This window comes from Pantoea sp. RIT-PI-b (assembly GCF_001187905.1).
Taxonomy (GTDB): domain Bacteria; phylum Pseudomonadota; class Gammaproteobacteria; order Enterobacterales; family Enterobacteriaceae; genus Pantoea; species Pantoea nemavictus.
On record NZ_LGIS01000020.1, the window covers coordinates 113842 to 340864 of the forward strand.

A 227023-nucleotide genomic window follows, 5' to 3' on the forward strand; every position below is an offset into this window, starting at 1 on the left:
AGCGCCTGCGCCTGCAGGCGTGCCTGCTGGATCCACTCGATCATTTCACCTTCGTGGTTAGTCTGACGAAACTCAATGGCAACGCCCAACTCTTCGGCCGTCGCCCGGCACAGCGCTTCCACGCTCTCGAGCGTATCGGCACCGTAAGTTTCCGGCTCACGGGTACCCAGCAAATTGAGGTTCGGGCCGTTCAAAACGTAGATGGTTCTCATCGTGACTCCTGTGATTCAGTAAAACCAAACAGCCGCTTTGGCGTGTGCCACAGCACCTGGCGGCGGCTCTTTTCGTCGGGGATCAGCTGTTCGATGAGCAGCAGTTGCGTGCCCATATCCATGCGTTCGCTGGCGCGCAGGAAGGGCCAGTCGGATCCCCACATACAGTTTTCCGCACCGAACGCCTGCAGCAGTGCCAGCAGATAGGGATGACCATCGCTGAAGGGATAAGGCTGGCGGGAAAATTTCGCCAGCCCGGAGAGTTTCACGCTGGTGCGCTGCTGATCGGCCAGCGACAGCAGCGCCTGAAACGCCGGTTGCTTCAGGCCTGCGCTGACGTCCGGTCGACCTGAGTGATCAATCAGCAGGCGCGCGCGGGTGCGTGACAGCAGCGGCATCAGTGCCAGCAGCTGGTCGTTCTGCACCTGGATTTGGGCAAACAGATCCAGCTCCGCTAGCCTGCCCATCAGGCCATCCAGCTGGATAAACGGTTCGGTGCCCAGCATCGCCACGTTAAGCGCGATCCCGACAATGCCCTGCGCTTTCAGGCTGGCGAGCGTATCGCTATCGACATCACGCGGCGTGACCGCAATCCCCTTGAAACGGCCTTCACCGCGCTTGATGGTATCCAGCAGGCAGCGGTTGTCGGTGTTGTAACCCGAGGTCGGACCGACAATCAGCGAATGGCGGATGTTGTAGGCCTGCATCACGGCGCGATAGTAATCTGGCGTCGCCAGCTCGTGCCCGTCCGGGTTATAGGCGCTTTCGGGCGCCCAGGGAAAGTTTTTGGGATCAAAAACGTGGTGATGGCAGTCGATGATCGGTTGCGTAAACATCAGTCTGCTTTCCCCGCCACAGAGTAGAGCACCTGTTGATTGCGCGTCTGCTGGAACTGCTCCAGCGTTTCGCCACGCATCGCCGAGTAGATATGCAGGTTAGACACGCCGACCACTGCACCCAGTTTTTCCAGCAGGAAGAAGCTGACGCCGTAATGGATCATGCCACGCCAGTCGAGCTGGGTGATGAGCGCCTGCTCTTCAGCGGTCAGTCCGGCTTCCTGATACAGCGCCTGCGGCTCCGCGCGGAAACGCTTACGCCATTCCGGTTGAATCATGCGGTGCAGGAAGCGGTTGATTCGCAGCGCTTTCAGGCTGCGCGCCTGGGTAAAGGGATAGGTGCCTGGCAGTTTTTCCACCCCGCTGAGCTGCAGGTTGATCTTATCGCGCTGGCGCTGATGCACATCTACCGGTGCCTCGCGCGATTGGTTTTCGAGGATCAGCGTGGCGATGCCGGTCATTGACGGCAGATAGTAGTCCTGATGCAGTTTCTCAACGTTAGCCGACAGCGCACCGCGCATGATCAGCCACATGATCACTTCGGCGCCTTCCAGACCACCGAGCGTGGCGTATTCCGCCAGAGTGATTTCGGTCAGACGCTCAGGGTCGTTGATCAGCAGATCGATAAACTGGGCATCCCATTCTGGATTGTTGAAGCCGCAGCGCTCGCCGTGTACCTGATGTGAGACGCCACCGGTCGCCACCACGGCAACCTTCAGGTCTTCGGGGAAACTCTCCACCGCGCGTTTTAGCGCCTGGCCCAATTTATAGCAACGTCGCGCCGTTGGAATCGGGAACTGTAAAACGCCTACCGCCAGCGGAACTACCTGCATTGGCCAGCCGCCTTGCCACGGCGCCAGCGCCGACAGCGGAGAAAACAGGCCGTGATCCAGCGCTTTGTCCTGGAAGAATGACATATCGAACTCATCGGCCATCAGGCTGGCACCAATATGTTGCGACAGCGCCGCATGGCCTTTTACCGGCGGCAGATCGCGCGCGCCACCCCCCTCATCGGCGACGGCATAGTCGTCATCAATGCCCAGTACAAAGGCTGAGTAGTGATCGAAAAAGAACGAGGTGACGTGATCGTTAAACACATACAGCAGCACGTCCGGTTTCTTCTCCTCCAGCCAACGCTGCATTGGCGCAAATCCATCGAATATCGGTGCCCAGGCACCTTCCTGCTGCTTGTTGTGATCGACCGCAAAGCCAATGGTAGGTGTATGAGAAACTGCCAGACCGCCTATGATTTTAGCCATGAGTTGTGACCTCTATTTCATCGATTATTCAGGGTACGCGACAGGGACGGCAGGTCATTAAGGTCGATGCCTTTGACCTGACGGGCCACCTGCGCAGGGTGATGTCGGGTGATGGAGAGTGCCGCCAAAACTGCCGGGAGCGACAAAACGATAAAAATAGCGGTTTGCCCAGGAAATACGCCGAGCAGCACGCCGCCCAGAGAGGAGCTGATAATGGCACCGCTACGGCCAATACCGTGCATCCAGCACACGCCAGTGGCGCGCATTTCGGTGGGGTAGAAAGCCGGAGAAAATGCCTGTAAGCCGGTTTGCGCCCCGTTGATGCAAATACCTGCCATGAAGACCAGCAGTGCCAGCAGATTAGGGCCAAAGCCCCAGATTCCCTGCGATACCAGGCAGAAGCTGCCGAGTAGATAGAACAGGGCAATAACGTATTTAGCTTTAAACCGGTCCATCAGCCCACCGACCAGCAGGCCGCCAACCGTTCCACCCAGCTGGAATAAGCCGGCAACAATCGCTGCGCGTTCCAGCGTCACACCGCCGGACCGCATAATGGTCGGCAACCAGCCGTTGAGCAGGTAGATGACAAACAGTCCCATAAAGTAGGTCAGCCACAGCACCAGCGTACCGCCCGCATAACCACGGCTGAACAGTTGCAGCACCTGGGCTTTCTTCGGGATCACCGGTGCATTAAGCACAAAGGCAGTCCCTGCGGCAAACTCACCGCCAAGGCGCTTAAGCACGGCGGCAATTTTGTCGCGACTGACCTTACGTACCACCATATACATGGCCGATTCGGGTAACAGCCACAGCAGGAGGGGCAACATCAGCAGTGGCAGCAGGCCGCCAAAGCCTAATACCGCTTGCCAGCCAAAGTGCGGCAGCATGCCAGCAGCAATAAATCCGCCCAGCCCGGAACCAATATTAAAGCCGCTGTACATCACGGTGATCATCAGGCTGCGGCGGCGCTCTGGCATATATTCCGACACCAGCGTCACGCAGTTTGGCATCACCGCACCCAGACCCAGACCGGTGAGAAAACGTAACACACCCATTTCCAGCGGCGTGCGGGCGAATGCGCTCAGCAGGCTGAAGCAGGCAAACACGGCAATCGACAGCAGCAGCACGCGCTTGCGCCCCAATTTGTCCGACCACGGGCCAGCGATCAGCGCGCCAATCGCCACGCCAAACATGGCGGCACCAAGAATAGGTCCCATTTCCGCATGACTAATGCCCCAATCTTCAATCAGGGCCGGTGCAATGAAACCCATTGCTGCCGCGTCGTAGCCATCAAACATGATGATGATGAAACACAGGGCGAGGGTCAGCCACTGGTATCCGGTGATCGGGCGGGCGTCGATCCAGCCTTTTACATCGATAATGTCGTGATTGCTCATAGGGTACGCTCTGATTTTTTTATTAATTACGTCGCCGGGTTAAGACTTTTCTCTGCGCTAATGGACATCAACGGCATCACTTTAACCCGATGGCAGGGAGAGTTATTATTATTTTTTGCTGTTAAAACAGCTTGTTAAAGGTATTTTTGTTTCGACTTCGATTACCAAATTAGGGGGGCAGCGTAGGTTTGTCTGCCATAAAATGGTTATCAAGGTATGAGTTTTGTTTATTTGGTGAGCTGTGTCGTAAATTTTGGCATTGGCAAATTCATGGGGAAATTGCCAATGACGGGCGGATAAAAGCGGGTCAAAAAGGGTATTGAGGAAAGTGGACTATCGGCTGGGAAAATGAGGATAAAGCGTAAGGCGTTGGCGGTGAGTTAGAAATCGAAATGGGCGGGTGGGAAACAAAAGGTTAGCGGAGAATGTCCTTAGACACGCTCCGCTAAAAAGGTATTACATGCGCTCGACGGTTTTAATGCCCAGCGTATCCAGACCTTGCTTCAGCGTCTTCGCGGTTAAGGCGGCCAGCTGCAGGCGGCTGTTACGAATAGTCTCATCTTCGGCGGAGAGAATTGGGCAGTGCTCATAGAAGCCAGAGAACTGACCGGCCAGCTCATACAGGTAAGCACACATCACGTGTGGCGTGCCGTCGCGTGCGACCTGAGTAATCACCTCTTCGAACTGCAGCAAGCGAGTGGCCAGCTGCGCTTCGCGCTCTTCAGTCAGTACCATGTCGCCGCTCAGGCTATCGGCATCAATGCCGGCTTTGCGGAACACCGATAACACACGCGTGTAGGCATACTGCATGTAAGGCGCTGTGTTGCCTTCAAATGCCAGCATGTTGTCCCAGTCGAAGATGTAATCGGTGGTGCGGCTTTTTGACAGGTCAGCGTATTTGACCGCGCCGATACCGACCACTTCTGACAGATCTTTCAGCTCTTGCGCCGACATCTCTGGATTCTTCTCGCTTACCAACGCATGCGCACGTTCAACGGCTTCATCCAGCAGGTCCGCGAGGCGAATGGTGCCGCCGCTGCGGGTTTTGAACGGACGGCCATCTTTGCCCAGCATCATGCCAAACGCATGGTGTTCCAGCGGAACCGATTCTGGCACATAACCGGCTTTGCGCACGATGGTCCACGCCTGCTGAAGATGCTGATGCTGACGCGAATCGATGTAGTACAGCACGCGATCGGCATGCAGGGTTTCGAAGCGGTATTTGGCGCAGGCGATGTCGGTGGTGGTGTAGAGATAGCCGCCATCTTTCTTCTGAATGATCACGCCCATCGGTTCGCCTTCCTTGTTTTTAAACTCATCAAGGAAAACCACGGTGGCGCCTTCGCTGGTAACCGCCAGACCTTTTTCACGCAAATCAGCGACGATGCCCGGCAGCATGTCGTTGTACAGGCTTTCACCCATCACGTCTTTGCGCGTCAACGTCACGTTCAGGCGGTCGTAAACCAACTGGTTCTGACTCATGGTGATATCGACCAGCTTCTTCCACATGCTGCGGCAATACTCATCGCCACCTTGCAGTTTCACCACGTAGCTACGCGCGCGTTCCGCAAAGGCTTCGTCGGCGTCATAGGTGATTTTAGCTTCGCGGTAGAAGGCTTCTAAATCGGCCAGCGCGATCTCTTCGTGATTTTCATTCTGCTGCTTTTCCAGATAGGCAATCAGCATGCCGAACTGCGTGCCCCAGTCACCGACGTGGTTAGCGCGAATAACCTTGTGACCGAGAAACTCCAGCGTACGCACGGCAGCATCACCGATGATGGTGGAGCGCACGTGACCGACGTGCATCTGCTTCGCCACGTTCGGCGCGGAGTAATCCACCACGATAGTTTGCGGCGAAACGGTGCTTACGCCCAGGCGCGGCAGCTGCAGGGCCTGGGCGGTTTGTTCCGCCAGCCATGCACGGTCCAGAAAGATGTTGATAAAGCCGGGACCGGCAATTTCGACCTTGCTGGCGATGCCGTTGAGGTCCAGGTGCTGAATCACTTGCTCAGCCAGTTGGCGCGGTGCCTGACCCAGTTTTTTCGCCACGGCCATGATACCGTTGGCCTGGTAGTCACCGAACTGCACTTTCGCAGACTGACGAACCTGAGGTTCGCAATCGGCAGGCGCACCCGCCGCTACCATTGCCTGACTGACTTTGTCGGAAAGAAGAGCCTGAATATTCACCGCGTTACCTTCATATGCTGAAAAGGCCCGCCTATTGGCGGCGAGCCGATGTCGTCATCCCGCAACTGCGCGGCGGGACGGAAAAATAGGAGGGGAAGTATACGTGAAATGTTAAAGTGAGTCAGCTTTTCGGTATGCTGTAAGGCGCAACATCGGGCCCTCAGCGCCGATTAACGGCGCCGTGGGTGACGACGAGGATTTTTAACGCTTTTGTCTTCACGCACCTTCCAATGGCGGGAAATTGCAAATCCCATTAATGCAATCAGGACCGCGACAACAATGAGCATAGACATAAGGCCGTTCCTTGTAGTTGTGAAACCCAAATTTATAAGAAAGGGTTTCTGGCTGCAATTGTTTGCAACTTAAATAAGAGTTATCTCATTGTATTAACTATTTTCAATAATAACAGTAGTTTAAGTCACTTTCATAAAGTAACTGCTGGACCTGATTTGACGATAAATCCGAAATGAATGGGCAATTTATGCGGTTTTGGGCCTTTTTGATGCGGAAATCGGATGAATCCGACAATTTTGTCAAGCGGAATCAACACTTATCAATTTTCAAAACGATTAATAAACCTGAACAGATGTAGAGGTAAAAGCGTGACGCAGACCAACTTTCCTATGGAACTGGATGATTTAAAACAAGACTTGACTCATTTTGAGCACTCTTTGCAAGATTTTGCAGAACGCTTAGGTATTCGGTTGGCTGAACATGAGGCCGATCACGTTGCGGTGCGCTGCCATCAAATCGCCACGGCGGAGCGCTGGAAAGCGGGATTTTTGCAAATTGGGAGCCAATTCTCTGAAGCGATCATCAATGGACGCCCAATCTGCCTGTTTAAACTGCATCAGCCCTTGCAACTGGCGGGATGGCAAGTCGATGTGATTGAGCTGCCGTGGCCGGGGGAGAAACGTTATCGCCACGAAGGTTGGGAGCATGTGGAGATTGTGTTGCGCGGCGAACCGGAAACGCTTGGCATGCGCGCGATGGCACTGCTGTCAGATGACGCTTTGACACAGCCTGGTATCTCTTTCAAAACCAGTGCACCAAAAGGGGAGAATGAGCGGTTGCCCAATCCGACGCTGGCGGTGACGGATGGGCAAACCACGATAAAATTCCATCCGTGGCGACTGGAAGAGATCGTCGCCAGCGAACAAGCTTAACGCTGCGCGGCGACCGCGCGTTGCAAGCGCGTGACCGCTTGCTCTAACGTGTCGCGCGTACAGCCAAAGTTGAAGCGTACGAAATGATCGTCACCAAAATCATGGCCAGGCGAAAAGCCAAGTCCGTGCTGTTCAAAGTAGAGCGCGGGGCTGGCGACCGCTAACTGGCTGGCATCTATCCAGCCAAGATAAGTTGCTTCAGGCGCCGCCATTCGCAGCTCCGGCAGGGCATTTACCTGCGCGACCAGAAAGTCACGGTTGGCGCGCAGATAATCCAGCTGCGCCGTTAGCCAGGCTTCGCCATCACGCCACGCCGCTTCCGCCGCCACTAACGCCAGAATATCAACGCCTGGCACGATACCTTCACGTACGCGTTTGAAGCGCTGGCGTAATTCCGCATTGGGTATAATCGCCATCGAGGCGCCTAATCCAGCAATATTGAAGGTTTTCGAAGGAGATAGCAGCGTAATGCTGCGCTGCGCGGCATCTTCACTCAAGGCGGCAAAGGGAATGTGCTGTACTTCCGGGGATAACAGCAGATCGCAATGGATCTCATCAGAGCAGACGATCAAATCATGTTGCTGCGCAAAGGCCAGCTGGGCTTCCAGCTCCTCACGGCGATAAACCGTACCACCGGGATTTTGCGGATTACACAACATCAGCAGGCGCTCATTGCCCTGCATCTCCGGAGCGTTGAGATCCATTACCCAGCGGCCGTCCTGTAAACGCAGCGGCAGGTTCACCTGCGCGCGATCGGCTAATTTTGCCGCGCCGCGAAACGGTGGATAGATTGGCGTGGGTGCCACCGTCGCTTCGCCTGACTCTGTGAATGCGCGGACCGAAAGATTCAAACCGCACACTACGCCAGGCAATAACACAATCCATTCCGGCTGAATATGCCAGTTGTAGCGCTGCGCTAATCGGGAAAGGGTGATATCAATCAAGCCGGTTGGTGTTGCGCCATAGCCAAAAACACCGTGTTCGGCGCGCTTTTTTATGGCCTCAATCACGCACGGCGGTGAACGAAAATCGCTGTCCGCCACCCAGAGCGGCAGCACATCACGATCGCCATATTTGTGCCATTTCAAACTATCGCTGTGACGACGGTCTATCCATTGATTAAAATCGAATGCCATTGTGCGAGTTCCACGTAAACTATCCAATTGAGCAGACTAACTGAAGCATTCCTCCCGAGCCAGAAGTCATGAAAAGGAGCAGGGTATGACGAAACTGGAAATTTGTTGCTACGGCATCGACTGTGCAATGACTGCGCAGCTGTCCGGTGCCGATCGCGTGGAGCTGTGCAGCGCACCGCGCGAAGGTGGGTTGACGCCTTCAGCTGGCGTGCTGGAAGCCGCACGACGTGAAATTTCGATCCCGGTACATCCTATCGTCCGTCCGCGCGGCGGCGATTTTTGTTACACCCACCATGAATTTGAATCGATGAAATCCGACGTTGCGCTGATGCGTGAACTGGGTTTTCCTGGGCTGGTCATCGGCATGCTGGATGAAGATGCGCATGTTGATATCACCCGTATGCAGCAAATTATGAAGCTGTGTGATGGCATGGCCGTCACTTTCCATCGCGCCTTTGATTTGTGCCACAGCCCCAAACGTTCGTTAGAGGTGCTGGCTGATTTAGGCATCGCGCGTATTCTCACTTCCGGACAGCAACAGAGTGCCGAAGCAGGAATTGCATTATTACGGGAACTAAATGAACACAGCACGGGTCCGATTATTATGGCGGGTGCGGGCGTACGTTTGAGCAATATCCAGAAGTTCATTGACAGTGGATTGCAGGAAGTTCACAGCTCCGCCAGCCGATTAGTCGCTTCGCCGATGCGCTACCGTAAAGCCGGTGTTTCTATGTGCTCCGAAGCGGAAACCGATGAATTCAGTCGCTACTGTGTTGATGGTGATGTCGTTGAAGCCATGAAAAGCATGACGCAGTTGACCACCGTCCGGGTAGCCTGATTTCACGCCGATTTTGCCGCGCAGCACGCCAGTTCTAATGACGTGATGTTTGCAAGTACCAACCCCAGTTATTCTAACTGGGGTTCTTTTTGCCTGGCATCTTTATACTTCAAGTTACAGATGCGTTGGCTGCGTGCGTTCGCTCTAGTCATTTACGGGTTAAGTTCCTAGGGATTTGCGCACTTGCCGCCTTGCTGTCGTTCGCATTATTTTGGCGAAAGAGTTCACGTCGGCATAGCGTATTCCAGCAAACGATGCTTTGATTACTTATGGCTTCGTACGGATAACCTTCATGAAATCCTTCCCTTGTGCCGTTTTAGTGCTGCTTCTGCCTTACTGCGGCGTCGCGCTGGCGGTCAGCACTGCGTGTCCACCGATGAGCAAAAACATTACCAGCAGCAATAACTGGATCATGCTGGGTGGTGATGCCAAAGGCGCGGTACGTCAGGTGGTGGCGGGCGAATTCGGCAAAGATGTGAACTCGCAAAAGCGCGTGCTCGGCCAGTTTGATCAATGCGGCGACTTGATGGTGGCCGATATCTCCTATGACAAAAATGAAGGCAACGTCATGCTGACCATGGAGCAGCATATTGCTCGCGTACAGCGCGGTTGGGTGGCAGAGTATGCTTATATGGTCAAAGTCATTAAGGCAGGGCAAGAGGAAGTGGTCGACAACCGGCAGGGCACCATTAGCTGGCAAATCGGACAGCATGGCAACATTGTTAGCTCGTCCGATAAATTCACCAGCATGGGCAAAGACGGCTTTACCGATACCACTTATCGCTACGACAAGCAGTTCCGAGTGGAGAAAAGCGTGGCTCGCGGCAGCGATACCATGACCAACGGCGAAAACAGCTGGCGCTGGAATCCGCAAGGATTGGTCACCTCATCCAGCAGCGCGCGCAGTAAAGATACTTACAGCTACGATAACCAGTGGCGGGAACTGCGCCTGAATGGCACGTCGACCACCCCGGTTAGCACGTTGCGCTCGGTCGATGAGTGTCAACTGTGGGATGAAGTAGGCAACTGCACATTGAGTTATCTGCATGAAACTGAAGTGTTTGCTAAAGGCACCATTGAACGCCATCTCAGCTCAGCTTATAAATACCAATATTGGAATTCGCCAGACGAATCAGCCACCCAGGATTAACGCCAAACGCACCGGAGTAAGAGAGAACATCGCATGACACTTATCCTTTCATTCCTCTTCGCCATCACCATTCTTACGCTTACACCCGGCTTTGATACTGCACTAGTGCTTCGTTCCGCCGCCGCGCAAGGCTGGAGACGCGCCTCGGTAACGGCGCTGGGCGTCACGCTGGGTTGTCTGGTATGGGGCGTTGCGGTGGGACTGGGTTTGGGCGCGCTGCTGCTGGCCTCGGAAATGGCTTATAACCTGCTCAAATGGGTCGGCGCGGCTTATCTACTCTATCTCGGCGTCAAACTGTTAATCCATCCGCGCACACAGGCGGTAGAAGGCCAGCGCACCCAGAGCAAAGAACAACGTTATTTCGCCTGCTTCACGCGCGGTTTATTTGGCAACCTGTTAAATCCCAAAGTCGGTGTGTTCTACGTCACCTTCCTGCCACAGTTCATTCCAGCGGGCGCTTCGGTGCCGCTGTGGTGCACGCTAATGGCGCTCACGCATATGCTGATTGGTTTGGTATGGAATGCGGTGCTGATTGGTAGCAGCCAGTACTTTGCCACGCATCTGCGTCGCCCGGCGGTGCTGAAAGTGATGGATCGCCTAACCGGCTGCGTCTTTATTGGTTTTGCCGCGAAGCTGGCGCTGTCGCGGCGTTAAGCATTACGGCTTGCGGGCGACGAGCACCGCGCGCAGCGGCGCGGGATAACCTTCGATGGTTTTGCTGCTGTCATTAGGATCAAGGAACTCGGCCAGCGATTCGCTGGTCATCCAGCTGGTACGTCGCTGCTCTTCCACCGAGGTCACCGCATAATCGACAATGCGCACATCGACAAATCCACACTTCTCCAGCCAGCTTTTCAGGGCCGCCGCAGAGGGAATAAAGTAAACATTTCGCATCTGCGCATAACGTTCACCCGGCACCAACACCGCGTTCTCGTCGCCTTCAATCACCAGCGTCTCCAGCACCAGCTCGCCTTCACTGACTAACTGATTTTTCAGCTGCATCAGGTGATCGAGTGGCGAACGACGGTGATAAAGCACGCCCATGGAAAACACGGTATCAAACGCCTGCAACGCCGGTAACTGCTCAATACCCAGCGGCAGCAAATGCGCCCGACGATCGTCGCCCAGCAACTTACGCACCGCTTCAAACTGGCACAAAAATAGCTGCATGGGATCGATGCCGACCACCAGCTTGGCTCCCGCGCCAATCATACGCCACATGTGATAACCGCTGCCGCAACCGACATCCAGCACCGTGCGATGCTGCAAAGGAGAAATGTGCGGTAACACGCGATCCCATTTCCAGTCGGAACGCCATTCGGTGTCGATCTCGGTACCGTACAGCGAATAAGGGCCTTTACGCCACGGCATCAAATTGCGCAGCAGATTCTCAATGCCAAGGCGCTGACGATCGGTCAGATCGTCAACATCAGCGCTCACGCTGTGCAATAAATCCAGCTTCTGTGGAGTCAGCAGCGGCAGATAATCGACCGACTTCTCCCAATCGCGAAACTTGCCGTGCAGGTTTTCACGCTGCCACGCGGCGACCTGGGCAGGTAATACTTCCAGCCAACTGGCGAGCGGGCCGGTGGCAATCTGCTGATAAAAACGGCCAAACTCAATCATTTCAACGCCACCAACGAACCAAAATTAAAGCACTGGAACCACAGCTCCGCATGTTTGAAACCGGCGGTTTTCAGCCGCGCTTTATGCGCTTCTACGCTATCGGTCAGCATCACGTTCTCCAGCATGCTACGTTTCTGGCTGATCTCCAGCTCGCTGTAACCGTTCGCGCGTTTAAAATCGTGATGCATATTGAATAACAGCTCGCCGACCTCGGCATCCTCAAAGCTGAACTTCTCTGACAGCACTAGCGCACCGCCTGGGTTCAGCCCTTGCACAATCTTCTTCAGCAGCGCGAGACGTGCCGGCGGTTCAAGGAATTGCAGGGTAAAGTTCAGCACCACCAGCGAGGCGTTCTCAATGTGGATATCCTGAATATCAGCTTCGATTACCTGTACCGGCGTATCCGCGCGGAAGGCGTCGATGTGACGACGGCAGCGCTCAACCATCGCCGGCGAATTATCGACGGCAATAATCTGGCAGCCCGGCACATGAATATTGCGGCGAACCGACAGCGTGGCGGCACCCAGCGAGCAGCCGAGATCGTAAACCTGGCTATTCGGTTGAACGAAGCGTTCTGCAAGCATGCCAATCATCGAAATGATGTTGGAGTAACCCGGCACCGAGCGCTGAATCATATCGGGAAAGACTTCAGCCACGCGCTCGTCAAAGGTCCAGTCGCCCAGCTTATCAATGGGCGCGGAAAATAGCGTATCGCGATCAGACATAATGAAAGGTCCGGAGAGAAAACGGAACGGGCGCTATTTTGGCAGAAACGCGGGCAGGCTGCACCCTTTGCGTTGCGTCTAGAACAGGCTCGACTGCTGCGGCCAATCGGGCAGATCGCTTAATGCGGGTTCCAACTGCTGCAACTGCGGCCATAGCGCCTGAATCAGGGGAAACACCTCGCCCATATCTGGCGTGTGAATAAACAGCATCGGATCACATTCAGCCTGCCACGCGGCAATTTTGCTGTGCCACGGCTGAAACAGTGGCACGCTCTCCGCCACGCTATCGCTGCCGATAAAACGCACCATGGGTTGCGAGCCGGTTTGCACCGCATGTGGCGGCACGCGCGGCTTCTTCGCTCTGGCCTCAACGGCGGCGGCGGTTTGTGAAGTCGAGGCATGTACCGGGCGGCTATCCAGAATCACCCGATTCACCCCGCGCTGCAGCAAACCGCGATTCAGCGCGCGCTCGGCTTCACCTTTGGCAAAAAACGCCGGATGGCGCACTTCAACGCCGTACTGAAAGATACGCGGCAAACTATCAAGAAATGCCCATAAATCGCTGAGCTGCGCCGGTGAGAATGCGGCGGGCAGCTGTAACCAATATTGGCCGATGCGGTTGCTGAGTGGATCGAGCAGGCGGAAAAACTCCGTCAGCAGCTCATCGCAGTTTCGCAGCGCGGCTTTGTGGCTGATGCTATCGGGAAACTTAAAGCAGAAGCGGAAATCGTCATGAGTCATATCGCGCCAGCGCAGCACCACTTCCGGCTTCGGCAGCGCATACAACGTGGTGTTGCCTTCAACGCAGCCAAACAGCTGTGCGTAATCGGCTAACGTCGCTAAACCGAACTGTTTCCAGTGCGCATGCTGCCATTGCGGTAATCCAATGCGAAGTGTCAAACGCGAACTCCTGAATCCTTTTGGGCGGGAAAGGGCGGCTTAATGTAACCTGTTTTCATGTCGGCAGGAAAAACAGCGCGATAAAACATAATGTTTTGTCCGCTTTGATCTGGCTCCACTTATCCTGCCTGGGTTTTTCCATTATAATAGCCGCCTTTTTTGCGACAGCATCTCTGAAGGTTACGCGGCCTGATGCTGTCTGGCAGCAGCGGCGAAGTTAAAAGGATACGTTATGCGTACAGAATATTGCGGACAGCTCAATCTGTCTCATGTGGGTCAGCAAGTCACTCTCTGCGGCTGGGTAAATCGCCGTCGCGATCTGGGTAGCCTGATTTTTATCGATATGCGCGACCGTGAAGGTATCGCACAGGTGTTCTTCGATTCCGACCGTCAGGACGCTTTCCAGCTGGCATCTGAGCTGCGTAACGAATTCTGTATCCAGATCACCGGCACCGTACGTGCACGTGACGAAAAGAACAAAAACAGCGACATGGCGACCGGCGAAGTGGAAGTGTTTGCCCATGAGCTGAACATTATCAACCGTGCAGAACCGCTGCCGCTGGACTCAAACCAGACCAACAGCGAAGAAGCGCGTCTGACGTATCGCTATCTGGACCTGCGTCGTCCGGAAATGGCACAGCGTTTAAAAACCCGCGCTAAAATTACCAGCTTCGTGCGTCGCTTTATGGACGACCAGGGATTCCTTGATATCGAAACCCCGATGCTGACCAAAGCCACGCCAGAAGGTGCGCGTGACTATCTGGTGCCGAGCCGCGTGCATAAAGGTAAATTCTACGCGCTGCCGCAGTCGCCACAGCTGTTCAAACAGCTGCTGATGATGTCGGGTTTTGACCGTTATTATCAAATCGTTAAGTGTTTCCGCGACGAAGATTTGCGTGCTGACCGTCAGCCTGAATTTACCCAGATCGACGTTGAAACCTCTTTCATGACTGCCGAGCAGGTCCGTGAAAAGATGGAGCGTCTGATTCGTGAATTGTGGATTGACATCAAGGGCGTCGATCTCGGTGACTTCCCGCAGATGACCTTTGCCGAAGCGATGAACCGTTACGGCTCCGATAAGCCAGACCTGCGTAATCCTATGGAGCTGGTGGACGTTGCTGATCTGCTAAAAAACGTTGAGTTCCAGGTGTTTGCGGGTCCAGCCAACGATGCGAAAGGTCGCGTTGCTGCGCTGCGTGTACCGGGCGGCGCTGCGCTGACGCGTAAGCAGATTGATGAATACGGCAAGTTCGTTGAAATCTACGGCGCCAAAGGTTTGGCGTGGATGAAGATCAACGAGCGCGCGAAAGGTTTCGAAGGCGTACAGAGTCCGGTAGCGAAATTCCTTACTGCAGAGATCGTTGAAGCGATCCTGAACCGCACATCCGCACAAGATGGCGACCTGATCTTCTTCGGCGCCGACCGCGCTAAAGTGGTCGCTGATGCGCTGGGCGCACTGCGTCTGAAAGTTGGCCGTGATCTGCAGATCACGGATGACAAAGCGTGGGCGCCGCTGTGGGTGATCGACTTCCCCATGTTTGAAGAAGATGAAGAGGGCGGCCTGGCAGCGATGCACCACCCGTTCACTTCGCCGAAAGAGATGAGCGCTGAAGCGCTGGCGACCGATCCGGTACAAGCGGTAGCCAACGCTTACGATATGGTGATTAACGGTTACGAAGTGGGTGGCGGTTCGGTACGTATCCACAGCGGCAAAATGCAGCAGACGGTATTCAGCATTCTCGGCATTACCGAAGAAGAGCAGCGTGAGAAGTTTGGCTTCCTGCTTGATGCGCTGAAATACGGCACGCCGCCACACGCGGGCCTGGCGTTTGGCCTGGATCGTCTGACCATGCTGCTGACCGGCACCGATAACATCCGTGATGTGATCGCGTTCCCGAAAACCACCGCCGCGGCGTGCATGATGACCGAAGCCCCAAGCGAAGCTAATCCAGCGGCGCTGCTGGATTTAGGCATTCTGGTGGCACCGAAGAAAGAAAAGTCAGAGAACAAGTAATGGGCTTTAAACATCCGGTATCGGTGCTGGTGGTGATTTTTGCGCGAGATACCGGCCGGGTGTTAATGCTACAGCGACGTGATGACGATAGCTTCTGGCAATCCGTAACCGGCAGCCTGGAAGCGGGAGAAACCCCGCGCCAGGCGGCGCTGCGTGAAGTGTTAGAGGAGCTCGCCATCGACATTGCCGATGAAAAGTTAGTGCTGGACGATTGCCACAAACAAATTGAGTTTGAAATCTTCCCGCACTACCGTCATCGCTACGCACCGGGCACCACGCACAATCGCGAACACTGGTTCAGATTGGCGTTACCGGCAGAGCGCGACCTGCTGCTCACTGAGCATCTCGCCGCGCGCTGGCTCGATCCCGTCGCTGCCGCAGCCCTCACCAAGTCCTGGAGTAACCGCCAGGCAATTGAAGAATTTATCTGAATGCTCGCCGCCGCGCGTTATTCCAGCGGCGAATGATTTAAATTCTATGAATCGGGTGAGTTTTCAATAAACGCACCGAACAATATCGAACAGTCAGGCGTAATCGGCGCCGCGAGGTTGTCCACCGCCAGCGCACAGCAACCGGAGCGTACTTATGTACGTGAGGATTGCGAGCACTGCCGGGGGACAAGATCGCAAGTAAGATAGCCTGCACCCAGTAAAAGATCGGAGAATATGCAAGATGGCTGGACACAGTAAATGGGCGAACACCAAGCACCGCAAGGCTGCTCAGGACGCTAAGCGCGGTAAAATCTTCACCAAAATCATTCGCGAGCTGGTGACCGCCGCGAAACTCGGTGGCGGCGATGCCGGCTCCAACCCGCGTCTGCGCGCCGCAATGGACAAAGCGCTGTCTAACAACATGACGCGTGACACCATGAACCGTGCGATTGCACGCGGCGTAGGCGGTGAAGATGATTCCAACATGGAAACCATCATTTATGAAGGTTACGGTCCGGGCGGCTCAGCGGTGATGATTGAGTGCCTGAGCGACAACCGCAACCGTACCGTGGGCGAAGTACGTCATGCCTTCACCAAAACCGGTGGCAACCTCGGAACTGACGGTTCAGTTTCTTACCTGTTCAGCAAGAAGGGCGTTATCTCCTTCGCGCCTGGCCAGGACGAAGATGCGGTAATGGAAGCGGCGCTGGAAGCCGGCGCAGAAGATGTCGTTGCCTATGACGACGGCGCGATCGATGTGTTCACCGCGTGGGAAGAGATGGGTGCGGTGCGTGATGCGCTGGAAGCGGGCGGCCTGAAAGCGGATAGCGCTGAAGTTTCAATGATCCCTTCAACCAAAGCCGAAATGGATGCCGAAACTGCGCCGAAACTGCTGCGCCTGATCGACATGCTGGAAGACTGTGATGATGTGCAGGAAGTTTACCATAACGGTGAAATCTCTGATGAGATCGCAGAAACGCTGTAATGGCGTTGCTTAAAACCCCCATCACCGGAGACGCGCTGTGGCGATAATTCTCGGGATCGATCCCGGCTCGCGCGTCACCGGTTACGGTGTCATCCGCCAAACCGGCCGCCAGCTTACCTATTTAGGCAGCGGCTGTATCCGCACTAACGTCACCGATCTGCCGTCACGTCTCAAACTGATCTATGCAGGCGTCAGCGAAATTATCACGCAATTCTCACCCGACTACTTCGCTATTGAGCAGGTATTTATGGCGAAGAATGCCGACTCAGCGCTTAAGCTGGGCCAGGCGCGCGGCGCGGCAATTGTCGCCGCGGTGAATCATGATTTGCCGGTGTTTGAATATGCGGCGCGTCAAGTGAAGCAAACCGTGACCGGAACCGGTGGCGCAGAGAAAAGCCAGGTGCAGCATATGGTGCGCACCTTGCTGAAACTGCCGGCCAATCCGCAAGCCGATGCCGCTGATGCACTGGCCATTGCCATTACGCATTGCCATATGAGTCAAAACGCTGCACGTATCAGCGATAGCAAATTGGTGATGACGCGTGGTCGTATGCGGTCGGGTTAGCGGAAACCCAATACACAGCGAAGCTGGATATTCATCCAGCTTTTTTTATGGTATATACACAGGCTTACTTATCAGATTAAGGAACTGCTCAGGTGATTGGTCGTTTACGAGGCAATATTCTGGAAAAACAGCCGCCGCTGGTGTTAATTGAGGCGCACGGTGTCGGCTATGAAGTGCACATGCCAATGACCTGCTTTTACGAGCTGCCGGAAATTAATCAGGAAGCGATCATCTTTACCCAGTTTGTGGTGCGTGAAGATGCGCAGCTACTGTTCGGTTTCAATAACAAGCAGGAACGCACGCTGTTCCGCGAGTTAGTGAAAGTAAATGGCGTAGGACCAAAACTGGCGCTGGCGATTCTGTCTGGCATGTCGGCACAGCAATTCGTCACTGCGGTTGAGCGACAAGAGATTGCATCACTGATTAAACTGCCGGGCGTGGGCAAAAAAACCGCCGAACGTTTGATCGTGGAAATGAAGGATCGCTTCATCGGTATGCATGGTGATCTGTTTGGTGGCGATTCAACCTTTACGTTAACGACGCCATCTGCTGCGCAGGATAACAATGATGCTGAAGCGGAAGCGGTTTCGGCGCTGGTTGCCCTTGGTTATAAACCACAGGAAGCCAGCCGAATGATCAGTAAAGTGGGTAAACCGGATGCGGATTGCGAAACCCTGATTCGTGAAGCCCTGCGCGCAGCTATTTGAGGTAAAGCATGATTGAAGCCGATCGCCTGGTCTCGGGCAGTTCCTTTAATGAAGAAGAAACGCTCGACCGCGCCATTCGCCCTAAGCTGCTGACGGAATATGTTGGCCAGCCGCAGGTGCGCGAGCAAATGGAGATTTTCATCCAGGCCGCGAAATTGCGTGGCGATGCACTCGATCATCTGCTGATTTTCGGCCCACCGGGATTAGGTAAAACCACGCTGGCCAACATCGTTGCCAACGAAATGGGCGTTAACCTGCGCACCACTTCGGGGCCGGTGCTGGAGAAAGCCGGCGATCTTGCGGCGATGCTCACCAATCTTGAACCCCACGATGTGCTGTTTATCGATGAAATCCATCGCCTGTCGCCGGTGGTGGAAGAGGTGTTGTATCCGGCGATGGAAGATTATCAGCTGGATATCATGATCGGTGAAGGTCCGGCTGCGCGTTCGATCAAGCTCGACCTGCCGCCGTTTACCCTGATTGGCGCCACAACGCGCGCCGGTTCATTAACCTCACCCCTGCGCGATCGTTTCGGCATCGTCCAGCGCCTTGAGTTCTATAACGTGCCCGATTTGCAACACATCGTCGGTCGTAGTGCGGCTTGTCTGGGACTCGCGCTGAGCGAAGAGGGTGCGTTAGAAATTGCGCGTCGCGCGCGCGGTACGCCGCGTATCGCCAATCGCCTGTTACGCCGTGTACGTGATTTCGCCGAAGTTCGCGCCAACGGCAACCTGAGCGGTGAAGTGTCAGCCAGCGCGCTGGATATGCTTAACGTCGATAGCCAGGGCTTCGATTATATGGACCGCAAGCTGCTGCTGGCGATTATCGACAAGTTCTCGGGTGGTCCGGTTGGGCTTGATAACCTGGCGGCGGCGATTGGAGAAGAGCGGGAAACCATCGAAGATGTGATTGAACCCTTCCTCATCCAGCAAGGGTTCATTCAGCGCACGCCGCGCGGCCGGATGGCAACGCAGCATGCCTATAAACATTTCGGTATCAGTCGCGAAGAGTAAACCGGCGCTAGGCCGCCGGTTTTTTTGCCATGCTAAAGATGAACAGCACCGCAGCGCATAACACCACTGAAGGTCCGGCTGGCGTATCGTAATTAGCGGAGAAGGTCAGTCCGCCGGTGACAGCGATAATACCGATAATCACTGCGTAACCCGCCATCTGTTCCGGCGAGCGCGAGAAGCGCCGTGCCGTGGCTGCCGGAATAATCAGCAACGAAGTAATGATCAACGCACCAACAAACTTCATGGCTACACCGATGGTTAACGCCGTCACTAACATCAGCATTAAGCGTGTGCGTTGAATATTAACGCCATCCACCTGCGCCAGTTCCGGACTGATCGTCATTGACAGCAGGGAGCGCCATTGCCACGCCATTACTGCCAGCACAATCGCCACGCCGCCGCCCATCATCCAAAGATCATCTGGGGTTACCGACAGCAGGTCACCAAACAGATAGGCCATCAAATCCACACGCACCCCTTGCATCAGGCTGACCACCACTAAACCCAGCGAAAGCGCACTGTGCGCCATAATGCCGAGCAGCGTATCAATAGCCAAATGCGGACGACGTTCCAGCCACACCAATCCTAACGCCAGACACACGGTAACCATAATTACCGCGTAATAAGGATTAACGTTGAGCAGCAAACCAAACGCCACGCCAAGCAGCGATGCGTGGGCGAGGGTATCGCCGAAGTAGGACATGCGGCGCCAGACGACAAACGAGCCGAGCGGACCGGCCGCCAGCGCCAGCAAGACGCCGCCCAGCCAGCCAGGTAATAACAGTTCAATCATGACGGGCCATTTCCTTTGCGCAGAACAATACGTCCCTGTAAATCGTGACGATGATTATGGTGATGGCGATAGATCGCCAACTGCTGCGCGCCGCGTGGGCCAAACATCGCGATGAATTCCGGATGCTGTGACACCGCTTCCGGCGTGCCGGAACAGCAGATGTGATGATTGAGGCACAATACCTCGTCGGTTTTCGCCATCACCAGATGCAGGTCGTGTGAAACCATCAGCACGGCACAGTTCAGCTCGCGACGCAGCTGGTCGATCAAATCGTACAGCGCAACTTGGCCATTGACGTCAACGCCCTGCGTCGGCTCATCCAGCACCAGCAACTGAGGTTCATTAAGCAGTGCACGCGCCAGTAAAACGCGCTGGGTTTCACCGCCCGAAAGTTTTTGCAGCGGCGCATTGAGCAGATGCCCGGCCTGCACGCGTTTTAGTGCGGGTAAAATGGCATCGCGCTTGGTACCGCGTGAAAGATGCATAAAGCGCTCAACGGTGATGGGGAGAGTGGGATCGATATGCAGTTTTTGCGGCACATAACCGATGCGCAAATCAGCGGCTCGCTTGACGCTACCGCTGGTAGGTTTAAGCAACCCGAGCACCGCACGCACTAGCGTAGATTTGCCGGCGCCATTTGGGCCAAGCAGCGTGAGAATTTTTCCCGGTTCGAGTGTCAGGCTAACGCCTGCAAGCACCGGACGCTGGGAGAACTTCACGGAAATGTTTTCAAGGGTAACAAGTGGCGACATGATATTTACGGTTGCATTGAATTTCGAATGTTATAATATCACATTCCATCACCGGGTCACGATGGAATGACGTATTATGTTACACATTAAAAAGCACTTTGTTTTCACCCTTACTGCTGCGGCAATCGTTGCCTCAAGCGCACTGCCCGCGCGTTCAGCGGTAGTGGCATCAATCAAGCCAATCGGATTTATCGCAGCCGCCATCGCTGATGGCATTACGCCTGTTGAAGTATTGCTGCCTGATGGCGCATCAGAACATGATTATGCCTTACGTCCTTCCGATGTAAAACGTATAAAAAACGCAGACTTAGTCGTTTGGGTTGGACCAGAAATGGAAGCCTTTTTGACCAAGTCAGCGGCAGAATTACCCGCCAATAAAAACCTCGAAATTGCTGCTTTGCCAGGCATAAAACCTCTGTTGATCAGCGGCGATGAAGATGATGATGAACATGAGCACGATCACGATCATAACCATGCCTCAGAAAATTCTGAAGACCAGGACGCGTCTCATGCACATCAGCACCACGGGCAGTTTAATATGCACCTGTGGATGTCACCTGACATGGCCATACAATCTGCGGTTGCAATCCATGGAAAATTATTGGAACTTATGCCGCAAAGCAAAGCCAAACTTGACGCTAATCTGCAGGAATTTAAGGCAGAATTAGCCGATGCAGACAAACACATCGGCGCGCAACTCGTGCCTGTGCGGAACAAGGGTTATTTCGTTTTTCACGACGCTTACAGCTACTTTGAAAAACATTACGGTTTGTCGCCTTTAGGGCATTTTACCGTTAATCCTGAGATTCAGCCGGGCGCTCAGCGTTTACATCAAATACGAACACAGTTGGTTGAGCAGAAAGCAGTATGCGTTTTTGCTGAGCCACAATTCAGACCGGCCGTCATCGATGCCGTGTCCCGTGGCACTAGCGTGCGTAAAGGTACGTTAGATCCGCTGGGAACAGACATCAGCTTATCTAAAGACAGCTACGTGAAGTTTCTCACAGAGTTGTCGAGCCAGTATGCGAGCTGCCTGAATGGAGCATGAGGAATAAGTAAAAGTGCAGCAGATAGCCCGCTCTGTCGCCCTCGCATTTAATAATTTGCCGCGCCCCCACCGCGTTATGCTGGGTTCATTAACCGTAGTCACTTTGGCCGTCGCTGTATGGCGGCCTTACGTTTATCATCCTCGTGATGTTGCGCCCATCGTGAAAACCATCGCGCTGGACAAAGACGAACTACGTACACTGTTGCCGGAAGCCAGTGAACCGATCGATCAAACCACGGAAGAGCCGGAAGAAGATATTCCTGCTGACGACATTGATAAAGATGTCCCGGACAATCCTAACATCCACGATTACACCATCTCTTCGGGTGATACGTTAAGCAGCGCCCTGAATCAGTACGGCATTGAGCTGGGTGATATCAACGCGTTGGTAAGCAGTGATAAAGATCTGCGTAATATGCGCGTCGGTCAGCAGCTGAGCTGGACGTTGGATGCGGATGGCCAACTGCAAACCTTCAGCTGGGAAATCGATCGTCGTGAAACCCGTACTTATCAGCGTGCAGATAACGGCAGCTTTAAGATGCAGCAAGAGCTGCAAAAGGGTGAATGGCAGAACAGCGTGCTGAAGGGTGAAGTGCGCGGTAGCTTTGCTGCCAGCGCTCAACGTGCAGGCTTGAGCAGCGCTGAGACCAGTAACGTGATCAAAGCGATGCAGTGGCAGATGGATTTCCGTAAACTGCGCGCCGGCGACGATTTTAGTGTGCTGATGTCGCGTGAAATGCTCGGTGGAAAAAGTGCGCAAAGTCAGCTGCTGGGCGTACGTTTACGCTCCGGTGGCAAAGATTATTACGCTTTCCGCGCCGAAGATGGCAAGTTCTACGATCGTAATGCATCGGGTCTGGCACGCGGCTTTATGCGTTTCCCAACGGTTAAGCAGTATCGCGTTTCCTCAAACTTCAATCCACGCCGCCTCAATCCGGTAACGGGCCGTATCGCACCCCATAAAGGTGTCGATTTTGCGCTGCCGATTGGTACGCCAGTGTTGGCCGTTGGCGATGGTGAAGTGGTCATGGCGAAGAACGGCGGCGCTGCCGGTAACTACGTAGCGATTCGTCATGGTCGTCAGTATATGACGCGTTACATGCATCTGAGCAAAGCGCTAGTTAAACCGGGGCAAAAAGTGAAGCGTGGCGATCGCATTGCGCTTTCAGGTAACACCGGACGTTCGACCGGTCCACATCTGCACTACGAAGTGTGGATCAATAACCAGGCGGTGAACCCACTGACGGCGAAGTTGCCGCGCATGGAAGGCCTGACAGGTAAAGATCGCAGCACGTATATGGCGCAAGTCAAAACCTGGTTGCCGCAGTTAACGTTGAAATAACGCATCATTGTGCGCAGACGGAAAAAACCGACGGATTCTTCGTCGGTTTTTTGCTATCTGGCGCATGAAGATTGCAAATTTAATCATCGTCACTATTATTGACCGGTCATTGACAGAGGCGAGTGCATGGAAACCCGAAAGAAAAATAACAGTGAGTTTATTCCCGTTTTTCAACGTTCATTTTTAAAGCCGAAATACTGGGGCAGCTGGTTAGCGGTTGGCGCGCTGGCTGGTATGGCATTACTTCCCGCCAGCGTGCGCGATCCGATTCTGGGCGGATTGGGCAAGTTCGCCGGTAAGCTGGCGAAAAGTGCGCGGCGTCGTGCGCTGATCAATCTCTACTATTGCCTGCCGGAACTGAGTGAGGCGCAGCGCGAAGAGATTGCTGATCGTATGTTTGCTACTGCACCGCAGGCGATGGCCATGATGGCCGAGCTGGGCCTGCGCAATCCTGAGCATGTGCGTAAGCGTGTTGAGTGGCACGGTAGGGAAATTATCGAGCAACTGCAGGCAAATAAAGAAAACGTCATTTTCTTAGTGCCGCACGGTTGGGGCGTGGATATTCCGGCTATGCTGCTGGCGTCTGAAGGCCAAATGATGGCGGCAATGTTCCATAACCAAAGCGATCCGTTAATGGATTACCTATGGAACACGGTGCGGCGTCGCTTTGGCGGTCGCATGCATGCACGCAATGATGGCATCAAGCCGTTTATCGCGTCCGTACGTCAGGGATATTACGGCTATTATCTGCCCGACCAGGATCACGGCGCAGAACATAGTGAGTTTGTCGATTTCTTTGCTACTTACAAAGCCACATTGCCTGCCGTTGGGCGCCTGATGAAAGTGTGCCGCGCGCGCGTGGTGCCGTTATTCCCAGTGTATAACAGCAAAACTCATCGTCTGGAAATCTATGTGCGTCCACCTATGGACGATCTGCTGGATGCCGATGACCACACATTGGCACGCCGTATGAATGAAGAAGTGGAAGTCTTCGTGCGTCCACATCCTGAACAGTACACGTGGATTTTGAAGCTGCTAAAAACGCGCAAGGAGGGAGATATTGAACCTTATGCGCGTAACGATCTTTATCCACGCAAGAAATAAGAAAAGGGGCCGTTTGGCCCCTTTCTCATTCTACCTCTGCGACATGACTGCGACGTTTACGTTCCCGCAGGAACAGCGTCACCAGCGCAAACCACAGCACGCCAGCCGCAAAGTTAATGCCGCTAAACCAGGGGGTTCCGCCGCTGAAGTAGCCACTTTTTGCCAGTTCAATGCCGATCGCTAACGTCAGAATACTGATCATGCCAAGCATCGCCGCAACGCTGCCTTTGCCTTCATTACTGGAGTAGAGCGTCAGGCGATACAGACCGGCGTTTACCATGCCTGCGCCAAATGCGTACAGGCTTAAACCGGCGGTGAGCAGCAAATAAGTATGGCTGTCGAGCAGATTGGCCAGCAGTGAAATGCTTAGACCAATCAGAATTGGCCAGGCGGCAAATTTCACCGGTTGCTCAATGGGTACGCGACCCGCCAATTTACCCAGCGTGATATTGCCGGCAATCATTGCCAGAAATACCGGCAGCTGTAGCAGCGCGTACTGCATCCGCGATAATCCTTCATCGTGCATTAAAATTACTGGCGAAAGCGCCACCCACGTGAGGATCGGGATAAATACCAGGCCGATCGCGAACGATCCGTACATCACCTGGCGATCGCGTGCTAAGCGGGCATAGCCGCGCGCCAGGGTCGGCAGGGCGATAGAGTGGCTGCGGTCGCCAGCGGTTTCGGGCATTACGCGCCACAACAGGGCAAAAGCAACCACGCTGCAAATGGCAAACAGCCAAAACATGCTGCGCCACTCGCCAACGGTAAGCCACGCCGCACCGGCAAGTGGTCCCGCTAAAGGTGCCAGCAGCGCAACGTTAGCCATCAGCGCCATCATGCGTACCGCCAGGGCTTCCGCAAAAGCTTCCTGCACTGCCGCGTAGCTGACTGCGCCAATGAAGCACAGGCTAATGCCCTGAATGAAGCGTAGCGCGACGAACTCTTCAATGCTGCTAACCCAGGTGGTCAGAATGCAGGCGGCTGCAAAGAACAGAATGCCAAACAGTAATACCGGGCGGCGGCCATATTTGTCAGAAAGCGGGCCCAGCAGCCATTGCAGTACCACGCCGCCCATGAGATAGGCGGTCAGCGAAGTGGATACCCATTCGGGGCCGACGCTGAATTCAGAGGTAACCAGCAGCATGCCGGGCTGAATCATGTCATGCGCGATATAGGTCGCAAATTCAAACAACACCAGGGCGAGCGGAAACAGCAGCACGCGCCCGGTAAGTTGGGTTATAGGTTGATAGCGGGCCATTTGGCCTCCTTGTCAAAAAAATAAAAACGCGACTGCCAGGCAGTCGCGTTTGTCCATGTTGTTACAGCCGCTGTCAGACGTGCGTATTAATCTACGCGCAGCACACGGCTGGTATTGGTGGTGCCGGTGGTCGACATCACGTCGCCTTGGGTGACAATCACCAGGTCGCCTGAAACGAGGAAACCTTTTTCGCGCAGCAGGTTCACTGCATCGTGCGCGGCGGCAACACCATCATTATTGCTGTCGAAAAATACTGGCGTAACGCCACGGTACAGCGCGGTTAGATTCAGCGTACGTTCGTGGCGTGACATAGCGAAGATCGGCAAACCCGAGGTGATACGTGAAGTCATCAGCGCAGTGCGGCCCGATTCAGTCATGGTGATGATGGCAGAAACCCCTTGCAGGTGGTTGGCTGCATACATCGCGGACATGGCAATCGCCTCTTCAACGTTATCGAACTGCACCTCAAGGCGGTGCTTAGAAACGTTAACGCTCGGGATTTTTTCTGCACCAAGGCACACTTTTGCCATCGCTGACACGGTTTCTGCCGGATATTGACCCGCTGCGGTTTCTGCTGACAGCATCACCGCATCCGTACCATCCAGCACGGCGTTTGCCACGTCCATGACTTCTGCACGCGTAGGCATTGGATTGGTGATCATCGATTCCATCATCTGCGTCGCGGTAATGATGGTGCGGTTCAGCTGGCGCGCGCGACGAATCAAGGCTTTCTGAATACCGACCAGTTCAGGATCGCCAATCTCAACGCCCAGGTCACCACGCGCCACCATCACCACGTCAGAAGCCAGGATGATGTCATCCATCGCTTCCTGCGAGGCAACCGCTTCAGCACGTTCAACTTTAGCCACCAGCTTAGCGTCACAGCCTGCATCACGCGCCAGGCGACGCGCATAATTCATATCTTCGCCATTGCGCGGGAAAGAGACGGCCAGATAATCAACGCCGATTTTGGCGGCGGTAATAATATCGACTTTGTCTTTCTCCGTCAGCGCGTCTGCTGAAAGACCGCCGCCGAGTTTGTTAATGCCTTTATTGTTGGAAAGCGGGCCGCCGACGGTGACTTCGGTGAACACTTTTACGCCCTGAACTTCCAATACTTTCAACTGAACACGACCATCATCCAGCAGCAGGATATCGCCCGGTACCACGTCTTCTGGCAGGCCTTTATAGTCGATACCGACTTTCTCTTTATCGCCTTCGCCTTTGCTCAAATCGGCATCTAACAGGAAACGATCGCCGACGTTGAGGAATACTTTGCCTTCTTTGAAGGTCGATACGCGAATTTTAGGACCCTGCAGGTCACCCAGAATCGCCACGTGGCGGCCAAGTTTTGCGGCAATTTCACGCACTTTATTGGCACGCTGCTGATGATCTTCTGGGGTGCCGTGGGAGAAGTTGAGTCGTACAACGTTTGCACCTGCCGCGATGATTTTTTCGAGGTTGTTGTCGCGATCGGTAGCTGGGCCGAGGGTTGTAACGATCTTGGTTCTTCTGAGACGTCTGGACATGAAGGACTCCGTTAGCAAAGTATCGTGTCGCTCTCAAGTGACACGTAGTGTTCATCTATTCTATATGATCGATGGGCTGTGATTCGACTCACATTGTGAATGTGATGTTAATTATTTTCCTGCACCTGCTTTTCCAGGCGCGAATCTTTCAGCGCTTCTTTGACCCGTTTCAAATTCTCACGGAAAGAGGCGCCGCGCTCAAGGGTAAACCCTGTCGCCAGAACATCCACCACGGTTAATTGTGCCAGGCGGGAAACCATCGGCAGGTAGATATCGGTATCTTCAGGCACATCCAGCGTCAATGCCAATGTGGCTTCCGCCGCCAGCGGGGAACCTGGAGAAGTGATAGCCAGCACAGTGGAAGCGTTTACACGCGCCAGGCGAGCCAGTTCTATCATATTTTTGGTGCGGCCAGTATGCGAGATGAGAACAAATACATCATTTGGTCCACTATTTATGCAACTCATGCGCTGGATCACAATATCCTCTGACCAGATGACCGGCAGATTAAAGCGCAGAAATTTGTTGGTGGCGTCGTGTGCCACTACGGCTGACGCACCAAGGCCGAAGAAGGCGATTTTATGTGCCTGCGTCAGGGCCTGAACAGCCTGACGAATGACCTGTGAATCGAGTTGCTGGCGGACGCGACTCAAACCCGCCAGCGCGGAATCAAATATTTTATGGCTGTAACTTTCGACACTGTCATTTTCTTCCACATCGCGGCTGACCCAGTTCGGGCTTTTGACCAGGCTCTGCGCGAGCTGCAGTTTGAAATCAGGAAAGCCGCGCGTTCCCATGCGGTGACAGAAGCGGTTTACCGTTGGTTCGCTCACCTCGGCAGCACGCGCCAGCGTGGCGATGCTGGAGTGCATCGCCTGTTGAGGCGCGGCAAGAATTTGCTCTGCCACTTTGCGTTCTGATTTACTCAGCGCGTCTAATTGCGCCTGAATCTGTTCCAGCATGGTTTAACCTAATGAGCGTCAATCACTTTTCAGCGTTCATCGATCAATGAAATCGCTGCCAATTGACAAGAATATACCGTGTAATAGCACCTCGCACGCAGCGGAGGACAAATGTAAACGCGAATTTTTTGCGATACTTTGATCGCTGACGTGTTTTGCCTCGACAAATATCGAAACAGAAAATGTGGCCAAATGGCACGCGACACCACACTTAACACCTTTATTACGTTCACAGTTAACGCCAGCAAAGCGCCGTGTTCGGGTTGTCCTGGCGCGGCGAAAAACGTACATTGTGCTGTAAGAAAATTACAATAAGGACCCGGCGTGATGAGAACGCTCAAGCCGGGTATATCCTGCAACGAGGAGAGGAAAATGGCGGTTACACAAACAGCCCAGGCATGCGATCTGGTGATTTTCGGTGCCAAAGGCGATCTTGCACGCCGTAAACTGTTGCCATCACTGTATCAGCTGGAAAAAGCCGGTCAGATTCATGAAACCACTCGCATTATTGGCGTGGGACGCGCGGACTGGGACAAAGACGCGTATACCAAAGTGGTGCGTGAAGCGCTGGAAACCTTCATGAAAGAGAAGATCGATGAAGCGCTGTGGGATACGCTCAGCAGCCGTCTCGATTTTTGTAACCTCGACGTTAATGACACCTCGCATTTCACCAAACTGGGCAAAATGCTTGACCAGAAAAATCGCGTCACCATTAACTACTTCGCTATGCCACCCAGCACCTTTGGGGCGATTTGCGACGGACTGGGCGCGGCTAAGCTGAACGCCAAACCGGCGCGCGTGGTGATGGAAAAGCCGCTCGGGACGTCATTAGAAACCTCGCAAGAGATCAATGACAGCGTGGGCAAATACTTCGAAGAGAGCCAGGTCTTCCGTATTGACCACTATCTTGGTAAAGAGACGGTGCTCAACCTGCTGGCGCTGCGTTTCGCCAACTCTATCTTCGTGAATAACTGGGATAATCGCACCATCGACCACGTGCAAATCACCGTGGCAGAAGAGGTCGGCATCGAAGGCCGTTGGGGTTACTTCGACAAAGCCGGTCAGATGCGTGACATGATCCAGAACCACCTGTTACAGATCCTCACCATGATTGCCATGTCGCCGCCGTCCGATCTCAGCGCCGATGCGATTCGTGATGAGAAAGTAAAAGTGCTGCGTTCACTGCGCCGTATTGATCAGACCAACGTGCGCGATAAAACCGTGCGCGGCCAATACACCGCAGGCTTTGTGCAGGGCAAAAAAGTGCCGGGCTATCTGGAAGAAGAGGGCGCGAACAAGCAGAGCGCGACCGAAAGCTTCGTTGCCATCCGCGTGGATATCGACAACTGGCGTTGGGCTGGCGTGCCGTTCTATCTGCGCACCGGCAAACGCTTGCCGACGAAATGCTCTGAAGTGGTGGTTTACTTCAAGAATCCAGAGATGAACCTGTTCAAAGATTCGTACGCTGAGCTGCCACAGAACAAGCTGACCATTCGTCTGCAGCCGGACGAAGGCGTGGATATCGAAATCCTGAACAAAGTGCCGGGACTCGATCACAAGCATAAACTGCAGACCACCAAGCTGGATTTGAGCTACTCCGAAACCTTTAACCAGTCGCATCTGGCCGATGCTTACGAGCGTCTACTGCTGGAAACCATGCGCGGTATTCAGGCGCTGTTTGTCCGCCGTGACGAAGTTGAAGCGGCGTGGGGCTGGGTCGATTCCATCATTGACGCCTGGAACGCCGATGCCGAGGCGCCGAAGCCGTATCAGGCCGGCACCTGGGGGCCGGTTGCCTCTGTCGCGATGATTACGCGCGATGGCCGTTCCTGGAACGAGTTCGAATAAGCGCACCAAACCAAGCCCGCCGAATGTGCGGGCTTTTTTTCGTCCAAAATTCATTTTTCTGAAAAGTGAACCCGGGTTTCAAAAAATTTTGATATCCGATGGACGCCGCTCCAGCCGATCTTGTATGGTAGAGCCCAATTATTGACAGCGTGGCCGTGCGCCGGGCTGATGCAACTAAGGAAACGTGATGAAGAACTGGAAAACAAGTGCTGAACAGATCCTGAAAACGGGCCCGGTCGTGCCGGTCATCGTGGTTAATAAGCTGGAACACGCGGTGCCGATGGCAAAAGCGCTGGTGGCTGGCGGCGTGCGTGTGCTGGAAGTGACACTGCGTACGCCGGTAGCGATGGATGCGCTACGTGCGATGATTAAAGAAGTGCCAGAAGCGATAGTAGGCGCTGGTACGGTGATTAACACGCAGCAGCTCAAAGAAGTCACGGATGCGGGCGCGCAGTTTGTTATCAGCCCAGGTTTGACTGAGTCGTTGCTCAAGGCAGCGGTGGAAGGTCCGGTACCCTTAATTCCAGGTATCAGCACGGTGTCAGAATTGATGACCGGTATGGATTATGGATTGCGTGAGTTCAAGTTCTTCCCGGCGGAAGCGAATGGCGGCGTAAAAGCGCTGTCGGCGATTGGTGGCCCGTTCCCACAAGTGCGTTTCTGCCCAACCGGCGGCATCTCGCCGGCCAATTATCGTGATTATCTGGCGCTGAAAAGCGTGCTGTGCATTGGCGGTTCGTGGCTGGTGCCGAATGATGCGCTGGAAACCGGTGACTGGGAGCGGATTACGCGCCTGGCGCGTGAGGCGGTTGAAGGAGCAAGAGCGTAGCGTCATTTAACAGGTGCGCAGGGTGTGCGCACCTTACAGCTTCGGGTCGCCACGCATGGCGACCTGTTAACCTAACCTTCCACTTTCACCGCTGCCGCACTGGCAACAGCACGCGCGATAGCGTCATCGGTGCTTTCTCCGGTCGCTAATGCGACACCCAAACGACGCTGACCGGCGATTTCCGGCTTACCAAACAGGCGCAGCTGCAAACCTGCACCCAGCGCGGCTTCGATATTAACAAACTGCACGTTCTGGCTGTTCAACTCCGGCAGGATAACGGCCGAAGCCGCCGGGCCATATTGACGAATGCCGCCAATTGGCAGGCCGAGGAAGGCGCGTACATGCAGCGCGAACTCCGAAAGATCCTGCGAAATCAGCGTTACCATACCGGTATCATGCGGACGCGGTGACACTTCGCTGAAGATAACCTCATCACCGCATACGAACAGCTCCACGCCGAACAGACCGTAACCGCCGAGCGCTTTCACTACCTTAGCGGCGATATCCTGTGCGCGTTGCAGCGCCAGTTCACTCATCTGCTGCGGCTGCCACGATTCACGATAATCGCCATCTTCCTGACGATGACCAATCGGTGCACAGAAGTGGATACCATCAACCGCGCTGATGGTCAGCAGGGTGATTTCGAAATCAAACTTCACCACGCCTTCGACGATAACGCGGCCCGCACCGGCGCGTCCGCCTTGCTGGGCATAATCCCAGGCTTTATCCAGTTGGCTGGCTTCGCGGATAAAGCTTTGGCCTTTCCCGGATGAGCTCATCACGGGTTTGACGATGCACGGGAATCCAATGGCATTCGTCGCAGCGACAAAGTTCGCTTTGCTATCGGCAAACTGGTAGGTCGAGGTCGGTAGGGACAACTCTTCCGCCGCCAGACGACGAATGCCTTCGCGGTTCATGGTCAGCCGTGCAGCGCGCGCGGTGGGCACCACTTTCTGGCCTTGAGCTTCCAGTTCCAGCAGTTTTTCGGTGGCGATAGCTTCAATCTCTGGCACCACAAAGTGCGGCTGTTCTTGCGCAATCAGCGCGGCCAGCGCATCACCGTCCAGCATATTGATTACGTGGCTACGATGCGCAACGTGCATGGCGGGCGCATCGGCATAACGATCCACCGCGATCACTTCCACACCAAGACGTTGGCACTCCAGCGCCACTTCTTTGCCTAATTCGCCTGAACCTAACAGCATGACACGCGTAGCGGCAGGGCGCAGCGCGGTTCCGAGAGTCGTCATAATTTCACCTTAGCAGTCAAAATGCGCGCGCAGTATAAACGAAAACGTTTGCGTACTCACGCTTTCAGCTTCATCAGGTTTGCCATACTTTTCTCGCTCTGACGTTAACTGACACAGCCTGCGGCAGCATGGTGAGCGGAAATTTAAACGGGAGTTAAACAATGAGCAATTGGCTGCAGCAAATTCAATCAGTGCTGGCGAAAAAGAGTGGTGAAGGAAAATCCGGTGGATTGAGCGATATGTTGGCACCTGGCGCGTTAGGCGGTCTGGCGGGCTTGCTGGTCGGCAGCAAGTCTACGCGTAAGCTGCTGACCAAATACGGCGGCAAAGCCTTGCTGCTAGGCGGCGGAGCGGCGGCTGGTGCGCTGCTGTGGAATAAATATAAGCAGCGTATCCGGGAAACTCATCAGGATGAGGCCGGTTTCGGCCAACTGCAAACGCCGATGGATCAACGCGCAGAACGCTTAGTGACGGCGCTGGTTTTCGCGGCAAAGAGCGACGGTCATATTGACGATGCCGAGCGCGCGGCGATTGAACAAAACATTCAACAAGCCGGTTATGGCGCACAAGCCGAAGCTTTGATTCAGCAGGCGATGAACCGTCCGCTGGATCCTCACTGGCTGGCGGCAGATGTTAAGAACGAAGAAGAGGCGCTGGAACTCTATTTCCTAAGCTGTGCAGCCATTGATGTCGACCACTTTATGGAGCGCAGCTATCTCTCCGCGTTAGGTGATGCGCTAAAAATTCCGCAAGATGTACGCGACGGTATCCAGCGCGATATCGACGCGGAAAAAGCCGCGTAATCTGCTGCAAAGGCTGCGTTCGCAGCCTTTATTTTTGCTGGTTGGTTTATCCTGCGCTGGGTGATGATGCTTGCAGCTTGGCATCACGCGCGATTAGTGCCACGCTTGCTGGATATTGTCTTTCAGGGAGAAGAGCCTAAATGAATCAGCCCAACGCGAAAAAAATCCCCCATGTGATGAGCCTGCACGGTGAAACGCGCACCGACAATTATCACTGGTTGCGCGATGACGATCGTGAAAATCCTGAAGTGCTAGCCCACCTGCACGCTGAAAATGATTATGGCCGCGCGATGATGGCCTCGCAAAATTCGCTACAGGATCGGGTGCTAAAAGAGATTGTCGATCGTATTCCTCCGCAGGATCACTCGGTGCCGTATGTGAAGAACGGTTATCGCTATCAAAGCCGCTATGAAGTGGGTAACGAATATCCCGCCTATTTCCGTCAACCGATTGAGGCACCGCTTGATGAGCCGTGGCAACTGCTGCTTGATGGCAACCAACGTGCGTCCCACAGCGACTTTTACACCATGGGGGCGTTGGCAATTACGCCGGATAACCAGGTGATGGCGCTGGCGGAAGATTTCCTTTCGCGCCGTCAATACGGCATTCGTTTCCGTAATCTGCAAAGCGGCAGTTGGTATCCGGAAGTGCTGACGAATGCTTCCTCCAGCGTGGCCTGGGCCAACGATTCGCGCACGCTCTATTACGTGCGTAAACACCCGAAAACACTGCTGGCTTATCAGGTATGGCGTCACGAATTGGGGCATCCGCAATCTGACGATCAGCTGGTGTACGAGGAAAAAGACGATACTTTCCATCTTAGCGTGCACAAAACCACGTCAGAGCACTTTATTCTGGTGGCGTTGTACAGCACCACCACCAGTGAAATCCTGCTGATCGACGCGGAATATCCCGATGCGCAGCCGCAAACGTTTTGTCCGCGGCGTCGCGATCACGAATACAGCATTGACCACTACAACCACCAGTTTTATATCCGCTCGAATCGGGATGGCAAAAACTTCGGCCTGTACCGCAGTGCGTGGCTGGCCGAAGCGCGCTGGCAAGCGTTAATTCCAGCGCGGGACAACGTAGTACTGGAAGATTTCCAGCTGTTCCGTCATTGGCTGGTGGTGGAAGAGCGCCAGCACGGCGTTAATACCTTGCGTCAGATTAACTGGGAGAGCGGGGAGAGCTTTGGCATCGCCTTTGACGATCCGGCGTACGTGACCTGGCTGGCGTATAACCCTTCGCCGGAGAGCGACACGCTGCGCTACGGCTATTCATCGATGACCACGCCGACGACGCTGTTTGAGTTGAATATGGAAACGGGCGAACGTCGCGTGCTGAAACGCACGTCGGTGCCGGGCTTTAAATCAGAGGATTTTAAAAGCGAGCATCTGTGGATCACGGTGCGTGATGGTACGGAAGTCCCGGTTTCGCTGGTGTATCACCGCAAGCACTTCCAGCGTGGCAACAATCCGCTGCTGGTTTATGGTTACGGCGCCTACGGCAGCAGCATGGATGCTAGCTTTGGCACCAGCCGTATCAGTTTGCTCGAGCGTGGTTTCGTCTACGCGATTATTCATGTGCGCGGCGGCGGTGAACTCGGTCAGCAGTGGTATGACGGTGGCCGCCTGAAGAACAAAATCAACAGCTTCACCGACTTTATCGATGTCACCGAAGCGCTGGTGGCAAAAGGTTACGGAAATCCACAGCGGCTGTACGCCATGGGCGGCAGCGCCGGAGGGTTACTTATGGGTGGTGTAGTGAACATGGCACCGAATCTGTTCCACGGTGTGGTGGCACAGGTACCTTTTGTGGATGTCGTGACCACCATGCTCGATTCATCGATTCCGCTCACTACCGGCGAATACGATGAGTGGGGCAATCCCGAGCAGGAAGAGTTTTACCACAGCATCCGCCAGTACAGCCCGTATGACAACATCGAAGCAAAAGCCTATCCACACTTGCTGGTTACCACCGGGCTGCACGATTCTCAGGTGCAGTATTGGGAACCGGCCAAGTGGGTGGCGAAACTACGCGAGTTAAAAACTAACGATTCGTTGCTATTACTGTGCACCGAGATGGATTCCGGCCACGGCGGTAAATCGGGCCGTTTCAAAGCCTATGAAGGCGTGGCGCAGGAGTTTACTTTCCTGATAGGCCTGGCGCAGGGGAGCTTGCCAGACCGTACCGATTACTGATCGCTTTTAACGTACTTGCGAAGCGCCTGCCGCAACGGTGGGCGCAAATCGCGCACATTTTCCAGCACCCAGCGCAGATAGCCGGGATCTTTACGCGCAATGCTACCAATGCTTTGACCGCGATACTTCCCGAACGGGAACACATCACCACTCACGGCTGCCGGTTGGCACAAATTCGCCATCTGCTCGGCATTCCAGCCCGACGTTTCCATAATGCGGATCAGTAGCGCGGCGGTGACGTAGCAGTCATACAACGCGCGGTGTGCATGCAGTTCGGCTGGAGGTGTGACGTCCAGCTTCAGGCTATGACGCAATGCCTGATTGCCGTATTTGATGCCTGGCCACAACTGACGCGCCAGCGTCATGGTGCAGATCCATTCGCCCGGCATGGTTGGCAGCATACGGCGATCAAAACTGGCGTTGTGCGCCACATAATGCGGGCTGCCGTGATAGCGGCCAATCGCTTCTTCGATAGTCGGTTTGCCAACCACCATCGCTTCAGTAATGCGATGCACCGCCATCGCCTGGCGGCTGATCGGGCGGTCCGGGCAGATCAAATCACTCATGGGATTGACGATTTGACCGTCAATGACATCCACTGACGCCACTTCAACCACGCCGCCTTGCAGGCCACAGGTTTCGGTATCGATAACACGTAACATAGATTACTTCTGCTTAGGTTCGTAGGGCAGGCGTGACAGGCTGAGCGATGCCTGGCGGTAGTTCGTCAGACGTTGACGAAACCATTCACGCAGCGCCTCTGGTTGCTCGCGCTCCACCATTTCGGCAATCACGGGCATATTGTAGCGCTCTTTAAAAGCCACGCCCGCGGCGGCCAGATCGACATTCACTTTGTCTTTCTCTTCCTGCGACAGCAAGGCAAGGTTTTGACTCATACTTTCCTCCTGATAATCAGGGGCAAAAGTAATGGTTTCGGACCGAGGGATCAAGGAAATTGGATCGCACCGCAAGTCTCGACACCTGCGGATCGGCGGCGTATCCTGCTGCCACGTTTGCGGTGCACTGCCGCAGTTAAAAGGGAAGAAGTGATGAAGAAAACTGCGTTTACCCGAGTTGTGGCGCTGTTGCTGGCGTCATCAACGCTGGCCTTCAGCCAGTTTGCGCTGGCTCATGCTCACCTGAAAACGCCGGTTCCGGCGGATAAAGCCGTGGTGGAGCATTCCCCGCAGAATTTAACGCTGACCTTTACTGAAGACGTTGAAGCCGCGTTTAGTGGCGTAGAAGTGCTCAACGCACAACATCAACCCATGCCGGTGGGGAAGGCAAGGCTTAACGACAAACAGCACGATCAGCTGATTGTACCGATCAGCCAACCGTTGCCGTCGGGTAATTATCAAGTGAACTGGCATGTGCTCTCTGTTGATGGCCACAAAACCAAAGGCAGCTACGCATTTAGCGTGAAGTGATCAATGAGTTTGAGCACGCTGTGGATTGGCCTGCGGGCGCTGCATTTCTTGTCGGTGTTACTGCTCGCTGGCAGCGCCTGCTACACCGCGCTGCTGGCACCGCGTCGCTATCGCCTGGTGCTGGCGCAGCGTTTAGATTTTATTTTGCGTACCAGCGCGCTAGTGAGTTTGCTCAGCGCCGTGCTGATGTTAGCGACACAAACCGGGTTGATGAGCGGTGACTGGCGAAACGTTAGCGATAGCGAGACGTGGCGCGCTGTGCTGAATACGCGTTTTGGCATGGTCTGGCGCTGGGAAATTGTCTTCGCACTGCTTTGCACGCTGGCACTATTGCTGCGTGGCAGCCTGCGTCAGCAATTGCTGCTTGTTAGCGGTGTATTGCAACTGATCGCTCTGGCAGGCGTAGGACATGCAGCAATGCGTGATGGCTGGGCCGGCATGCTGCAGCAAGCAAACCATGCGCTACATCTGCTTGCCGCCGCGTTCTGGGCGGGCGGTTTACTGCCGCTGCTGTTACTGATGCGTGAAGCACGACAGATCGAATTCCGTGCCGATGCTATTCGCTGCATGATGCGATTTTCCCGCTACGGACATTTAGCCGTCGCGCTGGCGTTGTTCACTGGAGTCGTTAACAGTCTGCTAATAGCCGGTTCACCGCGCGATTGGCAAGTTACACCGTGGAGCGAGCTGCTGGTGGTGAAAGTGCTGCTGGTATTGTTGATGATCGCTATCGCGCTGACCAACCGCTATCTGCTGGTTCCGCGTTTCCGCCGGGCGGCCAGTCATGCATCGCATCTGTTTATTCGCCTGACGCAGCTAGAGCTGCTGCTGGCCATTATTGTTATTGGGTTAGTGAGCGTGTTTGCCACACTCTCACCGGCCTGAATGTGTCATTAAAGAAGATGAAATGAGGTCGATATTTTGCTGAAGAAACTGATTCCAGCTTGCGTATTGATGGCGCTGTGCAGCCAGGCGATGGCCGCACAGATTATTACCGTCAGCCGTTTTGAGATTGGCAAGGACAAATGGCCCTTCACCCGTGAAGAGGTGATGCTGACCTGCGAAAAAGACGGAGCGCTGTTTGCTATCAATCCCGGCACGTTATTGCAGTATCCGCTCAACGATAAAGCTTACGCGCGTAAGACTGCCGGGCAGGGCACGCTGCAATCCATCGACACCATCGTGGCCGAAGACAAAGCGCATCCAGGTCAGAAAATGAGTCTGCAACCGATCGTCGATCGCGCACAGCAACTGTGCGGCAAGTAATCTCGGTATAAATCAGGCGTGGCGCACATTTCTGCCGCTACGCTTGTTCTCAGGTTATGTCAACGCGATCACAGAGTTGACACCTTTGCTTACCGAACAGCGCAGTTGGCTGGAAAACCACCAATCCTGGTCTACCATTAAATGGCAAGGCGTCCTCGCCTGCAAAAATGCCAACTTTTAGCGCACGGCTCCTAAAGAGCCATTTCCCTGGACCGAATATAGGAATCGTATTCGGTCTTTTTTTATGTCGTTGATTTATAACGTAAAATTAAGGGGCGTCCCGAAATTTCCCGAAATTTTCCCGAAATCATCATATCCGGCCTATACCATTACATATTCCTGACCGCGGGAATCCAAATACTTTTTGGTCATTGCGATGTTTTTATGACCGAGCAATCTTTGCGCAAAATCCTCTCCATTCTCCACCTCATATAATCGGCTCGCAAGGCTTCTTATTTCATGGAAGGTCGGAGGGTTTGTGCCGAAAACCAAACCAGATGCTTCACGCGCTTCTGCGAAAGATCCGGTTAAAGCATCGGGAGCGACAGGCCCAGCTTTACGCCCACCTCTACGAACCGATGAGTAAATAAGGCTATCCGATGGATTGTCCTTCTTGCACGCTTCAATCACGCTTTCGAGAGAAAGGGCTAATTCATTTATTTTCAGCGATAATGGCAGCGCCAGTTTGTGACCGGTTTTGCCCTGAGTTATGAATAGCCTTCCTTCACTAATGTCGCTGAACTTCATGCGAGTGATATCTTCACGTCGCTGACCAGTTAAAAGCGCCAGGTTCATTGCGCACTCTAGCCACCCACCCATAGCTATCGCGGCCGAGCGAATTGCAAGAAATTGCTCAATGGATAATCTTTCTCTTTTTACCTCGGGTGGCGGGGTCTTGGTTGGCTCAACTATGTTACGCTCAATAACACCCTCGACTACCGCCTCCCTGAATACGTCCAGCAAAAGCGATCGGAAGGCTACAGCCATGCTTCTCTTGCCACATTCAACATACGATTCAAGAAATAGAGCAATGTCCCTGGTTGTCATCGATTCCATGACCTGCCTTCCGAACTCATCACGAAGTGTCGATAGCTGATTTGCTCGCACTTTCATTGTGTTTGGTTTGAGCTCTCTTCTTGCCAGAATGATGTTGTAGCGATCGAGCCATCTGCTGAATGTGAATTCAGGAACGGCCTTTAGCCGATCTAGAAGTGCAGAGGGTATATAATTCTGGTCGATGTAGTTATTAGCTTCGATCGCCTGAGCAACTGCTTCCCTGCGTGAGATGCGACCAAGTGATAGTTCCTGTCCCGTGACCGGGTTTCGCCAGGAGTAGATTTGCTTGGATTTCCTGAATGTCAGATTCCTTGGCAGATTAGCGTCGTAACGTTCCGGCCTTTTCGACATGTTTCAATTTCTCCAGCAATGAGCCCTCTCTTGGAGGTCTAATCGATTCTGTTTTGCGCACCAACTTGCTTTTGCGCGGATCAACATAAATGGAGTCGGGCTCCAGCTTGTATTCCTTTCCGTGCAACTGAGGGCAAGGATAAATTCTCCCCTCGCGCACCCAGCGGCGAAGGGTCGACAGGGAAGGCGGCTGTGAATATGTCGCGCTCGCCCACTCCTGCAAGTTGAGTAGCTTTGCCATGTTTTACCTCCGGAACGTTTTACCAGGTTTTGAGCGCAAATTAACGCAAGATTTAATGATGTGGTTATATAACAACAACCCCACCCAACCAGAGCAAATGTGACCATATAGCCACGCTCACTCCTTAGGTGGTTTGCCGAGGATAAAAGCGATGATTACTGCAGCGAGAAGGCTGAAATCGATGATGAACTCAGCCGGGGTGATGTCTTCGCAGGTGGTGGTCATGCAACGGAGCGGTGGCTCTGCGCGCGCATATACTTTTCAAGGTCACACCTGCATTCAGCGTCGCAGTAATGGCCCTTGTCGATTGGCTCTTCGCACCAGTGGCATTGCCCGGTGAAAGTGGCTGTGATGCGAGGCCGGTTAGCCAGCGCCACCTCAATCATTCTCTGCTCAAGTTCTGCTGCTTCATCTATCGGATCTGGATGTGTCATTTCGGTTTCCTATAGGCAATAAAAAACCGCCTCAGTGGGCGGCTTTTACATGATTAAAGCTTTATTGATAATATCGAGGAGAAAGCCCCTCTACCGCATCTTTAAAGACATGTTTCGGCACATCGTAATTGAAAACCACCAAATATTGAGGCTGTGGTGTTATGGATAACCAATATGCTGAGCGGAGTGTAACTTTGTGTAATTCTCCATCTATGGTATATACCCTCGGCGCATTTTCAGTATCAAATTGAATAACTTCTGGCTCTAAACCACTCTCAAAAACTAGCAAGTCAAAACTCATCTACCTTCTCCTTTTGATGAACCGGTATCTTTTTTTACTTAGAAATTCCATCGACTCCTGTCGATAAAACTTTAGTGATCGCTCCTAAATGCCAACCATTCAGCCCAGCAATATTCAGGGTCAATATCACGGTATCCGCGACTTTCTGACATACTCAACGCCGTATGAGCGTCCACGGAAATTGCAGTAGCGTTATCTCGTATAACTAATACCTCCTCTTCAGTTAGAGGGGAGCCTTTCTCCTCTGCTTTAGATAGAAGCAAGGAAATAAGTGAAGGCACAAATACGATCGTCATTTATCGGTTTCCTTCTGATAAACCGGATCACTGCCGCGCGGGAACTGCAGCGCGACGTTCCTATAATGCTGCAGGCGCTCTTTGAAGTATTCGCGCAACGCTTCCGGCTGCTGCAACTCAACTTCCATGGCGATAACCGGCAGGTTCATGCGCTCTTTAAACGCCACACCAGAGGCAGCTAAATCCACGTTTATCTTGTCGCGCTCTTCTCTGCTGCGTGCTGCTAAGTTGTATGACATTACTGAGAAGACACTCTTTGGAAGGTGGCCAAAGTAGGTGTGTAACTGCCGTTATCAGGCATACCCCCGACAGTTATGACCTTATAGTTTGTGGTCTGGCTATCAATTAGCAATGTAAGTACATCATTTGGCTTTGGAGCAGTTTTAAACTCATGCTCTTGTTTTGAGATTGGATTTAAATTTTCATCCACAAAAGTGACGGTTAATTTCATAATCAGAACCTCTCATATAATTGAAAGAACCAATCTGCATCATTCTGATTGAAAGGTCTAGGTTGCAAGAAATCCTCAGGAGCTTCCTTGTCTTTAGGTTTTACCATTTGGCGCTGCTGGTAGTGGCATCCAGTGGGTGACATTCCCACATGGCCCATCTGAATAGTCGTAATACCACTTGATGCCTTCTGGATAACATTCAATCACAGTGCCGGGCTTTTCCTGCCAACCGAGAACTGACTGACGATGTCGAGGCATCCGCTCGCTCACCTTCACCCACTCTGCACCACCTGTGGCACATATAGGCTCTATCTGTGCTGTGTGTGGGGCGTTGATGGATTGTTGTAGCGCACTGAGCAGCTCGACAACCTCATCAGGACTTACCTGAGTCACTGTTTCGGAGCACTCTTCGCAGCCTAGATAAAACAGTCCATCAACGTCGCATATGCGCAGCAGCCCATTCTGAACGGTAGATTTGTTGATTATGGCGAATCCCCATGACAGAGATTTACTGCCACATTCGCTGCATTGTTTTTCATGCCAGGGCAACTTCAAAGCAGGGCTTGCAGGTTGGGCGGCGCGACTTGCTTGCCATGCCATCCAGAATCTCTGGATTTCGGGCCCGATTTTATAGTGATATTCCGTTTCTCTCTGGCTTTTTACCCACTCGATGGTTTGACCTGAGTGGTCAGCAAACCATTCTTCAAACTGCTCGCGATCCTGTTCAGTCTTCATTCTTTCACACTCCCACCTGCTGCGCGGATGGCGTCAATCACTTGCACGCAATCGTATGCATCTCCATTATCATCTGCCAGCAGTGAGTAACCGTATCCACTGCGGCAGGGTGATAGCCTTTGCGGCAACACAACCGGCTGCATCACCGCCACTGGCGGCGAGGTGTAAAGCATTAACTGGCGCCGCGGGTCTGCGAATCTATCGTCATCACCAACGTTTTTAAACAGGTACCCAACTCCGCATTTATTTGCATCCCGAAGCTCCTCTTCATCCGTCCACGCCACCGGCTCAGCCTCAACGCTCGCCAGCGCCACCTTCGCCATATCCACCACCCAATCCAGATGGTCTTGCGGATTGGCGATAACGTCGCGGCAATGTGCTGCAAGTTGCTGGTTGTTAGTCATGGGTGGCTCCTGTGGTGCGGTCAATGCGCTCAATCTCCGCGATAAGCAGCGCAGCAGCTTTAACCAAGTCGCGCCGACGATCCAAAGCATGGTTACTATGCGATGGTTTGAACGAGCTTTTGTCATGCCACGGCCACAGGTTCTTTGCTCTCAAGCTATATGTACCAACACCATTCATCGCCGAACCAGCGACAGCGTAAGCTGCACCTGCAAGGGAAAGAATGCCAGCCAAATAACTATCGTCATGCTGCTCACTGTAACCTTCAATTTCCCTTTGTCTTTGGCGCTCTGCCGCCACGTCCTGCATAGCTTTGCTAGTCATCACTCACCTCCTTTGGTGCTGCAGGCGCGCGCCTTCCAGCCCATCCAGCAGCCGGTAATATAGCCACCGATGTAATCGCCATCCGGTCCGCGCATAGCTGCCACATCTTCAGGTGTGTGACTTGCAGCCCATCCGCCAACGGCCTTCCAGTGGTCCAAATACCATCGCTCGAAGTCCAATCGCTCCTGCGTTGTTTCAATTTCATCACTCATATCACTTTCCCCTCATTCGCCAACCGGGTACAGGCCAGCGTCGATTAATCTGGCGCGGCGCTGTGCCGCCTCTGTGTTTATGCGCTGGCTGTCGTTAGTTGCCATGCCAAAAGCTCGCCATGAAACGACGATCGCCTTCGGGTTTATATGTGTTGTGCGCTTGGTGCTGATGAGCGTGTACGTGTAGTCAGTGCAGGCATCCACCGGCACCGGGTCGGAAGCTGTAATCACCGCCGTCTTCCCGCGCAGGCATCCACGCATCAGGCTGTTGAACTCACCGAGCGACATATGAAAAAGGGCGCTTAATTCGCGCCCTGTCATTGGATGTTTGCTGAGTTGCCACACGACCTTTTCCTTAAAGCCGTTGTTGGGATGTTGGTTGCGGCGGTAGTGGGGTTGTTTGAACATGATTACACTCCGGCTTCATCCAGTTCTGCCTTGCGCAGCAGGTAAACGTCGGTTGCCTTTTCGAGCAGGTCAACATTCTCTGCCAGCACTTTTGCTGCGTACTTGTAGCACTTGTCCAGACCTGTAACTGATTCAGCATTTGATGCCGCTTCGGTGAAATCGGCAAGCAGCTCATCCGGCGTGCGCGCTGGGTTATTGGTGTTCGTCGCCGGGTTAATTTCGCGCTCGGGCTGCTGTGTTTCTGGTTTGCTGTTAATCAGGTTATTCAGGTCTGCACGACTACGTGCGGGAGTAACGTCGCGTTCTGCGCGCTGTGATGGCTCAAACTCGTCTGGCGTGTAGACACCGAGAATAACGTCAGGGCAGTAGAGACGCGCCCAGTACTTTACAGCCAGGTATGCCAGCTGCTGTTTTGGCGCCGTCTTCCATAACGGCGAGTTGCGGGTGCTCACGAATTCCATGTAAAGCGGCTCACCCCAGGTGATTTCCGCCTCATCGCGCAACACAGCTCCAACCCTAACAAACAGTCCCTTTTCATTTGCCGCGTTTTTATCTCCCGGCCTGAATGTGTCCCAGTTGCCGCCGTATTCATACTTGAATCGACCCTGAACAGCCGTTGAGCTGGTTACCACGGCGTTGACCAACTGAGCCTCATAACCGAGCGTGCCGTTAACCAGATGCGTTTTCTGTGCCACGGCGTAGGGATTCATTCCCCACTGAGCAGCCTGAAGAGCAACCGCAAGACAATCAGCCTTGTTGCCAGCCAAGTGCTTTGGAACGGTCGATACACCCAGCGCCATTACTTCGGCAAACGCCTGTAATTTTTGCAAACCAGTGGGGCTGAAAATCGCTGCCTTGGTGTCGGCCTCGTTGACCGGTGCCTGCATCAAATCGTTGCTCATACGTTATCCTTTCTCTTTGCCCATTCCGGGCGCGTTAACTCTTCAATGCCGCCCCAGTTACCGGACTGCATGCATTCGTGGTAGGCGGTCAGGTCACGGCGGAACAGGTCATAACCTACAGTTACGTCATCCTCACCGAGCTGGAATACGCGCACTGGGTACCGGCCGCAGTCAATCGACTCGCTGACAGCGATGAAAACGAAAAGCGGGTATTCGCCAAAGTGCTTGCTGTAGCCTTCGCGGTAATAGGCGTCCTGAACGTGATAGCGGAACTCTTCGACGTGGCGCGCAAAGCGGCTCATGTCTGCCACCTTTTTCACATCGACGATGACTGGCTGCCCGGTCAGGAATTTGTCCGGGCGGATACGACATAGCTCGCCGGTTTGCTCATCGTTCCAGTATATCGAGGCTTCCTGGTGGCCTTCGGCTTCAAGCAGCCAGCGCGCGGCAGGGTGGGCGAGGGCGCTGGTACGCATTAGCTTCAGCTTTCGTCCCTGCTCGGCATCCATGACTGTCATTCCCATGCCGCTGCAATCCGCAAGGAACGCTTTTTCGTTCGCTTTGCCCTCATTGGTGCGGCGGTTGAACTCAGGCGCCACGATGAATCGTTTATCGAACTCTTCAGGTTCGAGCAGCAGGCAATGAAGCGCTGTGCCCATGTCTAGCGCAGATTTCTTCTCTTCGTCTTCCGGCGCTTCTTTACGCCACTGGAAGATTGCGGGGTTTATTGCGATATCGTCCAGTTGTGATTTGCTGATACCGGCACCGTGATGGTATGTCTCGTTGCTAATGTCAAAGTAAATTCCAGGCTCCATCACGCCACCTCGTTGTAAATCACATTGACGCCGCGCATGCGCTCACCTGCCGTGACCATCAACTCACGCAGCACCTTATCAAGCTCAATGTGAGCATCATCATCAGAATCCAACATCTGAGCCGCCGCGCCGCCGTAATACTGCTGAAGGAAATTTTGTGCAGCCATCATCAGCGGGTTGACGTGATGCGTATCGAGGTATCCATCAACCTCTTTCACAACTTCCTGCTTATCGTGATCGGGAAGTGAGGCTGCAATACTCAACACCCGAACCTTGTCGTGTGCGTTCAGAGTGAATCGGCTCATTTTCGCTCCGGCATGCCGAGCATTCTCAGCATCTGGTTGATGAATGGATAATCTTGAGTGCGCTCTAACATGCGCTGGCGCTCAAGCTCTTCCTGCTGCTTCTGATACTGCTTAGTCTGCTGCTGGCTCATGGCTGCCCCGGCTGATTTAAAGTGTCCATAAGTGAGCGCCAGCCAGAACGTAGGCGGCGAGTGATAGCGTCTAAAAGCGATTCTTGATGGGCGAAATCCACGATGGGTCCGCCCGCGATAGAGAAGGTCATCGTGGGTTTCCTTGGTGTTGGTTAAACGGGGGTTAGTATGTGATGCTGATATGCGGGATGTTGCCGTCTTTGATTTGAGTCAGAACGTCGATGGCCTGCACGCGAGTCAGTCCGCCGTGACCCATCAGGGCGTTAACGACCGCAGTTCCGATCGTCTTTCTGTGCGCTTCATTGGCGGCACGCGCTGCTGCTTCGTCGGCGATGCGTTTCTCTTCAGCCAGGCGGGTATCTTCCACTGCTTTGGCTTTGCGCTGCTCTTCTGCGATGGCTGCCTGCTTATCGCGCTCAGCCTGCTCACGCGCTTCCTGTGCCAGTCTTGCGGTGCGCTCCTGCGCTTCTTTGGCTTCACGCTCTGCACGTTCCTGTGCGGCTTTTGCGTCGGCCTCGGCCTTTTCCTTCGCTGCCTTCAAATCAGCCTCACGACGTGCAGCTGCTTCGCGTTCCAGCTGGGCTTTCTGCTCAGCCTCAATGCGTGCCTGCTCGACAGCCTGACGCTTAATCTCTTCTTCGTGAGCAATGCGCTGGCGCTCTGCTTCGGCTTTGGCTTCAGCTGCGTCACGGTCGAATTTTTCATTAAGAAGTAGGGCGATTTCGTGGTCGGCTTCAAGCTGCTTCTTCAGCGCTTCCTCTGCCGCTTTTTGCTCGGTTTCAATTCGCTGGCGCCCTTCCTCCGCAGCCTTCTCAGCAGCGATGCGCTCTTGCTCGGCCTCCCATTCTGTCAGTGGCTTTCGCGTTTCATCACGCAGCGCGTCGCAGGCATCAACAAAGCGCTTAATCTCTGCTTCAGCGGGCTTCACGGCTTCCTTAAGGCGCTTGAGGTAGTCACGCCCCGGCCTCTCGATTGCTGTCTTGCTGCGTGATACCTGCGCCGCCAATGACGCAACGCGAGCGCGACCTTTTGCCGTAGTGAGGTCTGGAACCTCATTGACCTGCTTGCGAATCTCTTCAAGAAACGCATCGAGTCCGTTCGGCACATAAAGCGTTGGCGCTTGTTCTGGCTTTACCTCAAGTACTGCTAATTCCGTTGTTTCACTCATTTCCTTCTCCTGCGGGCAAAAAAATACCCGCACATAGGCGGGTTTATTTAGGAAATCCCTATCACAGCAAGATTTATAACTGGCTTGTAAAGAATCAGAGGGTTAGGGATTATCAAATCATGACTACATATCGTGTAAGAGTGGGTTTTCATAACCCAACAGGCCTGACTTTCAGGCAACTTGATGAAGTGCTCGAACCGTTACGTTTCTGGAGAAATAAAACGTGCGGTGGAAATTTCCGTTATTACATGGAGTACGAATATCAGACAGAGGTCAGGAGCATTTGTGATGTATGTGAGCTAGCGTATTCACAGGCATGTAAGGTGAGAAAATGTCCGCTGATTCTTGTTGAGGCCAAACCTCATGAAGATGTTTCTCAAAAATAGTCCCACTTAATGCGGTCTATTCATAACCACGTGCAAAATATCTGGCTTGCTCGGCAAGGTCTGACGGCCTAATGAATTCGTCTAGCGTATTGACTCTGTGACACTATGCGAATGAGGAAAGTTATGAAGAAAAGTGAACTCCCAACCAAAATCTGCACCGTGTGTGGACGGCCTTTCACATGGCGTAAAAAGTGGGAGAAGTGCTGGGATGAAGTGCGTAAGTGCTCGGAGCGGTGCCGGAGGCAGTGAGCGTTTTCAGTGGTTACTGTCCCCGGGCGCGAAGCATTGCGTCGGCAATCGCATATGAACGTGATGCGATGCTATCCAGATGATTGGATGCACTACCGCTAGCCAGCTCTCCTTGCATAGCTTTTGCTGCTAAGTAATCACGCAGCGTCATGCCACTTTCCGACTGCCAATCCGAGTTATGTCCGACATTTCCTAGCTCTGGAAAAGCAGGTCCACCTGTTTCCTTGCTCATCTCAAATCCTCGCTATCATCGCCAACCCCATCAGCAAAGCAGTCACTACCCAGCAGATAATGCAATCTTGTGTGCTCATGGTATTGGCATTTGTGTAGGTAAAAAGAAACCCGCTCGGGGGCGGGTTATGCTGGAATCACAACGATAACGGTATTTACCATTGTGCCGGATGATTTGAATGCACCCTCTGGCAGATCTTCGATATGACCACCGCGCTCTTCAATCAGTTGACGGAAATCCGAAGTTAGTTTGTTACTGCGGAACGTCACCGAAGAAGCCATAACTGAAACTAACTGGCCACCCGGCTTGAGAAATTTCAGCGCATGAGTGACATGTTTGATGTCAGCCTGACGGCCAAATGGCGGGTTCATTACCACGCGGTCATAAATTGGCGCTGGTTCAATAGTCAGGAAATCAACAGGCTTGCCAATGCCTGACAAGCGAAGATTAAGTGCATGCAGTGCATCATTGTTAGCTGGCATAAGCTCGTACATATCAATCATCACATCTGCTGCCGCCTCATGGGCTGCCTTAGCAATTGCACCTTGGCCAGCGCTAGGCTCAAGAACTTTCATTCCATCGCCAATATCTGCCAAATGGATTACGTGACGGACAACATCTGGTGGGGTAGGGAAGAACTCAAAATCATCCTTCGGCACGACAACATCGCCAGTAAGGATGATTTGCTCAATGCGTTCGGCTGCATCGATATCGAAGACGTGCGCCTTGGCTTTGCGGTTCCACTTGCCGCCAGCTGCTTCAATCACCTTGTTGGTTCGGGTGTATAGATTGCGGTCTAGCTGACCAGTAAGAATCAGGTTGTTACCTTCGCATTGACAGGCACTAAGCACATTCAACACTTCGTTATCTACACGCATTTGGTTTCCTATAGGCGTAAAAAAAGCTCCATTCGGAGCCGGTTAATGTTCTGCTGCGTCCACGCTGTTTAGTGAACAGGTGGCGTAAAAAAGGCCGCATCAGGCGGCCATTAGGGCATTTATAATCTCAGTTAAAATTATTGCTTTGGTGATGGGCTACTTATAAAACTACTTGATGAAAATGCGGGCAGGCTGTCTTTAGACACATTTTGAGCTTCAGTGGTGATGCGACTTTCTAAGTTTTCGTTCTTATCAATAATCAATTCTTTGTCTTGAATCATTAGCGTAAACATCGGCATGTGTTCAGATGTATATTTCATGTAAGTTTTGATTTTTAACTTAAATGCAACTGTACCCGATAAATTCTCTGCTTTAATCGCTTTATCGCCAGTGAGATTTTGGCTTTCATTGACATCTTTTGCAATTTTAACTAAAGCCTCATGAAGATCTTTTGAAAAGTTACTAGGATCAACATCGATTAAATTTATGGCTGCTGGTGATTTATTTGTTGAATTAACGAGAGTTATATCCATGCCACGGCTCTCACTGTAAACCTTGCCAAGATTTACATGACCTACCGTGGTGGTAAGAATGTTTTCTCTAGGTTGCACATGTTCCTTCTGTAATAGAAGCCCACTATTCACCATTGCAGCGGTAAATATGGATGTGCCCAGAATAACTGATGCAGCAATTAAAGAAATTCCTGTGATTTTATTGGTCATGCTATCAATCCTTGCTCTCAAAGTTGTACCGACCAATTTTACTTATATGTATGAGGTCTAAACACTCGATTAGAATCAATTAAACAGCTTATTTAACCTTTTTGCTAAAAGAATTCTTATAGTTTATTGGATGGACATCACTTAACAATGTGAACCGCGTCCTTCCGCATCTTGCGATGACCGGCGTTATAAATTGCGATTTCCGGCAAACACACTGCTCCAACTTCCTGCTTATCTCGCAGACTAGGGGAGGAGGCGGCGCGGGCTACGTTTAAGCTGCATCCAGCGCTCGCTACTGCAATTTTGCGAGCAAGGCGGTTATCTGCGTTCAGATGCTCATTCGCTTCTGCACGGCGTGCTCTGCGACGATTTCTGGCGTTATCAGAGGCCAGATAAGTTACGACTACTGTCATGGTGTACCTCCGGTAATTGGCTTAGCGATGGTCCGCATTGCTAAATCAACTCGCCCCGCCAGCCACCTTGGTAGCGGGGCATACTTCTCGATCTGGAAAGTTCTCAGTCTTCACTGTTACCCGTTACATAACTCCTCCTGTAGTTGTATGCCGCATCAAAGTTGCCAGCGGCTTGGCTTTATAAATTGGCTTAGGTACTGGCGCCGGAACCTGTGACGTTTCCGGATTTCAAGTCGCTTCATAGGTCGGCCCGATCATCCCGGATAGGCCTAAGCTCCACGACACGCCAGTCCAAAGCCAAATTCTCTTTGGTTCCCCGCATTTCGGCGGAGACAAACCCCATCAATGTTAAAGAGCGATCCAACGTCCTGTTGGGTGGTGCGTCCTGCTGATGGATAGAATATACAAAACGTATTCAACCAGTGCAATACGAAATGTATACTGATTTTATGTTGTATACGTTATGTCATGAAATTGAAGGGGATTTATTTTCGATAGGCGCAAAAAAACCCGCACTAGGCGGGCATAAATTCGTTCAAATGAAGTTTTTTCTCGTAGGCATTACGCTTGCTGTGTGTAACCCGTCGCTATAATAACAACAATGCTTAGCATGATCACAAAATGATCGATGATAAGAATCATCCCTAAGGATTGGCAGTTCTGATGGATATGATAAGGGCACAAAAAAGCCCGCTCAGTGGCGGGCTAATGGAGAAGAGGTAGTTAAAAGGCGTAGTAATCGTGTTGGCTATGCGGTTCTGCCTTTCCAGTCTGTTGAGAAGTCTAGATCTTTCAAGAGCTGATAAACATTGCAACATTGAACCCCAAGATTATTACAGACGTCGGGTACTTTCCGATTTGCTCTAATTTTACTAGGTTTAGGGGTTTCATTGGTAACTACTATCCTATTGCGTATATCCTTCATTGCGTAAGCAATTAAAAATGGATCCTTACCTATTTTCTCAATTTCCAGATCAGATAAGTCTTGTGCATATCCATTATTTACTACACGACCAAGAATATCTGCGTCAAAATCCTCTTGAAGCATAATGTGCGGCTTATTCGTTTTGTGATGAACCCATTTTGCATGAATATCACTATCACCGCCTTTGATTTCATCAATTATTTCTCGTGGCATTTTGAGACGGCCATTTGTCGCATGAAATAAAATCCATTCCCAAAACTCTGGTACGCGTCTCTGAGGATAATAATAATCGTGAGCATGGATCAAAATGTTAGCATCGAGTAAAAATAATTTATCCCTTTGTTCAGACATTATAATCCCACCATTTTTGCCACATTTCCAGGACTGACACCTAGAACCTTCCCTGCTTTGGTTTCGGTTATTACACCCTCTAAAATAGAGTTTTTAACAACCCTCAAAAGTGCGCCACCAGTCTTATGACGCTTTGTCACATAAAAAGTACCCGCCGATTTCTTTTCATCTTGCTTTTTTACTTTGCTCTGCATCCACATCTCTTTGAAATGAGAGGATATTTCTTCCCATTCTTTAATGCTAATCCTTCCATCTCTCAGCAGACGGTATGCTATTAGTGAAGGGCTTACATTATAAAATGAAGCCCTTTCCTGAAGTACTGTTGAAAGTTCTTCGAAGTTTGAAGGATCATCTATTTTTACTGTATTGAGATCATCTGCGGGCAATAGAATGTTACTAGCAATATCATTGCAATATTTTTCAATCTTGTGCGCAACGCTGGTATTGCTAATCCCAGTTTCGCCAATAAGTATATGAGCAAGCTCATGCAATAGCGTAAAACTCCAAGCCGCTTTTGAATCATTATCATTTATAACAATAAACGGCGCGATTTTATCCGCTATAGCAAAGCCTCTGAAGTAATTAGTGCTAACGGATGAGTGATGGCTGCCCAGATTTCCAATCAAGAGGATGAAAACACCTTCGTTTTCGACCTGCTTCCTTAGATATCCCATTGCATCATGTGCTGTTCCTTGCCGCCTAAATTCTTCAGAACTAATATTGAATCTTGTGTTTATATAGGAGACGGCATCTGCTATTTCTGGCAGATTATTTAGGAAACCAACAAAGTCCTTAACTTCAGCATCATCAGAGTCGATCAAAGCTTCGCGAACGATGCTCTGCCGGACAAAAATATCTCTAACAATTGCATCAACATTTCCATTAGCTTCTAGAGGTATGGAGTCAGGAACGGTTCTGTAGTCCTCCCCTTTTTTTTGAATAACTGGAGGCTTAGTAAGGTAGAACGTAAGAAGAGGGCGATGATACAACTTAGCTATCTCACCTACCTTTTTACTTGTTGGTTCTTTTTCTCCTGATTCATAATCAGACAAAATAGAAGCACCTGATTCCTTTGAGCTTTTGAGATTCAGCTTCTTTGCAGCTTCGTCCAAACTCAAGCCAGAGCTTTCTCTTGCCCATTTTATAATTTCAGGATTTGGCTTAGCCATAGTCTCTACCAAGTAAAAAAACACCAACTATCATACATTCATTGTTGTGCATCAAAGATTCATCGTCAATTCGTTTATACCTACTGCGCCCATTCGAAAAGACTTCATTCGGCTCTATCACTCACCTGATATGCGCTGTTTCATTTCACGATGATGCTTGTGATAGTCCTCATCGCATTCAGCTGAACAGAAAGCCGTGTCAGCCACCACTGGCTCATCCGTACACCAAATGCAGTTACCATTGCGGCTAACTAGGCGTGGCGCACGAGCTGAGAGAGCAGCTGAAAGGCGAGACTCTTCTCGTTCTTGTGCCAAATCGATATCGTCCATAATTGTTCTCCTTATTAATTATTCTAGAATTCTTTTCCAGCCTCTTTTCCGTCAGCCCATTTAGTAATCTGGCTATCAATCTTTCCATCGAGGTAAGAGGTAAAGTGGGGCATTCCTGCCTTCAGTAGCAGGGCAATGCACGCTGCAAATGCCAAAACAAGTACTACTCTGCTTATGCTCATAAACTCTCCGTGTATAGATTAACTGAACGTCTCTTCCGGCCAATGAGCATTACAGCAGCCGCAACTTAGTCTCAATTGCCACGCCGATTATCCTGCAGTTTCCATTGATGGGCGTCATAGGCCATTGAGGGTTTAACCCCTTAAGATACTTCTGGCTACCGTCAATAATCAGCTTTTTGAAGGTCGCTTCGTTGTCATCTACCAATTTGGCTATGACGAGGTTACCGTTAACTGCTTCGCGGCCAGTATCAAACAACACGAACGTGCCCTCTGGGATGCTCAACCCCATCGGAGCAGTCATTGAATCTCCTTCAACCTCAAGCCAGAAAGCATCACCTTGTGCATGCGCATCTGATTCAAGCCATAAGTCGATCTCTTTTAGTGTATAGGGCTCGCATGCTTCAGCCCATGCGCCGGCTTGAACCTTACTCAACACAGGAAAGCGCTTACCTGGCTTATATTGTTCAACGAACGCCACATTATTTAACGACCCAGGTGTAGGGGCTATGGTTCCATCGTGGTTGACAATGAACTCCTTCATGCCGAGGAATCGCATTATTTTTGCGATGTCCTCGATCCCCGGCTCACGCCTAGCATTTAGCCAGTGGCTAACGGCACCCTTGGTTATCCCTAGATGCTCGGCCAACTTCTCTTGATTTATGTCCATGTCCTTCATACGGGACTTGGCCAAGTCATACCATTTCATATTCATCCCTAAATCATACAATTCGTATTCTTTTAATCGAGACACAAAATGTATATTTTGTTGCTCACTACAGATACGAAATGTATACTACGGTTTTAAGGAGGACCCTATGAACAACTTACGCAACATTCGTAAGCAGTTGGGCCTGACGCAGGGAGAGCTAGCAGTCGAACTTGGATTAACAAAAGGCGCGATTGGACATTACGAAAATGGTCGTCGCAGCCTGAATTTAAACCAATGCCGAGAGCTAGTCGCCGTTTTCAAAAAACACGGCGCGTCAGTGGGAATCGATGATTTATTCCCGCCAACAGCAGCTTAAGCATTACCGCTCTTTAAAACTCTGAAGCCGCTCCCGCCGAAATGCCGGAGCAAACCCAAGTGACTTGCTCACCGCAATGTCACGCAACTAATTCAACAAAGGAATATTACGCAATGGAATCAGCAAACTACAGCAAACCAACAGAGAGCGAGATTAACCGCACTCAAACAGATCTTCTACTGGCTGTGTCTCAAATGACCGGGCGAGAGTTCGCTAAAGGCGTTGGGTGCCATGAGACGAAGATTAGCCGCGCTGACTGGCGCTTTATTGCAGCTGTGATTTGTACGGCTCGCATGGCTTGGGAAGTTAGCCCGATGGGCCGGTTAGTGCAGGAAACGATTGAGGCGATAAGCGCCAAAGAAAAAGCCCCAAACGCGGGAACGTTTGAGGCTTAAACCACATTAGTGACACCAATCACTGGAGGTAATAATGCCAGGACTAACTGGATATGTAAACAGTAAAGGGGGCAGTTATGGCAACTGCTGAACTTTTAGACTTCAACGCAGCTCGCAAGCTCAGGAGCGCAAGGATGGAAAACCAAAAGCAGGGGCACTTTGCACTGTTCAGGAGTCTTCTGTCCAAGGATTGGGCCAAAGATACTGCCAAGCTGGCAATGTGGATTCGGCTTATCGGTGAGGCTTCCTACAGACCACGCACAGTAGAGTTTTCCGGCAAAGAGTGGAATCTACAACCCGGCGAACTGGTGACCACAGCGGCGATTATCGGACGTAAATTGCGTGATCAGGACGGTCATGAGAAGAGTCCGCAGGCGGTGACCCGGATGATTAATTTCTTCGCCAGAGAAGGGATGATCACCACCAAAGGAACACGCTTCGGGACGGTGATCACCATCACGAATTATGCCGAATATCAGGCCATTTCACCCGATGAACCTCGCGAAAGACCATCCGATAACAACAAACCCAATACTGGCGCGGCTTTGAGTGCCATACCCGATGAACCATCCGAAGAACCAACCGGTGAACAGAACAAGAAGTTACTAGAACAAGAATTAAATAATAATTACCCCCATACCCCCAAAGGGGGCCGGGATGGCGATCAGGTTTCACCTGAAAAGCGAAAGGCAGAGCGCATCGATTACGATTCATACCTGGTAGCCTACAACGAGGAAGTTGGTGATCGGCTGCCACATGCCGTCGCTGCAAACGAGGCCCGCAAACGTCGCATCAAGAAATTAATCCCCCAACTGAAAACGCCTAACGTCGCCGGATTCCGGTCATACGTTCGGGCTTTTGTCTGTCAGGCCAAGCCGTTTTACTTCGGCGCCAATGACACTGGCTGGTCAGCAGATCTCGATTACCTGCTCAGGGATGCAACGCTGACAGGCGTCAGGGAAGGCAAATTTGCAGACCACAAGGAGCCAGCATGACTAACACAGATATCGAAGCCAGTGTAATCGGAGGCTTGCTGATTGGCGGATATACGCCTGATGCGAGTGACGTGATCGCCACGCTGGACGACAGCGCATTCAGCGTTGAGCTGTACCGCCGCGCATTTGGCGAGATTAAGCGCCAGGCGAAACAGCGAGGCCTGATTGACGGCATGATGGTTGCGGAAGCCATGGGGAATGACTACGTCGCTCACATCATGGAAACCACGCGTAAATGCCCCTCAGCAGCAAACCTGAAAGGCTATGCACGAGTCGTGGCTGACTACCACAAGGTACGCCGGTTTACCGAGCTGATGGACGCTGGTAAGCGCGAGATATCTTCGGCCGGCAATCATGAGTTAGCGCTCAACGCCATCAACCAGTTCATGGCATCGCTGACCGACATTGACCGCCCCGGTGATGAAATCAGGCCGATGCACATCCGTGACGTTCTCGACGGGTATCAGGAGCTGCTGGAGAAGCGCGTTAGACAGGGTGAAGAGTCCGACACGCTGAAAACCGGCATTCCAGAGCTTGACCAGATTACCGGCGGCATCAACCCGGTTGACCTGGTTATCGTGGCTGCACGTCCGGGCATGGGTAAGACGGAATTTGCACTCACAGTGGCGGAAGGAGTTGGTCGGCAGCAACTGCCCGGCAGCAAAGATAATCGAGGCGTGCTGATTTTCAGCATGGAAATGGACGCAAACCAGATTATTGAGCGACAGCTTGCAGGAGCTGGAAACCTCCCGGTATCGGATCTGCGCAACCCCGCAAAGATGGACGACGAAGGCTGGGCGAAAGTCACGCTAGGCATGAAGCGCCTGCTTGATCTGGATGTCTGGATTGTTGACGCCAGCAAGATGAACGTCGAGCAGATCCGCGCCATCGCAGAACGTCACAAGCGCAACCACCCGGCGTTATCGCTCATCCTCGTTGACTACCTCGGCCTGATTGAGAAGCCGAAGGCAGACCGGAACGACCTCGCGATCGCACACATATCTGGCAGCCTGAAACGCATGGCGAAAGACCTGAAGACGCCTGTCATGTCACTGAGCCAGCTATCCCGAGATGTTGAGAAGCGCCCTAAAGGCCAGCGCCGCCCGACCAACGCAGACCTGCGCGACTCAGGAAGCATTGAGCAGGACGCAGACAGCATCATCATGCTTTACCGCGAAGCCGTATATGACGATGAATCACCCGCTGCAAAACTGGCAGAAATCATCGTCACCAAAAACCGCTTCGGGCAACTCGGCACCGTCTATCAGGCCTTCGTCAACGGTCACTTCAAGCCAACCGATCAGGAAGAAGCCGCAAAGCTATGCCGCACCAAGCCTGAACAACCTCAACAGCAATCACGCCGCTACAACAAAGGGGCTGACGTATGAATTTAACCATCGAAGATGCAGAAGCGATCACCGCGCTTATCCGCGCAGACCGACCGCATTACACCGGGCCAGTGTTTGTCGATCTCGGAAAGCTGGAAGAACTCCACATGCGCAGCGCTGCTTCACATGTCCATTACGCGCTGCTTTTCGCATCCGGCAAGCTTTTCTCAGGCAAGAGGGCTGCGTCATGACACAGGTAATTCACGGACTGCCTCGCGCCGAGCTGATTAAGCGCGTATTCGGCGAAAGCAAACCACCGGCACCACAGCGCGATTCCGTTCCGAAAAAGGCGGCAATAACAAAACTAAGGGTGGGTTCTGATGCGAGCTGACAAAATCAAAAAACCAAACCACATTCACCGGATTATTGATGAGCGTGGATTCATCTTCGTGCACCGTTATGCTTGGAGCCATAGCGCTATGCGCAAGGTTACCCGACGTATGTGCAAAGATGGAATCCTGCTCAAGGTTGCAGAGGATCGCGATGGGTTCAAATATATTCGGACGCAACAGGAGGGAGGCAATGAACAAGCCAATCGCTGAAGTCGCACGCAGTAATATCCACCTTCTGAAAGAAATGCAATCCGCTCCCAATATCGGATTGAGCATGTGCTCTGAGCTATTCCTGCAAGCCCTTGAGATTGCCCTGCCAGTACTGGAGCAGAAGGAAATGATAACGGATAGCGCATCTTTGATAACGGATAAGCAGGATTTGATAACGGATACCTACCTGCAGATTGAAAATGATGGCTGGATTGAGTGGGAAGGTGGCAAATGCCCGGAGGCATACAGCACCGAAGTGCAAGTTAAATACCGTGACGGAATGGGCATGGAAGATGCTGCCGGTAATTTTAGCTGGACTCATGATAACGAGCCGGACGACATCATCGCCTACCGCATAGTCTGAACGCAAAGACAACGCTATTAGCTAGAGGAGTATTAAAGATGGTGAAGAGATATACAGAGGGTGGGTATGGTGTTAGTGAGATGGAAGAAGACCAAAATGGCGGCTGGGTACGTTATGAAGACCACCTGAAAGAAATATCAAAAATACGACAGCAGTTTATTGCGACTGAGGCGGGTGGGTGGATTGCGTGGGGTGGAGGCGAGTGTCCGGTTGATGCCGCACAAGTCGTGGATGTTAAGTGGCGTGCTGGTGGCGTAATGAAGGTTGAGGCAGGCGGCAGGACTTGGTTTCATGATGGAAAATTCTACGACATCATCGCCTATCGGGTGATTGAGAATGATGGGAGGGAAGGATGAGTGAAGAATTAGAGCGCAATGAATTTGAACATTGGGCAGAAGAGGTAGGGGCGCTTCCTTGGGGCAGCCTAAAGACCCGCCGAATTGGAGATGGTTACTCAGCGCAGGTTTACAACTACATGTGGAATGCGTGGCGCGCACGTAGCCAACTGGAGAGTGTATGACAACCCAAACCAGCGGCGATGATTGCCGTGAAAGTGGAGAAGGGGAAACCATGAGAGAGCAATTCGAAGCATGGATAGTATCGATGCCTCGATACACCGAAGGCGACATTAAAAAAAGAGCCGATGGTCAGTATGAATACATGGAAACCGAGTGGTGCTTCAGGGCATGGGTGGCAAGTCGGGAAGCAATGAAAATTGAAATACCAGATCCTGCCTGCCGATACGCTGACGACTCACACAAAGCCTATAGCAGAAAGCAAGTTGTAAATATGCTAGCCGAGCTAGGAGTTCATATTGTCGAGGAAGAGATATGAGCAACGTAATCCCCCTCAGACCTGACCCACTCCGCCAAGCCTACGAAGCAAACGACAAACTCAACGACACGAAACTGACACCAGAGCAACAGCTGCTGGTCGACAGCATCGCGTCATATCTGGAGAAAGCTATCGAGGAACGCCATGCAAATCGAGCTGATCAAATCGGCCGGGGGGATATTCACCCCAGCGCTTGATAGTGACATACAGCGCCTTACCCGCTTCAAAAATGGCGAGCAGTACACCGCCGAAATCAAACTGACCCGCAACCCCGCATTCCATCGAAAAACTTTCGCATTCTTCAACTTCTGCTTTCAGCACTGGGCTGCTGACCGGGCAGGGCTTGAGCATGCCGATGAAACGACACAGTTCAACCGGTTCCGCAAAGACCTGACCATCCTGGCAGGCCATTACGACATGGTGACGAACATCCGCGGCGAGGTTAGAGCTGAAGCAAAGAGTCTGGCCTACAGCAACATGGAGCAGGAGGAATTTGAGCGCTGCTATTCATCCCTGATTAACGCCGCCATTAAACATGTATTCGCCGGCACCAAAGACCAGAACATTATCAACCAACTCTATTCCTACTTCTGAGGAATCCAATGACACCCTTTACCGATATTGGCGCAGCCATTGAAGAAGCTGCGTGGCTGGCGTTCATCCATGAGAAGCCTCACTGCGTATACCAGCGCTTTGACGGACTGATGGAAGTGAAACCAGAACACCCCGATCGCAACGCAATGTTCACCACCGGCACGCCGGGAACTGTAACCACTGAATACAGGTGCGCAGCATGAGCAAAGGCAGATACCAACACCACACACAGGAAGAGTGCAACAAGGTAGGGAAGCTTAGAAAAATGGGGCTGACATTCGCAATCATCAGCCAGCGCATGGGATGCAGCATCGACACATGCCGGCATATGTTAGCGAGGGCGAGATGAAGAGATCATGGTTCACCCATCCGGAACCGCTCGACACCACCACCGCAAACGAACTCATTCAGCGCTACACCTCCCGGCAGATTCAAACCAAAAAGACGCTCGCATTCGACCCGAAGTTCTGGCTCGTTTCCGCGCTGCTACCTGAATCCCGCCACGAACCTAAACCAAGCAAGCAATATCAAAACCCGATGTGGAGCCAGCTATGAGCAACAAGACGGACTACACCTATCTCGACATGCTCATTCAGGAGCGAATTGCAGCAGGCAACAACACATTCTCAAAAATTGACGGCGGAGAAGTTTATAAGCAAGCGCAGTGGCTTGAAGGGCAAATCAAAAGTTCAGCCTTTCGCATTATCGACCGACGACTGCAGGCCTTGCGAAAGAAGGGACTAATTAAGTACACAACCGCAGATAAGTGGACAATCAATCATGCGTGAACGCTGCACCCGCTGCCACACCATCCTCACCAGTGAAGATAAGCACTTTCACGGCATAAGCTGCCACACCTGCGAAGAGGACTCCTGGTATGCAGAACACTTCGAATACGTCCCATTCCACGCCATCTGGCGATACGCCCGATATCAGGTGCGCTGGTTGTCCTGCGTTACTCACCACGGAGGAAGTTTATTGTTGCGCTGCCTGCGTCGATGCGTGGGCAGAAGCCGATCCCAATTTCGACATGACAGGAGACGATAATGGCACAGGCTAAAAAGCCGAAACCGCCGAAGCCGAAGAAATGCAAATGCTGCCCTGATAAGTTTATCCCCCGCAATAGCCTCCAAACTGTCTGCTCTCCCAAATGTGCCATCCAACTCGCTAACCAACTCACCGAGCGCAAGCAAAAGCGCCTGGCGAAAGAGGAGCGCGCGGCATGGAACAAGCGCAAAGCCGATGTGAAACCGTTAAGCCACTGGATGAACATGACCCAGCGAGCATTCAACGACTTCATCAGGGCGAGAGACGGCGACGTTTGTATCAGCTGTGGCAGCACAACAGCAGTTAGCTATCACGCGGGACATTTCAGGACAACTGCCGCGGCTTCGCAGTTAAGGTTTAACGAGGATGGATGTCACAGCCAATGTTCAGCCTGTAACGTTCACCACTCCGGCAACATCGGCCCATACAGGGTCAACCTCATAGCAAAAATCGGCCTTCAGCGCGTCTTAGCGCTCGAATCCAACAACACACCTCACCGATACACCCGCGAAGAACTGGAGCGCATCAGAGCGCATTACAGGGCTGCGCTGCGTGAGCTGAAAACCAAATTGGAGCAGGCAGCATGACCGACTACCTCAGACAGAAGTGGCAACTGCTGCGGATGTACCGCGCCCGCCGCATGTTCGAAATCAACTACCGCATATTACGTAACACAGCGAAAATCATGGGGGTAAAAGATGCCAGTACGCGAGCTTAATCTCACTAAAGAGCAGCATGACTGGCTTAACAGCTGGTTAGAACTTTGGGGTGCGTGGGTGTATTCAGGAAGGCTGGAAAAGCGCCAGAGCAGCGTCATAGCGCAATACATGGCTACTGTTGAACCACAATCATATCCATACCGCCCAATGTGCAACGATGATGACGGACTCTTGATTTCTCAGGTCGTGGACTCCGTCATGAGCATCGATAAAAAAGCCTTTGGCATACTGCTTAGCTACTACGCACACGGCTCTTCCAAGCGTGCAATCGCATCTTACTATCACAAGTGCGCAAGTCCTCGCAAAATGTCGGGGCGCGGCGGCGAAAGCTATCGCGTACCTTCAATGATTACTTGCCGGCGAGAAGTGGACGAGATACTCAATGCAAGTTTGTATCTTCTCTACACTCCGCTGCTAAATGCATTTAACGATCGCAAACGTGTGGTTAAAATTAGAAAAGTCGCATAGTAAGTATTGACTCTGTTGAGCCAATGAGCCACAATTTGAATGTAAGCTGCCGTAAGTGTTCTTAATGATGCCCGGACAGCAATCGAACAAACAATTGTGATATTCAAAAGCCTCGCAGCCTCACCAGCTAGCAGGGTTTTTTTGCGATATTGACACCCGAAAAAAGTTTTTGTAAAAAGTGAATCGCCTGATGTGTATTGTTCTTTAGTCCAATCATTCATCTCGCATATCAGGCCGAAAGCCCCGTCTTGACCGATGGGGCTTTTTGTTTTTCAGAGTCTAAAAATCAGGCACTTTTTCGATTGCCTGAGATTAAAGGTCAGGAAATAGGCAGTAACAATAATCAATCACACCTGCACGGCAAATTTAATAAATGTTTAACCTTCCGCATGTACCTTGAGCTTACCCCTTCAAGAGCTAAGCCATTACGAGTGCCGGAGATAAGCGCCGGGTGGGGTACATCAAATTTATGAGGCCGCCAATTGGCGGCCTTTTTTCGTTTTAGCGCCATCCCAAAACTTATTCAGACCCTCATTGCTGTGTGGGGATGAGCGCTCTTTTCTTACGACTACAGGCGGCACCAAGCGAACAGCGAGGTGTATATGAGTATCGATATGAGCAAACTGGCATCAGGCGCGGCATACGGCGCTTCTGCCGGGACGATTGCCAACGGTCTGCTGACCAGGTTAAGTCCCGATGAATGGAGTGCTGTTGGCGTGCTGGCTGGTATTCTGGTCGCGCTATTCACGCTCGGCATCAACTGGTATTACAAACGCAAGGCCACTCTAGCGCAGATTAAAGCGTTACAACGCTGGCCCACCGCGCCCGACCTCACCGAGGATTAACCCCATGGCAATGTCAAACACACTGCGCAACAGGCTTATTGCTGCTGCCGGCGGCGGAGCCATGCTTATCGCTACGGTATTCCTCGGCGGAAAGGATGGAGTGGAAGGGCGCGTGTATGAACCCTACAAGGATGTGGCTGGCGTATGGACTGTCTGTGATGGTCATACCGGTGCCGACATCGTGAAGGGCAAGAAGTACACCGACCGCGAATGTGATCGCCTGATGTGGAATGACCTGCAGCCGGTTAAGAAGGCTGTCGACTCCATGGTCAAGGTGCCGCTGGGTGAATACCCGCGCGCCGCACTCTACAGCTTCACCTATAACGTCGGCACATCTGCCTTCTCCAAATCCACTCTGCTGAAAAAGCTTAACGCTGGCGACCAGGCTGGAGCATGCGAAGAGCTGCGCCGCTGGGTGTACGCCGGAGGCATGAAGTGGAAAGGGTTGATGAACCGCCGCGACATGGAGCGTTCTCTCTGCCTGGCGGAAAGCGCAAATGATATTTAGCTTACGGACCGTCCTGATCGCTATCGCTCTGATGATTGTAGTCGCATTAGGTTATGGGGAAATCCGCTATCTAAACGGCTGGTATGCCCATAGCGACAAAGTAAACGCCGAGCATGCAGCGAAGAAGCAGAAGGCCGAAGCAAAACTGGCGCCCACTGAAGCAAAAGCAGCAACCGCTAACGCTGATGGAAAGGTCATCTACAAAACCATTTACCGCGACGTGGTGAAATATGTTCAGGATCCGAATCGCACTGTGTGCCGGTTTGATGATGATGCTGTCAGCATGCGCCAGCGAGCCATCGATGCTGCCAACAATATCGCAGGATTTGATGAGCCCACCGTGCAAGCTAAGTCCGGCGGGAAGTGATAGTGACGCTGACTTGCAGGCGGATGTAGATAATGCCGAATGCGTGAGAACGCTCCGCCTGAACACTTACCGCTGGCAGGCGTGGTATAGGGCGTCACAATAGAGCTAACGTGATCCTTAGAAAGTAATTTAAGCTGTCACTCTTATGTAAATCTTGATGGATAGCCGTACATGCAGGGATATTTAATAGACTATAAAGGGGCGTTTCAGCGCGGGTACAAGCTAGGGTGGAAACGCTGGATTATTTTTTCTCTGAAAAGTGTATTACTGTTCATTGTCCTTTACCTTGCAATCTGCTGCTTTCAATACGCGCTCCTGTTCTACACATCACTTTACGAACATGTCACGGTCAACGAGGCACAGCTATCTAGCCTGCTAGCAATTACCCTCATGCTGCTGATTAGCGCCATTCCAAGCATTATTTATCTGGTCAGGCTTATCTTTCGTTGAATGCCGGGCAATGGGTGCATTTGCGAGTGCGCCTGATGATGAAATCTCACTATTGCCAGCTATTAAGAATCAATCAATGATAGTGATTTACGCTATCTTGAGGTTCTAATGGCTAATCGATATTTTGAATTTAACGAACAAATACCCATTGAGGAAGCTAGGGAATTGCACGCTCAATTCAGGCACCACTTGGATCATGTTGTGAAGGCATCGTATATGCCCGGTACGAATGGAAATCATGTGATTGTTGCTGATGGGGATGGAGAATCAATTACTCAAATATTTGGTGGTGAAGACGAGAAATTTATCGATCTTTACTACATCGATGAGTACAGCAAAATTTAGCAAGCCGCCTACGGGCGGTTTTTTATTGGAGCCAATATGCCTGACACCTACCGCATCACAGTCACTACCAAATCAGGCGAAACACACATTGGCCTGATGAATCGATCACAACCTGAAATCGTAAACGGCTTCATTGGTGTTGCTCAGGAAGATGGCGCTTGGGTATACCTCGCACCAGATGACGTGCTCAAGATGGAGTACGTGCCGGAGCAAGAAAAATGACTCAATCCTATCCATTACAAACACATAAATTCCAATGGGAAAATCATTTCCTGATTTTTTGAATGAGACCTAATGCGCCACCAAACGCACCGATGCCTACTAATGCAGCGGCAAAAACGCCTTTCTTTGAATTTTTGGACTCTTGCAATTGCGCCTTAAGTCCAGATTCATTCATCCGCTCAATAGCTTGGATGGCTTCGGAGGCTTTAGACTCGTGAGCTATCCCAATACTAGCAATAGCCTCGGCATTCCTAACCGTCATACCCGCAGAGTATTCGACCGTGCTTTTGTGAATGCCAGCAATCGTTGATTGAGTTGAATCAACAATCGTTGATTTAGCCTCTTCAGATAGAGGTTTGGCAGATAAAACCTCTTCAATTAAAGCGCCAGCTGATTTTAGAGCAGCAGGCTTTCGCCCAGATTCATCAAATTGGCGAAGATGTGTTCTCAGGGTGTCAATTTTATCGTTCATTGTATTGCCCATTAAATGTCCTTTATGACGTTAACGGCAGGGAACTAATGAACTTGAGAAATTAATCGACCTAAAATTCACAAGGAAAACTTATGGCGACCAAAGCTAAAACTGGCCGCCCTTCTGATTATCTACCAGAGGTGGCTGCTGACATCTGTTCACTGCTTGCCGATGGTGAAAGCCTGCGTAAAGTTTGTGAGAGATCAGGCATGCCTGCAAAGGCAACCGTGTTCCGCTGGCTGGCTCTGCACGAAGACTTTAGAGACCAATACGCGAAAGCCACAGAGACTCGCGCCGACGCTATTTTCGAAGAGATGTTCGACATTGCTGATAGCGTGGCAGAAGAGGCCGCTGCTGTTGGCAAAGCCCGCCTGCGAATTGACACTCGCAAATGGGCATTAGCCCGGATGAATCCGAAGAAGTACGGCGACAAGGTGAGTCAGGAAATCGACCACAAATCGTCTGATGGCAGCATGGCGACCAAGCCAACGACAATCCAGCTTCTACCTGTTGAGCCAAAAGCATGAGTGAAGCCGTTCAACTTCCAATCCCCGCCAAACTCGCGCCACTGTTCACTGCAATCAATAAACGCTATCGCTGCTCACACGGTGGGCGTGGTAGCGCCAAGACCCGCACCTTCGCACTAATGACTGCAGTGAAGGCGTATCAGTCAATGATGAATGGTGAGAGCGGCGTAATACTGTGTGCACGAGAGTTCATGAACTCGCTGGAAGAGTCGAGCATGCAGGAAGTTAAGCAGGCGATCCTGTCGGTGCCGTGGCTGGCTTCTAACTTCGACATTGGCGAGAAATACATTCGTACCATCGACAAGACGGTGACATACGTTTTCGCCGGCCTGCGACATAACCTCGACAGCATCAAATCGAAAGCACGCATCCTGTTGTGCTGGGTTGACGAAGCAGAATCAGTGAGCGAAATCGCCTGGCAGAAGCTTAGCCCCACCGTTCGCGAGGAAGGTTCAGAGATTTGGGTAACATGGAACCCTGAGCGCGATGGCAGCGCTACTGATAAACGCTTTCGCAAAGAGGCTGGTGACGACTGCGTAACGGTCGAGATGAATTACACCGACAATCCGTGGTTTCCTGACGTGCTTGAAGGCGAGCGACTGAACGACCAGCGCCGCCTCGATCCGGCAACCTATGCATGGGTGTGGGAGGGGGCTTATCTCGAAAACTCCGATAAGCAGGTACTGGCCGGTAAATACCGCATCGCTGAATTTAGTGACACGCTGTGGCAAGAAGCTGATCGCCTGTTCTTCGGCGCCGACTTCGGGTTCGCCAAAGACCCGAACACTCTTACCCGCTCATTCATTCTGCACAACCGCCTTTACATCGAATATGAGGCTTACGGTCAACAAACCGAACTCGACCACATGCCAGCGCTTTACGACACAATACCCGGTTCGCGTGAATGGCCTATCAAGGCCGACTCCGCGCGACCCGAGACAATCAGCTACCTCAAGCGTCAGGGCTTCAAAATATCAGCTGCTGAAAAGTGGCAGGGTAGCGTTGAGGATGGAATCGCCCATCTGCGCGGCTTTGACGAAATCATCATCCACCCACGTTGTAAGAACGTAGCGCGTGAAGCTCGCCTGTGGTCGTACAAAACTGACCGCATCACTGGTGAGGTGCTGCCGAAACTGGCAGATGGTGATGAACACTGCTGGGACGGCATTCGCTACGGCCTCGATGGTCACATCAAACGCAAGGCTCAGACGATGGGCATGATGATTCCTAAACGCCTGCAAGGCAGATAACCCACCGACGGACAAACCATGACTGACAAATTAACGCTAGCCGTCAATCACGCGCTGAATGACGTCAGGCTTGCCCGTGCGCGCGCCATGCTAATCAACCCCGGCATGGGATTGGATGCCAAGCGTGAAAGCGCGTGGTGCGAATACGGCTTCAAAGATGACCTGTCATTCGATGACCTTTACAAACTCTACCGGCGTGGCGGTATCGCTCATGGTGCAGTGAATAAGCTTGTCACCAACTGCTGGAAAACGAATCCGCAGGTAATCGAGGGTGAGCAATCCGACGATTCACGCGAGTTAACCGCGTGGGAGAAGGCCAGTAATCAGGTCTTCACTCACCGATTCTGGCGAACATTCGCCAAAGCTGACATGCGACGCCTTGTTGGTCGCTGGGCTGGTATCCTCCTGCACATCAAAGACAGCAAAAACTGGGACCAGCCTGTCATAAAAGGTAAGGCGCTACAGAAAATTACGCCGGTATGGGCCAGCGCATTGGAGGTTGGTAGCCGTGACAACAATGGCGCCATCACAATGTGGCAGTACAGCGAATCGTTGTCCGATGGCAGCACGGCGCAGCGCGACATACATCCCGATCGCGTCCTGATAATTGGAGACATGTCGGATGATGAAATCGGATTCCTCGAGCCTGGATATAACGCCTGTGTCAGCCTTGAGAAAGTCGAAGGTGGTTCAGGTGAATCATTCCTGAAGAACGCCGCGCGCCAGCTAAATATCAACTTCGATAAAGAAATCGACTTCAACAATCTGGCCTCGCTTTATGGCGTCAGCGTCAATGAGTTGCAGGCGCGATTTGATGAGGTAGCCGTCGAAGTTAACCGCGGCAATGACACCACGCTAACGACTCAGGGCGCGACTGTAACACCGCTGGTATCAGCCGTTGCTGACCCATCGCCAACCTATGACGTGAACCTGAAGACCTTCAGCTCATCCGTAGACATGCCATCGCGCATCATCGTTGGTAATCAGTCAGGAGAGCGTGCCAGCACGGAAGACCAGATTTACTTTAATGGCCGCTGCCAGTCTCGCCGCGGCGACCTGTCGTTCGACATTGAGGATATGGTCGACAAGCTGACCTATCTGCAAATCATCAAGCCGGTCGGCAAGTTCAGCATTGTGTGGGATGAGCTCAACGAGCAGTCACCATCTGACAAACTGGATAGCGCCACCAAGATGAGCACCATCAACCAGACATCTCTCGCATCTGGTGAGCAGGTATTCACAGTTGATGAAATTCGCGTAGCGGCTGGTTATGAACCGGGCGGCGGCGAACCATTGCCGGAGATTGATGATGGCGAAGAGGACGACAACGCCCAAACCGGCGATTCTACCCAGCAATAAGCAAGACCCGACCGGCATCGACCGGTTAGAGCGCAAGGCGATGAAGGATTTCGCCAGCCGCATGAAACGGATCGGCAAAGCCTACATCGCCGCACTTGAACGCTTCCCTGCAATCCTCGTTGTTAATGCCAGTTACGAATACCAGATTGACCCGCTCATCCTCACCATGACGCTCAATGATGCCAGCGTGCTTACTGACTCCATTCTTCTAAAGGGAGAGCAGAGCCACCACTGGTTCACTGAGACCTATGTTGAGGCGGCTGCTGTGCGCGGTACAGCTCAGGCGTTCGCGAACCTTTCTCAGCAGTCAGCAACGTATCTGGCTGACCGGCAATCACTTCAGTCGCTTCTGCTTAGCGAGCCTTATCAGCGTCGAATGTCGCTGGTCTATGCGCGTGAGTTCGAAGAGATGAAAGGGTTGTCAGCTGAGACAAAGCGCAACATGGCGCGTGTGCTTACGGATGGCATGGGGCGCGGGCTGCATCCATCGGTAGTGGCTCGCAATCTGAGAAATCAGGTTGGCATTGAATCGCGCAGGGCTAACACCATCGCTCGCACAGAGCTGACTACAGCGCTCCGCAGGGCCAGATGGGATGAGGCTGACGAAGCAAAGAAAAACCTCGGGCTGAATATCCGGCTCATGCATTTCTCCGCACTAAGCCCGACAACGCGCCAGTCTCACGCTTTTCGCCATGCTCACATCTACACAGTCGAAGAGGTGAGGGCGTGGTACGCCACCGGAGCGAATGCGATCAATTGCAAATGCTCGCAGGTAGAGGTACTGGTCGATGCCAAAGGCAACCCGGTTAACTCGAAAGTTGTCGAGATGGCGCAGAAAGAATTCAGGCAGTGGAAATCACTCGCCGCAAACCAATCACATCACTGCTGCGGACACAGGCACGCGGCTTAATCGAGAGATAACCATGACTATGCAGGTCAACGTCACCACCAAGGTGAACAGTCAGGCTATTCGCCGTGAAACGCATAACGGGCGTGCTCACCTGGTTCTGCCAAGTTACACGCTGCCGGCCAACGTTGTGATGAACGGCGGTCTGTATTCAGCCGCTGAAATCGACGCTCACTATCAGGGGCTGGAAGGAACGCTGGCGCCACTTGGACACCCCACCGTAGACGGACAGTTTGTTTCCGCATTCTCACCTGAAGGTATCAACGCCGGACATATCGGCGCGTGGAACCGCAATGTGAAGAAATCTGGCAACCGCATTTACGCAGAGAAGTGGGTTGATACCGTTGTTGCCAATCAGAGTGAAGGCGGTCGCGAGCTTTTGGAGCGCGTAGCAGCAATTGAGCGCGGTGAAGACGTGCCGCCGATTCATACCAGCGTCGCCGTATTCCTTGAGCAGCTGGAAGCTAACGAAGAGCAGAAGTCGCAGGGCATAGAGTGGGTAGCGAAGATCAACGCTATGGACCACGACGCCATTCTGCTGCATGAGGTCGGTGCTGCACAGCCAGAGCAGGGTGTTGGCCTGATGGTTAACGCTGACCAGGCCAAATCACTCAAAGCTAACTCAGGTGCACTGGTTGGCGAATCCTATCGCGAGCGCGAGCGCCGTATCGAACAGGCTGCCCGAGACAAGTTTGTAACCGGACCCGACGATTACGCGTGGATTGCTGACTTCACCGATTCGCAGGCGATCGTCATTCGCAATGGTGGCGACGCTCAGGTTTACGGCTACAGCAGCGACGGCGGGAAAATCACTTTCGATGATGCCGGTTCAAAGGTAGCTCGTCAGGAATCATGGGTGGCAATCGCTGCCAACAAATTCAAATCACTATTCACTCCGCAGGAAGCTCCTGCAACAAACCACCAAACGGAGGGCGATATGCCTTTAACCAAAGAAGAACTGGAACAGATCGGCACTATCGTCAGCAGCGCTATTGCTGCGAACAACGAAGCGTCACTGAAGCCAATTACCGAAGCGCTTTCAGGCATTCAGGCGAATCAGAAAACGCTCTCTGATGCTTTGACGGCCAACTCACGCGCCGAAGAACAGACCATGCGAGATGCAGTTAAAGCGGTGCACGGCGACATCATTGCTAATGCGCTGACAGGCGAAGCGCTGAAAGAGATGTTCAGCAAGCTTGGTGAAGCCACCCAGATCGGTGCAAACAGCGCCAAAAACCCACCTGTGACCGGCGCACCAGATCCGGCTGTTTACTTTGGAGGTGCTGCGTAATGGCACGTTATCGTCGAGTAAATATTGACGGTCAGTCTCTGTACAAGACCGAAACCCGCGTTACCGCTGCAGCACTGCAGCCGGGTACCGCGGCAGTCATCAATGACGACAATGAGTTCGCGCAGGCCACCGCGCTGGCTGGTCGTCTCTACATCATCGACGTTGCTTACCATCAGGGCCTGAACATCACTGAGGCTGTGCCTGCTGGTGATTCTGCTGTGGGTAATTACGTCGAGGAAGGCCGTGAGCTCGCGCTGCGCTGCGTGCCGGGAACCTATGAGAAGGATTCCCCGATCAAGCTCGGCACCAATGGCAACTTCACACTGGCAACTTCAGACACCGACTCGGTAATCGGCTACAGCCAGGACGAAGCGACCATTGCCGCGAGCACCTTTGATTTCATCCGTGTTCGTACGCGCGTCGGCACTATTGCCGCTGGCGCTTAATCAGGAGAATAAGAATGTATTTTACCGCTGAAACACTGGCTGCTAACAGCCGACTGCGCGGACACTGGAATGAGCTGTGGGCGAACCGTGACATCTTCAATGCCCAGCACGACATGATGGTCAACGCGTTCCGCGCGCGCATGACGCATGAAATGCTGGCAGCGAATGCCATCGGCGGCTTCACTCGCGAATTCTGGGCTGAGATTGACCGCCAGATTATCCAGATGCGCGATCAGGAAATTGGCATGGAAATCGTCAATGACCTAATGGGCGTGCAGACCGTTCTGCCGATTGGCAAAACCGCGAAACTGTACAACATCTCTGGCGATATCGCCGACGACGTATCGATCAGCATCGATGGTCAGGCGCCGTACTCCTTCGACCACACAGAATTCGGTTCTGATGGCGACCCGATTCCGGTGTTCACCGCTGGTTATGGCGTCAACTGGCGTCACGCTGCAGGCCTGAGCACTGTAGGCATCGATCTTGCTCTGGACTCTCAGGCTGCCAAGATGCGCAAGTTCCACAAAAAGCGCGTCAACTTCTACCTGAACGGCGATGCATCCATCTCTGTTGATGGTTACAAAGCGCAGGGCATCAAGAACCACCGCAACACTCAGAAGATTAATCTGGGTAGCGGCGCCGGCGGCGCGAATATCAATCTGACCACCGCGACCCCGGCGCAACTGCTGGCGTTCTTCGGTCCGGTTGGCCCATTTGGTGTGAATGCGCGCACCAACAAAGTGACCGCTTACGACAAGATGTGGGTTAGCCCTGAAATCTGGGCGAACATGGCGAAGCCTTACCTGGTAGACATCAACACCGGCACCAATGCAATCCTGAGCGGCACTGTGCTGGATGCGATCAGCAAGTTCATCCCGGTTAAGTCTATCCAGATGACCTATGCGCTTTCGGGCAATGAATTCATCGCCTATGAACGCCGTCAGGACGTTATCTCTCCGCTGGTTGGTATGGCTGTCGGTGTTGTGCCGCTGCCGCGCCCGAAGCCGCAGAGCAATTACAACTTCCAGATCATGTCTGCTGAAGGTTTGCAGATTAAAAAGGATGGCGAAGGCTTGTCCGGCGTTGTCTATGGCGCCAACCTGGCTTAAGGAGCAATCATGGCTGACAAATACGAAGTGATTAAGCCGTGGCACGGCGTGGCAAAGGGTGATGTGGTCGAGCTGAAAACGGTTCATCCCTCGCTGAAGCCGCATGTGCGTAAGCTATCTGACAAAGCATCGGCTGAACTGGTACCAGCAACTCCAAATGCAGGCACCGATAAGCAGGCGCGCAAAGAAGCGATCGCCAAACGTCTGGATGAACTCGGCATCGAGTACAAAGGCACGCTTGGAGCTGACAAGCTGACGGAGCTGTTACCAGATGGCGAGCTCGAAAAGCTTTTCCCTGCTGAATAACAGCCGCCGCGATGGCGGTTTTTTTATGCCCTGTTTCGGCGGGGCTAAGAGGTATTCATGGTTACCCAGGAACAGGCAAAAGAGTATCTGGTGAGCCAGGGTATTACGCTGCCAGACTTTATCGTCGCGGCGCTGGTTGAGCAGGCGAACAGCATTCAGGAATGTCTGGACGCTAACTACACGCCAGCGACAGCATTACTAATTCAAATGTACCTGTTAGGAATGATGGGGCTGGGGCAGGGCGATAAATACATCAGCTCTCAGTCAGCCCCATCTGGTGCTTCGAGGTCATTCCGCTATGGCTCATTCGCCGATCGGTGGAAAGGGTCGCTCGGATTGCTGCGAGGGCTGGATAAATTCGGTTGCGCGTCTGCACTGATACCGGCCGACCCAACTCAGCAAGCGTTTGCCGGAATCTGGATTGGTAAGGGTGGTTGCATGTGTGGTGATAAGCGATGAGCTGGCTACCGGCATCACAACCGCCTAAGCCATTCGACCGCGTGTGGGTGAAAACTTCAAACGGCCGGCAGACAACCGGCTACGTGAACAGCGGCGGCGAGTGGGTGATTAACTGCCCGCGCATTGCTGCTGAGAAACCCTCAGTGACCAGTTGGAGGAAATAGCAGTGACCGCTACAGCAAATTGGTCATATACGGCTAAAGCTACCTACTGGCGCAAGTTAGGTGAGGACGAGTACGGCGATTCATTAGGATTTGCCGCGCCTGTACTCATCGATTGTGACTATGAGGGAGGGCTTTCATCAAGGCTTGGCGATATTGGTAAAGAGTTAACTGCGAGCAATACGTTTTGGACCGAGTTTTCCGAAGCAAAGCGTGGCGATTACCTTTTCATCGGCGAATCTTCCGAATCAGACCCTATCAAAGCAGGCGCTGACGAAGTTATGCGCTCAATTCAGTACGCAGACACGTTTGATCGCATCGCAGATGACTGGGCGATAATTACCGGAGTGTAGCCATGGGCGTGAAAGTAAAAGGCATCAGGCAGGTTTCACGCAACGTTAACCGCGCTATCGATAACATTCAGGACCGGCGCATTGTTCGCGCGCTTACAGTGGCGATGCTCATTGGTGGTACGCGTGCGGCGCTTTATACCGCCATCGACACTTCTTTTCTGATTAACAGTCAGTTCCGGGAAATCATCGTAAATGGTACGCGTATAACCGGACGAGTGGGCTATACGGCCAGTTATGCGGCTTACGTCCATGACCCAGCGAACCCGCAGAGATTCCGTCGCGCCACGGCCAAAAAAGAGTTTCTGACACTCGGGTTTGAGGATGAGCGATCGCTGATTGATAGCTCAGTCCACAAGGAGATGTCGCTTTGAACCCTCCAATGCATACGCGCGTTCGCAATCACTTTGTTGATGCTGGCCTAACTGCTGGATTCACCACGCAATTGCTGGTCTGGAATGACAGCGGCAAATTGACCGACTCATTCATGGTGTTCAGGCCAAATGGCGGCTCTCCAATCCGCGATGAATTGGGCGCCGAATATTATGTGATGGTCGACGTGATCGGCTCGAAAGGTGGCAACGGAGCGGTCGATGAGCGCGTGCAGCAAATTATCAGCAGCATCCAAACCAACTCAATTTCAGATAGCTGTATCGGCTATATCGAGAACTTCGGCGGAATTCCCTCGCCAGTTCTCACCACCGAAGGCCGCCTGGTCTATCGGCTTCAGTTTGCAATCAAGTACGGCGAATAGCCGATAACACCAAAGAGGAATTACCCATGGCAGCAAATTGCCCAACGGACAACACAAAGTTGTTTGGCCGCGCCATTGTGCTCGAAGTAGCCGATGGTTGCGCCGATGCGGTACCGCTGGAGTCGGAGTGGAAAGCTCTGGCTGCTGGCACCAGTAAAGGCTTCGACTTCTCGCCTAACAGCGTGACATCAGATGCAGATGACACCAAAGGCTATGTTGAAAATATCGTGACCAATGCTGACTTCACTATCTCGTTTGAGGGTGAGGTGCGCCGTAATGACAAACTGGATCAGTTCGGCGTAGGTCGATTGATTAAGTACTTCAACACCGAAATTCAGGCAACTCGCCAGCCAACGCTGTGGGTGCGCATGGAGTTCGGCCCGGTGACATTCATCGGCTACATGCTGATCAACGCACTGAGCTCAGACGGTGGCACAAACGACATCATCACTTTCTCTACCGAGTTCAAAGTAGCCGATGCCGACACCATTCAGGTTGTCGACACCGATAACGAAGTACCTGTGACCGGCGTAACGCTGACCCCTGCCACAACCTCTGTCGCTGTGGGTGCCACTCGTCAGTTGGCGGCGGCAGTGGCTCCAAGTGATGCAACGGATAAATCTGGTGTATGGGCGTCATCTGACACATCTAAGTTCACCATCAGCACATCAGGTCTTATCACTGGCGTAGCGGCTGGTACCGGCAATGCAACGTTCACCACAACCGATGGTGCGAAAGTTGGCACTACCGCAGTGACCGTAACCGCTTCGTAATAGCCATTTCAGGGGCTTCCACCTGGTGGCCCCGAAAATGATTTTTACCGGATTAACTCATGACCCCGATGAAAGAGATTGGCGAGTGCCTGATATCAACGAATGACACTGATTACATGTTTCGCCCATCGTTTGCCAACATGATGCGCATTGGTGGGCCGCAGGAGATCGTGCAGGCGTTTTACGACTTGCATAGCGATGAGGTGACGCCGCTTATTGAGCGTGCCGCAGCGGCTTACGGGCATATTCCAGCATGGCTTATCGAACATGTCCGCAACAGCTCATACGGCAAACGCGCATTAATGGCAGCCATAACCGTGATGGAGGCATGTAGTGATATGGACCTCTCACCGCTGATTGGTGAAATTCGCCCGGCAAAAGCTAAAGGAAGGGCATTTAAGCGCCGCGCCGGCCAGATGGGAGACTTCGAAATATTGCTGATAGCTCAATCGCTCATCACTCACGGCATCATCGGCAAAGCTAAGGTGCGCCAGTTACAGCGACACGAGAACAGCACCGGAACATCCGAGTTTTCAGCCTTCGAATACATCAGCGCCGCGCGTAATCACTTCGGCATCAGCAGGGAAGAGGCTGAGCGGCTGACCATGACAGAATTTCAGCACATGTTGAACGCCAAATACCCGGACCAGAAGGGATTCACGCGCGAAGAGTACGATGCCGTTGCGGATGATTACCTTGCCAAAAAGGCCAAAAGGCTCGCAAATGCAGCCTGATTAAACCAATGAAATAACAAACCTCGCTCCGGCGGGGTTTTTTTATGCCCGGAGAATAGCGAATGGCAGGCACTTTAAACGCAGGCAGCATCATTTATGAAGTGGATATGGATACCGCTCGCCTGCTGGCGGCCCGCCGCGAAGTAGACGCCGCGCTGAATGGCATGGGCGGAAGCATGGGAAGGCTGGAGGCCAGCGTCAACAGAACGGAGCGCTCTGTCGCTTCTATGCAGCGCACCATGACCAGCCTGAGCGCAGTGGCGCGTGGTGTAATTGCCGCCATTTCTGTGCAGCAGGTAGCTGCGTATGGCAACGAGTGGGTAACGGTCAATAACAAGCTCGCAAACTCCGTCCGCGCCAATGAATCATTGGCAGAAGTCACTCAGCGTGTTTTCGACATATCGCAAAACACCATGAGCAGCCTGGCAGCAACTGCAACGCTTTACGGTCGCCTTGAGCGTGCGACTCGCAGCGCCGGCACAAGCACCAAAGACCTGATCACACTGACCTCGACCATTAACAAAGGTCTTGCAGTCTCAGGTGCCACCACCGAAGAAGCCAGCTCAACCATGACGCAGCTTTCACAGGCGCTGGCATCCGGCGTTCTGCGCGGTGAAGAATTTAACTCCATATCTGAGAACGGTAGCCGCCTGGCTGTTGCGCTTGCTGATTCATTGGGTGTCACCATTGGTCAGCTGAGGAAAATGGCCGCAGAAGGCAAGTTAACCACTGAAGTCGTGGTAAATGGCCTCCTGAAACAAAGCGGTGCGATCGCAAAAGAATTCGCTAATACCGTAACCACAATGGGTCAGGCATTCACGATCGCCACCAACAACATCACCAAATTTGTCGGTGAGAGTTCCAGCGTTTCAACATCAATTCGCGTGTTTAATGAAGGCGTTATTTCACTCAGCCAGAATCTGGACATCGTGGCCAATGCTATTGCTGTCGCTGCCGTCATCTTTGGAGGCCGGTTCGCAGGCGCACTAGCGCTGGCAACTAAAGCACGCATAGATGATTCTCTGGCTGCTAAGGCTCAGACGGCAGCAACTGCGCAATCAGCTGCAGCAACTGCCAACGCAGCGCGAGTTACGGCGGTGAAAGCGGGTCTCGACAAAGAGCAGGCGTTATCTAACCTCGCTTTGGCACAAACGGAATACAACGTTGCTCGAGGATCGGCGGCGGAGGCATTCGCGCTTGAAAACCTGACAGCCATGAAGTCGATTGCAATTCAGCGCTCAGCGGCATATGCAGAGGCTCAATTAGCTGAGGGAGCGGCTACGCGAGCCGCGACGGCGGCATCTGCAGCAGCTACAACAACCATTGGCGGGCTAGCCAAAGGCGCACTCGCGTTAATTGGCGGCCCGGCAGGCGCAGCCGTGATTGCTGCTGCTGGCATCTTCTATTTCTATCAGAAAATGCAGCAGGCTCGTCAGGAGAGCATCGATTTCGCTGACAAACTTGACGGCGTGATTGCCAAGATGAAGAGCATGAGTCAGGTTCAGCTTGCCGCTGAAATTGACAACGCCACCAAATCTATCAAGGCACAGGCAGATGCGATCAAGGATAACCAGTCCAGTCTTGAATCCAATGAGCTGCAACAGTCTCGCCTGCGCCGCACGCTTAGTTATCTTCAGGAAGGCAGCCTGCTCTACAAGTTGACACTCTCTGAGCTGACTGATGCACAGAGCGAGCACACGCAGTTGCTGGCGCAGAATGAGACAGCGCAAAACAAGCTGAGCCAGACGGTCAGCAAGACCGGTATTCTTCGCGCACAGATGAATGGCACGTTCGCGCAGGGTATCGACCTGCTTAAGCGTGATGGCGACGCTGCTGGCGTTGCTTCAGGCCTGATGAATCAGTTTGGCAATGCCATAGATTTTGCATGTAGGGCGAAAGAGAAATTCAACTCAACCAGCTTGCAGTTGCCGCGAAGCGATCAGGCAGATGCCTACAACAAAGACCTCGAGTCTGAAAACGCTTTGCTGGCCATCACGGATAAACGCCTTCGCGCAGTAACCAAAGCACGGATGGAGGCCAATGCAAAGGGCGGCAACCAGAACCAGATAAACACAGCTGGCGAGCTTGCTGGAGCGCAATACGACCTTCAGCAGGCCGAGGCAAACCGCAACAAGGAGACTCGCGCAGGAGTTGCTGAAGGTAAGAAGGCCGAAACGCAAGCCGAATCCATCGCGCAAAAGCTTGCCAACCTCAAACAGCAATCAGAGTTGGCGGGTGACTCCACCAGAGAGCTGAGCCGTGAGCAGGCCATTCTAACGGCCCAGCAATCACTTGGCAGCGCTGCAACTAAGGAAGATATTGAGTTAGCAGGAAAGTATGCCGCTGCCAAATGGGATACTGGCAATGCGATTCGCGCCCAGGCTGCAGCTGAGAAGCTACTGCCGGAAGCCAAAGAGAACGCGAGCTACAAACAGGACGTAGACGATCTGAATGCTGCGCTGTCCGCGAAGAAAATCAGCCAGGAGCAATACAACGCTACGTCTGAACAGTTGGAGCAGCAGCATCAGGCCAGCCTTGCGAAAATCCGCGCCGATCAGGTTGTCACTCCTCAGCAGGCCGCCGCCGGCACAGTCGACCCGGTACAGCAGCTTGCCAATGAAAACGCGCAGAAGCTCGCGCTAATCCAGCAATTCGAGAATCAAAAAGTCATTACTGAGCAGCAAAGCCTCGCCTTGCGTAATTCTCTGAACACGCAGTACGAGCAGCAGCGCACCGCGGCGATGTGGACGATGTGGCGCAACCAGAGCGTCGGTAACGAAGCTGTTGCCGCGTCGTTTGATTCGCTGGCTGGCAATGCTTCCAATGCCTTCACTGGAATGGTTACCGGCAGCATGACCGCTGAAGAGGCCATGTCATCTCTTGCAAGCAACGCCATTAACAGCCTGATTAACTCCTTCGTCCAGATGGGCGTTGAGTGGGTGAAATCGGCAGTAATGGGCGCCGCAGCGCAAACGACAGCTGTTGCCACTACTACCGCCGCGTCCGTTGCTGGTACAGCCACTACAACGGCAGCAAGCACCACGGCAGCAGGTGTAACACTGGCAGCATGGACGCCCGCAGCACTGGTGGCATCCATTGGTTCGTTTGGTGGCGCTGCTGTAGTTGGTCTGGCGGCATTGCTCGGCGTCATGGCTTTGTCAGGCTCGATCGCAGGCAAGCGTAAGAACGGCGGCCCGGTGTCGGCTGGCTCAATGTACCAGGTGGGTGAGGGCGGCATGCCTGAAATCTACCGGGCAAGTAATGGCAGCCAGTACATGATCCCCGGCGATAACGGTTCTGTTATCAGCAATAAAGACCTGAGCTCAGGCGGTGGCAGCGCGACGGCATCTGGGGGTGTGGTCATCAACATCCAGAATTACACGTCAGCAACGGTTGATGCACAGACAAGCAATGACGGTAATGGCGTGACGATTGACGTAATTGTCGCAGATCTGAATCAGGGAGGCAGAATCAGCAATGCGCTGACGAGCAACTTCCAGGCTCCACGCAAAGCAAGAGGATAACCATGGCAATTCCATACCCAGACTGGCTTCCTCTGGCTCAGAAGTCGAACAAGAACGTCACCAATGACACAGGGTTTCGCACCGACCAGCCACAGGTGGGTGCGCCAATCTTTCAGAAGCTGACGGATGACCTGAAGGCCTCGTTTAACCTGACATGGATATTCACCTCATCACAGCACAGGGCATTTTATCAGTGGCTGAGAAGCCCCAACTATCTGGATAACGCCAATCAATGGTTCAGCATGCCCATATCAACGGGCACTGGCGACAGTGGACTGGAAGAGCAGGAGCTGCATTTCACTGCATATCCTACCTGGAACCAGAGTGGTTCAACGTTCACCTGGACAGGCACGGTAATCGCTCGCGAGCTGAAAAACTCTGATGATGACTTTGATGACATCCTTATCGAGCTGCCACCACCGTGGGATAGCTGGCTGGATATTGTGGTGACTGGTTATCCGGATAATCGCGATCCGGAATCGCTGCCGAGGGTGCCGTAATGCCTACATTCAGAGAGGTGAAAAGCCAGCGGCCTAACCAGATTCTGTATGACACTCTGGCCTTCTATAGTCCGGTATTTGGGTATGTTCGTCTGGTTAACAGGCAAATATTCCCGAAAACATTTGCCGGTCAGATATACCAACCATGCCGGATGGAGGTAATTGAAAGCCAGCAAAGCAGCACGCCGGTTATTGATTGCTCCGTTAAGTTTGGCCGGCTGGCACAGGATTTTAAGCAGCAACTTAAAGCCTGGAAAGCATATGCCAGACTGACGCCTATATCCGCCACTTATCAGCAATTCGATGCCAGGGATATGAACACGCCACTCAAGCCATGGACACTCTATGTATCCGATGTCTCCATGGACGCTAACGATGTGACGTGTTCTCTAACCCTCAAAAACCCGGTTAACAACAACGTTGGCCGCCTCTACAACATCGAAGAATTCCCCGGACTCCAGAATGCGTAAAGATGAGTTTCTCCAGAGGGCTGAAGGAATGCCCTGGCGTAACCGCGCCTGTAGTTTTGATGGCGCCGACTGCTGGGGATTAATCGTCTTGTATTACCGGCATGTTCTCGGCACTGAATTGCACGACGTGCCAGGTTATGAGGCGGAAAGCGATTTCGCCACCTGCTTCTTTAACGAGATTGTCTACTGGCGCAAAGGTGATTCATTCAGTGAAAGCGACATGTTTGTTGCCTATTACGGGACGCAGCCGGTGCACGTAGGCCTTGTGATTGATGGGCGTGCACTGCACAGCCGCGGCGAGAATGGGCACGTTCGCTCTGACCACATTCGCACCATTCAGAAACTGTTTACCAGAGTGGAGTTTTATTCGTATGCCAGTGATAGAGATACAGCGTGTTCCGGGGCTGCCAAAAGAGCGCGTGGAGGTACCTGCGGGAACGCTGCTTAGCGACTGGCTGTCTGAATCAACCCTGCACGCTGAGATGCGTCTCAATGTGAACGGCAAAGAAATCAGTGATGATGACGAGGTTGGCATAACGCTGCAGGATAGCGATCGCGTAATCATCTTTGACCAGCCGAAAGGTGGTGGTCTTGTTGGTACATTACTGAATCCGCTTGAGCACTTTAACCCCATTAAATTCACCCAGAAAATAATGAATGGGCTAATCAAGCAGCCTAATGCCAGTGCTGCTGCGGGTAACAGCAAGACGTCACCAAACAACAGTCTGAAGGGGCAGACAAACATCGCACGAAATGGTGAAGCGAGGCCGGATAACTTTGGCCTGATTCGCTCATTCCCTGACCTGATTCAGCAGTCCATTTTTGAATACATCAGCAACGACAAAAAGGTCACGGAGTGGATGAACTTCGGCCTGGGCAAATATGATGTCAGCTCAGTGCGCTATTCAGAGTCGAACCTTGGTGCCCTGGCAGGCGCTTCGTATGTCGTATACCAGCCGGGTCAGGTGATACCGCTCATAAACGAGGGGTTCACTTTCGATGACATTGACGGTCAGGAGCTGCCCGGACCAAACGAGAGTAGTGATTTCCCGGCGCAGACGGCGACCACTAATAGCGTTACATCAGGGAGCTTTCTTGCCGGACAGGCTAAAATCACGATCCCACGCAATAACGCATTCGTGTATTTCTACGATTTAGCCAAGCCGCACGCGGTTTCTTTCATCGTAAACGTTACCTACACCACGGTGAGCGGGCCGGTAACGAAAAACATCACTCTATATGGCGATCTGATTGATGCCACAACGACCAGTGATGGCGCGGTAACCAACCCAAAATATTTCTACAATTTCACCTTCGGCAACCTGAGCGGCAGTGATTATGATTCAACGCCTGCCAATGCCGTAGTAAACACCACTTTGTTCACGCTGAATGACAATGAGCCGCTGACCGTAGGCCCGTTCTTCTCGCCTGTTGAAGGAACAGAGCTATGGGTGCACCTGCAGTCACAACTGGGGCATGGTGACGGCGATTATGCGGTTGCGCAGATTACGTTCTGGAAGGTTGATTCTGACAATAATCAGATTCCGGGAACGACAGAAACCTTCAGCCGGCGCCAGGAAAACTATACCGGCAAAAGCGACATGTTTTATGGAACCTTCAAGTTTACGCCCGCTGCAGGTTCCGGTCGCTACGCAGTTGAGATAACCCGCACGAACACCAGTAGCGATCACTCCGTGATGAAGGTGGAGATGATTCACATTGTCCGGAAACGCACTAACGTTAGCTATCCCAATGATACGTTAGTCACCGTAACAGTGACGGCTACTGAACAGGCTACCAGCTCCCGCGATCGCAAATACAACGCGCTAATTAACCGCTACGTCATCAGCTACAACAGCACGACCCAGAAGGTTGATTATGCGCTGCGCCCGTCACGTAAGTTTGCGGATATCGCGATATTCAACTGGCTGACAGTTGGAGGTCAGGCGGAGAGCAGCATCGACATTTATGGTCTGTACCAGATACAGGCAAAGATTGACGCTAAAGACGTACGCCTCGGCTATTGCGATTACACCTTTGACGATGAGGACGTATCTCTGGGCTCACGCATGGAAACCATATGTGATGCGGCTGGGGTGAGCGTGTTCTGGGATGATGGCGTTCTCTCGTTCACGCTGGATGAAAAGCGCGACCGGGCAGTGACTGTGTTCAACCGCTCCAACACGGTTGATAGCGGATATTCCCTTAGCTACGAGATGACTCTACCGGGCGATTACGACGGCGTGGAGATTCAGTATCGCGACCCGGTCACCAACAAGCAGGCATTTGTCCGCTACCGTGTCCGCAATAATCAAATCGAACTTGGACAGCCCACCAAGGCGAAGAAGTTCGAAATGATGTATATCCGCGATTCATTCCAGGCGGATTACCGCGCACAGAAGGAATGCAGGCGATTATTGTACTCGCGCATGAGTATGGCGATCACCGCGCTGGCAGATGGTGAGTGGGTGAACGTAGGCGATATGGTGCAGGTGCCGGACACTTACGACACCAATCAGCAGGCCGGTTACATCGTGTCGCGAGTCGGTAATGACTTCGAAACCAGTGAGCGCATCAATTTCTCTGGCTCGATGTTTGTCGTCATCACTGATTCGCTGGGCAATACCTCCGCGAGATATGCAGCCGCCCCGATCGCCAACACTGCTTTTGGCTTTACGGCTGCTGTTCCTGCTATGGAGTTAAACATCTTCGACGGTTATGAAGTTCAGTCACCATCCCGGTATGTCATAGCCACATCGGAAGAGCTTGATGCCACGCGCTGGGTCATCAGCGAGAAACAGCCCAACAGCGACGGCACCACAGCATTAAAACTCGCGGAATACAGCGACCTGATTTACCCCTGACAAAAATTAATCCAACACCAAGCCAGCCATAGCGCTGGCTTTTTTTATGGAAAAAATATGGCTACGCAACCTACGTCCAACGCTGTACCGAGTGAATCCCCGCGCGATCTGAAATTTAACGCCGGTAAAATTGATGAGTTTGTAACTTCTTTAGCGCTTCGTTACACCGATCGCTTCGGCAGCCAACACTACACAATAGAAGGCTTGCGCCAACTGGCGTTTGATTCCATTAGCGGGTTCGGCTGGATTCTGAAGCAGTCTTTCGAAAGTGGTGCCACATTGACACTACCAAATGAAGCATTGCTTTGGAGTTCGAATGGCGAATATTACCGCTGGTCTGGATCAGTACCTAAAACAGTTACAGCCGGATCAACTCCGGAGAGCACTGGCGGCATAGGGCCGGGGGCATGGGTGAGCATCGGAGATGCTGCGCTCAAGACCATGCTAGCTTCATCCGTAGGTGCCAGCATGATCGGCATGTCAGCGGGCGGCACCCTAAATCAGGTTATCACCTGGGTCACACCTGAGCAGTTTGGCGCTATTGGTGACGGCACGGTACATCCTCTATCCGAACGCTATGCAACTCTCGCGGCAGCAAAGGCAGTATATCCATTCGTAACCGCACTTACTCAAACAATAGACTGGGCTGCATGCCAAAAAGCTGATAACAATTCACGCGGTAAAGTGGCTGTTCGCTGTCCGACATATGCAAACTATCACTTTGGATCCAGTGATTATCTTTCGCTCGGCGTAAATAGTAAGTGGTACGGTTCCGACAGTACTATGACAGACTCCGGCGGGACTACGATGACCAGAAGCAACCCACCATCGGGTCTTGCTTTCGGACAGGATGCGATCGTGCGAGTAATGGATGCCGCCGCCGCGGGAAGTGCAGATAAATTCGTGCGTGGTATTGTATTCAAAGGATTCCGTCTAACCCGAGGGGTGCCCCGTCGCTCGGCTACAAAGGCCACCAGTCGCCTAGGTATTCACCTTTATAATGCGATTAAAGCAGATATTGATGTGACACCTAACGGTAATGAATACGGTCTATTTGGATATATTGCATGGGGTCATAAGTTGACTGTTCGAGGTGACTCCAACCATAAACATATATTCATTGATGCTGTCTCATCATCTCCAGAATACACCCCCGCAACTGGAGAAGCTGTTACAGCCAGTGAAATCAGGATCGAGGCGGATGCTGGGCCATTTGGTGTTGTTTTACGCAAAGCCAAATACGTTATTATAAAGGGGTTCGTTGAAGGCGCATTAGCTAACAGCACATATCCAAACTATGACTATGCTAATGAAACTGCGGTAGCCGTGACTCTGATAGATTGCGATAGCATTGATGTCACGCAATTAGGTATTGAAGCATGGCAGGGAGTACATCTTTATGCATCAGGTAGCACTGTCACCATGAATGAATCTTGGACTCAGGATTACAAGCTACTGAATACGACTGGTAAACACGGAGCCTTCCAGTCTATGGCTGCCTTGACAAGTGTTAGTGAACTTGCACTTCTCCCTGCCACTAATAACTCGTATTTTTATGCTCTTAATGCATCATGCGTTACCATTAGAAATATGACCTGCGATATGAGCAATGCCACGGACTTTGCTAATACGTTTCTTTGCACAACTAATGAGGCGAATTCACGCATTTATTTTGGAAATACTAAAAATTATTTTGGTTCATCACGACTTATTCATCCATTGAATGGATTCTGGTCAAACATTGAAACTATCAATGACCCCTATATGTCTAATTATTTAATCCCATCTGGTTATACTTACATGGGAAGGGGAAAGTGTGTCGCTCTTGATTACACATCCACAACACTTGCCGCCGATGGTACTGCAACTATAAGCCCACCATCAGGTTATAAAATAATTCATGCGGAAGCTTTTCTTGTAACTAGTAGTGCAGCTCAAGCAGCATCAGGTGCTGTTACTATCAAGAGTAAAGCCTCTGATGGTTCGACAATCACGTATCAGACGGGGCAGGCATCAAGCTCCTATGCGCTGTATACACGATTGACACTTCAGATAATCAAGTAAAATCAGCCTTAACATGGAGCTAGCAATTGATTGCATGACGTCTCAGTATCGTTATAATTAAGTAAATTATTACATGGAAATGTAACGTGAAAAGCAGCAAATTAGACTCAATTCAGGCGCTTAGGGGTGTTGCAGTCCTTTTAGTTATCGCCTTTCATTTTAGGCAATATCTGAACAGTGTGTATGCTCAAGCTGATATCGGTGACCGCCTTTTCGGGCTAGGTGAGGTCGGTGTCGATATATTTTTTGTTATCAGTGGTTTTATAATAGTTTATTCTTCTAAGAACTCTGACAGTAATACAACGACTGAATTTATCATTAAAAGATTTTTCCGCTTATATCCTGTTTATATAGTCACTTTGTTATTATTGCTGCTTTTCGATACTTCCACTTCTTATAAGGTATCTAACATAGTTAAAAGCGCCTTGTTAATACCTAATGATTATAATTTCATTGGTCCATGGTATGGCTACAGCATAAACCTACCGGCATGGACGCTGACTTATGAAGTTTTGTTTTATGCTGTTTTCGCAGTAGGTATTTTTGTGAGCCATAAATTCAGGACGCCTGTTAGTATTTTTATAATGATACTGATGGTCTGTTCAGCTCAGATGTATTTCAGAGGCTTTATGCAAATAGACCCTATCACCAGGGACTTGGATGATGATTACATAATAAAGAATTTGACTTTTATATCTAACCCAATAGTTTATGATTTTATCTACGGAATGATTATTGCTGAGTTATTTATGCAATCAAGCGACCGTGTGACAAAATCACGTCTTTTTGTTATAGCAATGGTTTGTGTATTCTGGGTTTCAGTAGCTCTAATAATTTCAGGGTATAATCGAGGGGCTGGCATTCAGCGCTGGGGGCTATATTCTTTCATGCTAGTTGGATCTCTAGTAATGCTATGCAAACATGTTGACATAAAATTTGGAGCATTTTGGTTGTGGATGGGCGAGATGTCTTACTCGCTATACATAAACCATATGGTAGTTAAAAAGCTTTCAGGTATTTATCTACGTGACTTTGGTATTTATAAGGCAAATGGCGGCGCTACTCTATTCCTGATTCTGTTTATTCTGACATTTGTGATGTCATACATAACATATAATCTTATTGAAAAACCAAGCGTAAATATTGGTCATAAAATAGCTGCCAGAATCAGGCGAAAGAAATTTACGGGTGACGCGGCTAGTGCTGCAAACTGAATTAACAAAAAAGCCCCGGCGACGGGGCAGGTTAAAACCGCGTCCATCTTCATGCAGGCTGCGGATGTAACTCTCAGGTTAGACCATTTGAGCCGTTTCTTATGCCATTACTACCTCACGGGCGTACGGTAAACCTCTTTAAAAGGAGGATGCATGGACATTGAAGTTTGTGACCTTGCCTTTGATGCGGCGCGTTCCGTAATTGGCCAGGCGGTAATTGTCATGCTGGAAGAGGGAATTCCAATCACCAATGATTCACTGGTCGAACACCTTGCCGGCATGTTTGAAGATGCGGATCGGAGATGCGTAGCAGAGCTTGCGATGTATCTTTTTGGGGTCAGCAAGCACTAAACAGTGCCTGCTGACCTTCAATCATGCCTGAGGCTGTCCAACCGGGCCCTTACCTAACGGGCCGCCTGGTACGGACTCACCACTTGGCGCGTGCGGTCTGCCGTCCGGTCCTACAGCAGGACTGTCATGCTGACAACCTGCTAATGTCATTAGACTTGTAATTATGATCATCCCGCCTAAGAAGCTCTTCATCATTTCCTTTCCCCGTTAAAGCAACGATATGTTGCTAATTAAGCGTAGATTTCTAATCGCTCAAGTCAAAATTCCAGCAATTAAAAAACTAAATTTCTTTACCTACCAATGCCTTTACAAATTCCTCAAGTGCAGCGACTTGATCAATTCCATCGATCGATATTACTGTATTTATATACAGTATCTATCAGGGAGGGAGATGACCATGCCCCGCGACTACGAAATCATGATGGCCTTTAAGCTGGCCATGAAGCGAGATGCATCAGGCCGCTTCACTATCAGCACGCTCGACTTTGTGAGCGAACTGGAGCGGCTTAACTGGCACTACACTCTCCGGGCAGCCAATAGCTGGATCGAGATGCACACTACGACGTTCCGCGACATCTCAGCCGCAGATGGTGAAGAGCGCACGTTTCAGGTGTTCAATCCCAATGGCGGCGTGTGATGTTTGCGCTCGTTGACGTTAACTCGTTTTATGCCAGCTGCGAGACGGTGTTTCGACCTGATTTGCGCGGCAAGCCAGTGCTCGTTCTGAGTAACAATGATGGCTGTGTTATCGCCCGCAGCGCCGAAGTGAAGGCGTTAAAAATCCCAATGGGTGCGCCTTACTTTAAGCTAAAGGACGATATCCGGCGCCACAAAATTCATGTATTTAGCAGCAATTACGGGCTTTATGCGGATATGTCGAATAGGGTGATGACGACGCTTGAACAAATGGCTCCATCCGTTGAAGTCTACTCGATAGACGAAGCATTCCTAGACCTGACCGGCGTACGCAACTGCCGTGTGCTGGAAGATTTCGGCCGCGAAGTACGTGAGCGCGTTAAGCGCGATACTCATCTGACCGTAGGCGTTGGTATAGCTCAGACCAAGACGCTGGCCAAACTTGCCAATTACGCCGCTAAAAAGTGGACACAGACCGGTGGGGTCGTTGACCTGTCGAATGCCGATCGGCAGCGAAAGCTGATGGCACTGGTGCCGGTAGAAGAGGTGTGGGGCGTTGGCCGGCGCATCAGCAAGAAGCTCAACGCGATGGGCATCATCACCGCTAAAGACCTTTCAGAGCAAAGCACCTACATCATCCGTAAACACTTCAACGTCGTGCTTGAGCGCACAGTACGCGAACTTCGCGGCGAGCCATGCCTCGAGCTGGAAGAATTCGCGCCAACTAAGCAACAGATTGTTTGCTCCCGATCGTTCGGCTCACGCATCACCGAATACGAAGACATGCGCCAGGCGGTTTGTTCTTATGCAGAACGTGCCGCAGAGAAGCTGAGAAGAGAGCACCAGTATTGCAGTCAGGTAGCCGTGTTCGTCAGAACCAGCCCACATGCCGAAGGGGAGGTGTTCTATGGCAACCAGGCAATGGGCAAGCTGCGCACTCCAACAAATGACACGCGCGACATCATCCGGGTTGCTATGCAGGGGCTCGACCACATATGGCGCGACGGGTGCCGGTATATGAAAGCAGGCGTGATGCTGGGCGACTTTTACAGCCAGGGCGTTTCACAGCTCAATCTCTTTGACGAATTCAAACCACAGGCCAACAGCGAATCGCTGATGCGTGTCGTTGATGGCCTCAACCAGAGCGGGAAGGGTAAATTATGGTTTGCAGGACAGGGTATTCAGAAATCATGGGAGATGAAGCGCGAAATGTTGTCGCCGGCATACACAACCAGAATGTCAGACCTGCCCGTGGCGAAGTGACGTTTCTGCTTCAGCCGCTGCAGCACATCCTGCCAGTCAGCAATGCCTGCTGCATGGTGGAGCTGAACGGCCGCAGGTGCATCATCGATAAGCAGCGTTACCCGGTAAACGGTGACACTGTGCTGATAGATATGTCGGGCATGTATGAGTGGGCGATGATCATGATTCAGCCACGCCGCATCATTACTGAAGACGGTGCATTCATGACTGATGACTTATTGGAAGATGTGGCGGTTATGGGAGTTGTGACGCATGAAGTATCATGCGTATACGACGATGCGCGACCTATAATTTAGTTTTTTCCCGTTAAGCGGAGAAAACTATGAAAAGGGCTATCGCTTATCTACGCTTTTCTTCTCTACAGCAAGTCCAGGGCGATTCCGTAAGACGACAGAAGAAGCTTATTGAAGAATGGCTAAAACAAAACTCTGATTACTACCTTGATCCAGTTACATTTGAGGATTTGGGCTTAAGCGCTTATCGAGGCCAACACGCGATTTCCGGTGCATTTTCCGAATTCATGGAGGCAGTGCAAAGAGAGTTAATTGATGCCGGAAGCGTACTTCTTATAGAAAGTCTGGACCGTTTGTCTCGCGAGAAAATAGGTGATGCGACAGAGCGTCTTAGGGCAATACTAAAGGCTGGGATCGATGTGGTTACGTTGAGTGATGGCACTCATTATACCCGTGATTCTCTCGACGATCCCTACTCTATTATCAAAGCAATTCTTATTGCTCAACGAGCAAATGAGGAAAGCGAAATTAAGTCAAAGCGGCAGCGAGCGGTTTGGGCTGAAAAGCGTAAGCAGGCTGCTGAGACGGGGAAAATCATGACTCGTCACTGCCCGTACTGGTTAAAAGTAAAAATTTCAGGTGATGGTTTTGATATTATAGAAGATAAGGCTGACATTGTACGGTATATTTTTCAAATGCGGCTTGATGGAATTTCTTTTGAGAAAATAAGCCAAACACTTAATATGCAGGGAAAAGCAAACCTCCGAGGGAAGGTTGCACAATGGAATTCTGCTTCTATTGAGCGACTTGTTAAAGCAAAAGCAGTTATAGGATATCTAGTTCCTTCCTATCGCATAACCGTTCCTGATGTTGCTGAAATACCTAATTATTACCCGGCGATTATAAATGAAAAAGATTTTGAACGTGTTCAGCGAATTAGTTACGAGCCTGAAAGTAGGCGCAATTTGAACTTCAACCCTCATCTTATCAATGTATTCAAAGGCCTAATGCATTGCAAACAATGTGGTCACGCTATTATTTTGACAGGAATAAATACTAAAGGTTATGGCTACTACGTGTGTTCAATGCGGCGCCAACATAGGTGCATAACAGAGGCAGTAAGAAGAGATTTAACAGATCGCTATTTAATAACTGGCGTCTTAAATGGTGCTTCTGGTATGAATATGAAGATCTCAAAAGACGAAGCTCTAATTTCGATGACAGCTAAGCATATGGAGCTAACAGGAAAGCTTCAAAATATAATTAAAGCTATCGAGCTGGCTCCAGACGTTAGCGAGTTAACTATAAGAGCCTCTGAGCTATCGAATGAAATAAGGCAATTAAAAAAATCTATGGCTGATATACAAATAGAGAGAGACCTAAAATCAGTCGCCGCTTTAGATGTCCTAAATATCAGTGACAGAAAAGAATATCAGGCATTAGCACGAAGCTTGATTAAAGATATCAAACTTGATGGCAGATCAAAAACTTGTGATATTTACCTACACAATGGGATGCGGATTTTGAATTATCCTTTGACTAAGTCAATAGGATGGGCATCTATACTTGATGCCATGGCTTTCTTAGAACAAGATGAGGTAATCCTCTAAACGCCGATAATTATCTTGGCGCCAGTCCATGGCAAACAAGCACTCTCGTTTTTACTCATCCTTTGCTGCTGGTCTGCGGCTGATTTTGCCCCCTTTTCTTCCAGCCTCAACGGCCCTTGCTGGATCGTTTCGGAAGTTACCCCCACTGACTTTTCCTCCGGCTTTGCCGGCTTCTCTGGCGCGATCAGGATTGTTAGCAAAATTCCCTGAGCCACCTTTATAAACATGCTCTTCCATAGGAATACCTCACATAAGTTTTCCGGAGAATTTAATAGGCTGACTGACTACGAGAAAAATCATAGTAGGTGGTTTGAGTTAAGTCAGGGGGCAGCGGATGCTTGATTGATGTAGATCAAAAAATGCTTTGAACATGTTGGATATAGATATTACCAAGAGAAATCAGGAGTACCGAAATTTGTCCGAACCTGATCCGAATAAACTGGTAAGTGTTTGATCTGCAAAGCGTGTAATGGTAAGTATTGCAACCATGAAAAGGGGTGCTTTTGTTATCTATCCCCATGATAGATAAGAGAAATATCCCTATGCATCGTAAATAGGAATCGTATTCGGTCTTTTTTTATCTGCATGCCTTTGCCATCTTTTTATCATTCATTAAAATGAAAAAATATTATCGCTTGCTTGTGGCATGGATAAATGCGTTAATGCTCCGTCGGTCTGAATAGCAGACAGTTAGAAGGTTAGTTCCCATTGTATTTCTCATCCCAGTTAGTGCCGCTTCAAGCCCTTTCTCTTTGAGTCTTATCCTAAGTTCTGATTCGTATCTGCAACTCGGCCCTTACGCCAATAGGCTCATTTAAAAGGTAAAAATTATGTCTAACAAAATTCTTGGAACGGTAAAATGGTTCAACTCAGAGAAAGGCTTCGGCTTTATTTCTCCTGAAAATGGCAGCAAGGACGTTTTCGTTCACTTCTCAGCCATTCAGGGCACAGATTATCGCTCACTTGATGAAGGTCAGCGTGTTGAGTTTTCAGTTGAAGATGGTCCAAAAGGTCCGTCAGCAACAAATGTATTAGGTCTGTAATTATTCGCATTTATAATCGTTTAAGATGTCCGCATTGCCAGAGTTCACAATATCGCACCTCCGCGTTCGATATTACTAAAATGAACCCCCATGGCGCTAAATGTATTTTCTGCAAATCATCAATGATTGTGTTGAAAACTGCATAATAACGGATTATCTCTCCTGATTTATATTGGGAGTTGTCAGGCGATTGCCTGATATAAGTATCACTAGCACTGCTTCGGCAGTGCTTTTTTTTGCGCTTAATACCGCGCTTTAGCACACTTATTCCTCTGATCGCTCTCGCCTTCACGTGATACATTCCTTGCCATCAAGTTACTTCACCTCAAATCAATGAGAATTAAGAAAATGCTTAAGCCTATGGCTATAGTCGCCATGCTGCTGCTTAGCGGTTGTGCACTAAAACAGTATCCGCAATCCGCCAAGGTGAGCGATGCAGAAGCGCAAACTTATGACTGCGCAACATTGAACCAGGAGATAGCTAAATCTCTTAGCGTGCAGCAGCAGATTGATAAAACAGGCGAATTTGATGCGCTGACGGTGCTCGGTTTCGTGGGTGATTTTGGCATCGGTAATGGCATTGCCAAAGCCAGCGCTAAGCATAACGCCGCGGCGCGATTATCACAGTTACAGGCGTTGAAATCGGTGCGTTGCCCGTCTAATGGTGCCTAATTATCACCAGCCAGACAGATAGCCCGTAGAAATGTGAGGCCAAAAAGCTGCAGTCAGCATGCGCAAAAAATGGTATAACGTTGGCGCATCTGTTTTATTGCCGGCTAATAAGGACCCTTCATGGCAAATACACAATATCTTCTCTGGGTAATGATTGGCACATTAACGCTGCTGAGTATCTTTATTGGTGTGGTAGTGGGTCGGGCAAAAACCCCGCGCATCGGCACAATAACCTTCGCCGGTTTATTAGCCTTTTTCTTGCTGGCAATTTTCCTGATCACGCGTTAGAGCTAAAACAGATAAATGCCACACGTCAGTTGTGGCAATGGTTTGGCGTTACGGGGCAGGATGCAGAGCAGCGCGGTGTCGAGCAATCAGTTGCTCCGCCAGAGAGCGATCTTCTTCATGTTGTGAAATGTAATGCTCATACGGATCTTTCACGCCCAAACTTTCAATATAATCGAGATGAGCCTGTTTTATTTCCCGGTTGATATATTGAATCACCTCTAAACCTGACTCATCGGCATAGGCCGGCGCTTTGCTTTTAATTGCGCGAATTAATTCCACGTTATTTTGCATAAACACTTCCAGATCAATTTTATAATAGTCTTTCATTGGCTCGCTCCTGTAGACATCATCAATATCTAACCTTAGCAGAGCATTATCATCGATTGTGACTATCCATGCGCAACATCCCAGCCGCTGCCATTGCGAATGTGGCCCCAGCAAGGAGTAATGTCCTGTTCTAACTGATAAATCAGAGCCAATATCAAATTCAGGTTATAGCGGGTTACTTCGTTATGTTGTGTGATGCACGGCGAGGCGGACTCGATCAAATTGAAGTTACGGTATTTCTGCAGCAGCGCCAGGTTGGGTATAATTTCCTGTTCACGTTGGTAGTCGGCAAGGGCAGTGAAAAGATAGATATTTTTATCTGTCTGGCGATCGCGTCGCAGGGTATTTGGCAAGAGCTTATTTAATAACGTCACTGCTGCGGGGGTAATGGTGCCCATCATGGCTTCGCCTACTTTTGGCCACATAGTCTCCGCATAATCACCTAGATAAAATTGTGGCACGGCAGTAATGATGTTTTTAATGTTATGCCGGACGCCAAAGTAGAGTGCCGCACTGCCGCCTTTAGAGGCGCCGAGTATCGAAACATTTGCCGGTGTGGTCAGTTCTATTACCGAACGAATCAGTTGGCTCACGCCATGCTCAATATCGAAGTTCATATTGTTGCACAGGTAGTAAGCGGGCAGCCCCTGGAAATCATCTTTGATCCACAACACCGCCGATCGTGTATGTTGCAACAGCGTAAAGTCGTAGATGGTGGGATCTGGCAGGTTAAAACCCGACATGACGATCAATAAATGCCCATTATCATCGGTTGCCGGTTTATAGCGATAATGGATATCGAGAGCGGGACGAAAGTTAAAGATGTAGTCAGTCAAAGTAAGCGGCTCAGAAAAGGAGTTCACCGATCAAAGACGACACTTATGCTGGATAATTAAATGACTTGGGTGAGCGGCAGAAAAGCTTTAATTGGGGCTGCAGAGCGCAGCCACTTTTGGAATCTAACGAGGTTTACGCGCAGCCAGTAGAAACATCATTGGGCGGTCGCGCTCTTCTGCCAGGGCGGGATTCTGTGCTAACTGTGCTTCATCGGGTCCCCATTCATCAAGATGGACGATCTCAAATCCTGCGGCAATCAGTGCATTAATCCAGGAAGCCAGTTTGCGATGCTGTTTTTTTACGCCATCGGCAAACCAGTTGCTGATGCGCTCACCCTCCTGCTGATAGTGATTCACCGGCCAACTACGCTGCTGTTGATCATCAATTATCCACTGCTGCGCCGTTGGCGCGGTGTAAATCGGATGCTCGCAAGAGAACACCAGCGCACCACCTGGCGTTAAGGCATTGAACAGGGTGGCGAAGAGCGTATCAATGTTGCTGAGATAATGCAGCGCCAGCGAGCTGTAGGCGAGATCAAAGGTTTCGCTGAGTTGCAGCGTTTCTAAATCGGCACGCTGATAGCGAATGCCCGTTCCTTGAGTCATGGTTGCGGCTTGCGCCAGCATCTTCTCTGAGACATCGAGCCCCAGTACCTCACGCGCGCCTTGCTGTTGTGCGTAACGGCAAAACCAGCCATAGCCGCAGCCGAGATCGAGAATGCGTTTATCATGTAGATCGGGAAGCAAAGCGCGCAGTGCGGGCCATTCCGGTGCGCCGTCCAATCCCTGCACTGAACGTGGCAGCGTGGCATAGCCGGCAAAAAAATGCGGGTCGTCGTAAATATTCTGGCTCATACAGGCTCCTTTATATGATGCGCAAAGGAGTTTAGGCGTTTAGCGAGGAAAGTAAAGCTGCGTAATTATCCCACAAATAACAGATGCACCAGGCGAGCCAGCGATTCGAGCAGCAGCAAGCTGCCGATGAAGATAACGATCAAGACACCAATAAATTGTTTACGGCCGCTCATGCTGTTCCCTCCGCTGGCTAAACCTCACCGGACTATACTTTAAGCCGGGCTCACTAAACTTCCAGTCAACCGGGGAAGATTACATGCTTTACCAACGGGTAAGTGCGCAAATGTGGCGAAACATTTGGGTGGTGGGCGATTTACACGGCTGCCGCGCCCAGCTTGATGCGCAGCTCCTCAAGCGGGATTTTGACAAGCAGCAGGATTTATTGCTGTCGGTGGGCGATTTGATTGATCGCGGGCCAGACAGTCCCGGCTGTTTAGCGCTATTGCAAGAACCCTGGTTTCGCTGTGTGCGCGGCAATCACGAACAGATGGCGCTCGCCGCGCTGGATGGGCGCGATCAGACCTTGTGGATGATGAACGGCGGCGAATGGTTTTGGCAGTTGAAGGGCGCAAAGTTAATCGCTGCGCGCCATGCGTTGAAACGCTGCGCCGATTTACCGTTGGTTTTGCATCTGGAATTCGGCGACCGCGTGGTGGTGATTGCTCACGCCGATTATCCTGCCAGCTATTATGCACTGGGGCAGGATGTCGATTGGCAACAGGTGGTGTGGAGTCGCGATCGGCTGGGACGCCATCAACGTGGCGCTTCAGCAAACATTGCGGGCGCCAGCGATTTTTACTTCGGCCACACGCCGTTGGAGCAACCGCTGCATGTGGCGAATCAGCATTATATTGATACCGGCGCGGTTTTCGGCAACTGTCTCACGCTGGTAAAATTGCAGTAATGCTTAGCGGAACAGACGCCCGTCGCGCACCAGTTCACGCGGATAACTGTTTTTAATCCGATTGCCGACTTTTTTGGCCAATCCTAAAGGTTGTGACTGATAGGTCACAATCACCTCATCGCGATTCGGTAACGACTCAGGATGAATATCCTGACCGCGATACCAGGTTTCTGCCTCCGCATCGGTAAGGGCAAAATCCAGCGCGCTGCCTGGCTTACTCAACGCGACAACGGCTTCATGCTGCCAGCGATAACCTTTCGGGAAGGTTTCTGCCAGCTTAAGGCCGATACGCGAGAAGCGCACTTTACCCAGCCAACTTTCCAGCGCTGCCGGAAAGAGCCACAGCTCTTTATCGCGCTGCCACAGCGTGTGATTGTCATCCCATTGCAAGCCTACTTTTGCTGCTGCCTGCTGTACCTCGGCACTGAGCTTACGGCTGGCCGGCGAGAAGGGCAGTTTGCCCACTTTATAGGTCGGTGCGGGCAACCCGGGAATGCTGGCGGTTTTACGCAGGCGTGCCACAAAGAAGCCTTCGCTATCGAAAATTTGCGGGAACACGTGCAGGAAACCTTCCGGTGTTAAAGCCCGATCGGCACCAGCAAATAGCCCATTCAGCGGCACAATTTCTACCGCATCGGGATAACGCTGTTGCAACCAGTGAATCACCTGCTGGTTTTCAATCTGATTGAGCGTGCAGGTCGAGTAGATCAGCATGCCGCCGGGTTGTAATGCATGGAAAGCGCTGTCAATGAGATCGCGCTGGGTTTCAGCGATCGCTTCGGTGCTGGCCAACGTCCAGTTACGCAGCGCATCGGCGTCCTTACGCACCACGCCTTCGCCAGAGCAGGGCGCATCCAGCAGAATGGCATCGAAACGTTCCGGCAGCGCCGCGCCAAACACCCGACCATCAAAATGGGTGAGCGCCACATTGCTCACGCCGCAGCGGCTGATATTGGCGTGCAGCACTTTGACGCGACTGGCGGAATATTCGTTGGCAAGGATGGCGCCTTCATTGCGCATCAGCGCGGCCATCTGCGTGGTTTTGGAGCCTGGTGCAGCAGCCACATCCATCACCTGACGCGCATCGGGTGCGGCGTCGAACAGTGCGGTAACCGGCAGCATCGAGCTGGCTTCCTGAATATAAAACAGCCCGCTAAGGTGCTCCGCAACGCTACCCAGCGGCAGCGACTCATCGTCACGCTCAATCCAGAACCCTTCGGTGCACCATGGAATGGGTGACAGCCGCCAGCCATAATCAGCGGTGCGGACGAGGAAATCATCCACGCTAATTTTTAAGGTATTAACGCGTAAGCTGCGGCGCAGCGGTTGCTGGCTGATGGCGAGAAAGCGTTGCAATTCAGTGTCATCAGCGAGGCTGGCGCGCATTAGCGCGAGGAAATCTTCGGGAAAGCGATCGGACACGGGCATCTACCGGGAAACAAAATGAGCGCGAAGTGTAACATGCGAAAAAGAATCGGGCAGCCAGGCTGCCCGATTTGCTTAAGGTTGATTAGGATCCGGAATCGCCGTGCCCCAATTGCGCCACTCTTTTGGCGCTTCATCCTGCAGCAGGAAGTGTTTGTTGGCGCCGGCCTGTGGTGCTAGCGGTACCGTTGGCGGCGTTGCAAACTGTACGCCGCCGCGGATGAATTGCTGGAAGGTGCCGGTTTTCAACACGCCGCCGATCAGGCCGAAATCGAAGTTATAACCGGAAGCGAGCCAGAACACCGAGTTGTTACGTACCAGATGCTGGTATTTCTTGCTGATACGCAGCGCGATCTGTACGCGATCGGCCATGTTACCCAACGACGTGCCGGTCACGGTACCGACTTCAACGCCACGGAACAGCACCGGCGTTCCCACCGACAGCGATCCCGCGTCAGCGGCATCGACATAAATCGTTAAGCCGTTAAGGTAACGAGAATCGGTGATAGTGCTTTCCTGCAGTTCAAAGGTGCGCGCCGGAGAACCTTTGCCCGGATCGACGTTGAGGTAAGGCTGCAGCAGCGTTTCGATATGATTAACCCCTGCGGCAGAAATCTCCGGCGACACCACCGAGAAGCGGCTGCCGATACGCGCGAAGTCCTGCACGTATTCCGGATAGAGCACCGCTTTTGCTACCACCTGATTGTTATCAGAACTCAGCGCCAGCGATTCAACCTGACCGATGTTGATGCCGAGATAGCGGATCGGCATACCCGCAGCCAGTTTGCTGGCATCGAAGGTGTGCAGCGTAATCTGACTGCCGACGGCACGCGCCACGGTTTCTGAAGAGTACAGCACGCGCTTCACGCCTTTCACCGCCTGCGCTCCGGTCAGATTATCAAAACTGATTGCACCTTTAAGGGCGCGGTTGAGCGGAGATGCCTGCACCGTCAAACCGCTGCCGTTGAGCTGCACTTTGGCACCACCTTCAGCCCAGAATACGCTCTCGCTGGTAAGTAACTTGCGATACTGCGGCTGAATGTGAATCGAGATTTCAAAGGCATCCGCGCGCGGCACGACATCAACCACTTCACCCACCTGGAATTTGCGATACAGCAGCACCGAACCGGCCTGCACATCTGGCAAGCTGTTGGCGGTCAGCTTCAGTGTGGTCGGGGGCTGTTCGCCGACAATACCTTCCTCCGCACGTTCCGCATCGGCATATAAAGGATAACGACTGGACGGATTGCCTTTCGCGCCTGGAATCAGGCGAATGCCGCCATCGACCCATTCGCGTGCGCTGGCACCCAGCACCTGCATACCATCAAGGCCAAACTTCACGTCGAGGCGGCTATTCACCACAAATTTACTGTCGGCGTGCACCAGCTTGCGGTGTTCGGGATTAATGGCGGCGACGAAGCTGATGCCATTCTCATCCAGCGTACGGGAAATCACCTGACCAATTTTCATGCCATACAGCATCACCGGCTGGCCCGCATCAATGCCATAGGTTTCCGGCGCGCTAAGTTTTACCGTCAACACATCGGGCTTTTGTAATAGCGTTTCGCTGGCGGGCAGCACGGTGAATTGATCCTGCGGCTCGCCTTCGCCGGGTACCAATTCGAGGGTGTTGCCGGTCAACAGGCTGCTAAGGTTGGTATCCGTCAGGCTAATTTTCGGTGTGCGCATTTCAATGCGCGTGCCGCTGCGCATCAAACTGGTTACCGAAGGGTCAACCGTGAGTTCGCCAGTGACTTTACCGCCATCCTGCAGGTTAAGTTTGGTCAAGGTGCCGACTTCCAGGCCCTGATACATCAGCGGCGTGCTGTCGGCTTTCAGATTGTCGCCGCTCGGTAAATCAAGTTTGACCTGAACCCCGCGCTGACTGCGCGCTAAATCCGGGTAGAGTTGATAGGTGGCATCGACATTTGCCTGCTGACCGTCATTGGGGGAATCGAAGGCAATCGCGCCGTTGACGAGGGCGGCAAGGCTTTCCAGTTTCACCTTTGCACCGCTCAGGCTGACATCCGCATCAACGCCGGAAACGTTCCAGAAGCGGCTCTGCTTTTTCACCAGATTGATGAAGCGACGCTCAATCAGCACATCGATGGTCACGCCATCGGTGCTGTTATTCAGGCTGTAATCGTAAACACGACCGACCGGAATTTTGCGGTAATAGACCAGTGAACCGGTATTGAGTGAGCCAAGGTCCGGCGCGCGCAGATGAATCAGCAGTTCACCGGTATTAACACGATATTTCGGTTGGGTATCTAACGCGGTAAAGCGTTCGCTCTCTTTGCCTTTGCCCGGCATCATGCCGATGTAGTTACCGCCGACTAATGCATCAAGTCCGGACACGCCGGCCAGTGAGGCTTTTGGCGTCACCAGCCAGAACTGCGTGTCTTCACGCAGCGCATCGCGCATATCGCTCTTGATACTGGCTTTGATCTGGATGCTGCGATAATCATCGCTCAGCACGATGCCTTGCACCGTGCCCACTTCCACGCCCTGATATCGAATCGGCGTGCGGCCGGGCACGATGCCGTCGGCGGTTTGGAAGTTAATGGTGATCGTCGTACCGCGCTCTTCATAATTGGTCCATAACAGCCAGCCTGCGATCAGCAAAGCGATAATGGGCAATAACCAGAACGGCGAAATCTTGCGCTTATTGCGCAGATTGGCGCTAGTCGGTGTAGTCGGCGTTTCCTGTTGCATGTGCATCCCAGATCAGGCGGCTATCAAGCCACTCTACAGCCATAATGGTCAGGACAACGGCAGCGCCAAAATAGAAGGCGGCCGGTCCCATGGTAAAAGCCAGTAACTGATCACGATTGACCAGCGACATGGTTAACGCAATCACGAACAGATCCAGCATTGACCAGCGACCCACCCAGGTAACGGCGCGCAGCAGACGAATGCGGGTTTTTAAGCCCTGTTCGCATTTAAAATGAATACTGATCAGTAACGTCAGCATCACTAATACTTTGGTAAACGGCACCAGAATACTGGCAATAAAGACCACCGCAGCGACCGGCACATTGCCGGATGCCAGGCCCAGAATGCCGGAGAAAATGGTGTCTTCGCGTCGTGCACCGTTAACGTAAACCACCGAAATAGGCAGTAGATTGGCGGGAATCAGCAGCACAATTGAGGCGATCAGCGCCGCCCAGGACTTCTGCAAACTGTGGCGACGGCGATAGTCGAGTGGTGTATGACAACGCGTACAGCGCCCACGCGCATCGGGCACGCCAGTTTGATGGCAGTTGAGGCATACTTGCCACTCTTCCGGCGGCGAAGTGGGCATGGCTTGCGGATAATAGTGTTCCCATAACTGCTCGACGTTAAGATGAATCAGCGTCAGCAGGCTGAGTACCGTCAGCGCTATATAGGCCACTAAGCCATAACCCACTTCCAGCGCGGCGTAATCCTGCACCTTTATCGATGCCACTGCCACGCCGACCAGATAGATATCCAGCATCACCCACTCTTTCAGCTTATCGAGCATTAGCAGGACCGGACGCAGGTTCATACCGAGCGCGTTACCCACCCACAGATAGAGAATGCCCGCCACCAGCGTGACCGGCGCGCCGATGGTACAGAACGCGACCATCGAAGCGGTCAGCGTGTTGCCCTGCTGTGCCATCTGAATCACACCTTCCAGCAGGCTCGCGTTAATACGCATTCCGAGCAGGCGAATATCGACCAGCGGCAAGCTGAAGGCGAACGGCATCAATACGATCATCACCACCGCCATGGCGGTGAGGCGTGTCATTGACCAGTCACGTCCGCTCTGTATTTGTGCATGACAGCGTGGGCAATAGGCCGTCTGATGCGATTTCACATCCGGTAAGGAAAAAAGGGTATCGCATTGCGGACAACGCTGATAACGTGCGTGGGGCAACGTCTGGCTGATAGCGTGAATTTTCATAGGTGACGCGAGTGCCCATCGTTCGTTACGTTTACCGGCATGCTGAGTAGAGCCATTCTGCCTGCAATAATCGGTGGTACAAGAATATCCTTCATCACCGACTGCTAAGGGTATAGTAACTAACTCAATGATTCACCTTATGCGCCTGGATTATTAGTGCTTATTTTAACAACTGAGTGACAACAAGGTCACCCCAGTGACGAGTTATGGTTGAACAATGAACAAAAAAGCTTTTTACGAGGATTTGAATCGTGATGTCCGCGCCCTGTTGGCGGGTGAAACCTCGTTCCTCGCAGCGCTCGGCAATTGCAGTGCGCTGTTATTTGAACGCCTGGAAGGCGTGAACTGGGCTGGATTCTATTTGCTGACTGAGCCGAATACGCTGGTGTTAGGTCCTTTCCAGGGCAAAATTGCATGCGTACGCATTCCGGTGGGTAAAGGCGTGTGCGGTACCGCAGTGGCTGAGGACAAAGTGCAGCTGGTGGAAGACGTGCATGCGTTCCCGGGCCATATCGCCTGTGATGCAGCAAGCAACGCCGAAATCGTGATTCCTCTGAAAGTGAATGGCACTCTGGTGGGTGTTTTAGACATTGATAGTACGGTTTATTCTCGCTTCGATAGCGAGGATGAAGCGGGGCTGGTGGCCCTTACCGACGGGCTTTGTGAAGTGCTGGCGGGCAGCGACATCGTAAAATTTATTCAGCTGACGCACAGCTAATCGACTGGATCACATAGCATTTGGCGATGTTGTCATTATAATGTCGCCTGTTCATGCCTGCTCTGGTCGGCAAATCCGTTGTAATCAGGAAATTTCATGGAAAATCAACCTAAGTTGAATAGCAGTAAAGAAGTCATCGCCTTTTTGGCGGAGCGTTTTCCGCAATGCTTTAGCGCCGAAGGCGAGGCGCGTCCGCTCAAAATCGGCATTTTTCAAGATCTGGTCGAGCGTGTTCAAGGCGAACTGAGCCTGAGCAAGACGCAACTGCGTTCTGCCTTACGTCTATATACCTCTAGCTGGCGTTATCTTTATGGCATCAAAGCAGGTGCCATTCGTGTTGATCTCGACGGTAACGCCTGTGGCGTGCTGGATGAGCAACACGTAGAACATGCGCGCAAGCAACTGGAAGAAGCCAAAGCTCGCGTTCAGGCGCAGCGCGATCAGCAGAAAGCGAAGAAGCGTGAAGCCGGTGAAGAGACCGCTGAACGTCGTCCGCGCAAGCCTGCTCCGCGTAAAGCTGCCGAAGGTGATGCACCGCGTAAGCCGCGTCCACAGGCTCCGCGTGCGGCCTCTGCTGAACGTAGTGCGCTGCAGCCACCGCGAGCCAAACCTGTCACTGATACCTCAACGCTGCAGCCTGGCCAGAACATTAAAGTGACTGCAGGCAAAGGTGCAATGGACGCTACCATTCTTGAGATCACCAAAGATGGCGTTCGGGTTCAGCTCGCTTCCGGCATGGCAATGATTGTGCGCGCAGAACATTTGCAGTTCTGAAACGGAGGCTGACCCTGGCATGAACAATTTTTTAAAGATCGGTATGATCGCGGGCCTGCTATTAGCAGGCCCCACCTTTGGCGCAGACAACATTACCCGCGCCGACCAGATTCCCCAATTGCATGAAGATCCACAGCATCCCACCGTTAGCGAACGCGTTACGTCACGTTTCACCCGCTCTCACTATCGCCAGTTCGATTTGAATCAGGACTTTTCTGCGAAAATCTTTGATCGCTACCTGAATCTGCTGGACTACAGCCACAACGTGCTGCTGGCATCGGATATCGCGCAATACACCGATAAAAAAACCACCGTTGGTGATGAGTTCCGCAGCGGTAAGCTGGATGTGTTTTACGATCTCTACAATCTGGCGCAGAAACGCCGTTTTGAGCGCTATCAATATGCGCTGAGCGTGCTGAGCCGCCCAATGAATTTCACCGGCAATGACACCATTGACATTGATCGGGCAAAAGCGCCCTGGCCGAAAAGCGTGGATGAGCTTAACGCGCTTTGGGATGCCAAAGTTAAATATGACGAACTGAGCCTGAAGTTGGCCGACAAAGATGAGAAAGAGATTCGTGAAACGCTGACCAAGCGTTACAACTTTGCCATTCGTCGTCTGGCGCAAAGCAACAGTGAAGATGTGTTCCAGCTGGCGATGACCGCGTTCGCGCATGAAATCGATCCGCACACTAACTATCTTTCACCGCGCAACACAGAACAGTTCAATACCGAAATGAGCCTGTCGCTGGAAGGTATCGGCGCCGTGCTGCAGATGGACGATGATTACACGGTGATCAACTCAATGGTGGCGGGTGGTCCGGCTGCGAAGAGCAAATCGATCAGCGTGGGCGATCGCATTGTTGGCGTTGGCCAGCCAGGCAAGCCGATGGAAGACGTTATCGGCTGGCGTCTGGACGATGTGGTTTCAAAAATCAAAGGACCGAAAGGCAGCAAAGTACGCCTGGAGATCCTGCCAGCCGGTAAGGGTACCAAAACCCGTACTGTAACGCTGACGCGTGAGAAGATCCGCCTGGAAGACCGTGCCGTTAAAGGCACCGTACATAACGTGGGCAAAGAGAAAGTCGGCGTGCTCGACATTCCTGGCTTCTACGTTGGTCTGACTGACGACGTAAAAGTACAACTGCAAAAACTGCAGAAGCAGAACGTCGACAGCGTAGTCATCGATCTGCGTACCAATGGTGGCGGTGCATTGACCGAAGCGGTTTCACTGTCCGGTCTGTTCATTCCGAGCGGTCCAGTGGTGCAGGTTCGTGATAACAACGGTCGTGTGCGTGAAGACAGCGATAACGATGGCATTGTTTACTACAAAGGTCCGCTGGTAGTGCTGGTTGATCGCTTCAGTGCTTCGGCATCGGAAATCTTCGCCGCCGCGATGCAGGATTACGGCCGTGCGCTGATCGTCGGTGAACCCACCTTCGGTAAAGGTACCGTGCAGCAGTATCGTTCTCTAAACCGCATCTACGATCAGATGCTGCGTCCGGAATGGCCAGCGTTAGGCTCGGTGCAGTACACCATTCAGAAGTTCTATCGCATCAACGGTGGCAGTACCCAGCGTAAAGGCGTAACGCCGGATCTGCTGATGCCTACCGGTGTTGAAGCGGCAGAAACCGGCGAGAAGTTCGAGGATAACGCGTTACCTTGGGACAGCGTGAATGCGGCAAGCTATACCAAAACGGGCGATATTGCTCCGCTGGTACCGCAACTGACCAAAGAGCATGCCGATCGCATCGCTAAAGATCGCGAGTTCCAGTACATCATGAAAGATATTGCGCGTTTCGACGCAATGAAGGACAAGCGCAATATCGTGTCACTCAATCTCGCGCAGCGTGAGAAAGAGAATCATGAAGATGATGCACTGCGTCTGGAGCGCATTAATGCGCGCTATCAGGCGGAAGGCAAAGCACCGCTGAAGAGCATCGAAGATCTGCCAAAAGACTACAAAGAGCCGGATCCTTATCTGGATGAAACGGTGAAAATCGCTAATGACATGGCGCAGCTGGAGAAATCTCAGCCAGCTGCTCAGGCCGCGAAATAGCTCCTCGGCATCTGAAACAGCACCGCTTCGGCGGTGCTTTTTTTTACACTCAACTTGTTGTTAAGACGTGCTAATGCACGGTATCGCGCTCTTTACGACTCAATGTAAAGTTATGTCTTTTTAGGCACTTAAAGATTAAGGTTGCTTGAAAAGCGCGGCAATGACCATAGGATAGATATCCGCGCATAAGCGCGTGCACAACTGAGGAAGATTAACGTTTATGATGCGTATTGCTCTTTTCCTGCTCACCAACTTAGCGGTGATGTTGGTTTTCGGACTGATCTTGAGTCTGACAGGAATCCAGTCAAGCAGTGTTCAGGGTCTGATGATTATGGCAGGTCTGTTTGGCTTTGGCGGTGCGTTTGTTTCACTGCTGATGTCCAAATGGATGGCGTTGCGCTCTGTCGGTGGTGAAGTGATTCAACAACCCCGTAATGAGACGGAACGCTGGCTGATGGAAACCGTCGGCCGCCAGGCACAACAGGCTGGCATTGCGATGCCGCAGGTGGCGATTTATCACGCGCCCGATATTAACGCTTTTGCGACTGGCGCGCGCCGCGATGCGTCGCTGGTTGCCGTTTCAACCGGACTGTTGCAAAACATGAGCCGTGATGAGGCGGAAGCGGTGCTGGCGCACGAAATCGCCCATATTGCTAATGGCGACATGATCACCATGACGCTGATTCAGGGTGTGGTGAACACCTTTGTGATCTTCATCTCACGTATTCTGGCGCAGATCGCCTCGGGCTTCCTCTCCGGCAATCGCGACGGTGAAGAGAGCAGCAACGGTAATCCAATGGTTTACTTTGCGGTGTCGATGGTGCTGGAGTTGCTGTTTGGTTTCCTCGCCAGCATCATCACCATGTGGTTCTCGCGCCATCGTGAATTCCACGCCGATGCAGGTTCAGCCAAGCTGGTAGGACGCGAGAAGATGATCGCTGCACTGCAGCGTCTGAAAACCAGCTACGAGCCGCAGGAACCAAGCAGCATGATGGCGTTCTGCATCAACGGTAAAAACAAATCGTTGAGTGAGCTGTTCATGTCGCACCCGCCGCTCGATAAACGTATCGAAGCGCTGCGCAGCGGTGAATACCTGAAATAGTTGTGAGACACAGCATAACCAAGGGCGCCTGATGGCGCCCTTGTTATTTCTACGATTCAGCTGGCTGACGGGATTGCGTCATGCGCGCCAGACTTACCACGGCAGCGACGGTGGCAAAGCTACCGGCTAACACCAGCGATGCATGCGTACCGCTGTCGTTGAACAAATTAAACATCAGCGCTACCAGAGCTGCGCCGCTACTTTGTCCGACCAACCGTGCAGTGCCTAACATACCGCTGGCGCCACCGCTGCGATTACGCGGTGCAGCGGAGATAATGGTGTGATTATTCGGTGACTGGAACAAGCCAAAACCGGCACCACATAGCATCATGCGCCAGATAATATCGGCATCGGTTGGCTGAGTGGGCAGCAACGCCAGCAGGAACAGACCGGCAGCGAACATGGCTAATCCCAATCCGCCCAAAAGCCCGGCATGGAATTTTTCGATCAGTCGACCGGCAATCGGCGCCATTACCATTGTCGCTAACGGCCACGGTGTGAGAAGCAAGCCGGTTGCCACTTCATCACGACCCAATACATTCTGCAGGAAGAATGGCAGTGCGACCATCGCCAGCATTTGTGCGCAAAACGAGCAGATTGAGGTGCCAATTGAGAGAGAGAAAATTGGAATGCGCAGTAAATCGACCGGCAGCAGCGGCACCGGCATCGATAACTGACGACGAACAAACACCACACCAACTAACACTAACGCCACCAGTTCCGCCACGATCAACCAGCCATTTTGGCCCTGAGAGAAACCACTGAGTGCAGAAATCAACAGACCAAAGAACAGCGCATTCATGATGGCACTCGGCATATCAAATTTTTGCTGCTTAGCTTTCTGCGTGTTATCTGGCAGGAAGCGCAGCGCCAGCCACAATGCCAAGATACCCAGTGGGATGTTGATGAGGAATAGCCATTTCCAGCTGGCGACAGAGAGAATCGCCGCCGCCACGGTTGGCCCTGCAGCGCTGGAAACGGCAACAATCAGTGAGTTGATCGCCATACCGCGCCCGAGAAAGCGCTGCGGATAGATGATGCGTATCAGCGCGGTGTTGACGCTCATGAGTGCTGCACCACCAAAACCTTGCAGTACACGCGCCACCGTCAGCATATTCAGTGACGAGGAGAGGGCGCAAAACAGGGATGTGGCGATGAACAGCGCCAATCCGACCTGATAGATGCGGCGATAGCCGAGCATATCACCGAGAAATGACAGCGACAGCAGCGAAATCACGATAGCAATTTGATAAGCGTTAACGATCCAGATCGATTCGGCCGGACTGGCGTTAAGTTCGCGTGCAATGGTCGGCAAGGCAACGTTAGCGATAGCGCCGTCCAGCACCGCCATCATGATGCCCAAAGCGATGGTGATAATCGCGCCATAACGTTGCGGAATAGGTAATCCATCCTGAGAAACGGTAGCAGACATAAATAGGATAAGTGAAGGAAGTGAATATCATCATGCTAATCAATTCGCTGCGGAAAAGCACCGCATTCATTGACATAAAATTACGTGTGGATGTGTCACTTAACCTGAGTCGTTGCTGCAAACCTGCTGAAACGCATATACTGCCATTTCTGTTCCGTTTTTTTTGAAACACCGTTGAAAAGGATATGCATCATGGCGAACAATGATAATGATAAACAACCAGACTCCGTTTCATCGGTGATGAAAGTGTTTGGCATTTTGCAGGCGCTGGGTGAAGAGCGCGATCACGGTATAACCGAATTATCCCAACGGGTAATGATGTCGAAAAGCACGGTTTATCGCTTCCTCCAGACCATGAAATCGCTTGGCTACGTGGCGCAGGAAGGGGAAAGTGAGAAATATTCGCTGACGCTGAAGCTGTTCGAGCTCGGTGCTAAGGCCCTGCAGAACGTTGATTTGATTCGCAGTGCCGATATCGAAATGCGAGAACTTTCGCGCCTGACCAAAGAGACCATTCACCTCGGCGCGCTGGAAGAAGACAGTATCGTTTACATCCATAAAATTGATTCGCTCTATAACCTGCGTATGTATTCACGCATTGGACGCCGTAATCCGCTGCACACCACCGCCATTGGTAAAGTGTTACTGGCGTGGCGCGATCGAAGTGAAGTGCAGGAGATCCTGAGCGAAGTTGAATTTCGTCGTAGCACGGCGAAGACCATTGTAACCGCCGATGCGTTGCTGGCAGTGTTAGATCAGGTCAAAGTGCAGGGATTTGGCGAAGATAATGAAGAGCAGGAAGAGGGCTTACGCTGCATTGCAGTACCGGTTTTTGATCGCTTTGGTGTGGTCATTGCGGGGTTGAGCATCTCATTCCCAACCATCCGCTTTTCAGAAGAAGGGAAAAATGAATACGTTGCGATGTTGCATCGTGCTGCACGCAATCTGTCAGAGCAAATGGGCTATCACGACTACCCTTTTTGACAGGAATAACGGGCTGTTGCCAGCCCGCTTAAACACTTAATTGTCGACCACTTCACCACTTTTCTTCAGTAACGGACAATCCGTTACGCCAACAATGCCGCTGTCTGTGTGCAGATACTGCGCCGTGATCATACCGCGCGCGGTCAGATAGCTGCACTGCAGCCCCAATCCCGCCGCATTCTTATTGCTGCCGGTAAGCACGCCATAGCCTGTCAGCAGCATGGCTAACCAAATCAACGCAACCAGCATAATTGTCCGAATGAGTAGTTTCATCTTTTCTCCTTGTGATACATAACGCAGCTCTCCCGTAGTTGCTGCCAGACCTACTGTAGCAGCATGCCTCGCTTTAGCCATCGAATCGATCAGAGATAACTGAAAGAGTGAGCAGGGCGGGATATTCTGCTTTCAGCGGCTACCCATTATCTTTTGCGCTAGCAACGAGTAGAATCAGCGGCGGAGTAGATGTTTGATTTTTGACTATAGAGGCAGTTATGAACGAATTAGCCGCAAACACCAGTCCGCTGTTCACCTATGGCGTCCTGGCCATCATCATTATTGTGGCCTTTATTGCCTGGTTTTTCGTCAATCGGGCTAGCGTGCGCGCCAGTGAGCAGATCAGCCTGCTGGAAGCGTTAATAGAAGAGCAAAAGAAGCAGAACGCGCTGCTGCGACGTTTGGTAGAGGCTCAGCCATCTACAGCAAAACCCAACGCGGATGAAGACGCGGATGAAAAACACGATTTTATTCGGATGATACCGGAACGTTAAGCATTAAGTAATACGCTTCAGCCATGATAACGGCGACCGCTTGCGCACTGAAATGGTGCGCAGCAACCTGAGTTAAAGTAATTGAGCAAGGTGTTCTAACAGCGAAGCGTTGCGGTTTAGCCTGGTTGGTGAATATCAACCAGGATTAATCCTAAGGTGATTTTGTTAAATCAAGCTCAATGATGTTTTTTTTAACATTTAATTGTTGGCTGCATAGTTAAAATTGAGATAAATGCCACGTAATGTTAATGCGTTTAAATGGGGCGTATATTATTCCGGCCTCCTGATTTTGGTGCAAAACAATTAATAACTTATACTGGTTAAATCTATTTGTACAAGATTTGTACAGGGCGGGGTTGTTGTGCAGCAAGCTGAATTTTTAGTGGAATATTTTATTGATGCCATATTAGTGCAATATTTTTAGCGTAATGTTAACCGCTTAAATTGTACCGAATTAACTGTTACCGCTGCGCTTGACGAAGCAACATTCTGACGCTAAGTATACTGACTAGTAACCCTTTTTTTGGCGGTTAGTGCAGGTTGCGGCATTATCTACGTGAGTAAGTTGCTCGATGTATTAACTAATTATGTGCGTCACGTCGATCACTGTTTAAAAATGGCTTGCCATTAATTTGCGGATATGTGATAACAAATCGTGGGTCAAACGAGGTACAGTTCTGTTTATGTATGGCATCTTCAGTAAAGAAGTTACGAGTAAAGACGTTGACGTTGAATACCGCTTCCTTGCCGAACCTTAAATTAGTGCCTCATTCAGTAATGTCTCTGGTTTATCTGTAAGTCTGCCTGCGGGCAATATAATCATTGAAAGGAAATTTGCGAAATGGCAAAGATTAAAGGTCAGGTTAAGTGGTTCAACGAGTCTAAAGGTTTTGGTTTTATTACTCCTGCTGACGGCAGCAAAGATGTGTTCGTTCACTTCTCTGCAATCCAGGGCAATGGTTTTAAAACGCTGGCCGAAGGCCAAAATGTTGAGTTCGAAATCCAGGACGGCCAGAAAGGTCCTGCTGCGGTCAACGTTACCCCAATCTGATTTCGCCCTCAGGCTCGGTGCCATGCACCACTGAAACGAATCTTAAAGCCCTGTTTAATGAACAGGGCTTTTTCTTTAGGCTTTCTGTCGTCAAACGATCAAGGTAAACTGCGCCGCGTAAAGCTAACCCGGAGTTGTCTATGTCGTTGATTTGCCCACTTTGTCAGCAGCCACTATTACAGCAGGCCAACAGTTTCCGCTGCGATGCCGGCCACCAATTTGATCAGGCCAAAGAAGGGTACGTCAATCTGCTGCCGGTGCAGCATAAAGGTTCGCGTGAACCGGGTGATAGTGCAGAGATGCTGCAGGCTCGTCGCGCATTCCTTGATGCTGGACACTACCAGCCTCTACGCGCTGCCGTCGCGGGAATACTTACTCAGCATCTCAGCGAGCAAGCCGCGCAGGTATTAGATATCGGTTGCGGTGAAGGCTATTACACTGCAGCGATGGCGGAAGCACTGCCTCAGGCACAATTATGGGGTCTTGATGTGGCGAAGGCGGCGATTCGCATGGCATCCAGGCGCTATCGCGAGGTGAAATTTTGCGTGGCGTCCAGCCAGCGCTTACCCTTTGCGGATGCGACTTTAAATGGCATTGTACGCATTTATGCGCCGTGTAATGAAGATGAATTGCGCCGTGTGATTAAGCCTGGCGGATTGCTGATAACCGTTACGCCTGGCCCGCAGCATTTGCAGCAGTTTAAGGCGCTGATTTATCGCGAGGTACAGCTGCATGCGGCGGAAGAGAAAATGTACCCTGGCTTTAAGCAGGTCGATCAACTAAACCTGCATTACGCTATGACATTGAGTGGGACAGCGGCAGTGAGCTTATTGCAGATGACGCCGTTTGCCTGGCGTGCGCGTGAAGAGGTGTGGCAAAACCTCGCGGCATCCAGCGCGTTTAACTGCGATGCCGATTTTACACTGACCTTGTGGCAGCGTGATTAACGCGCTTCCACCAGCGTGTGGTAAATTTTTTCCAGATCATCCAGTTGTTTGACGGCAATCAGCAGGCGGCGTTTTTCGAGCTGCATCACCAGAATGCCGTCCTCCGAAAGATTCATACTCTGAATACGGCGATAATCGATCCACACGCCGCCAAAAAATAGACCCTCATCCTTCATCAGCAGTTTTGGACTGCGAATCCAGAATAACCAGATCGACATAAAGCACAGCACCATCAGCAAATTGGTGGTGAGCTGCGTGCCATGGTTATCGATGTTGTTCCACAGCAGTATAAGCAGCAGGACCACGAAAATGGCGCTATCGATCTTATGTCGGCGACGCAACGCCACGCGAAGTTTGGTTGGGCCATTGCGGCGTGGCAGAATCGCTTCATCATAAATAGCGAAAAGTACCAGGCCGGCAATCAGCACGGCAATAAGGGCGTCAGTCAGTGACATTAGGTGTTCTTCCTCAACCGAAATTACCTCAACGTGGGCGCTCAGGTAATGCCGTTCGAAAATAGCCGGGAGACACGCTCCCGGCTTGATGATTACAGACCGAGCAGGCCGATCCAGTAACCAAAGATCCCGATGGCGAAGAAGCCAACGATAATCCACAACGCGTTAACCTTACGACGCAGCAGCCACATACAACCAAAGGTTAGCAGCAGCGGAATCAGTCCCGGCATCAGCTGATCGAGAATGGATTGTACCGTGGTGACGGTCGTTTTACCGGTCTGATCGGTAATCCGCGAGACCACCAGCGGCACATTCACATGCGTCCACTTGTTGACCAGCGCCCCCATGACAAAGAGGCCGAGAATCGACGCGCCCTCCGTCAGTTTCTGTAGGAAACCACCGCCCATATCGCTAACGATATCGACGCCTTTACGGTAGCCGTACGCCACACCGTAATAACGCGTCAACAGACGTACCGCGTTAAACAGGATGAAGAACAGCAGCGGACCCAGCAGGCTGCCACTCATCGCGATACCTGCACCGAGTGCGGCAAATACCGGACGAACCGTACCCCAGAAGATCGGATCACCCACACCCGCCAGTGGGCCCATCAGACCCACTTTAATACCGTTAATTGCGGCATCGTCAATTGGCGCACCGTTAGCACGCTGTTCTTCCATCGCCATGGTCACGCCAAGTACCGGCGCCGCCACATACGGATGCGTGTTGAAGAACTCGAGGTGACGTTTAATCGCCTGTTTACGCGCGTCGTTGTTTTCCGGATAAAGACGGCGAATCACCGGCACCATTGAGTAGCAGAAACCCAGCGCCTGCATGCGTTCAAAGTTCCACGAACCCTGAAACAGGTTAGAGCGCAGGAACACACCGCGGACATCGCCAGGGGTGAGCTTCTTAGGAGTATTCGTTGTATCAACCATGATTTCACCTGTTCCTAGTCGAGTTCGTTATCGAGGTCATTGTTAGCAGGACCGGCGTTTGCAGCGCCTGCAACGCGGTTATATTTCGGTGCCAGCTGGATATACAGCACCGCCATCACCACGCCAATCACGCCGAGCGCGACCAGGTTGAAGTTGGTGAAGGCTGCAGTAACGAAGCCAAGGTAGAAGAACGGCATCAGGTAGCCTGCGCGCATCATATTGATGACCATCGCGTAACCGACTACCACGATCATGCCGCCGGCGATATTCAAGCCATTGGTGACCACTTCTGGGATGGAGTTCAGCAACTCCTGCACGATGCTGGTGCCGACGGAAATCGCCACAATCAACGCTGGAATGGCAATACGCATCGCCTGCAACACCAGTGCCGAAACGTGGATCCAGCTAATTGCGCTCAGATTGCCTTTCTCCGCAGCTTTGTCAGCGGCGTGCTGGAAGGCGACGGTGATGGTACGCACGATGATGGTCAGCACCTGTCCCGCGGCTGCCAGCGGAATGGCCAGTGCGATACCGGCACCGACGCTTTGACCGCCGGCAATGACCAGAATGGTCGAGATAATAGAAGCCAGCGCCGCATCGGGTGCAACTGCTGCACCGATGTTCATCCAGCCCAGTGCGATCATCTCCAGCGTACCGCCGATGATAATACCGGTTTTCATGTCGCCAAGAACTGCACCAATTAAGGTACAAGCCACCAGCGGACGGTGGAACTGGAACTCATCAAGAATCGATCCCATCCCGGCGATACAGGCCACAATAAATATCAAAATGATTTGTAGCGTGGTTATCTCCATTGCATTTCTCCTCTGCAAGGTCTGTAAAATTCGCCCACGTATGCAGGCAAAGGGCGAACTACGGATTGACCTTGGCGATCAGGTCCATCATTTTCAGTCGCTGATCGCTGGACACTTTACGCACTTCCAGTTCGATACCGCGCTCGTTAAGTTTGCGGAACGCGGCGATATCTTTTTCATCAACCGATACCGCGTTGTTCACCTGGGTTTTGCCCTGGCGGAACGCCATGCCGCCAATATTGACTGACTTGATGTCCACGCCTTGCTCAACAATCCTCACTACATCGGTCGGATTGGTGAACAACAGCATCACTTTGTCATGACCATATTTCGGGTTATTCCAGACACGCACCATTTTGTCGACATCCACCACGTGCGCGGTAACGCCCGGCGGTGCGACTTGGGTGAGCAACGTTTTACGCACATGATCGTTAGCCACTTCATCACTGACGACGATGATGCGGGTTACGTTGGTCTCTTTCGTCCAGCGCGTTGCCACTTGTCCGTGGATCAAGCGGTCATCGATACGCGCAAGGCCGATTTTCATATGATCACCCGGAGCCATTGGCTGTTGCGGCTGAGCAGGGGCTTTCGCCACCACCGGTGCCGCAGCCGCAGCTGCTGGAGCAGGCGTTTCGGTTTTAAGGGCTTTAACGCCTTCACGACCGGCTTCTACCGCGATGTGAATCAGTTCTTCCAGTGAAGGGTTGTCATCGCGTCCCATCAGCGTTTCCACCAGCATCGGGATGTTGACGCCAGCGATAACGTCGTAGCCAGGCTTATCCACCACAATACGGCTTGCCGCATTAAACGGACTACCACCCCAGGTATCGACCAGGAACAACACGCCCTTTGACGTGTCGAGATCTGCCAGCCGCGCCTGATACTTTTCGATTAGCGTTTCTGCATTTTCGCCGGGAACGAAATCAATCCATCCGACATTTTCCTGCTCACCCAACAGCATTTCTGCTGTTTTAAGCAACTGTTCTGCCGCCCAGCCATGTGTACCAATTACAATAGCAATGGTCACTTGCTACCTCCGTTCGCGTGAGAGATTCTCTGGCATTGCCGGGAATCATTGAAAATTACCGTTAGTGTTTCAGGTGGATCGTTAGGTCTAAGATGAAGAAAAGCATCAATAAATAAAACGAAACTATCCGCTGCACAGCGATAAGGTCGCGATTTATTTTAGTGATCGAAAAAATAAATTATGTGATGTTTGTCAGCTATTGAGAGCGTAACGGCGCTAATATGCACTTTTGTTCGTTATTCATGCGATTGCGTAGATATTTGTAAATGTAATAAATTTTTTTGACGTCGTTGATGTAACTGATACATTAGCCATCTGTTTATTACTCAGGAGTACCGGGCTTCAGCTCACCTTTATGGACCGTCACCGACGTCGCTCAACATGTTCTCTGCGCGTTCCTGCGCACGTTTCCACGCTCTCCAGCGTTATCACCGCCTGCAACGATCCTTCGTCTCGCCCTCTGGCGCAGACTCAATTTCGTGCGCCCGTTAGTTCGGCAAGGAGTCATTGATGGAATTTCTCTTCGACCCCTCAATCTGGGCGGGTTTGCTCACGCTGATCGTGCTGGAGATTGTTCTCGGCATTGATAACCTGGTGTTCATCGCCATTCTCGCAGACAAATTGCCGCCGAAGCAGCGTGATAAAGCCCGTCTTATCGGCCTGTCGCTTGCACTGGTGATGCGTCTGGGTCTGCTGTCGCTCATCTCATGGATTGTTACGCTGACGCGGCCCCTATTCAGCGTAGGCGATTTCAGCTTTTCTGGACGAGATTTAATTCTGTTGTTCGGTGGTTTGTTCCTGTTATTCAAGGGAACCATGGAACTGCATGAACGACTTGAGAGCCGCGGGCATGAACATCAAGGCAATAAGAGCTATGCCAGCTTCTGGGCGGTGGTGATTCAAATCGTGGTGCTCGATGCGGTGTTCTCACTCGATGCGGTGATTACCGCCGTCGGTATGGTGAACCATCTGCCGGTAATGATGACCGCGGTGGTGATTGCGATGGGCGTGATGTTGCTGGCCTCAAAGCCGCTGACGCGCTTTGTCAACGAACACCCAACGGTGGTGGTGCTGTGTCTGAGCTTCCTGTTGATGATCGGTTTGTCGCTGGTGGCCGAAGGTTTTGGTTTCCACATTCCGAAAGGTTATCTGTACGCTGCGATTGGCTTCTCAATTATTATTGAGCTGTTTAACCAGATTGCGCGCCGCAACTTTATTCGCCACCAGGAACATCGCCCGATGCGTGAACGCACCGCCGAAGCGATTCTACGCCTGATGGGTGGACGCCAGCGTAAGCAGTCAGCCACGACAGAAGAGCATGCGTTGACCGAAGCGATGCCGCAGGAAGCGTTTAAAGATGAAGAGCGCTACATGATTAACGGCGTGTTGACGTTATCGCAGCGTTCCATCCGCAGCATCATGACGCCGCGCGGTAATATTTCGTGGGTGGATGTATCGCGTCCGCTGGATGAAATCCGTATTCAACTGCTGGATACGCCGCACAGCTTGTTCCCGGTATGTCGCGGTGAGCTGGATGAAATTATCGGTGTGGTGCGTGCGAAAGAGCTGCTGGTCGCGTTGGAACACGGTATGGATGTCGCAACCTTTGCTGCTAACACGCCGGCGATCGTGGTACCTGAGACATTAGACCCGATCAATCTGCTGGGCGTGCTGCGCCGTGCTAAAGGTAGTTTCGTGATCGTCACCAACGAGTTTGGTGTGGTGCAGGGCTTAATCACGCCGCTGGACGTACTGGAAGCGATTGCCGGTGAGTTCCCTGACGAAGATGAAACGCCAGATATTATCGCCGATGGCGACGGTTGGTTAGTGAAGGGCGGGACCGATCTGCACTCGCTGCAGCAGTTACTGGATCACCACGAACTGGTGAAAGCCGATGAAGATCACGCGTCGTTAGCCGGTTTGCTGATAGCGCAAAAAGGCCAGCTGCCGCTGCCAGGTGAGGTGATCGATCTGCCGCCGCTGCATTTCCAGGTGATTGAGGCGACCGATTACCGCATCGATCTGGTGCGCGTGACCAAAGATAAGCCCTTCGATCATGAAGAGCATGAAGAGTAAGTAACGCGCGCGATGTGAACGAAAACGGCCATTCCGCAAGGAGTGGCCGTTTTTTTATGGGTGAAATATGTGGAAAAGTTTAGGCGCTCAGCTGGGCATGATGTTGCGCCAGCCACAGCGGAAAATCTTCAATCGGCATGGGACGCGCGTAGAAATAGCCTTGTAAATGATCGACGCCGCGCTCACGCAGATAATGCGCCTGCTCGGCCGTTTCTACACCTTCGGCAACCAGCGAAATATTCAGGCGTTGCGCCAGTGAAATCACCATATCGGTGACGGTGGCGTTAATCGCATCAGTACCAATCGCGGCGGTAAAAATTTTGTCGATCTTCAAGACATCCGGCTTGAGATCTTTCAGATAAGCCAGCGAGCTGTGACCGGTACCGAAATCATCAATCGCCAGGCGCACGCCAATATCATGTAGCTGCGCTACCACCGATTGGTCGATCACCGGCAAGGCATCGCGTTCGGTCAGTTCGACCACCAGCTTCGGCATTGGATTGGCAGGCCACCAGATACTCTGCAGATCCTCAACTATCGCGCGGTCGCGGAAGTGGCTGGCGGCAACGTTAATCGCAATGTGGAACGACGGACATTGCGGCAGATTCGGCAGCTCATTAACCACTTTCGCCAACACAAAGCGCGTTAATGGGGCAATCAGGTTTTGTCGCTCGGCCAGCGGAATAAACACGTCCGGCGCAACCCAACCCTGACGCTGGTTATGCCAACGTAACAGCAACTCCATGCCATCGCACTCACCGCTTTTAGCGTTTATCAACGGCTGGCAGTAGACCATAAATTCGTTGGCCGTGATGCCATAGCTTATCTGCCAGCTAAGACTCATACGGTTGGCCGTCGCCAGCCAGACGATGTAGCCGATTAACAGGCTGAGCATTAGCGCCAAAGGCAGCTGCGACGGTAAGGTATTCAGTGCCAGGCGCGCCGGGGAAGGGCCGTATAAGGTGATGCTGAAGGGGTAACGTAATGATGCCTGATCGTAAGCCACTTCGTCTTCAGAAGGCTCGGTCTGCTCAATCAGCGGATTACCGTACTCAAGGCTTTGTCCGCCGACGTTAAATATGGCGCGCTCAACCCATGGCAGCTGCGGCTCCAGCAGGTAATCGGTCATTAATTCAATATTGATGACTTGCAGCAATCCATCATGATTATCCAGCGATTTGGGCGTCCAGAGCAGCAGCACCGGCGATCCTTTTAACAGATCGTCGTCGGTCGCCAGCATCATGCGCTGGTTGTTGAGCGCCAGCTCAGGATAGGTTTGGCTGAAGGAGAGATTCAGTGGACCAAAAATGCTTGAGCAATACAGCGTATCGTCTTGCACCAGCAGCACGGTGCGCACGGTTTGCAGTGCGGCGATTTTCTCAATCAGCGGATAGCGCACTTGTGCGCAGGGCACACCGACCAAACCGAGGGTGTTATTGGCCGAAACATCCAGTGGCGAGAACATGCGATCGAAACGTTCAATCGCGCGGCTGGCGAAATTTAATGACTGCTGCTCAATACGTGATTTCTCTTCGATGTAGCGAAAAGTCAGCGTCAGAACCAGAACCAGCGAGGCGATCACTAACGCAATAAGCAGACGCTTACGGCGAAATTGACCCACAAATTGCTGGGGAATGAGCATCAGTAACCACCTTGCAAGACAAAGATTGAAGCCAAATTAACGTGAAGGTTATCGGCATTGAGGCGGCCAGGTTTAGTGCGGCAGAATAAAAAATCGGCACTAAAAAAAGCGCGGCCACTCAGGGCCGCGCTCGAAATCAATGTATCTGGTTTACTCAGTTGGAGGTAGCAACGGATGAAGAAAAAATTTCAACTGTTGCTTTAATCATCAATGAAGCGATGAGCAATGACTAGTCGCACTGGACCTTAATCGCCAGGCCGCCGCGCGAGGTTTCACGGTATTTGGCATTCATGTCTTTGCCGGTTTCGTACATGGTCTCAATCACTTTATCCAGCGAGACGCGCGGTTCACTGGTGCGGCGCAGCGCCATGCGCGCCGAGTTAATCGCCTTAACGGAAGCAATAGCGTTACGTTCAATGCATGGCACCTGAACCTGGCCCGCGACGGGATCGCAGGTCAGTCCCAGATTGTGTTCCATACCAATTTCCGCCGCGACACACACTTGTTCCGGGCTGCCGCCCAGCAGTTCCGCCAGACCCGCCGCGGCCATTGAGCAGGCGACGCCGACTTCGCCCTGACAACCCACTTCAGCACCAGAAATGGAGGCGTTCATTTTATACAGCACGCCAATCGCGCCAGAGGCGAGGAAGTAACGGATAAAAATGTCGGGGGTGACGGGTTCGATAAAGTGATCGTAATAGGCCAGCACCGCCGGGACGATACCGCAGGCTCCGTTAGTCGGTGCAGTTACCACGCGTCCACCCGCTGCATTCTCCTCGTTCACTGCCAGTGCGAACATATTCACCCAGTCGATCACGTCCATGGGATCGTTCGAGTGTTTATTTGATGACACCAGCAGACGACGCAGTGAGGCGGCTCGACGCGGTACACGCAATGGACCTGGCAGCACGCCTTCAGTGTTGAGGCCGCGATCGATGCATGCCTGCATGGTTTGCCAGACGTGGCCAAAATAGGCGTAAATCTCATCACGACTATGCAGCGCCAGCTCGTTTTTCATCACCAAACCCGACAGCGACAAACCGCTTTCACGACAGTGGCTAAGCAGCTCTTTGGCGGAATTAAACGGCCAGGGAACAGTCACTTCATCCAGCACCGGCTGACCGAAATGCTCTTCATCGACGATAAATCCGCCGCCAATGGAGTAGTACGTTTTGCTCAGGATCAGTAAATCACCCGCGAAGGCGAATACCGTCATGCCGTTTTCGTGCAGCGACAAGTTTTCGCTACGAAACACCATGCCGCCTTCGCGCGGGAAATCAACTTCACGTGCGCCGTTGGCTAACAGCAAGCGTTCGCGCTGCTCAACATCTTTGAAAAACGCAGGAATGCCGTCGATATCAACGGTGGCCGGTTCGTAACCCGCCAGACCCATGATAATGGCGATATCGGTGTGGTGACCTTTGCCGGTGAGCGACAGAGAACCATAGACGTCGACCGCCACGCGCGTTACGTCTTGCAACTTGCCTTGTTCGGCCAGCAGGTCAACAAACTGCTTACCCGCTTTCATCGGGCCAACGGTATGCGAACTGGAGGGACCGATGCCCACTTTAAACATGTCAAAAACACTAATCACAGGTGACACTCCTCACAAATCTTATTCTGCACGGCACAAGCCGTTTATGCGGCTAATAGTAATCGCCTGTGCCCTATTACGAGCAGCTTTTCGCATGAAATAAACTAATTATAAACCACAGAAATTGTTATCCGGCTGTACAGTTGTGAAGCGGATCGATTTTCGTGATGAAAGGCTAACGAAACGGGGGGATTACGGCAGCGCGATTTGCTGACCCAGCGCGCGGATGATGCCGGCCGTCATGCCCCAGATAAAGTAATCCTCATACCATGACAACCACACCTGATGTTGGCGATGGCCACGGCGTAGCGTGAGGTCACTATAACGGCTGAGGCGTAGCGCTTCAGCCAGCGGCATGGCAAAGGCACTTTCGACTTCGTCGGGGTTGAGAGACAAAGCAAGATCGGCGGGAATGATTCCCACCACCGGAGTAACGGCAAAACCAGTGCTACTGGTCACCGGTGGCAGAACGCCAATAATCTGTACCTGCTCCGGCTGAATCCCCACTTCCTCCTGCGCCTCTCGCAGCGCGGTGTGGATCAGCGAATGATCGGTGGCATCCTGCATGCCGCCGGGGAAAGCAACCTGGCCAGCGTGCTTCCGCAGATGAGAAGATCGACGTGTTAACAGTAAGCCAGGTTCAGCACCGTTAATCACCGGAACCAGCACTGCTGCGCGCCGTCCACTGATGGCGCTTTTGGTGGTCTGGAGCGGCGGCTGCAAGACAAAGCGGTTAAGAAATTGGTCCAGCGTTAAATTCATCTCAATTCTCATCGCGCAGGCTAGGCAGAATGCGGTTCACCTTGTGGAAGGTTTCCTGATATTCGGCGTGGAGTTCGCTGTCCGCCACTAATCCGCCGCCAGCGGCGCAGTAAAGTTGGTGGTTTTCAGCAATCAAGGTACGAATGGTGATGCTGGTGTCCATGCGACCGCACAGGCTGATGTAACCGATGCTGCCGCACCACGCATTTCGGCGATGCGGCTCTAACTCTTCGATAATCTCCATCGCGCGGATTTTTGGCGCGCCAGTAATGGAACCACCGGGGAAGCAGGCGCGCAGCAGATCGGTGGCGGTGAGCGTGGCAGGTAAACGCGCGCAAATGGTGCTAACCAGATGATGTACTGCCGGGAAAGGCTCCACCACAAACAGTTGTGGAACACTGACGCTGCCGGGCTCGGCAACGCGACCAATATCATTACGCAACAAATCAACAATCATCAGATTCTCAGCGCGATCTTTCTCTGAATTGGCGAGCTTCTCCGCCTGCAGGCGGTCGGCTGCTGCGTCAGCGAGGCGCGGCAGCGTGCCCTTAATCGGACGCGTTTCAATCTCCTGCTGCTGTAAAGAGAGGAAGCGCTCTGGCGACAAACTCAGCAGTACGCTGTTTGGCAAACGCAAGAAAGCGCTAAACGGAGCGCGATTGGCCTGGTTCAGGCGCAAAAATGCCTGCCACTCATCGCCGCGATAGCCAGCCTGAAAACGCTGTGCCAGGTTCACCTGATAGCAATCACCGGCTTGAATATACTCCTGCACCGCATGAAATCGCTGCGCATACTGCTCAAAACTGAGATTGGATTGCCACTCGCTGGTCAGGGCGAAAGGCTCCGTTTGCGGCGCGGTTTGTGTTTGTAGCCATTGCCAGCGCTGTTCCGCATCGGTGAGCGAGACCAGCGTCAGTTTTTGCTGATGGTGATCGGCGATCAACGCCCAGTCATAAATCCCCACCGCCATATCCGGCGTAGTGAGATCCTGCTCCGCACGCTGCGGCAGGGTTTCAAAGCGACGCCCCAGATCGTAGCCAAAAAGTCCGATGGCTCCGCCCTGAAAAGGTAAATCAGCATCAAAATCTGGCGTGCCACCGAGCTCAGCACATTGCTGCTGTACCAGCAGGAGCGGATCGGCCGCAGAGAGCATCACCTTATCGCCACAGACAATTTCGGTGTTTGCGCCACGTGTGGTTAGGGTAGCGCGCGGATCGGCACTCAGGATATCAAAGCGGTTATCCGCATGATCGGCCTGGCCAGAGGTCAGCAACATCGCCCAGCACTGCTGAGCAAGCGGAGCGAAAAGGTGTAACAGCGTTTCGGGCGTATACTTCAGAACGAGGCTTTTTACCATCATGGGACAAATCACTTCAGCAAGCAGGTCGCTAGCCTGGCATATTTTTTTGTTGCTGGCACCCGTTTGTTCCACGTGGTAATAATGCGTCCCCCTAGCATCAGGAGTGAATTATGTTTACAGGTCTTCCAGCGTTATCTCACGAACAACAACAACAAGCGGTTGAGCGCATCCAGGAATTGATGGCGGGTGGTATGTCGAGCGGTCAGGCGATTGCGCAAGTGGCGCAGGAGATCCGCCAAACCTATAAAGGGGAAGGCATTCGGGCGATGTTCGAAGACGATGAGGATGAAGAAGACGACGACAACGAATAACGCCCGAACAGATTTATAGCGCGGCGATAATTTTAATTTCGACTTTATACTTCGGATTCATCAAACCGGCCTGCACGGTGCATCGCACCGGCGCATTGCCCGGGGAAACCCACGCATCCCAGGCGCGGTTCATCGCCGGGAAGTCAGTTTTCTCGACCAGGAAAATCGTCGCGTCGAGAATTTTACTTTTATCCGATCCCACCCGCGTCAAAATGGCGTCAATCACCGCCAGCGCGTTGGCGGTTTGCGCTTCTGCATCTTCATCCAGATTTTCCGGTACGCTGGTGTAATACACGGTTTGGTTATGTACTACCGCTTCCGACATGCGGTGCTCCGCATCGATACGCGTAATGGTCATGCTGTTCTCCTTTAGTTTTGCTGCGCTAGCCTGCCATATCCCAGGGGCGAATGTCATCTGTTGTGGTTGGCAGGCGGGAATCCTGACATAATTACAGTGGTTTTTAACGATGATGTGAGGAAGTGTGGCAGACGATTTTGCAGCTGATGGCGCGCTAGCGCAGGCGATTCCGGGCTTTAAACCGCGTGAAGCACAGCGCCAAATGGCACAAGCGGTCACCGAGGCGGTTAAAAAAGGGGGCGAGCTGGTGGTTGAAGCTGGCACCGGAACCGGTAAAACCTATGCCTATCTGGCCCCGGCGCTGCGCGCGAAGAAAAAAGTCATCGTCTCAACCGGTTCAAAAGCGTTGCAGGACCAGCTGTACAACCGTGATTTGCCCACCATTGCGCGAGCCTTGAAGTTCAGCGGTAAAACTGCGCTGCTGAAAGGGCGCTCCAACTATCTCTGTCTTGAACGTCTGGAACAACAAAATCAAACCGGTGGCGACCTTAGCGTGCAGGCGCTGGGTGATTTGATCAGCGTGCGCGGCTGGTCGTCAGAAACCAGTGATGGCGATGTCAGCAACTGCAGCGGCGTGGCAGAAGACAGCCCAATCTGGCCTTTTGTCACCAGCACCAATGACAACTGCCTCGGCAGCGATTGCCCGTTGTATAAAGATTGCTTCGTAGTGAAAGCGCGAAAAAAAGCCATGGACGCTGATGTGGTGGTGGTGAACCATCACCTGTTTCTCGCCGATCTGGTGGTGAAAGAGGGCGGCTTTGGCGAACTGATCCCGGAAGCCGATGTGATGATCTTCGATGAAGCGCATCAATTACCGGATATCGCCAGCCAATATTTCGGCCAGCAGTTATCGAGCCGGCAACTGCAGGATCTCGCCAAAGACATCATCATTGCCTATCGCACCGAAGTGCGCGATGTGCAGCAGTTGCAGAAATCCGCCGATCGTCTGGCGCAGTGCGCGCAGGATTTCCGGTTGACGCTGGGCGAGCCCGGTTTTCGCGGTAACCTGCGCGATCTGTTAAGCGATAACAACATTATGCGTATGTTCACTCTGCTGGATGATGCGCTCGAGCTCTGTTACGACGTTATCAAGCTGTCGCTCGGCCGTTCAGCGCTGCTGGATGCCGCGTTTGAGCGCGCGGCGCTGTATCGCACACGTTTGAAGCGTTTGCGCGCCATTAATGAACCGGGCTTCAGCTACTGGTATGAGTGTAACAGCCGCCATTTCACGCTGGCGCTTACGCCGCTGTCGGTGGCGGAACGCTTCCGGGAAGTGATGGATAACCGCAAAGCTGCGTGGATCTTCACCTCGGCAACGCTGGCGGTGAATGAGCAGATGAGCCACTTCTCAAGCCGGCTGGGCGTGGATAACGCCACTACCTTGATTCTCGACAGCCCGTTTGACTACACCCAACAAGCGTTGTTATGCGTGCCGCGCAACATGCCAGAACCTAATCATCCCGGTGGTGCGCGTCAGCTCGCACGCATGATGAAGCCGCTGATTGATGCCAACAAAGGCCGCTGCTTCTTCCTTTGCACCTCGCACAAGATGATGCGTGAGTTAGCGATAGAGTTTCGTGCTTCAATGACATTACCGGTGCTGCTGCAGGGTGAAACCAGTAAAGGACAGTTACTCAAGCAATTTCTCGAAGCCGGTAACGCGTTGCTGGTGGCGACCAGCAGCTTCTGGGAAGGTGTTGACGTGCGCGGCGATGCGTTGTCGCTGGTGATTATCGATAAGCTGCCTTTTACCTCGCCGGAAGATCCGTTGCTGAAAGCGCGCATGGAAGATTGTCGCTTACGCGGTGGCGATCCCTTTAATGATGTGCAGCTGCCCGATGCGGTGATCACCCTGAAACAGGGTGTTGGCCGCTTGATTCGCGATACCGACGATCGCGGTGTGCTGGTGATTTGCGATCAGCGTCTGGTTTCTCGCCCTTACGGCGGCCTGTTCCTCAACAGTTTGCCGCCGACGCCGCGCACACGCGATATCGCGCGCGCCATCGAGTTTGTCCGCCAGCCAGTGGATCACTAATTTGTGCCAGGCTGTGATAAGATGCGCGCCATTTTGACTCTCTGAGGTTGTTATGTCCGTCCGAATTTTAGCCCTGGACACGGCGACAGAAGCCTGTTCTGCCGCGCTGCAAAATCTGCAGCAGATTGATGCCCGCTTTGAAATCGCCCCGCGCGATCACACCCAACGTATTCTGCCGCTGGTTCAGGAGCTGTTGCAGGCGCAGCAGCTGGAGCTGACCGCGCTTGACGTACTGGCATTTGGCCGCGGCCCGGGCAGCTTTACCGGTGTGCGTATCGGCATTGGTATTGCGCAAGGACTGGCGCTGGGGGCGAATCTGCCCATGATTGGTGTTTCCTCGTTAGCGACGATGGCACAGGGCGCCTGGCGCTTAACCGGTGCGACACGCGTGTTGGCGGCAATTGATGCGCGGATGGGCGAGCTCTATTGGGCCCAGTATCAGCGCGACGAACATGGCGAATGGCAGGGCGTGGAAACCGAAGCGGTGATCAAACCGGAAGTGGCGATGGAGCGTATTGCCGCGTTGAGCGGTGACTGGATGACGGTCGGCACCGGCTGGCAGGCTTACCCGCATCTTATGACCGCGCCGGGCGCACAGCTTATCGCCTCAGAGGTTTTACTGCCTGCGGCTGAAGACATGCTGCCGCTGGCGCTCAGCGCCTGGCAGCGTGACGAAGCGGTGGCGGTAGAGCATGCCGAGCCGGTTTATCTGCGGAATGAAGTGGCATGGAAAAAGTTGCCGGGACGCTAAGCGGCGCGCAACTTATCTGCACCGGTTCAGTCTAATCAGAGAAATAACAGGAGAAGTGCTATGCCAATAAGTCGTAAAGGGATGTCTGGCGCTCTGTTAGCCTGCGCGCTGCTGCTCAGCGGCTGTGTTTCGGTGCCAGATTCTATTAAAGGAAGTTCTGAGCTGCCACAGCAAGATTTACTGCGCGTGATGAACGCGCCACAGCTATATGTCGGTCAGGAATCGCGTTTCGGCGGCAAAGTGGTGAAGGTCACCAATCTTAACGGCTTAACCCGGGTAGAGATTGCCACCCAACCGCTGGATGATAGCGCGCGTCCGCGCTTAGGTGCCGCTTCGGTTGGCCGCATTTTTGCCGATATTCGCGGCTTCGTGGATCCGGTCGATCTGAACAATCAATACATTACGGTGCTGGGTAACATCAAAGGCATCGAAAAAGGGGATATCGGGAAGGCCAGCTACAACTTTGTGGTGATCGATGTACGCGGTTATCAGCGCTGGCATTTGACGCAGCAGGTGATGACACCGCCACAACCGATCGATCCCTATATTTGGTATGGCCCAACGCGCCATCGTGCGGGGTATTGGGGGCCTAATCCTTATTGGGGCATGAACCTCGGCCAGCCGGCGCAGGTGCAAACTATCCTCACCGAATAACGCTTTATCATTTAATTTACGGCCCGGTCGCGGTGCTTGCGAGCGGGCCTTTTTATTGGGCGCGCAACCGATGCGCGAAATTTAGTGATGCGCTTCGCAACCTGAAAATGCCGAAACAGGCAAACTGGTACAATCAGTTAAAATATTGTTAACAACACTGATTGTCGAGGCGGCGATGGCTACACAACAAGAATATCGGGGTGATTCTTTGAACAAGGTTTGGCTCAAACGCTATCCGCCAGATGTCCCAGCGGAAATTAGTGCCGATCGTTATACTTCTCTGGTCGATCTTTTCGAACATGCTACTCAGCAATATGCCGATCAGGTCGCATTTATCAATATGGGCCAGCCGATGACCTATCGGCAGCTGGAAAAGCAGAGCCGCGCCTTTGCGGCCTGGCTGCAGCAGGGTTTAGGCTTGAAGCAGGGCGATCGTGTGGCGTTAATGATGCCCAATCTGCTGCAATATCCGGTTGCCCTGTTTGGCGTCCTGCGCGCCGGCATGGTAGTCGTCAATGTCAATCCGCTCTACACGCCGCGCGAACTCAAACACCAACTGATTGATAGCGGGGCCAGCGCTATTGTTATCGTGTCGAACTTTGCCCATACGCTAGAAAAAGTGGTGGCCGAGACGCCAATCAAGCATGTCATGCTGACGCGTATGGGCGATCAGCTGGCACCGGTGAAAGCCACGCTGGTCAACTTCGTGGTTAAGTATGTGAAAAAGCTGGTGCCAAAATATCACCTGCCCGGCGCCGTGCCGTTCCGCAGCGCGCTACAGCAGGGCGAGCAGATGACCTATCAGCGTCCTACCGTCACCAATGATGATTTGGCCTTCCTGCAATATACCGGTGGGACCACTGGCGTTGCCAAAGGCGCGATGTTGACGCACCGCAATATGCAGGCCAACCTGGAACAGACGAAAGCTACCTACGGCAAGCTGTTGCGCCCGGGTAAAGAGCAGGTGGTAACTGCGCTGCCGCTCTATCACATTTTTGCGCTGACGGTGAACGGACTGCTGTTCCTCGACCTCGGCGGCACGAATCTTTTGATAACTAATCCGCGCGATATTCCGGGCTTCGTTAAAGAGCTGAGCAAGTTTCCGTTTACTGCCATCACCGGCGTGAATACCTTGTTCAATGCGCTGCTGAATGATGCCAACTTCAATAAACTCGATTTCTCTACGCTGCGCCTGTCTGCTGGCGGTGGCATGGCGGTGCAAAAAGCCGTTGCTGAGCGCTGGGAAAAACTCACCGGTCACTATCTGCTGGAGGGTTACGGCCTGACCGAGTGTTCGCCACTGGTGTCGGTGAATCCGTATGATATTACCTGTCACACCGGCAGCATTGGTTTACCGGTGCCTTCCACCGACGTGCGCATTGCGGATGATGAAGATAAAGAGGTGCCGCCGGGTGAGCCGGGCGAGCTGTGCATTCGTGGTCCGCAGGTAATGACCGGCTACTGGCAGCGCGCCGATGCCACCGATGAAGTGCTGAAAAATGGCTGGCTGCATACCGGTGATATTGTTACGGTTGATAGCGAAGGCTTTATTCGCATCGTCGATCGTAAAAAAGACATGATTCTGGTGTCGGGCTTTAACGTGTATCCTAACGAGATTGAAGATGTGCTGATGCAGCACGAGAAAGTGCGTGAAGCCGCGGCGATTGGCGTACCGAGCGATCTGTCAGGCGAAGCAGTAAAAGTGTGCATCGTGAAGAAAGATCCGTCATTGACGAAAGAGGAAGTGCTGGATCATTGCCGTCGCCAGCTCACCGGCTACAAAGTGCCGAAGATTATCGAGTTTCGTGACGAGTTGCCGAAGACCAACGTGGGCAAAATATTGCGCCGCGAATTGCGTGATGAGGCGAAGCGAGAAGGGCAGTAACGCGCCATTCTCCTCAGGTTAACGCCGGCACAGTCCGGCGTTTTTATTGCTTTTAACATGGAGCGCTGCGCGTAGTTTGCCGCAGCGAGAAAGACAACGTGAATTACACCCTGATCGACCAAAATGACCAACTGGCCGCCGTGTGCGAGAAAGCACGCCAACATGCTGCCGTGGCGCTGGATACCGAATTTGTGCGCACCCGCACCTACTATCCGCAGCTCGGCCTGATTCAGCTGTTTGATGGCGACCAGCTGATCCTGATCGATCCGCTTAATATCAGTGACTGGACGCCGTTCGTGGCGTTGCTGCAGGATAAGCAGGTCACCAAATTCCTCCACGCCGGAGGAGAAGATCTTGAGGTGTTCCTGCATCGCTTCAAGTGCCTGCCCGATCCGATGATCGATACGCAAATTCTGGCAGCTTTCAGTGGTCAGGCGCTGTCATGGGGCTTTGCCTCGATGGTGATGCACTTTAACCAAATCGAGTTGGATAAAAGCGAATCGCGCACCGATTGGCTGGCGCGTCCGCTGACCGAGCGTCAGTGTGAATATGCCGCTGCCGATGTCGCTTATCTGCTGCCGATTGCCCATCAGCTGGTTGCGCAGACAGAAGCGGCCGGCAATATGGCGGCGGCGCTGAGCGAATGCGACACGCTGTGTCAGCGCCGTCTTGACGTGCTGCAACCCGAAGAAGCCTGGCGTGACATCACCAATGCGTGGCAGTTGCGCCCACGCCAGCTGGCAGCCTTGCAGCGTCTGGCTGCGTGGCGTCTGAACATTGCGCGCCAAAAAGATATGGCGGTGAACTTTGTGGTGCGCGAAGAGAATCTGTGGAAAGTGGCGCGCTTTATGCCGGGCAGCCTTGGCGAGCTGGATCATTTAGGGCTGAACGGCCATGAGATCCGTTTCCACGGTAAAGCGATGGTGGCGCTGGTGGCTGAAGCACAGGCACAGGATGAAGCTACCTTGCCGCAGCCGCTGCCGAATCTTATCGATCATCCGCACTATAAGCAGGCCTTCAAAGCCATTAAAGCGCTGGTGCAACAGGTGAGCGAGGAGAGTGGATTTAGTCAGGAGTTGCTGGCATCACGCCGCCAGATCAATCAGGTGCTGAGTGTTTATTGGGGATTGAAGAACGCTTCGCGCACACCTGAGCTGCTAACAGGCTGGCGAGGTGATTTGCTGAAGGCGGGTATCGACGAGATCCTGCAGGCGCTGTAAGTGCAGCATTTTCCCCTGCGCAATACCGCAGGGGAAAATCAGGAAACCGCTTTAATCATTTAGGAACGTCTTCCGGCTCCGGTAGCGTTACGTTGAGCTCAAGGATGGAGATATCATCCCCTTTCTGATCCAGCTGAACGGTCACCATATCCGGGTCAATTTTTACGTATTTACAGATCACTTCCAAAATATCGCGCTTCAGCTGCGGCAGGTAATGGGGCTCACTGTCGCCCCTTCTGCGTTCGGCTACGATAATCTGCAGCCTTTCCTTGGCTATATTGGCTGTGTTCTTCTTACGGGATAAAAAGAAATCAAGTAATGCCATTGGTTATCCCCCGAACAGGCGTTTAAGGAAACCCTTCTTCTCTTCTTCAATAAAGCGGAAGGGGCGTTCTTCGCCAAGCAGGCGATCTACGGTATCAGCATAAGCTTTACCGGCGTCAGCGTTTGCGTCGAGGATCACCGGCTCACCCTGGTTAGAAGCACGCAGCACAGATTGATCTTCCGGAATCACACCAACCAGTGGAATGCGCAGAATTTCCAGCACATCTTCCATGCTCAACATATCACCGCGGGTGACGCGGCCTGGATTGTAACGGGTCAGCAGCAGATGCTCTTTCACCGGATCCTGGCTGTTCTCGGCACGACGTGATTTAGACGAGATGATGCCAAGAATACGGTCCGAGTCACGAACTGAAGAGACTTCCGGGTTGGTGGTGATGATGGCTTCATCGGCGAAATACAACGCCATCAGCGCACCGGTTTCAATGCCCGCCGGTGAGTCACACACAATGAAGTCGAACTCCATCGCCGCCAAATCATTCAGCACTTTCTCAACGCCTTCACGAGTCAGCGCATCTTTATCACGCGTCTGCGAAGCCGGCAAAATGTAGAGTTGCTCAGTACGCTTGTCACGGATCAGTGCCTGGTTCAGTGTGGCATCACCCTGAATAACGTTAACAAAGTCGTACACCACGCGGCGTTCACAGCCCATGATTAAATCCAGGTTACGCAGGCCGATATCGAAATCGATGACGACCGTTTTTTTGCCTTTCTGCGCTAACCCGGTGGCGATGGCCGCGCTTGACGTGGTCTTGCCAACGCCCCCTTTACCCGATGTAACTACAATAATGCGTGCCATAAATGTTGATTTCCTTAACGAAAGAAAAGGGGCTTAATTAAGTGTCTGAATGGTAAGCGCGCCCTCTATCAGGCTCAGGCGTGCCGCTTTACCAAAGAATTCCGCCGGGATCTGATCGATCATCCAATATTCCCCGGCAATTGAGACCAACTCTGCGGCGAGGTTGGTACAAAAAATCTGGCTATCGCTTTGGCCACCCACGCCGGCCAACGCACGGCCACGCATCATGCCATAGATATGGATATTCCCGTCGGCAACCAGCTCGGCACCGGCGCTGACGCTGTTGGTGACGATGAGATCGGCATTACGCGCATAAATCTGTTGGCCCGAACGCACTGGCGTATTAATGATGCGCGTTTTACTGACGGCTTCTGCCGTTACCGCGGGAAGCACCGGGGCGGCTTCGACAACCGGAGCACTCGCCTGTTTGCGACTCTCTTTACCTTCAGAGAGTACCGGCAAACCTGCGCGGGCAATCATTTTTTTCAGGGCTTCATCTTTGCAACCGCTGACGCCAACGATACGTAAACCCGTCGCCATCACCGCTTGTTGCATCTGCTTCCAGTTAATGTCGCCTGTCAACGCTGATACATTGAGCACCACGGGCGCATTCAGTAAAAAGGCCGGTGCCTGATCGATTTTTTCCTGGAGCGCCTGACGAATCACCTCGGGTTGCGAATGATGCAGATGAACGACTGACAGGGTAAAACTGCTTCCCTTGAATTCGATTGGCGTTTGCGACATCTTTGCTGACTCAGTCCTGTTTTACGACCTTTAAATGTACGTCGATAAAATCGGCAATAACATCAAACGGTCAATATTCGAAGTTCTGCAAGCATGTTATAGTTACTGCTATATTCAGGCAAGTGACGCCATCGGTTAATTCGAGTAAAAAATATGTTTTGTGTGATCTACAGAAGCCCGCAACGTGAACAGACTTATCTGTATGTTGAAAAAAAAGACGATTTCTCCCGAGTACCAGAAGAACTGCTGCGTGGCTTCGGCAAACCCCAGCTGGCCATGGTGCTGTCGCTGGATAAGCGTGACAAGCTGGCTAACGCGGATATCAATAAAGTTAAGCAAGGTTTAAGCGAACACGGCTATTATTTACAAATTCCACCACCGGTTGAAAGTCTGCTCAACATTCATCTCGATCAGGGTAAAAAAGATTAATTCAGATTCATCTGTAAAATATATCCTGTAGAAATAATCAGTGCTATTTGCGTTAATTAACTGCCCGCGTTAACCCTTTATTGCGGGCAATTATCCAGGCGTTTGCAGATTTTGTTGTATACGATTAACGACTTTTGACAATTTCCACCACGCCTGCCGCCACAAACCCGCTAATATATTCCCTCTCAGCCTGCCGCGTTCCGGCACTGAATTCGACTTACTCGCCAGTCGCACTGGCGGCAAACACAACTCAAGCAGGGGAATAGCATGTATCAGCATCGTAACTGGCAGGGCGCTCTGTTGGATTATCCGGTCAGCAAAGTGGTTTGCGTCGGCAGCAACTATGCTAAGCACATAAAGGAAATGGGAAGTGCCACGCCAACCGAGCCAGTGGTGTTTATCAAACCGGAAACCGCGGTCTGCGATCTGCGCCAGCCGCTGTCGATTCCGGCAACCTTTGGTGAAGTGCATCATGAAGTGGAGCTGGCGGTGCTGATTGGCTCGACGCTGAAGCAGGCGAGCGAAGAACATGTCGCTAAAGCAATTGCCGGTTACGGTGTCGCGCTGGATTTAACCCTGCGCGATGTGCAGGCGGGGTTGAAGAAAGCGGGTCAACCGTGGGAAAAATCGAAAGGCTTTGATAATTCATGCCCGCTGTCAGGATTTATACCGGCGGCAGAATTCGGCGGCGATCCACAGAATACCGAGCTGAAGCTGATCGTGAATGGCGAGGTGCGTCAGCACGGTACGACTGCCGATATGATCCACAAAATTTTGCCGCTGATTGCCTACATGAGCCAGTATTTCACGCTGCGCGCAGGTGACGTGATCCTGACCGGAACGCCTGAAGGCGTTGGCCCGATGCGCTCTGGCGATAAACTGGAAGTATCACTTGCCGGTCACGGTATTTCCACGCGCGTACTGTAAAACTTGCATCACCGCACCTGAAGCTTTATAAGGTGCGGTCTTATTATCAACCCGGACCGCCATCATGACTGAACAACCTTTCTGGCAGACTAAACGCCTTGACCAAATGAACGACGCAGAGTGGGAATCCCTGTGCGACGGCTGCGGCCAATGTTGCCTGAATAAGTTGCAGGATGCGGACACCGATGAGATCTACTTCACCAACGTCGCCTGTAATCAGCTGAACATCAAAACCTGCCAATGTCGCAGCTACGAGCGTCGTTTTGAGTTAGAAGAGAACTGCATCAAGCTGACGCGCGAAAATCTCACCAGTTTTGAATGGCTGCCGCGTACCTGTGCATATCGCGTATTAGGGGAAGGGAAAGCCTTGCCGGCCTGGCATCCGCTCATCGCCGGCTCTAAAAAAGCGATGCATGCCCAGCGCATTTCCGTGCGTTTTATTGCGGTGCGTGAGAGTGAAGTGCGCGATTGGGAAGAGCATATAATTGATCGACCGGACCGTAACGGTTAAACATAAAACAGGCAGCTACGGCTGCCTGTTTTGTTTGTGCTTAACGTCCGAACAGATCGCGGCGTTTAGGTTTAAACGGTTGGGCAATTAACACCAGCAGCGCGACCAACAGATACGCCGCGAAAATCACAATCATCCACTGCGGCATGCTCCAGGTCAGGAAAGTCCAGCCACGTTCGGCGCAGTCGCCGCTGGCGACAAACACCGAGGGCAGCCATTTATCCAGCGGCAGCCAGGTGGGGAAACGCGCCGCAAAATCGCAGGTGACAAATGGATTGGGGTGCAGCTGAATCATGGTGTGGTCGTAGGAGAGGCGAACCCCTTCAATGGCGCTATAAATCCAGATCAGGATCGCCGCCCAGCGCAGCGGCGTTTTTGGCGCGATGGCACCCACGATACCTGCACCCATCACACCAAACAGTGCGCAACGCTCATAAATACACATCACGCAGGGTTGCAATCCCATCACGTGTTGAAAATACAAAGCCGTCAATTCAAAAGCCAGAGCCGTTAGGGCCAGCAAAAGCCAGGCACCTCGTCCACGCGAGCATTGATTCAAATATCGCAACATATTGCTTTTCCTGTAACCGTTAATGTTTCGCAGTGTAAACCAAAAGCGCACCCGTGCCAGCCAGGCAGCGGGAAAAAATCATGTACAAAAATGACTTAAGTCTGGTTGAAGTGAAAAAAGAGTGGACTCAAAAGGCGAGAGAAAATCTGTCGGCAACAAGCGCAGCGCAAACGTATGCTTTGTCGCACTAGCGTGTCTGAAAACACAGCTGAATTTTGCGCCAGCGCGCGCTTTTAATCGTTTGGCAGGCTATTTCCGCTATAGCCGCTCTGGTATGATGAGTCGCATTACGATAAAGAAAGCAACGAGAAATAAATGCTATGGTGATTAAGGCGCAGAGCCCTGCGGGATTTGCTGAAGAGTATATTATTGAAAGCATCTGGAACAGTCGTTTTCCGCCGGGATCCATTCTACCTGCCGAACGTGAGCTTTCTGAACTGATTGGCGTGACTCGCACCACGCTGCGTGAAGTGTTGCAGCGCCTGGCACGTGATGGCTGGTTGACCATCCAACATGGCAAGCCGACACGCGTAAATGATTTCTGGGAAACCTCTGGTTTAAACATCCTCGAAACGCTGGCCCGACTCGACCACGATAGCGTGCCGCAGCTGATTGATAATTTGCTATCGGTGCGTACCAACATCTCTTCCATTTTTATCAGCCGTGCACTGCGCCATCATCCAGAAAAAGCGCGTGAAGTGTTGGAAAATGCGCTGAGTGAGGAGGATAAAGCAGAGGCTTACACCGAGCTCGATTATCGTGTGTTTCGCGGTTTGGCGTTTGCGTCCGGTAACCCGATTTATGGTTTGATTTTGAATGGCCTGAAAGGGTTGTATACCCGTGTGGGTCGTCACTACTTCTCCAGTCTGGAAGCCCGTGAACTGGCGCGTAACTTCTATCGCCAACTGGCCGATCTGTGCGTGGCAAATCCTTCGCAGGAGCAGATTGTCGATAGCGTACGTGAATACGGTCGACGCAGCGGTGAGATTTGGCACAAGATGCAGAAAAGCATGCCGGATGATTTAGCCAGCAAGCGATAACCAGCAATAAAAGGAAAACCGGACGTTAACAGTCCGGTTTTTTGTTTTATAGCGTTGGGCCGCGCGTGGGCGATCGATCCAGCAACTCGACGCTACCGTCTTCATTCTGCTGTTCCAGAATCACGTCAAAGCCCCACAAACGATGCACATGCTTCAGGACCTCTTTGCGGCTTTTATCGAGGGGCGCCCGCTGTTGCGGCACATAACGCAGCGTCAATGAGCGATCGCCACGTAAGTCGACATTATAAACCTGAATGTTCGGTTCCAGATTGCTCAGATTATATTGTGCCGACAGCTGCTGCCGAATGGCGCGATAACCCGCTTCGTCATGAATGGCCGCAATTTCGAGGAAATTGTTGCGGTCATCGTCCATCACCGTAAATAACCGGAAATCACGCATCACTTTTGGCGACAGGAACTGGCTGATGAAGCTTTCGTCCTTGAACTCACGCATGGCAAAATGCATGGTTTTCAGCCAGTCGGAACCGGCAATGTCAGGGAACCAGTAGCGGTCTTCTTCGGTAGGTGTTTGACAGATGCGCTTGATGTCCTGGAACATCGCAAAGCCCAGCGCATACGGGTTGATGCCGTTATACCACTGACTGTTATAGGGCGGCTGATACACCACGTTAGTGTGGCTATGCAGGAACTCCATCATAAAGCGTTCCGACACTTTGCCCTCGTCATACAGATGATTAAGGATAGTGTAGTGCCAGAATGTCGCCCAGCCTTCGTTCATCACCTGCGTCTGTTTTTGCGGATAAAAATACTGGCTGACCTTACGCACAATACGCAGCACTTCACGTTGCCACGACTCCAGCAGCGGCGCATTTTTCTCCATGAAATAGAGCAGGTTCTCCTGTGGCTCAGAGGGATAGCGCGATGCCTGGATGTGCACCGATTCCTTCTCTTTACGCGGTAGCGTGCGCCAAAGCGTATTTACCTGGCTCTGCAGATACTCTTCGCGGCTCTGCTGACGGGCCTTCTCTTCCTGCAGCGAAATTTTTTGCGGACGTTTATAGCGATCAACGCCGTAATTCATCAACGCGTGGCAGGAATCGAGCAGGCGCTCAACTTCCTCGACGCCATAGCGCTCTTCGCAATCGGTGATGTAATTTCTGGCGAATAACAGGTAATCAACAATCGAACTGGCATCGGTCCAACTGCGGAACAGATAGTTATTTTTAAAGAAAGAGTTGTGGCCATAACAGGCGTGCGCCATCACCAGCGCCTGCATGGTCATGGTGTTCTCTTCCATCAAATAGGCGATACACGGATTGGAATTAATCACGATCTCATAAGCCAGGCCTTGCTGACCGTGCTTATAGCGTTGTTCGGTTTCGATGAATTTCTTGCCAAACGACCAGTGTGCATAGTTGATCGGCATACCCACGCTGGAGTACGCATCCATCATCTGTTCGGAGGTGATCACTTCGATTTGGTGCGGATAGGTTTCCAGTCCGTAGCTTTTCGCTACGCGGTCAATTTCCGCCAGATAATCATCCAGCAGTTCGAAGGTCCAGTCTGGGCCGTCACTGAGTCGTTTACTGTTGCGGGTTGGCTCGTCAAAGATTGTCGTCATAGCGCACCTCTGTTTTGCAAGCGGCAGGGATCACCTGTCACGATCGTTTAAGGCCTCATCCTGAGTAAAGATGGCCCAATAAAACTGAGCGAACACTTCAATGATAGTCCACTGTCGCCTATCCGAAACTGAATCTCAATTGAATTCTTTTGGCAGAAAATCATTCAAAAAGCGTCAGTTAAGCTGATACTTATGGTAAATATTGGTTTTATTTCAACTATCAGGATAATGCTCTGTTTATAAGTGCATTGTATGACTGCGGCGCTTTCTCCTGAAAAACGGTAAAACCCCTACCTGACGCATAATAAATGGCTGATTAAGCGATTATAGGCATAAAAAATCCTGATTTTTGATGTGATGCATGATTTCAGTGTGCAGTTAGGTGAAAAACATGTGAAATATGGCGGTCAAATGTAAGATTTGATGGGTGGTGAAATTATCCTGCCCTGGGCTTGGTTAATAGTTAATTATTCTTTTGCTGCGACGAGGGGCTTATGCGCGTAGTAATTCTTGGTAGTGGTGTGGTTGGGGTAGCAAGCGCATGGTATCTGGCACAGGCTGGGCACGAGGTGACGGTCATCGATCGTCAACCCGCAGCGGCGCTGGAAACCAGCGCCGGTAATGCCGGACAGATCTCGCCGGGCTACGCTGCGCCCTGGGCGGCGCCGGGCGTTCCGCTCAAAGCTGTCAAATGGATGTTTCAGCGTCACGCGCCGCTGGCGGTACGTTTGGACGGCAGCAAGTTCCAGCTGGAATGGATGTGGAATATGTTGCGTAACTGCGACATGCAGCACTATCAAGAGAATAAAAGCCGCATGGTACGCATTGCGGAGTACAGCCGCGACTGCCTGAAAACGTTGCGTGCCAGCACCGGTATTGCTTACGAAGGTCGCCAGGGCGGAACGCTGCAACTTTTTCGTACTCAGCAGCAGTTTGCCAGTGCCAGCAAAGATATTGCGGTGCTGCGTGATGCTGGCGTGCCTTATGAGCTACTCGAGGCACATCAATTGAAAAATGTCGAACCAGCATTAGCGGCGACCGCCCACAAGCTTACCGGCGGTTTACGCTTGCCCAACGATGAAACCGGCGATTGCCAGCTGTTCACCCAACGACTGGCAGAGATGGCGGCGGCGGCGGGCGTCACTTTCCGCTACAACACATCGGTCGACCAACTGCTGCGCGAGGGCAACCGCATTTACGGCGTGAAGTGTGGCGAGGAAGTGATTAAAGCCGATGCTTACGTAGTGGCGTTTGGTTCCTATTCCACGGCGTTACTGAAAGATATCCTGGCGATCCCGGTGTACCCGCTGAAAGGCTATTCGTTAACCATTCCGATTAAAAATGCTGATGCTGCACCGGTTTCCACCATCCTTGATGAAACCTACAAAGTGGCGGTGACGCGCTTTGACGATCGCATCCGCGTGGGCGGCATGGCAGAAATTGTTGGTTTTAACACCAAACTGTTGCCGGCACGACGCGAAACGCTGGAGATGGTCGTCCGCGATCTTTATCCTGAAGGCGGATATGTCGAACAGGCCACGTTCTGGACCGGCTTGCGTCCGATGACGCCAGACGGTACGCCGATTGTGGGGCGCACGCCGCTCTCAAATCTCTATCTCAATACCGGTCACGGTACGCTGGGATGGACGATGGCTTGTGGTTCCGGTCAGCTGTTGGCCGATTTAATTTCCGGTCAGAAACCGGCGATTGCCGCAGATGATTTGTCAGTGCTGCGCTACCTGCCGGGTTTTGAGCCACATGCGTCGCCACTGCGTAACGCCAACGCGGCGCGTTGAAACCTCAGGGAGAGTACAAGCATGTCACGTCCAACCGGTGCCACCATCAGTCGCCAGGCACTGCGTCATAATCTGGCCATTGTGCGTCAGGCGGCTCCTCACTCGCACGTCTGGTCAGTGGTGAAAGCCAATGCGTATGGCCACGGCGTGGCCCGCGTGTGGCAAAGCCTCGCCGAAACTGATGGTTTTGCGCTGCTGAATATGGAAGAGGCGATTTTGCTGCGTGAGCAGGGATGGAAAAAACCAATCTTGCTGCTGGAAGGCTTCTTCCATGCCGACGATTTGGTGCTGATCGATCGCTATCGTCTCACCACCAGCGTACACAGTAACTGGCAGATTCAGGCGCTCGCCAAGGCACATCTGTCGGCACCGATCGATGTCTACCTGAAAATCAACAGCGGCATGAATCGGTTAGGTTTTCGGCCTGAACTGGCGCAGGCGGCGTGGCAAAAACTGCGCGCATTGCCTAACGTCGGTGAAATGACGCTGATGGCGCACTTTGCCGATGCCGAAAACCCGCAAGGCATCATTGAGCCGATGAAGCGTGTTGAGCAGGCAGCGGAAGGGCTCGGTTGTCCACGCTCCTTGTCGAATTCTGCTGCCACGCTGTGGCATCCGCAAGCGCATTTTGACTGGGTGCGTCCTGGCATCATCCTGTATGGCGCATCGCCGAGCGGTGACTGGCAGGATATCGCCAGCACCGGATTGCAGCCGGTGATGACACTCCACAGCGAGATCATTGGTGTACAGCAATTGAATGCCGGTGATGGTGTCGGTTACGGCTATCGCTATCATGCTGGTGCAGCGCAGCGTATTGGTATTGTTGCCTGTGGTTACGCCGACGGCTATCCACGTCATGCACCCACCGGAACGCCGGTCAGCGTTGATGGCGTGCGCACGCAAACGCTGGGCGCGATATCCATGGATATGATGATGATCGATCTGGAACCATGCCCGCAGGCCGGAATTGGTTCGAAGGTTGAGCTATGGGGGAATCAGGTGAAGATTGATGAAGTGGCAAAAGCTGCCGGAACGGTGGGCTACGAGCTGATGTGCGCGCTTGCGCCACGCGTTCCGGTTGAGGTTATTTAAGCGCGGTCACGCTGCCGTGCATCTTCTTGCTGCAGCGCCAGGCGATCAGAGCCAGCGCTGCACCTGTCAACATCATCAACGCCAGCGATGATTTCTCTGCAACGGGCAGTGCCACGATTGCCATGCTGCCACCTGCGCCACACGCCATCTGAATAAAGCCTTGCAGGGCCGCGGCAACACCCGCTTGCTGCTGATAGGGCTCCAGCGCGTAGCTGGTGGCCGGCCCCACCGTGAACGCCAATCCTGCTACCGAAACCGCTACCGGAATCATGTATAGCGCCCAATGGTTTTGCCATGCCGCGGGTAGCAGCGTGGTGCCCATCATCAGCAGAATCGCGCCAATCAGCATAGTGGCAAAACCCATTGCCAGGCAGAACGGACGTCCGGCTTTGCGAATCGTTTTATTCACGAAGGCGCTTACCAGCATGATCCAGAAGCCGTTGGCACCAAATGCGAAGGAGAACTGCAGCGGCGTGAGGCCACCTTCGGTCATCAGCACGTGCGGCGCTAACGAAACATACGTCAGCACCATGCCCAGCGCGCCCGCATTGGCAAATGCGAAGGCGAGGAAGCGCGGTTCACGCGCGATCGCAGCATACTGCGCTAGCGGTAAACCTTTGACGCGCAGCGTGTCCGCAGGACGCGTTTCCGGCAGCCACAGCAGTACGATCAAACCGATAACCAGCGCATAACCGCACAGGAACCAGAACGGCATGCGCCAGCCGTAGGCTTCAGCCAGAATCCCGCCCAGTAGCGGTGCCAGCGCTGGCACGATATTCAGTGCGCCGTTGAGAAAGCCATAGGCGCGCGCGGCATCTTCGCCACTGAGGCGATCGCGCACGCCGCTGAATGCCACCACCGCGGTGCAGCATACGGCACAGCCCTGAATGATACGTGCGAGGAAGAACACCGGCCAAAGCGTCGCAGTGGCAGCAATCGCGCTGCCGATGATATAGAGACCCAGGCCGATCAGCGCGATCGGTTTACGGCCAAAGTTATCCACTAACGGTCCGGTGACCAGCTGACCAATGCCCATCACTAACAAAAACAGCGGAATGGTGATCTGGATAAGACTCACCGGGCTGTTCAGTCCATCGGCGATTTGCGGCAGAGTAGGGAGGTAAAGATCAATACCAAGCGGCGCCAGCAGCACCAGGCTTAGCAGAATTAAGGTGAATTTTTGCATTACGAACCGAACGACCTGTTAAACAAGCGGGAAGGGTAATGACTCTGCGGGGAAAAAGAAAGGGATAAAAAAATGCGATGCCTGCCAACGTGCACAGGCACCGCGTCGAGGGTATTAGTAAGCGCCGTCGCGACGTACCACGACACCTGCGGTTTTAAACAGAATGGCGATGTCCGTCCACAGTGCCCAGTTCTTCACGTACCAGGAGTCGAAGTAAACGCGCGTATCGTAGTCGATGTCGTTACGGCCGCTAACCTGCCACAGACCGGTCATGCCCGGCTTGGCCATCAGGTAGTAATCAACATCGCCGGCATAGCGCTCCAGTTCCGCTTCAATCACCGGACGTGGACCTACCAGGCTCATTTCGCCGCGAATCACGTTCCACAGCTGTGGCAACTCATCAAGGCTGGTTTTACGCAGGAAGTTACCAATTTTGGTGACGCGCGGGTCGTTTTTCAGTTTGAAATCACGATCCCACTCGGCACGTGCCTCCTCGCTGGTCGCCAGCAGGTTTTGCAGCACTTCCTGCGAGTTGGTGACCATTGAGCGGAACTTCAGGCACTTGAACTTCACGCCATCTTGTCCCACGCGTTCATGGCCATAAATCGCATTGCCACCATCGCGTTTCACCATCGCACACAGTAGACCAAACACCGGTCCAAGGAACAGCAGCAGTAGCGAGGCCACCACGATGTCGAAAGTACGTTTCAGGAAGCGGGAAGAGCGTTTCGCCAGGTTATTGCTCACGCGCAAGATCATCACTTCATGACTGAAGATAAATGACATGTCGGTGCCATACAGCGGCACACCACGCAGCGTAGGGATCACGGAAATCGAACGGCACTTCATTTTGGACAGGAACTTCAGCCATTTATCGCGCACCACTTGCTGCTCAAACTCGGTGGCGACGATAAATTGCGTGTTGTCACGGTCCATGGTCTGCCAGTTAATATCTTTCCAGGTAATTACCGGCACGCCGTTCACTTTTTCATGCTGTTGGTCATCATCCAGCGAGATAAAGGCCTGCACGTTATAACCCAGGATCTCTTCACTTTGCAGCGCCGCATAAGCTTCCATCGCATTTTTGCCGGAACCAATAATGATGGTTTCCTTCTGCCATTGGCCCGCGCGGTTAATTGCGCGTTTCACTACCGCGCGCATCAGCGGCAGCAGCAGCAGGGCGTAGGTCCAGCTAAATACCCAAACCATGCGCGAGAAGTCCCATTTCGAGAAGGCAATCAGCGCCAGATCGAGCAGAGAGAAGACGAACAGCGTCTTGATGACTTCTTTCAATTCAAACCAAAACGGCTTGCGGTAAGTGTAGTGACGCATGCGTACCCAGAACCAGGCGGTACAAAGCACCGAAAGGCCTAATTGGGCAATAAACCGGTATTCAATCTGCTGTGGCGGAATAAAGGTATCCAGTTCGCCCCAAATACCTTGAACGGTAGCGGCAGATAAAAACAATGCCAGATTTAACGCAATTAAATCCGATAAGCTAAGTGCGACTTTTGCGATGAGATTTTTGCGCAGTCCGCTCCACGAGCGGGTTGCGCTATTCATTATCAAAGTACTTGCCATAAAACCTGCTCTCTTTTCTTAAGTAAAAGATGGCCTGACCAGAATCAAGTACGCGCTCAGGAGTGGTCCGCTGAAAAGCAGAAAAAATAATATTTTCAGCGAGATATAAGTCAGTGCTGCCATAAGCGCTGCAAGGAAAGGACCGTTTGAGACGTGATGCACGTCACGAAAAGCTGCAGCAACGTTTAAGAGTATGCAGGAGTTATTTGACAGAGTTAATATGGAAATAGTCTGAAAAGGAAATAAATGACTAAAGAAATAATTGGATAATTATTTGAAATGTAAGGTTAAAAGTAAAATAAACTGCAATATGACGCTTCATTTTAAGACAACTTTTCGGAATGACCGCCATTGGCTCAATGGCGGTGAGAAACAATCAGGCAGGTTTTTTTAGGACCCACAGGTCCTGCTGTTTGTCATAATGTCCGATTTGCAGATCGACCGCCTCGCCATCAATCCACGCCGGTACACTGGTTTCCACATCCCAGCCGTCGAGTTGGTCACTCAGGCCGGGATTGGTGTGGCAGGGAATACTCACAGTATCGACATTGTCAGTATTGAACTTTGCATCAACAATTTCATAACGACCAATCTTCACCACGTGTCCCATAACATTCTCCCGTATTTGCTGGGCTGAGTAGTGAGCATAGTCGTTCACACGCCTTTTACGAGCGTTAAAGACTCGGATTATTCCTTGTCTTCACTCACGCGCACGCCAATTTTGACGATTTGATTGTCCTCTTTTTCGGCTACTGTCCAGGTGAGTTGATTCCATTCCACCTGATCGCCGACCACCGGCGTGCTGCCTAACAGGCTCATCACTAGCTGACCCAGCGATTGCTGATCGTTGGTCTGCTCATCCAGTTCCAGCCCGTAAATTTGGGCGACATCGCGCAGGCGCGCCTCGGCATCAAGAATAAAGTCGCCGAAGAAGCGCTGATCAAGCGATACCGGAGGCGACTGGCTGAACATCTTGCCTAACGCCGGCAAATCGCGCTCGCGGCCAATAACGCACAGTACATCGCCCTCTTTAAGACGCGTATTGCCGTTCGGGTGCATCAACGCGTTATCGCGGAACAGCGCGGCGATGCGGGTTTCACGCGGCATCTGTAAATCGCGCAGCGCGGCGCCGACGCACCACTTATCGGCGCTCAGTTGATAGATGAACTGCTCCCACGGATTTTCCGGATGGATATCCAGCCCAACGCGACTGATTGGCGAGGCGGTCGGCGGCACCACCACTTTGGCGCGTTTGGCGGCATAACCGAGCGAGGTGCCCTGCAGCATTAGCGAGACCAGTACCACAAAGAACGCGATATTAAAGTAGAGCTTGGCGTTTTCCAGCCCAGCCATCATCGGGAAAACGGCGAGGATGATCGGCACCGCGCCACGCAGGCCGACCCAACTAATAAAGATGCGTTCGCGCCCGGTGAAGCCTTTAAAAGGTAACAGGCCAACGAGGATGGAAAGCGGGCGAGCCACCAAAATCAACCATAGTGACAGAATCATCGCTGGCACCGCGATGTGCCAAAGATCGGACGGCGTTACCAGCAACCCCAATACGATGAACATGCCGATTTGGCTCAGCCATGCCATGCCGTCAAAGGTTTGCAGGATGCCGTGGCGGTTACGAATGGGGCTATTACCCAACAGGAAACCGCAGAGATAGACCGCCAGGATGCCGCTGCCTTCCATTACTGTGGTGAGGGCAAATACGATGATGCCGCCGCTTACTGCCAGCAGCGGATACAAACCCTGCGCAAGGTTAATGCGGTTAATCAGCTGCTGTAGCGCCCAGCCGCCGCCGAGGCCTAACACAATGCCCAGACCAAACTGCTGAACCAGATGAACCACGAACATCCAGCTTAATCCAGACTGGCCTTGCTGAATCATGTCGATCAGCGTGATGGTAAGAAACACCGCCATGGGATCGTTACTGCCGGATTCGATCTCCAGCGTTGAGCTAACACGTTCATTCAGGCCTTTATCGCCCAGCAGTGAAAACACCGCCGCGGCATCGGTGGAACCGATAATCGCGCCAATCAGAAAGCCCTGCATCAGGTCGAGTTTGAATAACCAGGCTGCGGCGACGCCGGTTAATCCGGCGGTGATCATTACGCCGACTGTCGCCAGCGATAGCGCTGGACCGAGGGCCACTTTCAGTGAGGACGCTTTAGTCCGCATGCCGCCATCCAGCAGGATAATGGCTAACGCGAGGTTAGAGACCAGATAGGCAACCGGATAGTTATCGAACGCGATGCCGCCAATGCCGTCAATGCCGGCCAACATGCCGAGAGCAAGGAAGATCACCAGAATAGGAATGCCAAGGCGGGATGAAAAGGAACTGAGCAAAATACTTGCTGCTACCAGCACGGACCCAATAATGAACAAACTGTAAATCATGCTGGCATTCAACGGCATTCTCCTGCGGCGGGAACAAAAAAGACAAACTGCGGGGGATTCACACAGACAAGGTGAAAAGATAATGCCTTATCAATAGCTTGTCAGCGCTTAATTGCACATTTTTTCATTCTGTGGGGCCGTATCCCATATAAGGCTACATTTGTATGAAAATTCAACAGGAATTGGCAAGGATTGAGGTTTGCTGCTGATAAGAAAAAGCCGGTCAGTGACCGGCTTATACATTCAGGCTTCAGCCGCCTGTTTGTGGAAAAGCTCTCTAAATACCGGATAGATATCTTCTGGCTCACGAATATGCTGGATTGCAAAGTTATCGAACATCGCCTGCAGGTGTTCATACTCGCGCCACAAGGTTTGGTGGGCGCGGCGCGTAATTTCAATGTAGCTGTAATAGCGCACAACCGGCAGAATATGCTTGGCTAAAATCTCGTGACAGAGTGGGGAATCATCGGCCCAGTTGTCACCGTCTGAGGCTTGCGCCGCATAAATGTTCCACTGCGCCGGGTCATATCGCTCTTTTACCACTTCATCCATCAGCTTGAGGGCACTGGATACAATAGTGCCGCCCGTTTCCTGCGAGTAGAAGAACTCCTGTTCATCAACTTCTTTCGCCTGGGTGTGATGGCGAATGTAGACCACATCAACGTTCTTATAGGTGCGGCTCAGGAACAGATACAGCAGGATATAGAAGCGCTTCGCCATATCTTTAGTGGCTTGATCCATCGAACCTGACACGTCCATCAAACAGAACATCACGGCCTGACTGGACGGTTCTGGCCGCTTCTCGAAGTTTTTGTAGCGCAGGTCAAAGGTATCGATAAATGGCACACGCTCAATGCGCGCGCGCAACTCAGCAATCTCTTTACGTAGGCGTTCTTCTTCCAGCAACTGGGCTGGTTCACTGTTTTCTACTTCCGTCAGCGTCGCTTCCAGCTCGTTTAGCATGCGGCGTTTACCCGCCGTCATCGCTGTACGACGCGCCAGCGAGTTCTGTAACGAACGCACCACGCTGATGTTAGCCGGCGTACCGTTTGAGGTGTAGCCAGCGCGGTGGGTTTTGTACTCGTTTAACTGCCGATGCTGATTCTTACGCAGGTTCGGCAACGCCAAATCTTCGAACAGCAGATCGAGATATTCATCTTTTGAGATCTGGAAGACGAATTCATCCTGACCATCACCGTCCTGGCTCGCATTCCCCTGGCCGCTGCCACCGCCGCTGCCGCCACCTTGTGGGCGCTCAATGCGGTCGTTTTGTACGAAGTGATCGTTCCCGGGGTGAACGCGATGGCGATTGCCGCCGCGGCCCTGGTGGAAACTCGGCTCATTGATATCGTCAATTGGAATCGAGACCGATTCGCCGCTCTCGACATCGGTCACCGAACGCTTATTGATGGCCTCGGAGATCGACTGCTTGATTTGCGACTTATAACGGCGCAGAAAGCGCTGCCGATTGACGGCGCTTTTATTCTTACCGTTGAGACGCCGATCGATAAAATAGGCCATAAAACTCCCCCAAGCTGCATTGTAAGCTTAGGCCGGGATCACCCGGCCTCCTGTTGCAGCACTCAAGCGCTGCGTCGCTTACAGGTAACGATTATGACGACTTACGCACGCGCAGATACCACTCACACAGCAGGCGTACTTGCTTGCGGGTATAGCCTTTTTCCATCATGCGATCGACAAAATCGTCGTGTTTTTTCTGCTCGTCCGTTGAGGTTTTGGTATTGAACGAAATGACTGGCAGCAACTCTTCGGTGTTGGAGAACATTTTCTTCTCGATGACCGTGCGCAGTTTTTCGTAGCTGGTCCAGTTCGGGTTGCGACCACTATTTTGCGCACGGGCACGCAGCACAAAGTTCACAATCTCGTTGCGGAAATCTTTCGGGTTACTGATCCCGGCAGGTTTCTCGATCTTTTCCAGTTCGGCGTTCAGCGATTCACGGTCAAACAGCTGTCCGGTATCGGGATCGCGATATTCCTGATCCTGAATCCAGAAATCGGCATAGGTGACGTAGCGATCAAAGATGTTCTGCCCGTATTCAGAGTAAGACTCCAGATACGCGGTTTGAATCTCTTTACCGATGAACTCTGCGTATTTCGGAATCAGATAGCCTTTCAGATGCTCCAGATACTTCTCGGCTTGATCCTGTGGGAACTGCTCACGTTCGATTTGCTGCTCCAGCACGTAAAACAGATGTACCGGGTTGGCCGCCACTTCAGCATGATCAAAGTTAAACACGCGCGACAGAATTTTGAAGGCGAAGCGAGTGGAGAGGCCGTTCATGCCTTCATCAACGCCGGCGTAATCGTGATACTCCTGCCAGGATTTCGCTTTTGGATCGGTATCTTTCAGGCTTTCACCATCATAGACGCGCATTTTCGAGTAAATGCTGGAGTTTTCTGGCTCTTTAAGGCGTGACAGAATGGAGAACCTGGCCAATGTTTCCAACGTACCCGGTGCACATGGCGCGGTGGTCAACTCACTGTGATCCAACAGTTTGTTGTAAATCTTGATCTCTTCGGAAACGCGTAAGCAATAAGGCACTTTGACGATGTAGACACGGTCAAGGAACGCCTCATTATTCTTGTTGTTCCGGAAGGTGACCCATTCTGATTCATTGGAGTGCGCCAGAATGATACCGTTAAACGGCAGGGCAGAGATGCCTTCGGTACCGTTGTAGTTACCTTCTTGTGTCGCGGTCAACAGGGGATGAAGCACTTTAATAGGTGCTTTGAACATCTCAACGAACTCCATCACACCCTGGTTAGCGCGGCACAATGCACCGGAGTAGCCATAAGCATCAGGATCGTTTTGCGCATGGTTTTCCAGTTTACGGATATCCACTTTACCGACCAGCGCGGAGATATCCTGGTTGTTCTCATCACCTGGTTCAGTTTTGGCAATGGCAACCTGTTCAAGAATCGATGGCCACACTTTAACGACTTTGAAGCGGGTAATATCGCCGCCAAACTCATGCAGGCGTTTTGCTGCCCACGGCGACATGATGGTGCCGAGATAACGCCGCGGCACGCCATACTCTTTTTCCAGAATATTGGCATCTTCCTGCGGGTTAAACAGGCAGAGTGGATGATCGTTTACCGGGCTGCGCTCGCCGTCGGCGCTCAGCACATAAATAGGAACGCGCTGCATCAGTGCTTTCAGGCGTTCAGCCAGCGAAGATTTACCGCCGCCCACTGGACCCAGTAAATAAAGAATTTGTTTCTTCTCTTCTAAACCCTGCGCGGCATGTTTCAGGTAAGAGACGATTTGCTCAATCGCCTCCTCCATACCGTAAAACTCTTCAAAGGCAGGGTAGCGTCCCATGACGCGGTTGGAGAAAATTCTGGAAAGGCGTGGCTCTTGCGCAGTGTCAACCATCACCGGCTCACCGATGGCCATTAATAGTCGCTCGGCAGCGTTGGCGTATGCACTGCGATCCTGTTTACAGATGGCGAGGAATTCCTGCAATGTGAACTCTTCGTCCTTGGCAGCTTCATAACGCTGACGATAGTGATCGAATATATTCATAGCGATGCCCGTCCTTTCGTTTTTAGCACAGGTAAAGGAGCGTAATAAAATTGTCTAGCTGCTCCCGGAAGATATTCTTTAATGAGTACAGCAACCCTTATGCCAACCTGACGTTTTTTTATCGGGATACACAATTCTTTTGGTTACTCTGCTCGTACAAAAAGTCTCGTCTTACATTTAACTGTAGAAGGCATTCAGAAAACCTGCTGCCACTTTTCTCCTTATTCAGCGATATATCAATAACAAAGTCTCATAAGCACTGAGGCTTTCAGCCTAAGCAGGTAGGGCAACCAGGCGCCTCAGATAATTCTGTTGCGCGGTTGCGAGAGCATCATTAAACGTTAACCGATGGCAAAAATTTGGTTAGACTCTGCGTGTGATTGTTATATTAATGGACTGAACAAATTGTGAACCAATTCAAACTTAAAGCGCTTGCTGTTGCTATTCCTTGTTATTTTGCGGCGTTCGGCACTCATGCAGAACCCTTATCTCTCGGTGCTTCGGTCATTTATGCACAGTCACCTTATCGTGGTGGTCAAGACCGTTACCTGCCGATCCCAGTGATTAATTACGAAGGTGAAAATTTCTGGTTCCGCAGCCTGCAGGGTGGCTATTACCTGTGGAAAGACCCACAGAATCAGCTGTCGCTGACTGTGCTGGGATCGCCGCAAAAGTATGATCCTAAAGATAACGATTTGGGTGATATGAAGGGGCTGGATAAGCGCCGCATGACGCTGATGGCGGGTGCCAGCTATCGTCATGTCGCCGACTGGGGCATTGTGCGCACCTCATTGCTTGGCGATGTGCTTAATAACAGCAATGGCATGCTCTGGGATATCACTTATTTATATCGCTTTGATTTCGGTGCGTTCAGCCTGACACCGGGTATTGGCGCACTGTGGAACAGTGCCAATCAGAACCGCTACTATTATGGTGTTTCTTCACATGAAAGCGCGCGTACCGGTATTTCTGAATACCACCCAGATGATAGCTGGTCGCCGTATGTCGAGATGAATGCCAGCTATAAAATCAGTGACAGCTGGAACGCCAGTTTGTCAGGACGCTATACGCGTTTCGACAGCGAAATTAAAGACAGTCCAATGGTCGATAAAGATGGCCAGTTCACACTCTGGACTGGCGTAAGTTATAGCTTCTAAAAACTAAAATTAACGCCTCGTATTGAGGCGTTTTTTTTACATTGCACGTTTAGCGAGCCCCAATTTAGCGCAGCCGGAGGAGTAATGAAGACCATTAAATTTTACGGTGAATCTGCCTTACCCGCTATCGGCCAGGGCACCTGGTATATGGGCGAAAACGCCGCGCAGCGCGGTCAGGAAGTGGCGGCATTGCAGGCAGGGCTCGACCACGGCTTAAAAGTCATTGATACCGCCGAAATGTATGCCGAAGGTGGCGCGGAAAACGTTGTGGGAGAAGCGCTGCGTGGACGTCGCGATCAAGCCTGGCTAGTGTCCAAAGTCTACCCCTGGAACGCAGGTGAAGTTGACGCGTTTGAGGCCTGCGAGCGCAGTTTGCGCCGCCTGCAAACCGATTATCTGGATCTGTATCTTCTCCACTGGCGCGGCAATGTGCCTTTAGAAGAGACCATTCGCGCGATGCAGTCTTTACAGCAGCAGGGCAAAATCCGCCACTGGGGCGTATCGAATTTTGACCATGACGATATGCTTGAACTGTGGAATGAACCGGGCGGCAATGCTTGTGTAACCAATCAAGTGCTCTACCATTTGGCCTCACGTGGCATTGAGTATGATTTGTTGCCGCTGTGTCAGCAACGCGAGGTGCCAGTCATGGCTTATTGCCCTCTGGCGCAAGCCGGCCGACTGCGTCAGGCATTATTTGAAGATGGGCAATTGCAGCAGATTGCACAACAGAAGGGCATCAGCGTAGCGCAAGTTATGCTGGCCTGGGTGATCCGTCAGAAAGGGGTTTTAGCCATTCCTAAAGCCAGCAGCGTAGCCCACGTACAGCAGAATGCCGCGGCGTTAACCATCGATTTAACTCTCGAAGAGCTCGCCATAATTGATCGCGCATTCCCTGCGCCGCAGCATAAAACCGCACTGGATGTGGTTTAGCGGCGCTAACGCGCCGCATCATCTTATTTGTTAACGACGCGAATCGTGGTGCCGAGGCGAGCAGGTGATTCGCCAGCGCTCTTAAGCGGCTTATTAATACGCGCGGTTTCGACGCAAACCATGGTCTTATAGCCTTCATTGGGCATATCGCCCATGCTGCAAGACAATTCAGGCCCTGGGTTCCACGTGACAACGTCACTTTGATAGTGATGGTAGACTTCGATCTGGCGTCTGCCGCCTCTGTCATGAATGACGCTACAATCATCAGCAGCGGTGTGGATACGATCCACACGGTTCGGGTAAGTCTGTTTACCCTCCGATGCGCCAATGGCGTTATCGTTAACCTTATCGATATAGCTATTGCCTAAACCACTGACTTCAACTTGTGCGATATCGGCAATATGGAAATAGCTGTGGAGCGCTGCCGTGGCTTCATAATCGCCGTAGGCTTCAAGCTCGATTTCACAATGCTCAGCGATACGGAAACGGGCAAGTAAGGTGAAATCATGCGGCCACAGCTTTTTAGTTTGTGCATTGCTTTCCAGTGTAAAGGTGAGCAATACCGCATCTTCGTTTTCATCGTGAGCAGTTAGCGTCCACGGCATATTGCGTGCAAAACCGTGCGCTGGTTCGCCCGCTGGGCCAAACCATGGCCAGCAAATTGGCACGCCACCGCGAATGGCTTTACCGCTAGTAAATGGCGTCTTTTCACTGAGCCAAATCACCGGCTGTTGTCCGCTGGGCTGCCATGACAGAAGGTGGGCGCCCTGTAATGCAATTGCGGCGCGCACTTTAGGATGGCTGATCACCACAATCGGTAAATCACCTTGCTGCCGTTGTGACAGATAAGGGGTGATTTGATTGACTACCGACAGGGTATAAAGCGTATCTTGCATGGTCAGACCTTCTCATTATTCAGTCGAAAAAAAGGGGCGACCGAAGTCACCCCTTGTCTGTTTCACAGATTAGCTTACTTAGAAGCTACCAGTGCAATCAGGTCCAGAACTTTGTGTGAGTAACCGGTTTCGTTATCGTACCAGGAAACCAGTTTCACGAAGTTGTCGTTCAGAGCGATACCTGCTTTAGCATCGAATACTGAAGTCAGGGTTTCGCCGTTGAAGTCGGTAGAAACGACGTCGTCTTCGATATAGCCCAACACGCCTTTCATCTTGCCTTCTGACTCAGCTTTGATCACTGCACAAATTTCTTTGTAAGTGGCTGGTTTTTCCAGGCGAACAGTCAGGTCAACAACAGAAACGTTCGGAGTAGGAACGCGGAACGCCATACCAGTCAGTTTGCCATTCAGTTCTGGCAGTACAACGCCAACTGCTTTAGCTGCACCGGTAGAAGATGGGATGATGTTCTGCGCTGCGCCGCGGCCGCCGCGCCAGTCTTTGTGAGACGGGCCATCAACGGTTTTCTGAGTTGCGGTGGTAGCGTGCACAGTGGTCATCAGGCCTTCAACAATACCGAAGTTGTCGTTGATGACTTTAGCCAGTGGTGCCAGGCAGTTAGTGGTGCAAGACGCGTTAGAAACGATGTCCTGGCCAGCATACTTGTCAAAGTTAGCGCCACGAACAAACATTGGGGTGCTGTCTTTAGATGGACCAGTCAGAACCACTTTCTTCGCGCCAGCAGTGATGTGTTTACGTGCAGTTTCGTCGGTCAGGAAGATACCGGTCGCTTCAGCAACAACGTCAACACCCACTTCGTCCCATTTCAGGTTAGCCGGGTCTTTCTCAGCGGTAACACGGATTTTCTTACCGTTAACAATCAGTGCACCGTCTTTCACTTCTACAGTGCCGTCAAAACGACCGTGAGTAGAGTCATACTTCAGCATGTAAGCCATGTAATCGGCGTCCAGCAGATCGTTGATCGCGACGATTTCGATGTCAGAACGCTGCTGCGCAGCACGGAAAACGATGCGACCGATACGGCCAAAACCGTTGATACCTACTTTGATAGTCATATATTCCACCAGCTATTTGTTAGTGAATAAAAGGTTGGCTGTAAAATTACAAAAACCTTACCAGGCGTCAAGCGGAATCGTGTCAATTGTTGCGACAGGTCAATTCCAACGCCAGGAATAATTCGTTGCGCAATCGCTTACGCAGCACCCTTATTGCGCGCCTATGTTACGCCGAATGCGGGCTGAAAAGGGATGACTTTTGCAAAGGGTGATCACCATCACAAAATCGAGCTATGGCAGAAGGGTCGGATGCGTTAGCACGAAATAAGACCCGATAGATGTTGTACGTTTGTTAGAATACTAGTCGATTTTTTCAGAATGACACTCCGGAACTCAAAATGGCTAAAGACACCGCACCCGACGCAAAAATCGCACAGCTTTCAGAAATGCAGCGCTATGTCACTCAGCATCGTGGAACGGAGCCCCCTTTCTCGGGCGCCTTGCTGCACAACAAACAGGACGGTATCTACCACTGCTTAGTCTGTAACTCCCCCCTGTTTCTGTCTGAAACGAAATATGATTCAGGTTGCGGCTGGCCAAGCTTCTATCAACCCTTCAATGACGACGCGATCCGTTATCTGGAGGATGATTCACACGGTATGCATCGGGTGGAAATTCGTTGTGGCAACTGTGATGCCCATCTTGGCCATGTTTTCCCGGACGGCCCACAACCGAGCGGCGAGCGCTACTGCGTGAACTCCGCTTCGCTGAACTTCACTGATGAGCAAGGCAATCAGCAAGAGGGCTAAGTATGAAACAGGAACTGGAAGCGATGCTGGCGGCAATGACGCCGGAAGTGTATGAGCGATTGTCTACGGCAGTTGAAACCGGTAAATGGCCGGATGGCGTCGCCCTGACGCAAGAGCAGAAGGATAATTGCCTGCAGCTGGTCATGCTGTGGCAGGCGCGCCACAATGACGATCCACAGCATATGACCATCAGTAAAGGTGGGGATATGGTGATGAAGTCGAAGAAACAGCTGAAAGAAGAGTTCGGTATCGAGCCCGATGTCACGCGCATCAACCTGCACTAAAAGCAAAAGGGCTGGTTGCTGCCAGCCCTCATTTTCAGATTAATACCGCGCCTTGCGCTGCCATCTGTGCGAACGCAATGTCGCTATCATCCGGATTCAGGTTCACGCCGCGGCAGCCCTCTTTGACGACCTCAACGTTATAGCCCATTTCTAACGCATCCAGCACGCTGTACTTGACGCAGTAATCGGTCGCAATGCCCAACATCACTAAATCGCTGATACCACGCTCGCGCAGCCAGCTATCGAGTTCAGTTTTACGGCGGTGGCCATTATCAAAGAAGGCACTGTAGCTATCCACCTCGACATCGCCGCCCTTATGGAACACGGCATCGATCAAAGATCGATCGAGGTCAGGGTGGAAATCCGCACCGACAGAGTTTTCAATACCATGATCGGGCCACCAAATCTGCGCTAAACCGTTTAATTCACCCAAAGTGTAAACCGGTTCGCCGGAGATTGAGGCGAAGCTACCGTGATTGGCGGGATGCCAGTCCTGCAAAGCCACCACGCACTCGCCGCGCTCGTGAAACTCACGCGCGAAACGGTTGGCCACGGCCACCGTTTGGTCGCCATCACGTACCGCCATTGGGCCGCCGGGGCAAAAGTCGTTCTGAATATCGATAATTATCAATGCCCGCTTCATTACTTTCGCTCCGTATCAATCTTCGGTCAGTTCGCCGCGTAAATTTTGCTGCATTTTGGCACGAATTTCCGCGCTGGTAAGGTCCTGACTCAATAAAAAGTGCAGTTTTGTTAATGTTGCCTCAACGGTAAGATCAAAACCGCTGATCACCCCGGCGTGTTCCAGGGCATTTCCCGTAGCGTAGCCGCCCATATTCACCTTGCCGGACATACACTGCGTTAGGTTGACCACCACAATGCCGCGATCGCTGGCTTGCTGTAGCTCCGAGAGGAACTCGGCATTCTGCGGCGCATTACCCACACCATAAGATCGTAGAATCAATGCCTTTACCGGTTGACGCAGGAAGTTACGCACTACGTCAGCGGAAATACCCGGATAGATCGTCACGACGCCAATGGGCTGCGGCGTAATCGGATGCACAATTAGCGCGCCTTTACCTTGTGGTGCCGGCGGAGTATTCAGCCGACGAATGTGAATTCCAGCTTCGAGCAGCGGTGATAGATTCGGGGAAGCGAAGGCATTAAAGCCATCAGCGTGTGCCTTGGTGGTACGGTTGCCACGGAATAGCGTGTTGTTGAAGAACAGGGCGACTTCACTGATTGGATAATTCGCTGCGACGTACAGCGAGTTCAGCAGATTTTGCTGTCCATCGGAACGCAGCTCCGCCAGTGGAATTTGCGAACCGGTAACGATGACCGGCTTAGCGAGGTTTTCCAGCATAAATGAGAGCGCCGAAGCGGTGAACGCCATGGTATCGGTGCCATGCAGAATGACAAAACCGTCATAAAGGTCGTAGTTTTGCTGAATATCATTAGCAATCGATTGCCAATCCTGCGGCGTCATGTCCGAGGAGTCCATCAGCGGCTGATATTCATGGATAGTAAAATCGGGCATTTCAGGCCGGTGGAATTCGGGCATGTTTGCCAGCTGCTGCTGTAAATGACCGGAGACCGGAATGTAGCCCTGCGCAGAGCGCTGCATCCCGATGGTGCCGCCTGTGTAGGCTACATAGATATTTTTCTTTTGCATGATGAAACTCAGACTTGCCATAAAGCGCGCAGTATAAGGGGATTGCGAACGAAAAGCAGCCCGACCAGCGGCCGGGCTGTAAAGATTAGCGTACGTTGCCGCAGTTGAGGCAGAAAGCGTAGCGATTTTGCGGATCGTTGAGATTATTAAGCAAGCCAGGCTGCTGTTTAACCGCGCTCATCACATCAAGCATCGGAGCAGGTAGCCAGACTTTCAACGCTGCGGGCAATACCGCCTGCACCGAAGCGTTCATCTGATTCAGCAATAAATCGAGCATGCCCGGTTCATCCTGATACCAACTCAGTTCCGGTTTCGCGACTTTCGCCAACTCGGCGGCTTTTGCCACGGCGTCGTCAAAGTCTCCCAGCGCATCAACTAAACCATTAGCCTTGGCATCGCTGCCGGTCCAGACGTGGCCTTGTGCAATAGCATTAATTTGCTCAGGCGTTTTATGGCGTGAAGTGGCGACCAAACCGACGAAGTTGCGATAACCATTCTCGATGGTGAGCTGCATCAGCTGTTGTACTTCAGGCGGCAGAGCTTTGGTGGTCGCGACATCCGCCAGTGGTGAAGTCGCGACACCGTCAGTGTGCACGCCAACCGAGCTCAGGCTGTTTTCCACGGTATTAATCACGCCAAAGATACCGATCGAACCGGTAAGCGTGCTCGGTGCCGCCACGATGTAATCGGCAGGTGTGGAAATCCAGTAACCTCCTGAAGCCGCCATACCACCCATGGAAACCACTACCGGTTTGCCGGCATCGTGGGCTGCCGCCAGCTCTTCACGAATCGCTTCTGATGCCGTTACGCTGCCGCCAGGGCTATTAACACGCAGTACAATTGCTTTAATTTTCGGGTCAAGACGCGCATCGCGAATCTGCGATGCAGTGGTATCACCACCGACATTCCCCGCGCTCTCTTCACCGTCCATGATGGCACCGCTAGCGAGGATTACCGCGATGTTCCCATCCTGACTTTGCGGCGGTTGTTTAACGTTATAGTCGTAGATACTTACGCTACGATAATCGTTATTCGCTTTGTCCCAGCCGAACGTTTTGACCAGCTCCTGATCGGCGGCTGCGCGCGTATCAAGCACATCGACTAATTTATTGTTCAGCGCGTATTTTGCCGTATCGCCCTGAACAGCTTGCAGGCCACTAATAATGCCAGCAGCACCAGGGAAGAGCTGATCGGCGGTAATCTGGCGATTGGCTGCAACGGTGTTCAGGTAGTTCTGCCACAGCTGACCCACCCAACGGCCGTCGGCATCACGCGCTTCAGGTGACATATCGTCACGCAGGAACGGCTCAACCGCAGATTTATAAGTACCCACGCGGAACACGTGCGTGCTGACTTTCAGCTTATCCAGCAGGCTTTTGTAATACAGGCCGTTAGTCGCGAAACCGTGTAAATCCACCGTGCCTTGTGGCGACAGGTAAACTTTGTTGGCGTAGCTGGCGATGTAGTACTGCGCCTGGCTGTAGCTGTCGCCGACCGCATAAATCGGTTTTCCGGCATCACGGAATTCACGCAGCGCTTTACCGACATATTGCAGCGAAGGTTGATCGCCACCAGCGAAGTCACGTAACTCCAGCACAATACCGGTAATGTTTTTATCGGTTTTCGCCTGGCGAATCGCATCCACCACATCAAACAGTGAGTTCTCCTGCAGGCGATCGCCATTTGCGCCTAACAATTGACGACTAATACGACTCAGACGATTGCTGACCGAAGGCTTATCGACCAGCACGCCGCTCAGATCGATTTTCAGCGCGCCTTGTTGAACGGGTTCACTGTTGCTGGAGCTGGAAACTTGCATCCAAATCCCAACGCCCGCCAGGATCAATACAATAAGAAATAAATTAAGAATAAATTCCCGAATAAAATTCAGCACCCGCCACGTCCAGCGGAACAGACCGGAAATAATTCGCCACAATGTGCGCATAAACTCTCCATATTCACGTAACAGGGCAGCCAGCACGCGGTCTGCCCCGATGTCGGGTTCATCCTAAAGAGCGGCGTGCGAAATGTCAGCAGGAAATCGCGCCAGACTGTTACAAAAGATCGTGCTGTGCCAGGATTAGCCCACGCTTTTTATTCGTGGGAGAAGAATAATGGATGCACTGGACTTATTAGTTAATCGCCGCTCGGCATCGCGTCTGGCAGAACCGGCCCCAGCGGGCGAAGCGCTGCAAAATATTCTGCACGCAGCGTTACGCGCGCCGGATCATGGCACGCTGCAGCCGTGGCGCTTCATCATTATCGAAAATGAAGGGCGCGGCCGCTTTGGCAAATTGCTGGAACAAGCCGCACGTGACAGCGATCTTGAGCAGAAAGCCATCGACAAAGCAGCTGCTGCGCCATTCCGCGCGCCGATGATTATCACCGTGGTGGCGCATTGTGAAGAGAACGCCAAAGTACCGCATTGGGAACAGTTGGCTTCTGCCAGTTGCGCGGTGATGGCAATGCAAATGGCCGCCGTGGCACAAGGCTTCAACGGCATCTGGCGCAGCGGTCCCTGGACCGATCATCCATCAGTACGCCAAGCCTTCGGCTGCCGTGAACAGGATGCCATTGTCGGCTTCCTCTATCTGGGCACGCCGCAGTTGAAAGCCAGCACTACCGTGGTGGCGCCTGACACGGCGCAGTTTGTCAGTTATTTCTGACAGACAGCAGCAGGCTTTTGCGGCACGTTAAGCGCTGTTGCAGAGATTGCACAGAGCCTGTGCGAAAGATCGAGGTTAGGTCGTGCAGCACTTACCACCCGCCAACAGCCAGGCTAACATAGCGCCTTCTGATCAGCGCATAAGGACGTCGCCATGAGTGAACCTCTTCGTTTAACGCAATACAGCCATGGTGCTGGATGCGGCTGCAAAATTTCGCCGCAGATATTGGAAACCATTCTCCGCAGTGAGTTGACCCCGTTCCACGATCCGCAACTGCTGGTGGGGAATGAAACGCGCGATGATGCTGCGGTATACGATCTGGGTAACGGTACGGCAGTGGTTAGCACCACCGATTTCTTTATGCCGATCGTCGACGATCCTTTTACCTTTGGCCGTATCGCCGCCACTAACGCCATTAGTGATATCTACGCAATGGGCGGAAAACCGATCATGGCGATTGCCATTTTAGGCTGGCCGGTGAATGTGCTAAGTCCGGAAGTGGCGCAGCAAGTGGTCGACGGTGGGCGGGCAGCCTGTCAGGCTGCGGGTATTGCGCTGGCTGGCGGCCATTCGATTGATGCGCCTGAGCCAATTTTCGGCCTGGCCGTGACCGGCATTGTTGATGTGGCGCGCGTGAAAAAGAACAGCGCGGCGCAGGCCGGATGTCAGCTGTTTCTCACCAAACCGCTGGGCATTGGCATCCTCACTACCGCTGAGAAAAAAGGCCTGCTGCGGCCTGAACATCAGGCGCTGGCAGCAGATGTGATGTGTCAGCTAAATAGCGCCGGGGCGGAATTTGCCAAACTTGCTGGCGTTAGCGCCATGACTGATGTGACCGGTTTTGGCTTACTGGGTCACCTCAGCGAAATCTGTCACGGTTCTGGATTGCGAGCCGAGGTGAACGCGGCAAATGTACCGCGTTTAGCGGGTGTTGATGATTATATTGCCGCTGGAGCAGTGCCGGGCGGCACCAGCCGTAATTTCGCCAGTTACGGTGCGCATGTTTCACCAATCGATGATGCCACCCGTGCGCTGCTGTGCGATCCGCAAACGTCCGGCGGCCTGCTGGTGGCGGTTCAACCCAGCGCTATCGAGGCGTTCACGCGCTGTGCTGCTGAAGCAGGCGTGCAAATTGCGTCGATTGGTGAGCTATTTGCCGCCGAATCTGATCGTCCTTTGATTACCGTAGTTACCTGACGTTAAGGAACGACGCCATTCATGCGTTTGTTTATTGCCGAAAAACCCAGCTTAGCGCGTGCGATTGCCGACGTGTTGCCGAAGCCGCATCGACGCGGCGACGGCTATATTGCCTGTGGGAATGACCAGGTTGTGACCTGGTGTGTCGGGCACCTGCTGGAGCAGGCGCAGCCCGACAGTTATGACAGCCGCTATGCGCGCTGGAATCTGGCCGATTTGCCGATCATTCCGGAAAAGTGGCGCTTGCAGCCGCGTCCCTCGGTGGCGAAGCAGCTGAAAGTGATTGAAGGTTTGTTGCAGCAAGCCAGCATGGTAGTGCATGCGGGTGACCCCGACCGTGAAGGGCAACTGCTGGTGGATGAAGTGCTGGATTATCTGCAACTCGCGCCAGAAAAACGCCAAACAGTACAGCGTTGCCTGATTAACGATCTCAATCCTTCGGCAGTGGAGCGTGCCGTAGGACGCTTACGTGAGAACCGTGAATTCATTCCACTCTGTGTGTCTGCGCTAGCGCGGTCGCGTGCTGACTGGCTGTATGGCATCAATATGACCCGCGCATGGACCTTGCTGGGGCGTAATGCCGGTTACGATGGCGTGCTGTCGGTCGGCCGTGTACAAACGCCGGTACTGGGTTTGGTGGTGCGGCGTGATGAAGAGATTGAGAACTTTATCCCGAAGGATTATTTCGAAGTCAAAGCGCACATCGTTACGCCAAAAGAAGAACGTTTTGTTGCTAGCTGGGTGCCGAGCGATGCCTGTGAACCCTGGCAGGATGAAGAGGGGCGGCTGCTGCACCGTCCGCTGGCAGATCATGTGCTGGAGCGCATCAATGGCAAACCTGCGCTAGTCACCGGATACAACGATAAACGTGAATCCGATACCGCGCCGCTGCCTTTCTCTCTGTCTGGCCTGCAGATTGAGGCGGGTAAGCGGTATGGCCTCAGTGCGCAGAATGTGCTGGATTGCTGCCAGCGCCTGTACGAAACCCATAAACTGATTACTTACCCACGTTCCGATAGCCGTTATCTGCCCGATGAGCATTTTGCCGGGCGCCATGCAGTATTGAACGCGATTAAAGCCCATCAGCCCAATCTGACACCGCCAACGGACTTTAACCCCGATCAGAAGAATCGCTGTTGGGATGATAAAAAAGTCGATGCGCACCACGCCATTATCCCCACCGCGCGCGCCAGTAAGGTTAATCTGACCGAAAATGAAGCCAATATTTACGGCTTGATAGCGCGCCAATATCTCATGCAGTTTTGTCCCGATGCGGTGTTCCGCAAGTGCGTTATTGACCTCGATATTGGCGGCGGCAAATTTATTGCCAAAGCACGTTTTCTGGCGGAAGCCGGCTGGCGCGCATTATTAGGCAGCAAAGAGCGCGATGAGGAGAATGATGGCACGCCCTTGCCGGTGGTAAGTAAAGGTGATGAGTTGCTCTGTGAGCGCGGCGAAGTGCTGGCCAAACAAACGCAACCGCCACGCCCGTTCACTGATGCCACCTTATTATCAGCTATGACCGGCATTGCTCGCTTCGTGCAGGATAAAGAATTAAAGAAAGTCCTGCGCGCAACCGATGGTTTAGGTACGGAGGCGACGCGAGCAGGTATTATTGAATTACTGTTTCGTCGCACTTTCCTGGTGAAAAAAGGTCGCTATATTCACTCGACAGAGGCGGGCAGGGCGCTGATTCATGCGTTGCCTGAAATGGCTGCGCGGCCGGATATGACGGCGCAGTGGGAATCGACGCTGACGCGCATCAGTGAAAAAGCCTGCCGCTACGATGAGTTTATGCAACCGCTGGTCAGCACCTTAATCGGGTTGATTGGTGAAGCACGCCAGCGTCCGTCGCTACAGGCCTTTCGCGGATTGACTGCGCCTGGGCTAAAAAAGAGAGCTAAACCGAAAACGGCTCGTCGCAAAACCAAGGAGACAGAGTGATGCGTTATGCAATGTTGCTGCTGAGCGGACTGTTGTTATGCAGTACCTCTGCGCTGGCCAACCGCCAGCCGGAGAGTAATCGTATGGGCAATACGGATGTGGTGGTGGATATGCCTGACGAAGTGTGGACGCAGGGCAAAAACAGTCGCCAAAGCGACTGCATGCAGTGCTGTACCTATGAGAATCGTAGCTATTCTGAAGGTGCAGTGGTGAAGGCGGAAGGTGTGCTGTTGCAATGTGGACGGGACGAAAAAGTCTTGGGCACAAATCCACTCATCTGGAAGATCATCAAATAAAAACAGCGTGGCGATTTACCGCCACGCTGTTTCCTCACAGCTTAAACGTCGACCAAACGGGCGCGTGATCAGACGGTTTTTCCATACTACGGATGTCGTAATCGATACCGCTCTCAATACAACGCGACGCCAGTGGCTGGCTCGCTAGCAACAGATCGATGCGTAACCCACGATTATCATCAAAGCCTTTTGAGCGGTAGTCAAACCACGAGAAGCGGTCGTTGGTTGCCGGGAATTTATCGCGCCAGGTATCAACCAATCCCCACTGCAGTAAGCGATCCATCCATTCACGCTCTTCAGGCAGGAACGAACATTTACCGGTGCGCAGCCAACGCTTACGATTCTCTTCACCAATGCCGATATCAAAATCGGTGCTGCTGATGTTCATATCACCCATGATCAACACCGGTTTATCGACGGCTAATTGCTGCTCAAGATAGCTTTGCAGATCGCGATAAAACTTCTCTTTGGCGGGGAATTTGGTGGGGTGGTCGCGGCTTTCTCCTTGTGGGAAATAGCCGTTAATTACGGTGATATCGCCGATCGGGCTGGGGATTTCCGCCATGATCAAACGACGCTGCGCATCTTCTTCATCGCCGGGGAAACCACGGCTCACGCATATCGGCTCCGCTTTCGTCAGCAGTGCGACACCATAATGACCTTTTTGCCCGTGATAAAATACGTGATAGCCCAGTTTGCTGACGTCCTCGAGCGGGAACATATCGTCATGCACTTTGGTTTCCTGCAAGCCGATAACATCGGGTTGATGCTGCTCAACCAGCGCTTCTAATTGATGAGGACGTGCACGCAAGCCGTTGATGTTGAAAGAGACAAATTTCATTTCGCTGCCATTTCTATCCGCAAAAGTATGGCGGGATGGTAACGAGTTTTTAGGTAAATGTCATGATGTGTAGAGAGAGAAAACAAGGATTAAAGCTGAGATAGGAGAATATTCGATGGTGGTGGGAGAAGGATTATTCGACGCGATGCGTCTTACCCTTCGGGCCGCGCTGAAGCGCGTTGTTCGACTCGAACCTTCAGTCGAAGCTTCTCATTCTTCTCGCGAAGCAAAATATAAGTTTGGGGATTTAATCGAAGAAGGAGAATATTCGGTGGTGGTGGGAGAAGGATTCGAACCTTCGAAGTCTGTGACGGCAGATTTACAGTCTGCTCCCTTTGGCCGCTCGGGAATCCCACCAGGGATGTTGCTTGTTGTGGCTTCAGAGAGACGATTCAGATGGTGGTGGGAGAAGGATTCGAACCTTCGAAGTCTGTGACGGCAGATTTACAGTCTGCTCCCTTTGGCCGCTCGGGAATCCCACCACTGGCCTGAATCATTGCGTCTTAAAGCGGGGCGCATCATACCAAATGCACTCAGCCTGTAAAGCGCCGTCACATAAAATAAAAATCGTTTGTCCACTTTTTACGCGTGGCGCTGAAGAGTTGAACAGCTCAGCGCCAAAGTGGTTAAAGAATGATCGTGCGATTGCCGTAAACGAATACGCGTTGGCCCAGAACTTTATACAGTGCGCGGCTCAACACATTTTTCTCAACGTCACGTCCAGCACGCATCATCTCTTCTGCGGTATAGCTGTGATCGACGTTAATCACGTCCTGCATGATGATCGGACCTTCATCAAGATTATCATTTACATAGTGCGCAGTTGCGCCAATGATTTTCACACCACGCTCATACGCCTGATGATACGGACGCGCACCGATAAACGCTGGCAAGAAAGAGTGGTGAATATTGATGATCTGGTTTGGATAGCGCTGAACGAAGGCTGGCGTTAATACACGCATGTATTTGGCCAATACCACGTAATCCGGCTGATAGCGGTCAATTTCGTCCGCCATACGGTTATCGTGCTCTTCACGCGTGTGACCTTCGTGGCTAACCAACACAAACGGAATGTCGAAACGTTCAACCAGCGAGCGCAGGGTTTCGTGGTTACCGATGACCGCTGCAATCTCCATATCGAGACCGCCAAACGCACTTTTCATCAGCAGGTCGCCCAGGCAGTGTGCCTCTTTGGTTACCAGAATCACCACACGGCGGCGTCCGGCACTTTGCAACTCACGGACTGAACCGGTTGGCAGCGCGCTATCGAGATCGGCCAACAAGGTGTTGTCGTTGAAAATCCCTTCCAGCTCTGTGCGCATGAAAAAGCGCCCGGTACGGTGATCGACAAACTCATTGTTCTGCACAATGTTAAGTTCGTGCTTGTAGCAAATGTTGGTGATCTTGGCGATCAGACCTTTCGCATCAGGGCAAATGGTTCGTAAAACTTTTCGTTGGATGGTTTGCGCTTGCATCTCGATCAGAGTCCTGTCAAAGCGATGAATGGTAAAGCCGTTGTGTATCTGTCCAGATTAGCCACAACATTTTTTGTATTTTTTATCGGAGCCACAAGGACAGCGATCGTTACGTCCTAACTCAGGCGTTGTTCCGTCAACATAGTACCAGCGTTGATCCTCGCGAAGAAAGCGCGAACATTCATAGATCGCTGAAGTACGGCCTTTTTCGAGGTAACGCGCAAAAAACGTTACAAAGGCTTCATTCTCATGGCTTCCATCATTACAACGAGTTACATTCAAACCCAGCCATTCAGTACCGGAAAAACTTTCAGATAATAACGTTTCGAGGTCGGCCACGCGTTTACTGGAGTGCCAGGTCGCAGCCAACCATGTAGCATTTTTAACGACATAGGCACTGTAACGTGAGCGCATCAGCTGTTCCGCGCTGGACGGGTTCGCTTGGCCATTCAGATAGGGTTGGCAACATACGCTATACTCCTTTCCGCTGCAGCAAGGGCACTTTTCAGACACGTCATCTCCTGGAAGTGATTAAAGTAAATTAAAGCGTGCGCTATGGTAGCCGACTGTCAGGCGTGATGCTACGTACCAGGCTTATCACGAGGTGAGATGAGAAAAGTCAGGATTGGGCTGGCACTAGGTTCAGGTGCCGCTAAAGGATGGTCACACATCGGCGTAATTACTGCGCTCGAGCGCGCGGGCATTGAAATCGATGTGGTGGCGGGTTGTTCAGTGGGTGCGCTAGTTGGCTCGGCCTACGTAAATGGTCGGCTGGGCGTGATGGAAAAATGGGTGAGCGCATTTCGTTACTGGGACGTTATCCGCTTGATGGATCTCTCCTGGCAGCGCGGCGGGTTGCTGCGCGGCGATAGGGTGTTCAGCCATATTCGACAGCTCATTCCAAATGAACTTATTGATGACTGCGGTAAACCTTTTGGCGTAGTGGCTACCAATTTGAGTACCGGACGAGAAGTGTGGTTGACCGAGGGCGATTTGCATCAAGCTGTGCGCGCGTCCTGTAGTATGCCAGGCTTATTACCACCTATCGCTTACAATGGGTATTGGTTAGTAGATGGAGCAGTGGTTAATCCTGTGCCAATCTCACTAACCCGTGCGTTGGGTGCCGATATTGTTATTGCTGTTGATTTACAGCACGACGCGCACCTGATGCAGCAGGATCTACTATCAGTAACGCCGCAAAGCGGTGAAGAAGCGGCGGCAGTTGAAGCGCTGAGTTGGGGTAAAAAATTGCGTCAACGCATTGTGGGTTTGACGCATCGCCGAGCTAATCAAACGCCGGGTGCGATGGAGATTATGTCTACATCCATTCAGGTACTGGAAAATCGTCTGAAACGTAACCGCATGGCGGGCGACCCGCCGGATGTGCTGATTCAGCCGTTTTGTCCACAAATTTCCACACTGGACTTCCATCGTGCAGAAGAAGCCATCGCGGCAGGCAAGGCCGCCGTTGAGAAGAAAATGGATGAACTATTACCGCTGGTCCGTGGCAGATAGTCAGGTTGTTCATTCACAAGTGTTGCTACTTCAGTCGATTCTGAAAGGCGCAACTGCATTTTATGAACCACTATTGAATTATCTGGTACGCAGGGGGAGAGAATGGAAAAACCGCTAATCGGCAAAAAGATTCTCATTGTCGAAGATGAGGTCGTTTTCCGTTCATTGATAGACAATTTACTGACAGGTTTGGGCGCAAGCACGCTTGAAGCTGGTGATGGCCTTGATGGTTTGACCTTACTGTCCGCACAGTCAGTGGATTTGGTTATTTGCGATCTGGAAATGCCGCGCATGGGGGGCATTCCGTTTGTTGAACGCATTCGTACGCGCGGCAACAATGTGCCCATTTTGATTATCTCTGCCACACAAAATATGGCGGATATTGCGCATGTATTGCGATTGGGCGTTCAGGATGTGTTGTTGAAACCGCTTAAAAACCTTGAACGCTTCAGAGAGGCCGTATTCGAGTGTCTTTATCCATCGATGTTCACTTCAAAGGTGGAGGAAGATGAGCAGCTTTTTCAGGATTGGGATGCTCTGGTAAGCGATCCATTGGCCGCGTCGAAATTACTCAAACAATTACAGCCGCCGGTTCAGCAAACTATCGCCAATTGCCGTATTAATTATCGCCAGCTCACCATGGCTGAACAGCCGGGGTTAGTGCTGGATATTGCGGCATTATCTGATAACGATCTTGCATTCTACTGTCTTGATGTGACGCGCGCTGGAGATAACGGTGTGTTAGCCGCGCTGTTACTGCGTGCATTATTTAACGGTTTATTGCAGGAACAACTCTCTGGACAAAAGCAGCGATTGCCAGAGTTAAATGGTCTGCTGCGTCAGGTCAATATGCTATTGCGGCAGGCCAATCTCAGCGGTCAGTTCCCTTTGCTGGTGGGTTATTACCATCGACAATTGAAAAATCTGATACTGGTTTCGGCCGGTTTGAATGCCACGCTGCATATTAATACCCACCAAATTCAACTCAGTAACGGCGTGCCACTCGGTACAATGGGCAGTACCCATCTCAACCAAATCAGCCAGCGCGCAGATGCATGGCAGTGTCATATTTGGGGTGCCGGCGGCAGGCTACGTTTGATGCTATCAGCTGAAGAATAATCAACCGGATTTAAATTTTCCGCGGGTTAAAGACAGGACCAGGGGCAAGCTTTACACTTGGGTAATAGTCTTAATTTCCGCGGATTAGCTCCATCCAGGATAAATCCGCCTGATAGTAACTGATATACTCATTTCGTTTTTAAACCGACATATCAAGTATTAACTTGAACGGCCTATTAAGAGAGGTATTTAGATGTCTGCCTATAAGACTAAAGTAAAAAAAGCGGTAATCCCTGTTGCAGGTCTGGGTACGCGTATGCTGCCTGCTACTAAAGCTATTCCAAAAGAGATGTTACCGCTGGTCGATAAGCCGTTGATCCAGTATGTCGTGAATGAGTGCATTGCAGCAGGCATTAACGAGATTGTGCTGGTTACACACTCTTCTAAAAACGCCATCGAAAACCACTTTGATACCAGTTTTGAACTGGAATCCATGCTGGAAAAACGTGTTAAACGTCAGCTGCTGGATGAAATCCAGTCAATCTGCCCACCACACGTAACCATCATGCAGGTTCGTCAGGGTATTGCCAAAGGTCTGGGCCATGCGGTGATGTGTGCACATCCACTGATTGGCGATGAGCCTTTTGCCGTTATCCTGCCAGACGTCATCATTGATGAATACGAATCTGACCCAACCAAAGATAACCTGGCAGAGATGCTGACTCGCTATGAAGAGAGCGGTCGTAGCCAGATCATGGTTGAACCTGTAGCTGATGTTACCGCTTATGGCGTGGTTGACTGCCAGGGCGCTGATCTTGCACCAGGCCAGAGCGCGCCAATGGTGGGCGTAGTTGAGAAGCCTAAAGCTTCAGAAGCTCCATCTAACCTGGCAGTAGTGGGTCGTTACGTGCTGTCTGCTGATATCTGGCCGCTGCTGGCTAAAACCCCTCCAGGCGCAGGTGGCGAAGTTCAGCTGACTGACTCCATTGCAATGCTGATGGAAAAAGAGACCGTTGAAGCTTATCACCTGAACGGCGTAAGCCATGACTGCGGTAACAAACTGGGTTACATGCAAGCCTTTGTTGAGTACGGCGTTCGCCATCCAGTATTGGGTAAAGATTTTACCCAGTGGCTCGAAGGCGCTGTAGGCAACAAAAAGTAACTCAATAAACACAGGATAATTCAATGAAAGTCACTGTATTTGGTATCGGCTATGTCGGTCTGGTTCAGGCTGCGGTGTTAGCCGAAGTCGGACATGACGTTCTCTGTATTGATGTCGACGAAAAGAAAGTCGAAAATTTAAAGAAAGGCCATATTCCGATTTTTGAACCAGGCCTGACGCCACTCGTAATGTCTAACTATGAGTCGGGTCGCCTTAAGTTCAGCACCAATGCGGAAGAAGGCGTCAATCATGGTGTGATGCAGTTCATCGCTGTGGGTACTCCACCCGATGAAGACGGTTCTGCCGATCTGAAATATGTGACTGCAGTTGCGCGCACCATTGCACAGCACATGAACGATCATAAAGTTGTTATCGACAAATCTACTGTGCCAGTGGGTACAGCGGATCGTGTTCGTGCGGTAATGACGGAAACGTTGCAAAAGCGCGATGTGAATATCGCTTTTGACGTGGTTTCAAATCCGGAATTCCTCAAGGAAGGCGCCGCAGTTAATGACTGCATGCGTCCGGAGCGTATCGTCGTCGGAACGGATAACGATGAAGTGGTTGAGCTGTTACGTGAACTGTACGAACCGTTCAACCGTAATCATGATCGTATGATTTTAATGGATATCCGTAGTGCAGAGCTGACGAAATACGCGGCAAACTGTATGCTGGCAACCAAAATCAGCTTCATGAATGAGATTTCCAACCTGGCAGAACGTCTGGGAGCCGACGTCGAGAAAGTTCGTCAGGGTATTGGTTCCGACTCGCGTATCGGTTACCACTTCATCTATCCAGGTTGTGGTTACGGCGGTTCTTGTTTCCCGAAAGACGTGCAGGCGCTGATTCGCACTGCTGAGTCTATCGGCTACACACCGCGCCTGCTGCAGGCGGTAGAAGACGTTAACGATTCTCAGAAGAGCAAGCTGCCGAACTTCATCAAGCGCCATTTCGGTGACGATCTGCGCGGCAAGACCTTCGCTCTGTGGGGACTGGCATTCAAACCCAACACTGACGACATGCGTGAAGCTTCTAGCCGTGTGCTGATGGAAACGCTTTGGGAAGCGGGTGCAACGGTTCAGGCGTTTGACCCGGAAGCGATGGATGAAGCCCAGCGCGTTTACGGTCATCGTGATGATCTTAAGCTGATGGGTACTAAGGAAGCCGCGCTGCAGGGTGCGGATGGCTTAGTTATCTGTACTGAATGGCAAAACTTCCGTGCGCCAGATTTCGATGTCATCAAAAATGCGTTAAAACAACCCGTGATTTTTGATGGTCGTAACCTGTATGATCCAGAGCGTATTAGCAAACGCGGCTTCACGTACTATGCAATCGGCCGCGGAGCGTCAATTAAAACCGTAGAATAATGAGGGATGTATGAAGTTTCTGGTCACCGGCGCGGCAGGTTTTATTGGATTTCACGTTAGTCAGCGCTTGCTGGCCGCTGGTCACCAGGTTGTCGGTATCGATAACCTGAATGACTACTATGATGTCAGCCTGAAACAGGCCCGATTGGATCAGAACACTCAACATCCTGATTTTATTTTCGTAAAAATGGACCTGGCGGATCGCCAGGCCATTTCTTCTTTATTCGCTGAGCATGCGTTTGAACGCGTAATCCATTTGGGCGCTCAGGCCGGCGTACGTTATTCGATTGAAAATCCACATGCCTATGCTGATGCTAACTTAATCGGTCACCTCAATATTCTTGAAGGTTGCCGCCATCACAAGATCGGCCATCTTTTATATGCATCATCCAGTTCAGTATACGGGCTCAACCGTAAAATGCCTTTTTCAACGGACGACTCCGTTGACCATCCTGTTTCACTTTATGCGGCCACTAAAAAAGCCAACGAATTGATGTCGCACACCTATTCTCATCTTTATCAATTACCCACGACTGGATTACGCTTCTTCACCGTTTATGGACCCTGGGGCCGTCCGGATATGGCTCTGTTCAAATTTACCCGTGCGATGTTAGCGGGTGAGCAAATTGATGTGTATAACAACGGGCAAATGACGCGCGACTTCACCTATATTGATGATATTGCAGAAGCGATCGTGCGTTTGCAGGATGTCATTCCGACATCAGATGATAAATGGACAGTTGAAGCGGGTTCTCCAGCAAGCAGTTCAGCTCCCTATCGTGTTTTCAACATCGGTAATAGCCAACCTGTAAGTTTGATGACTTACATTGAGTCGCTGGAAAAGGCGCTGGGAATTGAGGCAAAGAAAAATATGCTGCCAATGCAACCTGGCGATGTGCTGAGTACCAGTGCTGATACCCAGCCGCTGTATGAAGCAATTAACTTCCGCCCACAAACGGGTGTGGAAGAGGGTGTGAAGCATTTTGTTGAATGGTATCGCCACTTCTATCAACAATAACTGAGCATAAAAAAAGGAAGCCTATGGCTTCCTTTTTCTTACCTGGTGGAAAGTGAATACACTATTTGCTATTCACAATTCGAAGCACTGAAATGATTACAGAAGGAAATCGTCCAGTTGTTTTCCTTGTTCTTCAATTGCTTTTTTAATTACTGCAGGCGTCCGACCTTGACCAGTCCAGGTGCGGTTTTCACCGTTTTCGTCGACATATGAATATTTAGCAGGACGAGCAGCACGCTTGGCTTTACTGGATGTTTTGGTCTCAGATAATGCCTGCAACAATTCATTCGGATCGATACCGTCTGCAATTAACATCTCACGATACTGTTCAAGCTTGCGATTACGTTCGGCATTTTCCGTTTGTAGATGCGAATCTTCTTCGCGACGCTCATTGACTACAACTTCGAGTTTTTCCAGCATCTCTTCCAGCGTTTCCAGAGAGCATTCCCGAGCTTGTGCGCGCAATGTACGGATATTATTAAGAATTCTAAGTGCTTCGCTCATTGTCCTAATCCAAAATATATTAAATGGGAGTGGTTCTGCCGTCTCATAATAGTGTTGCGAAAAAATAACTGCAATAGCCAGATTTAAAAGCAAAACGTAAATTAAAAAATGAAGCGTGATTTTAGAACGATACACAAAATATATTTACGCGTTCAGTGATCTTTTTAAGCTGAGCCTTTGTACCGCATGCATTACCATCAGCTATTCCTAACACTTCACCAGTAATAGTAATGAATAAAATATCGGCATAAGTCGTACTTTGCCAAAACGTGCTTTCTTAGTATTGTTGCAGCGAAACAGCGCTTACTAATGATGTTAATTTGAGCAGATGATAAAAAGAATGCATCGCTACAGCTATACAACTTTATGCTAGACTGCGGCGCAACAGATTTAGGCTGCGATGAGATTTTGCTTATGGCTCAACTTTATTTTTATTACTCTGCGATGAATGCGGGCAAATCAACGGCTTTGCTTCAGTCTTCCTATAATTATCACGAACGCGGTATGCGTTCGCTGGTTTATACCGCTGAAATTGACGATCGCTTTGGCGCGGGCAAAGTCAGTTCACGCATCGGCCTCTCGTCTCCTGCGTTTTTATATAACGCAGAGACGAAGCTGGATCAGGATATTGCCGCCGAGCATGCTAAACAAGCAGTGCACTGTGTGTTGGTCGATGAAAGTCAATTCCTCACGCGTGAGCAGGTTAAAGCGTTGTCTGATGTGGTAGATAACCTTGATATTCCGGTACTGTGTTACGGATTACGTACCGATTTTCGCGGCGAGTTGTTTGTTGGTAGCCAATACTTACTTGCGTGGGCGGATAAACTGGTTGAGTTAAAAACCATTTGTCATTGTGGCCGTAAAGCCAGCATGGTTTTACGTCTCGATGCAAACGGCAAACCTTTCAGTGAAGGCGAACAGGTCGTTATTGGTGGTAATGAGCGCTATATTTCAGTGTGTCGCAAGCATTATAAGCAAGCGATTGATGAAGGTTCGTTAAACGCGATATATGGGGCACAACAGCCGCATGCATAGCCATCATGCTGGATAAGAAACTAAAAAACCCGCCGGAGCGGGTTTTTTAGTTAAAACAATTTAAACTTTCTTCGCTTTTTTCTCGATCTTAACTTCTAGTTTAGTCTCTTCAACTCTATCGCTATAAGATTCTGAAAACTCACGTCCGTAGAAAGTATCCAGCATGATTTGTTTAAGTTCAGCAATCAGCGGATAACGTGGGTTAGCGCCAGTACATTGATCATCAAATGCGTCTTCAGCAAGTTTATCGACTTTCGCGAGGAAATCAGCTTCCTGTACACCGGCTTCGCGGATAGAAGTTGGAATGCCCAATTGAGTTTTCATCTCTTCAATCCAGGCCAGCAGTTTCTCTATTTTTTGTGCGGTACGATCTCCAGCCGCTGACAGTCCCAGATGATCGGCAATTTCAGCATAACGACGGCGCGCTTGTGGGCGATCGTACTGACTGAATGCTGTCTGCTTAGTCGGATTGTCATTCGCGTTATAACGAATTACGTTTGAAATCAGCAGGGCATTAGCCAGTCCGTGTGGGATATGGAACTCAGAACCCAGTTTATGCGCCATTGAGTGACATACACCTAAGAAGGCGTTAGCGAATGCGATACCCGCGATAGTTGCCGCATTATGTACACGTTCACGTGCCACAGGATTTTTAGCGCCATCGCGATAGCTGGCGGGCAGATTTTCTTTCAGCAGTTTCAGCGCTTGCAGCGCCTGGCCGTCAGAATATTCATTCGCTAATACCGACACGTAAGCTTCAAGCGAGTGCGTAACTGCATCCAGACCGCCGAAGGCGCAAAGTGAGCGCGGCATGTCCATGACCAGGTTGGCATCAACAATCGCCATATCCGGGGTGAGGGCATAGTCCGCCAATGGATATTTTTGACCAGTAGCATCATCGGTTACCACGGCAAACGGCGTTACTTCAGAACCGGTACCAGACGTGGTGGTAATAGCAATCATGCGTGCTTTGACACCCATTTTCGGGAACTTATAGATACGTTTACGGATGTCCATAAAGCGCAGCGCCAGCTCTTCGAAATGGGTCTCTGGATGTTCGTACATAACCCACATGATTTTTGCTGCATCCATCGGTGAACCACCGCCAAGCGCAATAATTACGTCCGGTTTAAAGCTGTTCATTTGCTCAGCACCTTTACGAACGATACTGAGCGTTGGATCTGCTTCTACTTCAAAGAAAACTTCTGTTTCGATGCCGTGTGACTTCAGTACACGGGTGACTTGATCGGCATAGCCATTATTAAACAGGAAGCGGTCGGTGACGATAAAGGCGCGTTTAGCACCATCAGTTGCGACTTCTTCAAGGGCAATTGGCAGTGAACCGCGACGGAAGTAGATAGACTTTGGAAGTTTATGCCACAACATATTCTCAGCTCGCTTGGCCACGGTTTTCTTGTTAATGAGATGTTTTGGTCCCACGTTTTCAGAAATGGAGTTACCACCCCATGAACCACAGCCGAGCGTCAGTGACGGAGCCAGTTTAAAGTTGTACAGGTCTCCGATACCGCCTTGTGAGGCCGGTGTGTTGATCAGAATACGTGCGGTCTTCATTTTGTCGCCGAAATAGTGCACGCGTTCAATCTGGTTATCCTGATCGGTATACAGACAGGATGTATGGCCGATACCGCCCATGGTCACCAGTTTTTCTGCTTTATCGACAGCGTCGTAGTAATCCTTCGCGCGATACATCGCTAATGTCGGTGACAGTTTTTCATGGGCAAATGGCTCAGATTCATCAACCAGCTTCACTTCACCAATCAGAATTTTGGTATTAGCCGGAACGCTAATGCCTGCCAATTCGGCAATTTTCGCCGCGGGCTGCCCAACTATTGCAGCATTCAGGGCACCATTTTTCAGGATAATGTCCTGAATCGCTTTCAGCTCTTTACCTTGCAATAGGTAGCCGCCGTGGCTTGCAAAACGTTCACGCACGGCGTCGTAAGCGGAATCAACCACAATGACGGACTGTTCAGATGCACAAATGACGCCGTTATCGAAGGTTTTTGACATCAGGATAGATGCGACAGCACGCTTGATGTCGGCCGTTTCATCAATAACGACAGGCGTATTACCCGCCCCCACACCAATTGCAGGTTTACCTGAGCTGTAAGCCGCTTTAACCATGCCCGGACCACCGGTTGCAAGGATTAAGTTAATATCCGGGTGATGCATTAATTGATTCGAAAGCTCAACCGAAGGCGCATCGATCCAGCCGATAATATCCTTTGGCGCGCCTGCTGCAATCGCCGCTTGTAGCACGATGTCTGCGGCTTTATTGGTCGCGTCTTTTGCACGTGGATGCGGGGAGAAGATAATACCGTTGCGGGTTTTAAGGCTGATCAACGCTTTAAAAATGGCGGTTGAGGTCGGGTTGGTGGTTGGCACTATGCCGCAGATCAAGCCAATCGGTTCAGCAATGGTAATTGTGCCGAAGGTATCATCGGTGGCGAGAATGCCGCAGGTTTTCTCATCTTTATAGGCGTTGTAAATGTATTCAGATGCAAAGTGGTTTTTTATGACTTTATCTTCAACAATACCCATGCCAGATTCAGCGACGGCCAGTTTGGCCAGCGGGATTCGTGCATCTGCAGCGGCGAGGGCTGCAGCGCGGAAAATTGCATCAACTTGTTCCTGACTAAAATTAGCGTACTCACGCTGTGCCTTTTTTACACGCTCAACCAGTGCATTAAGTTCGGCAACATTAGTAACGGCCATAGTGCTCTCCTGAAGGAAGTTAAACTCTTTTAGTAAACAAGCCTGAATCCAGAAGTATAGTCCCGCGATGCTTAACTATTGGTCAGGTTGGCGACAATTTGCCTTTGCTTACTAAAAGGGTTTCCTGGTCAAGATGTTTGTAAATCAGGAAATGCTTTCGATGCGGTAAGATTACCCCTGATGGGGTAGGTGAATTTTGATATAGATCAATCCAGACCCAAGCTGACACCTTTCAGCACGAACTTTCGCAAGTAAAGTTAGCGCGATGTGCCACACATTCTGAATCCGTAAGCGTCATCCACATAACCTGACATTAACCGTAGTTGAATTAACTGATATATAGCGAAAAAAGCAGCATAAATTTCTGCTCCTGGCACTGGTTTTCTGCCCGGCTTTTGCTCTACATTAAGCGCGATTTTCTTCTCACACCTTACCGGAGCTTCCTTTGAACCCCGTGCTACTCGACCTTTCCGGCTACATTAAATTTTTTGTCGGCTTGTTTGCCCTGGTAAATCCGGTAGGCATCATCCCGGTCTTTATCAGCATGACCAGCTATCAGGCTGTAGCAGAGCGCAATAAAACCAATCTCACGGCCAACCTTGCCGTGGCCATTATTCTCTGGACGTCACTGTTTCTCGGGGATGGCATCCTGCATCTATTTGGCATCTCGATTGATTCTTTCCGCATCGCAGGCGGTATTTTGGTTGTTACCATCGCGATGTCGATGATTAGCGGAAAACTGGGCGAAGATAAACAGAATAAGCAGGAGAAGTCAGAAAGCGCCATTCGCGAAAGCATTGGCGTGGTGCCACTTGCCTTGCCCTTAATGGCAGGCCCAGGTGCCATTAGCTCAACGATCGTTTGGAGCACGCGTTATCACAGTTGGCAGAACTTAATTGGCTTCACTATTGCGATTGCGATTTTCGCCTTCTGCTGCTGGCTGCTGTTTCGTGCAGCACCCTTAATGGTACGCGTACTGGGTCAAACTGGGATTAACGTCATTACCCGAATCATGGGATTATTACTGATGGCGTTGGGAATTGAATTTATTGTCACCGGCATGAAATCGATCTTCCCCGGATTACTCAATTAATCAGGTTATTTTCAGATTTTAAATGGCGATTGAACCAAAATGGTGCGTCCTGACATTTCATTGCACCATTTTGGTAATTTTATTCATGTTTCTTAACTCATTCCCTGTAACATCACTTTTACTACTTACACCCCTCTGTGCATCTCAAAACTCACATCTTATTGTGATTATTGTCACAGTTTAATGCTCTGAATAATCACGTTGAATTAGAATTCATGAAAAGCTAATTACTTAATTAAAGGCAATTTATGCGTGTTTTTGTTCATTTCGCAGTTAAATGGGTAAAAACTATAAGCTAAAGATAATAATGAATAAACTTGCAGCATTAAAATCATTTAATGATTTTCAATCAATAGGTTGCATGATTTTTTAGTTAGAAAATTAACACTTCTCCTTACCTACTGAACGTGATAAAAGAGAATCTGCTAACATTTTTGCAGTTTAGCTTTGGCGTGCGGGCATCAGTTCTGATAATTTTCGGCACATCACAAATTTTTTATATGATAGCGACAAATGTGTACGCTTTTTGCTTAAAGGCTATCGGGCTTATGATTAAGGTTGATATTTGTTGATGAAATGCATGGTAGCGCAAACGGCCGCACGTTCATTTATTGCGTTGTGCCTAACGGGAGTTTTGGTACAAAGTCAGGCAGCACAGGTACCAGCGGGTACGCAGTTATCAGATTCACAACGAATAGTGATCAATAACGGTAGCGAAGTTGCAACGCTGGACCCGCAAAAAGCGGAAGGTGTACCTGAGTCCAATGTGATGCGCAATCTTCTGGAAGGGTTGGTTGAAACCGATAATAACGGACAACTCGTGCCGGGTGTGGCTAAGCAATGGCAAAGTAATGAAGGGCGCATCTGGACTTTTACGCTGCGTGACGATGCGCGTTGGAGTAACGGCCAGCCCGTTACAGCACAAGATTTCGTTTATAGCTGGCAGCGTCTGGCTGATGCAAAAACAGCCTCACCTTATGCCAGCTATTTGCAGGCGGCGCATGTCGCGAATATTGATGCCATTTTATCGGGCAAAGCGGCTCCCACTGATCTTGGCGTTAAAGCCTTAGACGATCATCATCTGCAAGTAACGTTATCCGAACCCGTTCCCTATTTTGTTGCCATGCTGGCTCACAGCGCGATGAAACCGGTCTATCGTCCGGCGATTGAGCAATGGGGCGAGCAGTGGACGCAACCGCAGCATTATATTGGCAATGGTGCTTTTACGCTGAATGAATGGGTAGTGAATGAAAAAATCACGGTTAAGCGCAACCCATTCTATTGGGATAATGCCCACACAGTGATTGAACAAGGGGTGTTTTTACCTATCTCTTCGGAAAACAGTGATATTAACCGCTATCGCAGCGGTGGCACTGATATGACTAATAGCGCGGTGCCGCCTGAAATGTTTAATAAATTACAGCAGGATCTTGGAGATGAAGTCAAAATCAGCCCGCTGCTGTGTACCTTCTATTACGAAATCAATAATAAAAAAGCACCGTTCAATGATGCGCGGGTGCGCACCGCATTAAAATTAACGCTCGACCGCGACATTATTGCCAAAAAGATCATGGGACAAGGGCAGATTCCAGCCTATGGTTTGACGCCGCCATTTACCCAAGGCATTACACTTTCTCCTCCCGCCTGGGCGCAACAAACCCAGACAGCACGCAATGCCGCCGCCAAACAGTTGTTGGCTGAAGCCGGTTTCAATGCGCAACATCCCCTGCGATTCACGCTGCTGTATAACACCTCAGAACAGAATAAAAGGCAGGCGATTGCGGCGGCATCCATGTGGCAGAAAAACCTTGGCGCGGTGGTGACGTTGCAGAACCAGGAGTGGAAAACGTTGCTGGAAACGCGACATCAGGCGCAATACGACGTGGTTCGTGCCACCTGGTGCGCGGATTACAACGAGCCCTCAACTTTCCTCAACATGTTGCTGAGCGGCTCATCGATTAATACCGCATTTTACCAAAGCTCTGCTTTTGACCAGCTCATGAAGCAAACGCTCTCTACTACGGATGAAGCTAAACGCGCCTCGCTTTATCAACAGGCTGAAGCTCAACTGGATAAAGACTCGCCGATAGTGCCGGTCTACTACCGCGTAAGCGTGCGGCTGGTGAAACCTTGGGTGGGTGGATTCACCGGTAAGGATCCGCAGGACATGCTGGCGTTGAAATACTATTACATAAAGAAACATTGAGTAATGTGGCGATCCGGCGCTACAGTCGGGCGGCACTTTACCGTGGTAAACCCTGAAGGGTGATTAGGGTCTTCGTACAGACAGGCGGAGTTCACCTGGAAACGGGGTACGCCGGGCGTTTAATCGACCTGGTGAAGATAATAAAACTGGAGCGTAATAATGAACAACATCACGAAAAAAAGCCTGATTGCTGCAGGCGTCTTGGCAGCAATCGGCGCGCTGGCAGGGAATGCCGCGCTGGCAGCAACAGTGCCAGCAGGCGTTGAATTGGCAGCAAAACAGGAACTGGTTCGCGGTAACGGCGATGAAGTACAGTCGCTTGATCCGCATAAGATTGAAGGTGTGCCAGAAGATAACATCGCGCGTGATCTGTATGAAGGTCTGATCACCAGCGACAGCGATGGTAAACCGGTACCGGGCGTGGCGGAAAGCTGGGAAAACAAAGATTTCAAAGTCTGGACTTTCCACCTGCGTAAGAATGCCAAATGGTCCAACGGCGAGCCGGTTACGGCACAAGATTTCGTTTACAGCTGGCAACGTCTGGTCGATCCGAAAACCGCATCGCCTTATGCCAGCTATCCGCAATATGGTCACATTGTGAATGTCGATGACATCATCGCCGGTAAAAAACCGACGTCCGAGCTGGGTGTAAAAGCCATCGACGATCACACGCTGGAAGTGACGCTGAGCGAGCCGGTACCGTACTTCTATAAGCTGCTGATCAACTCCGTTATGTCGCCGGTCTACAAACCAGCAATCGATAAATTTGGCGACCAATGGACCCAGCCGCAGAACTGGGTGGGCAACGGCGCCTTCAAACTTGAATCACACGTCATCAACGAACGCGTTGTGCTGGTGCGTAACACCCAGTATTGGGATAACGAACATACCGTACTGAACAAAGTCACCTTCCTGCCAATTAACTCTGAAGTCAGCGACGTTAACCGTTACTTCTCTGAAAATGGCAGCGATATTACCTACAACAACATGCCAATCGAGCTGTTTAAAAAACTGCAGCGTGACAACGGTAAAGAGTTGATGGTGAAGCCGTACCTGTGCACCTATTACTACGAAATCAACAACCAAAAAGCGCCGTTCACCGATCCACGCGTACGTACCGCACTGAAACTGGGTCTGGATCGCGACATCATGGTGAACAAGGTTCTGGCACAGGGCCAGCAACCGGCTTACAGCTTCACGCCGCCGGCTACCGATGGTATGGAACTGCTGCCGCCGGATTGGTTCAAGTGGGATCAGAACAAGCGTAACGAAGAGGCGAAAAAGCTGCTAGCCGAAGCGGGTTATACCGCGGATAAACCGCTGACCTTTAACCTGCTCTACAACACCTCCGATCTGCATAAGAAACTGGCGATCGCCGCGTCTTCCATCTGGAAGAAAAATATCGGTGTGAACATCAAGCTAGAGAACCAGGAGTGGAAAACCTTCCTGGATACGCGTCATCAGGGCAACTTTGATGTGTCTCGTGCAGCATGGTGTGCGGATTACAACGAACCTACGTCGTTCCTGAATATCATGTTGTCTGATAGCAGCAGTAACACCTCACACTATAAGAGCGCTGACTTCGATAAAGTTATTCACGATGCAGTTAAAGCTGCCGACGACAAAGCGCGCGTAGCGGATTACCAGAAAGCTGAGCAGATTCTGGATAAAGACAGCACCATTGTGCCAGTTTACTACTACGTCAACGCACGTCTGGTGAAACCTTACGTGGGTGGTTATACCGGTAACGATCCGCTGGATAAAACCGTCGATAAAAATCTGTATATCATTAAACATTAATAGCACTCAGGCTATCGATAGTGGCGGTGCTGCGGCACCGCCTTTTTACTTTGTGAAGCAACAGCCTGGTAGGTACGGCAATGTTAAAATTCATCCTGCGTCGGCTCCTGGAAGCCATCCCGACGCTGTTTATCCTCATCACCATCTCATTCTTTATGATGCGACTGGCACCCGGCAGTCCATTTACCGGCGAACGTGTGCTCTCGCCTGAAGTGATGGCCAATATCGAAGCGAAATACCATCTCAATGACCCGATTGGGAAACAGTATCTCAGCTATCTGGTCCAGCTGGCACATGGCGATTTTGGTCCATCGTTTAAATATAAAGATTATTCAGTGAACTATCTGGTAGGCCATGCCTTCCCGGTTTCAGCCAAACTCGGTCTGGCGGCATTCTTCCTTGCCGTGGTGCTGGGCGTGACGGCGGGCGTCATCGCTGCCTTAAAGCAAAACAGTTTGTGGGATTATGCCGTGATGGGGGTCGCGATGACCGGCGTGGTGATCCCCAGCTTTGTCGTTGCACCTTTACTGGTGCTGGTCTTCGCGATCACTTTACGCTGGCTGCCCGGCGGTGGCTGGAACGGCGGCCAATGGAACTACATGCTGCTACCGATGGTCGCGCTCTCGCTGGCCTACATCGCTAGTATTGCGCGTATTACCCGCGGCTCGATGATTGAAGTCATGCACTCAAACTTTATCCGCACGGCACGCGCCAAGGGTTTACCGTTGCGTCGTATCGTACTGCGTCATGCGCTCAAGCCCGCCATGCTACCGGTTCTTTCCTATATGGGACCTGCGTTTGTCGGCATCATCACCGGTTCTATGGTCATTGAATCCATCTATGGTTTGCCGGGCATTGGCCAGCTGTTCGTTAACGGGGCACTGAACCGTGACTATTCGCTGGTGATGAGTCTGACCATTCTGGTTGGCGTGCTGACCATTCTGTTTAACGCGATCGTTGATGTGCTGTACGCCGTGATCGATCCGAAAATCCGTTACTGATTGTGGAGCTCGCCCATGATGTTAAGTAAGAAAAACAGCGAAGCTCTGGATGCCTTCAGTGAAAAACTGGAAGTCGAAGGGCGCAGCCTATGGCAGGATGCGCGTCGCCGCTTTATTCACAACCGTGCTGCGTTCATCAGTCTGTTGGTGTTACTGGTGATCACGCTGTTCGTGGTGTTTGCACCGATGTTGTCGCAGTTCAAATATGACGATACCGACTGGGCGATGATGTCTGCCGCGCCGGATACCGTTTCTGGCCATTGGTTTGGTACAGACTCATCGGGGCGCGATCTGCTGGTGCGCGTCGCGATTGGTGGTCGTATCTCACTGATGGTCGGCATCGCTTCCGCCTTGATCGCGGTACTGGTGGGCACGCTCTATGGCTCATTAGCCGGTTATCTGGGCGGTAAAATTGACTCAGTCATGATGCGTATCCTCGAGATCCTCAACTCCTTCCCGTTCATGTTCTTCGTCATCCTGCTGGTAACCTTTTTCGGTCGCAACATTCTGCTGATCTTTGTCGCGATTGGCATGGTGTCGTGGCTGGATATGGCGCGTATTGTGCGCGGTCAGACATTAGGCCTGAAGCGTAAAGAGTTTATCGAAGCGGCGCAGGTGGGCGGGGTGAGCACCTTCAATATCGTGTTGCGTCACATCGTGCCTAATGTGCTGGGCGTGGTGGTGGTGTATGCCTCGTTGCTGGTGCCGAGCATGATTCTGTTCGAATCCTTCCTCAGCTTCCTTGGCCTTGGGACGCAGGAACCGCTCAGCAGCTGGGGCGCTCTGCTCAGCGATGGCGCCAACTCAATGGAAGTGTCGCCGTGGTTGCTGATGTTCCCGGCAGGTTTCCTGGTGGTCACGCTGTTCTGTTTTAACTTTATCGGCGATGGCCTGCGTGATGCCCTCGACCCGAAAGATCGTTAAGGAGTTTCCCGATGACCATTCATGAATTTCAGCCAGCAATGGCTGCGCGTGCGGGAAACAGTAACCTGCTGCTTGATGTGAAAGATCTGCGCGTCACCTTTAGTACCCACGACGGTGATGTCACTGCTGTGAACGACCTCAATTTTTCACTGCATGCGGGTGAAACACTGGGCATTGTCGGTGAGTCCGGATCGGGTAAATCACAAACCGCGTTTGCCTTGATGGGCCTGCTGGCAAAAAATGGTCGCATTGGTGGTTCAGCCAAGTTCAACGGCGCGGAGATCCTTAATCTGCCCGAGAGCAAGCTGAACAAACTGCGTGCCGAGCAAATTGCGATGATTTTCCAGGACCCGATGACCTCGCTCAATCCTTACATGCGCGTTGGCGAGCAGTTAATGGAAGTGCTGAAGCTGCACAAAGGGATGAACAGCGCACAGGCCTTTGAAGAATCGGTGCGTATGCTGGATGCGGTAAAAATGCCGGAAGCGCGTAAGCGCATGAAGATGTTCCCGCACGAGTTCTCTGGCGGTATGCGCCAGCGTGTGATGATCGCCATGGCGCTGCTGTGTCGCCCGAAACTATTGATTGCCGATGAACCCACCACGGCGCTCGACGTCACCGTGCAGGCGCAGATCATGACGTTGTTAAATGAGTTGAAGCGTGAATTCAACACCGCAATTGTGATGATTACCCACGATCTCGGCGTGGTCGCGGGCATCTGTGACAAAGTCTTGGTGATGTACGCCGGTCGTACCATGGAGTATGGTCGCGCACGCGATGTGTTCTATCAGCCGGCGCATCCTTATTCCATTGGGCTGTTAAGCGCGGTACCGCGTCTGGATGCCGAAGAAGGTGAGTCACTGACCACCATTCCAGGTAACCCGCCAAATTTGCTGCGCTTACCGCAAGGCTGTCCGTTCCAGCCTCGTTGCGCCTACGCCATGGACATCTGTTCCAAGGCACCGCCGCTGGAGCCTTTTGCTGAAGGTCGTCTGCGTGCCTGCTTCAAGCCGGTGGAGGAATTAGTATGAGCACCGTAGTTGAAGAGAAAAAAGTTCTGCTGGAGATCGCCGATCTCAAAGTGCATTTCGAGATTAAAGATGGCAAACAGTGGTTCTGGCAACCGCCGCACACCTTGAAAGCGGTAGATGGTGTCAGCCTGCGTCTGTACGAAGGTGAAACGCTCGGTGTCGTCGGTGAATCGGGCTGCGGTAAATCGACGCTGGCGCGCGCTATCATTGGGCTGGTGAAAGCCACTGAAGGACGTGTAGCCTGGTTAGGGCGCGATCTGCTGGGGCAAAGCCAGGAAGAGTGGCGCCAGGCACGCAGCGACATCCAGATGATCTTCCAGGATCCGCTGGCGTCGCTGAATCCGCGTATGACCATCGGCGATATCATCGCTGAACCGCTGCGCACCTATTATCCGAAGATGCCGCGCCAGGACGTGAAGGATAAGGTGAAAACCATGATGATGAAGGTTGGGCTGCTGCCAAACCTCATCAACCGTTATCCGCATGAGTTCTCTGGTGGTCAGTGTCAGCGTATTGGTATTGCGCGTGCACTGATTCTCGAACCGAAGTTAATCATCTGTGATGAGCCGGTATCAGCGCTGGACGTGTCGATTCAGGCGCAGGTGGTTAACCTGCTGCAGAAGTTACAGCGCGAAATGGGGCTGTCGTTGATCTTTATCGCGCACGACCTGGCGGTGGTGAAACACATCTCCGATCGCGTGCTGGTCATGTATCTCGGTCATGCGGTTGAGCTGGGTACTTACGATGCGGTGTATAACAATCCGCAGCATCCCTATACTCGTGCGCTGATGTCAGCCGTGCCCATTCCCGATCCGGATCTGGAGAAGAATAAGCAGATTCAGCTGCTGGAAGGGGAGTTGCCGTCGCCGATTAATCCGCCATCGGGATGCGTGTTCCGTACGCGTTGTCCGATTGCCGGACCAGAGTGCGCCAAAACGCGACCGCTGCTGGAAGGCAGCTTCCGCCACGCGGTATCGTGCTTAAAAGTCGATCCGCTCTAAAACAAAACGCCGGGCAAATGCCCGGCGTTTTTTCTCTCAGTCGTCGCTTACTCGCGCCAAAGGATATGGCAGAGTTTATGATCTTTTTCACGGCACAGCAGAACACGCGCAAACACATCGGTAATCGGCTCGCCATCAGCTTCACCTAATCCAATCACCACTTCAGCGAAGAAGTCAGGGTTAAGATCAAAATCGACATGTTCCTGCCAGTCTTCTGCAGGATCGAACAGTTCTGCGCCACCGCGCTCTTCAAACTGCAAATTAAAGAGAATAATGTCAGCGGGATCGAGGTTGTCGCCAGCCAGCTCAAGAAAAATATCGTAAGCCTGCTCCAGCGTTTCATCTTCAGTAAGGCGATTATTTAAATCCATGGTCATTCCTGCTTGCCGTGAGGCGGTAATATTTTCGCTCGTTTTACAGTAAAGGACTAAAGAAGTAAAACAGTCGTTCAACGATGCGTTGCCACCAGGCACGTTTCGCCCAGCGCGCACCATCCAGCAAGCGTGAGCGAGCGATATAATCATCCTGTACGGTGGCGAGATCGCTGCCGAAGCCGTCATCATCAACCACCAGTGTTATCTCAAAATTAAGCCACAGGCTGCGCATATCCAGGTTGACGGTGCCGACCAAACTCAGTTGCCCATCAACCAGCACGCTCTTGGTATGCAGCAAGCCATCTTCAAATTGATAGATTTTTACGCCGGCTTCCAGCAGTTCGGTAAAGAAGGCACGGCTTGCCCAGCCCACCAGCAGCGAATCATTGTGGCGTGGCACAATGATGCTAACTTCCACCCCGCGCAAGGCAGCGGTACAGATAGCATGCAGCAGGTCATCACTCGGTACAAAGTAGGGCGTCGTCATGATCAGCTGCTCACGCGCCGAATAAACCGCCGTGAGCAATGCCTGATGAATCATATCTTCCGGGAAGCCGGGGCCGGATGCGATCACCTGAATGGTATGGCCGCTCTCCTGCTCGAACGGCATCACATTGCCATCTGGTGCTGGCGGCAGAATGCGTTTACCGGTTTCAATCTCCCAGTCACAGGCATACACAATGCCCATTGTGGTCGCGACCGGACCTTCCATGCGTGCCATCAAGTCAATCCACTGGCCAACGCCCGCTTCCTGTTTGAAAAAGCGCGGATCGACCAGGTTCATACTGCCGGTGTAGGCGATGTAATTATCAATTAACACCACTTTACGGTGCTGCCGTAAATCCATGCGGCGCAGGAACACACGCAGCAAGCTGACCTGTAGCGCTTCAACCACATCAATGCCCGCATTACGCATCATATTGACCCACGGACTGCGGAAGAAGGTGACGCTGCCTGCTGAGTCCAGCATTAAGCGGCAATGCACGCCACGGCGCGAGGCTGCCATCAGCGATTCCGCAACCTCATCGGCTAATCCACCGGGATGCCAGATATAGAACACCATCTCAATATTGTGGCGAGCCAGTTGAATGTCACGAATTAATGCGTGCATGACGTCGTCGGCGTTAGTCAGTAGCTGTAGCTGGTTACCTTTAACACCCGCGATGCCCTGACGATGACGACACAAATCAAATAACGAACGCGCGACATCACTGTGTTCAGTAGCGAAAATATGGCGGCACTGTTTAAGATCGTTCAGCCATTTAGCGGTGGAAGGCCACATGGTTCGCGCGCGTTCGGCGCGTCGTTTGCCCAAATGCAGCTCTCCAAATGAGAGATACGCGATTATACCCACCAGCGGCAGTATGTAGATGATCAGCAACCAGGCCATTGCTGAGGTGACCGCACGACGTTTCATCAGAATTCGTAGCGTGACACCCGCAATCAGCAGCCAGTAACCAAACAGCAGCAACCAACTGATAAGGGTATAAAATGTGGTCATTAAGTGGACGTCCTGTTCGCGCTTTGTTGTGCAAAGTTTACGTGCTGATCACAGGTAGTGAAACCTTTAATCGTGAATGACGTTTCGATGAAGCTTTCGATTTGGCATTTGCTAACAGATCTTTATAATGCCTGCCGAGTGTAGCCGGTCTGAGAGGGTGTGATGAGACGCAGCAAAAATGAAGTGGCGCGCTGGAGAATGTTACGTCAGGTACACCGTCGTCGTTCTCGTTGGCTGGAAGGGCAATCGCGTCGTTATAAACGCATCCATACTATTCGTCATCAGGTGGCGCAGCAGCATCGCCGCTCCATCCTGTTTATCTCACAAATGGTGTGATTAACCTGCGCGGTCATCAAGCGCCGGCGCGTAGCACCAGCAGGACGTTGACCATCTGTACCGCTGCTGCCAGCACAATCATCATGACAATTTGCTGCCGAGCGTGGCGCCAGCTATGCCGGCGCCATACAACAAGTGCTCTGCCGATGAGCGCTAAAGCAAGCACCAGCAGTAAAACGGACTGCCACATAGATCAGAAGACGCGTTTGAACGGCTTAACCGCGACTTTCTCATACACACCTGCGGCAATATAAGGATCATCCTTGGCCCATGATTCCGCCACTTCCAGTGACGAGAATTCGGCAATGATCACCGAACCGGTGAAACCCGCCGGACCAGGATCGTTACTGTCAACCGCTGGCAGCGGGCCCGCAGCAATCAGTCGACCTTCATCTTGCAACAGCTTCAAACGAGCAAGATGTGCGGGACGTACCGAATTGCGTTTTTCCAGTGAATCAGCGGTATCTTCCGCATAAATGACGTAAAGCACGATGGGATACTCCCGTTAGACTTGCCGAAATTGCGTGACACGTTAAGTGATCGTTAATCAGAGTGCAAACGAAAGATAAATACGCTGTCATTCAGCGCAATCAGGGTTAAAAAAGCCCTTTCTGACGGCGCTTGCACATCGCTTATTGAAACTGATTGCTATTTGCATTTAAAATCTGCGCTTCACTCAATGAACATGAATGATATGACCACGTTGACTACGCCTTTGCCTACACGTACCCCCATCGCTGTAATTTTATCCGTGGTACTTCACGGTTCGTTGATTGCTGGCATTCTCTATGCATCGTTTCATCAGGTAATTGAAGTTCCAAAAGCATCGCAACCCATCAGCGTTTCGCTGGTAGCGCCTGAAGTGCAACCCGAGCCCGCTCCAGCGGAGGTGACGCCACCGCCGCCAGAACCTGAGCCGGAGCCAGAAGTTGCGCCTGAGCCACCTAAGGTTGAGCCGGTGCCGATTCCTAAACCGGAACCCAAGCCGAAGCCTAAACCTAAACCGAAGCCAAAGGTTGAGAAGAAGCCGGAGCCAAAACCGCGTCAGGAAGTGAAGCCGCAGGAAAATCCGGTGAAACAGGAAGCGCCAACCACGCAAACGCGCCCAACTACCGCGCCAAAAGCCAATCCGACCGCGACCCCCAGCGTTTCCGATGGGCCGAAGGCAATGAATGTCAGCAAGCCTGCGTACCCAGCGCGTGCGTTTGCGCTCCGGGTTGAAGGGCGTGTGCGTGTACAGTTTGATGTGGATAGCGATGGACGTGTTGATAACGTCGAGATCCTCTCTGCCGAACCGCGCAATATGTTCGAGCGGGAGGTTAAGCAGGCGATGAAGAAATGGCGCTATCAGCCGGGGCGTCCTGGCAAGAATTTAACGATGAATATCGTGTTCCGCATCAATGGCGGCGCCAATATCGAATAAGCGTAGGCAGAGAATGGGCAAAAAAAAGCGGTCAACTGACCGCTTTTTCTGCGTTATAGATCACTCAAATTACTTCTGCCGGGCGGCAACGGGCGCGATTGACCGGTATTGTCGACCGCCACGTAAACAAACACGGCTTCAGTTGCGCAGTACGTTTGACCGATGGGGTCGGACGAGACTTTCTTAATCCACACTTCTACATTTATGGTCATTGAGCTGTTGCCAGTGCGAATGCAGCGGGCGTAACAGCTCACTACATCACCAACCGCCACCGGCTTCAGGAAGGTCATTCCATCCACGCGCACGGTGACTACCCGACCTTCGGCAATTTCTTTGGCCTTAATCGCGCCACCCATGTCCATCTGCGACATCAGCCAACCACCAAAGATGTCACCGTTGGCATTGGTATCCGCCGGCATTGCCAGGGTACGCAACACCATTTCGCCTTGCGGCGACTTATGTTTTTCGTCCATTGCTCAGTTCTTCTGCAGGTGAAGAGAAGCCCGACGATGTCGGGCGGAGTGTTATTATTTTTGTTCTTGTTGCGGCATCTGTCGCCAGATATAAACGCCGCTTAACAGGGTGAAGAGTAGGGTCAGGCCGGTCAGACCGAACACCTTAAAGTTAACCCAAAACTCTTGCGATAACCAAAATGCAACATAAATATTTGCCAGGCCGCAGGCGAGGAAGAAGATGGCCCAGGCAACGTTGAGGTTACGCCAAACGCCTGATGGCAGCTGCAGCTCTTTACCCAACATGGTTTGAATCAGCGGCTGCTTCATAAACCACTGGCTATATAGCAGCGCCACCGCGAACAGAGAATAAATTACCGTCACTTTCCATTTGATGAACTCATCGTTATGGAACACCAACGTCAGCGTGCCAAATACCGCAACCAGCACAAAGGTGAAAATGGTCATCTTTTCCAGCTTGCGGTAAAGCACCCAACTGACGACCAGCGCCAGGCCGGTGGCGACAATTAGCGCGCCGGAGGCCACAAAGATGTCGTACAGCTTGTAGAAGATGAAGAAAACCACCAGGGGAAGAAAATCGAGTAACTGCTTCATAGCGTTTCCAATTAGGGCAGGAGCGTACAGTTATGGCGCTCAAATGAGCGCCATAACGATTAACGTAACAGCATATACAGCCGGTACAGATAAATAATCAGCACAGCAGAGACCAGATTACCCAGCGCATTCAATACCACGGAGGCGATGTTAGCGGGCAGTACCGTCAGCGATGAAAAGAAGAACATCAACACAATCTTCGCCAGCAGCCATAGCACAATCGCAGGCGCAATCACCTTAATATTCTTCCAGGCGAGGCGCATGCTAGCGCGCATGGCACCTATTACACCGAGCTTCTCATTAGCAAGAATCACTGGCGCCAGCGAAAACAGAATCGCCAGAATTACGCCTGGCACCATCAGCACCATAAAGCCCAGTTGCACCAGCAGGGTGATCAGGAAAGTTTGCAGCAGCAGCTTTGGCAGCATGGGTGCTGAAGCACCGATAGCGCGCAGCGCGCTGACGCGTTGTCCGCCTGACACCATCGGGATCAGCATTAGCATGCCGCCCAGCAGCAGCGTGTTACCAATCAACGCGGCAAATGTGCCTGCAGCAGAAGCGCGCAGCAGAATACGTTGCTGATCCGGCGACATATTTTGTACCAGCTCAAACAGCGATGATGCGCTGTCATCGGACTGGCTCAACAATGATAACTGGTCTTCACCTGGCGTTAACGCGTGGCCGACGATCACAGTAATGAACGACGTCAGCAGCGCCAGCAGTAAAATAGTAACCAACTGATGGCGCAAAAAATTTCCTGTGTCACGGTATAACGAGCTTGCCGTGATAGACATGTAAACTCCTTGAAAGAACCGGATTAATTAACCCGGCGATTGTACATGTTCTACTGGCGTGCTGGCACCCGCATTGCGATAACTTTCTGTCATGTCTGGTAAAGAAGGGTGAAAAAGCGCAGTAAATGCGCAGCATGTTGGGGTTGCTAACGGGTGCCGCGCTCATCCTATGCTGAAAATGCAAACTCATTTCAGTTTGAAACCTTCACAGCAAGATTACAAATTCACCGCGCAGGGCCAAAATTGATCTGAATCAATCCATTGTTTTTTAAGTAGTTAATTTGAAATGATGCAGATGATCTTTTAGCTAAAAAGAGGTAGATCTTGGGCCGCAAATAATTTTGAGACCCTACTTTTTCGCAAAGGAGTGATGATGAAACTGGCAAAATGTGCACTGCTGATAGCCCTGGCAATCCCACAACTGGCACTGGCTCATGAAGCGGGTGATTTTTTTATGCGCGCGGGTAGCGCCACCGTACGTCCGACCGAAGGCTCTGATAATGTGCTGGGTATGGGCGGCTTTAACGTCAGCAACGATACGCAGCTGGGGTTGACCTTTACTTATATGGCGACGGATAACATCGGCGTTGAGCTGCTGGCAGCCACGCCGTTCCGTCATAAAGTCGGCCTCGGTGCTACCGGTAATCTTGCCACCGTGCGCCAGCTGCCACCAACATTAATGGCGCAGTATTATTTCCTCGACAGTAAAAGCAAAGCGCGTCCATATGTGGGCGTCGGTATTAACTACACCACTTTCTATGATGCCAAATTCAATCAGACGGGCGAGGATGCCGGTTTAAGCGATCTGAGCGTCAAAGATTCATGGGGTATGGCGGGACAGGTGGGGCTGGATTATCAAATCAACCGCGACTGGATGCTGAATGCATCGCTGTGGTACATGGACATTGATACAGAAGTGAAATTCAAAGCGAACGGTGAGCAGCAGAACATCAACACACGTATCGATCCTTGGGTGTTCTTCTTCGGCGCGGGATATCGTTTCTAACTTACGTTTAGAAAGGAAGCGGGCGACCAAAAGGTCGCCCGTTGTGTTATTTAATCTGCATGTTGTTGACAACAGATTTCACGCCAGCCACGCTACGCGTAACAGAAACTGCGCGATTAGCCATCTGCGGTGAACTGACAAAACCACTTAGCTGCACTTTACCCTTAAAGGTTTCCACATTGATCTCGGTGGATTTCAGCGCTTCGTCATTCAAAAGCTGAGCCTTAACCTTGGTGGTTACAACGGTATCGTCGATGTATCCGCCTGTGCCTTCTTTGGTTGCTGTTGGAGCACATGCGCTAAGTGTCAGCGCCATTACTGCAGCCATCATAATTCCTGCAACGACTTTAAAAAAATTCATTGGTTATCTCCCTGTCTTAGATGATGTTTCGCCGCAATGGGGCGGCGCAATTAATTGTGGTCTGGCGTTGCGAAATCGGCAAATCGCCGTGAGTGAAAAAGATGAAAAATTTCTGATTTTTGCCACTTATTGATCCAATCGTAGTAATTGCGGCGCAGGGAAGGATGAGAGTGTCAGAGAAAATGAGGAAAGAAAGGTTTGTGGCGATAATAAAGGCCTTATCCGCGTCGGCGAAAAAGGCCTTGAAGGATTTTTAGCGGGTGGCTGCTTTCAGGTTGCTAACAAAAGCTTTCAGTTCGCTAAGCAGCGTTGTGGGCTCATTCTGGTTACGCTCAATGATCTTCACAATCGCAGAACCCGAAATCGCACCGGCCGCGCCTGCAGCAATCGCCTCTTTTACCTGGCTGGGTTCAGAGATGCCAAAGCCCTGCAGCGGCGGCGCAGCATTGAACTCACGCAACTTTTCAATCAGGTGATGCAGCGGCAGGCTGGCGCGATTTTCCGAACCGGTTACACCGGCCCGAGACAGCAGATAGGTATAACCGCGACCCTGTGCAGCGATCTCACGCAGCAGCTCATCGTCGGCATTTGGCGGACAGATAAAGATCGGTGCCACATTATGGCGCATCGCGGCCTGACGGAACGGCGCGGACTCTTCCAGCGGCACGTCAGCAACCAGCACCGAATCGACACCCACCGCTGCACACTGTGCATAAAAGTTGTCAATACCTTTGCTGAACACCAGATTGGCATACATCAGCAGGCCAATTGGCAAATCGGGGTATTTCTGACGAACGGTCGCGAGGATTTCAAAACACTGCGCCACGGTGGTGCCCGAAGCAAAGGCGCGTAGCGTTGCCCCCTGAATGGTGGGGCCATCGGCCAGCGGATCTGAGAACGGGATGCCGAGCTCTAACGCATCAGCACCACCTGCCACTAAGGTATCAATGATTTTCAGCGACAGTTCAGGTGAAGGATCGCCGAGGGTGACGAAGGGGACAAACGCGCCTTCTTGCTGCGCCGACAGACGTTGAAACAGCTGGTTATAACGTTCCATCAGATCTCTCCCTTGGCTTTCAAAATATCATGAACGGTGAAGATGTCTTTGTCGCCGCGGCCGGAGAGGTTAACCACCAGCAGCTGCTCTTTTTCCGGATTCTCACGAATCATTTTCAGGGCGTGTGCCAGCGCGTGTGAGGATTCGAGCGCAGGGATAATTCCTTCCGCGCGACACAGCTCTTTAAAGGCGCTCAGCGCTTCGTCATCAGTAATTGAGACATATTCAGCGCGGCCGATGCTGTTCAGATGCGCGTGCTGTGGACCGACTGATGGGAAGTCCAGACCCGCAGAAATCGAGTAAGACTCTTCAATCTGGCCCTCTTCGGTCTGCATCATCGGTGCTTTCATCCCGAAGTAGATGCCTACGCGACCATGTTTCAGTGGCGCACCGTGTTCACCGGTTTCAATGCCGTGACCAGCGGGCTCGACGCCGATCAGACCCACACTCTCTTCTTCGATAAAGTCAGCAAACATGCCGATAGCGTTCGAACCGCCGCCTACGCAGGCTAACACCGCATCTGGCAAACGACCTTCGCGCTCCAGAATCTGCGCTTTCGTCTCTTCGCCAATCATGCGCTGGAATTCACGCACAATGGTTGGGAACGGATGTGGGCCAGCCGCAGTGCCGAGCATATAGTGCGCGGTTTCATAGCTGCCAGACCAGTCGCGCAACGCTTCATTACAGGCATCTTTCAGCGTAGCGGAGCCGCTATGTACCGGAATCACTTCTGCGCCCATCAGACGCATACGGAATACGTTGGGTGACTGACGTTCGACATCTTTCGCGCCCATATAGATGCGGCATTTCATACCGAGCAGTGCGCAGGCTAACGCCGAGGCCACGCCGTGCTGACCTGCGCCGGTTTCGGCGATAATCTCATTTTTGCCCATACGCTTGGCCAACAGCGCCTGACCAAGCACCTGGTTGGTTTTGTGCGCGCCGCCGTGCAGCAGATCTTCACGCTTCAAATACAGGCGGGTTTTAGTACCTTTGGTCAGATTGCTGCACAGCGTTAACGCAGTTGGGCGTCCTGCGTAGTTCTTCAGCAGGTCAGTAAACTCGGCCTGAAATTCAGGATCGCGCTGTGCTTCAACAAAGGCGTTTTCCAGCTGGCGCAGGGCTGGCATCAGGATTTGCGGCACATATTGGCCGCCAAACTCGCCAAAATAGGGATTCAATAACGTGGTCATTTCTTCATCTTCCTTATTCGGCCCGCACGCTGGCGGGCAAGCGAAATTAATAGGCGCGCAGCGTGCGGAATACCGCCGCGACTTTGCTGGCATCTTTAATGCCTGGCGCAGACTCTACGCCGGAGTTGAAATCAAGGCCGGCACAGCCTTGCTGCGCGGCTTCAACACAGTTATCTGCGCTTAGGCCACCGGCCAGCAGCACGTTGCTCAAATCCTGGCCTTGAAGCAGGGACCAATCAAAACGCTGGCCGGTACCGCCCTGGCCGTTATCTAACACGTAGCGATCAACATGTGGCCAGTCGCGTGCAGGTAAGTGATCTTTGATGCTCAACGCTTTCCAGATTTTTATTTCTGCTGGCAACGCCTGACGCAGTTCCGCGACGAACGCCTGGTCTTCATCGCCGTGCAGCTGGATCGCCGCCAGTGTTAATGTCGTGGCTTTGGTGACAATGTCACTTATGCTGCTATTGCGGAACACACCCACATACTTCAGCGGAGCGGCAGCCTGCACCTCTTGTGCCTGTTGACTGCTGATTTTACGCGGCGAGCCTTCGGCGAAGATCAGCCCACCGTAAATGGCGCCGGCTTCGTGCGCAGCAAGCGCATCTTCGGCGCGGGTTAAACCGCAAACCTTATTATCACCCAGCAGCACGCGACGCACGCCAGCGGTCAGGTCAGCTTCTTCCATCAATGCGGATCCAATCAGGAAACCATTGGCAAAATGACTTAATTCTCGCACTTGCGCATAGTTATGAATGCCCGATTCACTGATCACGGTGACGCCATGGCCGAGGCGCGGCGCCAGCTGACGTGTGCGGTTCAGGTCGATAGACAGGTCACGCAGGTCGCGGTTGTTAATCCCAACCACTTTGGCTTCCAGCGCAATGGCGCGCTCCAGCTCTTCTTCATTACTCACTTCGGTTAGCACGCCCATTTTCAGGCTGTGTGCCACGGCGGCGAGTTGACGATACTGTTCATCGTCCAGTACCGATAACATCAGCAGAATGGCATCCGCCTGGTAATGGCGTGCTAAGTAAATCTGATAAGGATCGATGATAAAGTCTTTGCACAGTACCGGTTGAGTGATAGCGGCGCTGACGATCGGCAGGAACGCAAAATCGCCCTGGAAGTATTTTTCATCGGTTAATACCGAAACCGCAGAAGCGTAGTGACGATAAACTCCAGCGATGGTCGCGGGATCGAAGTCCTCGCGAATTAGCCCTTTAGAGGGTGAGGCTTTTTTGCATTCCAGGATGAATACGGTGCGCGAGCCACGCAACGCATCGTAAAAATGGCGTGCCGCAGGTTGCAAATCGTTCTGGAAGGTTGCCAGCGGCTGCTGAGCCTGACGCGCTTCAACCCAAACGGCTTTGTCTTGTACGATTTTCTCTAAAACAGTGCCCTTAATACTCATCTCATCCTCTCGCTGCCAGAGCAACAACGCGCTCATAAGCCTGTCCGCTGCGAATGGCAGCGATGGCACGCTCTGCGTTGTCGCGCAAATCTTCATTTCCGAATACTTTCAGCAACATTGCGACGTTCACCGCAACGGCCTGCTCATGGGCGGGCTGGCCTTTACCCTGGAGTAAACGGGTCAGAATGTCACGGTTTTCTTCCGGGGTGCCGCCCGCCAGCGCTTCTTTATCGTGGAAACCAAAACCAAAGTCTTCTGGTGTCAGCTGATATCCGGTGATTTCACCATCGCGCAGCTCTGCCACTTGAGTAGGGCTGTGCAATGCAACTTCATCCATTCCTCCACCGTGTACCACCGCCGCGCGCTGGTAACCCAACACTTTCAGCGTTTGTGCAATCGGTAAAACCAATTCCGGGCTGTATACGCCAATCACTGCCAGCGGTGGACGCGCGGGATTAATCAGTGGACCCAGTACGTTAAACAGCGTGCGCGTCTTCAACTGTTGACGTACCGGCATGGCGTGACGAAAACCGCTGTGATACTGCGGTGCAAACAGAAAACAGACGTTGAGATCGTCCAGCGCCTTGCGTGCTTGCTCTGCCGGCATATCCAGATTGATGCCAAACGCCGCCAGCAGATCGGAAGATCCCGATTTACTCGAGACGCTGCGGTTGCCGTGTTTCGCCACTTTTAAGCCGCAGGTCGCCGCGACAAAGGCGCTGGCGGTGGAAATATTAATGCTATTACTGCCGTCGCCGCCGGTACCGACGATATCGGCAAAGGTGTAATCCGGGCGCGGAAACGGCTTAGCGTCTTCCAGCAGTGCGGAAGCGGCACCGGCAATTTCCTCGGGACGCTCGCCACGCACTTTCATAGCAATCAACGCGGCAGCGAGCTGTGTCGGCTCCAACTGGCCTTTAATAATGGCGCTAAACAGCTGGTGGCTCTCTCCCTGGCTGAGGGTTTCTGATTGATAAAGTTTTTCCAGAATAGTTTGCATCATAATCTCCCTATTATTTCGCCAGCGCCCAGGCCAACGTCTGTTCTAATAAACGCGCGCCCTGAGTGGTGAGAATGGATTCGGGGTGGAACTGGAAGCCACATACCCGGTCGGCATCATGGCGTACGGCCATCACCATGCCGTTGTAGCTGGCGTTAACGGTTAACTCTGCGGGCGTATTACTGCCTACCAGCGAGTGATAGCGTGCCACTGGCAGCGGATTGCTGAGTCCGGCAAACATGCCTTCGCCGTCATGCGTAATAGAAGACGCTTTTCCGTGCAGGATTTCGCCAGCCTGGCCAACATGACCGCCATAAGCTTCAACGATTGCCTGATGACCGAGACAAATACCGATAATCGGCAGACGACCGCGCAGCGCTTGCAGCAGGTCGGGCATGCAACCGGCATCTTTCGGCGCGCCCGGACCTGGCGACAGCATCAGAATCGGATTTTCCATCTGCTGCAGGCGTTCGATCAGTACGTCAGCGGGCACATTGTTGCGGTAAATCACCACGTTGTGGCCGAAGGTACGCAGCTGATCAACGAGGTTATAAGTAAAGGAGTCGATGTTATCGAGCAGCAGGATATCGGCCATCAGAAAATCTCCTTGCAGTGATGGGCTGTTGCGATGGCACGTAATACCGCACGCGCTTTGTTGCGGCTCTCGTCCGCTTCGGCCTGAGGCTGAGAATCGAGTACCACACCGGCACCGGCTTGCACGGTAGCCACGCCGTCTTCGACCCAGGCGGAACGGATCACGATGCAGGTATCGAGGTCGCCGTTGGCCGTGAAGTAACCCACTGCGCCGCCGTAGCTGCCGCGACGTGTGCCTTCTTTCTCGGCGATTAGCTGCATTGCGCGCACTTTCGGCGCGCCGCTCAGCGTGCCCATGTTCATGCAGGCGCGATAGGCGTGCAGCACATCAAGGTCTTCACGCAGTGTGCCCACCACGCGTGACACCAAATGCATCACAAACGAGTAGCGGTCAACCTTCGTCAGATCAGCAACGTAGCGGCTACCGGGTACACAGATGCGTGCCAAATCGTTGCGCGCTAAATCGACCAGCATTAGGTGCTCCGCCATCTCTTTATGGTCAGTACGCATTTCAAGTTCGATACGGCTGTCGAGATCGCGGTCCAGCGATCCATCGGCATGGCGACCACGAGGGCGCGTACCGGCAATCGGGTAGATCTCAATCTGACGTGAGGTAGCGTCATATTTCAGCGAGCTTTCCGGCGACGCGCCAAACAGGGCGAAATCCTGGTCCTGCATAAAGAACATGTAAGGACTCGGGTTGCTGTTTTTCAGCGTGTCATATGCGGCCAGTGGTGAAGGGCACGGCAGCGAGAAGCGACGTGAAGGTACCACCTGGAAGATTTCACCGATGCGAATCGCTTCCTGCATCTCACGCACTACGCTGCAATACTCTTCGTCGCTCTGGCTGGTGCTCAGCGCCATCTGCTCCACGCGCTGAACGGGGAGTGCGGGCGCCGCCTGGGTCATTTGACCGCGCAGTTGTTCAATGCGGCCTTGCAGACGCTGGAACTCGCTGGTAGATGGAGTGAACAAACTGGCCTGCAGGCGCGCGCTGCGCTGCTGGTGGTCGATCACCAATAAGGTTTCAGCCAGATAGAAGCAGTAATCCGGGCAGCGCTGTTCGTTGCGCAGTTCTGGCAGATCTTCAAATCCAGCCACTAAATCATAGGCAAAAAGACCACCCAGCAACATCGCTTCGCGCTCTTCTTCAGGGCTGTTAACCAGCTGCGGAATCAGGCGCAGGGCATCAAATACTGAGAGTGCTTTCAGGCGTGAATCTTCATCTTGTAGACCCTGTGGCTGAGTGAAATGCAGCTCGCGGCCATCAGGACGCACTTCAATACGTACGTCAGATGGCAGCGCTTCATCCAGCAGCGGCAAGATAGCGCGTCCATTTTCGGATAACGCTTTGAGGGTAACGACGTTGCCCAGCGCACTGACGCGCAGCGCGCTATCGACGATGAGCAGACTTTTCAGGTTTTGTTTGCTGTCGATATCCGCAGATTCAAGCAGCAGAGTTGCTGGACGTGCGCCGCATAACTGATGAAACACTGCGGCCGGATCTTCGCGGTAGGGCGCGGTACCGGTTATCAACTTCAATGTAGGTTTCGCAATAGCCATAATGGATTCTCTGAATTTCGCTCAAAAAAAAGCCCGCTCGGTGGCGGGCTCAGGTATCTGCACAGCGGTTACGCAAGTTGTGCACGACGACGTCGCCCGTTAAAGGGATCATCGCGCCACCAACCAGTTAAATGCGTACCCAAAATAGCCATGATTAAATACCCGTTACGTGTGAACTTGTGTACTAGTTAACTGGTTCGGGCGAAAAAAGTCAATACCCTTTTTCAGCCCAAGGCAAAATCGTTATCATGCCTGCCAGTTTATGCCGTTGCTGGAGTTCTCTTGTCAGACATTGCTCGTTTTCCCCTTTACGATTTACATAGCCACACGTTGGCTTCAGACGGCCTATTGACGCCTACCGCGCTGGTGCAACGTGCGGTTGAAATGAAAGTCGGTGTGCTGGCTATTACCGATCACGACACGGTGGCGGGGGTAGCAGAGGCGCAGGCAGCGGCAGTGACCCAGGATCTGCCGATCCGCGTGCTGGCTGGTTTAGAAGCCTCCACCTTATGGGAAAATCACGAAATCCATATTGTGGGGCTGAATGTGGATTGCCAGCACCCCGCGCTGACAGCATTTCTTGCGCATCAGCATCAGTGTCGCCTCGACCGTGCACAGCAGATTGCCGAACGCCTTGAGCGCGCGCGTATTCCCGATGCGCTGGCTGGCGCACAGCGTTTGGCGCAGGGTGGCCTGATTACTCGCGGCCATTTTGCCCGTTATTTGGTAGAAATCGGCAAAGCCGACAATATGGCGCAGGTCTTCAAGAATTATCTGGCGCGCGGGAAAACCGGCTACGTGCCTCCGCAATGGTGTACAATTAAACAAGCCATTGATGCCATTCATCATTCTGGCGGCTATGCCGTTTTAGCGCACCCAGGTCGTTATGGCTTGTCGGCGAAATGGTTAAAGCGGCTGATTGCGCATTTTGCTGAAGTGGGCGGTGACGCGATGGAAGTCGCGCAGTGCCAGCAAGCGCCGAACGAGCGCACGCAGTTGGCCACCTATGCGCGCGATAATCAGTTAGCAGGGTCGCAAGGATCAGATTTTCACCAACCTTGTCCGTGGATAGAGCTGGGACGTAAATTATGGCTACCGGGTGGCGTAGAGCCGGTTTGGGAACGGTTCCCGGAGTTGGCGCCCAGCGTTGCTGTTACAGACAGGTGATATGAGGTTTTTATGAGTCAATACTTTCACATTCATCCCGACAATCCGCAGCCGCGCCTGGTTAATCAGGCGGTCGATTATCTGAACAAAGGCAGCGTGATTGTGTATCCAACCGATTCTGGCTATGCGCTGGGCTGTCGGCTGGAAGAGAAAAACGCCATGGAGCGCATTTGTCGTATTCGCCAACTGGATGGTAATCACAACTTTACGTTGATGTGTCGCGATCTGTCAGAACTGTCGACTTATGCGCAGGTGGATAACTCTGCGTTTCGTATCCTGAAAAACAATACGCCAGGCAACTACACCTTCATTTTGAAGGCGACAAAAGAGGTGCCGCGTCGATTGATGAATGACAAACGTAAAACCATCGGGCTGCGCGTGCCATCAAATCCCGTGGCGCTAGCGCTGCTGGAGCGTTTGAATGAGCCGATGATGTCGACTTCACTGATGTTACCGGGCAACGACTTTACGGAGTCCGATCCCGAAGAGATTCAATACAGCATTGGCAAGCTGGTGGATCTGATCATCGATGGTGGCACGCTGGGACAGCAGCCGACTACGGTGATCGATCTCACCAGCGATACGCCGGTGGTGGTGCGTGAAGGCGTCGGTGACACGCGCCCGTTCCAGTAATCATGCATGGTCAGGCGTGGCGTTCAGCGTCTGACCGATATTTGATTGCAGCCATGTTTTGAAATCTCCGTACGGAATATACAGAGAGACATCTTTTAAGATGACTTTCTTACTACGCACATTTGAAATTTCGTGACTGTAACCGACAATAACACCACCAATAGTTTGGTCAGCATTATATACCGCACCACCTGACATACCTTGCACTACGCCCGCATTGGATGCCATTGCCATGCAGGGTTTTTTATTCCACTTATTGGTGATAGCCGTGCGCGCCAAATTAACGCCGCTCGATTCCACCGGCATGGCGGAAATAAAGCTATAACCGTACATCTTAATCGGTTCGCCCACAGCGCCGCTGCGGAATTTAGCCAGAGTTTCCGGACTGTTTTTATGATAGATAATCGCGACATCGCAATAAGGGTGATAAGCCTTCACGCGTTGAACGGCAGTTTTCGCTACGTGAGCCGCTGTCAGACTATATTCTGGCGTCAGAGGAATGGTTGTGCCGAGGATGCCCAAACCTAATACAGTCGGGATGCCTGTCACGCTCATATCAACGTGTTGCATCGCAGTACGGCTGTACTCAGTATGGCCCACAGAACAACCGCTCAGTGCCAGCGCCGCAAGCGCAGGCCAAAGCAGAGAGGTTTTCATGGCAGTGATCTTCATTAAAGCATGTCACTAAAATCCCTGGTGAAGACTTTCGACATGCGAATTAAATTCATTCCGTAAATGAATAAACGCGTTAATTCCCGCACGCGCCGGTTTATATTATCAGTGAAATTACACAGTGTTCGTTAATGACTTGTTAGCAAAACGAAGGTGATTCGTAAGCGTAAGATTTTTTATAAATGCGACACACTGGATTTCAGGCTTAAATTTTACACAGTTTTTTTATCAGAACAATTCATCAAATTTAATCTTAATCAATAAATACAAAAATACAGACTTAATCCAACCTTTAGAGCCAATAAGCTATAAATTTAGATTTGATATTAGATTGAAACCCATTTAAGTCTGTTATTTGGAGTTTTGTGCTGTTTTGTTGTTTTTATCTGGATTTAACGTTTGCAGTATTCCAGAAGCGTGGCGAGCTCTGCTATCCACTTAGTCTTGCATGGCGCTAATGTATCATGCAGCTAATATTGATGCATTTATAGGGCACAGGAGGTTAGGAGCAAATGAAAATAATTCAGACACTTGGCGGCGATGCGCGGGATTGCAATTGAGGAGATCTATCAATCTGCTGAATGTTTCATCCACTGGCACGGCAAAGGGCGTTTTTGTCAAGCCAACTATTATCGGCAGCAAAGGAAAAGGTGTTAACAAAACTTGCGTTAGTGTAAAATCGCGGGCCGCCTGAGATTGCATAAGCGATGCACAGCGGTAACAGATTCTGATATGGGAATTGGTAATCCCTGTATCGCACCTCTTCTTACCACGACGCCTGGGAAGGCGACAACGAGGCTCCATGAGCGAAAAATTACAGAAAGTTTTAGCGCGCGCCGGTCACGGTTCGCGTCGCGAAATCGAAACCATGATTTCAGCCGGACGCGTTAGCGTTGACGGCAAACTGGCGACGCTTGGCGATCGCATCGAAAGTGATAAATCACTGAAAATCCGTATTGATGGTCATCTGGTTTCCATCGCTGAATCGGCGACCGAAGTCTGCCGCGTGTTGGCGTATTACAAACCGGAAGGTGAACTCTGCACACGCAACGATCCAGAAGGGCGTCCAACCGTCTTTGATCGTCTGCCGCGTCTGCGTGGTTCACGCTGGATTGCCGTTGGTCGTCTGGATGTGAATACCTGCGGCCTGATGCTGTTCACCACCGATGGTGAACTAGCTAATCGCCTGATGCATCCAAGCCGCGAAGTTGAGCGTGAATATGCGGTGCGTGTGTTTGGTGAAGTGGATGACGACAAAATCCGTCAGCTGAGTAAAGGCGTGCAGCTGGAAGATGGTCCAGCTTCCTTCAAAACGATCAAGTTTGCTGGCGGTGAAGGTATTAACCAGTGGTATAACGTGACGTTGACGGAAGGACGCAACCGCGAAGTGCGTCGTCTGTGGGAAGCGGTAGGCGTGCAGGTGAGCCGCCTGATGCGTGTGCGCTACGGTGACATCCAATTGCCGAAAGGCCTGCCACGCGGCGGCTGGATAGAGATGGAGTTACCGGCGGTAAACTATCTGCGTACTTTAGTCAGTATGCCGGAAGAGACCGTGACCAAAGTGGCGGTTGAGAAAGATCGTCGTCGCACCAAGGCTAACCAGATTCGTCGTGCGGTAAAACGTCACGGTGTGGTGAGTAACAATCCGCGTCGCAATACTACTAAACGCGGTTCCTGATGCGATGACTGACGCCGCGTTCTGCGGCGTCAGCCTATTACCAATCAATTCCTTGCTGTGCCTGAATTCCCGCATCAAACGCATGTTTCACCGGACGCATTTCCGTCACGGTATCTGCCAGATCCAGCAATCTACGATGGCAACCGCGGCCAGTTACGATCACGCTCTGCTGCGCGGGACGTTGTGCTAGCGCCTGCACCAATTCATCTAAATCCAGATAATCCATGCTCACCATGTAGGTGATTTCATCGAGGATCACCAGATCGATGCTTTCATCCGCTAACATGCGTCGCGCCTGCAGCCACACCAGCTGGCAAGCGGCAGTGTCGGTCTCGCGGTTTTGCGTATCCCAGGTAAACCCGGTGGACATCACCTGAAACTCGACGCCGTGCTGCTCCAGTAAGTTGCGTTCTCCATTTGGCCATTCGCCTTTAATAAACTGTACCGCCGCCACTTTTTTACCGTGCCCGCAGGCGCGCAGTGCGGTGCCAAAGGCGGCGGTAGTTTTACCTTTACCGTTGCCGGTGAACACCATCAATATACCGCGCGTTTCGGTGGCGGCGGCGATACGGGCATCAACCTGTTCTTTGAGGCGTTGCTGGCGCTGCTGATGGCGATCGCTCATGCGGTTGCCGGCCCCGCTTTGCGTCCCGGCTGCGCATCAAAGCTGGTGCCCGTTTTACGACGACTGTCGTCGCCCATTAAATAGAGATACAACGGCATTAAATCAGCCGGTGTTTTAAGCAAGTTCGCATCCTCTTCCGGGAAGGCACTGGCGCGCATTTTGGTGCGTGTGCCGCCAGGATTAATGCAGTTGACTCGCAGATGACGATTTTTATATTCATCGGCCAACACCTGCATCATGCCTTCAGTCGCAAATTTTGAAACCGCATAAGCGCCCCAGCCGGCACGTCCAGTGCGACCCACGCTTGACGTGGTAAAGACCAGCGAACCCGCATCTGATTTCAACAGCAGCGGCAGCAGCGCCTGGGTTAAATAGAAGGTGGCATCAAGGTTAATCTGCATCACATCACGCCAGATTTGAGGATCAAGCTCCTCCAGCGGCACAATCTCACCGAGAATGCCGGCATTGTGCAGCACGCCATCTAGGCGCGGTACCAATGCAGCGACCTGTTCGGCCAACTGCTGACAGCTTGCTGGCGTGGCGTCGGCAAGATCCAATAACAGTGAGGCAGCAGGCTGTTTGTTCAATTGATTAATGGCCTGTTCGGTTTGCTGCAGCGTCTGCGGATTGCGTCCCAACAGAATGACGCGCGCGCCATAACGCGCATAAGTCAGCGCCGCTTCACGGCCAATGCCGTCGGAAGCGCCAGTGACGAGGATAATGCGATTTTCCAGCAGATCGCTTTTCGGTTGATAATGCACAGCGATGTCCTTTGCTCGGGTCAGAAGGTTTTTGGCTTTATGCCTTAAATTGCCGCCCGGTGCAATCGCTCAGGCTCGCATTCTGTGCCGCCTGCGGGCATTTCACGCGACGACAACGTTTAAAGCGGGTAAACTTAAATCTGTTGTAATTTACTGTTTAATAAGGCGGCAGAATGGATTTTTTCTCCAGTTACGGATTATTTCTGGCTAAAGCCGTCACCGTAGTGGTGGCGATCGCAGCTATTGTTCTGATTGTGCTCAACGCCGCGCTGCGCAAACGTCACAGCGGCGGCCAACTGCGCCTGACGCATCTCGACGATGACTATCGTGAGATGAAGGAAGATTTGCAGCTCGCCAAAATGAAACCGCAGGCGCAAAAAGTATGGCTCAAGCAGCATAAAAAAGAAGAGAAGCAGAAGGCTAAGATCGATAAGCGCAACGCCAAAGCGGGCGTGAGCGAGACGCCAAAGCCAACGCTCTATGTGCTCGAGTTCAAAGGCAGCATGGATGCAAGTGAAGTCACCTCGTTGCGTGAAGAGATCTCTGCAGTATTGGCCGTCGCCACGCCGGGTGATGAAGTGCTGCTCCGCCTGGAAAGTCCTGGCGGCGTGGTGCACGGCTACGGTCTGGCGGCTTCACAGTTGCAACGTCTGCGCGATGCCGGAATGCAGCTGACCGCGGTGGTGGATAAAGTTGCTGCCAGCGGCGGTTACATGATGGCCTGCGTTGCTGATCGCATTGTTGCCGCGCCGTTTTCCATTATTGGTTCAATTGGCGTCGTTGCGCAGATCCCCAACTTCAACCGATTGTTGAAGCGTAATAATATTGATGTCGAGCTGCATACTGCTGGGCAATACAAACGTACCTTGACACTGTTTGGCGAAAACACCGAAGAAGGGCGCGAAAAGTTTCAGGAAGACCTTAATGAAACCCATCAGCTATTTAAAGACTTCGTGCACCAGATGCGCCCCTCGCTTGATTTGAATAAGGTGGCGACAGGTGAGCATTGGTATGGGGCTCAGGCGCTGGATTTAGGCCTTGTTGATGAAATTGGTACCAGCGACGCATTGATTATCCAGCATATGGAGCGCTTTACCGTATTGGGTGTGCACTATGCCCGCAAACGTAAAATGATGGATCGCTTCACCCACAGCGCCAGTCTAGCTGCTGAGCGGTTGATTCTGAAAATGTGGCAGCGCGGCGAGAAGCCGCTGTTGTAAACGCGAGCCCGGCAATTGCCGGGCTTTTTTATGCCAGGTGATATTGAGCGGAGAGTTCCACGGCAAGGTATTTGAAGACATTAAACACCGTAGTGGTTTTGGCGGTAGGTAAGCCTTCATCATCAAGAAAATAGGGACCACGAAACACCAAAACATCACCTTGCTGAATCACATCATTGGCTTCTAATCCGACAAAATAATTGTCGTGCTGCGTGATTAACTGATTAGCTATTTCCAGTAACGCCTGGCGTGAAATAGATTCCGTTGGCACTGACATTGTTTACCTCATTTTTTGACAGCCAATTTTCTCCTTCTATATTACTTGCGAGCCATCGCGTTCAGCAAATCAGCATTGCGTCATAAAACTGGCGCAAAATTAGGCAGAATGCTAATTAAGTTGCGTAACGGATTTTATCAGGTAGAGTGTGGGCGATTCAGCTTTCAGGGAGATCACACCCGGATGTGTGGTTCTGTCAGATGGAAAACTCGCTCCTAATCATAAAGTTGCAGAAGTCGACGCAATCTGACCTGAGATTATCCCTGCTGCCTTGAAATGACAAATGCTGGCAGCAATATTGAACCCATTGGGTTTTGGGGCCTCCAATTCTCTCCCGTTTATCAGGACGTTTCATTTAGGTAAAGGTACATATGGGTAAAGCACTCGTCATCGTTGAGTCCCCGGCAAAGGCCAAAACAATCAATAAATACCTCGGTAATGACTACGTGGTGAAATCCAGCGTCGGTCATATCCGTGATTTGCCGACCAGCGGTTCGACTGCCCGTAAAAGTGCCGATGGGGAAAAGACGAAAACTGGCAAAAAGGTAAAGAAAGATGAGAAAGCCGCATTGGTCAACCGCATGGGTGTCGATCCCTGGCATGGTTGGGAAGCGGATTATCAAATTCTGCCTGGCAAAGAAAAAGTCGTCGCTGAGCTGAAAAACCTGGCTGCCGATGCCGACCACATCTATCTCGCAACGGACCTTGACCGCGAAGGGGAAGCCATTGCCTGGCACCTGCGGGAAGTGATCGGTGGCGACGATAAGCGCTTTAGCCGCGTGGTGTTTAACGAAATCACCAAGAATGCGATTCGTCAGGCGTTTGAGAAGCCGGGCGAACTTAATATTGAACGTGTTAATGCGCAGCAAGCGCGCCGTTTCATGGACCGCGTTGTGGGTTACATGGTCTCGCCGCTGCTGTGGAAGAAAATTGCCCGTGGTCTGTCGGCCGGTCGCGTACAGTCGGTTGCTGTGCGTTTGGTCGTTGAGCGCGAGCACGAAATCAAAGCCTTCGTGCCGGAAGAGTATTGGGAAATCGATGCTGATTTCGCCACGCCGAAAGGCGCCGATCTTGCCATGCAGGTTACACATCAGAATGACAAAGCGTTCCGCCCGGTTAATCGTGAGCAAACTCACGCCGCGGTCGCCATTCTGCAAAAAGCGCGTTATGAAGTGCTGGATCGTGAAGACAAACCGACCAGCAGCAAGCCTTCTGCCCCGTTCATTACGTCTACCTTGCAACAGGCGGCGAGCACGCGTCTCGGCTTTGGCGTGAAGAAGACCATGATGATGGCGCAGCGTCTGTATGAAGCCGGCCACATTACTTATATGCGTACCGACTCCACCAACCTGAGCCAGGATGCGGTGGCGATGGCGCGTGGCTATGTTGAAAGCAGCTTTGGTAAGAAATATCTGCCAGATGCGCCGAACACCTATGCCAGCAAAGAGAACTCGCAGGAAGCGCACGAAGCGATTCGTCCTTCAGATGTGAATGTCGTGGCAGAACAGCTGAAAGATATGGAAGCTGACGCGCAAAAACTGTATCAGCTGATTTGGCGTCAGTTTGTTGCCTGCCAGATGGTACCGGCGCAATACGACTCAACCACGCTGACGGTGGGCGCGGCTGAATTCAAATTGAAAGCGAAAGGGCGCACGCTGCGGTTTGATGGCTGGACGCGTGTAATGCCAGCGCTACGTAAAAATGATGAAGATCTTACGCTGCCGCCCGTTGATGTTGGCGACATGCTGGATTTGAAAGAGCTGATGCCCAGCCAGCACTTTACCAAGCCGCCGGCGCGCTTCAGTGAAGCTTCGCTCGTACGTGAGTTGGAAAAGCGCGGTATTGGTCGTCCATCGACCTATGCATCGATCATTTCCACCATCCAGGATCGTGGTTACGTGCGTGTCGAAAACCGCCGTTTCTACGCTGAGAAAATGGGGGAAATCGTTACCGATCGTCTGGAAGCGAATTTCCGCGAGCTGATGAACTATGACTTCACCGCGCGCATGGAAAACAGCCTCGACCAGGTGGCTAATAATGAAGCCGAGTGGAAAGCCGTGCTCGACTCCTTCTTCAGTGATTTCAGCCAGCAGTTAGATCACGCTGAAAAGGATCCAGAAGAGGGCGGCATGCAGCCGAACCAAATGGTTATCACGTCAATCGATTGTCCGACGTGTAGCCGACCAATGGGGATTCGTACAGCCAGTACCGGCGTATTCCTTGGCTGCTCAGGATATGCTTTGCCGCCGAAAGAGCGCTGCAAACAGACCATCAACCTGATTCCGGAAAACGAAGTGCTTAACGTGCTGGAAGGCGATGATGCTGAAACCAACGCGTTGCGCGCCCGTCGCCGCTGCCAGAAGTGTGGTACGGCAATGGACAGCTATCTGATCGATAACCAGCGTAAGTTGCACGTCTGCGGTAATAACCCAGAGTGCGATGGCTACGAAATCGAGCAGGGCGAGTTCCGTATCAAGGGTTATGACGGTCCAATTGTTGAGTGCGAAAAATGTGGTTCTGAAATGCACCTGAAAATGGGCCGTTTCGGTAAATACATGGCTTGTACCAACGACGAATGTAAAAACACCCGTAAAATTCTGCGCAATGGTGATGTCGCGCCGCCGAAAGAAGATCCGGTGCCGCTGCCAGAACTGGCATGTGAAAAATCGGATGCATACTTCGTGCTGCGTGACGGCGCTGCGGGTGTGTTCCTGGCGGCTAATACCTTCCCTAAATCGCGTGAAACCCGCGCGCCGCTGGTAGAAGAGCTGCAGCGCTTTGCCGATCGTTTGCCTGAAAAACTGAAATATCTGTCGGAAGCGCCTGCTGCCGATCCAGAAGGTAATAAAACGCTGGTGCGTTTCAGTCGTAAGACTAAGCAGCAGTACGTTTCATCAGAAAAAGACGGCAAAGCCACGGGTTGGTCAATGTTCTACATTGACGGCAAGTGGCAGGAAGCGAAGAAGTAAATCTCCCTAAGGCCAGCATCAGCTGGCCTTTTTCCCATCCTTATAGCTAAACGTTCTACATTCTTCCTTTAACTGATATAGTGGTTATAGATTCTTTTCGTCTCGCTGATTCGCTTTCCCTCCTTTAATACCATTAAGGTGTCAATACGCCTGCTGGGAATGCACCTCTGTCGCTACCAGGAAGATATAACTATGAAATTGCAGCAGTTGCGTTACATCGTCGAAGTGGTTAATCACAACCTTAATGTCTCGTCGACCGCCGAAGGCTTATATACCTCGCAGCCTGGCATTAGTAAGCAGGTACGTATGCTGGAAGATGAGTTGGGCGTGCAGATCTTTGCCCGCAGTGGTAAACATCTGACACAGGTAACGCCTGCAGGTGAAGAGATAATCCGTATTGCACGTGAAGTGTTATCAAAAGTGGATGCGATTAAATCTGTTGCGGGTGAGCATACCTGGCCGGATAAAGGGTCGCTTTACGTGGCCACCACGCACACCCAAGCGCGTTATGCTTTACCTGGCGTGATTAAAGGCTTTATCGAACGCTACCCGCGCGTTTCACTGCATATGCACCAGGGATCACCCACGCAGATTGCTGAAGCTGTATCCAAGGGCAATGCTGATTTCGCCATCGCCACGGAAGCTCTGCACCTCTATGACGATCTGATCATGCTGCCGTGCTATCACTGGAACCGTGCAATTGTAGTAACGCCAGACCATCCTCTGGCAGGTAAATCGAATGTGACGATTGAAGAGCTCGCTGATTTCCCCTTAGTGACTTACACCTTTGGCTTTACCGGGCGCTCAGAGCTTGATACCGCGTTCAACCGCGCGGGATTAACACCGCGCATTGTATTTACAGCGACCGATGCGGACGTGATTAAGACGTACGTGCGTTTAGGCTTAGGTGTGGGTGTGATTGCCAGCATGGCTGTAGATCCGATTGCCGATCCCGATTTGGTTCGTATTGAAGCATCAGAGATCTTTACGAATAGCACCACCAAAATTGGCTTTAGACGCAGCACCTTCCTGCGCAGCTATATGTATGATTTCATACAACGTTTTGCGCCGCATCTGACTCGTGATGTCGTGGATGCAGCGGTTGCATTGCGCTCCAATGAAGACATTGAAGCCATGTTCCGCGACATCAAGTTACCCTTCAAGTAAATTCCTAACTCATTCTTTTACCAAGGTGTCCAGTGGGCACCTTCGGAATCCCATAGCGCTTAGCGCCAGTAGTACTTCAAAAAAAATCATTATTTTTATGTAAATGAAACATGGGTCACATGTTTTTCTATTGTTAGTTCTTAAATGCGAATCAGTACACAATTTTTACGATGCTACTTTGCAGCTCGCCAGGAATATTCCCATACTCTAGTTAAGAGTTGATGGAGAAGGGCTTTTTTACTGGGTTACTAAATTAAACTCAAATTTAGATTGGATCTAATTTGTCGATAACCCAAATTTACAATGTAACTATTTAATTAATAGTTATCGTGGCAATTAAATTTATCTCATCAATTTTTTGTGTTTTGATAAATAGCGTTAATCGTTGTGCTCAATAAAAATAACTGGATTTTCGGTCTTAACAAGTTTAGGATTCGTCCTAAATCTTAATCGTTGTCATCAATCGTTTTATTGAGAGTGATTATCAAAAACTATGAACACGAGAATAACTGTACAGCCGGCCTTCCGGACTAAAAGCACCAAAGTTGAGCGTTCTGGTAATACTCGTCGCAAAGCTTGGTTGACTGTCTTCGCTGCTTCAGCACTGTTCTGGGTAGTGGTGGCGTTAATGATTTGGCGTATGTGGGGTTAAGCCATGTGGGCAAATACACTCAGTCGTAAACATCCAGTATCTGCGCGTCAGCCGCAAACGCCTGCGTGCAAAGTGAAAGACGTTGTTTCCACTGAACAGCAAGTAACGATTCCTACTTCGTGGGAACTCAGTGAAAATCAGCGCAATTTTATTGAATCCTTCATGGATATGAAGTCGAAATAACGCAGTCTGCGTTGCGTACCATATACATATATTTAGTCCCTCTTTTTGCCGGATTATCCGGTGGGCAAGTTAAAAGCCCGTCCTTTAACACTCAGCATTAAAAAAACGGTGTCATCAGTACAACGCTGAAGACGGTGGACTTTTTTTGCCCGGAATCCGGGAGGGAGTGAATGATGAACATTAATACAACGACGTTATCCTGGTTTAGCGTATATACCTTTTCGTTTGCTTTTTGGGCAGCAGCCTTTTGGGCAATGATGTAAACCCATAACTCAAATTAAACTGTTCTATTTAAATGCCCTGACAAACGTCGGGGTATTTTTCATTGTGTTTTAATGTGTCATTTCGTGTTGTTATCAAAACGTTAACGGGAATGTGGTCTATCTTTAAGTTAAACCTTGCAGTCACTGAGGTTTAAAAAGAGATTTACTTACATGGAGGCGCTATGTCGTTAACGTTACGTGAGCAGAGTCAGGACACGCTGGATGTTCGGGCAAAAAAATATCATTACTACAGCCTGCCTAAAGCCGCTCAGCAATTGGGCAATATTGATCGTTTGCCCAAGTCAATGAAAGTCCTGCTTGAAAACCTGTTGCGCTGGCAAGATGGTGACTCTGTCACGCTTGAAGATATTGAAGCGCTGGTTGCATGGCAAAAAGATGCCCATGCCGATCGCGAAATTGCCTACCGCCCCGCGCGTGTATTGATGCAGGATTTTACCGGTGTGCCCGCAGTGGTGGATTTAGCCGCCATGCGTGAAGCGGTAAAACGACTGGGTGGTGACGTTGCTAAAGTCAATCCACTATCCCCGGTTGATTTGGTTATTGACCACTCGGTCACCGTAGACCATTTCGGTGACAATGAAGCTTTCGGTGAGAACGTTCATTTAGAGATGGAGCGTAATCACGAACGCTACGTCTTCCTGCGCTGGGGGCAAAAAGCCTTTAATCGCTTCCGCGTTGTGCCGCCGGGCACCGGGATTTGCCATCAGGTCAACCTGGAGTATTTGGGTAAATCAGTTTGGCATGAAACCCTAAATGAGGAAGACGTTGCCTATCCGGATACGCTGGTTGGTACCGATTCACATACCACAATGATCAATGCGCTTGGCGTGTTAGGGTGGGGCGTTGGCGGTATTGAAGCCGAGGCTGCCATGTTAGGCCAACCGGTTTCTATGCTGATTCCTGATGTAGTGGGCTTTAAACTCACAGGGAAACTACGCCCCGGTATTACCGCAACCGATCTGGTATTAACCGTCACGCAAATGCTGCGTAAACATGGCGTGGTCGGCAAATTCGTTGAATTCTACGGTGATGGCTTAGCTGACTTACCGCTTGCCGATCGTGCCACTATCGCCAATATGGCTCCTGAATACGGAGCAACCTGTGGCTTCTTCCCTGTTGATGACGTCACATTAAGTTATATGACGCTCACGGGCCGCGATGCAGAGCAGGTGGAATTGGTTGAAGCTTACGCCAAACAGCAGGGCATGTGGCGTAACCCTGGCGACGAGCCGGTGTTCACCAGCTCCCTGGCACTGGATATGGGTAGTGTCGAATCCAGCCTTGCGGGACCCAAACGACCACAGGACCGTGTTTCACTGGGCGATGTTCCGACTGCATTTGATGCCAGCAATGAGCTGGAAGTCAATCAGGCTCAAAAACCGCATAAAACCGTCAGTTACCGCGACAGTGAAACCGGAGATAGCTATCAGCTGGATGATGGCGCGGTGGTGATCTCGGCGATCACTTCTTGCACCAATACTTCAAACCCAAGCGTATTGATGGCTGCCGGTTTGCTGGCCAAAAAAGCGGTTGAACGCGGTTTGATGCGCAAACCATGGGTCAAAGCTTCGCTGGCGCCGGGATCGAAAGTCGTTTCTGATTATCTGGCCGTTGCGCAATTAACACCTTATCTGGATGAGCTGGGTTTCAATCTGGTCGGGTACGGTTGTACCACCTGTATTGGTAACTCGGGTCCGCTGCCGGATGCTATAGAAAGCGCGATTAAAGAGGGCGATTTGACGGTCGCCGCGGTGCTTTCTGGTAACCGTAACTTTGAAGGACGTATACATCCATTAATCAAAACTAACTGGCTAGCATCACCACCGCTCGTCGTTGCTTATGCCTTGGCGGGCAATATGAAAATCAACCTTCAGTCCGATCCGCTTGGACAGGATCGGCAGGGTAATGATGTGTTTTTGCAAGATATCTGGCCATCGCCGGAAGAGATTGCGGAAGCGGTGCAGAAAGTAACCAGCGATATGTTCCACAAAGAGTATGCCGAAGTCTTTGATGGCACGCCGGAATGGCAGCAAATTAAGGTGAGTGAGGCGGCAACCTATGATTGGGATGGCGACTCGACTTACATTCGTTTGTCGCCATTCTTTGACGACATGGAGAAAACACCGAAGCCGGTACAGGATATTAAAGGTGCGCGAATTCTGGCCATGTTGGGCGATTCGGTCACCACCGACCACATTTCGCCGGCAGGGAGTATCAAAGCTGAAAGTCCAGCTGGGCGCTATTTACTTTCGCACGGTGTTGAGCGTACCGATTTCAACTCGTACGGTTCACGTCGCGGCAACCATGAAGTGATGATGCGCGGCACCTTTGCCAATATTCGCATCCGCAACGAAATGGTACCGGGCGTAGAAGGCGGTTATACCAAACACTTCCCGAGCAACGAACAGCTGGCGATATACGACGCCGCGATGAAGTATCAGCAAGAAGGCGTGCCGTTAGCAGTGATTGCCGGTAAAGAGTACGGCTCAGGTTCCAGCCGCGACTGGGCGGCAAAAGGACCGCGCTTACAAGGTGTGCGTGTGGTCATTTCAGAATCATTTGAGCGTATTCACCGCTCTAACCTGATTGGTATGGGGATTCTGCCACTGGAATTTCCGCAAGGCGTAACGCGCAAAACGTTGCAGCTTACTGGGGAAGAGTTCATTGATGTTGCGAACCTATCGCAACTCAAGCCAGGTGGCACGGTTGCTGTGACGCTGACGCGTGCAGATGGCAGTAAAGAGACGTTGGAAACACGCTGCCGTATCGACACCGGTAATGAATTGACCTATTACCAGAACGACGGTATTTTGCACTACGTGATACGCAACATGTTGAACTAAAAGAAAAGCCGGGATTTCCCGGCTTTTTTATTTGTTAGCACCCGCTTAAGACTTGGGTAATAAGTGACCCATTTTTTCGGCTTTGGTATCAAGATAGTGAGCATTTTTCGGGTTACGCCCGACAACCAGCGGCACGCGTTCTACGATATTGATGCCGGCTTCTGTCAGGATCTCAACTTTACGTGGATTGTTCGTCAGCAAGCGCACTTCATTGACGCCCAACAGTTTGAACATATCTGCGCACAAGGTGAAATCACGCTCATCGGCGGCAAAGCCGAGCTGATGATTCGCTTCGACGGTATCGTAACCTTTATCCTGCAGAGCATAGGCGCGGATCTTATTTAACAAACCGATATTACGACCTTCCTGACGGTGATACATCAGAATGCCACGACCCTCTTCCGCAATGGCCGTTAACGCGGCTTCCAGCTGAAAACCACAATCGCAGCGCAGGCTGAACAGGGCATCGCCCGTCAGGCATTCAGAATGGACGCGCGCCAATACCGGATTGTGATCGCTTATATCTCCGAAAACCAGCGCGACATGGTCGTGGCCGGTTGCCAGTTCTTCAAAACCAACCATCAGGAAATCTCCCCATGGCGTGGGCAGTTTGGCTTCTGCTACCCGTTTAAGCTGCATGTGACTCTCCAGAACCTTCAGAGGATGCGCTATCATCATGATAACGCACGGGCCCACGTGGCCCGATGAAACTTACGCTATTGTGCCACAACCCGAACTCTCGCCGTTAATCGGTCAGAGTGATTGTAGTGATAAAGCACAATTATCCAAGCCGCAATGGGTATGTTATTCTTTTTTCAGCTAAAGTTATGCATGTCGCGCGGGTTAATGCGGATCTAAAAGGAAGCGAATGTTAAAAATCATTCAGCGCACCACCTTCGGGGCGTTTTTATTATTGCTGATGCCACTGGGTGTCTGGTTATCGGGCTGGCAATGGCAGCCGGGGAAAAGTGGCGATCTGCTGCGTGTGCTGTTCTGGATGACCGAAACGGTAACCAGCCCATGGGGGATTCTCACCAGTATCATCCTCAGCGCGTGGGTGCTGTGGTGTTTACGCTTTCGTCTTAAGCCGGCAATTTTGCTCATCCTTATAATGAATGGCGCAATTCTGGCCGGTCAGTACACCAAATCCTCCATAAAAGAACATGTTCAGGAACCGCGTCCTTATGTCATCTGGCTGGAAAAAAGTCATGGCATTACCGGCGATGAGTTCTATCAACTGCATCGCCAACAGCGTAGCGAAATGGTTTCAACTTTACTGGCCAACGATACGCAACTGCCACAGTGGTTAAAAAATCATTGGGCGTTTGAGACCGGTTATGCGTTCCCTTCCGGACACACTATGTTTGCCGCCAGTTGGGCGCTGCTGGCAATCGGTTTACTTTGGCCGCGCCGCCATATCGCTACGGTAGCGGTATTGTTTGTTTGGGCGACCATGGTGATGGGCAGCCGCTTAGTGTTAGGTATGCACTGGCCGCGGGATCTGGTTATGGCAACCCTGATTTCCTGGCTACTGGTGACGGTAGCAACCCTGTTAGCCCAGCGCTTCTGCGGACCCTTAACCATTCCGCCAGAAGAACATCGGGAGATCGCGCAACGCGATGATGGATTGTAATTTGGCTGCTTGCCCCCATATGATTGATTGCGCTTACAGAAAAATGCGCTAACTGATATGGGTATAGCAGCATCAACGGCGCTTTTTTGGCATACTTCTACTGGATAACCTCTCGACAGGACGCATTGTGAAATATTTGCTTATTTTTCTCGTGGTTTTGGTCATTTTTATCATCTCCGTGACGCTCGGAGCGCATAACGACCAAATCATCACCTTTAACTATCTGCTTGCGCAGGGCGAATTCCGGATTTCAACATTGTTGGCCAGTCTGTTTGGCGCTGGGTTCATTCTGGGATGGGCGATTTGCGGCCTGTTTTGGTTACGTTTACGCGTATCACTTGCTAACGCGCAGCGAAAACTCAAGCGGATGCAGGCGCAGAACGAACAAGCCACGACGGTGACTACGACGTCCACTGCTGGCCGTCGGGATTAATTTTCGATGCTTGAACTGCTGTTTCTGCTTCTTCCCGTTGCTGCGGCGTATGGCTGGTACATGGGCCGACGTAGTGCGCATCAGGATAAGCAACACGAAGCGAATCGCCTGTCACGTGAATACGTTGCGGGGGTTAACTTCCTGCTTTCTAACCAACAGGACAAAGCGGTCGATCTGTTTCTCGACATGTTGAAAGAGGATAGCGGCACGGTCGAGGCGCATCTTACTCTGGGTAATCTGTTCCGTTCACGTGGTGAAGTTGATCGCGCCATTCGCATCCACCAATCGCTAATGGAGAGCGCCTCGCTCAGTTATGAGCAGCGCCTGCTAGCGATTCAGCAGCTTGGCCGCGACTACATGGCCGCAGGGTTATACGACCGCGCAGAGGATATGTTTGGTCAACTGGTCGAGGAAACCGATTTTCGTATCGGTGCTTTGCAGCAGTTGTTGCTGATTCATCAGGCGACCAGTGACTGGCAAAAAGCCATCGAAGTGGCGGAAAAACTGGTCAAGCTCGGCAAAGATAAGCAGAAGGGTGAAATCGCCCATTTCTATTGCGAACTCGCATTGCAGGCGTTAAGCAGCGACGATCTTGATCGTGCCATGAGCTTATTGAAGAAGGGCGAATCAGCCGATCATCAAAGCGCCCGTGTCTCCATCATGATGGGGCGCATCCTAATGGAGCAGGGCGAGTACGCGAAGGCTGCAAGCCGATTGCAGCGCGTGCTGGAACAGGACAAAGAGCTGGTTAGCGAGACGTTGCCCATGCTGGAAACTTGCTATCAGCGCCTGAATCAGCCTGAGAATTGGGCACAATTTTTACAGCGTTGCGTTGATGAAAATACCGGCGCCGCAGCCGAGCTTTATCTTTCCGATATCCTCGAACAGCAGCAGGGCCCTGAAGCCGCGCAGCTCTATATCAATCGTCAACTCCAGCGTCATCCAACCATGCGTGTGTTTCATCGTTTGATGGATTTCCACCTGCACGAAGCAGAAGATGGACGCGCGAAAGAGAGCTTGATGGTGTTACGCGATATGGTCGGTGAACAGATTCGCACCAAACCCCGTTATCGCTGCCAGAAATGCGGCTTTACCGCTCATGCACTTTACTGGCATTGCCCATCATGCCGGGCTTGGTCTTCCGTTAAACCTATCCGCGGACTCGACGGCCAATAACAGTGGCCGTGTTGTCTTTATTTTATCGCCCTTATTAGTTACAACATACTTATGACGTGAGTAATATCGCAACCTTCGACTGTCGTGCATTTAGCCGTTAAACAGGCTGGTTGATGCGGAACCACGATTGTTGTCTCCGGCCTGAGCAGGTAGAATGCTTGCCGTTTGTCCATCGCGCCTGCGGGTGCCTGTCACTGAGGAAACGTTATGCCTGCAACCACTTCACCAATTCTGGTGGCACTCGACTATCACGATCTCAACAGCGCGCTGCAGTTTATTGACCGCATCGATCCGAGCCAGTGCCGCCTGAAAGTCGGTAAAGAGATGTTCACGCTGTTTGGTCCATCTCTGGTGAAAACATTGCAGCAACGCGGTTTTGAGGTGTTTCTTGACCTCAAGTTTCATGACATCCCGAACACCACTGCGCATGCAGTGGCGGCAGCGGCCGATCTCGGTGTATGGATGGTGAATGTGCACGCCAGCGGCGGGGCTCGTATGATGAATGCAGCGCGTGAAGCGTTGCTGCCTTTTGGTAAAGATGCGCCAATGCTGATTGCGGTTACCGTACTGACCAGCATGGATGAGGACGATCTGAAAGGCTTAGGCATTACGCTGTCTCCAGCGCAGCAGGCTGAACGCCTGGCGCGTTTAACGCGTGATTGCGGTCTGCACGGCGTTGTTTGTTCGGCACAGGAAGCCGCACACTTCAAACAGGTAATCGGCCAGGATTTCGCGCTGGTGACGCCAGGCATTCGGCCGGCAGGCAGCGATGCCGGCGACCAGCGCCGTATTATGACGCCGCAGCAGGCAAAATTCGCCGGCGTAGACTATATGGTAATTGGACGTCCGATCACCCAATCCGCCGATCCTGCCGCTACGCTGCAGCAGATCCTGCAAAGTTTACAGGAGGCATAATGGCTCACGACAATCGACTGGTTTATTCCACTGAAACCGGACGCATCGCGCCAGAAGAAGAAAAAGTCGCCCGTCCTAAAGGTGATGGCATTGTGCGCATTCAGCGTCAGACCAGCGGACGGAAAGGAAAGGGCGTATGCCTGATAACCGGCGTTGACCTTGATGATGCTGCACTGGAAAAACTGGCTGCAGAACTGAAGAAAAAATGTGGCTGCGGCGGGGCAGTGAAAGAGGGCGTGATTGAGATTCAGGGTGACAAGCGCGATCTGATCAAAACGTTGCTGGAAGCCAAAGGTATGAAGGTGAAGCTGGCCGGCGGTTGATAAAGTTCGGGCCACCTTGTGAGTGGCCCGTTGTTAAGTAGATGCGCTGCGTAGCCTGATTATTATAATTTACTTGCTAATCTGATGGCCGATGATACCGCCGACGGCCGCGCCGCCTACCGTGCCCAGCCCGCTACCATTGGTCAATACTGAGCCGCCAATGGCACCCGCACCCGCACCAATTGCAGTGTTGCGGTCGCGTTTTGACCAGTTTGAACAGCCGCTCAGCGCGACAACTAAAGTGGTAGCCAATACGACAGCCGTAAAACGTTTCATTGTTGTAGTCATTAACTTCTCCTTGATTGTTAACACCGAGGTAACTCTTTAAGTATAGATGTTACATTGCACTCGGCAGGGTAAAACGGTCCTAAACTGCGAGTTTGTAACCCACTTTTTATTTAATGCTCAAAACCTACCCACGCCACACATTTACAGCCTCAGCCACTTTCCGCAGCTTTTACAGCTAATCCTTCCATAACGCTTTTAGCGCCAGCTCCGCACAATTCAGCTATCACAGTTTGCAGGAGAACAAACATGCTGGAAGCGTTAAAGCAGCAAGTACTGGAAGCCAATCTTGATCTACCGCGTTACAACCTTGTCACCTTTACCTGGGGCAATGTAAGCGCCGTGGATCGCGAACAAGGTCTGCTGGTAATCAAACCGTCAGGTGTAAAGTATGAACAGATGCAGCGCGACGATATGGTAGTCGTTGAATTAGCCAGCGGTAACGTGGTTGAAGGTAAAATGCGCCCGTCATCAGACACCGCGACGCATCGCGCACTCTATCTCGCCTGGCCAGAGATTGGTGGCATCGTACATACGCATTCACGCCATGCCACCATATGGGCACAGGCTGGACGCGAAATCATCGCCTTGGGTACCACACACGCCGACGACTTTTACGGCACGATTCCCTGCACACGACCGATGAAGCGTGAAGAGATTGAGCAGGAGTATGAGTGGAATACCGGTCAGGTGATTATTGAAACCTTTGCTCAGCGCGGCATTCAGCCATCCGCCATTCCCGCCGCGCTGGTGAATTCGCATGGACCATTTGCCTGGGGTAAAGATGCACATGCTGCGGTGCACAGCGCGGTAGTCCTTGAAGAGGTGGCCTATATGGCGCTGCATACTGAACAGCTGCGTACTGAGTTGCCGCCCATCTCGCAAACCTTATTGGACCTGCATTATCTGCGTAAGCACGGTAAGAACGCCTGGTATGGACAAAATTGATTGGATTTAAAAGACTTAGGCGCCTATGGGCGCCTTTCTTTTAGCTTGTCTTTATCTGGTATGGCGATGCGCATCATAAATACAAAATGATCAGTCAATAAAATTAAAACAACGTTTCATAAATAGATGTGCGATCACTTTTTTCCTTCCCGTAGCCCGTTATCTTGCTCGCCATGCCATCCGGCAAATCATAAAACACCTCCCTCTGGCTCAGTTAAGGTGACATAACTATGCATATCAAACGTGCAATCGATAAAATTCCTGGCGGTATGATGCTGATCCCGCTGTTTCTGGGCGCGCTCTGTCATACCTTTTCCCCTGGTGCGGGCAAATACTTCGGTTCGTTTACTAATGGCTTGATGACCGGCACCGTACCAATTCTTGCGGTATGGTTCTTCTGCATGGGCGCATCCATCAAACTCAGCGCAACGGGCACGGTGCTGCGTAAATCGGGCACGCTGGTGCTGACTAAAATCGCTGTAGCCTGGGTGGTTGCGGCCATCGCTTCACGCGTAATGCCGGAAAATGGTGTGGAGGTCGGAATGTTTGCCGGGCTCTCGACGCTGGCATTAGTGGCGGCAATGGACATGACCAATGGCGGTTTGTACGCCTCAATCATGCAGCAATACGGGTCGAAAGAGGAAGCCGGCGCATTTGTCCTGATGTCACTGGAGTCGGGGCCGTTGATGACGATGGTGATTCTTGGAACCGCGGGTATTGCGTCGTTTGAACCGCATGTATTTGTCGGAGCGGTGCTGCCGTTTATCGTAGGATTTGCGTTGGGCAATCTCGATCCCGAACTGCGTGAATTCTTCGGCAAAGCGGTACACACCTTAATTCCGTTCTTTGCCTTCGCGTTGGGAAACACCATCGATTTAACCGTCATCGCACAGACCGGCTTGTTGGGCATCATGTTGGGCGTCGCCGTTATCATTGTCACCGGCATTCCACTGATTATTGCCGACCGTCTGATTGGTGGCGGTGATGGCACCGCAGGCATTGCAGCCTCAAGCACCGCCGGTGCTGCTGTGGCGACTCCGGTCTTAATCGCCGAGATGCTGCCCCAGTTTAAACCGGTCGCACCCGCCGCCACGGCTTTAGTCGCGACGTCGGTGATCGTCACTTCTGTTATCGTGCCAATCATCACCGCTGTTTATTCACGACGCGTTAAGCGTTCTCATGTTGCCGTAGGGCAGCGTGCCGCCATCAAGTAAGCCCGCTAATGCTTCCCCGGCCGGTGGTCGGGGATATCTCTGGATTTTGCTTTATAAATCAATCTCTCATTTGGTCTGGCCTCACTCTGGATTACGCTGATGTGGCGTTTAACGCACTACATAAACATAAACAGAGGATGAGACAATGACAGTAATTAACCAACCGACATGCAGACTGTTCACCGAAGTTGGACAAACCACACAGCTCGCCGCCTACTATGAAGAGGGGCGCCGTACTATGTGGATGATGCTGCGTGCGCAACCGCGCCCAAGTTTCAACCACGAATTAATTGAGGAGATCATGAACCTGAGCTATTCAGCCCAGCGTTCCGGTCTGCCGATTGACTTCTGGGTGACGGGTTCGTTGGTACCGCAGATGTTTAACGCCGGTGGCGATTTGCGCTTCTTTGTCGAGTGCATTCGTAACAACCGCCGTGAAGCGCTGCGTGCCTATGCGCGCGCCTGTGTGGACTGCATCCACTCCGCAGCACGGGGTTTTGATACGGGTGCGGTAACGCTGGCGATGATTGAGGGCAGTGCGCTCGGCGGTGGCTTTGAGGCGGCGCTGGCGCATCACTTCATTCTGGCGCAGAACAGCGCACGCATGGGTTTCCCGGAGATCGCGTTTAACCTGTTCCCGGGCATGGGCGGCTACTCATTAGTGGCGCGTCGTTCCGGCATGAAGCTGGCCGAAGAGCTGATTATGGAAGGAGAGTCACACAGCGCGGAGTGGTATGAAACGCGTGGTCTGGTCGATAAAGTGTTCCAACCGGGCGATGGCTATCGCACCACGCGGACCTTTATCGATACGTTGCGTCCAAAGCTCAACGGCGTGCGTGCCATGCTGAAGGCGCGTCAGCGCGTGTTGCAGTTATCACGCGCTGAGTTAATGGATATCACGGAGGATTGGGTTGATTATGCCTTCACGCTGGAACCGAAAGACATTGCTTATATGGAACGTCTGGTACAACTGCAGAACCGTCATAGCGCATCCTTGCGCAAAGCCGGCTAATCTCGCAAACCAGCGTTAGACGCGGGCAGGATGCTTAGCCAGCCAATGCCCGAGCTGTTCTGCGGGCATTGGTTTTGCATAATAATAACCTTGACGCCCATCGACACCGTTGGCCATCACAAACTTCTCTTCGGCTTTCGTTTCAATGCCCTCGGCAATCACCTGCAGCTTAAGGGCTTTGGCAACCGCGACAATCGCACGGACCAGCGACTGCGCGACAGGTTGCTTATTGATATTACGCACAAAGCTCTGATCCAGTTTTATGGCATCGATAGGGATGCGCGCCAGCTGGGAAAGCGAGGAGTAACCGGTACCAAAATCATCGAGATGAATTTGCGCACCCAGTTCCTGGAACTGCTTCATCAGCATCAGCGCGCCAGCTTCATTCTCAATCAAACAACTTTCCGTTAATTCGATATCGATCGGGCAATCCGTCAGGCCAGCTTCGGTCAGCGCATGTTTCAAATCAGTATAAATGCTCTGGTCGATCAGTTGCTTAGCGGAGACATTCACCGCGACACGCAGATAGATGCCTTCGCTACGCCACTTAATAATCTGCTGCAGCACATTGAGCATCACCCAGCGACCCAATGGCACAATCAAACCAGACTCTTCAGCATAGGAGATGAAGTCGCCCGGTGGCACCAACCCGCGCTCCGGTGAATTCCAGCGCACCAGTGCTTCGGCGCTTAGCACCTCGCCATCGGCATTCAGTTTCGGCTGATAATGCACCACCAGATGGTCGAGCTCGAGCGCTTTGCGCAGATTGGTATCGAGCCAAAGGTACTCAAACACCCGCTGGTTCATCTCATTTGCGAATACGCAGAACTTGCCGCGCCCGTTCTCCTTGGCGTGGTACATCGCGGTATCCGCGTTGCGAATCAAGCTTTCACGATCTTCGCCGTGCAGCGGAGCCAGAGCGATACCAATCGAGCAGCCGCTATACACCTCAATCAGGCCGATGCGGAAGGGCTGGCGCAGACGTTCAAGAATACGCGACGCCATCGCCTCCAGCGCCGCCTGGCTGGTATGTTCCGCCAGTACGACAAATTCATCGCCGCCGAGGCGCGCCAGCGTCTGGTCTTTGCTCAGGCAGCTGAGGATCGCCAGAGACACTGCTTGCAGCAACTGATCGCCGAACATATGGCCGTACGCGTCATTGACCTTCTTAAAATTGTCTAAATCGAGGTAAACCACACCGGTTTGACTGCCATTTGCCAGCTCCAGTGCCAGACTAATCTGCTGATGAATAGCGTTGCGGTTAGGCAACCCCGTCACCGTATCGGTATTGGCTAAGACGCGCAGCCGTTCCTGCGCCCGGCGCTCTTCGGTGATGTCCGTTCCTGAACAGATGAGGAAAATTTCATTTTTTCCGCTACCGCTGTGAACAAACTTATTACGAAACAGAAACAGTCGCTGGCCTTTACGGGTTTTAATCCAGCGCTCAACCTCGTAAGAACTGCCTTCACTGAAGAAACCGGCGATGTTACGCCGTGACGCCTGCGCTTCCTGCTTGGTCATAAACAGTTGAAACACATTACGGCCAATCACTTCCTGCTCTTTCAGTCCGGTGTACTCTTCGCTTAAACGATTGAATCGCTGAATATTGCCGCGTTGATCGAGTATCACAATCACGGAATTGGCTTCCGAAACTACCTGCTCCGCGAACGATAAACCGAGCGTCAAATCCCGCGCGACAGCAGAGGTATCGCCCCAGGCTGACGAGGTGCCAGCCCAGGTGGATTGATTAACTTTACGGCCAACAAAATGCATCGGTACCGGCTCGCCATGCAGCGACAGCGTGAGGTTAATACTGGAGGTTATAACGGTCATCGCACGCAACAAACTGGCTTGTGCGGGAGTAAGTGGAACCGCCATATTGGTATTCGCGTTCTCATCTTCGGCAAAATGCAAAGCATCACTATCTGAGGTTAAACGCCAATGAGGGCTGGTGGTGCCAAACAAGGTGTACAACAGTGTTTGCCCTTGTTCATCGGTCATGGAAACTTCCTCCGGGGGGAATGCTCAGCGGGCGGTATCTCATTATTTTAGCTACAGTATTCAACCTCCTGAGCCAGCACAAGATGCAATCTTAATATATTTTTGTTTTTATTAAAGAATGGCACGAAAAAGCCCCGATAAACGGGGCTGAAAAGCGTTAGCAAGGACACTTGCCGAGTTTGCCTGGCTGGCTGGGAAAACGCGCATCGAGGCAGTGTCGGTGGAAAGCCCGTTCATTCATCGGTGCGATGTCTGGATGATGTTCACGCATATGCTTCAGATAAGTTTGATAGTCATGAACGCCGACCATTAAGCGAAAGCTCTGCTGCAAACCCTGCCACAGTCGCTGCCAGCGCGTAAGAGTTTGCCCAGCCGGGGCGGATGCTATCGGTAAGCATTGCTGAATGTGCCACGCGCCACGCGGTTTTCTCCAATGGAAAATGGACTCAGACATTTCGCACCTCTTTACGCAGAGAGATCTCAGATTCGTGGGTAGTCGGTACTGCGCTGTTAAGTGCCCGACGAATCACGAAGAAGGCGGCAACCAGCATGGTGACCGCCACCAGCATGAAGAAGGCGCACAGGGCCGCGTTAATTTGATTGCTAAACACGATGGTTTGCATATCGGCGACCGTTTTCGCCGGGGCAATGACAATCCCATCATCAATGCCTTTACGGAATTTATTGGCCTGAGCGAGGAAGCCAATCGAGGGCTTCTCATGGAAAATCTTCTGCCAGCCAGCGGTCATTGAGGTAATAAACAGCCAGGCGGTGGGTAAAATTGTTACCCATGCGTAGCGCTGCTTTTTCATCTTGAACAGCACCACGGTGCCGAGAATCAACGCCATTGACGCCAGCATCTGGTTGCCGATGCCAAACAGCGGCCACAGCGTATTAATGCCACCGAGCGGATCGACCACGCCTTGATAGACAAAGAAGCCCCAGCCAGCGACAGCGACAGTGGTGCCAGCCATATTGCCCAGCCATGAACGGTTATTGGCCATGGACGGCACCACGGTGCCCACCAGGTCCTGCACCATAAACCGGCAGGCGCGCGTACCGGCATCAACCGCAGTAAGAATAAACAGCGCTTCAAACAGAATGGCGAAGTGATACCAGAACGCCATCATGGCGCGGCTGTTAAACACTTCGGTAATAATATGCGCCATGCCCACCGCGAAGGTTGGCGCGCCACCGGCACGTGACAGAATGGTGCTTTCACCCACGTCGCGCGCGATGCCGCTTAGCATCTCTGGCGTCACCACAAAGCCCCAGCCGTTAATCGCCTGCGAGGCGCTTTCCACCGTGGTGCCAATCAGCGCGGCAGGGGAGTTCATGGCAAAGTAGACGCCTGGATCGAGCACCGAGGCGCAAATCAGCGCCATGATCGCCACGAACGACTCCATCAACATCGCGCCATAGCCGATAAAGCGAATATGACTTTCGCGCTCCACCAGTTTCGGCGTGGTTCCGCTCGAGACCAACGCGTGGAAGCCGGAAATCGCGCCACAGGCAATGGTAATAAACAGGAACGGGAACAGTGCGCCGGAGAATACCGGGCCGGTACCATCAATAAATTTGGTGACGGCGGGCATCTTCATTTCAGGCATGGCAAACAGAATGCCAATCGCCAGACCAATGATGACGCCGATTTTCAGGAAGGTAGAGAGATAATCGCGCGGCGCCAGCAGCAACCACACCGGCAGCGAAGAGGCGATAAAACCGTAGATTACCAGCACCCACGTCAGCTCCGTGCCTTTCAGGGTAAACAGCGGGCCCCAGTAAGGGTCGGCTGCCACGTTGCCGCCGTAAATGATCGCCGCCATCATTAGAACGAAGCCAATGATCGACACTTCCGCAATTTTCCCCGGTCGCAGGAAGCGCATATACACGCCCATAAACAGCGCAATGGGAATGGTTGCGGCAATAGTGAACAAGCCCCACGGACTATTTGCTAACGCTTTTACCACCACCAGCGCCAGTGCGGAGAGGATGATGATCATCACGCCCAACGCGCCAAGCATGGTAACCACACCGGCGAAGGATCCGAGCTCCTGGCGCGCCATCTCACCCAGTGAACGTCCATCACGACGCGTCGAGATAAACAGAATCAGGAAGTCCTGCACCGCGCCGGCAAACATGACGCCCACCAGAATCCAGATGGTGCCGGGCAGAAAACCCATTTGCGCCGCGAGAATCGGCCCAACCAGCGGCCCCGCACCGGCAATCGCCGCAAAGTGGTGGCCGAACAGCACCCATTTATTGGTGGGAACGTAATCGAGACCGTCACTGAGGCGCTCCGCCGGCGTAAGTCGACGATCGTCCAGTTCAAAGATGCGCTTTGAAATAAACAGGCTGTAGAAGCGGTAGGCAATGCTGTAGCAGGCGACGGAGGCAATGACCAGCCAGACAGCGTTGACATGCTCGCCGCGGCTGAGCGCCAGCATGGCAAACGCGCCCGCGCCAATTAACGCCACCGCTAACCAGATCAATCTGGTTTTGACGTTGTTCATGAGTTAACTCCTTGTAGGGACCGGGAAAAGAGGCGATCGAATACAACAAGTTAAAAGTAATGTAATGAATTGTTAACGACAGGCGAAGGCGTTAGAAATGTGAAGCGGAATGCAAATTTAACATTTGCTAAAGCGGGCGAAGAGAAATGCGGGATAACGGCTGTTATCCCGCAGGTTTTCATGCTCAGGCGGCGGGACGAGCCACCACGCTGCGTGTTTCCATGCGCACTTCGGCGATGGTCACATCAATGATGTCAGTAACGCGGTAAGCCACTTCACCTTTAATCTGAACGGTGCCGCTCTCCTGCGAGCACACCAGTTCATCACGCACCGCGTGGATGAATGGTGCAGGGATAAAGGCAACCGCGCCATTTTCCTGCAAACGAACGCGCATACCGCCGCGCGACACGTCGATAACTTCGGCGCTGAATTTGCGGTCGGTGCCAGCAAATGGCGACAGGAAACGTGCATAGAGCCAATCACCCACATCGCGTTCTGCCATACGGTTCAGGCGACGACGCTCGCTCATGATCGTCGTCAGCTCATCCTGCGGACGGGCGATGCTGTCACCGCGCACAATCGCTTTCAGCAGACGATGGTTGATCATGTCACCAAACTTACGAATCGGCGATGTCCAGGTCGCGTAGGCGTCGAGGCCGAGGCCAAAGTGCGGGCCAGGCTCAGTGCCGACTTCCGCAAAGGACTGGAAGCGACGAATGCGGCTATCAAGATACTGCGTTGGCTGCGCATCGAGTTCACGACGCAGCTGACGGAAGCCTTCCAGCGTGGTAATTGCCTGCGGATCAACGGTGATACCGTGTCCCGCCAGCACGCCAGCGGCCTGCTCAGCATTCGCCAGATCAAAGCCGGTATGCAGGTTGTAGATACCGAAGCCCAGCTTCTCCTGCAGCACGTTGGCGGCACAGACGTTAGCCAGAATCATTGACTCTTCTACGATGCGGTTAGCGATGCGACGTGGCTCGGAGATGATATCCAGCACTTCGCCTTTCTCGCCCAGCACGAAGCGGTAGTCCGGACGATCTTTAAACACCAGCGCATGGGTTTGACGCCACTCGCTGCGCGCCAGGCAAACCTGATGCAGCAGGCGAATCTGCTGGGCAATCGCCTCGTTCTCTGGCTGCCAGCTGCCGCTATTTTCCAGCCAATCGGAGACCTCGTCATAAACCAGTTTGGCTTTCGATTCGATCCACGCGGCGAAGAAGTGCACATCGTCAGCCAGGCTGCCATCTTTCAGTACCGTTACGCGGCACGCCAGCGCCGGACGACGCTCGTTCGGACGCAGTGAACAGACGTTGTCAGAAAGCTCGCGCGGCAGCATTGGAATGTTGAAGCCCGGCAGATAGTTGGTGAAGGCGCGTTTTGACGCCAGCTTATCCAGCTCGCTGCCTTCCGGCACGTAAGCGGTAGGATCGGCGATAGCGATGGTCAGCGAAAGATTGCCGTCGGCGGTCTCTTCCACATACAGCGCATCATCCATATCCTGGGTGCTGGCGCTGTCGATGGTGACGAAGTTCAGGGCTGTCAGATCTTCACGCTGCAGATTCTCATCAATCATCTCACCAAAACCGACGTCGGGTGCCTGACGTTCGAGGTTGTGACGCGACAGCGTCACCCACCACGGCGCGAGGTGATCGTCCGCAGTGACAATGAATTCGGTCAGTTCGGCATAGAAACCGCGATCGCCCTTCAGCGGATGACGGCGCATTTCCGCCACCGCCCAATCGCCGTTCTGGAAATCGTGGGACACGCTACGATCGGCGCGACACTGAATCGCATCTTTCAGCAGCGGATGATCCGGTACAATCGACAGGCGATCGTCCTTCTTTTGTACGCGGCCGACAAAGCGGGTCAGGAACGGCTCAACCAGGGTTTCCGGCTCGGCACTCTCGCGGTCTTTATCGGTGTGGATCACGGCTGAAATACGGTCGCCGTGCATCACTTTCTTCATCTGCGGTGGCGGAATGAAGTAGCTTTTTTGGGCATCAACTTCAAGGAAGCCAAAGCCTTTTTCCGTACCTTTAACAACACCTTCGACGCGCGGAGTCTGCGCGTGAAGCTTCTCTTTAAGCTGCGCGAGCAGCGGATTATCCTGGAACATAATTTATATAGTTTCGTGGCCTAAGAGCGGCTGACAGTTTTACGCGAATCGGGTGCGCGCGGCAAGGCCAAAACAGGCTAAAAAGCCGCTTTACGCGGCTTTTTACCTTCTGATAACGCTTTGGTCAGGCGATACGTTGCGAGGGTACGGCGGCGGTTAATGCCAGCTTAACCGGCACCGATTTTGAGGTCGGCGTGCCACTGCCGTCGCCGAAGCTGGAAAGCGGCACCAGCGGGTTAGTTTCCGGATAATAAGCGGCGAGGTTACCGCGCGGAATATTGTAAGGCACCAGCTTGAAACCACTGACGCGACGCGTCAAACCGTCATTCCACAGCGTTTCAATATCCACCAACTGGCCTTCGGTGAAGCCCAGCGATGCCATATCCTCCGGATGAATAAACACCACTTCGCGCTGACCGTACACGCCGCGATAGCGATCGTCGAGGCCATAAATGGTGGTGTTGTACTGATCGTGGGAGCGCAGAGTTTGCAGCGTGAACGGCACGGCAACATCACCCAGCTGTGGAAACAGCGAGGTTGGCAGTGCCGCTGCGCTGAACTCGGCTAATTTGCTCGGCGTGTTGAAGCGCAGTTCGGCCGCGGCGCTGCCCAGATAGAATCCGCCTGGGATGTCACATTTGTTATTGAAATCAGCAAAGCCCGGAATCGTCGCCGCAATGTGATCGCGAATCAGATCGTAGTTGCCCGCCATCGCCAGCCAGTCGATTTTATCGCTGCCTAAGGTTGCATGCGCAATGCCCGCAACAATCGCGGTTTCGGAACGCTGCGTCTCGGCCAGCGGAATGCCCACGCCTTCAGAGGCGTGCACCATGCTGAAGGAGTCTTCGACGGTAATATATTGATTGCCGCTCGCCTGGCGATCGCGCTCGGTGCGGCCCAATGTCGGCAGAATCAACCCTTCATGGCCCGGCACCAGGTGGCTGCGGTTCAGTTTGGTGCTGATGTGCACCGTCAAACCGCAGTGCTGCAACGCCTCTTCGGTGACCGGTGAATCCGGTGCTGCCGCAGCAAGGTTACCGCCCAGCGCAATCAGCACTTTCACTTCGTCACGCAGCATCGCATTCAACGCTTCAACGGTGTTGTGGCCATGCTCGCGTGGCGGCTCGAAATCAAAATGTGCGCCCAGTGCATCGAGGAACGCCTTGCTCGGCTTCTCATCAATCCCCATGGTGCGGTTGCCCTGCACGTTACTGTGGCCGCGTACCGGACACAGGCCAGCGCCTTTTTTGCCCAGTTGACCAAACAGCAGCTGCAGGTTGGTGATTTCGCGAACGGTATCGACCGAATGTTTGTGCTGGGTGATGCCCATTGCCCAGGTAACGATGACGCGTTCGGCACTTTGATAAATGGCCGCTGCTTCACGAATCTGCGTTTCGCTCAGGCCCGATTGGCGCACAATATCATCCCAGCGGGTGTTATCCACCGCGGCAAGATACTCTTCGATGCCTTGCGTGTTGGCATCGATAAAGGCTTGATCGAAAATACCTTTCTCACCGGCGGTCAAACGCGCACGCTGCACTTCCAGCAGCGTTTTCACCATGCCACGAATCGCCGCCATATCGCCACCAAGGTTGGGCTGGTAATAGGCAGAACTAATCGTGCCAGCCATCGAGGTGACGATCTCCAGCGGCTTCTGCGGATCGGCAAAACGCTCAAGTCCGCGCTCACGTAAGGTATTAAAGGTGACGATTTTCGCGCCGTGATCGGCAGCGTGACGCAGGCTGTGCAGCATACGTGGATGGTTGGTGCCTGGATTCTGGCCCAAGACGAAAATCGCGTCTGCGTGATCGAAATCATCCAGACGAATGGTGCCTTTGCCCACGCCGATGCTGCGCTTTAGGCCAGTACCACTGGCTTCGTGGCACATGTTGGAGCAGTCAGGGAAGTTATTGCTGCCCATCACGCGACCAAACAGTTGATAAAGCCATGAGGCTTCATTGCTGGCGCGGCCGGAGGTATACAGCTCCATCTGATTCGGATGGTCCATCGCCTGCAAATGGTGTGCAATGAGCGCAAAGGCATCATCCCAGCTAATCGGCTCGTAATGGTCGGTCGCGCTGTTATAGCGCATTGGGTGGGTCAAGCGTCCCTGATATTCGAGGAAATAGTCACTTTGCTGATACAGGGTGCTTACGCTGTGCTGGGCGAAGAATTCAGGCTCAACTACACGACGTGTCGCTTCCCACGTCACCGCTTTGGCGCCGTTTTCACAGAAGCTGAAGGTGCTTTTGTTGTCATCGCCCCATGCACAACCTGGGCAGTCGAAACCGCGCGCTTTGTTCATACGCATCAGATTACGCATGTTTTTCAGCGCCGCTTTGCTATCAAGGACAAAACGGGTGGTGGCTTCCAAAGAACCCCAGCCGCCCGCCGCCGCGCGATAGGGTTGAATCTTACGTTTAAATTTCATAGTTGCAGGCTTATTTGTTTATGAGTTGTTATCAGAATATGTCTTCTGTTAGCGGGAAGTGTGCGACTCTCCTTAAAAGTTGTCTAATTGATTGGTTTAATGGTGCGATAGGCGGCGTTTATCGCAACATGCGTGTAAAGCGTGACCTAAATCAAACTTTCCCGGCTGATAAGGGCCGGCGGTTACGCGTTGCTGAGATAACTGACTAATAATTGCTCTTTCCATTCTGAAAAGGGCATGCAGCATGAAGAGTCTGGCCAGCCAAATTCACGCCTTCGGTAAAGCCTTAATGATGCCGATCTCGGTGATCGCCGCCGCAGGGATCTTCCTTGGGTTAGCCGCGGCGATGCAAAATCCTGCCATCACCGGTGATGCCTTCGCCAATCTGCAGGTACCGCAACTGATCATTGGCTTTATCCGCAAAGTGGCGGGCGCGCTGTTCGCCAATCTGCCGCTGTTCTTTGCGGTAGCCAGCGCTATCGGACTGGCAAAAGCCGAGAAGCCCACCGCCGCATTCGCCGCTGTCATTGGCTATATCGCCATGAACGTCGGCATCAGCGCCACGCTGGCGTCGAAAGGGCTGACGGCGGCGACCACCACGCCAGAAGCGCTGCAGAAAACGGGCATGGACCAAACCGCGGCGATGATGACCTCGGCTGAATACATCGACATGCTTGGCATTTTTACCTACAACATGAGCGTGCTGGGCGGCGTGATTGCTGGCTTGATTACTGTGTTGCTGCATAACCGTTTCTATACTCAGCAACTGCCTACGGCGATCAGCTTCTTTGGCGGACGGCGCTTTGTGCCGATCGTTACCGTGGTGGTGTTGCCGCTAATTGGCGTGCTGCTGGCGCTGATTTGGCCGACCATTGGGGAAGGTATTGCGTGGGTGGGCCTGATGATCGGTAAAAGTGGGCAGTATGGCGCGTTCCTGCTGGGTACCAGCGAGCGCTTACTGATTCCCACCGGTTTGCATCACATCCTCAACGAAACCGTGCGCTTTACGCCCATTGGCGGCATGGCAACGGTCGATGGGCAAAGCATTGTCGGGGCGTTGAACATCTTCAACACCTCGCTAACGCATCCCGGCGCCATTCCAGATGAGACGGTACGCGGCGCCACACAGTTCCTCGCTCAGGGCAAGATTCCGGTCATGATGTTTGGTTTACCCGCTGCCGCGCTGGCGATTTACCACACCGCGCGGCCCGAGCATAAACAGCGCGTCAAAGCGCTGGTGCTGGCCGGCGCGCTGACTTCATTTACCACCGGCATCACCGAGCCGCTAGAGTTCTGTTTCATCTTCGTGTCGCCGGTGCTGTATATCTTGCATGCGCTGTTAACTGGCCTG

General features: G+C 52.1%; 243 protein-coding genes, 2 tRNA genes, 1 other RNA gene, 2 pseudogenes and 1 other annotated feature (2 of these 249 running past the window's edge). Of the genes and pseudogenes, 138 read left to right on the forward strand and 110 right to left on the reverse strand.

The genetic code is table 11. The features are described 5' to 3' along the window. The 6 genes from aroQ to AC790_RS25245 form a co-directional block, all read right to left on the reverse strand. On the reverse strand, positions 1-212 hold the beginning of the coding sequence (aroQ, locus tag AC790_RS13075; RefSeq protein ID WP_049852062.1) for a type II 3-dehydroquinate dehydratase. It extends 220 nt beyond the left edge of the window; 212 of the gene's 432 nt are visible here — the first part of the coding sequence; it begins with the start codon at positions 210-212; its stop codon lies beyond the left edge, outside the window. Next, on the reverse strand, positions 209-1048 hold the full coding sequence (locus AC790_RS13080) for an amidohydrolase (protein WP_049852063.1): 840 nt from the start codon (positions 1046-1048) through the stop codon (positions 209-211). The genes aroQ and AC790_RS13080 overlap by 4 nt, the downstream gene beginning before the upstream one ends. Further along, entirely contained in the window at positions 1048-2307 is a 1260-nt protein-coding gene (locus AC790_RS13085) for a gallate dioxygenase (protein WP_049852064.1), read from the reverse strand. Before AC790_RS13085 ends, AC790_RS13080 begins: the two co-directional genes overlap by 1 nt. Before the next feature lie 17 nt (positions 2308-2324). Further along, positions 2325-3704, reverse strand: a complete 1380-nt coding sequence (locus AC790_RS13090; protein WP_049852065.1) for an aromatic acid/H+ symport family MFS transporter — start codon at positions 3702-3704, stop codon at positions 2325-2327. A gap of 456 nt (positions 3705-4160) precedes the next feature. Further along, positions 4161-5891, reverse strand: a complete 1731-nt coding sequence (gene argS / locus AC790_RS13095; protein ID WP_049852066.1) for an arginine--tRNA ligase — start codon at positions 5889-5891, stop codon at positions 4161-4163. Between the two features lie 170 nt (positions 5892-6061). Next, entirely contained in the window at positions 6062-6184 is a 123-nt protein-coding gene (locus AC790_RS25245) for a hypothetical protein (RefSeq protein WP_007889544.1), read from the reverse strand. A gap of 330 nt (positions 6185-6514) precedes the next feature. Here AC790_RS25245 and AC790_RS13100 point away from each other — a divergent pair, with 330 nt between their 5' ends. Continuing rightward, entirely contained in the window at positions 6515-7057 is a 543-nt protein-coding gene (locus AC790_RS13100; protein WP_049852275.1) for a VOC family protein, read from the forward strand. On the opposite strand, the gene AC790_RS13105 is transcribed toward AC790_RS13100, so the two are convergent. Next, a complete protein-coding gene (locus tag AC790_RS13105) occupies positions 7054-8193 on the reverse strand; it encodes a MalY/PatB family protein (protein ID WP_049852067.1) in 1140 nt (379 codons plus the stop codon). The genes AC790_RS13100 and AC790_RS13105 overlap by 4 nt on opposite strands. Positions 8194-8278: 85 nt before the next feature. On the opposite strand from AC790_RS13105, the gene cutC reads away from it, so the two are divergent. From cutC to AC790_RS13120, 3 genes are all read left to right on the forward strand, one after another. Then, complete coding sequence (cutC, locus tag AC790_RS13110; protein WP_049852068.1) at positions 8279-9031, forward strand: copper homeostasis protein CutC; 753 nt, start codon at positions 8279-8281, stop codon at positions 9029-9031. A gap of 292 nt (positions 9032-9323) precedes the next feature. After that, a complete protein-coding gene (locus AC790_RS13115; protein WP_007889548.1) occupies positions 9324-10181 on the forward strand; it encodes a hypothetical protein in 858 nt (285 codons plus the stop codon). 33 nt (positions 10182-10214) lie between these two features. Continuing rightward, positions 10215-10835, forward strand: a complete 621-nt coding sequence (locus tag AC790_RS13120) for a LysE family translocator (RefSeq protein ID WP_049852069.1) — start codon at positions 10215-10217, stop codon at positions 10833-10835. Positions 10836-10838: 3 nt separating this feature from the next. On the opposite strand, the gene cmoB is transcribed toward AC790_RS13120, so the two are convergent. The 3 genes from cmoB to AC790_RS13135 form a co-directional block, all read right to left on the reverse strand. Next, positions 10839-11807 (reverse strand): tRNA 5-methoxyuridine(34)/uridine 5-oxyacetic acid(34) synthase CmoB, encoded by a 969-nt coding sequence (cmoB, locus tag AC790_RS13125; protein ID WP_007889551.1) that lies wholly within the window; start codon positions 11805-11807, stop codon positions 10839-10841. Then, positions 11804-12532 carry a carboxy-S-adenosyl-L-methionine synthase CmoA gene (gene cmoA / locus AC790_RS13130; RefSeq protein WP_007889552.1) on the reverse strand — a complete coding sequence of 243 codons (729 nt, stop codon included), beginning with the start codon at positions 12530-12532 and terminating at the stop codon, positions 11804-11806. The genes cmoB and cmoA overlap by 4 nt, the downstream gene beginning before the upstream one ends. A gap of 78 nt (positions 12533-12610) precedes the next feature. Beyond that, entirely contained in the window at positions 12611-13432 is an 822-nt protein-coding gene (locus tag AC790_RS13135) for a DUF72 domain-containing protein (RefSeq protein WP_049852070.1), read from the reverse strand. A gap of 232 nt (positions 13433-13664) precedes the next feature. Between AC790_RS13135 and aspS the strand changes: the two genes are divergently transcribed. The 6 genes from aspS to ruvB all read left to right on the forward strand — a co-directional run bounded on the left by aspS (position 13665) and on the right by ruvB (position 19147). Continuing rightward, on the forward strand, positions 13665-15446 hold the full coding sequence (gene aspS / locus AC790_RS13140; RefSeq protein ID WP_007889555.1) for an aspartate--tRNA ligase: 1782 nt from the start codon (positions 13665-13667) through the stop codon (positions 15444-15446). After that, positions 15446-15877, forward strand: coding sequence for a dihydroneopterin triphosphate diphosphatase (nudB, locus tag AC790_RS13145; RefSeq protein ID WP_007889556.1), 432 nt, complete (start codon positions 15446-15448; stop codon positions 15875-15877). The genes aspS and nudB overlap by 1 nt, the downstream gene beginning before the upstream one ends. Positions 15878-16118: 241 nt before the next feature. Then, positions 16119-16862 carry a YebC/PmpR family DNA-binding transcriptional regulator gene (locus tag AC790_RS13150; protein ID WP_007889557.1) on the forward strand — a complete coding sequence of 248 codons (744 nt, stop codon included), beginning with the start codon at positions 16119-16121 and terminating at the stop codon, positions 16860-16862. A 37-nt stretch (positions 16863-16899) separates the two neighbouring features. After that, positions 16900-17427 (forward strand): crossover junction endodeoxyribonuclease RuvC, encoded by a 528-nt coding sequence (gene ruvC / locus AC790_RS13155; protein ID WP_007889558.1) that lies wholly within the window; start codon positions 16900-16902, stop codon positions 17425-17427. Between the two features lie 92 nt (positions 17428-17519). Further along, entirely contained in the window at positions 17520-18134 is a 615-nt protein-coding gene (ruvA, locus tag AC790_RS13160) for a Holliday junction branch migration protein RuvA (RefSeq protein WP_007889559.1), read from the forward strand. 8 nt (positions 18135-18142) lie between these two features. Next, positions 18143-19147, forward strand: coding sequence for a Holliday junction branch migration DNA helicase RuvB (gene ruvB, locus AC790_RS13165; RefSeq protein ID WP_007889560.1), 1005 nt, complete (start codon positions 18143-18145; stop codon positions 19145-19147). 7 nt (positions 19148-19154) lie between these two features. Here the strand turns inward: ruvB and znuB are convergent, their stop codons facing one another. After that, entirely contained in the window at positions 19155-19940 is a 786-nt protein-coding gene (gene znuB / locus AC790_RS13170) for a zinc ABC transporter permease subunit ZnuB (protein ID WP_007889561.1), read from the reverse strand. Further along, complete coding sequence (gene znuC / locus AC790_RS13175; protein WP_049852071.1) at positions 19937-20692, reverse strand: zinc ABC transporter ATP-binding protein ZnuC; 756 nt, start codon at positions 20690-20692, stop codon at positions 19937-19939. Before znuC ends, znuB begins: the two co-directional genes overlap by 4 nt. A gap of 76 nt (positions 20693-20768) precedes the next feature. Here znuC and znuA point away from each other — a divergent pair, with 76 nt between their 5' ends. From znuA to lpxM, 3 genes are all read left to right on the forward strand, one after another. Then, positions 20769-21740 carry a zinc ABC transporter substrate-binding protein ZnuA gene (gene znuA / locus AC790_RS13180; protein WP_049852072.1) on the forward strand — a complete coding sequence of 324 codons (972 nt, stop codon included), beginning with the start codon at positions 20769-20771 and terminating at the stop codon, positions 21738-21740. 13 nt (positions 21741-21753) lie between these two features. Beyond that, positions 21754-23082 (forward strand): murein DD-endopeptidase MepM, encoded by a 1329-nt coding sequence (mepM, locus tag AC790_RS13185; protein WP_007889564.1) that lies wholly within the window; start codon positions 21754-21756, stop codon positions 23080-23082. A gap of 126 nt (positions 23083-23208) precedes the next feature. Beyond that, positions 23209-24186: a lauroyl-Kdo(2)-lipid IV(A) myristoyltransferase gene (lpxM, locus tag AC790_RS13190; RefSeq protein WP_007889566.1), complete on the forward strand. Its 978-nt coding sequence runs from the start codon at positions 23209-23211 to the stop codon at positions 24184-24186. 25 nt (positions 24187-24211) lie between these two features. On the opposite strand, the gene AC790_RS13195 is transcribed toward lpxM, so the two are convergent. From AC790_RS13195 to AC790_RS13205, 3 genes are all read right to left on the reverse strand, one after another. Further along, positions 24212-25447, reverse strand: coding sequence for an MFS transporter (locus AC790_RS13195; protein WP_007889567.1), 1236 nt, complete (start codon positions 25445-25447; stop codon positions 24212-24214). A gap of 86 nt (positions 25448-25533) precedes the next feature. Then, positions 25534-26976: a pyruvate kinase gene (gene pyk, locus AC790_RS13200; protein ID WP_007889568.1), complete on the reverse strand. Its 1443-nt coding sequence runs from the start codon at positions 26974-26976 to the stop codon at positions 25534-25536. A 107-nt stretch (positions 26977-27083) separates the two neighbouring features. Beyond that, the gene (locus AC790_RS13205; RefSeq protein WP_049852073.1) at positions 27084-27938 is read right to left on the reverse strand and encodes a MurR/RpiR family transcriptional regulator; all 855 of its coding nucleotides are present in this window, start codon (positions 27936-27938) and stop codon (positions 27084-27086) included. A 372-nt stretch (positions 27939-28310) separates the two neighbouring features. Here AC790_RS13205 and zwf point away from each other — a divergent pair, with 372 nt between their 5' ends. Beyond that, positions 28311-29786, forward strand: coding sequence for a glucose-6-phosphate dehydrogenase (zwf, locus tag AC790_RS13210; protein ID WP_049852074.1), 1476 nt, complete (start codon positions 28311-28313; stop codon positions 29784-29786). 187 nt (positions 29787-29973) lie between these two features. Then, entirely contained in the window at positions 29974-30615 is a 642-nt protein-coding gene (locus AC790_RS13215) for a bifunctional 4-hydroxy-2-oxoglutarate aldolase/2-dehydro-3-deoxy-phosphogluconate aldolase (RefSeq protein WP_049852075.1), read from the forward strand. A 71-nt stretch (positions 30616-30686) separates the two neighbouring features. On the opposite strand, the gene purT is transcribed toward AC790_RS13215, so the two are convergent. Further along, positions 30687-31865, reverse strand: coding sequence for a formate-dependent phosphoribosylglycinamide formyltransferase (gene purT / locus AC790_RS13220; protein ID WP_049852076.1), 1179 nt, complete (start codon positions 31863-31865; stop codon positions 30687-30689). Positions 31866-32026: 161 nt separating this feature from the next. Between purT and AC790_RS13225 the strand changes: the two genes are divergently transcribed. Together AC790_RS13225 and AC790_RS13230 are read left to right on the forward strand one after the other, a co-directional pair. After that, entirely contained in the window at positions 32027-32668 is a 642-nt protein-coding gene (locus tag AC790_RS13225; protein ID WP_049852077.1) for a tellurite resistance TerB family protein, read from the forward strand. A 140-nt stretch (positions 32669-32808) separates the two neighbouring features. Then, the gene (locus AC790_RS13230; RefSeq protein WP_049852078.1) at positions 32809-34872 is read left to right on the forward strand and encodes a prolyl oligopeptidase family serine peptidase; all 2064 of its coding nucleotides are present in this window, start codon (positions 32809-32811) and stop codon (positions 34870-34872) included. Here the strand turns inward: AC790_RS13230 and exoX are convergent. Both exoX and AC790_RS13240 read right to left on the reverse strand, forming a co-directional pair. Then, positions 34866-35534 (reverse strand): exodeoxyribonuclease X, encoded by a 669-nt coding sequence (gene exoX, locus AC790_RS13235; protein WP_007889578.1) that lies wholly within the window; start codon positions 35532-35534, stop codon positions 34866-34868. The genes AC790_RS13230 and exoX overlap by 7 nt on opposite strands. Positions 35535-35537: 3 nt before the next feature. Further along, a complete protein-coding gene (locus tag AC790_RS13240; RefSeq protein ID WP_049852079.1) occupies positions 35538-35768 on the reverse strand; it encodes a DNA polymerase III subunit theta in 231 nt (76 codons plus the stop codon). Positions 35769-35921: 153 nt separating this feature from the next. Between AC790_RS13240 and copC the strand changes: the two genes are divergently transcribed. The 3 genes from copC to AC790_RS13255 are packed head-to-tail and all read left to right on the forward strand — an operon-like array spanning position 35922 to position 37565. Further along, a complete protein-coding gene (gene copC / locus AC790_RS13245; RefSeq protein ID WP_049852080.1) occupies positions 35922-36299 on the forward strand; it encodes a copper homeostasis periplasmic binding protein CopC in 378 nt (125 codons plus the stop codon). 3 nt (positions 36300-36302) lie between these two features. Beyond that, positions 36303-37184, forward strand: a complete 882-nt coding sequence (gene copD, locus AC790_RS13250) for a copper homeostasis membrane protein CopD (RefSeq protein ID WP_049852081.1) — start codon at positions 36303-36305, stop codon at positions 37182-37184. A gap of 33 nt (positions 37185-37217) precedes the next feature. After that, on the forward strand, positions 37218-37565 hold the full coding sequence (locus tag AC790_RS13255) for a YebY family protein (RefSeq protein ID WP_036620970.1): 348 nt from the start codon (positions 37218-37220) through the stop codon (positions 37563-37565). Positions 37566-37886: 321 nt separating this feature from the next. Here the strand turns inward: AC790_RS13255 and AC790_RS13260 are convergent, their stop codons facing one another. The 17 genes from AC790_RS13260 to AC790_RS13330 all read right to left on the reverse strand — a co-directional run bounded on the left by AC790_RS13260 (position 37887) and on the right by AC790_RS13330 (position 46097). Then, positions 37887-38972, reverse strand: a complete 1086-nt coding sequence (locus AC790_RS13260; protein WP_049852082.1) for a tyrosine-type recombinase/integrase — start codon at positions 38970-38972, stop codon at positions 37887-37889. Then, positions 38941-39213, reverse strand: a complete 273-nt coding sequence (locus tag AC790_RS24245; protein WP_072093424.1) for an excisionase — start codon at positions 39211-39213, stop codon at positions 38941-38943. Before AC790_RS24245 ends, AC790_RS13260 begins: the two co-directional genes overlap by 32 nt. 495 nt (positions 39214-39708) lie before the next feature. After that, the gene (locus AC790_RS13270) at positions 39709-39948 is read right to left on the reverse strand and encodes a hypothetical protein (protein ID WP_049852084.1); all 240 of its coding nucleotides are present in this window, start codon (positions 39946-39948) and stop codon (positions 39709-39711) included. Positions 39949-40019: 71 nt separating this feature from the next. Then, positions 40020-40244, reverse strand: coding sequence for a hypothetical protein (locus tag AC790_RS13275; protein WP_049852085.1), 225 nt, complete (start codon positions 40242-40244; stop codon positions 40020-40022). After that, on the reverse strand, positions 40241-40483 hold the full coding sequence (locus AC790_RS13280) for a DNA polymerase III subunit theta (protein WP_049852086.1): 243 nt from the start codon (positions 40481-40483) through the stop codon (positions 40241-40243). Before AC790_RS13280 ends, AC790_RS13275 begins: the two co-directional genes overlap by 4 nt. Further along, positions 40483-40695, reverse strand: a complete 213-nt coding sequence (locus AC790_RS13285) for a hypothetical protein (protein ID WP_049852087.1) — start codon at positions 40693-40695, stop codon at positions 40483-40485. The genes AC790_RS13280 and AC790_RS13285 overlap by 1 nt, the downstream gene beginning before the upstream one ends. 93 nt (positions 40696-40788) lie before the next feature. Continuing rightward, entirely contained in the window at positions 40789-41430 is a 642-nt protein-coding gene (locus tag AC790_RS13290) for a DUF551 domain-containing protein (RefSeq protein WP_049852088.1), read from the reverse strand. Beyond that, complete coding sequence (locus AC790_RS24930; protein WP_049852089.1) at positions 41427-41834, reverse strand: hypothetical protein; 408 nt, start codon at positions 41832-41834, stop codon at positions 41427-41429. Before AC790_RS24930 ends, AC790_RS13290 begins: the two co-directional genes overlap by 4 nt. Beyond that, positions 41827-42156: a hypothetical protein gene (locus AC790_RS13300; protein WP_049852090.1), complete on the reverse strand. Its 330-nt coding sequence runs from the start codon at positions 42154-42156 to the stop codon at positions 41827-41829. Before AC790_RS13300 ends, AC790_RS24930 begins: the two co-directional genes overlap by 8 nt. After that, the gene (locus AC790_RS13305) at positions 42156-42368 is read right to left on the reverse strand and encodes a hypothetical protein (RefSeq protein WP_049852091.1); all 213 of its coding nucleotides are present in this window, start codon (positions 42366-42368) and stop codon (positions 42156-42158) included. The genes AC790_RS13300 and AC790_RS13305 overlap by 1 nt, the downstream gene beginning before the upstream one ends. Before the next feature lie 12 nt (positions 42369-42380). Next, a complete protein-coding gene (locus AC790_RS13310) occupies positions 42381-42776 on the reverse strand; it encodes a hypothetical protein (protein ID WP_049852092.1) in 396 nt (131 codons plus the stop codon). Positions 42777-42778: 2 nt separating this feature from the next. Continuing rightward, the gene (locus AC790_RS13315; RefSeq protein WP_049852093.1) at positions 42779-43678 is read right to left on the reverse strand and encodes a RecT family recombinase; all 900 of its coding nucleotides are present in this window, start codon (positions 43676-43678) and stop codon (positions 42779-42781) included. Continuing rightward, on the reverse strand, positions 43675-44493 hold the full coding sequence (locus AC790_RS13320) for a PD-(D/E)XK nuclease-like domain-containing protein (protein ID WP_049852094.1): 819 nt from the start codon (positions 44491-44493) through the stop codon (positions 43675-43677). Before AC790_RS13320 ends, AC790_RS13315 begins: the two co-directional genes overlap by 4 nt. Then, positions 44493-44798, reverse strand: a complete 306-nt coding sequence (locus AC790_RS13325; protein ID WP_049852095.1) for a hypothetical protein — start codon at positions 44796-44798, stop codon at positions 44493-44495. Before AC790_RS13325 ends, AC790_RS13320 begins: the two co-directional genes overlap by 1 nt. Beyond that, a complete protein-coding gene (locus tag AC790_RS25250; protein WP_255351274.1) occupies positions 44795-44929 on the reverse strand; it encodes a hypothetical protein in 135 nt (44 codons plus the stop codon). The genes AC790_RS13325 and AC790_RS25250 overlap by 4 nt, the downstream gene beginning before the upstream one ends. Next, entirely contained in the window at positions 44926-45060 is a 135-nt protein-coding gene (locus AC790_RS24725) for a protease FtsH-inhibitory lysogeny factor CIII (RefSeq protein ID WP_152929127.1), read from the reverse strand. The genes AC790_RS25250 and AC790_RS24725 overlap by 4 nt, the downstream gene beginning before the upstream one ends. Before the next feature lie 32 nt (positions 45061-45092). Beyond that, on the reverse strand, positions 45093-46097 hold the full coding sequence (locus AC790_RS13330; protein ID WP_049852096.1) for a hypothetical protein: 1005 nt from the start codon (positions 46095-46097) through the stop codon (positions 45093-45095). Between the two features lie 119 nt (positions 46098-46216). Between AC790_RS13330 and AC790_RS25130 the strand changes: the two genes are divergently transcribed. Together AC790_RS25130 and AC790_RS24255 are read left to right on the forward strand one after the other, a co-directional pair. Continuing rightward, complete coding sequence (locus tag AC790_RS25130; RefSeq protein WP_072093425.1) at positions 46217-46483, forward strand: hypothetical protein; 267 nt, start codon at positions 46217-46219, stop codon at positions 46481-46483. 123 nt (positions 46484-46606) lie between these two features. Continuing rightward, positions 46607-46732 (forward strand): DUF2256 domain-containing protein, encoded by a 126-nt coding sequence (locus AC790_RS24255; protein ID WP_072930066.1) that lies wholly within the window; start codon positions 46607-46609, stop codon positions 46730-46732. A 13-nt stretch (positions 46733-46745) separates the two neighbouring features. Here AC790_RS24255 and AC790_RS13335 read toward each other — a convergent pair whose 3' ends face one another. The 8 genes from AC790_RS13335 to AC790_RS13365 form a co-directional block, all read right to left on the reverse strand. Continuing rightward, positions 46746-46964, reverse strand: a complete 219-nt coding sequence (locus tag AC790_RS13335; protein WP_049852097.1) for a hypothetical protein — start codon at positions 46962-46964, stop codon at positions 46746-46748. A 125-nt stretch (positions 46965-47089) separates the two neighbouring features. Beyond that, positions 47090-47842 (reverse strand): methyltransferase, encoded by a 753-nt coding sequence (locus tag AC790_RS13340; protein WP_049852098.1) that lies wholly within the window; start codon positions 47840-47842, stop codon positions 47090-47092. Between the two features lie 137 nt (positions 47843-47979). Beyond that, positions 47980-48564, reverse strand: coding sequence for a hypothetical protein (locus AC790_RS13345; protein ID WP_049852099.1), 585 nt, complete (start codon positions 48562-48564; stop codon positions 47980-47982). Positions 48565-48701: 137 nt separating this feature from the next. Next, positions 48702-48977: a hypothetical protein gene (locus AC790_RS13350; RefSeq protein ID WP_049852100.1), complete on the reverse strand. Its 276-nt coding sequence runs from the start codon at positions 48975-48977 to the stop codon at positions 48702-48704. Positions 48978-49725: 748 nt separating this feature from the next. Next, a complete protein-coding gene (locus AC790_RS13355) occupies positions 49726-50253 on the reverse strand; it encodes a DUF4411 family protein (RefSeq protein ID WP_049852101.1) in 528 nt (175 codons plus the stop codon). Next, the gene (locus AC790_RS13360) at positions 50253-51422 is read right to left on the reverse strand and encodes an XRE family transcriptional regulator (RefSeq protein WP_072093433.1); all 1170 of its coding nucleotides are present in this window, start codon (positions 51420-51422) and stop codon (positions 50253-50255) included. Before AC790_RS13360 ends, AC790_RS13355 begins: the two co-directional genes overlap by 1 nt. A 117-nt stretch (positions 51423-51539) precedes the next feature. Next, entirely contained in the window at positions 51540-51752 is a 213-nt protein-coding gene (locus AC790_RS24260; protein ID WP_072093426.1) for a hypothetical protein, read from the reverse strand. 231 nt (positions 51753-51983) lie between these two features. Further along, positions 51984-52646, reverse strand: coding sequence for a LexA family transcriptional regulator (locus AC790_RS13365; RefSeq protein ID WP_049852103.1), 663 nt, complete (start codon positions 52644-52646; stop codon positions 51984-51986). A gap of 103 nt (positions 52647-52749) precedes the next feature. On the opposite strand from AC790_RS13365, the gene AC790_RS13370 reads away from it, so the two are divergent. The 22 genes from AC790_RS13370 to AC790_RS13470 all read left to right on the forward strand — a co-directional run bounded on the left by AC790_RS13370 (position 52750) and on the right by AC790_RS13470 (position 63042). Then, the gene (locus AC790_RS13370; RefSeq protein ID WP_049852104.1) at positions 52750-52959 is read left to right on the forward strand and encodes a helix-turn-helix transcriptional regulator; all 210 of its coding nucleotides are present in this window, start codon (positions 52750-52752) and stop codon (positions 52957-52959) included. A 113-nt stretch (positions 52960-53072) separates the two neighbouring features. Further along, positions 53073-53354 (forward strand): CII family transcriptional regulator, encoded by a 282-nt coding sequence (locus AC790_RS13375; RefSeq protein ID WP_049852105.1) that lies wholly within the window; start codon positions 53073-53075, stop codon positions 53352-53354. Positions 53355-53488: 134 nt separating this feature from the next. Next, positions 53489-54349, forward strand: a complete 861-nt coding sequence (locus tag AC790_RS13380) for a replication protein (RefSeq protein ID WP_049852276.1) — start codon at positions 53489-53491, stop codon at positions 54347-54349. Beyond that, positions 54346-55737 (forward strand): replicative DNA helicase, encoded by a 1392-nt coding sequence (locus tag AC790_RS13385; protein WP_049852106.1) that lies wholly within the window; start codon positions 54346-54348, stop codon positions 55735-55737. The genes AC790_RS13380 and AC790_RS13385 overlap by 4 nt, the downstream gene beginning before the upstream one ends. Further along, positions 55734-55928 carry a hypothetical protein gene (locus tag AC790_RS13390; protein WP_049852107.1) on the forward strand — a complete coding sequence of 65 codons (195 nt, stop codon included), beginning with the start codon at positions 55734-55736 and terminating at the stop codon, positions 55926-55928. The genes AC790_RS13385 and AC790_RS13390 overlap by 4 nt, the downstream gene beginning before the upstream one ends. A gap of 129 nt (positions 55929-56057) precedes the next feature. Then, positions 56058-56279, forward strand: coding sequence for a hypothetical protein (locus AC790_RS13395; protein ID WP_049852108.1), 222 nt, complete (start codon positions 56058-56060; stop codon positions 56277-56279). Next, positions 56260-56643 carry a hypothetical protein gene (locus AC790_RS13400; protein ID WP_049852109.1) on the forward strand — a complete coding sequence of 128 codons (384 nt, stop codon included), beginning with the start codon at positions 56260-56262 and terminating at the stop codon, positions 56641-56643. The genes AC790_RS13395 and AC790_RS13400 overlap by 20 nt, the downstream gene beginning before the upstream one ends. A gap of 38 nt (positions 56644-56681) precedes the next feature. Continuing rightward, positions 56682-56999: a hypothetical protein gene (locus tag AC790_RS13405; protein ID WP_049852110.1), complete on the forward strand. Its 318-nt coding sequence runs from the start codon at positions 56682-56684 to the stop codon at positions 56997-56999. Next, the gene (locus tag AC790_RS24895) at positions 56996-57163 is read left to right on the forward strand and encodes a hypothetical protein (RefSeq protein ID WP_161804881.1); all 168 of its coding nucleotides are present in this window, start codon (positions 56996-56998) and stop codon (positions 57161-57163) included. Before AC790_RS13405 ends, AC790_RS24895 begins: the two co-directional genes overlap by 4 nt. After that, a complete protein-coding gene (locus AC790_RS13410) occupies positions 57160-57477 on the forward strand; it encodes a hypothetical protein (protein WP_049852111.1) in 318 nt (105 codons plus the stop codon). Before AC790_RS24895 ends, AC790_RS13410 begins: the two co-directional genes overlap by 4 nt. A 144-nt stretch (positions 57478-57621) precedes the next feature. Next, entirely contained in the window at positions 57622-58071 is a 450-nt protein-coding gene (locus tag AC790_RS13415) for a DUF1367 family protein (RefSeq protein WP_049852112.1), read from the forward strand. 8 nt (positions 58072-58079) lie between these two features. Then, complete coding sequence (locus tag AC790_RS13420) at positions 58080-58274, forward strand: hypothetical protein (RefSeq protein WP_049852113.1); 195 nt, start codon at positions 58080-58082, stop codon at positions 58272-58274. A 142-nt stretch (positions 58275-58416) separates the two neighbouring features. Further along, positions 58417-58626 carry a hypothetical protein gene (locus AC790_RS13425; protein ID WP_049852277.1) on the forward strand — a complete coding sequence of 70 codons (210 nt, stop codon included), beginning with the start codon at positions 58417-58419 and terminating at the stop codon, positions 58624-58626. After that, the gene (locus AC790_RS13430; RefSeq protein WP_049852114.1) at positions 58623-58859 is read left to right on the forward strand and encodes a hypothetical protein; all 237 of its coding nucleotides are present in this window, start codon (positions 58623-58625) and stop codon (positions 58857-58859) included. Before AC790_RS13425 ends, AC790_RS13430 begins: the two co-directional genes overlap by 4 nt. A gap of 258 nt (positions 58860-59117) precedes the next feature. Further along, positions 59118-59705 carry a recombination protein NinG gene (locus AC790_RS13435; RefSeq protein WP_049852115.1) on the forward strand — a complete coding sequence of 196 codons (588 nt, stop codon included), beginning with the start codon at positions 59118-59120 and terminating at the stop codon, positions 59703-59705. Further along, complete coding sequence (locus AC790_RS24735) at positions 59702-59836, forward strand: YlcG family protein (protein WP_152929129.1); 135 nt, start codon at positions 59702-59704, stop codon at positions 59834-59836. The genes AC790_RS13435 and AC790_RS24735 overlap by 4 nt, the downstream gene beginning before the upstream one ends. Next, positions 59817-60305: an antiterminator Q family protein gene (locus AC790_RS13440; RefSeq protein WP_049852116.1), complete on the forward strand. Its 489-nt coding sequence runs from the start codon at positions 59817-59819 to the stop codon at positions 60303-60305. Before AC790_RS24735 ends, AC790_RS13440 begins: the two co-directional genes overlap by 20 nt. A gap of 602 nt (positions 60306-60907) precedes the next feature. Then, positions 60908-61150 (forward strand): phage holin, encoded by a 243-nt coding sequence (locus tag AC790_RS13445; protein WP_007888152.1) that lies wholly within the window; start codon positions 60908-60910, stop codon positions 61148-61150. A 4-nt stretch (positions 61151-61154) separates the two neighbouring features. Then, positions 61155-61658 carry a lysozyme gene (locus AC790_RS13450; RefSeq protein ID WP_049852117.1) on the forward strand — a complete coding sequence of 168 codons (504 nt, stop codon included), beginning with the start codon at positions 61155-61157 and terminating at the stop codon, positions 61656-61658. After that, a complete protein-coding gene (locus AC790_RS13455; protein ID WP_049852118.1) occupies positions 61648-62025 on the forward strand; it encodes a hypothetical protein in 378 nt (125 codons plus the stop codon). Before AC790_RS13450 ends, AC790_RS13455 begins: the two co-directional genes overlap by 11 nt. Positions 62026-62583: 558 nt before the next feature. Then, complete coding sequence (locus AC790_RS13465; RefSeq protein ID WP_049852120.1) at positions 62584-62820, forward strand: hypothetical protein; 237 nt, start codon at positions 62584-62586, stop codon at positions 62818-62820. A gap of 36 nt (positions 62821-62856) precedes the next feature. Beyond that, positions 62857-63042, forward strand: a complete 186-nt coding sequence (locus tag AC790_RS13470; RefSeq protein ID WP_049852121.1) for a hypothetical protein — start codon at positions 62857-62859, stop codon at positions 63040-63042. Positions 63043-63085: 43 nt separating this feature from the next. Here the strand turns inward: AC790_RS13470 and AC790_RS13475 are convergent, their stop codons facing one another. Then, a complete protein-coding gene (locus AC790_RS13475; RefSeq protein ID WP_049852122.1) occupies positions 63086-63526 on the reverse strand; it encodes a hypothetical protein in 441 nt (146 codons plus the stop codon). A gap of 80 nt (positions 63527-63606) precedes the next feature. Here AC790_RS13475 and AC790_RS13480 point away from each other — a divergent pair, with 80 nt between their 5' ends. The 26 genes from AC790_RS13480 (at position 63607) to AC790_RS13610 (ending at position 88672) form a co-directional block, all read left to right on the forward strand. After that, complete coding sequence (locus AC790_RS13480) at positions 63607-64041, forward strand: ubiquitin carboxyl-hydrolase (RefSeq protein WP_049852123.1); 435 nt, start codon at positions 63607-63609, stop codon at positions 64039-64041. After that, positions 64038-65291: a PBSX family phage terminase large subunit gene (locus AC790_RS13485; protein ID WP_049852124.1), complete on the forward strand. Its 1254-nt coding sequence runs from the start codon at positions 64038-64040 to the stop codon at positions 65289-65291. The genes AC790_RS13480 and AC790_RS13485 overlap by 4 nt, the downstream gene beginning before the upstream one ends. A gap of 18 nt (positions 65292-65309) precedes the next feature. Next, entirely contained in the window at positions 65310-66650 is a 1341-nt protein-coding gene (locus tag AC790_RS13490; RefSeq protein WP_049852125.1) for a hypothetical protein, read from the forward strand. Beyond that, positions 66598-67560: a phage minor head protein gene (locus AC790_RS13495; RefSeq protein ID WP_049852126.1), complete on the forward strand. Its 963-nt coding sequence runs from the start codon at positions 66598-66600 to the stop codon at positions 67558-67560. The genes AC790_RS13490 and AC790_RS13495 overlap by 53 nt, the downstream gene beginning before the upstream one ends. A 13-nt stretch (positions 67561-67573) precedes the next feature. Further along, on the forward strand, positions 67574-68848 hold the full coding sequence (locus AC790_RS13500) for a hypothetical protein (protein ID WP_049852127.1): 1275 nt from the start codon (positions 67574-67576) through the stop codon (positions 68846-68848). Beyond that, on the forward strand, positions 68848-69294 hold the full coding sequence (locus tag AC790_RS13505; RefSeq protein ID WP_049852128.1) for a hypothetical protein: 447 nt from the start codon (positions 68848-68850) through the stop codon (positions 69292-69294). The genes AC790_RS13500 and AC790_RS13505 overlap by 1 nt, the downstream gene beginning before the upstream one ends. Positions 69295-69308: 14 nt before the next feature. Beyond that, on the forward strand, positions 69309-70406 hold the full coding sequence (locus AC790_RS13510; protein WP_049852129.1) for a major capsid protein: 1098 nt from the start codon (positions 69309-69311) through the stop codon (positions 70404-70406). 9 nt (positions 70407-70415) lie between these two features. Continuing rightward, positions 70416-70712 carry a hypothetical protein gene (locus AC790_RS13515; protein ID WP_049852130.1) on the forward strand — a complete coding sequence of 99 codons (297 nt, stop codon included), beginning with the start codon at positions 70416-70418 and terminating at the stop codon, positions 70710-70712. A gap of 57 nt (positions 70713-70769) precedes the next feature. After that, on the forward strand, positions 70770-71171 hold the full coding sequence (locus tag AC790_RS13520; RefSeq protein WP_049852131.1) for a hypothetical protein: 402 nt from the start codon (positions 70770-70772) through the stop codon (positions 71169-71171). Positions 71172-71337: 166 nt separating this feature from the next. Continuing rightward, positions 71338-71685, forward strand: coding sequence for a hypothetical protein (locus tag AC790_RS13530; protein ID WP_049852133.1), 348 nt, complete (start codon positions 71338-71340; stop codon positions 71683-71685). 2 nt (positions 71686-71687) lie between these two features. Then, positions 71688-72056, forward strand: a complete 369-nt coding sequence (locus AC790_RS13535; protein WP_049852134.1) for a hypothetical protein — start codon at positions 71688-71690, stop codon at positions 72054-72056. Next, positions 72053-72436, forward strand: a complete 384-nt coding sequence (locus tag AC790_RS13540) for a hypothetical protein (protein ID WP_049852135.1) — start codon at positions 72053-72055, stop codon at positions 72434-72436. Before AC790_RS13535 ends, AC790_RS13540 begins: the two co-directional genes overlap by 4 nt. Positions 72437-72462: 26 nt before the next feature. Continuing rightward, positions 72463-73209: an Ig-like domain-containing protein gene (locus AC790_RS13545; protein WP_049852136.1), complete on the forward strand. Its 747-nt coding sequence runs from the start codon at positions 72463-72465 to the stop codon at positions 73207-73209. Positions 73210-73268: 59 nt separating this feature from the next. Then, positions 73269-73943: a DUF6246 family protein gene (locus AC790_RS13550; protein WP_049852137.1), complete on the forward strand. Its 675-nt coding sequence runs from the start codon at positions 73269-73271 to the stop codon at positions 73941-73943. Between the two features lie 62 nt (positions 73944-74005). Next, positions 74006-77467 (forward strand): tape measure protein, encoded by a 3462-nt coding sequence (locus tag AC790_RS13555; protein ID WP_049852138.1) that lies wholly within the window; start codon positions 74006-74008, stop codon positions 77465-77467. A 2-nt stretch (positions 77468-77469) separates the two neighbouring features. After that, positions 77470-77967, forward strand: coding sequence for a hypothetical protein (locus tag AC790_RS13560; protein WP_049852139.1), 498 nt, complete (start codon positions 77470-77472; stop codon positions 77965-77967). Then, entirely contained in the window at positions 77967-78437 is a 471-nt protein-coding gene (locus AC790_RS13565; protein ID WP_049852140.1) for a hypothetical protein, read from the forward strand. Before AC790_RS13560 ends, AC790_RS13565 begins: the two co-directional genes overlap by 1 nt. Further along, on the forward strand, positions 78430-78885 hold the full coding sequence (locus AC790_RS13570; protein WP_049852141.1) for an NlpC/P60 family protein: 456 nt from the start codon (positions 78430-78432) through the stop codon (positions 78883-78885). Before AC790_RS13565 ends, AC790_RS13570 begins: the two co-directional genes overlap by 8 nt. Then, positions 78809-81301: a host specificity factor TipJ family phage tail protein gene (locus AC790_RS13575; protein WP_049852142.1), complete on the forward strand. Its 2493-nt coding sequence runs from the start codon at positions 78809-78811 to the stop codon at positions 81299-81301. The genes AC790_RS13570 and AC790_RS13575 overlap by 77 nt, the downstream gene beginning before the upstream one ends. 57 nt (positions 81302-81358) lie before the next feature. Further along, positions 81359-83365: a hypothetical protein gene (locus tag AC790_RS25135; RefSeq protein WP_049852143.1), complete on the forward strand. Its 2007-nt coding sequence runs from the start codon at positions 81359-81361 to the stop codon at positions 83363-83365. Between the two features lie 86 nt (positions 83366-83451). Further along, positions 83452-84579: an acyltransferase gene (locus tag AC790_RS13585; RefSeq protein WP_235440739.1), complete on the forward strand. Its 1128-nt coding sequence runs from the start codon at positions 83452-83454 to the stop codon at positions 84577-84579. Positions 84580-84732: 153 nt separating this feature from the next. Then, on the forward strand, positions 84733-84930 hold the full coding sequence (locus tag AC790_RS13590; protein ID WP_049852145.1) for a hypothetical protein: 198 nt from the start codon (positions 84733-84735) through the stop codon (positions 84928-84930). A gap of 397 nt (positions 84931-85327) precedes the next feature. Further along, positions 85328-85567 carry a hypothetical protein gene (locus AC790_RS13595; RefSeq protein ID WP_049852278.1) on the forward strand — a complete coding sequence of 80 codons (240 nt, stop codon included), beginning with the start codon at positions 85328-85330 and terminating at the stop codon, positions 85565-85567. After that, positions 85567-86829 (forward strand): translesion error-prone DNA polymerase V subunit UmuC, encoded by a 1263-nt coding sequence (gene umuC, locus AC790_RS13600; RefSeq protein WP_049852146.1) that lies wholly within the window; start codon positions 85567-85569, stop codon positions 86827-86829. Before AC790_RS13595 ends, umuC begins: the two co-directional genes overlap by 1 nt. Continuing rightward, the gene (locus AC790_RS13605) at positions 86826-87125 is read left to right on the forward strand and encodes a hypothetical protein (protein WP_049852147.1); all 300 of its coding nucleotides are present in this window, start codon (positions 86826-86828) and stop codon (positions 87123-87125) included. The genes umuC and AC790_RS13605 overlap by 4 nt, the downstream gene beginning before the upstream one ends. A 26-nt stretch (positions 87126-87151) precedes the next feature. Further along, positions 87152-88672, forward strand: coding sequence for a recombinase family protein (locus tag AC790_RS13610; protein ID WP_049852148.1), 1521 nt, complete (start codon positions 87152-87154; stop codon positions 88670-88672). Between the two features lie 51 nt (positions 88673-88723). Here AC790_RS13610 and AC790_RS13615 read toward each other — a convergent pair whose 3' ends face one another. Further along, on the reverse strand, positions 88724-88909 hold the full coding sequence (locus AC790_RS13615; protein ID WP_072093428.1) for a general stress protein: 186 nt from the start codon (positions 88907-88909) through the stop codon (positions 88724-88726). A 593-nt stretch (positions 88910-89502) separates the two neighbouring features. Here AC790_RS13615 and AC790_RS13620 point away from each other — a divergent pair. From AC790_RS13620 to AC790_RS25010, 4 genes are all read left to right on the forward strand, one after another. After that, positions 89503-89715: a cold-shock protein gene (locus AC790_RS13620; protein ID WP_007889586.1), complete on the forward strand. Its 213-nt coding sequence runs from the start codon at positions 89503-89505 to the stop codon at positions 89713-89715. A 2-nt stretch (positions 89716-89717) separates the two neighbouring features. Then, positions 89718-89861: a cold-shock protein gene (locus AC790_RS25140; protein ID WP_101764610.1), complete on the forward strand. Its 144-nt coding sequence runs from the start codon at positions 89718-89720 to the stop codon at positions 89859-89861. 202 nt (positions 89862-90063) lie between these two features. Beyond that, complete coding sequence (locus AC790_RS13625; RefSeq protein WP_049852150.1) at positions 90064-90387, forward strand: hypothetical protein; 324 nt, start codon at positions 90064-90066, stop codon at positions 90385-90387. A gap of 120 nt (positions 90388-90507) precedes the next feature. Next, positions 90508-90675: a hypothetical protein gene (locus tag AC790_RS25010; protein WP_162838743.1), complete on the forward strand. Its 168-nt coding sequence runs from the start codon at positions 90508-90510 to the stop codon at positions 90673-90675. 48 nt (positions 90676-90723) lie between these two features. Here the strand turns inward: AC790_RS25010 and AC790_RS13630 are convergent, their stop codons facing one another. The 3 genes from AC790_RS13630 to AC790_RS13640 all read right to left on the reverse strand — a co-directional run bounded on the left by AC790_RS13630 (position 90724) and on the right by AC790_RS13640 (position 92693). Beyond that, positions 90724-91002: a hypothetical protein gene (locus tag AC790_RS13630; protein WP_049852151.1), complete on the reverse strand. Its 279-nt coding sequence runs from the start codon at positions 91000-91002 to the stop codon at positions 90724-90726. Between the two features lie 62 nt (positions 91003-91064). Next, positions 91065-91838, reverse strand: coding sequence for a hypothetical protein (locus AC790_RS13635; protein ID WP_049852152.1), 774 nt, complete (start codon positions 91836-91838; stop codon positions 91065-91067). 123 nt (positions 91839-91961) lie between these two features. Next, positions 91962-92693 (reverse strand): trans-aconitate 2-methyltransferase, encoded by a 732-nt coding sequence (locus AC790_RS13640; protein WP_049852153.1) that lies wholly within the window; start codon positions 92691-92693, stop codon positions 91962-91964. A 256-nt stretch (positions 92694-92949) separates the two neighbouring features. Between AC790_RS13640 and AC790_RS13645 the strand changes: the two genes are divergently transcribed. Next, on the forward strand, positions 92950-93597 hold the full coding sequence (locus AC790_RS13645) for a metallophosphoesterase (RefSeq protein WP_007889600.1): 648 nt from the start codon (positions 92950-92952) through the stop codon (positions 93595-93597). A 3-nt stretch (positions 93598-93600) separates the two neighbouring features. On the opposite strand, the gene rsmF is transcribed toward AC790_RS13645, so the two are convergent. The 3 genes from rsmF to yebS all read right to left on the reverse strand — a co-directional run bounded on the left by rsmF (position 93601) and on the right by yebS (position 98950). Then, on the reverse strand, positions 93601-95025 hold the full coding sequence (rsmF, locus tag AC790_RS13650) for a 16S rRNA (cytosine(1407)-C(5))-methyltransferase RsmF (RefSeq protein WP_049852154.1): 1425 nt from the start codon (positions 95023-95025) through the stop codon (positions 93601-93603). A 72-nt stretch (positions 95026-95097) separates the two neighbouring features. Further along, positions 95098-97737 carry a PqiB family protein gene (locus AC790_RS13655; RefSeq protein WP_049852155.1) on the reverse strand — a complete coding sequence of 880 codons (2640 nt, stop codon included), beginning with the start codon at positions 97735-97737 and terminating at the stop codon, positions 95098-95100. Continuing rightward, positions 97706-98950, reverse strand: coding sequence for a membrane integrity lipid transport subunit YebS (yebS, locus tag AC790_RS13660; RefSeq protein ID WP_049852156.1), 1245 nt, complete (start codon positions 98948-98950; stop codon positions 97706-97708). Before yebS ends, AC790_RS13655 begins: the two co-directional genes overlap by 32 nt. A gap of 217 nt (positions 98951-99167) precedes the next feature. Between yebS and AC790_RS13665 the strand changes: the two genes are divergently transcribed. The 4 genes from AC790_RS13665 to htpX all read left to right on the forward strand — a co-directional run bounded on the left by AC790_RS13665 (position 99168) and on the right by htpX (position 103603). After that, complete coding sequence (locus AC790_RS13665) at positions 99168-99668, forward strand: GAF domain-containing protein (protein WP_007889607.1); 501 nt, start codon at positions 99168-99170, stop codon at positions 99666-99668. A 96-nt stretch (positions 99669-99764) separates the two neighbouring features. Next, positions 99765-100442: an RNA chaperone ProQ gene (gene proQ, locus AC790_RS13670; RefSeq protein WP_049852157.1), complete on the forward strand. Its 678-nt coding sequence runs from the start codon at positions 99765-99767 to the stop codon at positions 100440-100442. A 19-nt stretch (positions 100443-100461) separates the two neighbouring features. Continuing rightward, complete coding sequence (gene prc, locus AC790_RS13675) at positions 100462-102501, forward strand: carboxy terminal-processing peptidase (protein WP_049852158.1); 2040 nt, start codon at positions 100462-100464, stop codon at positions 102499-102501. Positions 102502-102721: 220 nt separating this feature from the next. Beyond that, positions 102722-103603, forward strand: coding sequence for a protease HtpX (htpX, locus tag AC790_RS13680; RefSeq protein WP_007889611.1), 882 nt, complete (start codon positions 102722-102724; stop codon positions 103601-103603). Positions 103604-103652: 49 nt separating this feature from the next. Here htpX and AC790_RS13685 read toward each other — a convergent pair whose 3' ends face one another. Then, the gene (locus AC790_RS13685) at positions 103653-105035 is read right to left on the reverse strand and encodes an MFS transporter (RefSeq protein WP_049852159.1); all 1383 of its coding nucleotides are present in this window, start codon (positions 105033-105035) and stop codon (positions 103653-103655) included. A 192-nt stretch (positions 105036-105227) separates the two neighbouring features. On the opposite strand from AC790_RS13685, the gene kdgR reads away from it, so the two are divergent. Next, entirely contained in the window at positions 105228-106019 is a 792-nt protein-coding gene (gene kdgR / locus AC790_RS13690; RefSeq protein ID WP_049852160.1) for a DNA-binding transcriptional regulator KdgR, read from the forward strand. A 36-nt stretch (positions 106020-106055) separates the two neighbouring features. Here kdgR and AC790_RS13695 read toward each other — a convergent pair whose 3' ends face one another. Then, complete coding sequence (locus tag AC790_RS13695) at positions 106056-106292, reverse strand: YobH family protein (RefSeq protein ID WP_008110416.1); 237 nt, start codon at positions 106290-106292, stop codon at positions 106056-106058. 218 nt (positions 106293-106510) lie between these two features. Here AC790_RS13695 and AC790_RS13700 point away from each other — a divergent pair, with 218 nt between their 5' ends. From AC790_RS13700 to rlmA, 4 genes are all read left to right on the forward strand, one after another. Beyond that, the gene (locus AC790_RS13700) at positions 106511-106786 is read left to right on the forward strand and encodes a YebO family protein (protein ID WP_007889620.1); all 276 of its coding nucleotides are present in this window, start codon (positions 106511-106513) and stop codon (positions 106784-106786) included. A 683-nt stretch (positions 106787-107469) separates the two neighbouring features. Continuing rightward, positions 107470-107544 (forward strand): DUF2627 domain-containing protein, encoded by a 75-nt coding sequence (locus tag AC790_RS24745; protein WP_110866451.1) that lies wholly within the window; start codon positions 107470-107472, stop codon positions 107542-107544. 83 nt (positions 107545-107627) lie between these two features. After that, positions 107628-107837: a transcription antiterminator/RNA stability regulator CspE gene (gene cspE / locus AC790_RS13705; RefSeq protein WP_007889622.1), complete on the forward strand. Its 210-nt coding sequence runs from the start codon at positions 107628-107630 to the stop codon at positions 107835-107837. Between the two features lie 140 nt (positions 107838-107977). Next, positions 107978-108784: a 23S rRNA (guanine(745)-N(1))-methyltransferase gene (gene rlmA / locus AC790_RS13710; protein ID WP_049852161.1), complete on the forward strand. Its 807-nt coding sequence runs from the start codon at positions 107978-107980 to the stop codon at positions 108782-108784. Here the strand turns inward: rlmA and AC790_RS13715 are convergent. The 4 genes from AC790_RS13715 to manX all read right to left on the reverse strand — a co-directional run bounded on the left by AC790_RS13715 (position 108781) and on the right by manX (position 112022). Then, on the reverse strand, positions 108781-109239 hold the full coding sequence (locus tag AC790_RS13715; protein WP_049852162.1) for a DUF986 family protein: 459 nt from the start codon (positions 109237-109239) through the stop codon (positions 108781-108783). The genes rlmA and AC790_RS13715 overlap by 4 nt on opposite strands. A gap of 92 nt (positions 109240-109331) precedes the next feature. Then, complete coding sequence (locus AC790_RS13720) at positions 109332-110177, reverse strand: PTS mannose transporter subunit IID (RefSeq protein WP_007889639.1); 846 nt, start codon at positions 110175-110177, stop codon at positions 109332-109334. Between the two features lie 14 nt (positions 110178-110191). After that, positions 110192-110992 (reverse strand): PTS mannose/fructose/sorbose transporter subunit IIC, encoded by an 801-nt coding sequence (locus tag AC790_RS13725; RefSeq protein WP_007889646.1) that lies wholly within the window; start codon positions 110990-110992, stop codon positions 110192-110194. A gap of 58 nt (positions 110993-111050) precedes the next feature. Next, a complete protein-coding gene (gene manX, locus AC790_RS13730) occupies positions 111051-112022 on the reverse strand; it encodes a PTS mannose transporter subunit IIAB (protein ID WP_007889647.1) in 972 nt (323 codons plus the stop codon). Positions 112023-112532: 510 nt separating this feature from the next. Here manX and AC790_RS13735 point away from each other — a divergent pair. Further along, a complete protein-coding gene (locus AC790_RS13735; protein ID WP_049852163.1) occupies positions 112533-114098 on the forward strand; it encodes a TerC family protein in 1566 nt (521 codons plus the stop codon). Positions 114099-114177: 79 nt separating this feature from the next. Here the strand turns inward: AC790_RS13735 and AC790_RS13740 are convergent, their stop codons facing one another. From AC790_RS13740 to pabB, 4 genes are all read right to left on the reverse strand, one after another. Next, the gene (locus AC790_RS13740; protein ID WP_049852164.1) at positions 114178-115740 is read right to left on the reverse strand and encodes an EAL domain-containing protein; all 1563 of its coding nucleotides are present in this window, start codon (positions 115738-115740) and stop codon (positions 114178-114180) included. Between the two features lie 229 nt (positions 115741-115969). Then, positions 115970-117334: an L-serine ammonia-lyase gene (locus AC790_RS13745; RefSeq protein ID WP_049852165.1), complete on the reverse strand. Its 1365-nt coding sequence runs from the start codon at positions 117332-117334 to the stop codon at positions 115970-115972. A 192-nt stretch (positions 117335-117526) separates the two neighbouring features. Further along, entirely contained in the window at positions 117527-118096 is a 570-nt protein-coding gene (locus AC790_RS13750) for a CoA pyrophosphatase (protein WP_049852166.1), read from the reverse strand. 1 nt (position 118097) lies between these two features. Then, positions 118098-119456: an aminodeoxychorismate synthase component 1 gene (gene pabB, locus AC790_RS13755; protein ID WP_049852167.1), complete on the reverse strand. Its 1359-nt coding sequence runs from the start codon at positions 119454-119456 to the stop codon at positions 118098-118100. 110 nt (positions 119457-119566) lie between these two features. Between pabB and AC790_RS13760 the strand changes: the two genes are divergently transcribed. Next, a complete protein-coding gene (locus AC790_RS13760; RefSeq protein WP_007889653.1) occupies positions 119567-119767 on the forward strand; it encodes a YoaH family protein in 201 nt (66 codons plus the stop codon). A gap of 13 nt (positions 119768-119780) precedes the next feature. On the opposite strand, the gene AC790_RS13765 is transcribed toward AC790_RS13760, so the two are convergent. Continuing rightward, positions 119781-120125: a RidA family protein gene (locus AC790_RS13765; protein ID WP_007889654.1), complete on the reverse strand. Its 345-nt coding sequence runs from the start codon at positions 120123-120125 to the stop codon at positions 119781-119783. Positions 120126-120249: 124 nt separating this feature from the next. Between AC790_RS13765 and AC790_RS13770 the strand changes: the two genes are divergently transcribed. The 5 genes from AC790_RS13770 (at position 120250) to rnd (ending at position 126670) form a co-directional block, all read left to right on the forward strand. Then, the gene (locus AC790_RS13770) at positions 120250-122160 is read left to right on the forward strand and encodes an ATP-dependent DNA helicase (protein WP_007889655.1); all 1911 of its coding nucleotides are present in this window, start codon (positions 120250-120252) and stop codon (positions 122158-122160) included. Between the two features lie 52 nt (positions 122161-122212). Next, complete coding sequence (tsaB, locus tag AC790_RS13775; RefSeq protein ID WP_049852168.1) at positions 122213-122911, forward strand: tRNA (adenosine(37)-N6)-threonylcarbamoyltransferase complex dimerization subunit type 1 TsaB; 699 nt, start codon at positions 122213-122215, stop codon at positions 122909-122911. A 60-nt stretch (positions 122912-122971) separates the two neighbouring features. Next, on the forward strand, positions 122972-123565 hold the full coding sequence (locus AC790_RS13780; protein ID WP_007889657.1) for a Slp family lipoprotein: 594 nt from the start codon (positions 122972-122974) through the stop codon (positions 123563-123565). 208 nt (positions 123566-123773) lie between these two features. Then, positions 123774-125450: a long-chain-fatty-acid--CoA ligase FadD gene (fadD, locus tag AC790_RS13785; RefSeq protein WP_152929130.1), complete on the forward strand. Its 1677-nt coding sequence runs from the start codon at positions 123774-123776 to the stop codon at positions 125448-125450. Positions 125451-125548: 98 nt separating this feature from the next. After that, the gene (gene rnd, locus AC790_RS13790; protein ID WP_049852169.1) at positions 125549-126670 is read left to right on the forward strand and encodes a ribonuclease D; all 1122 of its coding nucleotides are present in this window, start codon (positions 125549-125551) and stop codon (positions 126668-126670) included. Between the two features lie 55 nt (positions 126671-126725). Here the strand turns inward: rnd and minE are convergent, their stop codons facing one another. Genes minE through minC form a run of 3 tightly spaced genes read right to left on the reverse strand, consistent with a single transcriptional unit; the run spans position 126726 to position 128555 of the window. Continuing rightward, positions 126726-126995 carry a cell division topological specificity factor MinE gene (gene minE / locus AC790_RS13795; protein ID WP_007889661.1) on the reverse strand — a complete coding sequence of 90 codons (270 nt, stop codon included), beginning with the start codon at positions 126993-126995 and terminating at the stop codon, positions 126726-126728. A 3-nt stretch (positions 126996-126998) separates the two neighbouring features. Beyond that, on the reverse strand, positions 126999-127811 hold the full coding sequence (gene minD / locus AC790_RS13800) for a septum site-determining protein MinD (RefSeq protein ID WP_007889662.1): 813 nt from the start codon (positions 127809-127811) through the stop codon (positions 126999-127001). Between the two features lie 33 nt (positions 127812-127844). Then, positions 127845-128555: a septum site-determining protein MinC gene (gene minC, locus AC790_RS13805; RefSeq protein WP_007889663.1), complete on the reverse strand. Its 711-nt coding sequence runs from the start codon at positions 128553-128555 to the stop codon at positions 127845-127847. 153 nt (positions 128556-128708) lie between these two features. Between minC and AC790_RS13810 the strand changes: the two genes are divergently transcribed. From AC790_RS13810 to AC790_RS13820, 3 genes are all read left to right on the forward strand, one after another. Further along, the gene (locus AC790_RS13810; protein WP_007889664.1) at positions 128709-128984 is read left to right on the forward strand and encodes a YcgL domain-containing protein; all 276 of its coding nucleotides are present in this window, start codon (positions 128709-128711) and stop codon (positions 128982-128984) included. A 267-nt stretch (positions 128985-129251) separates the two neighbouring features. After that, positions 129252-129911: a fumarylacetoacetate hydrolase family protein gene (locus AC790_RS13815; protein ID WP_007889666.1), complete on the forward strand. Its 660-nt coding sequence runs from the start codon at positions 129252-129254 to the stop codon at positions 129909-129911. Positions 129912-129975: 64 nt separating this feature from the next. Continuing rightward, positions 129976-130422: a YcgN family cysteine cluster protein gene (locus AC790_RS13820; RefSeq protein WP_049852170.1), complete on the forward strand. Its 447-nt coding sequence runs from the start codon at positions 129976-129978 to the stop codon at positions 130420-130422. A gap of 40 nt (positions 130423-130462) precedes the next feature. Here AC790_RS13820 and dsbB read toward each other — a convergent pair whose 3' ends face one another. Further along, positions 130463-130993, reverse strand: a complete 531-nt coding sequence (gene dsbB, locus AC790_RS13825; protein ID WP_007889668.1) for a disulfide bond formation protein DsbB — start codon at positions 130991-130993, stop codon at positions 130463-130465. A gap of 320 nt (positions 130994-131313) precedes the next feature. Between dsbB and fadR the strand changes: the two genes are divergently transcribed. Beyond that, positions 131314-132033: a fatty acid metabolism transcriptional regulator FadR gene (fadR, locus tag AC790_RS13830; RefSeq protein ID WP_007889669.1), complete on the forward strand. Its 720-nt coding sequence runs from the start codon at positions 131314-131316 to the stop codon at positions 132031-132033. 46 nt (positions 132034-132079) lie between these two features. Here fadR and AC790_RS13835 read toward each other — a convergent pair whose 3' ends face one another. Continuing rightward, positions 132080-133615, reverse strand: coding sequence for a SpoVR family protein (locus tag AC790_RS13835; RefSeq protein ID WP_007889670.1), 1536 nt, complete (start codon positions 133613-133615; stop codon positions 132080-132082). A gap of 494 nt (positions 133616-134109) precedes the next feature. Here AC790_RS13835 and AC790_RS13840 point away from each other — a divergent pair, with 494 nt between their 5' ends. Both AC790_RS13840 and dadX read left to right on the forward strand, forming a co-directional pair. Then, on the forward strand, positions 134110-135411 hold the full coding sequence (locus AC790_RS13840; RefSeq protein ID WP_007889671.1) for a D-amino acid dehydrogenase: 1302 nt from the start codon (positions 134110-134112) through the stop codon (positions 135409-135411). 21 nt (positions 135412-135432) lie between these two features. Further along, the gene (dadX, locus tag AC790_RS13845) at positions 135433-136503 is read left to right on the forward strand and encodes a catabolic alanine racemase DadX (protein WP_049852171.1); all 1071 of its coding nucleotides are present in this window, start codon (positions 135433-135435) and stop codon (positions 136501-136503) included. Here dadX and AC790_RS13850 read toward each other — a convergent pair. The 6 genes from AC790_RS13850 to yeaG all read right to left on the reverse strand — a co-directional run bounded on the left by AC790_RS13850 (position 136496) and on the right by yeaG (position 145220). After that, positions 136496-137689, reverse strand: coding sequence for a multidrug effflux MFS transporter (locus tag AC790_RS13850; RefSeq protein ID WP_007889674.1), 1194 nt, complete (start codon positions 137687-137689; stop codon positions 136496-136498). The genes dadX and AC790_RS13850 overlap by 8 nt on opposite strands. A 114-nt stretch (positions 137690-137803) precedes the next feature. Beyond that, positions 137804-139270, reverse strand: a complete 1467-nt coding sequence (gene wbaP / locus AC790_RS13855; protein WP_049852172.1) for an undecaprenyl-phosphate galactose phosphotransferase WbaP — start codon at positions 139268-139270, stop codon at positions 137804-137806. 376 nt (positions 139271-139646) lie between these two features. Beyond that, positions 139647-139880, reverse strand: a complete 234-nt coding sequence (locus tag AC790_RS13860; RefSeq protein ID WP_049852173.1) for a DUF1480 family protein — start codon at positions 139878-139880, stop codon at positions 139647-139649. 77 nt (positions 139881-139957) lie between these two features. Then, the gene (locus AC790_RS13865; protein WP_007889680.1) at positions 139958-141685 is read right to left on the reverse strand and encodes a potassium/proton antiporter; all 1728 of its coding nucleotides are present in this window, start codon (positions 141683-141685) and stop codon (positions 139958-139960) included. Between the two features lie 231 nt (positions 141686-141916). Beyond that, a complete protein-coding gene (locus AC790_RS13870; protein WP_007889682.1) occupies positions 141917-143194 on the reverse strand; it encodes a YeaH/YhbH family protein in 1278 nt (425 codons plus the stop codon). Positions 143195-143285: 91 nt separating this feature from the next. Continuing rightward, positions 143286-145220 (reverse strand): protein kinase YeaG, encoded by a 1935-nt coding sequence (gene yeaG, locus AC790_RS13875; RefSeq protein ID WP_007889683.1) that lies wholly within the window; start codon positions 145218-145220, stop codon positions 143286-143288. 407 nt (positions 145221-145627) lie between these two features. Between yeaG and AC790_RS13880 the strand changes: the two genes are divergently transcribed. After that, positions 145628-146377 (forward strand): MipA/OmpV family protein, encoded by a 750-nt coding sequence (locus AC790_RS13880; RefSeq protein WP_007889686.1) that lies wholly within the window; start codon positions 145628-145630, stop codon positions 146375-146377. Positions 146378-146461: 84 nt separating this feature from the next. Then, entirely contained in the window at positions 146462-147310 is an 849-nt protein-coding gene (locus tag AC790_RS13885) for an aldo/keto reductase (RefSeq protein ID WP_049852174.1), read from the forward strand. A 23-nt stretch (positions 147311-147333) separates the two neighbouring features. Here AC790_RS13885 and AC790_RS13890 read toward each other — a convergent pair whose 3' ends face one another. Both AC790_RS13890 and gapA read right to left on the reverse strand, forming a co-directional pair. Continuing rightward, positions 147334-148206, reverse strand: coding sequence for a D-hexose-6-phosphate mutarotase (locus tag AC790_RS13890; RefSeq protein ID WP_049852175.1), 873 nt, complete (start codon positions 148204-148206; stop codon positions 147334-147336). 74 nt (positions 148207-148280) lie between these two features. Then, on the reverse strand, positions 148281-149279 hold the full coding sequence (gene gapA, locus AC790_RS13895) for a glyceraldehyde-3-phosphate dehydrogenase (RefSeq protein WP_007889697.1): 999 nt from the start codon (positions 149277-149279) through the stop codon (positions 148281-148283). 338 nt (positions 149280-149617) lie between these two features. On the opposite strand from gapA, the gene msrB reads away from it, so the two are divergent. Then, on the forward strand, positions 149618-150028 hold the full coding sequence (msrB, locus tag AC790_RS13900) for a peptide-methionine (R)-S-oxide reductase MsrB (protein ID WP_007889699.1): 411 nt from the start codon (positions 149618-149620) through the stop codon (positions 150026-150028). Between the two features lie 2 nt (positions 150029-150030). Then, a complete protein-coding gene (locus AC790_RS13905; protein WP_007889700.1) occupies positions 150031-150312 on the forward strand; it encodes a YeaC family protein in 282 nt (93 codons plus the stop codon). 34 nt (positions 150313-150346) lie between these two features. Here AC790_RS13905 and pncA read toward each other — a convergent pair whose 3' ends face one another. The 3 genes from pncA to sppA form a co-directional block, all read right to left on the reverse strand. Next, the gene (pncA, locus tag AC790_RS13910; RefSeq protein ID WP_049852176.1) at positions 150347-150955 is read right to left on the reverse strand and encodes a bifunctional nicotinamidase/pyrazinamidase; all 609 of its coding nucleotides are present in this window, start codon (positions 150953-150955) and stop codon (positions 150347-150349) included. A 15-nt stretch (positions 150956-150970) separates the two neighbouring features. Beyond that, positions 150971-151984 carry an asparaginase gene (gene ansA / locus AC790_RS13915; protein ID WP_049852279.1) on the reverse strand — a complete coding sequence of 338 codons (1014 nt, stop codon included), beginning with the start codon at positions 151982-151984 and terminating at the stop codon, positions 150971-150973. A gap of 85 nt (positions 151985-152069) precedes the next feature. Then, entirely contained in the window at positions 152070-153929 is a 1860-nt protein-coding gene (gene sppA, locus AC790_RS13920; RefSeq protein ID WP_049852177.1) for a signal peptide peptidase SppA, read from the reverse strand. A 169-nt stretch (positions 153930-154098) separates the two neighbouring features. Here sppA and AC790_RS13925 point away from each other — a divergent pair, with 169 nt between their 5' ends. From AC790_RS13925 to AC790_RS13940, 4 genes are all read left to right on the forward strand, one after another. Beyond that, complete coding sequence (locus AC790_RS13925; protein WP_049852178.1) at positions 154099-154650, forward strand: NAD(P)H nitroreductase; 552 nt, start codon at positions 154099-154101, stop codon at positions 154648-154650. Positions 154651-154803: 153 nt separating this feature from the next. Next, positions 154804-155847, forward strand: coding sequence for a selenide, water dikinase SelD (gene selD / locus AC790_RS13930; protein WP_049852179.1), 1044 nt, complete (start codon positions 154804-154806; stop codon positions 155845-155847). Positions 155848-155868: 21 nt separating this feature from the next. After that, positions 155869-157791 (forward strand): DNA topoisomerase III, encoded by a 1923-nt coding sequence (locus AC790_RS13935; RefSeq protein ID WP_049852180.1) that lies wholly within the window; start codon positions 155869-155871, stop codon positions 157789-157791. Beyond that, positions 157791-158087 carry a YnjH family protein gene (locus tag AC790_RS13940; RefSeq protein ID WP_007889714.1) on the forward strand — a complete coding sequence of 99 codons (297 nt, stop codon included), beginning with the start codon at positions 157791-157793 and terminating at the stop codon, positions 158085-158087. Before AC790_RS13935 ends, AC790_RS13940 begins: the two co-directional genes overlap by 1 nt. 34 nt (positions 158088-158121) lie before the next feature. Here AC790_RS13940 and xthA read toward each other — a convergent pair whose 3' ends face one another. The 6 genes from xthA to AC790_RS13965 form a co-directional block, all read right to left on the reverse strand. Further along, positions 158122-158928 carry an exodeoxyribonuclease III gene (gene xthA, locus AC790_RS13945; RefSeq protein ID WP_049852181.1) on the reverse strand — a complete coding sequence of 269 codons (807 nt, stop codon included), beginning with the start codon at positions 158926-158928 and terminating at the stop codon, positions 158122-158124. Positions 158929-159044: 116 nt separating this feature from the next. Beyond that, positions 159045-159163: non-coding RNA, RtT sRNA (locus tag AC790_RS24270), on the reverse strand. A 37-nt stretch (positions 159164-159200) separates the two neighbouring features. Further along, positions 159201-159285, reverse strand: a tRNA-Tyr gene (locus AC790_RS13950). Positions 159286-159325: 40 nt separating this feature from the next. Then, positions 159326-159410 (reverse strand) — tRNA-Tyr (locus tag AC790_RS13955). A gap of 144 nt (positions 159411-159554) precedes the next feature. Further along, on the reverse strand, positions 159555-160403 hold the full coding sequence (gene purU / locus AC790_RS13960; RefSeq protein ID WP_007892358.1) for a formyltetrahydrofolate deformylase: 849 nt from the start codon (positions 160401-160403) through the stop codon (positions 159555-159557). Between the two features lie 57 nt (positions 160404-160460). Beyond that, positions 160461-160916: a YchJ family protein gene (locus AC790_RS13965; protein WP_049852182.1), complete on the reverse strand. Its 456-nt coding sequence runs from the start codon at positions 160914-160916 to the stop codon at positions 160461-160463. 96 nt (positions 160917-161012) lie between these two features. Between AC790_RS13965 and rssA the strand changes: the two genes are divergently transcribed. From rssA to AC790_RS13990, 5 genes are all read left to right on the forward strand, one after another. Next, the gene (rssA, locus tag AC790_RS13970; protein WP_007892360.1) at positions 161013-161918 is read left to right on the forward strand and encodes a patatin-like phospholipase RssA; all 906 of its coding nucleotides are present in this window, start codon (positions 161013-161015) and stop codon (positions 161916-161918) included. A gap of 102 nt (positions 161919-162020) precedes the next feature. Continuing rightward, positions 162021-163037 (forward strand): two-component system response regulator RssB, encoded by a 1017-nt coding sequence (gene rssB, locus AC790_RS13975; RefSeq protein WP_049852183.1) that lies wholly within the window; start codon positions 162021-162023, stop codon positions 163035-163037. 193 nt (positions 163038-163230) lie between these two features. After that, positions 163231-164139, forward strand: coding sequence for a UTP--glucose-1-phosphate uridylyltransferase GalU (gene galU / locus AC790_RS13980; RefSeq protein WP_007892362.1), 909 nt, complete (start codon positions 163231-163233; stop codon positions 164137-164139). A 23-nt stretch (positions 164140-164162) separates the two neighbouring features. Next, the gene (locus tag AC790_RS13985; RefSeq protein WP_007892363.1) at positions 164163-165506 is read left to right on the forward strand and encodes a UDP-glucose/GDP-mannose dehydrogenase family protein; all 1344 of its coding nucleotides are present in this window, start codon (positions 164163-164165) and stop codon (positions 165504-165506) included. A gap of 10 nt (positions 165507-165516) precedes the next feature. After that, positions 165517-166524, forward strand: coding sequence for an NAD-dependent epimerase (locus AC790_RS13990; RefSeq protein ID WP_049852184.1), 1008 nt, complete (start codon positions 165517-165519; stop codon positions 166522-166524). Between the two features lie 96 nt (positions 166525-166620). Here the strand turns inward: AC790_RS13990 and hns are convergent, their stop codons facing one another. Further along, a complete protein-coding gene (hns, locus tag AC790_RS13995; protein ID WP_007892366.1) occupies positions 166621-167028 on the reverse strand; it encodes a histone-like nucleoid-structuring protein H-NS in 408 nt (135 codons plus the stop codon). A 414-nt stretch (positions 167029-167442) separates the two neighbouring features. Between hns and tdk the strand changes: the two genes are divergently transcribed. Beyond that, positions 167443-168063 (forward strand): thymidine kinase, encoded by a 621-nt coding sequence (gene tdk, locus AC790_RS14000; RefSeq protein ID WP_049852185.1) that lies wholly within the window; start codon positions 167443-167445, stop codon positions 168061-168063. 60 nt (positions 168064-168123) lie between these two features. Here tdk and adhE read toward each other — a convergent pair whose 3' ends face one another. Further along, positions 168124-170799 (reverse strand): bifunctional acetaldehyde-CoA/alcohol dehydrogenase, encoded by a 2676-nt coding sequence (adhE, locus tag AC790_RS14005; protein ID WP_007892370.1) that lies wholly within the window; start codon positions 170797-170799, stop codon positions 168124-168126. Between the two features lie 445 nt (positions 170800-171244). On the opposite strand from adhE, the gene AC790_RS14010 reads away from it, so the two are divergent. The 7 genes from AC790_RS14010 to oppF all read left to right on the forward strand — a co-directional run bounded on the left by AC790_RS14010 (position 171245) and on the right by oppF (position 179855). Beyond that, on the forward strand, positions 171245-171892 hold the full coding sequence (locus tag AC790_RS14010; protein WP_007892371.1) for a YchE family NAAT transporter: 648 nt from the start codon (positions 171245-171247) through the stop codon (positions 171890-171892). A 571-nt stretch (positions 171893-172463) separates the two neighbouring features. After that, entirely contained in the window at positions 172464-174098 is a 1635-nt protein-coding gene (locus tag AC790_RS14015; protein ID WP_049852186.1) for an ABC transporter substrate-binding protein, read from the forward strand. Positions 174099-174257: 159 nt separating this feature from the next. Further along, the gene (oppA, locus tag AC790_RS14020) at positions 174258-175898 is read left to right on the forward strand and encodes an oligopeptide ABC transporter substrate-binding protein OppA (RefSeq protein WP_007892375.1); all 1641 of its coding nucleotides are present in this window, start codon (positions 174258-174260) and stop codon (positions 175896-175898) included. 80 nt (positions 175899-175978) lie between these two features. Then, positions 175979-176899 carry an oligopeptide ABC transporter permease OppB gene (oppB, locus tag AC790_RS14025; RefSeq protein ID WP_007892378.1) on the forward strand — a complete coding sequence of 307 codons (921 nt, stop codon included), beginning with the start codon at positions 175979-175981 and terminating at the stop codon, positions 176897-176899. A 15-nt stretch (positions 176900-176914) separates the two neighbouring features. Beyond that, a complete protein-coding gene (gene oppC / locus AC790_RS14030) occupies positions 176915-177823 on the forward strand; it encodes an oligopeptide ABC transporter permease OppC (RefSeq protein WP_007892380.1) in 909 nt (302 codons plus the stop codon). Positions 177824-177834: 11 nt separating this feature from the next. Beyond that, positions 177835-178854 carry an ABC transporter ATP-binding protein gene (locus AC790_RS14035; protein WP_007892382.1) on the forward strand — a complete coding sequence of 340 codons (1020 nt, stop codon included), beginning with the start codon at positions 177835-177837 and terminating at the stop codon, positions 178852-178854. Next, on the forward strand, positions 178851-179855 hold the full coding sequence (gene oppF, locus AC790_RS14040) for a murein tripeptide/oligopeptide ABC transporter ATP binding protein OppF (RefSeq protein ID WP_007892384.1): 1005 nt from the start codon (positions 178851-178853) through the stop codon (positions 179853-179855). Before AC790_RS14035 ends, oppF begins: the two co-directional genes overlap by 4 nt. Positions 179856-179902: 47 nt before the next feature. Here the strand turns inward: oppF and AC790_RS14045 are convergent, their stop codons facing one another. Together AC790_RS14045 and cls are read right to left on the reverse strand one after the other, a co-directional pair. After that, complete coding sequence (locus AC790_RS14045) at positions 179903-180232, reverse strand: HI1450 family dsDNA-mimic protein (RefSeq protein ID WP_196761379.1); 330 nt, start codon at positions 180230-180232, stop codon at positions 179903-179905. Between the two features lie 37 nt (positions 180233-180269). Next, entirely contained in the window at positions 180270-181730 is a 1461-nt protein-coding gene (gene cls / locus AC790_RS14050) for a cardiolipin synthase (RefSeq protein WP_007892388.1), read from the reverse strand. A gap of 162 nt (positions 181731-181892) precedes the next feature. Here cls and AC790_RS24750 point away from each other — a divergent pair, with 162 nt between their 5' ends. Next, positions 181893-182066 carry a YciY family protein gene (locus AC790_RS24750; protein ID WP_007892390.1) on the forward strand — a complete coding sequence of 58 codons (174 nt, stop codon included), beginning with the start codon at positions 181893-181895 and terminating at the stop codon, positions 182064-182066. 193 nt (positions 182067-182259) lie between these two features. Here AC790_RS24750 and AC790_RS14055 read toward each other — a convergent pair whose 3' ends face one another. Continuing rightward, positions 182260-182556: a YciI family protein gene (locus AC790_RS14055; protein WP_007892393.1), complete on the reverse strand. Its 297-nt coding sequence runs from the start codon at positions 182554-182556 to the stop codon at positions 182260-182262. Between the two features lie 204 nt (positions 182557-182760). Between AC790_RS14055 and tonB the strand changes: the two genes are divergently transcribed. Further along, the gene (tonB, locus tag AC790_RS14060; protein ID WP_180821907.1) at positions 182761-183489 is read left to right on the forward strand and encodes a TonB system transport protein TonB; all 729 of its coding nucleotides are present in this window, start codon (positions 182761-182763) and stop codon (positions 183487-183489) included. A gap of 53 nt (positions 183490-183542) precedes the next feature. On the opposite strand, the gene yciA is transcribed toward tonB, so the two are convergent. From yciA to AC790_RS25145, 4 genes and pseudogenes are all read right to left on the reverse strand, one after another. Then, complete coding sequence (gene yciA / locus AC790_RS14065; protein ID WP_049852188.1) at positions 183543-183962, reverse strand: acyl-CoA thioester hydrolase YciA; 420 nt, start codon at positions 183960-183962, stop codon at positions 183543-183545. A 54-nt stretch (positions 183963-184016) separates the two neighbouring features. Beyond that, positions 184017-184556, reverse strand: a complete 540-nt coding sequence (locus AC790_RS14070; RefSeq protein WP_007892400.1) for a septation protein A — start codon at positions 184554-184556, stop codon at positions 184017-184019. 59 nt (positions 184557-184615) lie between these two features. Then, positions 184616-185350 (reverse strand): YciC family protein, encoded by a 735-nt coding sequence (locus tag AC790_RS14075; protein WP_049852189.1) that lies wholly within the window; start codon positions 185348-185350, stop codon positions 184616-184618. Positions 185351-185377: 27 nt separating this feature from the next. Beyond that, a pseudogene (locus tag AC790_RS25145) lies at positions 185378-185470 on the reverse strand (YkgJ family cysteine cluster protein); the annotation flags it as partial. A 250-nt stretch (positions 185471-185720) separates the two neighbouring features. On the opposite strand from AC790_RS25145, the gene ompW reads away from it, so the two are divergent. Then, positions 185721-186356 carry an outer membrane protein OmpW gene (gene ompW, locus AC790_RS14080; RefSeq protein ID WP_162830416.1) on the forward strand — a complete coding sequence of 212 codons (636 nt, stop codon included), beginning with the start codon at positions 185721-185723 and terminating at the stop codon, positions 186354-186356. Between the two features lie 46 nt (positions 186357-186402). Here ompW and AC790_RS14085 read toward each other — a convergent pair whose 3' ends face one another. The 6 genes and pseudogenes from AC790_RS14085 to AC790_RS14115 all read right to left on the reverse strand — a co-directional run bounded on the left by AC790_RS14085 (position 186403) and on the right by AC790_RS14115 (position 193538). Next, the gene (locus tag AC790_RS14085; protein ID WP_007892406.1) at positions 186403-186717 is read right to left on the reverse strand and encodes a BON domain-containing protein; all 315 of its coding nucleotides are present in this window, start codon (positions 186715-186717) and stop codon (positions 186403-186405) included. A 253-nt stretch (positions 186718-186970) separates the two neighbouring features. Continuing rightward, positions 186971-187774 (reverse strand): tryptophan synthase subunit alpha, encoded by an 804-nt coding sequence (trpA, locus tag AC790_RS14090; protein WP_049852190.1) that lies wholly within the window; start codon positions 187772-187774, stop codon positions 186971-186973. Next, positions 187774-188967 (reverse strand): tryptophan synthase subunit beta, encoded by a 1194-nt coding sequence (gene trpB, locus AC790_RS14095; protein ID WP_007892408.1) that lies wholly within the window; start codon positions 188965-188967, stop codon positions 187774-187776. Before trpB ends, trpA begins: the two co-directional genes overlap by 1 nt. 46 nt (positions 188968-189013) lie before the next feature. Next, positions 189014-190375, reverse strand: a complete 1362-nt coding sequence (gene trpCF, locus AC790_RS14100; protein ID WP_200902270.1) for a bifunctional indole-3-glycerol-phosphate synthase TrpC/phosphoribosylanthranilate isomerase TrpF — start codon at positions 190373-190375, stop codon at positions 189014-189016. A 7-nt stretch (positions 190376-190382) separates the two neighbouring features. Then, positions 190383-191976: pseudogene (gene trpD / locus AC790_RS25150) on the reverse strand (bifunctional anthranilate synthase glutamate amidotransferase component TrpG/anthranilate phosphoribosyltransferase TrpD). Beyond that, the gene (locus AC790_RS14115; RefSeq protein WP_007892415.1) at positions 191976-193538 is read right to left on the reverse strand and encodes an anthranilate synthase component 1; all 1563 of its coding nucleotides are present in this window, start codon (positions 193536-193538) and stop codon (positions 191976-191978) included. Before AC790_RS14115 ends, trpD begins: the two are co-directional and overlap by 1 nt. 23 nt (positions 193539-193561) lie before the next feature. Beyond that, positions 193562-193666 (reverse strand) — a sequence feature (Trp leader region). A gap of 154 nt (positions 193667-193820) precedes the next feature. Between AC790_RS14115 and AC790_RS14120 the strand changes: the two genes are divergently transcribed. Both AC790_RS14120 and AC790_RS14125 read left to right on the forward strand, forming a co-directional pair. Continuing rightward, positions 193821-194705, forward strand: a complete 885-nt coding sequence (locus tag AC790_RS14120) for a PHP domain-containing protein (RefSeq protein WP_049852193.1) — start codon at positions 193821-193823, stop codon at positions 194703-194705. 12 nt (positions 194706-194717) lie between these two features. Continuing rightward, positions 194718-195338, forward strand: a complete 621-nt coding sequence (locus AC790_RS14125) for an L-threonylcarbamoyladenylate synthase (RefSeq protein WP_049852194.1) — start codon at positions 194718-194720, stop codon at positions 195336-195338. On the opposite strand, the gene AC790_RS14130 is transcribed toward AC790_RS14125, so the two are convergent. Then, a complete protein-coding gene (locus AC790_RS14130) occupies positions 195339-195995 on the reverse strand; it encodes a serine protease (RefSeq protein WP_180821903.1) in 657 nt (218 codons plus the stop codon). It abuts the gene before it with no gap. A gap of 817 nt (positions 195996-196812) precedes the next feature. On the opposite strand from AC790_RS14130, the gene rluB reads away from it, so the two are divergent. After that, positions 196813-197688: a 23S rRNA pseudouridine(2605) synthase RluB gene (rluB, locus tag AC790_RS14135; RefSeq protein ID WP_007892419.1), complete on the forward strand. Its 876-nt coding sequence runs from the start codon at positions 196813-196815 to the stop codon at positions 197686-197688. A 37-nt stretch (positions 197689-197725) separates the two neighbouring features. On the opposite strand, the gene cobO is transcribed toward rluB, so the two are convergent. Both cobO and AC790_RS14145 read right to left on the reverse strand, forming a co-directional pair. After that, positions 197726-198313 (reverse strand): cob(I)yrinic acid a,c-diamide adenosyltransferase, encoded by a 588-nt coding sequence (gene cobO, locus AC790_RS14140; RefSeq protein ID WP_049852195.1) that lies wholly within the window; start codon positions 198311-198313, stop codon positions 197726-197728. Further along, the gene (locus AC790_RS14145; RefSeq protein ID WP_007892421.1) at positions 198310-199074 is read right to left on the reverse strand and encodes a YciK family oxidoreductase; all 765 of its coding nucleotides are present in this window, start codon (positions 199072-199074) and stop codon (positions 198310-198312) included. The genes cobO and AC790_RS14145 overlap by 4 nt, the downstream gene beginning before the upstream one ends. A gap of 173 nt (positions 199075-199247) precedes the next feature. Between AC790_RS14145 and sohB the strand changes: the two genes are divergently transcribed. After that, positions 199248-200294, forward strand: a complete 1047-nt coding sequence (sohB, locus tag AC790_RS14150; protein WP_049852196.1) for a protease SohB — start codon at positions 199248-199250, stop codon at positions 200292-200294. A gap of 28 nt (positions 200295-200322) precedes the next feature. On the opposite strand, the gene AC790_RS14155 is transcribed toward sohB, so the two are convergent. After that, positions 200323-200571, reverse strand: a complete 249-nt coding sequence (locus tag AC790_RS14155; protein WP_007892423.1) for a DUF2498 family protein — start codon at positions 200569-200571, stop codon at positions 200323-200325. Positions 200572-200942: 371 nt separating this feature from the next. Here AC790_RS14155 and topA point away from each other — a divergent pair, with 371 nt between their 5' ends. From topA to acnA, 4 genes are all read left to right on the forward strand, one after another. Beyond that, complete coding sequence (gene topA, locus AC790_RS14160) at positions 200943-203540, forward strand: type I DNA topoisomerase (RefSeq protein WP_007892424.1); 2598 nt, start codon at positions 200943-200945, stop codon at positions 203538-203540. Positions 203541-203732: 192 nt separating this feature from the next. Then, on the forward strand, positions 203733-204707 hold the full coding sequence (gene cysB, locus AC790_RS14165; protein ID WP_007892425.1) for an HTH-type transcriptional regulator CysB: 975 nt from the start codon (positions 203733-203735) through the stop codon (positions 204705-204707). Between the two features lie 493 nt (positions 204708-205200). Beyond that, positions 205201-205359 carry a YmiA family putative membrane protein gene (locus AC790_RS24280; protein WP_071531079.1) on the forward strand — a complete coding sequence of 53 codons (159 nt, stop codon included), beginning with the start codon at positions 205201-205203 and terminating at the stop codon, positions 205357-205359. Positions 205360-205987: 628 nt separating this feature from the next. Next, the gene (acnA, locus tag AC790_RS14175) at positions 205988-208669 is read left to right on the forward strand and encodes an aconitate hydratase AcnA (RefSeq protein ID WP_049852197.1); all 2682 of its coding nucleotides are present in this window, start codon (positions 205988-205990) and stop codon (positions 208667-208669) included. A 45-nt stretch (positions 208670-208714) separates the two neighbouring features. On the opposite strand, the gene ribA is transcribed toward acnA, so the two are convergent. Continuing rightward, on the reverse strand, positions 208715-209308 hold the full coding sequence (ribA, locus tag AC790_RS14180; RefSeq protein ID WP_007892427.1) for a GTP cyclohydrolase II: 594 nt from the start codon (positions 209306-209308) through the stop codon (positions 208715-208717). Positions 209309-209537: 229 nt separating this feature from the next. Here ribA and pgpB point away from each other — a divergent pair, with 229 nt between their 5' ends. From pgpB to yciH, 5 genes are all read left to right on the forward strand, one after another. Beyond that, positions 209538-210302: a phosphatidylglycerophosphatase B gene (pgpB, locus tag AC790_RS14185; protein ID WP_049852198.1), complete on the forward strand. Its 765-nt coding sequence runs from the start codon at positions 209538-209540 to the stop codon at positions 210300-210302. Positions 210303-210429: 127 nt separating this feature from the next. Further along, positions 210430-210735 carry a LapA family protein gene (locus AC790_RS14190; RefSeq protein WP_007892429.1) on the forward strand — a complete coding sequence of 102 codons (306 nt, stop codon included), beginning with the start codon at positions 210430-210432 and terminating at the stop codon, positions 210733-210735. A 6-nt stretch (positions 210736-210741) separates the two neighbouring features. Further along, complete coding sequence (lapB, locus tag AC790_RS14195; protein ID WP_007892430.1) at positions 210742-211911, forward strand: lipopolysaccharide assembly protein LapB; 1170 nt, start codon at positions 210742-210744, stop codon at positions 211909-211911. Positions 211912-212118: 207 nt separating this feature from the next. Beyond that, positions 212119-212826, forward strand: coding sequence for an orotidine-5'-phosphate decarboxylase (gene pyrF / locus AC790_RS14200; protein ID WP_049852199.1), 708 nt, complete (start codon positions 212119-212121; stop codon positions 212824-212826). After that, a complete protein-coding gene (gene yciH, locus AC790_RS14205) occupies positions 212826-213149 on the forward strand; it encodes a stress response translation initiation inhibitor YciH (protein WP_007892432.1) in 324 nt (107 codons plus the stop codon). The genes pyrF and yciH overlap by 1 nt, the downstream gene beginning before the upstream one ends. A gap of 69 nt (positions 213150-213218) precedes the next feature. Here yciH and osmB read toward each other — a convergent pair whose 3' ends face one another. Continuing rightward, positions 213219-213437: an osmotically-inducible lipoprotein OsmB gene (osmB, locus tag AC790_RS14210; RefSeq protein WP_049852200.1), complete on the reverse strand. Its 219-nt coding sequence runs from the start codon at positions 213435-213437 to the stop codon at positions 213219-213221. 246 nt (positions 213438-213683) lie between these two features. Between osmB and araD the strand changes: the two genes are divergently transcribed. The 3 genes from araD (at position 213684) to AC790_RS14225 (ending at position 216608) form a co-directional block, all read left to right on the forward strand. Next, positions 213684-214382 (forward strand): L-ribulose-5-phosphate 4-epimerase, encoded by a 699-nt coding sequence (gene araD, locus AC790_RS14215; protein ID WP_049852201.1) that lies wholly within the window; start codon positions 213684-213686, stop codon positions 214380-214382. Positions 214383-214612: 230 nt separating this feature from the next. Next, entirely contained in the window at positions 214613-215596 is a 984-nt protein-coding gene (kdgT, locus tag AC790_RS14220; protein WP_007892437.1) for a 2-keto-3-deoxygluconate transporter, read from the forward strand. Positions 215597-215741: 145 nt separating this feature from the next. Beyond that, positions 215742-216608, forward strand: a complete 867-nt coding sequence (locus tag AC790_RS14225; protein WP_007892438.1) for a crotonase/enoyl-CoA hydratase family protein — start codon at positions 215742-215744, stop codon at positions 216606-216608. Positions 216609-216623: 15 nt separating this feature from the next. Here the strand turns inward: AC790_RS14225 and pdeR are convergent, their stop codons facing one another. The 5 genes from pdeR to AC790_RS14245 form a co-directional block, all read right to left on the reverse strand. Continuing rightward, the gene (gene pdeR, locus AC790_RS14230; protein ID WP_007892439.1) at positions 216624-218609 is read right to left on the reverse strand and encodes a cyclic di-GMP phosphodiesterase; all 1986 of its coding nucleotides are present in this window, start codon (positions 218607-218609) and stop codon (positions 216624-216626) included. Between the two features lie 157 nt (positions 218610-218766). Then, a complete protein-coding gene (locus tag AC790_RS24285) occupies positions 218767-219063 on the reverse strand; it encodes a YbdD/YjiX family protein (RefSeq protein WP_072093429.1) in 297 nt (98 codons plus the stop codon). Continuing rightward, on the reverse strand, positions 219056-221122 hold the full coding sequence (locus tag AC790_RS14235) for a carbon starvation CstA family protein (RefSeq protein WP_049852202.1): 2067 nt from the start codon (positions 221120-221122) through the stop codon (positions 219056-219058). The genes AC790_RS24285 and AC790_RS14235 overlap by 8 nt, the downstream gene beginning before the upstream one ends. Positions 221123-221306: 184 nt before the next feature. Next, the gene (locus AC790_RS14240) at positions 221307-223241 is read right to left on the reverse strand and encodes an exoribonuclease II (protein WP_049852203.1); all 1935 of its coding nucleotides are present in this window, start codon (positions 223239-223241) and stop codon (positions 221307-221309) included. A 124-nt stretch (positions 223242-223365) separates the two neighbouring features. After that, positions 223366-225672, reverse strand: coding sequence for an FdhF/YdeP family oxidoreductase (locus AC790_RS14245; protein WP_049852204.1), 2307 nt, complete (start codon positions 225670-225672; stop codon positions 223366-223368). A gap of 244 nt (positions 225673-225916) precedes the next feature. On the opposite strand from AC790_RS14245, the gene AC790_RS14250 reads away from it, so the two are divergent. Then, positions 225917-227023, forward strand: the 5' portion of a protein-coding gene (locus tag AC790_RS14250) for a PTS transporter subunit EIIC (RefSeq protein ID WP_049852205.1). It continues 483 nt past the right edge of the window; only the first 1107 of its 1590 coding nucleotides appear in the window; its start codon is at positions 225917-225919; its stop codon lies beyond the right edge, outside the window.

What these genes read in the sequence shown, in the direction of transcription:
- AC790_RS24245 (WP_072093424.1), bottom strand. Translation starts at nt 39,213, where the DNA reads ATGGCAAAGCTACTCAACTTGCAGGAGTGGGCGAGCGCGACATATTCA.
- selD (WP_049852179.1), top strand. Translation starts at nt 154,804, where the DNA reads ATGAGTGAACCTCTTCGTTTAACGCAATACAGCCATGGTGCTGGATGC.
- AC790_RS13835 (WP_007889670.1), bottom strand. Translation starts at nt 133,615, where the DNA reads ATGACGACAATCTTTGACGAGCCAACCCGCAACAGTAAACGACTCAGT.
- AC790_RS13590 (WP_049852145.1), top strand. Translation starts at nt 84,733, where the DNA reads ATGGACATTGAAGTTTGTGACCTTGCCTTTGATGCGGCGCGTTCCGTA.
- AC790_RS13120 (WP_049852069.1), top strand. Translation starts at nt 10,215, where the DNA reads ATGACACTTATCCTTTCATTCCTCTTCGCCATCACCATTCTTACGCTT.
- AC790_RS14225 (WP_007892438.1), top strand. Translation starts at nt 215,742, where the DNA reads ATGACAGTAATTAACCAACCGACATGCAGACTGTTCACCGAAGTTGGA.
- exoX (WP_007889578.1), bottom strand. Translation starts at nt 35,534, where the DNA reads ATGTTACGTGTTATCGATACCGAAACCTGTGGCCTGCAAGGCGGCGTG.
- proQ (WP_049852157.1), top strand. Translation starts at nt 99,765, where the DNA reads ATGGAAAATCAACCTAAGTTGAATAGCAGTAAAGAAGTCATCGCCTTT.
- umuC (WP_049852146.1), top strand. Translation starts at nt 85,567, where the DNA reads ATGTTTGCGCTCGTTGACGTTAACTCGTTTTATGCCAGCTGCGAGACG.
- AC790_RS13215 (WP_049852075.1), top strand. Translation starts at nt 29,974, where the DNA reads ATGAAGAACTGGAAAACAAGTGCTGAACAGATCCTGAAAACGGGCCCG.
- AC790_RS13715 (WP_049852162.1), bottom strand. Translation starts at nt 109,239, where the DNA reads ATGTCACTGACTGACGCCCTTATTGCCGTGCTGATTGCCGGCCTGGTA.
- AC790_RS25130 (WP_072093425.1), top strand. Translation starts at nt 46,217, where the DNA reads ATGACTACATATCGTGTAAGAGTGGGTTTTCATAACCCAACAGGCCTG.
- minD (WP_007889662.1), bottom strand. Translation starts at nt 127,811, where the DNA reads ATGGCACGCATTATTGTAGTTACATCGGGTAAAGGGGGCGTTGGCAAG.
- AC790_RS13740 (WP_049852164.1), bottom strand. Translation starts at nt 115,740, where the DNA reads ATGCTCATTCCCCAGCAATTTGTGGGTCAATTTCGCCGTAAGCGTCTG.
- AC790_RS13490 (WP_049852125.1), top strand. Translation starts at nt 65,310, where the DNA reads ATGACTGACAAATTAACGCTAGCCGTCAATCACGCGCTGAATGACGTC.
- AC790_RS13985 (WP_007892363.1), top strand. Translation starts at nt 164,163, where the DNA reads ATGAAAGTCACTGTATTTGGTATCGGCTATGTCGGTCTGGTTCAGGCT.
- AC790_RS13885 (WP_049852174.1), top strand. Translation starts at nt 146,462, where the DNA reads ATGAAGACCATTAAATTTTACGGTGAATCTGCCTTACCCGCTATCGGC.
- tdk (WP_049852185.1), top strand. Translation starts at nt 167,443, where the DNA reads ATGGCTCAACTTTATTTTTATTACTCTGCGATGAATGCGGGCAAATCA.
- AC790_RS13345 (WP_049852099.1), bottom strand. Translation starts at nt 48,564, where the DNA reads ATGACCAATAAAATCACAGGAATTTCTTTAATTGCTGCATCAGTTATT.
- cmoA (WP_007889552.1), bottom strand. Translation starts at nt 12,532, where the DNA reads ATGTCTGATCGCGATACGCTATTTTCCGCGCCCATTGATAAGCTGGGC.
- AC790_RS13275 (WP_049852085.1), bottom strand. Translation starts at nt 40,244, where the DNA reads ATGACGATCGTATTTGTGCCTTCACTTATTTCCTTGCTTCTATCTAAA.
- nudB (WP_007889556.1), top strand. Translation starts at nt 15,446, where the DNA reads ATGGGCTTTAAACATCCGGTATCGGTGCTGGTGGTGATTTTTGCGCGA.
- AC790_RS13545 (WP_049852136.1), top strand. Translation starts at nt 72,463, where the DNA reads ATGGCAGCAAATTGCCCAACGGACAACACAAAGTTGTTTGGCCGCGCC.
- AC790_RS13695 (WP_008110416.1), bottom strand. Translation starts at nt 106,292, where the DNA reads ATGAAACTACTCATTCGGACAATTATGCTGGTTGCGTTGATTTGGTTA.
- AC790_RS13430 (WP_049852114.1), top strand. Translation starts at nt 58,623, where the DNA reads ATGAGCAACAAGACGGACTACACCTATCTCGACATGCTCATTCAGGAG.
- AC790_RS14125 (WP_049852194.1), top strand. Translation starts at nt 194,718, where the DNA reads ATGAGTCAATACTTTCACATTCATCCCGACAATCCGCAGCCGCGCCTG.
- lapB (WP_007892430.1), top strand. Translation starts at nt 210,742, where the DNA reads ATGCTTGAACTGCTGTTTCTGCTTCTTCCCGTTGCTGCGGCGTATGGC.
- AC790_RS13270 (WP_049852084.1), bottom strand. Translation starts at nt 39,948, where the DNA reads ATGAGTTTTGACTTGCTAGTTTTTGAGAGTGGTTTAGAGCCAGAAGTT.
- AC790_RS13455 (WP_049852118.1), top strand. Translation starts at nt 61,648, where the DNA reads ATGATATTTAGCTTACGGACCGTCCTGATCGCTATCGCTCTGATGATT.
- AC790_RS13150 (WP_007889557.1), top strand. Translation starts at nt 16,119, where the DNA reads ATGGCTGGACACAGTAAATGGGCGAACACCAAGCACCGCAAGGCTGCT.
- AC790_RS24750 (WP_007892390.1), top strand. Translation starts at nt 181,893, where the DNA reads ATGAGACGCAGCAAAAATGAAGTGGCGCGCTGGAGAATGTTACGTCAG.
- AC790_RS25245 (WP_007889544.1), bottom strand. Translation starts at nt 6,184, where the DNA reads ATGTCTATGCTCATTGTTGTCGCGGTCCTGATTGCATTAATGGGATTT.
- AC790_RS13565 (WP_049852140.1), top strand. Translation starts at nt 77,967, where the DNA reads ATGCCTACATTCAGAGAGGTGAAAAGCCAGCGGCCTAACCAGATTCTG.
- AC790_RS24255 (WP_072930066.1), top strand. Translation starts at nt 46,607, where the DNA reads ATGAAGAAAAGTGAACTCCCAACCAAAATCTGCACCGTGTGTGGACGG.
- minE (WP_007889661.1), bottom strand. Translation starts at nt 126,995, where the DNA reads ATGGCATTACTTGATTTCTTTTTATCCCGTAAGAAGAACACAGCCAAT.
- purU (WP_007892358.1), bottom strand. Translation starts at nt 160,403, where the DNA reads ATGCAAGCGCAAACCATCCAACGAAAAGTTTTACGAACCATTTGCCCT.
- pyrF (WP_049852199.1), top strand. Translation starts at nt 212,119, where the DNA reads ATGCCTGCAACCACTTCACCAATTCTGGTGGCACTCGACTATCACGAT.
- trpB (WP_007892408.1), bottom strand. Translation starts at nt 188,967, where the DNA reads ATGACCACGTTATTGAATCCCTATTTTGGCGAGTTTGGCGGCCAATAT.
- AC790_RS13355 (WP_049852101.1), bottom strand. Translation starts at nt 50,253, where the DNA reads ATGTCTGAACAAAGGGATAAATTATTTTTACTCGATGCTAACATTTTG.
- AC790_RS13780 (WP_007889657.1), top strand. Translation starts at nt 122,972, where the DNA reads ATGCCAATAAGTCGTAAAGGGATGTCTGGCGCTCTGTTAGCCTGCGCG.
- AC790_RS13335 (WP_049852097.1), bottom strand. Translation starts at nt 46,964, where the DNA reads ATGAGCAAGGAAACAGGTGGACCTGCTTTTCCAGAGCTAGGAAATGTC.
- AC790_RS13870 (WP_007889682.1), bottom strand. Translation starts at nt 143,194, where the DNA reads ATGGCCTATTTTATCGATCGGCGTCTCAACGGTAAGAATAAAAGCGCC.
- ansA (WP_049852279.1), bottom strand. Translation starts at nt 151,984, where the DNA reads ATGCAAAAGAAAAATATCTATGTAGCCTACACAGGCGGCACCATCGGG.
- AC790_RS13765 (WP_007889654.1), bottom strand. Translation starts at nt 120,125, where the DNA reads ATGACCATTACGCGTATCGATGCGGAGCACCGCATGTCGGAAGCGGTA.
- cysB (WP_007892425.1), top strand. Translation starts at nt 203,733, where the DNA reads ATGAAATTGCAGCAGTTGCGTTACATCGTCGAAGTGGTTAATCACAAC.
- AC790_RS13305 (WP_049852091.1), bottom strand. Translation starts at nt 42,368, where the DNA reads ATGAGTGATGAAATTGAAACAACGCAGGAGCGATTGGACTTCGAGCGA.
- AC790_RS13310 (WP_049852092.1), bottom strand. Translation starts at nt 42,776, where the DNA reads ATGTTCAAACAACCCCACTACCGCCGCAACCAACATCCCAACAACGGC.
- AC790_RS13320 (WP_049852094.1), bottom strand. Translation starts at nt 44,493, where the DNA reads ATGGAGCCTGGAATTTACTTTGACATTAGCAACGAGACATACCATCAC.
- AC790_RS13315 (WP_049852093.1), bottom strand. Translation starts at nt 43,678, where the DNA reads ATGAGCAACGATTTGATGCAGGCACCGGTCAACGAGGCCGACACCAAG.
- AC790_RS13500 (WP_049852127.1), top strand. Translation starts at nt 67,574, where the DNA reads ATGACTATGCAGGTCAACGTCACCACCAAGGTGAACAGTCAGGCTATT.
- adhE (WP_007892370.1), bottom strand. Translation starts at nt 170,799, where the DNA reads ATGGCCGTTACTAATGTTGCCGAACTTAATGCACTGGTTGAGCGTGTA.
- AC790_RS13620 (WP_007889586.1), top strand. Translation starts at nt 89,503, where the DNA reads ATGTCTAACAAAATTCTTGGAACGGTAAAATGGTTCAACTCAGAGAAA.
- yciA (WP_049852188.1), bottom strand. Translation starts at nt 183,962, where the DNA reads ATGGACGAAAAACATAAGTCGCCGCAAGGCGAAATGGTGTTGCGTACC.
- znuA (WP_049852072.1), top strand. Translation starts at nt 20,769, where the DNA reads ATGTTACACATTAAAAAGCACTTTGTTTTCACCCTTACTGCTGCGGCA.
- sppA (WP_049852177.1), bottom strand. Translation starts at nt 153,929, where the DNA reads ATGCGCACATTGTGGCGAATTATTTCCGGTCTGTTCCGCTGGACGTGG.
- AC790_RS14075 (WP_049852189.1), bottom strand. Translation starts at nt 185,350, where the DNA reads ATGTCTATCACGGCAAGCTCGTTATACCGTGACACAGGAAATTTTTTG.
- znuB (WP_007889561.1), bottom strand. Translation starts at nt 19,940, where the DNA reads ATGATTGAACTGTTATTACCTGGCTGGCTGGGCGGCGTCTTGCTGGCG.
- AC790_RS13820 (WP_049852170.1), top strand. Translation starts at nt 129,976, where the DNA reads ATGACTGAACAACCTTTCTGGCAGACTAAACGCCTTGACCAAATGAAC.
- AC790_RS13475 (WP_049852122.1), bottom strand. Translation starts at nt 63,526, where the DNA reads ATGGGCAATACAATGAACGATAAAATTGACACCCTGAGAACACATCTT.
- zwf (WP_049852074.1), top strand. Translation starts at nt 28,311, where the DNA reads ATGGCGGTTACACAAACAGCCCAGGCATGCGATCTGGTGATTTTCGGT.
- pabB (WP_049852167.1), bottom strand. Translation starts at nt 119,456, where the DNA reads ATGATGGTAAAAAGCCTCGTTCTGAAGTATACGCCCGAAACGCTGTTA.
- AC790_RS13505 (WP_049852128.1), top strand. Translation starts at nt 68,848, where the DNA reads ATGGCACGTTATCGTCGAGTAAATATTGACGGTCAGTCTCTGTACAAG.
- AC790_RS13570 (WP_049852141.1), top strand. Translation starts at nt 78,430, where the DNA reads ATGCGTAAAGATGAGTTTCTCCAGAGGGCTGAAGGAATGCCCTGGCGT.
- AC790_RS13535 (WP_049852134.1), top strand. Translation starts at nt 71,688, where the DNA reads ATGGGCGTGAAAGTAAAAGGCATCAGGCAGGTTTCACGCAACGTTAAC.
- AC790_RS14245 (WP_049852204.1), bottom strand. Translation starts at nt 225,672, where the DNA reads ATGAAATTTAAACGTAAGATTCAACCCTATCGCGCGGCGGCGGGCGGC.
- pncA (WP_049852176.1), bottom strand. Translation starts at nt 150,955, where the DNA reads ATGAAGCGGGCATTGATAATTATCGATATTCAGAACGACTTTTGCCCC.
- AC790_RS13465 (WP_049852120.1), top strand. Translation starts at nt 62,584, where the DNA reads ATGGCTAATCGATATTTTGAATTTAACGAACAAATACCCATTGAGGAA.
- AC790_RS13360 (WP_072093433.1), bottom strand. Translation starts at nt 51,422, where the DNA reads ATGGCTAAGCCAAATCCTGAAATTATAAAATGGGCAAGAGAAAGCTCT.
- AC790_RS14115 (WP_007892415.1), bottom strand. Translation starts at nt 193,538, where the DNA reads ATGGCTATTGCGAAACCTACATTGAAGTTGATAACCGGTACCGCGCCC.
- AC790_RS13240 (WP_049852079.1), bottom strand. Translation starts at nt 35,768, where the DNA reads ATGAGTCAAAACCTTGCCTTGCTGTCGCAGGAAGAGAAAGACAAAGTG.
- AC790_RS13340 (WP_049852098.1), bottom strand. Translation starts at nt 47,842, where the DNA reads ATGCGTGTAGATAACGAAGTGTTGAATGTGCTTAGTGCCTGTCAATGC.
- wbaP (WP_049852172.1), bottom strand. Translation starts at nt 139,270, where the DNA reads ATGGCAAGTACTTTGATAATGAATAGCGCAACCCGCTCGTGGAGCGGA.
- trpA (WP_049852190.1), bottom strand. Translation starts at nt 187,774, where the DNA reads ATGGAACGTTATAACCAGCTGTTTCAACGTCTGTCGGCGCAGCAAGAA.
- AC790_RS24930 (WP_049852089.1), bottom strand. Translation starts at nt 41,834, where the DNA reads ATGACTAACAACCAGCAACTTGCAGCACATTGCCGCGACGTTATCGCC.
- AC790_RS24285 (WP_072093429.1), bottom strand. Translation starts at nt 219,063, where the DNA reads ATGTCTGAGTCCATTTTCCATTGGAGAAAACCGCGTGGCGCGTGGCAC.
- copD (WP_049852081.1), top strand. Translation starts at nt 36,303, where the DNA reads ATGAGTTTGAGCACGCTGTGGATTGGCCTGCGGGCGCTGCATTTCTTG.
- cobO (WP_049852195.1), bottom strand. Translation starts at nt 198,313, where the DNA reads ATGAGCGATCGCCATCAGCAGCGCCAGCAACGCCTCAAAGAACAGGTT.
- AC790_RS13480 (WP_049852123.1), top strand. Translation starts at nt 63,607, where the DNA reads ATGGCGACCAAAGCTAAAACTGGCCGCCCTTCTGATTATCTACCAGAG.
- AC790_RS13330 (WP_049852096.1), bottom strand. Translation starts at nt 46,097, where the DNA reads ATGAGTGAAACAACGGAATTAGCAGTACTTGAGGTAAAGCCAGAACAA.
- AC790_RS25250 (WP_255351274.1), bottom strand. Translation starts at nt 44,929, where the DNA reads ATGAGCCAGCAGCAGACTAAGCAGTATCAGAAGCAGCAGGAAGAGCTT.
- AC790_RS13425 (WP_049852277.1), top strand. Translation starts at nt 58,417, where the DNA reads ATGAAGAGATCATGGTTCACCCATCCGGAACCGCTCGACACCACCACC.
- oppA (WP_007892375.1), top strand. Translation starts at nt 174,258, where the DNA reads ATGAACAACATCACGAAAAAAAGCCTGATTGCTGCAGGCGTCTTGGCA.
- AC790_RS13485 (WP_049852124.1), top strand. Translation starts at nt 64,038, where the DNA reads ATGAGTGAAGCCGTTCAACTTCCAATCCCCGCCAAACTCGCGCCACTG.
- AC790_RS14070 (WP_007892400.1), bottom strand. Translation starts at nt 184,556, where the DNA reads ATGAAGCAGTTACTCGATTTTCTTCCCCTGGTGGTTTTCTTCATCTTC.
- cutC (WP_049852068.1), top strand. Translation starts at nt 8,279, where the DNA reads ATGACGAAACTGGAAATTTGTTGCTACGGCATCGACTGTGCAATGACT.
- AC790_RS14015 (WP_049852186.1), top strand. Translation starts at nt 172,464, where the DNA reads ATGAAATGCATGGTAGCGCAAACGGCCGCACGTTCATTTATTGCGTTG.
- AC790_RS13100 (WP_049852275.1), top strand. Translation starts at nt 6,515, where the DNA reads ATGGAACTGGATGATTTAAAACAAGACTTGACTCATTTTGAGCACTCT.
- AC790_RS25135 (WP_049852143.1), top strand. Translation starts at nt 81,359, where the DNA reads ATGGCTACGCAACCTACGTCCAACGCTGTACCGAGTGAATCCCCGCGC.
- AC790_RS24260 (WP_072093426.1), bottom strand. Translation starts at nt 51,752, where the DNA reads ATGGACGATATCGATTTGGCACAAGAACGAGAAGAGTCTCGCCTTTCA.
- msrB (WP_007889699.1), top strand. Translation starts at nt 149,618, where the DNA reads ATGGCTAAAGACACCGCACCCGACGCAAAAATCGCACAGCTTTCAGAA.
- minC (WP_007889663.1), bottom strand. Translation starts at nt 128,555, where the DNA reads ATGTCGCAAACGCCAATCGAATTCAAGGGAAGCAGTTTTACCCTGTCA.
- tonB (WP_180821907.1), top strand. Translation starts at nt 182,761, where the DNA reads ATGACCACGTTGACTACGCCTTTGCCTACACGTACCCCCATCGCTGTA.
- oppB (WP_007892378.1), top strand. Translation starts at nt 175,979, where the DNA reads ATGTTAAAATTCATCCTGCGTCGGCTCCTGGAAGCCATCCCGACGCTG.
- AC790_RS13625 (WP_049852150.1), top strand. Translation starts at nt 90,064, where the DNA reads ATGCTTAAGCCTATGGCTATAGTCGCCATGCTGCTGCTTAGCGGTTGT.
- AC790_RS13380 (WP_049852276.1), top strand. Translation starts at nt 53,489, where the DNA reads ATGGAAAACCAAAAGCAGGGGCACTTTGCACTGTTCAGGAGTCTTCTG.
- AC790_RS13375 (WP_049852105.1), top strand. Translation starts at nt 53,073, where the DNA reads ATGGAATCAGCAAACTACAGCAAACCAACAGAGAGCGAGATTAACCGC.
- AC790_RS13815 (WP_007889666.1), top strand. Translation starts at nt 129,252, where the DNA reads ATGTATCAGCATCGTAACTGGCAGGGCGCTCTGTTGGATTATCCGGTC.
- AC790_RS13370 (WP_049852104.1), top strand. Translation starts at nt 52,750, where the DNA reads ATGAACAACTTACGCAACATTCGTAAGCAGTTGGGCCTGACGCAGGGA.
- AC790_RS13760 (WP_007889653.1), top strand. Translation starts at nt 119,567, where the DNA reads ATGTTTACAGGTCTTCCAGCGTTATCTCACGAACAACAACAACAAGCG.
- AC790_RS14235 (WP_049852202.1), bottom strand. Translation starts at nt 221,122, where the DNA reads ATGAACAACGTCAAAACCAGATTGATCTGGTTAGCGGTGGCGTTAATT.
- topA (WP_007892424.1), top strand. Translation starts at nt 200,943, where the DNA reads ATGGGTAAAGCACTCGTCATCGTTGAGTCCCCGGCAAAGGCCAAAACA.
- AC790_RS13550 (WP_049852137.1), top strand. Translation starts at nt 73,269, where the DNA reads ATGACCCCGATGAAAGAGATTGGCGAGTGCCTGATATCAACGAATGAC.
- htpX (WP_007889611.1), top strand. Translation starts at nt 102,722, where the DNA reads ATGATGCGTATTGCTCTTTTCCTGCTCACCAACTTAGCGGTGATGTTG.
- oppC (WP_007892380.1), top strand. Translation starts at nt 176,915, where the DNA reads ATGATGTTAAGTAAGAAAAACAGCGAAGCTCTGGATGCCTTCAGTGAA.
- AC790_RS13850 (WP_007889674.1), bottom strand. Translation starts at nt 137,689, where the DNA reads ATGCAAAAATTCACCTTAATTCTGCTAAGCCTGGTGCTGCTGGCGCCG.
- AC790_RS13440 (WP_049852116.1), top strand. Translation starts at nt 59,817, where the DNA reads ATGCCAGTACGCGAGCTTAATCTCACTAAAGAGCAGCATGACTGGCTT.
- AC790_RS13495 (WP_049852126.1), top strand. Translation starts at nt 66,598, where the DNA reads ATGATGGCGAAGAGGACGACAACGCCCAAACCGGCGATTCTACCCAGC.
- AC790_RS13750 (WP_049852166.1), bottom strand. Translation starts at nt 118,096, where the DNA reads ATGAATTTAACGCTGGACCAATTTCTTAACCGCTTTGTCTTGCAGCCG.
- AC790_RS13285 (WP_049852087.1), bottom strand. Translation starts at nt 40,695, where the DNA reads ATGAAATTAACCGTCACTTTTGTGGATGAAAATTTAAATCCAATCTCA.
- AC790_RS13390 (WP_049852107.1), top strand. Translation starts at nt 55,734, where the DNA reads ATGAATTTAACCATCGAAGATGCAGAAGCGATCACCGCGCTTATCCGC.
- AC790_RS24895 (WP_161804881.1), top strand. Translation starts at nt 56,996, where the DNA reads ATGAGTGAAGAATTAGAGCGCAATGAATTTGAACATTGGGCAGAAGAG.
- AC790_RS13115 (WP_007889548.1), top strand. Translation starts at nt 9,324, where the DNA reads ATGAAATCCTTCCCTTGTGCCGTTTTAGTGCTGCTTCTGCCTTACTGC.
- AC790_RS24725 (WP_152929127.1), bottom strand. Translation starts at nt 45,060, where the DNA reads ATGACCTTCTCTATCGCGGGCGGACCCATCGTGGATTTCGCCCATCAA.
- AC790_RS13685 (WP_049852159.1), bottom strand. Translation starts at nt 105,035, where the DNA reads ATGTCTGCTACCGTTTCTCAGGATGGATTACCTATTCCGCAACGTTAT.
- xthA (WP_049852181.1), bottom strand. Translation starts at nt 158,928, where the DNA reads ATGAAATTTGTCTCTTTCAACATCAACGGCTTGCGTGCACGTCCTCAT.
- cspE (WP_007889622.1), top strand. Translation starts at nt 107,628, where the DNA reads ATGGCAAAGATTAAAGGTCAGGTTAAGTGGTTCAACGAGTCTAAAGGT.
- AC790_RS13735 (WP_049852163.1), top strand. Translation starts at nt 112,533, where the DNA reads ATGGAATTTCTCTTCGACCCCTCAATCTGGGCGGGTTTGCTCACGCTG.
- AC790_RS13630 (WP_049852151.1), bottom strand. Translation starts at nt 91,002, where the DNA reads ATGAAAGACTATTATAAAATTGATCTGGAAGTGTTTATGCAAAATAAC.
- sohB (WP_049852196.1), top strand. Translation starts at nt 199,248, where the DNA reads ATGGATTTTTTCTCCAGTTACGGATTATTTCTGGCTAAAGCCGTCACC.
- AC790_RS14130 (WP_180821903.1), bottom strand. Translation starts at nt 195,995, where the DNA reads ATGAAAACCTCTCTGCTTTGGCCTGCGCTTGCGGCGCTGGCACTGAGC.
- AC790_RS13990 (WP_049852184.1), top strand. Translation starts at nt 165,517, where the DNA reads ATGAAGTTTCTGGTCACCGGCGCGGCAGGTTTTATTGGATTTCACGTT.
- AC790_RS13665 (WP_007889607.1), top strand. Translation starts at nt 99,168, where the DNA reads ATGAACAAAAAAGCTTTTTACGAGGATTTGAATCGTGATGTCCGCGCC.
- yeaG (WP_007889683.1), bottom strand. Translation starts at nt 145,220, where the DNA reads ATGAATATATTCGATCACTATCGTCAGCGTTATGAAGCTGCCAAGGAC.
- AC790_RS13940 (WP_007889714.1), top strand. Translation starts at nt 157,791, where the DNA reads ATGCGTTATGCAATGTTGCTGCTGAGCGGACTGTTGTTATGCAGTACC.
- tsaB (WP_049852168.1), top strand. Translation starts at nt 122,213, where the DNA reads ATGTCCGTCCGAATTTTAGCCCTGGACACGGCGACAGAAGCCTGTTCT.
- araD (WP_049852201.1), top strand. Translation starts at nt 213,684, where the DNA reads ATGCTGGAAGCGTTAAAGCAGCAAGTACTGGAAGCCAATCTTGATCTA.
- AC790_RS13435 (WP_049852115.1), top strand. Translation starts at nt 59,118, where the DNA reads ATGGCACAGGCTAAAAAGCCGAAACCGCCGAAGCCGAAGAAATGCAAA.
- AC790_RS13610 (WP_049852148.1), top strand. Translation starts at nt 87,152, where the DNA reads ATGAAAAGGGCTATCGCTTATCTACGCTTTTCTTCTCTACAGCAAGTC.
- AC790_RS13415 (WP_049852112.1), top strand. Translation starts at nt 57,622, where the DNA reads ATGCAAATCGAGCTGATCAAATCGGCCGGGGGGATATTCACCCCAGCG.
- AC790_RS13385 (WP_049852106.1), top strand. Translation starts at nt 54,346, where the DNA reads ATGACTAACACAGATATCGAAGCCAGTGTAATCGGAGGCTTGCTGATT.
- purT (WP_049852076.1), bottom strand. Translation starts at nt 31,865, where the DNA reads ATGACGACTCTCGGAACCGCGCTGCGCCCTGCCGCTACGCGTGTCATG.
- AC790_RS13195 (WP_007889567.1), bottom strand. Translation starts at nt 25,447, where the DNA reads ATGGCCCGCTATCAACCTATAACCCAACTTACCGGGCGCGTGCTGCTG.
- AC790_RS13615 (WP_072093428.1), bottom strand. Translation starts at nt 88,909, where the DNA reads ATGGAAGAGCATGTTTATAAAGGTGGCTCAGGGAATTTTGCTAACAAT.
- AC790_RS13080 (WP_049852063.1), bottom strand. Translation starts at nt 1,048, where the DNA reads ATGTTTACGCAACCGATCATCGACTGCCATCACCACGTTTTTGATCCC.
- pgpB (WP_049852198.1), top strand. Translation starts at nt 209,538, where the DNA reads ATGTTAAAAATCATTCAGCGCACCACCTTCGGGGCGTTTTTATTATTG.
- gapA (WP_007889697.1), bottom strand. Translation starts at nt 149,279, where the DNA reads ATGACTATCAAAGTAGGTATCAACGGTTTTGGCCGTATCGGTCGCATC.
- AC790_RS13840 (WP_007889671.1), top strand. Translation starts at nt 134,110, where the DNA reads ATGCGCGTAGTAATTCTTGGTAGTGGTGTGGTTGGGGTAGCAAGCGCA.
- AC790_RS13085 (WP_049852064.1), bottom strand. Translation starts at nt 2,307, where the DNA reads ATGGCTAAAATCATAGGCGGTCTGGCAGTTTCTCATACACCTACCATT.
- AC790_RS13365 (WP_049852103.1), bottom strand. Translation starts at nt 52,646, where the DNA reads ATGAATATGAAATGGTATGACTTGGCCAAGTCCCGTATGAAGGACATG.
- AC790_RS13890 (WP_049852175.1), bottom strand. Translation starts at nt 148,206, where the DNA reads ATGCAAGATACGCTTTATACCCTGTCGGTAGTCAATCAAATCACCCCT.
- rssA (WP_007892360.1), top strand. Translation starts at nt 161,013, where the DNA reads ATGAGAAAAGTCAGGATTGGGCTGGCACTAGGTTCAGGTGCCGCTAAA.
- prc (WP_049852158.1), top strand. Translation starts at nt 100,462, where the DNA reads ATGAACAATTTTTTAAAGATCGGTATGATCGCGGGCCTGCTATTAGCA.
- cls (WP_007892388.1), bottom strand. Translation starts at nt 181,730, where the DNA reads ATGACCACATTTTATACCCTTATCAGTTGGTTGCTGCTGTTTGGTTAC.
- AC790_RS13725 (WP_007889646.1), bottom strand. Translation starts at nt 110,992, where the DNA reads ATGGAGATAACCACGCTACAAATCATTTTGATATTTATTGTGGCCTGT.
- AC790_RS13655 (WP_049852155.1), bottom strand. Translation starts at nt 97,737, where the DNA reads ATGCAACAGGAAACGCCGACTACACCGACTAGCGCCAATCTGCGCAAT.
- fadR (WP_007889669.1), top strand. Translation starts at nt 131,314, where the DNA reads ATGGTGATTAAGGCGCAGAGCCCTGCGGGATTTGCTGAAGAGTATATT.
- AC790_RS13105 (WP_049852067.1), bottom strand. Translation starts at nt 8,193, where the DNA reads ATGGCATTCGATTTTAATCAATGGATAGACCGTCGTCACAGCGATAGT.
- lpxM (WP_007889566.1), top strand. Translation starts at nt 23,209, where the DNA reads ATGGAAACCCGAAAGAAAAATAACAGTGAGTTTATTCCCGTTTTTCAA.
- pdeR (WP_007892439.1), bottom strand. Translation starts at nt 218,609, where the DNA reads ATGACCGATGAACAAGGGCAAACACTGTTGTACACCTTGTTTGGCACC.
- AC790_RS13410 (WP_049852111.1), top strand. Translation starts at nt 57,160, where the DNA reads ATGACAACCCAAACCAGCGGCGATGATTGCCGTGAAAGTGGAGAAGGG.
- ompW (WP_162830416.1), top strand. Translation starts at nt 185,721, where the DNA reads ATGATGAAACTGGCAAAATGTGCACTGCTGATAGCCCTGGCAATCCCA.
- AC790_RS14155 (WP_007892423.1), bottom strand. Translation starts at nt 200,571, where the DNA reads ATGTCAGTGCCAACGGAATCTATTTCACGCCAGGCGTTACTGGAAATA.
- AC790_RS14045 (WP_196761379.1), bottom strand. Translation starts at nt 180,232, where the DNA reads ATGACCATGGATTTAAATAATCGCCTTACTGAAGATGAAACGCTGGAG.
- AC790_RS13205 (WP_049852073.1), bottom strand. Translation starts at nt 27,938, where the DNA reads ATGCTGGAACAGATTCAGGCGCAATTAGACGCGCTGAGTAAATCAGAA.
- cmoB (WP_007889551.1), bottom strand. Translation starts at nt 11,807, where the DNA reads ATGATTGAGTTTGGCCGTTTTTATCAGCAGATTGCCACCGGCCCGCTC.
- aspS (WP_007889555.1), top strand. Translation starts at nt 13,665, where the DNA reads ATGCGTACAGAATATTGCGGACAGCTCAATCTGTCTCATGTGGGTCAG.
- AC790_RS13280 (WP_049852086.1), bottom strand. Translation starts at nt 40,483, where the DNA reads ATGTCATACAACTTAGCAGCACGCAGCAGAGAAGAGCGCGACAAGATA.
- kdgT (WP_007892437.1), top strand. Translation starts at nt 214,613, where the DNA reads ATGCATATCAAACGTGCAATCGATAAAATTCCTGGCGGTATGATGCTG.
- AC790_RS13300 (WP_049852090.1), bottom strand. Translation starts at nt 42,156, where the DNA reads ATGACTAGCAAAGCTATGCAGGACGTGGCGGCAGAGCGCCAAAGACAA.
- rsmF (WP_049852154.1), bottom strand. Translation starts at nt 95,025, where the DNA reads ATGCCCGTGTCCGATCGCTTTCCCGAAGATTTCCTCGCGCTAATGCGC.
- yebS (WP_049852156.1), bottom strand. Translation starts at nt 98,950, where the DNA reads ATGAAAATTCACGCTATCAGCCAGACGTTGCCCCACGCACGTTATCAG.
- oppF (WP_007892384.1), top strand. Translation starts at nt 178,851, where the DNA reads ATGAGCACCGTAGTTGAAGAGAAAAAAGTTCTGCTGGAGATCGCCGAT.
- AC790_RS13470 (WP_049852121.1), top strand. Translation starts at nt 62,857, where the DNA reads ATGCCTGACACCTACCGCATCACAGTCACTACCAAATCAGGCGAAACA.
- AC790_RS14085 (WP_007892406.1), bottom strand. Translation starts at nt 186,717, where the DNA reads ATGAATTTTTTTAAAGTCGTTGCAGGAATTATGATGGCTGCAGTAATG.
- acnA (WP_049852197.1), top strand. Translation starts at nt 205,988, where the DNA reads ATGTCGTTAACGTTACGTGAGCAGAGTCAGGACACGCTGGATGTTCGG.
- AC790_RS13595 (WP_049852278.1), top strand. Translation starts at nt 85,328, where the DNA reads ATGCCCCGCGACTACGAAATCATGATGGCCTTTAAGCTGGCCATGAAG.
- AC790_RS13560 (WP_049852139.1), top strand. Translation starts at nt 77,470, where the DNA reads ATGGCAATTCCATACCCAGACTGGCTTCCTCTGGCTCAGAAGTCGAAC.
- AC790_RS14240 (WP_049852203.1), bottom strand. Translation starts at nt 223,241, where the DNA reads ATGTTCCAGGATAATCCGCTGCTCGCGCAGCTTAAAGAGAAGCTTCAC.
- znuC (WP_049852071.1), bottom strand. Translation starts at nt 20,692, where the DNA reads ATGTCGCCACTTGTTACCCTTGAAAACATTTCCGTGAAGTTCTCCCAG.
- AC790_RS13090 (WP_049852065.1), bottom strand. Translation starts at nt 3,704, where the DNA reads ATGAGCAATCACGACATTATCGATGTAAAAGGCTGGATCGACGCCCGC.
- AC790_RS24280 (WP_071531079.1), top strand. Translation starts at nt 205,201, where the DNA reads ATGAACACGAGAATAACTGTACAGCCGGCCTTCCGGACTAAAAGCACC.
- AC790_RS13395 (WP_049852108.1), top strand. Translation starts at nt 56,058, where the DNA reads ATGCGAGCTGACAAAATCAAAAAACCAAACCACATTCACCGGATTATT.
- pyk (WP_007889568.1), bottom strand. Translation starts at nt 26,976, where the DNA reads ATGTCCAGACGTCTCAGAAGAACCAAGATCGTTACAACCCTCGGCCCA.
- AC790_RS13510 (WP_049852129.1), top strand. Translation starts at nt 69,309, where the DNA reads ATGTATTTTACCGCTGAAACACTGGCTGCTAACAGCCGACTGCGCGGA.
- AC790_RS13645 (WP_007889600.1), top strand. Translation starts at nt 92,950, where the DNA reads ATGCTTTACCAACGGGTAAGTGCGCAAATGTGGCGAAACATTTGGGTG.
- AC790_RS13350 (WP_049852100.1), bottom strand. Translation starts at nt 48,977, where the DNA reads ATGACAGTAGTCGTAACTTATCTGGCCTCTGATAACGCCAGAAATCGT.
- AC790_RS13925 (WP_049852178.1), top strand. Translation starts at nt 154,099, where the DNA reads ATGGATGCACTGGACTTATTAGTTAATCGCCGCTCGGCATCGCGTCTG.
- AC790_RS13700 (WP_007889620.1), top strand. Translation starts at nt 106,511, where the DNA reads ATGAACGAATTAGCCGCAAACACCAGTCCGCTGTTCACCTATGGCGTC.
- AC790_RS13290 (WP_049852088.1), bottom strand. Translation starts at nt 41,430, where the DNA reads ATGAAGACTGAACAGGATCGCGAGCAGTTTGAAGAATGGTTTGCTGAC.
- AC790_RS13640 (WP_049852153.1), bottom strand. Translation starts at nt 92,693, where the DNA reads ATGAGCCAGAATATTTACGACGACCCGCATTTTTTTGCCGGCTATGCC.
- osmB (WP_049852200.1), bottom strand. Translation starts at nt 213,437, where the DNA reads ATGACTACAACAATGAAACGTTTTACGGCTGTCGTATTGGCTACCACT.
- yciH (WP_007892432.1), top strand. Translation starts at nt 212,826, where the DNA reads ATGGCTCACGACAATCGACTGGTTTATTCCACTGAAACCGGACGCATC.
- dadX (WP_049852171.1), top strand. Translation starts at nt 135,433, where the DNA reads ATGTCACGTCCAACCGGTGCCACCATCAGTCGCCAGGCACTGCGTCAT.
- dsbB (WP_007889668.1), bottom strand. Translation starts at nt 130,993, where the DNA reads ATGTTGCGATATTTGAATCAATGCTCGCGTGGACGAGGTGCCTGGCTT.
- copC (WP_049852080.1), top strand. Translation starts at nt 35,922, where the DNA reads ATGAAGAAAACTGCGTTTACCCGAGTTGTGGCGCTGTTGCTGGCGTCA.
- AC790_RS13450 (WP_049852117.1), top strand. Translation starts at nt 61,155, where the DNA reads ATGGCAATGTCAAACACACTGCGCAACAGGCTTATTGCTGCTGCCGGC.
- kdgR (WP_049852160.1), top strand. Translation starts at nt 105,228, where the DNA reads ATGGCGAACAATGATAATGATAAACAACCAGACTCCGTTTCATCGGTG.
- AC790_RS13935 (WP_049852180.1), top strand. Translation starts at nt 155,869, where the DNA reads ATGCGTTTGTTTATTGCCGAAAAACCCAGCTTAGCGCGTGCGATTGCC.
- rluB (WP_007892419.1), top strand. Translation starts at nt 196,813, where the DNA reads ATGAGCGAAAAATTACAGAAAGTTTTAGCGCGCGCCGGTCACGGTTCG.
- AC790_RS13555 (WP_049852138.1), top strand. Translation starts at nt 74,006, where the DNA reads ATGGCAGGCACTTTAAACGCAGGCAGCATCATTTATGAAGTGGATATG.
- ruvB (WP_007889560.1), top strand. Translation starts at nt 18,143, where the DNA reads ATGATTGAAGCCGATCGCCTGGTCTCGGGCAGTTCCTTTAATGAAGAA.
- AC790_RS13225 (WP_049852077.1), top strand. Translation starts at nt 32,027, where the DNA reads ATGAGCAATTGGCTGCAGCAAATTCAATCAGTGCTGGCGAAAAAGAGT.
- AC790_RS13810 (WP_007889664.1), top strand. Translation starts at nt 128,709, where the DNA reads ATGTTTTGTGTGATCTACAGAAGCCCGCAACGTGAACAGACTTATCTG.
- AC790_RS24735 (WP_152929129.1), top strand. Translation starts at nt 59,702, where the DNA reads ATGACCGACTACCTCAGACAGAAGTGGCAACTGCTGCGGATGTACCGC.
- AC790_RS13260 (WP_049852082.1), bottom strand. Translation starts at nt 38,972, where the DNA reads ATGTCGAAAAGGCCGGAACGTTACGACGCTAATCTGCCAAGGAATCTG.
- galU (WP_007892362.1), top strand. Translation starts at nt 163,231, where the DNA reads ATGTCTGCCTATAAGACTAAAGTAAAAAAAGCGGTAATCCCTGTTGCA.
- hns (WP_007892366.1), bottom strand. Translation starts at nt 167,028, where the DNA reads ATGAGCGAAGCACTTAGAATTCTTAATAATATCCGTACATTGCGCGCA.
- AC790_RS13520 (WP_049852131.1), top strand. Translation starts at nt 70,770, where the DNA reads ATGGTTACCCAGGAACAGGCAAAAGAGTATCTGGTGAGCCAGGGTATT.
- AC790_RS13905 (WP_007889700.1), top strand. Translation starts at nt 150,031, where the DNA reads ATGAAACAGGAACTGGAAGCGATGCTGGCGGCAATGACGCCGGAAGTG.
- AC790_RS13400 (WP_049852109.1), top strand. Translation starts at nt 56,260, where the DNA reads ATGAACAAGCCAATCGCTGAAGTCGCACGCAGTAATATCCACCTTCTG.
- AC790_RS13325 (WP_049852095.1), bottom strand. Translation starts at nt 44,798, where the DNA reads ATGAGCCGATTCACTCTGAACGCACACGACAAGGTTCGGGTGTTGAGT.
- AC790_RS25010 (WP_162838743.1), top strand. Translation starts at nt 90,508, where the DNA reads ATGGCAAATACACAATATCTTCTCTGGGTAATGATTGGCACATTAACG.
- AC790_RS13860 (WP_049852173.1), bottom strand. Translation starts at nt 139,880, where the DNA reads ATGGGACACGTGGTGAAGATTGGTCGTTATGAAATTGTTGATGCAAAG.
- AC790_RS13230 (WP_049852078.1), top strand. Translation starts at nt 32,809, where the DNA reads ATGAATCAGCCCAACGCGAAAAAAATCCCCCATGTGATGAGCCTGCAC.
- AC790_RS13720 (WP_007889639.1), bottom strand. Translation starts at nt 110,177, where the DNA reads ATGGTTGATACAACGAATACTCCTAAGAAGCTCACCCCTGGCGATGTC.
- AC790_RS13405 (WP_049852110.1), top strand. Translation starts at nt 56,682, where the DNA reads ATGGTGAAGAGATATACAGAGGGTGGGTATGGTGTTAGTGAGATGGAA.
- AC790_RS13420 (WP_049852113.1), top strand. Translation starts at nt 58,080, where the DNA reads ATGACACCCTTTACCGATATTGGCGCAGCCATTGAAGAAGCTGCGTGG.
- AC790_RS13575 (WP_049852142.1), top strand. Translation starts at nt 78,809, where the DNA reads ATGCCAGTGATAGAGATACAGCGTGTTCCGGGGCTGCCAAAAGAGCGC.
- AC790_RS13515 (WP_049852130.1), top strand. Translation starts at nt 70,416, where the DNA reads ATGGCTGACAAATACGAAGTGATTAAGCCGTGGCACGGCGTGGCAAAG.
- ribA (WP_007892427.1), bottom strand. Translation starts at nt 209,308, where the DNA reads ATGCAGCTTAAACGGGTAGCAGAAGCCAAACTGCCCACGCCATGGGGA.
- rlmA (WP_049852161.1), top strand. Translation starts at nt 107,978, where the DNA reads ATGTCGTTGATTTGCCCACTTTGTCAGCAGCCACTATTACAGCAGGCC.
- rssB (WP_049852183.1), top strand. Translation starts at nt 162,021, where the DNA reads ATGGAAAAACCGCTAATCGGCAAAAAGATTCTCATTGTCGAAGATGAG.
- AC790_RS14035 (WP_007892382.1), top strand. Translation starts at nt 177,835, where the DNA reads ATGACCATTCATGAATTTCAGCCAGCAATGGCTGCGCGTGCGGGAAAC.
- AC790_RS13445 (WP_007888152.1), top strand. Translation starts at nt 60,908, where the DNA reads ATGAGTATCGATATGAGCAAACTGGCATCAGGCGCGGCATACGGCGCT.